Source organism: Nocardioides sp. CFH 31398, assembly GCF_022436705.1.
Taxonomy (GTDB): domain Bacteria; phylum Actinomycetota; class Actinomycetes; order Propionibacteriales; family Nocardioidaceae; genus Nocardioides.
Map to the genome: position 1 here is coordinate 227,106 of NZ_JAKUHT010000003.1, position 212,717 is coordinate 439,822.

Annotated in this window: 206 protein-coding genes and 3 tRNA genes (1 of these 209 only partly in view); 92 read left to right on the plus strand and 117 right to left on the minus strand. The window is 74.1% G+C overall.

What is annotated here, in order from left to right; translation table 11 throughout:
- Together MJ876_RS03425 and MJ876_RS03430 are read right to left on the minus strand one after the other, a co-directional pair.
- On the minus strand, positions 1-981 hold the 5' portion of the coding sequence (locus MJ876_RS03425) for a hypothetical protein (RefSeq protein WP_240234666.1). 72 nt of this gene lie to the left of the window's left edge; the window shows 981 of its 1,053 coding nt (coding positions 1-981); the start codon lies at positions 979-981; its stop codon lies off the left edge, out of view.
- A 10-nt stretch (positions 982-991) separates the two neighbouring features.
- On the minus strand, positions 992-1,792 hold the full coding sequence (locus MJ876_RS03430) for a carbon-nitrogen hydrolase family protein (RefSeq protein ID WP_240234667.1): 801 nt from the start codon (positions 1,790-1,792) through the stop codon (positions 992-994).
- A gap of 25 nt (positions 1,793-1,817) precedes the next feature.
- Here MJ876_RS03430 and MJ876_RS03435 point away from each other — a divergent pair, with 25 nt between their 5' ends.
- The 6 genes from MJ876_RS03435 to MJ876_RS03460 all read left to right on the plus strand — a co-directional run bounded on the left by MJ876_RS03435 (position 1,818) and on the right by MJ876_RS03460 (position 7,878).
- Entirely contained in the window at positions 1,818-2,888 is a 1,071-nt protein-coding gene (locus tag MJ876_RS03435) for a GNAT family N-acetyltransferase (RefSeq protein ID WP_240234668.1), read from the plus strand.
- Between the two features lie 9 nt (positions 2,889-2,897).
- The gene (locus MJ876_RS03440; RefSeq protein WP_240234669.1) at positions 2,898-3,884 is read left to right on the plus strand and encodes an NAD(P)H-quinone oxidoreductase; all 987 of its coding nucleotides are present in this window, start codon (positions 2,898-2,900) and stop codon (positions 3,882-3,884) included.
- Between the two features lie 19 nt (positions 3,885-3,903).
- Entirely contained in the window at positions 3,904-4,551 is a 648-nt protein-coding gene (locus MJ876_RS03445) for a bacterial proteasome activator family protein (protein ID WP_275694309.1), read from the plus strand.
- A gap of 68 nt (positions 4,552-4,619) precedes the next feature.
- Positions 4,620-5,537, plus strand: coding sequence for a squalene/phytoene synthase family protein (locus MJ876_RS03450; protein WP_240234670.1), 918 nt, complete (start codon positions 4,620-4,622; stop codon positions 5,535-5,537).
- Positions 5,534-7,153, plus strand: a complete 1,620-nt coding sequence (gene crtI, locus MJ876_RS03455; protein ID WP_240234671.1) for a phytoene desaturase family protein — start codon at positions 5,534-5,536, stop codon at positions 7,151-7,153. Before MJ876_RS03450 ends, crtI begins: the two co-directional genes overlap by 4 nt.
- Positions 7,154-7,158: 5 nt before the next feature.
- Positions 7,159-7,878 (plus strand): CDP-alcohol phosphatidyltransferase family protein, encoded by a 720-nt coding sequence (locus tag MJ876_RS03460; RefSeq protein ID WP_240234672.1) that lies wholly within the window; start codon positions 7,159-7,161, stop codon positions 7,876-7,878.
- 537 nt (positions 7,879-8,415) lie between these two features.
- Here MJ876_RS03460 and MJ876_RS03465 read toward each other — a convergent pair.
- The 5 genes from MJ876_RS03465 to MJ876_RS03485 are packed head-to-tail and all read right to left on the minus strand — an operon-like array spanning position 8,416 to position 13,564.
- Positions 8,416-10,005, minus strand: a complete 1,590-nt coding sequence (locus tag MJ876_RS03465; RefSeq protein ID WP_240234673.1) for a phytoene desaturase family protein — start codon at positions 10,003-10,005, stop codon at positions 8,416-8,418.
- Positions 9,995-11,125, minus strand: coding sequence for a glycosyltransferase (locus tag MJ876_RS03470; protein ID WP_240234674.1), 1,131 nt, complete (start codon positions 11,123-11,125; stop codon positions 9,995-9,997). Before MJ876_RS03470 ends, MJ876_RS03465 begins: the two co-directional genes overlap by 11 nt.
- Positions 11,122-11,967: a carotenoid biosynthesis protein gene (locus MJ876_RS03475; RefSeq protein ID WP_240234675.1), complete on the minus strand. Its 846-nt coding sequence runs from the start codon at positions 11,965-11,967 to the stop codon at positions 11,122-11,124. Before MJ876_RS03475 ends, MJ876_RS03470 begins: the two co-directional genes overlap by 4 nt.
- Positions 11,964-12,683: a hypothetical protein gene (locus MJ876_RS03480; RefSeq protein ID WP_240234676.1), complete on the minus strand. Its 720-nt coding sequence runs from the start codon at positions 12,681-12,683 to the stop codon at positions 11,964-11,966. The genes MJ876_RS03475 and MJ876_RS03480 overlap by 4 nt, the downstream gene beginning before the upstream one ends.
- Positions 12,680-13,564, minus strand: coding sequence for a YhjD/YihY/BrkB family envelope integrity protein (locus MJ876_RS03485; RefSeq protein ID WP_240234677.1), 885 nt, complete (start codon positions 13,562-13,564; stop codon positions 12,680-12,682). The genes MJ876_RS03480 and MJ876_RS03485 overlap by 4 nt, the downstream gene beginning before the upstream one ends.
- A 24-nt stretch (positions 13,565-13,588) precedes the next feature.
- On the opposite strand from MJ876_RS03485, the gene MJ876_RS03490 reads away from it, so the two are divergent.
- Together MJ876_RS03490 and MJ876_RS03495 are read left to right on the plus strand one after the other, a co-directional pair.
- Entirely contained in the window at positions 13,589-13,957 is a 369-nt protein-coding gene (locus MJ876_RS03490) for a lycopene cyclase domain-containing protein (protein ID WP_240234678.1), read from the plus strand.
- Positions 13,954-14,313: a lycopene cyclase domain-containing protein gene (locus MJ876_RS03495; protein WP_240234679.1), complete on the plus strand. Its 360-nt coding sequence runs from the start codon at positions 13,954-13,956 to the stop codon at positions 14,311-14,313. The genes MJ876_RS03490 and MJ876_RS03495 overlap by 4 nt, the downstream gene beginning before the upstream one ends.
- Here MJ876_RS03495 and MJ876_RS03500 read toward each other — a convergent pair.
- The 3 genes from MJ876_RS03500 to MJ876_RS03510 all read right to left on the minus strand — a co-directional run bounded on the left by MJ876_RS03500 (position 14,282) and on the right by MJ876_RS03510 (position 17,139).
- Entirely contained in the window at positions 14,282-15,304 is a 1,023-nt protein-coding gene (locus MJ876_RS03500; RefSeq protein WP_240234680.1) for a polyprenyl synthetase family protein, read from the minus strand. The genes MJ876_RS03495 and MJ876_RS03500 overlap by 32 nt on opposite strands.
- Before the next feature lie 274 nt (positions 15,305-15,578).
- Positions 15,579-16,238, minus strand: a complete 660-nt coding sequence (locus MJ876_RS03505) for a hypothetical protein (protein WP_240234681.1) — start codon at positions 16,236-16,238, stop codon at positions 15,579-15,581.
- A 79-nt stretch (positions 16,239-16,317) separates the two neighbouring features.
- Positions 16,318-17,139: an HAD family hydrolase gene (locus MJ876_RS03510; RefSeq protein WP_240234682.1), complete on the minus strand. Its 822-nt coding sequence runs from the start codon at positions 17,137-17,139 to the stop codon at positions 16,318-16,320.
- A 24-nt stretch (positions 17,140-17,163) separates the two neighbouring features.
- Between MJ876_RS03510 and MJ876_RS03515 the strand changes: the two genes are divergently transcribed.
- Entirely contained in the window at positions 17,164-17,808 is a 645-nt protein-coding gene (locus MJ876_RS03515) for a hypothetical protein (protein ID WP_240234683.1), read from the plus strand.
- Between the two features lie 13 nt (positions 17,809-17,821).
- Here the strand turns inward: MJ876_RS03515 and MJ876_RS03520 are convergent, their stop codons facing one another.
- Together MJ876_RS03520 and serS are read right to left on the minus strand one after the other, a co-directional pair.
- On the minus strand, positions 17,822-18,676 hold the full coding sequence (locus tag MJ876_RS03520) for an HAD family hydrolase (RefSeq protein WP_240234684.1): 855 nt from the start codon (positions 18,674-18,676) through the stop codon (positions 17,822-17,824).
- A complete protein-coding gene (gene serS / locus MJ876_RS03525) occupies positions 18,673-19,935 on the minus strand; it encodes a serine--tRNA ligase (protein WP_240234685.1) in 1,263 nt (420 codons plus the stop codon). Before serS ends, MJ876_RS03520 begins: the two co-directional genes overlap by 4 nt.
- Positions 19,936-20,121: 186 nt before the next feature.
- On the opposite strand from serS, the gene MJ876_RS03530 reads away from it, so the two are divergent.
- On the plus strand, positions 20,122-21,657 hold the full coding sequence (locus MJ876_RS03530) for a diacylglycerol kinase family protein (protein WP_240234686.1): 1,536 nt from the start codon (positions 20,122-20,124) through the stop codon (positions 21,655-21,657).
- 189 nt (positions 21,658-21,846) lie between these two features.
- Here MJ876_RS03530 and MJ876_RS03535 read toward each other — a convergent pair whose 3' ends face one another.
- On the minus strand, positions 21,847-22,275 hold the full coding sequence (locus MJ876_RS03535) for a DUF4446 family protein (RefSeq protein ID WP_240234687.1): 429 nt from the start codon (positions 22,273-22,275) through the stop codon (positions 21,847-21,849).
- 80 nt (positions 22,276-22,355) lie between these two features.
- On the opposite strand from MJ876_RS03535, the gene MJ876_RS03540 reads away from it, so the two are divergent.
- The 4 genes from MJ876_RS03540 to MJ876_RS03555 all read left to right on the plus strand — a co-directional run bounded on the left by MJ876_RS03540 (position 22,356) and on the right by MJ876_RS03555 (position 25,735).
- A complete protein-coding gene (locus tag MJ876_RS03540) occupies positions 22,356-23,606 on the plus strand; it encodes an arginine deiminase (protein WP_240234688.1) in 1,251 nt (416 codons plus the stop codon).
- A gap of 73 nt (positions 23,607-23,679) precedes the next feature.
- Complete coding sequence (locus tag MJ876_RS03545) at positions 23,680-24,051, plus strand: Crp/Fnr family transcriptional regulator (RefSeq protein WP_240234689.1); 372 nt, start codon at positions 23,680-23,682, stop codon at positions 24,049-24,051.
- A gap of 2 nt (positions 24,052-24,053) precedes the next feature.
- Positions 24,054-25,115, plus strand: coding sequence for an adenylate/guanylate cyclase domain-containing protein (locus tag MJ876_RS03550; protein WP_240234690.1), 1,062 nt, complete (start codon positions 24,054-24,056; stop codon positions 25,113-25,115).
- Between the two features lie 38 nt (positions 25,116-25,153).
- Positions 25,154-25,735: a TerD family protein gene (locus tag MJ876_RS03555; protein ID WP_240234691.1), complete on the plus strand. Its 582-nt coding sequence runs from the start codon at positions 25,154-25,156 to the stop codon at positions 25,733-25,735.
- Between the two features lie 122 nt (positions 25,736-25,857).
- Here MJ876_RS03555 and MJ876_RS03560 read toward each other — a convergent pair whose 3' ends face one another.
- Complete coding sequence (locus tag MJ876_RS03560; RefSeq protein WP_240234692.1) at positions 25,858-26,214, minus strand: hypothetical protein; 357 nt, start codon at positions 26,212-26,214, stop codon at positions 25,858-25,860.
- 183 nt (positions 26,215-26,397) lie between these two features.
- Here MJ876_RS03560 and MJ876_RS03565 point away from each other — a divergent pair, with 183 nt between their 5' ends.
- Positions 26,398-27,396: a YafY family protein gene (locus MJ876_RS03565; RefSeq protein ID WP_240234693.1), complete on the plus strand. Its 999-nt coding sequence runs from the start codon at positions 26,398-26,400 to the stop codon at positions 27,394-27,396.
- Here the strand turns inward: MJ876_RS03565 and MJ876_RS03570 are convergent.
- Entirely contained in the window at positions 27,383-28,351 is a 969-nt protein-coding gene (locus MJ876_RS03570) for a DUF5926 family protein (RefSeq protein ID WP_240234694.1), read from the minus strand. The genes MJ876_RS03565 and MJ876_RS03570 overlap by 14 nt on opposite strands.
- 10 nt (positions 28,352-28,361) lie before the next feature.
- Positions 28,362-29,153, minus strand: coding sequence for a glycerophosphodiester phosphodiesterase family protein (locus MJ876_RS03575; protein ID WP_240234695.1), 792 nt, complete (start codon positions 29,151-29,153; stop codon positions 28,362-28,364).
- Between the two features lie 45 nt (positions 29,154-29,198).
- On the opposite strand from MJ876_RS03575, the gene MJ876_RS03580 reads away from it, so the two are divergent.
- Complete coding sequence (locus tag MJ876_RS03580; protein WP_240234696.1) at positions 29,199-29,705, plus strand: DUF4385 domain-containing protein; 507 nt, start codon at positions 29,199-29,201, stop codon at positions 29,703-29,705.
- A gap of 40 nt (positions 29,706-29,745) precedes the next feature.
- The gene (locus tag MJ876_RS03585; RefSeq protein ID WP_240234697.1) at positions 29,746-30,630 is read left to right on the plus strand and encodes an Fpg/Nei family DNA glycosylase; all 885 of its coding nucleotides are present in this window, start codon (positions 29,746-29,748) and stop codon (positions 30,628-30,630) included.
- A gap of 31 nt (positions 30,631-30,661) precedes the next feature.
- Here MJ876_RS03585 and MJ876_RS03590 read toward each other — a convergent pair whose 3' ends face one another.
- A complete protein-coding gene (locus tag MJ876_RS03590) occupies positions 30,662-32,101 on the minus strand; it encodes a SulP family inorganic anion transporter (RefSeq protein WP_275694392.1) in 1,440 nt (479 codons plus the stop codon).
- A gap of 127 nt (positions 32,102-32,228) precedes the next feature.
- On the opposite strand from MJ876_RS03590, the gene MJ876_RS03595 reads away from it, so the two are divergent.
- Positions 32,229-32,600 carry a MerR family transcriptional regulator gene (locus MJ876_RS03595; protein WP_240234866.1) on the plus strand — a complete coding sequence of 124 codons (372 nt, stop codon included), beginning with the start codon at positions 32,229-32,231 and terminating at the stop codon, positions 32,598-32,600.
- A 109-nt stretch (positions 32,601-32,709) separates the two neighbouring features.
- Here the strand turns inward: MJ876_RS03595 and MJ876_RS03600 are convergent, their stop codons facing one another.
- Positions 32,710-33,348 (minus strand): DUF305 domain-containing protein, encoded by a 639-nt coding sequence (locus MJ876_RS03600; protein WP_240234699.1) that lies wholly within the window; start codon positions 33,346-33,348, stop codon positions 32,710-32,712.
- Between the two features lie 56 nt (positions 33,349-33,404).
- Complete coding sequence (locus MJ876_RS03605) at positions 33,405-33,818, minus strand: hypothetical protein (protein ID WP_240234700.1); 414 nt, start codon at positions 33,816-33,818, stop codon at positions 33,405-33,407.
- Positions 33,819-33,863: 45 nt separating this feature from the next.
- Between MJ876_RS03605 and MJ876_RS03610 the strand changes: the two genes are divergently transcribed.
- Both MJ876_RS03610 and MJ876_RS03615 read left to right on the plus strand, forming a co-directional pair.
- Complete coding sequence (locus MJ876_RS03610; protein ID WP_240234701.1) at positions 33,864-34,202, plus strand: rhodanese-like domain-containing protein; 339 nt, start codon at positions 33,864-33,866, stop codon at positions 34,200-34,202.
- Positions 34,199-35,092 carry a TrmH family RNA methyltransferase gene (locus tag MJ876_RS03615; protein WP_240234702.1) on the plus strand — a complete coding sequence of 298 codons (894 nt, stop codon included), beginning with the start codon at positions 34,199-34,201 and terminating at the stop codon, positions 35,090-35,092. The genes MJ876_RS03610 and MJ876_RS03615 overlap by 4 nt, the downstream gene beginning before the upstream one ends.
- Here the strand turns inward: MJ876_RS03615 and aat are convergent.
- On the minus strand, positions 35,026-35,736 hold the full coding sequence (gene aat, locus MJ876_RS03620; protein WP_308192554.1) for a leucyl/phenylalanyl-tRNA--protein transferase: 711 nt from the start codon (positions 35,734-35,736) through the stop codon (positions 35,026-35,028). The two genes, MJ876_RS03615 and aat, sit on opposite strands and share 67 nt — an antisense overlap.
- Before the next feature lie 49 nt (positions 35,737-35,785).
- Here aat and MJ876_RS03625 point away from each other — a divergent pair, with 49 nt between their 5' ends.
- Positions 35,786-36,466 carry an EcsC family protein gene (locus tag MJ876_RS03625; RefSeq protein WP_240234703.1) on the plus strand — a complete coding sequence of 227 codons (681 nt, stop codon included), beginning with the start codon at positions 35,786-35,788 and terminating at the stop codon, positions 36,464-36,466.
- Here MJ876_RS03625 and MJ876_RS03630 read toward each other — a convergent pair.
- From MJ876_RS03630 to MJ876_RS03665, 8 genes are read right to left on the minus strand one after another with little or no spacing between them, the layout of a single operon-like run.
- On the minus strand, positions 36,427-37,620 hold the full coding sequence (locus MJ876_RS03630; protein ID WP_240234704.1) for a hypothetical protein: 1,194 nt from the start codon (positions 37,618-37,620) through the stop codon (positions 36,427-36,429). The two genes, MJ876_RS03625 and MJ876_RS03630, sit on opposite strands and share 40 nt — an antisense overlap.
- The gene (locus MJ876_RS03635; RefSeq protein WP_240234705.1) at positions 37,617-38,831 is read right to left on the minus strand and encodes a hypothetical protein; all 1,215 of its coding nucleotides are present in this window, start codon (positions 38,829-38,831) and stop codon (positions 37,617-37,619) included. The genes MJ876_RS03630 and MJ876_RS03635 overlap by 4 nt, the downstream gene beginning before the upstream one ends.
- A gap of 4 nt (positions 38,832-38,835) precedes the next feature.
- Positions 38,836-39,918 carry a hypothetical protein gene (locus MJ876_RS03640; RefSeq protein ID WP_240234706.1) on the minus strand — a complete coding sequence of 361 codons (1,083 nt, stop codon included), beginning with the start codon at positions 39,916-39,918 and terminating at the stop codon, positions 38,836-38,838.
- A 5-nt stretch (positions 39,919-39,923) separates the two neighbouring features.
- Positions 39,924-40,847: a hydroxymethylglutaryl-CoA lyase gene (locus tag MJ876_RS03645; RefSeq protein ID WP_240234707.1), complete on the minus strand. Its 924-nt coding sequence runs from the start codon at positions 40,845-40,847 to the stop codon at positions 39,924-39,926.
- Positions 40,844-42,739, minus strand: a complete 1,896-nt coding sequence (locus tag MJ876_RS03650) for a biotin carboxylase N-terminal domain-containing protein (RefSeq protein WP_240234708.1) — start codon at positions 42,737-42,739, stop codon at positions 40,844-40,846. The genes MJ876_RS03645 and MJ876_RS03650 overlap by 4 nt, the downstream gene beginning before the upstream one ends.
- Positions 42,740-42,759: 20 nt before the next feature.
- Positions 42,760-44,316, minus strand: coding sequence for a carboxyl transferase domain-containing protein (locus tag MJ876_RS03655; protein ID WP_240234709.1), 1,557 nt, complete (start codon positions 44,314-44,316; stop codon positions 42,760-42,762).
- Positions 44,317-44,335: 19 nt separating this feature from the next.
- The gene (locus MJ876_RS03660; RefSeq protein WP_240234710.1) at positions 44,336-45,301 is read right to left on the minus strand and encodes a DUF389 domain-containing protein; all 966 of its coding nucleotides are present in this window, start codon (positions 45,299-45,301) and stop codon (positions 44,336-44,338) included.
- A 25-nt stretch (positions 45,302-45,326) separates the two neighbouring features.
- Positions 45,327-46,211 (minus strand): aldo/keto reductase, encoded by an 885-nt coding sequence (locus tag MJ876_RS03665; RefSeq protein ID WP_240234711.1) that lies wholly within the window; start codon positions 46,209-46,211, stop codon positions 45,327-45,329.
- A gap of 73 nt (positions 46,212-46,284) precedes the next feature.
- Here MJ876_RS03665 and MJ876_RS03670 point away from each other — a divergent pair, with 73 nt between their 5' ends.
- Entirely contained in the window at positions 46,285-46,857 is a 573-nt protein-coding gene (locus MJ876_RS03670; protein ID WP_240234712.1) for a TetR/AcrR family transcriptional regulator, read from the plus strand.
- 34 nt (positions 46,858-46,891) lie between these two features.
- Here the strand turns inward: MJ876_RS03670 and MJ876_RS03675 are convergent, their stop codons facing one another.
- From MJ876_RS03675 to MJ876_RS03690, 4 genes are all read right to left on the minus strand, one after another.
- Positions 46,892-47,407, minus strand: coding sequence for an SRPBCC family protein (locus MJ876_RS03675; RefSeq protein WP_240234713.1), 516 nt, complete (start codon positions 47,405-47,407; stop codon positions 46,892-46,894).
- A 32-nt stretch (positions 47,408-47,439) separates the two neighbouring features.
- Positions 47,440-48,120, minus strand: coding sequence for an SWIM zinc finger family protein (locus MJ876_RS22100; RefSeq protein ID WP_240234714.1), 681 nt, complete (start codon positions 48,118-48,120; stop codon positions 47,440-47,442).
- Between the two features lie 13 nt (positions 48,121-48,133).
- Positions 48,134-50,890, minus strand: a complete 2,757-nt coding sequence (locus MJ876_RS03685; protein WP_240234715.1) for a DEAD/DEAH box helicase — start codon at positions 50,888-50,890, stop codon at positions 48,134-48,136.
- Between the two features lie 92 nt (positions 50,891-50,982).
- Complete coding sequence (locus tag MJ876_RS03690; protein WP_240234716.1) at positions 50,983-53,148, minus strand: ATP-dependent DNA helicase RecQ; 2,166 nt, start codon at positions 53,146-53,148, stop codon at positions 50,983-50,985.
- A 127-nt stretch (positions 53,149-53,275) separates the two neighbouring features.
- Here MJ876_RS03690 and MJ876_RS03695 point away from each other — a divergent pair, with 127 nt between their 5' ends.
- The 5 genes from MJ876_RS03695 to MJ876_RS03715 all read left to right on the plus strand — a co-directional run bounded on the left by MJ876_RS03695 (position 53,276) and on the right by MJ876_RS03715 (position 58,852).
- A complete protein-coding gene (locus MJ876_RS03695; protein WP_240234717.1) occupies positions 53,276-53,878 on the plus strand; it encodes a hypothetical protein in 603 nt (200 codons plus the stop codon).
- Positions 53,879-53,897: 19 nt separating this feature from the next.
- Positions 53,898-54,506, plus strand: a complete 609-nt coding sequence (locus MJ876_RS03700; protein ID WP_240234718.1) for a hypothetical protein — start codon at positions 53,898-53,900, stop codon at positions 54,504-54,506.
- Between the two features lie 205 nt (positions 54,507-54,711).
- Positions 54,712-56,220, plus strand: coding sequence for a S28 family serine protease (locus tag MJ876_RS03705; RefSeq protein ID WP_240234719.1), 1,509 nt, complete (start codon positions 54,712-54,714; stop codon positions 56,218-56,220).
- Between the two features lie 82 nt (positions 56,221-56,302).
- Positions 56,303-57,631 (plus strand): hemolysin family protein, encoded by a 1,329-nt coding sequence (locus MJ876_RS03710; RefSeq protein WP_240234720.1) that lies wholly within the window; start codon positions 56,303-56,305, stop codon positions 57,629-57,631.
- Between the two features lie 93 nt (positions 57,632-57,724).
- Positions 57,725-58,852 carry an SDR family oxidoreductase gene (locus MJ876_RS03715; protein ID WP_240234721.1) on the plus strand — a complete coding sequence of 376 codons (1,128 nt, stop codon included), beginning with the start codon at positions 57,725-57,727 and terminating at the stop codon, positions 58,850-58,852.
- Positions 58,853-58,905: 53 nt separating this feature from the next.
- On the opposite strand, the gene MJ876_RS03720 is transcribed toward MJ876_RS03715, so the two are convergent.
- On the minus strand, positions 58,906-60,882 hold the full coding sequence (locus MJ876_RS03720; RefSeq protein WP_308192555.1) for a M13-type metalloendopeptidase: 1,977 nt from the start codon (positions 60,880-60,882) through the stop codon (positions 58,906-58,908).
- Positions 60,883-61,019: 137 nt separating this feature from the next.
- Between MJ876_RS03720 and MJ876_RS03725 the strand changes: the two genes are divergently transcribed.
- The 5 genes from MJ876_RS03725 to MJ876_RS03745 all read left to right on the plus strand — a co-directional run bounded on the left by MJ876_RS03725 (position 61,020) and on the right by MJ876_RS03745 (position 66,948).
- Positions 61,020-61,289, plus strand: coding sequence for a hypothetical protein (locus tag MJ876_RS03725; RefSeq protein WP_240234722.1), 270 nt, complete (start codon positions 61,020-61,022; stop codon positions 61,287-61,289).
- Between the two features lie 39 nt (positions 61,290-61,328).
- On the plus strand, positions 61,329-62,051 hold the full coding sequence (locus MJ876_RS03730; protein WP_240234723.1) for an HpcH/HpaI aldolase/citrate lyase family protein: 723 nt from the start codon (positions 61,329-61,331) through the stop codon (positions 62,049-62,051).
- A gap of 85 nt (positions 62,052-62,136) precedes the next feature.
- Positions 62,137-64,971, plus strand: a complete 2,835-nt coding sequence (locus MJ876_RS03735; RefSeq protein ID WP_240234724.1) for a BTAD domain-containing putative transcriptional regulator — start codon at positions 62,137-62,139, stop codon at positions 64,969-64,971.
- A gap of 170 nt (positions 64,972-65,141) precedes the next feature.
- On the plus strand, positions 65,142-65,597 hold the full coding sequence (locus tag MJ876_RS03740) for a hypothetical protein (protein ID WP_240234725.1): 456 nt from the start codon (positions 65,142-65,144) through the stop codon (positions 65,595-65,597).
- Between the two features lie 7 nt (positions 65,598-65,604).
- Complete coding sequence (locus tag MJ876_RS03745) at positions 65,605-66,948, plus strand: hypothetical protein (protein ID WP_240234726.1); 1,344 nt, start codon at positions 65,605-65,607, stop codon at positions 66,946-66,948.
- Positions 66,949-66,970: 22 nt separating this feature from the next.
- Here MJ876_RS03745 and MJ876_RS03750 read toward each other — a convergent pair whose 3' ends face one another.
- Positions 66,971-67,936 (minus strand): NADPH:quinone oxidoreductase family protein, encoded by a 966-nt coding sequence (locus tag MJ876_RS03750; RefSeq protein ID WP_240234727.1) that lies wholly within the window; start codon positions 67,934-67,936, stop codon positions 66,971-66,973.
- A 33-nt stretch (positions 67,937-67,969) separates the two neighbouring features.
- Between MJ876_RS03750 and MJ876_RS03755 the strand changes: the two genes are divergently transcribed.
- A complete protein-coding gene (locus MJ876_RS03755) occupies positions 67,970-68,809 on the plus strand; it encodes an alpha/beta hydrolase fold domain-containing protein (RefSeq protein WP_240234728.1) in 840 nt (279 codons plus the stop codon).
- Positions 68,806-69,501: a hypothetical protein gene (locus MJ876_RS03760; RefSeq protein ID WP_240234729.1), complete on the plus strand. Its 696-nt coding sequence runs from the start codon at positions 68,806-68,808 to the stop codon at positions 69,499-69,501. The genes MJ876_RS03755 and MJ876_RS03760 overlap by 4 nt, the downstream gene beginning before the upstream one ends.
- Before the next feature lie 148 nt (positions 69,502-69,649).
- Here the strand turns inward: MJ876_RS03760 and MJ876_RS03765 are convergent, their stop codons facing one another.
- From MJ876_RS03765 to MJ876_RS03785, 5 genes are all read right to left on the minus strand, one after another.
- A complete protein-coding gene (locus MJ876_RS03765) occupies positions 69,650-71,026 on the minus strand; it encodes an SLC13 family permease (protein ID WP_240234730.1) in 1,377 nt (458 codons plus the stop codon).
- Between the two features lie 73 nt (positions 71,027-71,099).
- Complete coding sequence (locus tag MJ876_RS03770; protein WP_240234731.1) at positions 71,100-72,368, minus strand: M15 family metallopeptidase; 1,269 nt, start codon at positions 72,366-72,368, stop codon at positions 71,100-71,102.
- A gap of 44 nt (positions 72,369-72,412) precedes the next feature.
- Positions 72,413-73,861: an MFS transporter gene (locus MJ876_RS03775; RefSeq protein WP_240234732.1), complete on the minus strand. Its 1,449-nt coding sequence runs from the start codon at positions 73,859-73,861 to the stop codon at positions 72,413-72,415.
- A gap of 16 nt (positions 73,862-73,877) precedes the next feature.
- Positions 73,878-74,720, minus strand: coding sequence for an ABC transporter permease (locus MJ876_RS03780; RefSeq protein ID WP_240234733.1), 843 nt, complete (start codon positions 74,718-74,720; stop codon positions 73,878-73,880).
- Complete coding sequence (locus MJ876_RS03785; protein ID WP_240234869.1) at positions 74,720-75,748, minus strand: ATP-binding cassette domain-containing protein; 1,029 nt, start codon at positions 75,746-75,748, stop codon at positions 74,720-74,722. The genes MJ876_RS03780 and MJ876_RS03785 overlap by 1 nt, the downstream gene beginning before the upstream one ends.
- 101 nt (positions 75,749-75,849) lie before the next feature.
- Between MJ876_RS03785 and MJ876_RS03790 the strand changes: the two genes are divergently transcribed.
- Positions 75,850-76,425 carry a hypothetical protein gene (locus tag MJ876_RS03790; protein ID WP_240234734.1) on the plus strand — a complete coding sequence of 192 codons (576 nt, stop codon included), beginning with the start codon at positions 75,850-75,852 and terminating at the stop codon, positions 76,423-76,425.
- A gap of 7 nt (positions 76,426-76,432) precedes the next feature.
- Here MJ876_RS03790 and MJ876_RS03795 read toward each other — a convergent pair whose 3' ends face one another.
- Positions 76,433-76,726, minus strand: coding sequence for a YrhK family protein (locus MJ876_RS03795; RefSeq protein ID WP_240234735.1), 294 nt, complete (start codon positions 76,724-76,726; stop codon positions 76,433-76,435).
- Between MJ876_RS03795 and ppgK the strand changes: the two genes are divergently transcribed.
- Complete coding sequence (gene ppgK / locus MJ876_RS03800; RefSeq protein WP_240234736.1) at positions 76,725-77,480, plus strand: polyphosphate--glucose phosphotransferase; 756 nt, start codon at positions 76,725-76,727, stop codon at positions 77,478-77,480. The two genes, MJ876_RS03795 and ppgK, sit on opposite strands and share 2 nt — an antisense overlap.
- A 40-nt stretch (positions 77,481-77,520) precedes the next feature.
- Here ppgK and MJ876_RS03805 read toward each other — a convergent pair whose 3' ends face one another.
- The 4 genes from MJ876_RS03805 to MJ876_RS03820 form a co-directional block, all read right to left on the minus strand.
- Entirely contained in the window at positions 77,521-78,894 is a 1,374-nt protein-coding gene (locus tag MJ876_RS03805; RefSeq protein ID WP_240234737.1) for an NAD-dependent malic enzyme, read from the minus strand.
- A 62-nt stretch (positions 78,895-78,956) separates the two neighbouring features.
- The gene (locus tag MJ876_RS03810) at positions 78,957-79,805 is read right to left on the minus strand and encodes an ABC transporter ATP-binding protein (protein ID WP_240234738.1); all 849 of its coding nucleotides are present in this window, start codon (positions 79,803-79,805) and stop codon (positions 78,957-78,959) included.
- Positions 79,802-80,635 (minus strand): ABC transporter permease, encoded by an 834-nt coding sequence (locus tag MJ876_RS03815; RefSeq protein ID WP_240234739.1) that lies wholly within the window; start codon positions 80,633-80,635, stop codon positions 79,802-79,804. The genes MJ876_RS03810 and MJ876_RS03815 overlap by 4 nt, the downstream gene beginning before the upstream one ends.
- Positions 80,632-81,648, minus strand: a complete 1,017-nt coding sequence (locus MJ876_RS03820) for an ABC transporter substrate-binding protein (RefSeq protein WP_240234740.1) — start codon at positions 81,646-81,648, stop codon at positions 80,632-80,634. Before MJ876_RS03820 ends, MJ876_RS03815 begins: the two co-directional genes overlap by 4 nt.
- 103 nt (positions 81,649-81,751) lie before the next feature.
- Between MJ876_RS03820 and MJ876_RS03825 the strand changes: the two genes are divergently transcribed.
- The 4 genes from MJ876_RS03825 (at position 81,752) to MJ876_RS03840 (ending at position 83,979) form a co-directional block, all read left to right on the plus strand.
- Positions 81,752-82,102, plus strand: coding sequence for a GNAT family N-acetyltransferase (locus tag MJ876_RS03825; RefSeq protein WP_374202456.1), 351 nt, complete (start codon positions 81,752-81,754; stop codon positions 82,100-82,102).
- Between the two features lie 68 nt (positions 82,103-82,170).
- The gene (locus MJ876_RS03830) at positions 82,171-83,217 is read left to right on the plus strand and encodes an NAD(P)-dependent alcohol dehydrogenase (protein ID WP_240234742.1); all 1,047 of its coding nucleotides are present in this window, start codon (positions 82,171-82,173) and stop codon (positions 83,215-83,217) included.
- 137 nt (positions 83,218-83,354) lie between these two features.
- Entirely contained in the window at positions 83,355-83,660 is a 306-nt protein-coding gene (locus MJ876_RS03835) for a metalloregulator ArsR/SmtB family transcription factor (protein WP_240234743.1), read from the plus strand.
- The gene (locus MJ876_RS03840; protein ID WP_240234744.1) at positions 83,653-83,979 is read left to right on the plus strand and encodes a hypothetical protein; all 327 of its coding nucleotides are present in this window, start codon (positions 83,653-83,655) and stop codon (positions 83,977-83,979) included. The genes MJ876_RS03835 and MJ876_RS03840 overlap by 8 nt, the downstream gene beginning before the upstream one ends.
- 4 nt (positions 83,980-83,983) lie before the next feature.
- Here the strand turns inward: MJ876_RS03840 and MJ876_RS03845 are convergent, their stop codons facing one another.
- Positions 83,984-84,451 carry a hypothetical protein gene (locus MJ876_RS03845; protein ID WP_240234745.1) on the minus strand — a complete coding sequence of 156 codons (468 nt, stop codon included), beginning with the start codon at positions 84,449-84,451 and terminating at the stop codon, positions 83,984-83,986.
- Positions 84,448-85,065 (minus strand): nitroreductase family protein, encoded by a 618-nt coding sequence (locus MJ876_RS03850; protein WP_240234746.1) that lies wholly within the window; start codon positions 85,063-85,065, stop codon positions 84,448-84,450. The genes MJ876_RS03845 and MJ876_RS03850 overlap by 4 nt, the downstream gene beginning before the upstream one ends.
- Positions 85,066-85,139: 74 nt before the next feature.
- Here MJ876_RS03850 and MJ876_RS03855 point away from each other — a divergent pair, with 74 nt between their 5' ends.
- Both MJ876_RS03855 and MJ876_RS03860 read left to right on the plus strand, forming a co-directional pair.
- Positions 85,140-85,745, plus strand: coding sequence for a TetR family transcriptional regulator (locus tag MJ876_RS03855; protein WP_240234747.1), 606 nt, complete (start codon positions 85,140-85,142; stop codon positions 85,743-85,745).
- Positions 85,746-85,792: 47 nt separating this feature from the next.
- Positions 85,793-88,180, plus strand: a complete 2,388-nt coding sequence (locus MJ876_RS03860; RefSeq protein WP_240234748.1) for an MMPL family transporter — start codon at positions 85,793-85,795, stop codon at positions 88,178-88,180.
- Positions 88,181-88,305: 125 nt separating this feature from the next.
- On the opposite strand, the gene MJ876_RS03865 is transcribed toward MJ876_RS03860, so the two are convergent.
- Together MJ876_RS03865 and MJ876_RS03870 are read right to left on the minus strand one after the other, a co-directional pair.
- Positions 88,306-89,235, minus strand: a complete 930-nt coding sequence (locus tag MJ876_RS03865) for an NADP-dependent oxidoreductase (RefSeq protein ID WP_240234749.1) — start codon at positions 89,233-89,235, stop codon at positions 88,306-88,308.
- A 58-nt stretch (positions 89,236-89,293) separates the two neighbouring features.
- The gene (locus MJ876_RS03870; protein WP_240234750.1) at positions 89,294-89,764 is read right to left on the minus strand and encodes a hypothetical protein; all 471 of its coding nucleotides are present in this window, start codon (positions 89,762-89,764) and stop codon (positions 89,294-89,296) included.
- A 62-nt stretch (positions 89,765-89,826) separates the two neighbouring features.
- Between MJ876_RS03870 and MJ876_RS03875 the strand changes: the two genes are divergently transcribed.
- A complete protein-coding gene (locus MJ876_RS03875; RefSeq protein WP_240234751.1) occupies positions 89,827-91,113 on the plus strand; it encodes an AI-2E family transporter in 1,287 nt (428 codons plus the stop codon).
- Complete coding sequence (locus MJ876_RS03880; protein ID WP_240234752.1) at positions 91,110-92,021, plus strand: P1 family peptidase; 912 nt, start codon at positions 91,110-91,112, stop codon at positions 92,019-92,021. Before MJ876_RS03875 ends, MJ876_RS03880 begins: the two co-directional genes overlap by 4 nt.
- 7 nt (positions 92,022-92,028) lie before the next feature.
- On the opposite strand, the gene MJ876_RS03885 is transcribed toward MJ876_RS03880, so the two are convergent.
- A complete protein-coding gene (locus tag MJ876_RS03885) occupies positions 92,029-92,208 on the minus strand; it encodes a hypothetical protein (protein ID WP_240234753.1) in 180 nt (59 codons plus the stop codon).
- 53 nt (positions 92,209-92,261) lie between these two features.
- Here MJ876_RS03885 and MJ876_RS03890 point away from each other — a divergent pair, with 53 nt between their 5' ends.
- A complete protein-coding gene (locus tag MJ876_RS03890) occupies positions 92,262-92,897 on the plus strand; it encodes a hypothetical protein (RefSeq protein ID WP_240234754.1) in 636 nt (211 codons plus the stop codon).
- Between the two features lie 80 nt (positions 92,898-92,977).
- Here the strand turns inward: MJ876_RS03890 and MJ876_RS03895 are convergent, their stop codons facing one another.
- Genes MJ876_RS03895 through MJ876_RS03905 form a run of 3 tightly spaced genes read right to left on the minus strand, consistent with a single transcriptional unit; the run spans position 92,978 to position 96,662 of the window.
- Entirely contained in the window at positions 92,978-93,961 is a 984-nt protein-coding gene (locus MJ876_RS03895) for a calcium/sodium antiporter (RefSeq protein ID WP_240234755.1), read from the minus strand.
- A 26-nt stretch (positions 93,962-93,987) separates the two neighbouring features.
- A complete protein-coding gene (locus MJ876_RS03900; protein ID WP_240234756.1) occupies positions 93,988-95,202 on the minus strand; it encodes an MFS transporter in 1,215 nt (404 codons plus the stop codon).
- Complete coding sequence (locus MJ876_RS03905) at positions 95,199-96,662, minus strand: NAD(P)/FAD-dependent oxidoreductase (protein ID WP_374202454.1); 1,464 nt, start codon at positions 96,660-96,662, stop codon at positions 95,199-95,201. The genes MJ876_RS03900 and MJ876_RS03905 overlap by 4 nt, the downstream gene beginning before the upstream one ends.
- Before the next feature lie 131 nt (positions 96,663-96,793).
- Here MJ876_RS03905 and MJ876_RS03910 point away from each other — a divergent pair, with 131 nt between their 5' ends.
- Together MJ876_RS03910 and MJ876_RS03915 are read left to right on the plus strand one after the other, a co-directional pair.
- Complete coding sequence (locus tag MJ876_RS03910) at positions 96,794-98,941, plus strand: DEAD/DEAH box helicase (protein ID WP_240234758.1); 2,148 nt, start codon at positions 96,794-96,796, stop codon at positions 98,939-98,941.
- A gap of 64 nt (positions 98,942-99,005) precedes the next feature.
- Positions 99,006-99,686, plus strand: a complete 681-nt coding sequence (locus tag MJ876_RS03915) for a hypothetical protein (protein ID WP_240234759.1) — start codon at positions 99,006-99,008, stop codon at positions 99,684-99,686.
- Positions 99,687-99,710: 24 nt separating this feature from the next.
- Here MJ876_RS03915 and MJ876_RS03920 read toward each other — a convergent pair whose 3' ends face one another.
- The 4 genes from MJ876_RS03920 to MJ876_RS03935 all read right to left on the minus strand — a co-directional run bounded on the left by MJ876_RS03920 (position 99,711) and on the right by MJ876_RS03935 (position 101,658).
- The gene (locus tag MJ876_RS03920; protein WP_240234760.1) at positions 99,711-99,992 is read right to left on the minus strand and encodes a hypothetical protein; all 282 of its coding nucleotides are present in this window, start codon (positions 99,990-99,992) and stop codon (positions 99,711-99,713) included.
- On the minus strand, positions 99,989-100,741 hold the full coding sequence (aqpZ, locus tag MJ876_RS03925; protein WP_240234761.1) for an aquaporin Z: 753 nt from the start codon (positions 100,739-100,741) through the stop codon (positions 99,989-99,991). The genes MJ876_RS03920 and aqpZ overlap by 4 nt, the downstream gene beginning before the upstream one ends.
- Before the next feature lie 127 nt (positions 100,742-100,868).
- Positions 100,869-101,264, minus strand: a complete 396-nt coding sequence (locus MJ876_RS03930) for a hypothetical protein (protein WP_240234762.1) — start codon at positions 101,262-101,264, stop codon at positions 100,869-100,871.
- A gap of 307 nt (positions 101,265-101,571) precedes the next feature.
- A tRNA-Leu gene (locus MJ876_RS03935) sits at positions 101,572-101,658 on the minus strand.
- Between the two features lie 184 nt (positions 101,659-101,842).
- On the opposite strand from MJ876_RS03935, the gene MJ876_RS03940 reads away from it, so the two are divergent.
- Genes MJ876_RS03940 through pknB form a run of 7 tightly spaced genes read left to right on the plus strand, consistent with a single transcriptional unit; the run spans position 101,843 to position 111,119 of the window.
- On the plus strand, positions 101,843-102,616 hold the full coding sequence (locus MJ876_RS03940; protein ID WP_240234763.1) for a DUF3662 and FHA domain-containing protein: 774 nt from the start codon (positions 101,843-101,845) through the stop codon (positions 102,614-102,616).
- A complete protein-coding gene (locus MJ876_RS03945) occupies positions 102,609-103,097 on the plus strand; it encodes an FHA domain-containing protein (protein ID WP_240234764.1) in 489 nt (162 codons plus the stop codon). Before MJ876_RS03940 ends, MJ876_RS03945 begins: the two co-directional genes overlap by 8 nt.
- Before the next feature lie 19 nt (positions 103,098-103,116).
- Positions 103,117-104,700, plus strand: a complete 1,584-nt coding sequence (locus MJ876_RS03950) for a PP2C family serine/threonine-protein phosphatase (protein WP_240234765.1) — start codon at positions 103,117-103,119, stop codon at positions 104,698-104,700.
- On the plus strand, positions 104,697-106,106 hold the full coding sequence (locus MJ876_RS03955) for an FtsW/RodA/SpoVE family cell cycle protein (RefSeq protein ID WP_240234766.1): 1,410 nt from the start codon (positions 104,697-104,699) through the stop codon (positions 106,104-106,106). Before MJ876_RS03950 ends, MJ876_RS03955 begins: the two co-directional genes overlap by 4 nt.
- On the plus strand, positions 106,103-107,560 hold the full coding sequence (locus tag MJ876_RS03960) for a penicillin-binding protein 2 (protein ID WP_240234767.1): 1,458 nt from the start codon (positions 106,103-106,105) through the stop codon (positions 107,558-107,560). The genes MJ876_RS03955 and MJ876_RS03960 overlap by 4 nt, the downstream gene beginning before the upstream one ends.
- A complete protein-coding gene (locus tag MJ876_RS03965; protein WP_240234768.1) occupies positions 107,557-109,320 on the plus strand; it encodes a serine/threonine-protein kinase in 1,764 nt (587 codons plus the stop codon). Before MJ876_RS03960 ends, MJ876_RS03965 begins: the two co-directional genes overlap by 4 nt.
- Positions 109,317-111,119, plus strand: coding sequence for a Stk1 family PASTA domain-containing Ser/Thr kinase (pknB, locus tag MJ876_RS03970; RefSeq protein ID WP_240234769.1), 1,803 nt, complete (start codon positions 109,317-109,319; stop codon positions 111,117-111,119). Before MJ876_RS03965 ends, pknB begins: the two co-directional genes overlap by 4 nt.
- A gap of 41 nt (positions 111,120-111,160) precedes the next feature.
- On the opposite strand, the gene MJ876_RS03975 is transcribed toward pknB, so the two are convergent.
- Positions 111,161-111,916, minus strand: a complete 756-nt coding sequence (locus tag MJ876_RS03975) for a DUF881 domain-containing protein (RefSeq protein WP_240234770.1) — start codon at positions 111,914-111,916, stop codon at positions 111,161-111,163.
- 109 nt (positions 111,917-112,025) lie between these two features.
- Between MJ876_RS03975 and MJ876_RS03980 the strand changes: the two genes are divergently transcribed.
- Positions 112,026-112,664: a cell division protein CrgA gene (locus MJ876_RS03980; RefSeq protein WP_240234771.1), complete on the plus strand. Its 639-nt coding sequence runs from the start codon at positions 112,026-112,028 to the stop codon at positions 112,662-112,664.
- Between the two features lie 230 nt (positions 112,665-112,894).
- Here the strand turns inward: MJ876_RS03980 and MJ876_RS03985 are convergent, their stop codons facing one another.
- Together MJ876_RS03985 and MJ876_RS03990 are read right to left on the minus strand one after the other, a co-directional pair.
- Complete coding sequence (locus MJ876_RS03985) at positions 112,895-113,728, minus strand: rhomboid family intramembrane serine protease (RefSeq protein ID WP_240234772.1); 834 nt, start codon at positions 113,726-113,728, stop codon at positions 112,895-112,897.
- A 131-nt stretch (positions 113,729-113,859) separates the two neighbouring features.
- Positions 113,860-114,381: a peptidylprolyl isomerase gene (locus MJ876_RS03990; RefSeq protein ID WP_240234773.1), complete on the minus strand. Its 522-nt coding sequence runs from the start codon at positions 114,379-114,381 to the stop codon at positions 113,860-113,862.
- A gap of 147 nt (positions 114,382-114,528) precedes the next feature.
- On the opposite strand from MJ876_RS03990, the gene MJ876_RS03995 reads away from it, so the two are divergent.
- Positions 114,529-115,401 (plus strand): hypothetical protein, encoded by an 873-nt coding sequence (locus MJ876_RS03995; protein ID WP_240234774.1) that lies wholly within the window; start codon positions 114,529-114,531, stop codon positions 115,399-115,401.
- Positions 115,402-115,495: 94 nt separating this feature from the next.
- Here MJ876_RS03995 and MJ876_RS04000 read toward each other — a convergent pair whose 3' ends face one another.
- The 18 genes from MJ876_RS04000 to dnaA form a co-directional block, all read right to left on the minus strand.
- Positions 115,496-116,515 (minus strand): 1-acyl-sn-glycerol-3-phosphate acyltransferase, encoded by a 1,020-nt coding sequence (locus tag MJ876_RS04000; protein ID WP_240234775.1) that lies wholly within the window; start codon positions 116,513-116,515, stop codon positions 115,496-115,498.
- The gene (locus MJ876_RS04005) at positions 116,512-117,360 is read right to left on the minus strand and encodes a patatin-like phospholipase family protein (protein ID WP_240234776.1); all 849 of its coding nucleotides are present in this window, start codon (positions 117,358-117,360) and stop codon (positions 116,512-116,514) included. The genes MJ876_RS04000 and MJ876_RS04005 overlap by 4 nt, the downstream gene beginning before the upstream one ends.
- Before the next feature lie 4 nt (positions 117,361-117,364).
- Complete coding sequence (locus MJ876_RS04010; RefSeq protein ID WP_240234777.1) at positions 117,365-117,772, minus strand: DUF3817 domain-containing protein; 408 nt, start codon at positions 117,770-117,772, stop codon at positions 117,365-117,367.
- Positions 117,769-118,590 carry an SURF1 family protein gene (locus MJ876_RS04015; RefSeq protein WP_240234778.1) on the minus strand — a complete coding sequence of 274 codons (822 nt, stop codon included), beginning with the start codon at positions 118,588-118,590 and terminating at the stop codon, positions 117,769-117,771. Before MJ876_RS04015 ends, MJ876_RS04010 begins: the two co-directional genes overlap by 4 nt.
- A gap of 37 nt (positions 118,591-118,627) precedes the next feature.
- The gene (locus MJ876_RS04020; RefSeq protein ID WP_240234779.1) at positions 118,628-119,074 is read right to left on the minus strand and encodes a hypothetical protein; all 447 of its coding nucleotides are present in this window, start codon (positions 119,072-119,074) and stop codon (positions 118,628-118,630) included.
- Positions 119,075-119,188: 114 nt separating this feature from the next.
- Positions 119,189-119,875, minus strand: coding sequence for an AmiS/UreI family transporter (locus tag MJ876_RS04025; protein WP_240234780.1), 687 nt, complete (start codon positions 119,873-119,875; stop codon positions 119,189-119,191).
- 26 nt (positions 119,876-119,901) lie between these two features.
- Complete coding sequence (locus MJ876_RS04030) at positions 119,902-121,122, minus strand: hypothetical protein (protein WP_240234781.1); 1,221 nt, start codon at positions 121,120-121,122, stop codon at positions 119,902-119,904.
- A gap of 128 nt (positions 121,123-121,250) precedes the next feature.
- Positions 121,251-121,323: transfer RNA gene (locus MJ876_RS04035), tRNA-Ala, on the minus strand.
- 44 nt (positions 121,324-121,367) lie between these two features.
- Complete coding sequence (locus MJ876_RS04040) at positions 121,368-121,499, minus strand: DLW-39 family protein (RefSeq protein ID WP_240234782.1); 132 nt, start codon at positions 121,497-121,499, stop codon at positions 121,368-121,370.
- A gap of 38 nt (positions 121,500-121,537) precedes the next feature.
- Positions 121,538-121,611, minus strand: a tRNA-Ile gene (locus MJ876_RS04045).
- A gap of 131 nt (positions 121,612-121,742) precedes the next feature.
- Positions 121,743-122,477: a DUF3566 domain-containing protein gene (locus MJ876_RS04050; protein ID WP_240234783.1), complete on the minus strand. Its 735-nt coding sequence runs from the start codon at positions 122,475-122,477 to the stop codon at positions 121,743-121,745.
- Positions 122,477-125,251, minus strand: coding sequence for a DNA gyrase subunit A (gyrA, locus tag MJ876_RS04055; RefSeq protein WP_240234784.1), 2,775 nt, complete (start codon positions 125,249-125,251; stop codon positions 122,477-122,479). Before gyrA ends, MJ876_RS04050 begins: the two co-directional genes overlap by 1 nt.
- Before the next feature lie 77 nt (positions 125,252-125,328).
- On the minus strand, positions 125,329-127,491 hold the full coding sequence (gene gyrB, locus MJ876_RS04060) for a DNA topoisomerase (ATP-hydrolyzing) subunit B (protein WP_374202455.1): 2,163 nt from the start codon (positions 127,489-127,491) through the stop codon (positions 125,329-125,331).
- Between the two features lie 305 nt (positions 127,492-127,796).
- Positions 127,797-128,399: a DUF721 domain-containing protein gene (locus MJ876_RS04065; RefSeq protein ID WP_240234785.1), complete on the minus strand. Its 603-nt coding sequence runs from the start codon at positions 128,397-128,399 to the stop codon at positions 127,797-127,799.
- Positions 128,392-129,585, minus strand: coding sequence for a DNA replication/repair protein RecF (recF, locus tag MJ876_RS04070; RefSeq protein WP_240234786.1), 1,194 nt, complete (start codon positions 129,583-129,585; stop codon positions 128,392-128,394). Before recF ends, MJ876_RS04065 begins: the two co-directional genes overlap by 8 nt.
- 12 nt (positions 129,586-129,597) lie before the next feature.
- Positions 129,598-130,515, minus strand: coding sequence for a phosphogluconate dehydrogenase (NAD(+)-dependent, decarboxylating) (gene gnd, locus MJ876_RS04075; RefSeq protein WP_240234787.1), 918 nt, complete (start codon positions 130,513-130,515; stop codon positions 129,598-129,600).
- Between the two features lie 42 nt (positions 130,516-130,557).
- Positions 130,558-131,724: a DNA polymerase III subunit beta gene (gene dnaN / locus MJ876_RS04080; RefSeq protein WP_240234788.1), complete on the minus strand. Its 1,167-nt coding sequence runs from the start codon at positions 131,722-131,724 to the stop codon at positions 130,558-130,560.
- A gap of 372 nt (positions 131,725-132,096) precedes the next feature.
- The gene (dnaA, locus tag MJ876_RS04085) at positions 132,097-133,728 is read right to left on the minus strand and encodes a chromosomal replication initiator protein DnaA (RefSeq protein WP_308192556.1); all 1,632 of its coding nucleotides are present in this window, start codon (positions 133,726-133,728) and stop codon (positions 132,097-132,099) included.
- 471 nt (positions 133,729-134,199) lie between these two features.
- Here dnaA and rpmH point away from each other — a divergent pair, with 471 nt between their 5' ends.
- The 8 genes from rpmH (at position 134,200) to MJ876_RS04125 (ending at position 139,404) form a co-directional block, all read left to right on the plus strand.
- Positions 134,200-134,337: a 50S ribosomal protein L34 gene (rpmH, locus tag MJ876_RS04090; RefSeq protein WP_240234789.1), complete on the plus strand. Its 138-nt coding sequence runs from the start codon at positions 134,200-134,202 to the stop codon at positions 134,335-134,337.
- Positions 134,338-134,709, plus strand: coding sequence for a ribonuclease P protein component (gene rnpA / locus MJ876_RS04095; RefSeq protein WP_240234790.1), 372 nt, complete (start codon positions 134,338-134,340; stop codon positions 134,707-134,709). It abuts the gene before it with no gap.
- Positions 134,706-134,960, plus strand: a complete 255-nt coding sequence (gene yidD / locus MJ876_RS04100; protein WP_240234791.1) for a membrane protein insertion efficiency factor YidD — start codon at positions 134,706-134,708, stop codon at positions 134,958-134,960. Before rnpA ends, yidD begins: the two co-directional genes overlap by 4 nt.
- A 37-nt stretch (positions 134,961-134,997) precedes the next feature.
- Positions 134,998-136,017 carry a membrane protein insertase YidC gene (gene yidC / locus MJ876_RS04105; protein ID WP_240234872.1) on the plus strand — a complete coding sequence of 340 codons (1,020 nt, stop codon included), beginning with the start codon at positions 134,998-135,000 and terminating at the stop codon, positions 136,015-136,017.
- 77 nt (positions 136,018-136,094) lie between these two features.
- Entirely contained in the window at positions 136,095-136,661 is a 567-nt protein-coding gene (locus tag MJ876_RS04110) for a R3H domain-containing nucleic acid-binding protein (protein ID WP_240234792.1), read from the plus strand.
- A gap of 10 nt (positions 136,662-136,671) precedes the next feature.
- Positions 136,672-137,340 carry a 16S rRNA (guanine(527)-N(7))-methyltransferase RsmG gene (gene rsmG, locus MJ876_RS04115; RefSeq protein ID WP_240234793.1) on the plus strand — a complete coding sequence of 223 codons (669 nt, stop codon included), beginning with the start codon at positions 136,672-136,674 and terminating at the stop codon, positions 137,338-137,340.
- A 55-nt stretch (positions 137,341-137,395) separates the two neighbouring features.
- Complete coding sequence (locus tag MJ876_RS04120) at positions 137,396-138,373, plus strand: ParA family protein (protein WP_308192558.1); 978 nt, start codon at positions 137,396-137,398, stop codon at positions 138,371-138,373.
- Complete coding sequence (locus MJ876_RS04125) at positions 138,370-139,404, plus strand: ParB/RepB/Spo0J family partition protein (RefSeq protein WP_240234794.1); 1,035 nt, start codon at positions 138,370-138,372, stop codon at positions 139,402-139,404. The genes MJ876_RS04120 and MJ876_RS04125 overlap by 4 nt, the downstream gene beginning before the upstream one ends.
- A 95-nt stretch (positions 139,405-139,499) precedes the next feature.
- Here MJ876_RS04125 and MJ876_RS04130 read toward each other — a convergent pair whose 3' ends face one another.
- The 3 genes from MJ876_RS04130 to MJ876_RS04140 are packed head-to-tail and all read right to left on the minus strand — an operon-like array spanning position 139,500 to position 142,575.
- Positions 139,500-140,267, minus strand: a complete 768-nt coding sequence (locus tag MJ876_RS04130; RefSeq protein ID WP_240234795.1) for a 1-acyl-sn-glycerol-3-phosphate acyltransferase — start codon at positions 140,265-140,267, stop codon at positions 139,500-139,502.
- Positions 140,260-141,246: a D-alanine--D-alanine ligase gene (locus MJ876_RS04135; protein WP_240234796.1), complete on the minus strand. Its 987-nt coding sequence runs from the start codon at positions 141,244-141,246 to the stop codon at positions 140,260-140,262. Before MJ876_RS04135 ends, MJ876_RS04130 begins: the two co-directional genes overlap by 8 nt.
- A 9-nt stretch (positions 141,247-141,255) precedes the next feature.
- Entirely contained in the window at positions 141,256-142,575 is a 1,320-nt protein-coding gene (locus MJ876_RS04140; protein WP_240234797.1) for a PLP-dependent aminotransferase family protein, read from the minus strand.
- A gap of 101 nt (positions 142,576-142,676) precedes the next feature.
- Here MJ876_RS04140 and MJ876_RS04145 point away from each other — a divergent pair, with 101 nt between their 5' ends.
- Positions 142,677-143,333, plus strand: a complete 657-nt coding sequence (locus tag MJ876_RS04145) for a GNAT family N-acetyltransferase (RefSeq protein ID WP_240234798.1) — start codon at positions 142,677-142,679, stop codon at positions 143,331-143,333.
- Positions 143,334-143,397: 64 nt separating this feature from the next.
- On the opposite strand, the gene trxA is transcribed toward MJ876_RS04145, so the two are convergent.
- The 7 genes from trxA to MJ876_RS04180 all read right to left on the minus strand — a co-directional run bounded on the left by trxA (position 143,398) and on the right by MJ876_RS04180 (position 152,540).
- Positions 143,398-143,724, minus strand: coding sequence for a thioredoxin (trxA, locus tag MJ876_RS04150; RefSeq protein WP_240234799.1), 327 nt, complete (start codon positions 143,722-143,724; stop codon positions 143,398-143,400).
- A 74-nt stretch (positions 143,725-143,798) separates the two neighbouring features.
- The gene (gene trxB / locus MJ876_RS04155; protein ID WP_240234800.1) at positions 143,799-144,818 is read right to left on the minus strand and encodes a thioredoxin-disulfide reductase; all 1,020 of its coding nucleotides are present in this window, start codon (positions 144,816-144,818) and stop codon (positions 143,799-143,801) included.
- Between the two features lie 88 nt (positions 144,819-144,906).
- On the minus strand, positions 144,907-145,611 hold the full coding sequence (locus MJ876_RS04160) for a hypothetical protein (RefSeq protein ID WP_240234801.1): 705 nt from the start codon (positions 145,609-145,611) through the stop codon (positions 144,907-144,909).
- Positions 145,608-146,273: an RNA polymerase sigma factor SigM gene (gene sigM / locus MJ876_RS04165; protein WP_240234802.1), complete on the minus strand. Its 666-nt coding sequence runs from the start codon at positions 146,271-146,273 to the stop codon at positions 145,608-145,610. The genes MJ876_RS04160 and sigM overlap by 4 nt, the downstream gene beginning before the upstream one ends.
- A complete protein-coding gene (locus MJ876_RS04170) occupies positions 146,270-148,423 on the minus strand; it encodes a protein kinase family protein (RefSeq protein ID WP_240234803.1) in 2,154 nt (717 codons plus the stop codon). Before MJ876_RS04170 ends, sigM begins: the two co-directional genes overlap by 4 nt.
- A 65-nt stretch (positions 148,424-148,488) precedes the next feature.
- Entirely contained in the window at positions 148,489-150,246 is a 1,758-nt protein-coding gene (gene murJ, locus MJ876_RS04175; protein ID WP_240234804.1) for a murein biosynthesis integral membrane protein MurJ, read from the minus strand.
- A complete protein-coding gene (locus MJ876_RS04180) occupies positions 150,243-152,540 on the minus strand; it encodes a DUF6049 family protein (protein ID WP_240234805.1) in 2,298 nt (765 codons plus the stop codon). The genes murJ and MJ876_RS04180 overlap by 4 nt, the downstream gene beginning before the upstream one ends.
- A 122-nt stretch (positions 152,541-152,662) precedes the next feature.
- On the opposite strand from MJ876_RS04180, the gene MJ876_RS04185 reads away from it, so the two are divergent.
- The gene (locus MJ876_RS04185) at positions 152,663-154,084 is read left to right on the plus strand and encodes a CCA tRNA nucleotidyltransferase (protein ID WP_240234874.1); all 1,422 of its coding nucleotides are present in this window, start codon (positions 152,663-152,665) and stop codon (positions 154,082-154,084) included.
- 105 nt (positions 154,085-154,189) lie between these two features.
- Here the strand turns inward: MJ876_RS04185 and MJ876_RS04190 are convergent, their stop codons facing one another.
- On the minus strand, positions 154,190-155,245 hold the full coding sequence (locus tag MJ876_RS04190; protein WP_240234806.1) for a hypothetical protein: 1,056 nt from the start codon (positions 155,243-155,245) through the stop codon (positions 154,190-154,192).
- Positions 155,246-155,541: 296 nt separating this feature from the next.
- Between MJ876_RS04190 and MJ876_RS04195 the strand changes: the two genes are divergently transcribed.
- The 3 genes from MJ876_RS04195 to MJ876_RS04205 all read left to right on the plus strand — a co-directional run bounded on the left by MJ876_RS04195 (position 155,542) and on the right by MJ876_RS04205 (position 157,952).
- The gene (locus tag MJ876_RS04195; protein WP_240234807.1) at positions 155,542-156,036 is read left to right on the plus strand and encodes an SRPBCC family protein; all 495 of its coding nucleotides are present in this window, start codon (positions 155,542-155,544) and stop codon (positions 156,034-156,036) included.
- 52 nt (positions 156,037-156,088) lie between these two features.
- Complete coding sequence (locus tag MJ876_RS04200; protein WP_240234808.1) at positions 156,089-156,757, plus strand: AIM24 family protein; 669 nt, start codon at positions 156,089-156,091, stop codon at positions 156,755-156,757.
- A gap of 127 nt (positions 156,758-156,884) precedes the next feature.
- Positions 156,885-157,952 (plus strand): MerR family transcriptional regulator, encoded by a 1,068-nt coding sequence (locus tag MJ876_RS04205; protein WP_240234809.1) that lies wholly within the window; start codon positions 156,885-156,887, stop codon positions 157,950-157,952.
- A 15-nt stretch (positions 157,953-157,967) separates the two neighbouring features.
- Here MJ876_RS04205 and MJ876_RS04210 read toward each other — a convergent pair whose 3' ends face one another.
- Positions 157,968-159,056: an inositol-3-phosphate synthase gene (locus tag MJ876_RS04210; protein ID WP_240234810.1), complete on the minus strand. Its 1,089-nt coding sequence runs from the start codon at positions 159,054-159,056 to the stop codon at positions 157,968-157,970.
- Positions 159,057-159,072: 16 nt separating this feature from the next.
- Positions 159,073-159,714 carry a PadR family transcriptional regulator gene (locus MJ876_RS04215; protein ID WP_240234811.1) on the minus strand — a complete coding sequence of 214 codons (642 nt, stop codon included), beginning with the start codon at positions 159,712-159,714 and terminating at the stop codon, positions 159,073-159,075.
- A gap of 175 nt (positions 159,715-159,889) precedes the next feature.
- Between MJ876_RS04215 and MJ876_RS04220 the strand changes: the two genes are divergently transcribed.
- On the plus strand, positions 159,890-162,247 hold the full coding sequence (locus tag MJ876_RS04220; protein WP_240234812.1) for a transglycosylase domain-containing protein: 2,358 nt from the start codon (positions 159,890-159,892) through the stop codon (positions 162,245-162,247).
- A 120-nt stretch (positions 162,248-162,367) separates the two neighbouring features.
- A complete protein-coding gene (locus MJ876_RS04225) occupies positions 162,368-163,669 on the plus strand; it encodes a glycosyltransferase family 87 protein (RefSeq protein ID WP_240234813.1) in 1,302 nt (433 codons plus the stop codon).
- On the opposite strand, the gene MJ876_RS04230 is transcribed toward MJ876_RS04225, so the two are convergent.
- Together MJ876_RS04230 and MJ876_RS04235 are read right to left on the minus strand one after the other, a co-directional pair.
- Positions 163,662-164,744 carry an alanine racemase gene (locus tag MJ876_RS04230; RefSeq protein WP_240234814.1) on the minus strand — a complete coding sequence of 361 codons (1,083 nt, stop codon included), beginning with the start codon at positions 164,742-164,744 and terminating at the stop codon, positions 163,662-163,664. The genes MJ876_RS04225 and MJ876_RS04230 overlap by 8 nt on opposite strands.
- Before the next feature lie 16 nt (positions 164,745-164,760).
- Positions 164,761-165,933: a peptidoglycan bridge formation glycyltransferase FemA/FemB family protein gene (locus tag MJ876_RS04235; protein WP_240234815.1), complete on the minus strand. Its 1,173-nt coding sequence runs from the start codon at positions 165,931-165,933 to the stop codon at positions 164,761-164,763.
- A gap of 57 nt (positions 165,934-165,990) precedes the next feature.
- Here MJ876_RS04235 and MJ876_RS04240 point away from each other — a divergent pair, with 57 nt between their 5' ends.
- Positions 165,991-166,671, plus strand: coding sequence for a hypothetical protein (locus MJ876_RS04240; protein WP_240234816.1), 681 nt, complete (start codon positions 165,991-165,993; stop codon positions 166,669-166,671).
- Between the two features lie 346 nt (positions 166,672-167,017).
- Positions 167,018-167,920, plus strand: a complete 903-nt coding sequence (locus MJ876_RS04245) for a LysR family transcriptional regulator (protein ID WP_240234817.1) — start codon at positions 167,018-167,020, stop codon at positions 167,918-167,920.
- A 3-nt stretch (positions 167,921-167,923) separates the two neighbouring features.
- Here the strand turns inward: MJ876_RS04245 and MJ876_RS04250 are convergent, their stop codons facing one another.
- Together MJ876_RS04250 and MJ876_RS04255 are read right to left on the minus strand one after the other, a co-directional pair.
- A complete protein-coding gene (locus MJ876_RS04250) occupies positions 167,924-168,724 on the minus strand; it encodes a deoxyribonuclease IV (protein ID WP_240234818.1) in 801 nt (266 codons plus the stop codon).
- A gap of 10 nt (positions 168,725-168,734) precedes the next feature.
- The gene (locus tag MJ876_RS04255; protein WP_240234819.1) at positions 168,735-170,072 is read right to left on the minus strand and encodes a threonine dehydratase; all 1,338 of its coding nucleotides are present in this window, start codon (positions 170,070-170,072) and stop codon (positions 168,735-168,737) included.
- A gap of 131 nt (positions 170,073-170,203) precedes the next feature.
- Here MJ876_RS04255 and MJ876_RS04260 point away from each other — a divergent pair, with 131 nt between their 5' ends.
- The 3 genes from MJ876_RS04260 to MJ876_RS04270 are packed head-to-tail and all read left to right on the plus strand — an operon-like array spanning position 170,204 to position 173,564.
- Positions 170,204-171,556 carry a hypothetical protein gene (locus MJ876_RS04260; RefSeq protein WP_240234820.1) on the plus strand — a complete coding sequence of 451 codons (1,353 nt, stop codon included), beginning with the start codon at positions 170,204-170,206 and terminating at the stop codon, positions 171,554-171,556.
- Positions 171,553-171,699, plus strand: coding sequence for a hypothetical protein (locus MJ876_RS04265; protein WP_240234821.1), 147 nt, complete (start codon positions 171,553-171,555; stop codon positions 171,697-171,699). The genes MJ876_RS04260 and MJ876_RS04265 overlap by 4 nt, the downstream gene beginning before the upstream one ends.
- The gene (locus MJ876_RS04270; protein WP_240234822.1) at positions 171,696-173,564 is read left to right on the plus strand and encodes a hypothetical protein; all 1,869 of its coding nucleotides are present in this window, start codon (positions 171,696-171,698) and stop codon (positions 173,562-173,564) included. The genes MJ876_RS04265 and MJ876_RS04270 overlap by 4 nt, the downstream gene beginning before the upstream one ends.
- A 50-nt stretch (positions 173,565-173,614) precedes the next feature.
- Here MJ876_RS04270 and MJ876_RS04275 read toward each other — a convergent pair whose 3' ends face one another.
- Complete coding sequence (locus MJ876_RS04275; protein ID WP_240234823.1) at positions 173,615-174,637, minus strand: serine/threonine-protein kinase; 1,023 nt, start codon at positions 174,635-174,637, stop codon at positions 173,615-173,617.
- Between the two features lie 241 nt (positions 174,638-174,878).
- Between MJ876_RS04275 and rpsF the strand changes: the two genes are divergently transcribed.
- The 4 genes from rpsF (at position 174,879) to rplI (ending at position 176,736) form a co-directional block, all read left to right on the plus strand.
- The gene (gene rpsF / locus MJ876_RS04280) at positions 174,879-175,190 is read left to right on the plus strand and encodes a 30S ribosomal protein S6 (protein ID WP_240234824.1); all 312 of its coding nucleotides are present in this window, start codon (positions 174,879-174,881) and stop codon (positions 175,188-175,190) included.
- Between the two features lie 111 nt (positions 175,191-175,301).
- The gene (locus MJ876_RS04285; RefSeq protein ID WP_240234825.1) at positions 175,302-175,901 is read left to right on the plus strand and encodes a single-stranded DNA-binding protein; all 600 of its coding nucleotides are present in this window, start codon (positions 175,302-175,304) and stop codon (positions 175,899-175,901) included.
- Between the two features lie 117 nt (positions 175,902-176,018).
- Positions 176,019-176,255 carry a 30S ribosomal protein S18 gene (gene rpsR / locus MJ876_RS04290; RefSeq protein ID WP_240234826.1) on the plus strand — a complete coding sequence of 79 codons (237 nt, stop codon included), beginning with the start codon at positions 176,019-176,021 and terminating at the stop codon, positions 176,253-176,255.
- A gap of 34 nt (positions 176,256-176,289) precedes the next feature.
- Entirely contained in the window at positions 176,290-176,736 is a 447-nt protein-coding gene (gene rplI / locus MJ876_RS04295; protein ID WP_240234827.1) for a 50S ribosomal protein L9, read from the plus strand.
- 100 nt (positions 176,737-176,836) lie between these two features.
- Here rplI and MJ876_RS04300 read toward each other — a convergent pair whose 3' ends face one another.
- A complete protein-coding gene (locus MJ876_RS04300; RefSeq protein WP_240234828.1) occupies positions 176,837-177,364 on the minus strand; it encodes a hypothetical protein in 528 nt (175 codons plus the stop codon).
- Positions 177,365-177,373: 9 nt separating this feature from the next.
- Entirely contained in the window at positions 177,374-178,765 is a 1,392-nt protein-coding gene (locus tag MJ876_RS04305; RefSeq protein WP_240234829.1) for an MATE family efflux transporter, read from the minus strand.
- A 620-nt stretch (positions 178,766-179,385) separates the two neighbouring features.
- Between MJ876_RS04305 and dnaB the strand changes: the two genes are divergently transcribed.
- Entirely contained in the window at positions 179,386-182,124 is a 2,739-nt protein-coding gene (gene dnaB / locus MJ876_RS04310) for a replicative DNA helicase (RefSeq protein WP_275694433.1), read from the plus strand.
- Positions 182,125-182,644: 520 nt separating this feature from the next.
- Here dnaB and MJ876_RS04315 read toward each other — a convergent pair.
- A complete protein-coding gene (locus tag MJ876_RS04315) occupies positions 182,645-182,830 on the minus strand; it encodes a hypothetical protein (protein ID WP_240234830.1) in 186 nt (61 codons plus the stop codon).
- Positions 182,831-183,884: 1,054 nt separating this feature from the next.
- Between MJ876_RS04315 and MJ876_RS04320 the strand changes: the two genes are divergently transcribed.
- Entirely contained in the window at positions 183,885-184,319 is a 435-nt protein-coding gene (locus MJ876_RS04320) for a hypothetical protein (RefSeq protein WP_240234831.1), read from the plus strand.
- Positions 184,320-185,321: 1,002 nt separating this feature from the next.
- Here the strand turns inward: MJ876_RS04320 and MJ876_RS22105 are convergent.
- Positions 185,322-185,870, minus strand: coding sequence for a TetR family transcriptional regulator (locus MJ876_RS22105; protein ID WP_240234832.1), 549 nt, complete (start codon positions 185,868-185,870; stop codon positions 185,322-185,324).
- Positions 185,871-186,016: 146 nt separating this feature from the next.
- Between MJ876_RS22105 and MJ876_RS04330 the strand changes: the two genes are divergently transcribed.
- Positions 186,017-186,844 carry a mycofactocin-coupled SDR family oxidoreductase gene (locus tag MJ876_RS04330; RefSeq protein ID WP_240234833.1) on the plus strand — a complete coding sequence of 276 codons (828 nt, stop codon included), beginning with the start codon at positions 186,017-186,019 and terminating at the stop codon, positions 186,842-186,844.
- Positions 186,845-186,866: 22 nt separating this feature from the next.
- Here the strand turns inward: MJ876_RS04330 and MJ876_RS04335 are convergent, their stop codons facing one another.
- Positions 186,867-187,256 (minus strand): hypothetical protein, encoded by a 390-nt coding sequence (locus MJ876_RS04335; protein WP_240234834.1) that lies wholly within the window; start codon positions 187,254-187,256, stop codon positions 186,867-186,869.
- A 233-nt stretch (positions 187,257-187,489) separates the two neighbouring features.
- Here MJ876_RS04335 and MJ876_RS04340 point away from each other — a divergent pair, with 233 nt between their 5' ends.
- The gene (locus tag MJ876_RS04340; RefSeq protein ID WP_240234835.1) at positions 187,490-187,693 is read left to right on the plus strand and encodes a zinc-ribbon domain-containing protein; all 204 of its coding nucleotides are present in this window, start codon (positions 187,490-187,492) and stop codon (positions 187,691-187,693) included.
- A gap of 27 nt (positions 187,694-187,720) precedes the next feature.
- Here MJ876_RS04340 and chrA read toward each other — a convergent pair whose 3' ends face one another.
- From chrA to MJ876_RS04355, 3 genes are read right to left on the minus strand one after another with little or no spacing between them, the layout of a single operon-like run.
- Entirely contained in the window at positions 187,721-189,094 is a 1,374-nt protein-coding gene (gene chrA, locus MJ876_RS04345) for a chromate efflux transporter (protein ID WP_240234836.1), read from the minus strand.
- Positions 189,091-189,525, minus strand: a complete 435-nt coding sequence (locus MJ876_RS04350; RefSeq protein ID WP_240234837.1) for a chromate resistance protein ChrB domain-containing protein — start codon at positions 189,523-189,525, stop codon at positions 189,091-189,093. Before MJ876_RS04350 ends, chrA begins: the two co-directional genes overlap by 4 nt.
- A complete protein-coding gene (locus tag MJ876_RS04355) occupies positions 189,522-190,028 on the minus strand; it encodes a Chromate resistance protein ChrB (protein WP_240234838.1) in 507 nt (168 codons plus the stop codon). The genes MJ876_RS04350 and MJ876_RS04355 overlap by 4 nt, the downstream gene beginning before the upstream one ends.
- 124 nt (positions 190,029-190,152) lie before the next feature.
- On the opposite strand from MJ876_RS04355, the gene MJ876_RS04360 reads away from it, so the two are divergent.
- The gene (locus MJ876_RS04360; RefSeq protein WP_240234839.1) at positions 190,153-191,256 is read left to right on the plus strand and encodes an aromatic acid exporter family protein; all 1,104 of its coding nucleotides are present in this window, start codon (positions 190,153-190,155) and stop codon (positions 191,254-191,256) included.
- 16 nt (positions 191,257-191,272) lie between these two features.
- Here the strand turns inward: MJ876_RS04360 and MJ876_RS04365 are convergent, their stop codons facing one another.
- Positions 191,273-192,247 carry a YihY/virulence factor BrkB family protein gene (locus MJ876_RS04365; RefSeq protein ID WP_240234840.1) on the minus strand — a complete coding sequence of 325 codons (975 nt, stop codon included), beginning with the start codon at positions 192,245-192,247 and terminating at the stop codon, positions 191,273-191,275.
- A 105-nt stretch (positions 192,248-192,352) separates the two neighbouring features.
- On the opposite strand from MJ876_RS04365, the gene MJ876_RS04370 reads away from it, so the two are divergent.
- Positions 192,353-193,390, plus strand: coding sequence for a restriction endonuclease (locus MJ876_RS04370; protein WP_240234841.1), 1,038 nt, complete (start codon positions 192,353-192,355; stop codon positions 193,388-193,390).
- Here MJ876_RS04370 and MJ876_RS04375 read toward each other — a convergent pair.
- Positions 193,384-193,944: an AAA family ATPase gene (locus MJ876_RS04375; protein WP_240234842.1), complete on the minus strand. Its 561-nt coding sequence runs from the start codon at positions 193,942-193,944 to the stop codon at positions 193,384-193,386. The two genes, MJ876_RS04370 and MJ876_RS04375, sit on opposite strands and share 7 nt — an antisense overlap.
- A 20-nt stretch (positions 193,945-193,964) precedes the next feature.
- On the minus strand, positions 193,965-194,909 hold the full coding sequence (locus MJ876_RS04380) for an NADP-dependent oxidoreductase (protein WP_240234843.1): 945 nt from the start codon (positions 194,907-194,909) through the stop codon (positions 193,965-193,967).
- An 89-nt stretch (positions 194,910-194,998) separates the two neighbouring features.
- Between MJ876_RS04380 and MJ876_RS04385 the strand changes: the two genes are divergently transcribed.
- Positions 194,999-195,514, plus strand: a complete 516-nt coding sequence (locus MJ876_RS04385) for a MarR family winged helix-turn-helix transcriptional regulator (protein WP_240234844.1) — start codon at positions 194,999-195,001, stop codon at positions 195,512-195,514.
- Positions 195,515-195,535: 21 nt separating this feature from the next.
- Positions 195,536-196,225, plus strand: coding sequence for a class I SAM-dependent methyltransferase (locus MJ876_RS04390; RefSeq protein ID WP_240234845.1), 690 nt, complete (start codon positions 195,536-195,538; stop codon positions 196,223-196,225).
- Between the two features lie 15 nt (positions 196,226-196,240).
- On the opposite strand, the gene MJ876_RS04395 is transcribed toward MJ876_RS04390, so the two are convergent.
- Positions 196,241-197,623, minus strand: a complete 1,383-nt coding sequence (locus tag MJ876_RS04395) for an FAD-binding oxidoreductase (RefSeq protein ID WP_240234846.1) — start codon at positions 197,621-197,623, stop codon at positions 196,241-196,243.
- Between the two features lie 781 nt (positions 197,624-198,404).
- Between MJ876_RS04395 and MJ876_RS04400 the strand changes: the two genes are divergently transcribed.
- Positions 198,405-199,784 (plus strand): HNH endonuclease signature motif containing protein, encoded by a 1,380-nt coding sequence (locus MJ876_RS04400; protein WP_240234847.1) that lies wholly within the window; start codon positions 198,405-198,407, stop codon positions 199,782-199,784.
- A 3-nt stretch (positions 199,785-199,787) separates the two neighbouring features.
- Here the strand turns inward: MJ876_RS04400 and MJ876_RS04405 are convergent, their stop codons facing one another.
- Genes MJ876_RS04405 through MJ876_RS04440 form a run of 8 tightly spaced genes read right to left on the minus strand, consistent with a single transcriptional unit; the run spans position 199,788 to position 207,535 of the window.
- Complete coding sequence (locus MJ876_RS04405) at positions 199,788-200,537, minus strand: class I SAM-dependent methyltransferase (RefSeq protein ID WP_240234848.1); 750 nt, start codon at positions 200,535-200,537, stop codon at positions 199,788-199,790.
- Between the two features lie 44 nt (positions 200,538-200,581).
- Positions 200,582-201,409 carry a DUF1295 domain-containing protein gene (locus MJ876_RS04410; protein WP_240234849.1) on the minus strand — a complete coding sequence of 276 codons (828 nt, stop codon included), beginning with the start codon at positions 201,407-201,409 and terminating at the stop codon, positions 200,582-200,584.
- 30 nt (positions 201,410-201,439) lie between these two features.
- A complete protein-coding gene (locus MJ876_RS22110; RefSeq protein WP_240234850.1) occupies positions 201,440-202,555 on the minus strand; it encodes a hypothetical protein in 1,116 nt (371 codons plus the stop codon).
- The gene (locus MJ876_RS04420) at positions 202,545-203,903 is read right to left on the minus strand and encodes a hypothetical protein (RefSeq protein ID WP_240234851.1); all 1,359 of its coding nucleotides are present in this window, start codon (positions 203,901-203,903) and stop codon (positions 202,545-202,547) included. Before MJ876_RS04420 ends, MJ876_RS22110 begins: the two co-directional genes overlap by 11 nt.
- Positions 203,900-204,700, minus strand: a complete 801-nt coding sequence (locus MJ876_RS04425; protein WP_240234852.1) for a TauD/TfdA family dioxygenase — start codon at positions 204,698-204,700, stop codon at positions 203,900-203,902. Before MJ876_RS04425 ends, MJ876_RS04420 begins: the two co-directional genes overlap by 4 nt.
- On the minus strand, positions 204,700-205,587 hold the full coding sequence (locus tag MJ876_RS04430; protein ID WP_240234853.1) for a class I SAM-dependent methyltransferase: 888 nt from the start codon (positions 205,585-205,587) through the stop codon (positions 204,700-204,702). The genes MJ876_RS04425 and MJ876_RS04430 overlap by 1 nt, the downstream gene beginning before the upstream one ends.
- Positions 205,584-206,828: a sedoheptulose 7-phosphate cyclase gene (locus MJ876_RS04435; protein ID WP_240234854.1), complete on the minus strand. Its 1,245-nt coding sequence runs from the start codon at positions 206,826-206,828 to the stop codon at positions 205,584-205,586. The genes MJ876_RS04430 and MJ876_RS04435 overlap by 4 nt, the downstream gene beginning before the upstream one ends.
- A gap of 41 nt (positions 206,829-206,869) precedes the next feature.
- Entirely contained in the window at positions 206,870-207,535 is a 666-nt protein-coding gene (locus MJ876_RS04440; protein WP_240234855.1) for an HAD family phosphatase, read from the minus strand.
- Positions 207,536-207,732: 197 nt separating this feature from the next.
- Between MJ876_RS04440 and MJ876_RS04445 the strand changes: the two genes are divergently transcribed.
- The 3 genes from MJ876_RS04445 to MJ876_RS04455 all read left to right on the plus strand — a co-directional run bounded on the left by MJ876_RS04445 (position 207,733) and on the right by MJ876_RS04455 (position 210,954).
- Positions 207,733-208,833, plus strand: coding sequence for an NAD-dependent epimerase/dehydratase family protein (locus MJ876_RS04445; protein WP_240234856.1), 1,101 nt, complete (start codon positions 207,733-207,735; stop codon positions 208,831-208,833).
- Positions 208,834-208,840: 7 nt separating this feature from the next.
- Positions 208,841-209,470: a hypothetical protein gene (locus MJ876_RS04450; protein ID WP_240234857.1), complete on the plus strand. Its 630-nt coding sequence runs from the start codon at positions 208,841-208,843 to the stop codon at positions 209,468-209,470.
- A 308-nt stretch (positions 209,471-209,778) separates the two neighbouring features.
- Positions 209,779-210,954: an NAD(P)/FAD-dependent oxidoreductase gene (locus MJ876_RS04455; protein ID WP_240234858.1), complete on the plus strand. Its 1,176-nt coding sequence runs from the start codon at positions 209,779-209,781 to the stop codon at positions 210,952-210,954.
- Here the strand turns inward: MJ876_RS04455 and MJ876_RS04460 are convergent.
- Both MJ876_RS04460 and MJ876_RS04465 read right to left on the minus strand, forming a co-directional pair.
- Positions 210,942-211,736, minus strand: a complete 795-nt coding sequence (locus tag MJ876_RS04460) for an alpha/beta fold hydrolase (RefSeq protein WP_240234859.1) — start codon at positions 211,734-211,736, stop codon at positions 210,942-210,944. The two genes, MJ876_RS04455 and MJ876_RS04460, sit on opposite strands and share 13 nt — an antisense overlap.
- A gap of 1 nt (position 211,737) precedes the next feature.
- A complete protein-coding gene (locus MJ876_RS04465) occupies positions 211,738-212,535 on the minus strand; it encodes an SDR family NAD(P)-dependent oxidoreductase (protein WP_240234860.1) in 798 nt (265 codons plus the stop codon).
- Between the last annotated feature and the right edge of the window lie 182 nt (positions 212,536-212,717).

The window sequence follows — 212,717 nt, forward strand, 5'->3', positions numbered from 1 at the left end:
GCCGCGGGGGCCGGTGAGGGCCAGGTCGAGGCGGATGACGGCGTACCCGAGCGCGAGCCCGATGACGAGGCCGTACGCCGTCGACAGGGCCACCTCGAGCACCGAGGCGGCGGGGTTGACGAGGCCGTGCGCGACCGGCAGCAGCGCGGCGACGCCGAAGGCGCAGACCCACCAGCCCTGACGGCGGCGGGCGCGCATGTGGCAGCCCCACACGAGGGCGGGGACGCCGATGAACGCCTGGGTCGGCCGCGGGACCGCCCCCAGGTCGGCCCGGACGGCGCTGACCCGCGACAGCACCGACTCGACCGCGCCCGGCGGGCCGTAGGAGCGGAGCAGCTCGGCGTAGCCCAGGGCGACGGCCAGCAGGACGGCGCCGCCCAGCACGACGACCAGGCCGCGTCGTCCGAGCCCGTGGAGGCCGGCGCCGAGGCGCCACACCACCGCGAACGAGCCCGCGAGCGCCAGGGCGAGGGTGACGTACTCGAAGCGGCCGAGACGGACGACGGGCTCGAACCCGATGCTGGCGAAGGCCCCGACGGCGCCGATGACCGTCGCGACGAGGACCTCGCGGACGGCGACCCGGAACCGCCGGGCCGGGACGGTCACCATCACCCCCAGCACGGCGCCGACGGTGCAGGTCAGGACGGCGGCACCGGTGCGCAGCTCGTCGAGGTCCGTGACGACCGCCGTCGTGGCGAGGACGGCGGCGAGGCTGCCGAAGAGCACCGGTCGGCCACCGGTCCTTGCGGCGAGCGCCCAGCTGTAGGCGCTGGCGATGACCACCGACCCGACGTCCGCGATCACGCGCGGGCCGAGGTCGGCCGCCCGGAGGCCGAGCAGGACCACCCCGAGCCCGACGAGGACGAACCACGCGACGACCGGCACCCGACCCGCCCGGAGGGCCTCGAGCCGTTCGCGCCACCGGGTCCCCCGCCCGGAGGTCGGCGGCGCCGCGCGGCGCCGTCCGGTGGTCTGAGACATCCGGGGAACGCTACAACCGTCGGTTGGCCAGCGACGGGTTGGTCTCGCGCGCCTCGGCGAGCACCGAGCGCTCGAGGACGACGTCCACGCGGCCCGCGTCGTCGCCGGCCTCGCCGAGCACGCGTCCCATCGGGTCGAGGGCGAGGGAGTGGCCGGTGTAGCGGGGCGCGGGCTGGGCCGCGGCCACCACGAAGACCGTGTTCTCGATCGCCCGCGCGGTGAGCAGGGTGCGCCAGTGGTGGAGCTTGCCGGGCCCGGCGAGCCACGCCGCGGGCAGGACGAGGACCTCCGAGCCGGCGTCCACCAGCATCCGGGCGTGCTCGGGGAAGCGCAGGTCGTAGCAGGTCATGAGGCCGAGGGTGAAGCCGCCGACCTCGACCGTGACCGGCGTGGTCCCGCCGGGGCTGAGGCGGTCGGACTCGCGGTAGCCGAACGAGTCGTACAGGTGGATCTTCCGGTACGACGCCCGCTCGCCGTCGGGGCCCGCGACCGCGAGCGTGTTCCACGGGCGGCCGGGGTCGTCGGAGGTCTCGAACATCCCCGCGACGACCGTCGCGCGGCGCTCCGCGGCGAGCTGCGCGACGGCGCCCGCGAAGGGCCCGTCGCCGGCGTCGGCGCCCCAGACGGTCTCGGCGGCCCCGGAGACGTCGGACCCCGCCTTGCCGAAGTCGCGGGCGAACGCCTCGGGCCACACCATCAGGTCGGTGCCGTCCGGCACCTCGGCCGCGGTCTTCGCGAGGAGCTCCCGGTTCTCCGCGGGGTCGAGGGTGGAGGCCGCCTGGACCAGGCTGACGCGCAGCGAGGAGCTCATCACCCCAGGGTGCCAGGATCGCCGGATGAGTTCACGCGTCGCGATCGTCCTGACCGGCGGGGGCGCGCGTCGGCTCGCGGGGACCCCGAAGTCGACCCTGCGCCGCGGCGGGGCCAGCTACCTGGCCCTGGCCCTGGCGGCGGTCGCCGACGCCGACGCGGTCGTCGTCGTGGGCGACGCCGACCCGCACCACCCCGCGCCCCGCTACGTCCGGGAGGACCCCCCGGGCGGCGGGCCGGGCGCCGGGATCCTCGCGGGGCTCGACGCCGGGGACCCCCGTGGCGAGGCATCCGAGGTCGTCGTCCTCGCCGTCGACATGCCGGGGGTGACCCCCGGGACCGTCGAGCGCCTGCGCCGTGCCGCGGCCGGGCGGGACGGCGCCGTCCTGCTCGGGGCGGACGAGCGTCGCCAGCTCGCGCTGGTCCTCGACGCGCACCGGCTGCGGGCCGTCCGGCCGGCGGGACCCGCAGACGGCCTGCCGGTCCACCGCCTGCTCGCGGGGCTCGACCTCGTCGAGGTGGAGCCGGAGGGCGCCGAGGGCCTCGACGTCGACACCCCGGCCGACCTCGCCGCCAGCCACGGCGTCTCGGTCGAGCCGGTCGACGCCGAGGACTGGGAGCGCTGGGCCCGCCTGCGCCTCGTCGCGCTCGAGGACGCCCCCGACGCCTTCGGGTCCCGGCACGTCGACTGGGCCGACGCCGACGAGGGCCGCTGGCGGAGCCGGTTCGACACCCCCCGGGCCGTCTTCCGCGTCGCCGTCCTCGACGGCGTGGACGTCGGCATGGTCGCGCTCCAGCCCGCGCTCGGGGGGTGGTCGCTGGTCTCGATGTGGGTCGCCCCGGGGGCCCGCGGGCGCGGGGTGGTCGACGCCCTCGTCGCGGAGGTCGCGACGTACGCCGCCGGGCAGGGCGCCGAGGCGCTGCTGCTGCAGGTGCGGGAGGCCAACGCCCGCGCGCGGGCGGCGTACGAGCGGCTCGGCTTCGTCGTGACCGGGGAGGTCGAGGACCCGTCGGCCCCGCCGGCGCTGCGCGAGCTGGAGATGCGCCGCGACCTGCGGCCGCCCGCTGCGCGGACGGATGTCGGCGTGGACTCCTAGGCTGCACGCATGCGCGCTGTGGTGGTCGAAGAGCCGGGTGGTCCCGAGGTCCTGCGGGTGGCGGACGACGTCGCCGAGCCGGAGGCGGGCCCGGGCGAGGTCCTGCTCGAGGTCCGCGCGACGGCGGTGAACCGCGCCGACACCCTGCAGCGCCGGGGCATGTACCCGCCGCCCCCGGGCGCCTCGGACATCATCGGCCTCGAGTGCAGCGGGACCGTCGCGGCCCTCGGCGAGGGCGTGGAGCACCTCGCGGTCGGCGACGAGGTCTGCGCGCTGCTCGCCGGCGGGGGGTACGCCGAGCGCGTCGCCGTCCCCGCGGGCCAGGTCATGCCCGTCCCCGACGGCGTCGACCTCGTCACGGCCGCCGGCATCGCCGAGGTGGCGTGCACGGTCTGGTCGAACGTCTTCATGCGCGCCGGCCTCACCGCGGGCGACGTGCTGCTGGTCCACGGCGGCTCCGGGGGCATCGGCAGCTGCGCGATCCAGCTCGCCGCGGCGTACGACGCGCGCGTGGCGACCACCGCCGGCGCGGCGAGCGCCGACTACTGCCGCGACCTCGGCGCCGGCCTCGTCGTCGACTACCGCACCGGCGACTTCGTGGCCGAGGTGAAGGAGTGGACCGACGGCCACGGCGCCGACGTCGTCCTCGACAACATGGGCGGGGCCTACCTGCCGCGCAACGTCGACGTCCTCGCCACCGAAGGTCGCGTCGTCGTCATCGGCATGCAGGGCGGCGCGAAGGGCGAGCTCGACCTCTCGACGCTCCTGCCGAAGCGCGCCTCGGTGCACGCCACCTCCCTGCGCGGTCGTCCCCCGGCCGAGAAGGCCGAGATCTGCGCGCAGGTCGTCGAGCACGTGTGGCCGCTGATCAGCGACGGCCGGGTGCGGATCCACGTGGAGGACGTCCTCGGCCTGGACGACGTCGCACGGGCCCACGAGCGGATGGAGACCGGCGGCCACCGGGGCAAGATCGTCCTCGACGTCTCCGGTTCCTGACGGGTCCTAGTCTGGACGCATGAGCGAGCAGCAGTCCGGACAGGGCCAGCCCGACGGCGGCCAGGCGGGTGGCGACCAGGTCGTCATCATCGGCCCGGACGGCCAGCCGGTCGGCACGGTGCCCGCGGGCGCCCTGGCGGCGATGGCGGGCAACGGCGGCGACGCGGACGGGGACGGGGACGGCGACGACGACGGCGAGCGCAACCTCGCCGACCTCGTCGAGCAGCCCGCGAAGGTGCTGCGGATCGGCGGGATGATCCGCCAGCTGCTCGAGGAGGTGAAGGCCGCTCCGCTCGACGAGGCGAGCCGCGCCCGCCTCAAGGAGATCCACCAGTCCTCCATCACCGAGCTCGAGGCCGGCCTCGCCCCCGAGCTCATCGAGGAGCTGCGCCGGTTGTCCCTGCCCTTCGCCGAGGGCACCCCCAGCGAGGGCGAGCTCCGGATCGCGCAGGCCCAGCTCGTCGGCTGGCTGGAGGGGTTGTTCCACGGCATCCAGACCGCCATCTACGCCCAGCAGATGGCGGCGCGGGCCCAGCTCGAGCAGATGCGCCGGGCGCTCCCGCCCGGTGCGGTCCCCGGCGGACCGCAGGGCGGCCCGCAGCAGGGCCACCCCGGCCAGCAGCCCGGCTCCGGCCAGGGTCCCGGCTCGGGCGGCATGTACCTCTGAACGTCCCGAGCACCGTGACCACCCGCCCGGCACGTCGTGCCCGACGTGCGCCGTGGGTACGTCCGGGGGTGAGCACGACGCTGCCCCGACCCCGACCGGACGACCGGCCCGACCAGGTCGCGCAGGCCCTCGCGACGTACGACGCGGTGGCCGAAGCCAGCGCCGCTCTCGTCATCGAGTCCTTCTCGAGCTCGTTCGGGCTGGCCTCCCGCCTCCTCGGACCGTCGGTGCGCGGCGAGGTCCGCACGATCTACGCCCTCGTCCGGGTGGCCGACGAGGTCGTCGACGTCCCCGTGCCCCCGGAGGGCCGGGCCCGGCAGCGGGCCTCCCTGGACGCGTTGGAGGCGGAGGTCGCCGACGCGATGCGGTACGGCTCTAGCGCGAACCTCGTCGTCCACGCGTTCGCGCGGACCGCCCGCCGGTGCGGCATCACCGCCGAGCTCGTCACCCCGTTCTTCGCCTCGATGCGCACCGACCTCGACGTCCGGGTGCACGACGAGGCCAGCCTCGCGACGTACGTCCACGGCTCCGCCGAGGTCGTCGGCCTGATGTGCCTGCGGGCCTTCCTGGCCGCCGAGCCCGCCCGCGAGCGTCGGTACGACGCCCTGGCGCCCGGCGCCTCCCGGCTCGGCGCCGCCTTCCAGAAGGTCAACTTCGTGCGCGACCTCGCCGAGGACACCGGCGAGCTCGGCCGGTCGTACCTCCCCGGTCTCGAGCCGGACGGCGACCCCGCCACGCAGGACCCGGCGCGCGACCGCTGGCTCGACGAGGTCGACGCCGACCTCGCGGCCGCGGCCGAGGTGGTCCCCGCCCTGCCCTCCAACAGCCGCGTGGCCGTCTGCGCCGCGCACGACCTGTTCGGCGCGCTGTCCACCCGGCTGCGCGAGGTCCCGGTGACCACGCTGCGCCGGCGGCGCGTGAGCGTTCCGACGTCCACGAAGGCCCGGATCGTCGCCCGCGCCGTCGCCCGAGGAGGCCGACCGTGAGCACCACCCCACCCCCCTCCCCCACCCGGCGGGTCGCCGTCGTCGGTGGCGGCGTCGCGGGGCTCGCCACCGCGGCGCTGCTGGCCCGCGACGGCCACGACGTCACCCTGCTGGAGAAGAACGCCGACCTCGGCGGCCGCGCCGGGTCGTGGGAGGCCGACGGGTTCCGGTTCGACACCGGCCCGTCGTGGTGGCTGATGCCGGAGGTCTTCGACCACTTCTTCCGGCTGCTGGGCACCACCACCGCCGAGCAGCTCGACCTGGTCCGGCTCGACCCCGGCTACCGCGTCTTCGCCGAGGGCCACGAGCCGTTCGACGTCGCCGCCGACGAGCAGGGGAACCTCGACCTGTTCGAGTCGATCGAGCCGGGCGCCGGTGCGAAGCTGGCCGACTACCTGCGCTCCGGGCGTGAGGTCTACCGCCTCGCGGTCGACCGGTTCCTCTACACGAGCTTCGACTCCGCAGCGGCGTACGCCGGCCGCGCGGTGCTGCGCCGCGCCCCGCGCCTGGCCACGCTGCTGACCCGGTCGCTGGAGTCGTTCGTCGCGTCGCGGTTCGACGACCGGCGGCTGCGGCAGGTGCTCGGCTACCCCGCGGTGTTCCTCGGCTCCTCCCCGGACCGGGCGCCCGCGATGTACCACCTCATGAGCGCGCTGGACCTCGCCGACGGCGTCCGCTACCCCGACGGCGGGTTCACCCGCCTGGTCGAGGCCATGACCCGGCTCGCCGTCGAGGCCGGCGTCGACGTCCGCACGGGCGCGGAGGCCCTCGAGATCACGACCGAGCCCCGCCGTCCGCGCCGCGGCGAGTCACGGCGCGCCGCGGCGACCGGGGTGCGCTGGCGTTCCACCGGCGACGGGTCCGTGCACGTGACCGAGGCCGACCTCGTGGTCGGCGCCGCCGACCTGCACCACGTCGAGACCCGGCTGCTGCCGGAGTCGTTGCAGACCTACCCGCAGACGTGGTGGGACCGCGCGACCTCGGGACCCGGCGCCGTCCTGGTCTACCTCGGCGTGCGCGGCGCGCTGCCCGAGCTCGCCCACCACTCGCTGTTCTTCACCGCCGACTGGACGTCGAACTTCGACGCGATCTTCGAGCAGCCGACGCGGACGCCGGACCCGGCGTCGCTCTACGTCTGCAAGCCGTCGGCGACCGACGCCTCGGTGGCCCCGGCGGGTCACGAGAACGTCTTCGTGCTCGTCCCGGTCCAGCCGGACCCGGGCACCCTCGGCCACGGCGGACTGGACGGCGAGGGCGACGCGGCGGTCGAGGCCGTCGCCGACCGCGCCATCGCGGCGATCGCCGAGGCGACCGGGGTCGGTGACCTCGCGGAGCGGGTCGTCGTCCGCCGGACGCTCGCGCCGGGCGACTTCGTCGACGACCTGAACGCCTGGTGCGGCGGCGCGCTGGGGCCCGCCCACACGTTGCGGCAGAGCGCGTTCTTCCGGGCCGGCAACCGGTCGCGGAAGGTCGAGGGGCTGCTCTACGCCGGGTCGAGCACCGTGCCGGGCATCGGCCTGCCGATGTGCCTGATCAGCGCCGAGCTCGTGCTGAAGCGGGTCCGGGGTGACCGCTCCGTGGGCCCGACCCCCGAGCCCGAGCCCGCCCGGGCCTGAGACCGGTGGCGGCCGCGCAGGGCGACGACTGCTCGCCCGACGACCGCGCCGCGGCGTACGACGCCTGGTCGCGGCGGCACGGCGGCGTCGACCCGTCGGGGTCGTTCTGGGTCTCGGGGTGGGTCCGGTTGTCGCACGGCGTCGCGCGACCACTGGCGGAGCGGGGGGTCTCCCCCGACGTCGTCTCCGCCGCCGGGGTGCTGCTCACCGCCCTCGTCCCCCTGGTCTGCCTGCTCGGCGACGGCTGGGTGCTGCTCGGGGTGCCACTCGTCGTCCTGGCGGGCCTGGCGGACGGCGTGGACGGCGCCCTGGCCGCCCGTCTCGGCCGCACCGCGGCGTGGGGCAAGCTCGTCGACGCGCTCGCCGACCGCCTCGGCGACCTCCTGCTCGTGCTCGCCCTGCTCGCGCTCGGCGCGCCCGCCTGGCTGTGCGCGGCGTACGCCGTCGGGCTGCTGCTCCACGAGCTGCTCCGCGCCGTCGCCCAGGCCGCCGGGATGACCGGCCCCGGAGCCGTCACCGTGAGCGAGCGCCCGACCCGCGTGATCGTCACGGGGGTCGCCGTCCTCCTCGTCGGCCTCGAGTGGGTCTCCCGCGCCGTCGGCGTCGCCCTCCTGCCCGACCTCGGTCCCGCCCAGCTCGCCGGCGTCGCCGCGGTCGCCGGCGTCGTCCTCACCGCCGTCGGTCTGGTTCAGCTGCTCCCCGCGCTGCGACGCGCGCTGTCCTGATCGCCGAGTCGGCCCGAACGCGCGCCCCAGCAACGCCGAGTCGGCCCGAACACACGCCCCAGCAACGCCGAGTCGGCCCGAACACACGCCCCAGCAACGCCCAGTCGGCCCGAACACACGCCCCAGCAACGCCCAGTCGGCCCGAACACACGCCCCAGCAACGCCCAGTCGGCCCGAACACACGCCCCAGCAACGCCCAGTCGGCCCGAACGCTGGCGTCGTATCAAGCTCGGGCCCGACTCGGCGCCCTCAACGCGACCGTTCGGGCCGACTCGGCGCCCTCAACGCGACCGTTCGGGCCGACTCGGCGCCCCCAGCGCGACCGTTCGGGCCGACTCGGCGCCCCCAGCGCAACCGTTCGGGCCGACTCGGCGCCCTCAGCGCAACCGTTCGGGCCGACTCGGCGCCCTCAACGCGACCGTTCGGGCCGACTCGGCGCCCTCAACGCAGCCGTTCGGGCCGACTCGGCGCCCCCAGCGCGACCGTTCGGGCCGACTCGGCGCCCTCAGCGCAACCGTTCGGGCCGACTCGGCGCCCTCAACGCGAGCGTTCGGGCCGACTCGGCGCCCTCAACGCGACCGTTCGGGCCGACTCGGCGCCCTCAGCGCGACCGTTCGGGCCGACTCGGCGGCTGGGGGTGCCCACGAGGTCGGCGACGATCCTCGCGGAGAGCATGACGAGGGGCAGGCCGCCGCCGGGGTGGGAGGAGCCGCCGACGAGGTAGAGACCGGGGACGGGTGACCGGTTGGCGGGTCGGAGGAAGGCCGCGCGGGCGCCGTTGGACGACGTCCCGTAGATCGAGCCGCCGGGGGTGAGGGTGGCGCGCTCGAGGTCGGCGGGGGTGAGCACGGTGCGGTGCCGGACCCGGTGGCGGACGTCGAGCCCCCGGGAGGCGAGGACGGCCAGCACGTCGTCGGCGTACGACGCCGCCAGGCCGGGGGCGTCCCAGTCGAGCCCGGACGTCGAGCCCGGCGCCGGGTCGTGGCGCGGCGCGTTGACCAGCACGAACCAGGCCCCGGTGCCGGGTCCGGGGACGATCGCGGGGTCGTCGGGCGCGGCGACGTAGACCGTGGGCCGCGCCACGGGCCGCGGTGGCCCGTTCCGGCCGAAGACGCCGTCGAACTCCTCGTCGTAGTCCTCGGCGAAGAACACCTGGTGGTGCGGCACGGGCGGTGGGTCGTCGAGCGCCAGCAGCAGCACGAACCCGGCGAGCGAGGGCGTCGCCCGGGCCAGGCGGGCCGAGGCCCGGCGGCCGGCGGGGCCGGCGACGAGCCGGGAGTAGACCTGGGTGGCGTCGGCGTTGGCGACGACCACGTCGGCGCCGCGCACGGTCCCGTCGGCCAGCCGGACGCCGCTCGCCCGGCCGCCCCCGACGAGGACGTCGGTCACCTCGACCCCCGTCTCGACGCTGCCACCGAGCGCCTCGACCCGCTCGGCGAGCACGGTCGCGATCCGTCCCAGCCCGCCGGGGACGTACCAGGACCCCCAGGTCTGCTCGGCGTACGGCACCGTCGCGAGCGCCGCCGGGGCGCGCCGCGGGTCCGAGCCGGTGTACGTCGCGTACCGGTCGAGCAGGGCGACGAGCCGGGGGTCGGTGAGGTAGCGCCGCCCGAGCGCGCGCAGGCTGCGCCAGGGCGCGACGGTCGCGATGTCGGGCACCCGCCGCGACAGCCGCGCCATGTCACCGACGGTGATGGGCGAGAAGAGGAACGGGCCGTGGGTGACGTCCCAGATCCGCTCGGCGCGCTCCAGGAACGCCGTCCACTGGGCGCCGCGGCCCGGGCCGAGCGCGGCGTCGAGGGCGTCGGGGACGGCGGCGAGGTCGCCGGGCAGGTCGAGCAAGGTCCCGTCGGCGAAGCGGTAGCGGCAGGCGACGTCGAGCCGCTCGAGACCCAGCGCGTCGACCTCACCACCGGTCGCGGCGAGGAGCTCGGTGAGCACGTGCGGCATCGTCACCAGCGACGGGCCGGTGTCGAAGACGAAGCCGTCGCGCTCCAGCGTGCCGAGCTTGCCGCCCACGGCGTCGGCCTGCTCGAGCACCGTCACGCGGTGACCGGCAGCCTGCAGCCGCGCCGCCGCGGCGAGGCCGCCGACGCCCGCGCCGACGACCACCACGTCACGAGGCATGGACCGGTCGCCCCTTCCACGTCAGCGTGCCGCGCCGGCGCGCCACCAGCGACTCGGTGACGAGCGCGCCGAAGGCCAGCACCGACACCGGGTGCGCCAGCGAGTCGGCGACCCGCCCCCGGGTCCGTCGCGCCACCAGGGCCCGCGACAGCGTGCTCGCGGCCCAGCCGAGGGCGCCGACGCGGGAGCCGTTCAGCGCGGCCACGGCGGGGACGACGTGCGCCAGCCCCAGCAGCGCGGTCACCCCGACCGCTCCCGCGGGCGAGCCGAAGGCGGCCCAGAGCGACTTGGTGTACCCCTCGCGCAGCGCCCTCGCACCGTCGTACATGCGGCAGGCGGCGACGCCGCTGCCCTCGGCTACCACCCCGCGACCGCCGGCCCCCTTGAGCGCGCGGAGCAGCGCGACGTCCTCGACGACCTCGCCGGCCACGGCGGCGTGCCCGCCCGCGCCGGCGTACGCCGCGGCGTCGACGACCAGCAGCTGGCCGTTCGCGGCGACGAGGGAGGGCCGCGGGGAGGTCTCGGCGAGCCCCAGCGGGAGGGTGCTCATCCACGACCACTGCAGCAGCGGCTGCACCAGCCGCTCCAGCGGCCCGTCGGCCACCTGCCGGGGGTAGGGGCAGACCAGGTCGAGACCGGAGTCCCGCAGCAGCGCGACGGACGACGTCAGGGCCCACGGCGCGAGCCGCACGTCGGCGTCGAGGAACACCAGCACGTCGGCTCCCCCGGCCAGCGCGGCGCGGCCCAGCTGCTCGCAGGCCCACGGCTTGCCGAGCCAGCCGGCGGGCCGCGCGCGCCCGGTGAGCACCTGCACCCGCTCGTCGGCGGCGTACTCGCTGAGCAGCGCGGGCGTCGCGTCGGTGGAGCCGTCGTCGAGCACGAGCACCCGGACGTCACCGGGTCGGGGCCAGGCGTCGGCCGCCGCGAGGACGGCGGTGAGGCAGCCGGCGACGTGGGCGGCCTCGTCGCGCAGCGGCAGCAGGACGGCGAGCCGCTCCGGCGTCGGCACGGCCAACGGGTCCGGGGCGCGCAGGCGCCGCAGGTTGGCCAGCGTCAGCCCGAGCGAGGCCACGGCGAGGCCCGCGCCCAGTCGCACCAGGCCCCGGGCGGCACGCCTCACCCGACGTGCTCCGGCGCCGGGGTCGGCACCGGGCGGGCGCGCAGCCAGGTCAGCGCGAGCGGCACCGCCACGGCGCCCATCACGACGGCGCCCACCAGCGCGACCGGCGGTCGCCCGAAGAAGACGGCGTGCGCGAGCACGGAGGAGAAGTAGGTCCACAGGTAGACGGCGAACGGCACGGCGTCGCGGACGCCGTCCGGGCCGTCGCCGGGGTCGACGAGCCGGTCGAGGACGCCGACCATGAGGAACGACACGAGCAGCCAGCCCGCGAAGTTCGTCAGCGGGATGCCCTCGACGCCGGGCAGGCCCGGGGTCGGGTCGGCCCACGTCCAGTGGCCGAGGTCGACCATCTGGGGGTCGAGGAAGACGTCCCAGGCGGTGAGCGTCCAGGCGCCCAGCAGCGCGACCGCGAGCCGGGAGCCGGCCGCCGAGATGGCGGGCACGGTCCTGGACACCAGCCAGCGGGCGACGAGCAGCGCCGGCCACGCCATCATCGTCCAGGCCATCGGCACCAGGGCGGGCACGCCGAGGACCTCCCAGCCGAGCGTGCCGGAGTAGGCGTACTCGCCGAACGGGAAGCCCGTCCGCACGCCGACCGCCTCCGCGAGGAGACCCCCGCCCCCGGCGACGACGACGAGGACCGCCGCCGTCCGCGCACCGCGGGTCGCGAGGGCGTGGACGACGGCCGCCGCGGACAGCAGCACCACGCTGGCGGCGGTCAGGGCCAGGGTGCCGCCGTCGGTGAAGGGGAAGGCCATCTGCACACCCACGGCGCCGGCCGCCAGCACGGCGGCGAGGCGCACCCCGGCCCGGCCGGTCGTCTCGTCGGTCCGGGTGCTCACGGGGTCCCTCCTCGGTAGGTGCCGCTCAGGTCGGTGACGGCGAAGCGGGCGAACATCTCCTCGGCGTACCACCGAGCGGGATCGGTGCGGCGCACCACCTCACGGTGCGCGGCGCTGCGGTAGGCGAACCCGACGAGGGCGTCGGACGATTCCCACACCGAGAAGGTTCCCTGCAGGCCGACCGGCGACTCCCCGATCCCCACCGAGGCCCGCAGGCCCTCGGCGGTGCGCAGGTCGTCCGCGACGGGCGGGACGGCCCGGTGGAAGGACGGCGAGCGCAGCGTGCGCAGCCGGGCCCGGGTGATCGCGGCGACGGGCCCGCGCCACCGGCCGCCGTCCGCCTCGGTCGTCGGCGGGGGGTTCCCGGCGAACGGCTGCACGCCGGACCACAGCCCGCGGCTGGTCAACGGGGTCAGGGACACGACGAGCTCCTCGGTGGCGGCCGCCTGCCAGGAGCGGACGACGCGCGAGGCGGCGAAGTCGGCGCGGGTGGCCTCGTCGGCCCACACCGTGAGCAGGGCCCAGTGGTGCGGGTCGGCGTCGCGGGGCGAGAACGTGTCGCCCGACCCGGTGCCGAGCAGCTTGGCGAAGCGGAGCCCGGGGGTGCCGCGCAGCGACCGCCGTCCCCGGGCCATGCGACCCAGGGCCGGCAGGACCGCGTCGGTGCCCCACAGCCGCAGCTCGGCGTACGACCCGCCGCCCTCCCACCGGCTCATGCCGCGGGCCCCACGTCGGGGAGCGGGGTGCCCCGGACCGCCCGCTCCTCCAGCGCGGTCGTGCTCGCCCAGCCGACGAGGAGGACGAGGTGCAGCATGCACAGCCACAGGCCCACCGCGACGACGCCACCCACGACGCCGAGGCCGCCGAAGGGGATGCCGACGTCGACGGGGATGGCCAGGAACAGCTGGAAGCCGTAGAGGAAGCCCACGAGGAACGCGCTCGTCGAGAGCCCCCCGAGCAGGGCGACCCACCAGCGGGGCTCGCCCGGGAAGACGTGCTTGAGGCACCAGGTCAGCGGCACCGCCATCAGCAGCCAGACCACGTGGAACCCCACGACCACCCTCACCGTCAGCGCGACCGCGCCGCCGCCCCCGCCCTCGGGCGTGAGGGGCACCAGCCACTCGCCGACGGCGAAGAAGAGGAAGGCGATCGGCGGCAGGGCGGCGAGGAGCACCATCACCTGGGCACGCGCCCGCCAGCCCGTGAACCGCTCGGTGCGGGGCCGCAGCGCCAGCCCGGCGCGGCGGAGCCCCTCGCCGTAGAAGGACGCGGGGAACAGCACGACGAGGGCACCCACCACGCCGAGGTCCGTGCCGGCGCGCACCAGCTCCTCGTACGGCACCCGCGCGCCCATGTCGGGCGGCACGAGGAGCCGCAGGGCGAGGAGCCGCTGCTCGGCGTCGTCGACGCCCCACCACCAGGTCGTCGTCCACACCAGCAGCAGCAGCCAGGGCACCAGCGCTATCCCGGAGAAGAACGTCATCCCGGCGGCGGCGGGACCCAGCTCGGGGCCGACGAGGATGCGGCGGGCGCCGACCGCGAGACCTCGGACCTCGGTCGCGTAGGCGGACATCACGGACAGCCGTGGGGCCCTCATCGGCCACCGCGCAAGGATGGGGCCGTGGAGCGCCTGACGTACATCGCGATGATCGTGTTCGTCCTCGTGGCGACGCTCCCGCTGGAGGTGCTGCTGCGCACCCGGGTGTACGCCCGGCTCAGGCGGCTCGCGCTCGTGGTCGTGTGCGTGGGGGTGCCGTTCGTGCTCTGGGACCTCGCCGCCACCGCGGCCGGGCACTGGCGCTTCGACCACGACCAGACCCTCGGCCTCGACCTGCCCGGGGGTCTGCCCCTGGAGGAGTGGCTGTTCTTCCTCGTCGTCCCGCTCGCGTCGGTCATGACCCTCGAGGCGGTGCGGTCGATGCGGCCGTGGCCGGTCGGCGACGAGCAGGCCGCCGGACGGGCCGCCGGGGGAAGCCGGGAGGCGTCGTGACCCACACGGAAGCCTCCCTCCTCGGCATCGCCGTCACCATCGTGCTGGACCTCTGGGTGCTTCGTACCCGACTGCTGACCCGACGGGTGTTCTGGGTCTCCTACGCCATCGTGCTGTTCTTCCAGCTGATCACCAACGAGTGGCTCACCTCGCGGGGCGTGTTCCTCTACGACCCGGACGCGATCCTCGGCTGGCGCATCGGGCACGCGCCGATCGAGGACTTCCTCTTCGGGTTCAGTCTGGTCGCCCAGTCCATGATCTGGTGGGTCTGGTGGGGGCGGCGTGGCGTGCAGGCCGAGGTGCCCCCGGGTCCCCGTCCGGAGCTCAGGCGTCTCGCCACGCGCAGAGACCGATGAGCGCGGCCAGGCGCTCGGCGTGCTCCTCCGCGACGTCGAGGGTCGAGGTCAGGGTCAGCGCGCGGGTGGCGAGGGTCGTGATCCGGTCCTCGACCTCGCTGGCCGCGCCGGTCGCCACGAGCACCTCCTGGACGGCGGCCAGGCCGTCGGGGGTCAGGTCGGGGTCGCCCACCGCGGCGTCCAGGACCTCGCGCTGGGCGGGGGTGGCGCGGTCGGTCGCGACCGCGACGAGCACCGTCCGCTTGCCCTCGCGCACGTCGTCGAGCACCGGCTTGCCCGTCACCGTCGGGTCCCCGAGCACCCCGAGGACGTCGTCGCGCAGCTGGAACGCCTCGCCCGCGGCGAGCCCGATGTCGCTGAACGCCGCCAGCAGCGGCGCCGGCGCCCCGGCCAGGCGGGCGCCGAGCAGCAGCGGCTGCTGCACCGTGTACGCCGCGGACTTGTAGCGCAGCACCCGCCGCGCGTACGACGGCGACACCGCGGCGCGCGTGTGGCCCAGGACGTCGAGGTACTGGCCCGCGAGGGTCTCGTCGCGCATCCGCGACCAGGCGGTGCGGACCTCGCCGGCCCGGACCGCGTCGGCGGACGCGACCCCGGCGGCGAGCAGGTCGTCGGACCAGGTGAGGCACAGGTCCCCCGCCAGCACGGCCATCGACGTCCCGAAGTGCTCGGGGTCGCCGAGCCCGTCGGCCTCGAGGTGGCCGTCGCCGAAGCGCCGGTGGACGGTCGGCTCCCCGCGGCGGGTGACGCTGCGGTCCATCAGGTCGTCGTGCACGAGGGCCGCGAGGTGGAACATCTCGAGCGCGGCCCCGACCTCGACGTCCCCCGGCACCGGCCCGCCGGCGACCGAGCGCGCGCCGAGGAGGGCGAACGTGGCCCGCAGCCGCTTGCCGCCGCGGCCCGCGGCGACCAGGGCGTCGACCATGGGCGACAGCTCGGGCGACACCTCGAGCAGCGTGCGGCCGCGGCGCTCGAGGTCCCGGCGCAGCAACCGGTCGACCGCTCGGGCGTCGACCGTGGCGTCGGCGTGCGCGGACGACGGCGCGGACGACGGCGCACCGACGACCGCCGGGTGCTCCGGCGGTGGGTCGGTCAGCGGACCCGCGGTCGCGTGGGTGGTCGTGGCAGCACCCTCCGTGCGGCTCAGCAGCCGGTGGTCCCCGACCGACCCGGTGTGTCACCGGGTCAACAACGAGTACCCGACTCCGCCGCGGACATGCCCCTCCCGGCGCGACCAGCCCCCGCGGCGGGAGGCCGGCGGGGCGTCACCGCTCGGCGCCGAACCGCCGCAGGACGAGCAGACCCACCAGCCCGACGGCGGCGAGCAGGCCGCCGGGCAGCGCGGTCCGTGCCGCGTCGGGCGCCGGGGCGTCGTCGACGACGGTGAGGTCGGCGGCCACCGGCTCGTCGGCGTCCACGCCGTCCCGCTCGCGCTCCTGCTCCGCGGTGCCCCGCACGGGGCGGCCCTCGCCGAGGGTCCGCTCGACGGCGGCCACCTCACGCGCGGACGCCGGGGCGGTGCCGTTGCAGGACGTCGCCCGCAGCGTCCGGGCGTCGTCGGTGAGGAAGAACAGGTACTCCTCGCCGCGGGGCACGCGCCCCAGCCCGCAGGCGGACGTCGCGGCGGCGGTCGTGACCTCGATGGTGGGGTCGGGCAGCGCGCCGGCGTACACCCGGTCGACGTCGACGACCAGCGTGACGGTGCCGAACTGGCTCGGGCCCTGCTGACCACGCCGGGTCTGCCGGCCCTGCGGGTCGCGCTGGCCGGTGACCACACCGCTCACCACCAGGTCCGCCGCCCCGGCCTGCTGTGCCACCCCCTGCTGGACGCAGCGGCAGGCCTGGGCGGGCGCCGCGCCGAGGACGACGACCGAGCAGGCCGCCACCAGGGTCGTCAGGAGCGCCGCCAGGGCACGGGTCACCACGTCGTCGCGCCTCCTCCGCTCGCCGGTCCGCCCACCCATTCTGACGGGTCGCGGGTGGCGGCGGTTCCGCGTCGCCCGCTCAGGCCCCCAGGCCGAAGATCCCGGCCAGCACCTCGGCGACGCCGTCCTCGTCGTGGGGACCGGCCAGACCGCCGGCGACCGCGCGCGCGGTCGGGTGCGCGTCCGCCATGGCGTAGGAGCGTCCCGCCCACGCCAGCAGCGGCACGTCGTTGGGCATGTCGCCGAACGCCACGACCTCGTCGGCGGCCACACCGAGGTCGGCGCACAGCAGCGCGAGGGTGGTGGCCTTGGTGACGCCGTCCGCGCTGATCTCGACCAGCGCGCCCACCGAGGACCAGGTCACCGTCGCGAGGCCCGCACAGGCGCCCTCGACGGCCCGCCAGAACGTCTCGGGGTCCGCGTCGGGGTGGCGGACCAGCACCTTCACCACGTCCGGGCCGTCGAGCAGCTCGGGCAGGGCGCCGACGGCGGTGGGCCGGAAGCGCTCCGGGTCCTTCACGAAGTCCGGCTCGTGGGCCATCCCGTCCAGCCGCTCGACGGCGAACCGGGCGTGGGGCTCGACGGCGCGGACCGCGTCCGCGATGGCCAGGACCGTCGCCGCCGCCACCGGACGGGTGTCGCGGACGACGTGGCGCGCGACGTCGTACACGACGGCGCCGTTGCTGCAGATCGCGAGGCCGACGTCGCCCACCTCCTCCCACAGCGTCTCCATCCACCGCACGGGGCGGCCGGTGACGAAGACGGTGGGCACGCCGAGGTCCTCGAGAGCCTTCAGCACCTCGCGGGTGCGGGGCGTGACGCGCCCCTGGGCGTCGAGCAGGGTCCCGTCCAGGTCGGTCGCCACCAGCCGCGGCAGCGGCGGGGGCGGGGGCGCGGACACCCGCACACCGTAGAGTGCGTGCCCGTGATGGCCCTGCCAGCCCGTGGCTTCGTGTGGCTCTCGGCGCCGAAGTGTGCCTCGACGGCCGTCGAGGAGGCGCTCGACATCCACTCGGCCGTCGTGCTGCGCCACGAGTTCAAGCACCTCAACTACACCGGCTTCACCAAGCGGATCGAGCCGATGCTGCTCGCCTTCGGCCACCAGCGGTCGTCGTACGAGGTCGTCTGCCTCTTCCGCGAGCCCGTCAGCTGGCTGGAGAGCTGGTGGCGCTACCGCGCCCGCCCCGAGATCCTCGAGACCGCGAAGGCGCACAACTACACGGGCGACATGAGCTTCGACGAGTTCGTGACCCGCTACGTCGACCGCCACCCGAGCCTCAAGGGCATCGGGCGGCCGGCGCGCTTCTGCTCCTACGAGGGCCAGGTCGTCGGCGTCGACCGGCTCCTGCGCTACGAGTCCACCGACGTGTGGCAGCGCTACCTGACCTCCCACGTCGGCGTCGACCTCGGCTTCCGGCGGGCCAACGTGTCCGAGCGCCGCCCGGAGCCGCTGGACCCGGGCCTGCGCCGGCGGGCCGAGGAGTTCTTCGCGCCGGAGTACGACCTCTACGCGCGCCTCGGGGCGACCGGTGACTGGGTGCCCCCGCGCGACCACGCGCTGGCGCTGTAGACCCTGGGGCGGGCTAGAACCAGCGGGTGATCTCCTGTGCGGCGCCGTCGTCGTCGACGGTGCCGGTGGTGGCGTCGGCGGCCTCGCGGACCACCTCGACGGCCTGTCCCATCGCCACGCCGCGACCGGCCCACCCGAGCATCTCGATGTCGTTGCGCCCGTCGCCGATGGCGAGGACGTCGGACGACGACACGCCCAGCGCCTCGCAGACGTGAGACAGCCCGGAGGCCTTGTTCACCCCGACGGGCATGAGGTCGAGCCAGGCGGTCCAGCCGACGACGTACTGCGTGCCGGCGAGGCCCAGGTCCTGCGCGAGCTGCACGAAGTCGTCGACGGAGGCCTGCGGGTCGCGGATGATCACCCGGGTCACCGGCTCGCCGACCAGCTCGGCCACGTCGACGATGGTGTGCTCGCCGGTCAGCTCGCCGGGCGGGAACGGCCGGTTCATCCGGTAGCCCACGCCGCGCTCCTCGACCGCGACGATGGCCTCGGGGTGCCGCTCCAGCGCTGCCGCGACGGACTCGCGGGCGTCGAAGGTCTCCTCGTGCACGACCTCGACCGGCGGGTAGCGGAACACGACCGCCCCGTTGGCGGCGACGACCCACAGCGGCTCCGCGCCGGAGACGTGCAGCTCGAGCAGGTCGGCGACCCGTGTCATGTCGTACGGCGAGCGGCCGCTGGCCAGGACCACCTCGACGCCGGCGTCGACCACCCGGCGGACGGCGTTGCGCACGGCCGGGGCGATCTCCTCGACGCTCGCGCCGGGGCCCTCGTCGGAGTCGTCCCAGCGCAGCAGCGTGCCGTCGATGTCGAGCGCGACGAGCTTCGGCTGCCAGCCGCCGCCGGACGGCGTGGGGTCGGTCGTCATCGGGGCTCGAGCACCTCGCGGCCGCCGAGGTAGGGCTGCAGGGCCTTCGGGACCCGCACCGACCCGTCGGCCTGCTGGTGGGTCTCCAGCAGCGCGATGATCGGGCGGTTCGTCGAGCACAGCGTGCCGTTGAGCGTCGCCACCGGGCCGATGCCCTCGGCGTACCGCGCCCGGGTGTCGAGGCGTCGCGTCTGGAAGTCGGTGCAGTTCGACGTCGACGTCAGCTCCCGGAACCGCTCCTGGCTCGGCAGCCAGGCCTCGCAGTCGTACTTGCGGGTCGCCGACAGGCCGAGGTCGCCCGCGGCCACGTCGATGACGCGGTAGTGCAGCTCGAGCTTGTCCATGAACGTCTTCTCGTGCTCGAGCAGGCGGGCGTGCTCGGCCTCCGCCTGGTCGAGGGTGGTGAAGACGAACATCTCGACCTTGTCGAACCAGTGGGTCCGGAAGATCCCGCGGGTGTCCTTGCCGTGCGAGCCGGCCTCCTTGCGGAAGCACGGGCTGAACGCGGCGTACCGCAGCGGCAGGCGCTCGCCGTCCAGGATCTCGTCAGAGTGGTACGCCGCGAGCGGCACCTCGCTGGTGCCGACGAGGTAGAGGTCCTGGCCCTCGATCCGGTACACGTCGTCGGCGGCCTGGCCGAGGAAGCCGGTGCCCTCCATCGCGCGGGGCTTGACCAGCGACGGCGGGATCATCGGGGTGAAGCCGGTCTCGCGGGCCTGGTCCATGGCCATCGAGACCAGCGCCAGCTCGAGCTCGGCGCCCACGCCGGTCAGGTAGTAGAAGCGGCTGCCCGAGACCTTCGCGCCGCGCTCGACGTCGATGGCGCCGAGCATCGCGCCGAGCTCGACGTGGTCGCGCGGGGTGAAGTCGAACTCCGGCTTGTCGCCCCGGGTCTCGAGCAGCGCGAACTGCTCCTCCCCGCCGGCGGGGATGTCGGGGTGGGCCAGGTTCGGGATCGCGAGGACGGCGTCGCGCCACGCCTGCTCGGCCGCGCCCTGGGCGGCCTCGAGCCCCTTCACCTCGGCGGCGAGGGCGCGGGTGCGGGCCAGCAGCTCGGCCTTCTCGTCGCCCTGGGCCTTCGCGACCTGCTTGCCGAGCGACTTCTGCTCCGCACGGCGGGCCTCGTAGTCGGCGATCGCGCGGCGACGTGCCTCGTCGGCCGCGAGGGCGTCGTCCACCGGGGAGGACGAGAGGCCGCGCCTGGTCTGCGCCGTGCGCACCCGGTCCGGTTCCTCGCGAAGCACCCGTGGATCGATCATGCGGCAAGGCTAGACGTGGGCGTCGACGCGCCTCACGTCGATATCGGGCGGGACCCCGCCGAGCGGCATACTGGCGCCTCGTCGCCGGTCCTGGCCGGTGAGGTCGTGGGGGTGGTCGGAAGAGGGAGACGTCGAACGGTGCTGTCCATCTCACGTGGGTCCCGTGGCGCGAGGTTCGCGTGGGGCGTGGCCCTGCTGGCACTGCTCGGGCTCCTGTCGTACCTCGTCGTCTCGGACTTCCCGTCCCTCGGCGTCCTCGACGACCGCGGGCGTCCCGTGGAGGCGTGGGCCACCGACATCGGCTGGCTGCGCTCGGCGCTCGCCGTCGTCGAGGACCTGTTCGGGACCGTCGCGATGACGATGTACACGGTGCTGCTCGCCGTGGCGCTGATCGCGACCGGCCAGCGGCGCAGCGGCGTCCTCGTCGCCCTCGTCATGGGCGTGACGGCGGGCGCGACGACGCTGGTCAAGACCGCGGTCGGGCGCGACCGGCCGGTCTGGCAGGACACGGGCGACCTGCTGACGAACTTCGCGTTCCCGTCGGGTCACGCGTCGTCCATCACCGCGCTGGCGGGCCTGGTGCTGCTCGTCGTCCTGCTGCACGTGCGCTCCGTGGCCCTGCGCCGGCTCGTGGCCGTGACGGCGCCCCTGGCGATCGTGCTGGTGTGCCTCGACCGGGTGCTGCTCGGGCGCCACTACCCCTCCGACGTCGTCGGGGGCTTCCTGCTCGGCGGCGGCGTCCTGCTCGTGCTGTGGGCCGTCGTCAACCCACCGCCGACCTCCCGCGCCGTGGACGCGGCGCCGCTGCCGGAGGTGTTCGCCTCCGAGCGCCGGCTGGCCGTCGTCCTCAACCCGGTCAAGGTCGACGACGTGGCGCGCTTCTCCTCGACGCTCACCACGATGGCGGAGGCGGCCGGGTGGTCGGAGCCGACCTTCTACGAGACGACCGTGGAGGACCCGGGCACCGGCATGGCCGAGGCCGCCGCGGTGGCCGGCGCCGACCTGGTGATCGTCTGCGGCGGCGACGGCACGGTCCGCGAGGTGTGCGCCGAGCTCGCGGGCACCGGCATCCCGGTCGGGATCGTCCCCGCCGGCACCGGCAACCTGCTCGCCCGCAACCTCGGGATCCCGCTCGTGCTGCGCTCGGCGCTGGACGTGGCGCTCTCCGGCCAGGACCGCGCCATCGACCTCGGCACCGTCTCCGGGGACGGCATGGAGGACACCCACTTCATGGTCATGGCCGGCATGGGCTTCGACGCCGCGATCATGGAGGGCGTCAACGACGACTTCAAGCGCCGCGTCGGCTGGCTCGCGTACGTCGTGTCGGGCTTCAAGTCGATCATGTACCCCGCCGTCCGCGTCGAGGTCAGCGTCGACGGCGGCGAGTGGACCAAGCACCGCGCCCGCACGATCGTCGTCGGCAACGTCGGCTACCTGCAGGCGGGCATGCCGCTGCTGCCGGACGCCGCGATCGACGACGGCGTCCTGGACCTCGTCCTGCTGCACCCCCGCCGGCTGTTCTCCTGGATCCCGCTGGCGTGGCGCGTCATCGCCCGCCGTCCGCACACCGACGAGCTCGTCAACCGCATGGTCGGGCGGACCATCTCCATCCGCACCTCCACCGAGGCCCCCCGCCAGCTCGACGGCGACACCATCGGCCCCGGCCACGAGCTGCACCTGCGCTGCGAGCCCGGCCGCGTCCTGGTCCGGGTCCCCCGCTGAGGGGTCGGCGTGGGCGCGCGTGGGCGCGTCGGGCGCGCGAGTGAGCGGGGTCGAATCCCCACGAGAGCACGGTGACTTGTCACTCCACACGGCGAATTCGTCGTGTGAGGTGTCGATCAAGAACGTGCTCGTGATGATCCGACACCACGTCCCACGACCGCCGAACCACGGCGGCGGCGACCAGCGCGCTCAGGCGTCGGGCCGCGCGTGACCGACGGCCTCCTCCTCCTCGGGCGAGAGGGGCTGCTCGCAACGCCAGGAGGCGATGTTCTTGGCGTAGGTGCGGGACTCGGCGCGGCCGTGGATGCTCGTGAGGACGACGCCGTGGCCGTTGTCGTCGAGCAGGGCGACCGACCAGGACAGGTGGCCGCCCATATCGCCGAAGGCGTCGTAGCGGACGACGGCGAGGTGGCGCAGGGCGTCCTTCGACTCGCTGCGCAGGGCGGCGACCTCCTGCCGCAGCCCCCGGACGTCGGCGGGCAGGGGCTCGACGCCGGGCTCGGCGTCGGTGCGCTCGGCCTCGAGCCGGCGGACGGTGCCGGTCAGCGACGCGACGGCGGCGATCAGGCCCGCGAGGACGACGGCGACCACGACCGAGACGACGAGGGAGACCTCCACGCCGCGACCCTAGGGCCCCGCGGCCCCGCCGACGGCTCACCACGCCCGGGCCCCGGCGCCCGGACCCCTAGGCTGGCCCGATGAGCGAGCAGGACCAGGTGGCCCGGAGGGGCGCCGACAGCGAGGTCGGTCGACTGCGCACGGTGATGCTGCACCGTCCGGGGCCGGAGCTGAAGCGGCTGACCCCCCGCAACAACGACAAGCTGCTCTTCGACGGGCTGCCGTGGGTCTCGCGCGCCCAGGACGAGCACGACGCCTTCGCCCAGGCCCTGCGCGACCGCGACGTCGAGGTGCTCTACCTGACCGAGCTGCTGACCGAGACCCTCGAGTCGCGCGACGCCCGCAACCACGCGATCACCACCGCGCTGGCGGGCCTGCACCTCGGCGACACGCTGCGGTCCTACCTCGCCGAGGCGCTGCGCGACGAGTCGCCGTCCGAGCTGATGACGTCCCTGACCGCGGGCATCCGCAACGACGAGGTCCGAGGCGGCCACGGGCTGGTGACCAGCCTGCTCGCGCCCGACGACTTCCTCATCGACCCGTTGCCGAACCTGCTGTTCACGCGCGACTCCAGCGTGTGGGTGCGCGACCGCGTCGCCATCACGAGCCTGGCCATGCCCGCCCGCCGGCGCGAGACCCAGCTGACGGAGCTCATCTACACCGCCCACCCGCGCTTCGCCGGCACCCGCACCGTCCACGGCTGGCACCACGAGCACGTGGAGGGCGGCGACGTCCTGCTGCTCTCGCCCGGCGTCGTCGCCGTCGGCGTGGGTGAGCGGACGACGCCCGCGGGCGTCGAGCGCCTCGCCCGCCAGGTGTTCCACGCGGACCTGGCGCACACCGTCCTGGCGGTGCCGATCGCGCAGGAGCGGGCGACGATGCACCTCGACACCATCTGCACGATGGTCGACGTCGACAAGATGGTGGTCTACGCCAACGTCGCCGACAGCCTGGTCGCGCACACCGTCACCGCCGAGGGCGCGGGCGGCGCGACGGAGGCCGGGGCGGCCGACGTCCGCCTGCGCGTCGAGCAGCCCGAGCCGTTCCTCGTCGCCGCCGCGAAGGCCATGGGCATCGACACCCTCGAGCAGATCGATACCGGCCTCGACCCCGTCACCGCCGAGCGCGAGCAGTGGGACGACGGCAACAACACGCTGGCGGTCGCGCCGCGGGTCGCCATGGCCTACGAGCGCAACGACGAGACCAACGCCCGCCTAGAGGACGCCGGGATCGAGGTCGTCCGCATCGCCGGGTCCGAGCTGGGCTCCGGCCGCGGTGGCCCGCGCTGCATGAGCTGCCCGATCGAGCGCGAGCCCCTGCCGACGTCCTGACCCACGACCCGCCGGGCGTCACGCTGCTCACAGAATCGAGTGGACAGGCGTTCGGGCTGGGTACGATCAGCCCATGACCGGCTCGATCTTCGACAAGCTCTCCTCGGGTGACGCCAAGACCGTCAAGGGCGCGGGCACGCGCGTGACCGTCCCCGAGGGCTGGTCGCCGATCAACCAGGGCACCGGCTCCGACAAGGCGTACATCCTCCTCGAGGGTGAGGCGTCGGTCCGCAAGGGCGGCGAGGAGATCGCCCGCGTCGGGCCCGGGGCGGTCCTCGGCGAGATGTCCATCGTGAACCACACGCTGCGCACCGCCTCGGTCGTCAGCCTCACCGACCTCGTGCTGCTGCACTACACGCGCGAGAAGTTCGAGAAGCTGCTGAACGACGTCCCCGGCTTCCGCGCCGCCCTCGACGACCTGGCCCGCGAGCGCATCGGCGGCTGAGCGTGTCGGCCCCTGGGCCCACCGGGTCCGCCGGCGGCGTCGGCCCGCAGGACGTCGAGGCGCTGCTGCTCGGCGGCCCGCCGAGCCTGACCCGCGAGCAGGTCGCGGAGCAGGCCGGCGTCCCCCTGGAGCTCGCGACGGAGCTCTGGCGCCGACTCGGCTTCGCGCAGGTGGACGACGACGCCGTCGCCTTCACCGACCGTGACGTCGAGGCGCTGCGCCTGGCCCGCGAGCTGGTGGAGCTCGGCGTGCTCGGGGAGGACTCCCAGACCGCGCTGGTCCGGACCTGGGGGCGCAGCTTCGCCCGGCTCGCGGAGTGGCAGACGGCGCTCCTCGCCCACGTCGCGTCGACCGACGGGGCGGACGGCGACGACCCTGCCGCCCGCCTGGCCCGACTGACCGACGAGGTCCTCCCCCGCGTCGAGACGCTCCAGAACTACATCTGGCGCCGCCACCTCGCCAGCGCCTCCAGCGAGCTGCGCGAGGTGGCCACCGACACCGGTGACGACACCGCTCCGCTGTCCGTCGTCTTCGTCGACATCGTCGGCTACACCGCGACCAGCAAGCGCCTGGACTCCGCCGGGCTCGTCCGGTGGGTCGAGGCGTTCGAGGACGAGGTGGCCACCGCCGTCGCCGACCACGCGGACGCCGGCGCCCGGGTCATCAAGGGCATCGGCGACGAGGTGCTGCTCGTGGCCGACGACCCCGCCGCCGCGGGCGCGATCGCGCTGGGTCTCGTGGAGCGGGGCGAGGACGCCGACGACGACTTCCCCCGCGTCCGCGCCGGCCTGGCCCACGGACCCGTCGTCCAGCGCCTCGGCGACGTGTTCGGCCAGACGGTGAACCTGGCGGCGCGCGTCACCTCGGCCGCGCGCCCGGGCACCGTCCTGGTCGACCAGGGCGCGCACGACGTCCTCTGCGGCGACCACGGCGACTCCCCCGCCGCCCGCGAGGGCCGCTTCGCGCTGCGTCGGGTACGCCGCGCCTCCGTGAAGGACTACTCCGGCCTGCGGGTCTGGGCCCTGCGGCACGGCAGGGGCGACGCGGCCGACGGATCGCGCTGATCCCGGCGATCCCGGGCGGTCCCGGCGATACTGTGCGCGTGGGAGACACCTCGAGCACGACCCTGACCCGCGGCCACAACCTGGTGCTGTCCGACCTCGTCGGCGTGGACGACGGCGTGCGGGTCGCGGTGGGCTGGGAGCCCGTCACCGCGGGGAGCGGTCTCGACGTCCAGGCGGCCGCGCTGCTGGTGGGCGCCGAGGGCACGGTGCTCTCCGACGCGCACCTCGTCTTCTACAACCAGCGCACGAGCCCCGACGGCACGGTGGTGCTCGTCGACGAGCCGATCGACGAGGCTCCGGGCGCCGACCGTCAGGTGCTGACCCTCGACCTGGCCCACCTCGAGGACGGCGTGGAGCGGGTCCTGGTCGTGGTCTCGGTCTACGAGGCCGAGGAGCGCGAGCAGACGCTCGCCGACGCGACCGGCGTGTTCGCCCGGGTGCTCTCGGCCGAGGGCACGGAGGTGGTGCGCTACGACCTGGACGTGGAGACGTCGATCCAGACCGCGGTGTCGCTCCTCGAGGTCTACCGTGCCGGCGACGACTGGAAGGTCATGGCCGTGGGCCAGAGCTGGGCCTCGGGGCTGCGGGGCGTGGCCACCGACTTCGGCGTCCACGTCTAGACGGACGTCAGGGACGTGGATGCCCGGCCGCTGCTGACGGGGGAGGCAACAGCGGCCGGGCTTGTTGAAAGTTAGTCGATAAGAGGCCCGGAGACCACACCGGGTGCCCGGAAAACGCAGGATCACGGTGTGGGGTCGATCACCCGGTCGGGGCCGTGCCCTCGGGCAGCGCGACCGGTCCGGGGCGGGTGGTGGCAGACCGCCTCGAGGTTGATGCCCAGCGGGTCGCGGACGAAGCCGCCGTAGTAGTCGGCGTGGTACTCCGGGTGGACGGCGGGCGGCAGGATCTCGTCGGCCCCGGCGGCGAGCGCCGCGGCGTGGAACACCTCGGCCTCCTCGCGCGTGTCCGCCGTCAGTGCGAGGTGGACGTCGTCCCCGACCCGGCCGCCGGCCACGAACCACAGCCAGGGCTTGACCCCCGCCGTGCCGAAGCCGTGCATGGCCGGGGCGTCCCCGGCGGGGACCTCGAGGATCGTCACGATGCCGATCGAGGCAAGGACGGGCGTGTAGAAGGCGACGGCCGCCCCGAGGTGGGCACGGTCAGGTTGAGGTGGTCGATCCGGGAGCCGGAGCGGTCGAGGGACGTCCCTGTGGTGGTCATGGACCCAGGGTCCGGGAGGAAGAGGTCGCCCGGTGACCGCTTCTCGGCGCACGATGGCGGCGTGGCCGTCACCTCCACCCGCCTGCTCACGCTGCTGTCCCTGTTGTCAGCGCGCACCCGCTGGCCCGGCGCGGAGCTCGCGGCGCGGCTCGAGGTCGGCCCGCGCACGCTGCGCCGGGACGTCCAGGCGCTCCGCGACCTGGGGTACGAGGTGGTCGCCCTCAAGGGGCCGGACGGTGGCTACCGCCTGGGCGCCGGGGGCTCGCTGCCGCCCCTCCTGCTCGACGAGGACCAGGCGGTGGCGGTCGCCCTCGCGCTGCGGACCTCACCGACCGCGCTGTCGGGGACGGAGGACGTCGCCGCGCGGGCGCTGACCGGGCTCCTGCGCGTGATGCCGGCCCACCTGCGCGCGGCCGTCGAGGACCTGGACATCACCCCCGTCGCCAACCCGTGGGCCTTCCTCGCCCCGCCCGGCGACAGCGTCGTCCTCCGCCGCGTCGGCGCCGCCGTCCGCCGTCGTCGGGCGCTGCGGGTCGAGGTCCTCGCGGCGGACGGGCGGCGTCCGGCGCCCACCGACGACGACTTCGTCGCGCCGAGGGAGGTGTGGCCCCACCACCTCGTGACCTGGGCGGGCCGCTGGTACCTCGTCGCCCACGACCCCGCCGACCGCACGTGGCCCGTGCTGCGGCTCGATCGCCTGCACGTGCTGGCCGGCGAGGGACCCGTCTTCGAGCGCTTGGGCCTGCCGGGCCGCGACGCGGCCGCCCACGTGTCGGGGGCGGTGTCCCGGGGTGACGAGCCGGTGGGGTGGCCGTGCGTGGGCGAGGTCCTCCTCGACCTGCCGGCCCGCACCGTCGCGCCGTGGCTGCCCGGCGGCGCCTCGGTCGAGCCGGCCGGGCGGCGCCGCAGCCGGGTGCGGCTGGGGGCGTGGTCGTGGGCCGGGGTCGCCGGGCTCCTGGCGACCTTCGACGCCGACCTCGAGGTGGTCGGTCCCCCGGAGCTCGGCGAGGCCGTCGTCCGGCTCGGCCGGCGCGCCGAGCGGGCCGTCAGCGGATCGTGACCTGTCGGTTCGCGAGGCCGTTGCGGGCGGCACGCTCCGCGCTCGAGAGCGACCCGGTGGCCGCCAGCGCGTCGGTCAGCGCGGCGTCGAACCGCTCGGCCGGGCCCTGGACGGCGTCGGCGCCGGTGCCGACCTCGAGGTCCCACACCGGACAGAGGACGCCGTGGCTGCGGAACATGCCGACCAGCCGCGAGTCGTCGGTGAGGCGGCTCGCGTCGGCGGCGTGCAGGCGGGCCAGGGCGTCGAGCAGCCGGTCCTCGGGCTCGGGGCGCACCCAGCGCAGGTGCTCCTTGGTCGAGACGTCGCACCAGTACGCCGCTCCGAGCCCGTCGAGGCGCACCGTCGGGACGGCGGCCGAGTCGGCCTGGCTCAGGGCCTCGCCCATCGCCGCGCGGGTCTCCTCGTCGAGGTCGTCGGCCCAGAAGCCGAACCCGTCGTGGACGGTGACGTCGAGCGGCTCGTCGACCACGAGGTCCTGCAGGCGGGGCCCGGCGCCGGGGCCGGTGGTGACCACGACGGCCTCGCCCGCCGGGGCGGCGAGCGCCCGCTCGAGGACGGCGGCGAGGTCGCGCGACGGGTCACCGTACGCGTGCTGGACCTGCAGGCCGAGCCAGACGGTGCCGTCCTCGCGGACGAGCGCGGGCGTGGCTCCAGGCAGCAGGGTGCACAGGCGGACGGCGCGGCCCTCGGGGTTCTCGACGTCGTCCCTCAGCGTCAGCGGGGCGGTCGCGGCGGGGACGAGCTCCTTCAGCGCGACGAGGTCGCACTCCATCGTCAGGCCGGCGAAGGGGCGGGCGACGTACGCTGTCGCGCCGCCGTCGGCGCCGCCGTGGCAGTTCTTGTAGCGCTTGCCGGAGCCGCAGGGGCAGGGCTGGCGGGGTCCGACCTGGCCCTCGCCGCTCGCGGCGGCAGCGCTGCCGGGGGTCTCGGGACGGGTGCGGGACTTCTTCGCCATGGGCGCCAAGTTAGCCGTCGACCAGGGACCTCACGAACGCCGGCCGGTCTGTGATGTAGGCCGTGACCCCGAGGGAGCGGCACAGCTCGACGTCCGCCGCCGTGTTGACCGTCCACACGTGGATCTCGCGGCCGGCCTCGACGAGGCGGCGGCCGAGGCCCGGGTGGTCGCGGAGGTGCTCGACGCCGGGGCCGATGATCCAGTCGTCGCCGACGACCTGCCGCAGGAGCGGCCAGTAGTGGGCGTGGTCGATCAGCATCACCACCGGCACCCGCGGCGCGAGGCGGCGGACGCGCTGCATCGCGACGTACGAGAAGCTCATGACGCGCGCCGGGGAGCCCTCGCGGTCCCAGCCGAAGTCCCGCAGCAGCTCGACCACGCGGCGCTCGACCAGCCCGGCGTACCGCGTGGGGTGCTTGGTCTCGATGGCGAGCTCCACGCGACGCCCGGACGGCGCGCGGTGGTCGGCGACGCACTCCATGAGCCGGCGCAGGGTGAGGACCCTGTCGTTGTGCTCGTCGCGCTCCGGCGCCTCGTCGTCGAGGTCGGCCCATGGCCGGTTCAGGGCCGTCACGTCGACGTCGTCCAGCTGCTCGAGGGTCATCGTGGAGATCAGCTGCGGCCCGGAGGTGTCCCGGCCCGCCGAGCGGTCGTGGACGCAGACGAGGTGCCCGTCGGCGGTGAGCCGCACGTCGCACTCCAGGGCGTCGGCGCCGTCGTCCAGCGCCTTGAGGTACCCGCCGAGGGTGTGCTCCGCGACCGAGTCCCCGGTCCCCCGGTGGGAGACGACCTGCGGTCTCATGCTCAGCGATCCTGCCCCATGGCGCGACCGGGGTACCACTGCGACGTGCGCGAGTTCGACTACTCCCTCGACTACGACTCCCTGGACCTGCGCGAGCACCCCGAGCTGTACTCGGTCGGCCGCGGCGAGCAGGGGGTGCTGCGGGTGCAGCCCTACAAGTCCGAGCTGCTGCCCCTGTGGCGCTTCGCGACCGCCGACGCCGCCCGCGAGTCGTCCGAGGCGATCACCGAGCGCTTCCACGCCTACCTCGCCGACGACGACTTCGTCGGCGCCGACATGGCGCGCAAGTTCCTCCAGATGGGCTACACGCGCTCACGCCGCTACGCGAACCACCGGGGCGGGAAGAAGTACGACGGTCCGGTGCCCGACGACAAGAAGGGCGTCAGCGGGGCCCACGGCCGGTCGGCGAAGCCGCGCCTGGACGCCGAGGAGCAGGACCCGGAGAAGGTGGCGGCCGCGCGGATCTTCAAGGCCGCGTGGCGCGCGGCGGCCGACGACCCGACGTACCAGCGGATGAAGAAGCGGCACCGCGACACCCACGAGAACGTCTGAGCCCCTCCGTCCGCCTCGCCCCGGCTCCTAGGATGACGACGTGCCCGAGCTGCCCGAGGTGGAGGCGCTGGCCCTCGACCTGCGGGGCCGGCTCGCCGGACGTGCGATCACGAAGCTGCACATCGCGGCGTTCAGCGCCCTGAAGACCTACGACCCGCCCGCCTCCGCGCTCGACGGGACGCTCGTCGAGGACGTCACCCGCCACGGCAAGTTCCTCGACATCCAGGCCTCCGGCCTCCACCTCGTGATGCACCTCGCCCGCGCCGGGTGGGTGCGCTGGCGCGACGAGGTGCCGACCCTGCCGCCGCGGCCGAGCAACAAGTCGCCGATGGCGGCGCGCGTCGTCCTGGACACCCCCGAGGGCCAGGAGGCGCCGTCCGGCCTCGACATCACCGAGGCGGGGACCCGCAAGTCGCTGGCGCTGTACGTCGTCCGCGACCCCGCGGAGGTCGAGGGCATCGCGCGCCTCGGCCCGGACCCGCTCGCCGACGAGTTCACCATCGACGTCCTGCGGCGCATCCTCACCGACGCCGGTCGCGCCCAGATCAAGGGCGTGCTGCGCTACCAGAGCACCATCGCCGGCATCGGCAACGCCTACTCCGACGAGCTGCTGCACGCCGCCCGGATGTCGCCCTTCAAGCCCGCCAGCTCCCTGAGCGAGACCGAGGTGGAGACGCTGTACGCCGCGATCCGCGACGTCCTCGGCGCCGCCGTCGCCCGCGCCAGCGGCAAGCCCGCCGCGGACCTGAAGGGCGAGAAGAAGGCGAACATGGCCGTCCACGGCCGCACCGGCGAGACCTGTCCGGTGTGCGGGGACACCGTGCGCGAGGTCAGCTTCGCGGACTCGAGCCTGCAGTACTGCCCCACCTGCCAGACCGGCGGCAAGCCCCTCGCCGACCGGCGCATGTCGCGGCTGCTGAAGTAGCCCGCCGCCCCGGCCCCGCAGCCCGGGGTGCTCAGTGCGCCCCGAGCCGCCCGGTGAGGCGGTCGTGGCGCTCGGCGCTGGGGCCGGAGAGGCCGACGATCCGGACGTCGTGGCCGCGGCGGGCGTACTTGGTGGTGATCGCGTCGAGCGAGGCGACGGTGGAGGCGTCCCAGACGTGGGCGTCGGCGAGGTCGATGCGAACCCGCTCGGGGTCGCCGACGTAGTCGAACTGGGTCACGAGGTCGGCGGAGGAGGCGAAGAACAGCTCGCCGGTGACGCGGTACACCGCGACCGGCTCGCCGTCCGGGTCGGTCACCAGGGACCGCTCGGTGCCGGCCACGTGGGCCACGCGGCGGGCGAAGAGGGTCATCGCCACGAGCACCCCGACACCCACGCCGATCGCGAGGTTGTGGGTGGTGACGGTGACGACGACCGTCGAGAGCATCACGAGCGTCTCCGAGCGGGGCATCCGGCGCAGCGTCGCCGGGCGGACCGAGTGCCAGTCGAAGGTGCCGACCGAGACCATGACCATCACGGCGACCAGCGCGGCCATCGGGATGGTCGCGACGACGTCGCCGAAGCCGACCACGAGCACGAGCAGGAAGACGCCGGCGAGGAAGGTCGAGACCCGGCTGCGGGCGCCCGAGACCCTCACGTTGATCATCGTCTGGCCGATCATCGCGCAGCCGCCCATGCCCCCGGTGAACCCGGTGACGAGGTTCGCGACGCCCTGGCCCCACGACTCGCGGGTCTTCGACGAGGGCGTGTCGGTGATGTCGTCGACCAGCTTCGCGGTCATCAGCGACTCCAGGAGGCCCACGACCGCCATGGCCAGGGCGTACGGCGCGATGATCCGCAGCGTCTCGAGCGTGAGCGGGACGTCCGGGACGACGAGCGAGGGCAGCGAGTCCGGCAGACGGCCCTCGTCGCCGACGTCCGGCACGGTCAGCGCGCCCAGCACCGTGAAGCCGGTGAGGGCCACGATCGCCACGAGCGGCGCCGGGACGACGGTCGTCACCCGCGGCAGGCCGACGATGATCGCGATGCCGACGGCGACCATCGGGTAGACGATCCACGGCACGTCGACGAGGTAGGGCACCTGCGCCATGAAGATCAGGATCGCGAGGGCGTTGACGAAGCCGACCATGACCGAGCGGGGCACGAACCGCATCAGCCGGCCGAACCCCGCGAGGCCGAGGGCGACCTGGATCGCCCCGCCGAGGATCACCGTGGCGATCAGGTAGTCGAGCCCGTGGTCGGTCACGACCGGCGCCACGACCAGCGCGATCGCTCCCGTCGCCGCCGAGATCATGGCCGGCCGGCCGCCCAGGAACGCGATCGACACCGCCATCGTGAACGACGCGAACAGCCCCACCCGGGGGTCGACGCCCGCGATGATCGAGAACGAGATGGCCTCGGGGATCAGCGCCAGCGCGACGACGAGACCGGCGAGCACCTCGGTGCGCAGCAGGCGCGGCGAGCGGAGGACGTCGCGGACCGTGGGGGACGTGGTGGTGGCGGCGGTGGGCACGAGGCGCAAACCTACCCTTACGTAAGGGTAGAGTCTGAATCGCCGGTCGCGGGAGGATGAGCCCGTGATGCACATCGGCGAGGTGGCGGCGCGGACGGAACTGTCCCTGCGCAGCCTGCGCCACTGGGAGGAGGTCGGCCTCCTCCGGCCCTCGGGACGGACCGACGGCGGGTTCCGCCTCTACACCGAGGACGACGTCGAGAAGATTCTCGTCATCCGCCGCATGAAGCCGCTCGGGTTCAGCCTCGACGCCATGAGGGCCGTCATGGACGACATCGAGGTGCTGCGCGGGCAGGACGCGGACGACGCCGTCCGCACCGCCGCCCGCGCCCGTCTGCGCGAGGTCGCCGTCGAGGCCGAGGACCGGCGCACGGCGCTCGCGCGCCAGCTCGACATGGCCGACGAGTTCCTCGAGCTGCTGGGCCGGCAGACGCGCTGAGGCTGAGCAGCGGTGGTCGAGGTGCGAACGCAGTGAGCCTCGAGACCCGGTGACAGGCCGGTGCGGACCTCTCCGGGTCTCGAGGCTCGGCCCCGGCGGGCCTCGCACCTCAACCGCCGATCTGCTCCAGCTCCTCGATCTCCGCGGTCTGCGCGTCGACGACGTCGCCGGCGAGCTCGACGGCGGGGCGGTACATGCCCTCGGCCTCCTCGGTCTCCGCCATCGCGATCGCGCCCTCGTGGTGGCCGATCATCGCCTCGACCCACAGCGACGCGAACTCGTCGTCGGGGGCCTCCTCGAGGGTCTCGAGCTGGTCGGCGGTGAGCATGCCCTCCATCGAGTGGCCCTCGTCGTCCATCTCCCGCATCGCGTCGGTGGCGGACCCGCCGCCGTGGCCGGCGTTGGAGTGGTCGCGGACCGTTTCGGGGACCTCCTCGTCCCAGTCGCCCAGCCAGTCGGCCATCGTCTCGATCTCGGGTGCCTGCTCGGCGCGGATCTGCTCGGCGATCCGGGTCAGCCCGGGGTCGAGGTCGCGGCCCACGGTCAGGTCGACGAGGGTCAGCGCCTGCGCGTGGTGCGGGATCATGTCCTGCGCGAACGTGACGTCGGCGTCGTTGTGGTCGGTGTCGGACAGCGTCTGCTCGGACGCCGTCGAGTCGTCCGCGCCGCAGCCGGCGAGCAGGCCGGCCAGCAGGGCGGTGGTCAGGGCGGTCGCGGGCAGGGCGGCGCCGGCGAGGGGGGTGCGCATCAGGGGTCTCCAGAGGGGTCGTCGGGTGCGTCGGGGGTCGGCGTCGGGCCGACCCCTCAGCACCGGACGACGGCCCAGGCGAGGGCGGGGGGTGGTCGTCCGTCGACGACGAGCACCGGCAGCACACGACCGCCGGGCGGGGGCCGCGGCAGGGTCAGCCCTCGCCGCAGACCACCGCGCAGCCGCGGCAGCAGCAGCAGGGCGCCGGCGACCACCAGGAGGAACAGGCAGGCCATCGCCATCCCGTCCGCCGGGACCCCGGTGTCCTGGTGACCGGTCGTGCCGTGGGTCGCGACCGCGGCGTGGTCGCCGTCCGTCCCGCCGACGTGGGCGCCCGCGTGGACGGCGTCCGTGCCGTGCCCGCCGTGGGCGGTCCCGTGCAGGCCGAGAGTGTGCATGCCGAGCAGGCCGCCCACGAGGACGGCCACGAGGAGTGCTCCCAGGAGTCGGAGCACGACGGCCCTGCTCACCCTCCCGATCCTACGAGCCGCCCGAGGCCGGGGCAGGATGGCCGCATGCACCCGCCCGTGCCGTCCGTGTCGATCGACGCCGTCCCCGACCCCGTGCCCACCGACCTCACGGTCCTCGACGTCCGCGAGGACGACGAGTGGGAGGCCGGTCACGTCGAGGGCGCCGTGCACCTGCCGCTCTCACAGCTGGGCCAGCGCACCGACGAGGTCCCCGACGGCCAGCTGCTGGTGGTGTGCAAGGTCGGCGGCCGCTCCGCCCGGGTGGTGGCGTGGCTGACCTCGCAGGGCCGCGACGCCGTGAACCTCGACGGCGGCATGCTCGACTGGCAGGCCGCCGGCCGCCCGATGGTCTCCGAGACCGGCTCGCCCGCGCAGGTGGTGTGAGCGCACCCGCGCCCGCCCGCGGCGGCGTCCGGGTCGTCGCCCGCGACGCGCGGTTCCAGCAGTGGCAGGCGCTGCTCGGCTCCCGGCGCAAGCGGCACCGGGCCGGCGCGATGCTCGTCGGCGGCGTCCGGCCCGTCTCGCTGGCGCTCGAGCACGGCTGGAAGGTGCGCGAGCTGCTGCTGACCGAGGAGCGGGCGCTCTCCCGCTGGGCGTACGCCGTCCTCGACGACCCGGCCGTCGCCGCCGCGCCGGTCCACGCGGTGACGCCCGACCTCATGGCCGAGCTCGGCGAGAAGGACGAGGACGTCCCCGAGCTGCTGGCCGTGGTCGGACTCCCGGACGACGACCTCGACCGGGTGCCCGTCACCGGTGACGACGGCGAGGCGCTGCTCGTCGTCGTCCTCGACCGCCCGACGAGCCCGGGCAACCTGGGCTCCGTCGTCCGCTCCGCCGATGCCCTCGGCGCGCACGCCGTCCTCGTCGTCGGGCACGCGGCCGACCCGTACGACCCCCGCGCCGTCCGGTCGAGCACCGGGTCGATGTTCGCCCTGCCCGTCGTCCGGGTCGGACCACCGGCGGACGTCCTGGCGTGGGTCGAGCGGCTCCGGGCCGGCGGGACGCCGGTGGCGCTCGTCGCCACCGACGAGGACGGCGACGCGCCGCTCGACGCCGTCGACCTCACCGGACCGACCCTGCTGCTGGCCGGCAACGAGACCCGCGGGCTGTCGACGGCGTGGCGGGAGGCCGCGGACGTGACCGCGAGCATCCCGATGCGGGGTGCGGCGAGCTCGCTCAACGTCGCGGCGGCGACCACCGTGGTGCTCTACGAGGCGTCGCGCCAGCGCGGTGGCAGCGGCGCCGCGAGCGCGTCGGCCAGCCGCGCGAGGTAGTCGCCGCGCGGCAGCTCCACCACGCCGAGGCTCGCCAGGTGGTCGGTGCGCCACTGGACGTCGAGCAGGCGACGCTCGTCGCCGTCGGCGCGCATCACCTCCACCAGACCCACCAGCGCGACCTTCGAGGCGTCCGTGGCGTGGTGGAACATCGACTCCCCCGCGAACAGGCCCCCGATGGCCACGCCGTACAGGCCGCCGACGAGCTCGTCGTCGCGCCACGTCTCGACGCTGTGCGCCCACCCGAGCTCGTGCAGCCAGGTGTAGGCGTCGGCGATCTCGGTCGAGATCCACGACCCGTCCCGCGACGGGTCGGCGCAGGCGCGGACGACGTCGGTGAAGGCGGTGTCGACGCGCACCTCGTAGTCGCGCGCCGAGCGCCGCAGCGACCGGGACACCACCATCCCGTCGAGGGGCAGGACGCCGCGCCGCTCGGGCGAGTACCAGGCCGGCGGCGTCCGACGCCGCGACCGGGTCGGCCCCGACGGCATCGGGAACAACCCCGACCGGTACGCCGCGAGCAGCGTCCCCGGCTCGAGGTCGGCGCCGACGGCGACCAGGTCGCCCTCGGTGTCGCCCTCCGCGACGGCCCGGGCCACCGCAGCCATGTCCCAGGAGGACGGGCTGGGTTCGACGGGCGGCACGTCCCCGACCCTAGGCGGCGGCGGGGACAGCCTCCGTAACATTGGGCCCATGGGCATCGGTCAGAACGTGGGGCGCTCGCTTGCGCCCAAGGTCACCAACCTCTCGCCGAAGATGACGGCGACCCTCGTGCGTGAGGCCCTGGCCCGCGCGATCGAGGGCGTCGGGCCGCTCCCCGGCGCGGCCGCTGCCGCCGAGAAGGCGCTCGCGAAGGTCGACGGCGACCAGGAGAAGGCCGTCAAGGCGCTCATCGAGACCCACGTCCGTCTCTCCGGCGCCCAGGGCTTCGTCACCAACCTCGGCGGCATCGCCGTGATGGCCGTCGCCGCGCCCGCGAACATCACCGGCCTGGCGCTGCTGCAGTGCCGCCTCATCGCCGGCATCGCCCACCTCCGCGGCTACGACCTCGCCGACCCGCGCGTGCGCAACGCCGTCCTCGTCACGCTGCTCGGCGAGGAGGACGTGAAGCGGATGCTCAAGAAGAAGGTCATCCCGGCGCCGCCGATGGCGATGGCGACCGCGCCCGCCGACGACCCGGCCCTCGCGACGGCGCTGTCGAACTCCGTGGCGCAGGAGCTCATCGGCCGCGTGATCGGCAAGCGCCTCGCCGGCACCGTCGGGCGCCGCGTCCCCGTCGTCGGCGGCGTGGTCGGCGCCGGCACCGACGGCTACTCGACCTGGAAGATCGGCCGCTACGCCGACAAGGAGCTCCTGCCCCGCCCGACGCGGTAGGCCTTGAGGGCCACCCGGCCCGCCAGGTTGGTCTCGAGCCGCCGCCGCAGGCGCGCGGACAGCGCGGCCTGCGCCTCCCAGCGCGCCTCGTCACGCTCGACGACCAGCCGGTCGCGCTCGCTCATCAGGCGCACGTGCTCCTCGAGCAGCGCGCGCAGGGCGACGGTCGCGGCGGAGGTGACCTGCTTCTCGCGCGGCGAGTCGGGGTCGACGTACGACGTGGCCGGCGGGCCGCAGCGCAGGTCGTCGAGGTCCCCCACGACGTCGTAGCCGCGGTCGCGGATCTCCGCGGTCCACGCCTCCGACAGCTCCACCGCCCAGGGGTGTACCTCGGGCGGCAGCGTCAGCCGCGCCGTCCGTGTGCGCTGCGACAGCGTCCGGTGCACGATCAGCTCCCGCACCAGCTCGCGGTACGCCGCGGGCTCGATGACGCGGTTGACCTTGCGGTTGAGGCGGCGCACCAGCGCGGTCTCGGGGACGCCGAGCGACGGGTTGGCGCGCTCGGAGTCGAGGTCCAGCTCGAGACCGTCGAGCCCCATGACCGACGAGAACCGCTCCCACAGCAGCGACCGGGGCGCGTCCGGCTGCGGCACCGTGACGACGTGCACCCGCTCCGGTGGCAGCGCGGAGCCCCACCGGTCGAGGATGTCGGGGACCTCCTGGACCGCCCAGAACCAGCTGGGGATGCGGCCGTTGCGGTGGGGGTCGCGGATCTTCCTCAGGAACTTCGCGTACGACAGGGTCGCGCGGTGCTTGACGTTCTCCTGCCACTCCGCGGGGACCTGCCGGGCGAGGTCGCGCACGGACAGCACGAGGTGGACCTCGGCGCCGTCGCCGTGGCCCAGCGACTCGAGGGCGCGGGCCACCTCGCTGGCCGACGCCGCGGCGAGTATCTCGTGGGACACGATGCTCGTGCCCTCCGCGGCCCGGACGCGGGCGGCGAGGTCGTCCCAGGCCCCCACGGCCTGGGTCTCGAGACCGCCCCACGGCATGCGCATCAGGTCGAGGGCGGCGAGGAACTGGCCGTCGAACCGGTCGGCCGGGTAGTGGATGCCGTGGCCGGCCAGCCGCTCGCGGTTGCGGAACAGCACGTCCTGCAGGTGCGACGTCCCCGTCTTCGGCGTCCCGACGTGCAGGAGGACCTTCGCGCTCACGAGGTCCTCCAGTCCGCCAGGGTGTCGAGTGCCAGGGCCAGGACGCCGTCGTCGTCGGGCTCCGCGACCCCGGGCACCGACGCGTCGGTCAGCGGGTGCTCGAGGAGGTCGGTCGGGCCGTGCACACGGTAGCCACCGGCGCGCAGGTCGCCGAGCAGGGTCTGCCCACGACGCGTCAGCCACCCGGCGTACGCCGCGGGGACGACGAGCGGCGGCCCCGCGGCGCCCGTCAGGCGGGGTCGCAGGGCGTCGGTGAGCAGCCGGCTGCGCTCCTCGCGGCCGACGAGGACGGCGAGCACGCCGGAGACCTGGCGCAGCAGCTCGACCGCCGCGGCGGGGAGCGGCGGGGCTGCGCGCACCGGCTCCGGGAGGTCGAGCAGGCCGGTGAGCAGGCCCGCGTCGAGCACCACCTCGACCCGCCCGGGGCCGCCGGAGCGGTCCGCCCAGACGGCGGCGGCGCCGGCGAGGTCCGCGCGGCGGGGGGTCTCGTCGCGGTCCACCCAGGTGGCGAGCCACTCCAGCCAGGAGGGGGCGACGCCGTCCAGCACCCGGGTGGTCCAGGCGTCGGTGACGAGGCGGCCCATGCCGGCCCCGACGACGTACGTCGTGGCGTCGCGGCCGCCGGGTCGGCGGCCCATCGCGTGCAGGCGATCGCGGACGGGGCCGACCCGCACCACCGGCCCGGCGAGGCGGTAGCCGTGGCGCCGCGGCAGCCGGTCGGCGATGGCACCGCCGAGGCGCTCGCGGACGGGCTGCCCGGACTCCTGGGGCACGGGGGCGCCGACGAGCCGATCGGCGATCAGCCCGGTGACGACGCGCAGCAGCTCCGCGGTGGGCAGGCGCGCGGGATCGGCCGGCCGCGCGCCGTACGGGCGGGCGGGCAGGCCGCTCAGAGGCAGGTCGAGGGCGCCTCGGCCGGGCGGCGAGACGGCGAGCACCTGCTCCGCCAGCCACGGCGCCGACTCGCCGCGCGTGGCGAGACGCTCGTTGAGGCGGCGCAGCACCTCGAGCTGCTGGGCGCCGGGCAGGCTCAGCTCGTCGGCCTCGGCGTCGAGGACGCGGCCGGGGACGTGGCCGCTCGCCAGGACGTCGGCCCAGGGCGTCGTCCCGCCGTCGACGAGGTGCGCGACCCAGGCGTGCGCCAGCACCGCGGGGTCCCCGGGGTGCCCGGGGTGCCCGGGTTGCTGCTCGGCGGGTCCGGACGTGCTCACGCGCTCACTTCCCCCGGAGTCGCTCGACGCCCGTGCGGACCCGGCTGGAGAGCTGCATCTCCGGCGGCGTGCGGGTGGCGGCCTCGTCGGTCATGGCCTGCAGCGCCGACAGCGCCGCCGCGAGCAGCGGCTTCGCCGTCACCTGGTCGGGGTTGCGCCACCGCACGTCCGGGTCCGGCGGGACGGGCCGGAGGTCCTCGACGTCCCCGATCACGTCGACACCGCTGCCCTTGAGCCAGTCGATCCACAGCTCGGCCTGCTCGTGGGACCAGTCGTAGCGGTCCGGGGGCAGCCGCACCGGCGGCGAGCGCCGGTGGACGAGGTGCTCCTGGGCGAGCATCTCCCGGATCAGCTGGTCGTACGCCGTGGAGCGCCGCGCGCCGCGCTCGACCCGGCGGTTGAGCTGCCGGATGAGCTGGGTCTCGGCGATGCCGAGCGAGCTGTTGACCTGCGTGCTGTCCTCCGGCGCCCACGACTCCTCGATGCCGAACGCCTGGCGGTAGCGCTGCCACAGGCGCTCGTCACGCTGGTGCGGCACCGTCACGACGTGCACGTTCTCGGGCGGCAGGTGCGCGCCCCAGCTCGCCAGGACCCGGGGCAGGTCCATGGCGTGGAAGAACCAGGGCTTGCCCTTCTCGACGCGGTCGAGGAAGCCGGAGAAGGTCCAGCGTCCGCCCTGCTTGATGCTCTCCTGCCACGCGGCGGGCAGCTGGCGGGCGGGGTCGCGGACGGCGTACACGATGTGGATCTCGGGGCCCTTGAGGTCCGCCATCGCCTTCGCGATCGCGGCCTTCGGGGCGGGGGCGAGGATCTCGTGGCTGATGATCGCCGTCCCCGAGGCGCGGCGGACTCGGCGGACCATCGCGTCCCACGAGCCCTCGGCGTGCCCGGGGTCGCCGCCCCAGTCCTGGCCGAGCAGGTCGAGCGCGGCGCGGAAGTGGAAGCGGGAGGCGTCGACGAGGCGGTTGCGCGACGGGAAGTGGACGCCGTGGCGCGCGAGGGTGGCGGCGTTGAGGGTGAGCCGGTCCTGCACGTAGGTGGTGCCGGTCTTCGGGGCACCGACGTGGAGGATGACGCGGCGGCTCACGCCGGTCAGTCTGCCAGCGCCCTCACGACCGCACTGGGGCTGGGGCGACCCAGGTGCCCGGCGACCCAGCGGCTCGTGGCGACCACGGCGTCGAGGTCGACGCCGGTCTCGATCCCGAGGCCCCGGCAGAACCACAGCAGGTCCTCGGTGGCGAGGTTGCCGGTCGCCGACCTCGCGTACGGGCAGCCCCCGAGACCGCCCGCGCTGGCGTCGTACGTCGTCACCCCGGCGTGCAGCCCGGCGAGGACGTTGGCCAGCGCCTGACCGTAGGTGTCGTGGAAGTGCAGCGCGAGCGCCTCCAGCGGCGTCCCGGCGGCGACGAACCGGCCCACCAGGTCACCGACCTGCCCGGCCGTGCCGACGCCGATCGTGTCGCCGAGGCTGAGCTGCGTGGCGCCCATGGCGAGCAGCCGCTGCCCCGTCTCGACGACGCGGTCGGGGTCCACCGCCCCCTCCCACGGGTCGCCGAAGCACATGGAGACGTAGGCGCGGACGTCCGCGCCCGCCGCGAGCGCGCGCTCGACGACGGGGGCGAACATGGCGAACTGGGAGTCCCACGACCGGTTCAGGTTGCGCTGCGCGAACGTCTGGGTGGCGGAGCCGAACACGGCCACGTGGCGGCAGCCCCGCTCCAGCGCCCGGTCGAGGCCGCGCTCGTTCGGCACGAGCACCGGGAGGTCACGGGCCGCGTCGCCCAGGTGCGCCGTCAGGGCGTCGAGCAGCTCGCCGGCGTCCGCGAGCTGCGGCACCCAGCGGGGGTGCACGAAGCTCGTGGCCTCCACGACCGGCAGGCCGGCGTCCAGCAGCCGCGTGACCAGCCCGGCCTTCACCTCGGTGGGGATCGGGGCGGACTCGTTCTGCAGGCCGTCGCGGGGGCCGACCTCGTAGATCGTGATGCGCTCGGGCAGGCCGGCGATCGGGGTGCTCACGCGCCCTCACCGTCGTCCACGACGAACAGCTCGTGACCCATGCCGACCTGGTCGCCCGCGGCGGCGCCGACGGCGGTGACGGTGCCGTCGTACGGCGCCGTGAGGGCGAGCTCCATCTTCATCGCCTCCATGACCCCGAGGACCTGGCCCGCGGCGACGGCGTCGCCCGCCGCGACGCGGACGTCGACGACCGTGCCGGGCATCGGGGCGGTCACGGAGCCGTCCGCGACGTCGGCGTGGTCCCCGGCGGCCGGGTCGGGCGGGGTGAGCACGAAGCGCTGACCGCGGACGGCGGCCTCGACCTCGTGGGGCTGCACGTTGACGACCGAGGTCAGGGGCTCGCCGTCCACGAGCGCCTCGAGCACGTGGTCGGCCGCGGAGACCTGCTCGAGGTGGACGCCGTCGACCGTGCCCGCCGTCCGGTCCACGGCGACGACCCGGTCGAGGTCCACGAGCGTGGGAGCCGCGGGGCCGCCGGGGCGGAAGCCGTCCGCGGCGAAGGGTCCGGGCGGCGAGGTCGCGGCGACGAGCATCGCGGACACCCAGGCCGCGGCGAGGCGGGCGGCGTCTGCGCTCGGCGGCTCGACCCCCTGCTCCGGCAGCGACTCCCGGTCGAGCCAGGCGGTGTCGATCGTCGCGTCACGGAAGGCGTCGGTGGCGACGAGGGCCCGCAGGAACCCGGCGTTCGTGGTCAGCCCGAGCACCCCGGTGCGGTCGAGCGCGCCGAGCAGCCGGGCGCGCGCCTCCTCGCGGTCCGCGCCGGCCGCGACGACCTTGCCCAGCATCGGGTCGTACGCCGTGGAGACGACCTGGCCGGACTCCAGCGCGTGGTCGACGCGGACGCCGTCGCCGGACGGCCAGCGCACGAGCGACGCGGTGCCGGCCTGGGGCAGGAAGCCCGCCCAGGAGTCCTCGGCGTACACGCGGGCCTCGATGGCGTGCCCGGCCAGCGTGACGTCGTCCTGGGTGAGGCCGAGCGGCTCGCCGAGGGCGACCCGGAGCTGCAGCGCGACGAGGTCGAGACCGGTCACCATCTCGGTCACGGGGTGCTCGACCTGGAGGCGGGTGTTCATCTCGAGGAAGAAGAACTCGCCGGTGTCGGCGTCGAGGAGGAACTCGACGGTGCCGGCGCCGACGTAGCCGACCTCGCGGGCCAGCCGGGCGCCCGCCTCGGTGATCTCGGCGCGCTGGGCGGGGGTCAGGGTGGGCGCGGGGGCCTCCTCGAGCACCTTCTGGTGGCGGCGCTGGGTGGAGCAGTCGCGCTCGAAGCAGTGGACGACGTGGCCGTGGGTGTCGCCCACGACCTGGACCTCGACGTGGCGGCCGCGCTCGACGTACCGCTCGACGAGCATCGTGTCGTCACCGAACCCGGCGGCCGCCTCGCGGCGTGCGGCGGCGAGCGCCTCGTCGTACTCCTCGGCGGCGCGGACGACCCGCATCCCCTTGCCGCCCCCGCCCGCGGCGGCCTTCACGAGCACCGGGAAGGTCATCTCCTCCGGCCGCGCGGCGTCGTACGACGGCACGACGGGGACGCCGGCGCGCTCGGCGACGGCGCGGGCGTGGTCCTTGCGGCCCATGGCGTCCATGACGTCGGCGCTGGGGCCGACGAGGGTGATCCCGGCGTCGTCGAGGGCGCGGGCGAAGGCGGCCCGCTCGGAGAGGAAGCCGTAGCCGGGGTGCACCAGGTCGGCGCCCGCCTCGGTGGCGGCGCGGACGACGTCGTCCACGTCGAGGTAGCTCGCCACCCGGACGGCGACGTCGGCGCCGCGCACGTGGGGCGCTCCGGCATCGAGGTCGGTGTGGATCGCGACGGTGCGCAGGCCCAGCGCGGAGGCGGTGCGGAAGACCCGCAGCGCGATCTCGCCGCGGTTGGCCACGAGGAGGGTGGTCATGGCTGTCCTGGTCACTGGCCTCACATCCGGAAGACGCCGAAGCCGGACGTCTCGGGCTCGGGGGTGGTGCGGGCGGCCAGGTGCAGGGCCATGCCGACCACGCGGCGGGTGTCGGTGGGGTCGATGACGCCGTCGTCCCAGAGACGGGCGGTGGAGTAGTACGGCGAGCCCTGGGTCTCGTACTGCGCGCGGATGGGGGCCTTGAAGGCCTCCTCGTCCTCGGCCGACCACTCCTCGCCGCGCGACTCCAGCCCGTCGCGGCGCACGGTCGCGAGGACCGAGGCGGCCTGCTCGCCGCCCATGACGGAGATGCGGGCGTTGGGCCAGACCCAGAGGAACCGGGGGTCGTAGGCGCGGCCGCACATGCCGTAGTTGCCGGCGCCGTAGGAGCCGCCGATGACGACGGTCAGCTTCGGCACGCTGCAGCTCGCGACGGCGGTGACCAGCTTGGCGCCGTGGCGGGCGATGCCGCCGTTCTCGTAGTCGCGGCCGACCATGAAGCCGGTGATGTTCTGCAGGAACAGCAGCGGGACCCGGCGCTGCTCGCAGAGCTCGACGAAGTGCGCGCCCTTGGTCGCGGACTCGCTGAAGAGGATCCCGTTGTTGGCGACGATCCCGACCTCGAAGCCGTGGATGCGCGCGAAGCCGCACACCAGCGTGTCGCCGTACAGGGCCTTGAACTCGTGGAACCGGCTGCCGTCGACGACCCGGCGGACCACCTCGCGGACGTCGTACGGCGTGCGCGCGTCGGCGGGGACGACGTCCAGGAGGGTCGCGGGGTCCTCGAGGGGCTCGCTCACGGGTGCGGGGCCGGGCTCCGGGACGGCGGGGAGCGTCTCGACGATCGAGCGGAGGATCCGCAGGGCGTGGGCGTCGTCGTTCGCGAGGTGGTCGACGACGCCGGAGGTGCGGGCGTGGACGTCGCCGCCGCCGAGGTCCTCGGCGGTCACGACCTCGCCGGTCGCGGCCTTCACCAGCGGCGGGCCGCCGAGGAAGATCGTCCCCTGGTTGCGGACGATGACCGACTCGTCCGACATCGCCGGCACGTAGGCGCCGCCCGCGGTGCAGGAGCCCATGACGGCGGCGAGCTGCGGGATCCCGCGGGCCGACATACGGGCCTGGTGGAAGAAGATCCGGCCGAAGTGGTCGCGGTCGGGGAACACCTCGTCCTGCATGGGCAGGTAGGCCCCGCCGGAGTCGACGAGGTAGAGGCACGGCAGGCGGTGCTCGGCGGCGATCGTCTGGGCGCGCAGGTGCTTCTTGACCGTCATCGGGTAGTAGGTGCCGCCCTTGACGGTGGCGTCGTTCGCGGCGACCAGGCACTCGCGGCCCGCGATGCGGCCGACGCCGGCGACGATGCCCGCCGAGGGCACCTCGTCGTCGTACATGCCGGTGGCGGCGAGGGGCGCGATCTCGAGGAAGGGGCTGCCGGGGTCGAGCAGCCGGTCCACCCGGTCGCGCGCCAGCAGCTTGCCGCGCCCGACGTGGCGCTCACGGGCCCGCTCGCTGCCGCCCTGTCGGACGACGGCCAGCCGGGCGTGCAGGTCGTCGGTCAGCTCCCGCAGCGTGCTCGTCACCCGCGCAGGTTAGCGATCGTTAACCGACGGCGTCCACCGGGCCGCTCCTGCGAGCCTCGCGGGGCCCGGGACGGCCCGGGCGCCAGATGGCGCTCTGCACCGCGAGGGTGAGCGTGCCCGCGAGGACGATGCCCGCCACGTTGATCGCCAGCTGCAGCACCGACGACCAGGCCTCGCCCCAGGCGCCGACCGCGAGGGTGAGGCCGAGGGTGCCGATGGCGGGCACGGTGGTCACCGAGATGAAGACGCCGACCAGCGTCGACGACTTCGACGCCGTCAGGGACAGCACGCCCGCGACCCCGGCGAGCACGGCGACGACGAACGACCAGACGTCGGGGGCGACGATGAACTCGGTGAGGTCGCCCGTGGTGGCGGCCCGGCGGTCCACCACCCCGGCGAGGTCGGCGACCTGCCACACCACGTAGGTGACCACCGCGGCGGCGGCCACGGCGCCGGCGAGGCTGCCGGTGGCGGGACCGATCAGGCCCCACGACCGGCGGGCCAGCGCGAAGCAGACGCACGCGAGCGGCGCGAACTCCGGCCCGACGACCATCGCCCCGACGATGAGGATGGGCTGGTCGAGGTACCGCCCGACGCTCGCGATCAGGGTGGCGAGCACCATGAAGGCCAGGAACGACCACGACCAGCGGGCGTCGATGGCCGCACGCTCCTCGACGGCGTCCCAGATGACGGCGTCCACGGGCTCGCCCGGCGCCAGCTCCTCGGCACGGTCCGCGGCGTACGACATCAGGGTCTCCGCCTCGTCGACCCGCAGGGAGCCCTGCTGCTCCACGCCCATGGCGCGGAGGTCGCCGAGGACGGCGTTCGCGTTCTCCCGGGCGAGGTCGAACGTCAGCAGGTCGCCGTCGCAGTCGAGGACCACGCCGCGCAGGGCGACGAGGTGGACGACGGTCGGGTCGTCGCGGACCCGGGCGAGGGCCTGCTCCGCGAGGTCGTGGGGGGCGGTGAGGCGGACGTGCAGCACGGCGCCATCCTCACCCCTGTCCGCCTCAACTGGCGTCGAGGCGCGCGATCTCCTCGGCGGTGAGCTCGATGTCCGCCGCGGCGGCGGAGTCGGCGATCGACTGCGGCCGCTTGGCCCCCGGGATCGGGATGACGCACCGCGACGCCGCGAGCTCCCAGGCCAGCGCCACCTGCTGCGGGCTGACGCCACGCTCGGAGGCGACCTCCGCGAAGGCCGGGTGCTTCTCGGCGAGCTCCTTCGCGTCGGCGAGGCCGCCGAGCGGGCTCCACGGCAGGAACGCCAGGCCGAGCTCCTCGCAGACATCGATCTCAGGCTTCGAGGAGCGGAACTTCGGGCTGTACTGGTTCTGCACGCTCACCAGCGACGAGCCGAGCACCTGGTGCGCGGCGCGGATCTGGTCCGGGTCGGCGTTCGACAGGCCGATCATCGCGACCTTGCCGGTGCGGGCGATCTCGTCGAGGGTGCCGATCACCTCGTCGTACGGCACCTTCGGGTCGGGGCGGTGGTGCTGCCACAGGTCGACCTGCTCGACGCCGAGGCGCTGCAGGCTGGCGTCGACGGCGGCGTGGAGGTGCTCGGGGCTGGAGTCGGTGTCCCAGCCGCCGTCGTCGGTGCGGGTGTGGCCGCCCTTGGTGGCCAGGACGACGCGGTCGCGGACGCCGAGCTCGTCGAGCAGCGAGGCGACCACGCGCTCGTTGTGGCCCATCGCGGCCGAGCCCTGCGAGTCCGCGTCGCCGTACGCGTCGGCGGTGTCGAGCAGGGTCACGCCGGCGTCGATCGCGGTGCGCAGGGTGTCGAGCAGCTGCTCGCGGGGCGCCTCGCCGGTCTGGGTGAAGGTCATGAGGCCGAGGCCGACGGCGCCGACCTCGATCCGTCCGACGGTGTCGTTGCCGAGGATGCGGGTGTGCATGCCCGTCAAGGTACCTGCGGCGGGCTCGTGGTCACGGCCCTCGCCCGGCGTTAACGCCCACTAACCTGGCCCGGTGACCTCGACGGCGACCGGCGCCCCCGCCCGCCGCGACCAGATCCTCGCGACGGCGGCGGAGCTGTTCGCCGCCCGCGGGTTCCACGGCGTCTCGGTCGCCGACCTCGGCGCGGCGTGCGGCATCTCGGGGCCGGCGCTCTACAAGCACTTCCCCTCGAAGGACGCCGTCCTCGCCGAGATGCTCGTCGCCATCAGCGAGGAGCTGCTGTCGGTCGGCCGGGAGCACGTCGGCGCCGCCGACGGCCCCGCCGACGCCGTCCGCCGCCTGGTCGGGTTCCACGTCGACTTCGCCCTCGGCCGGCCCGCGCTCATCGTCGTCCAGGACCGTGACTGGGCCTCCCTGCCCGACGACGCCCGCGAGCGCGTCCGGGGCCTGCAGCGCGCGTACGTGGACCTGTGGGCCGCGCAGCTCCGCGAGGTCGACCCCTCCCTGGACCGCGACGCCTCCCGCGCGGCCGCCCACGCCACCTTCGGCCTGCTCAACTCCACCCCCCACAGCGCCCGCGTCCCCGCCGACCGCATGCGCGACCTGCTGCGCGCGATGGCCCTGCGCTCGCTGGCCGTGGACTAGCCCCCACCCCGGACGTCGGCGCGGGCCGGCGGGCTCAGGCGGTCTCGGTCCCGCCCTCGAAGTCGGCCTTCAGGCGGGCGAGGGTGCGGGCGATGTTGCGGCGCTGGAAGTCGGGGAACGTGCGGCCACCGGTGACGACGCGGTCGAACCCGGCGGCGAGGCGGTCGGGCCAGCGGCGGCGGCCGTCGGTCCAGGTCTCGGTCACGAGGGTGCCGTCGACGACCTCCTCGAAGCGCCAGTCCCAGCGCGCGATGCGGCCACGCACCACGGGACGGCGCAGACCGATCTCGCCGACGACGAAGCTGAACCGGCGGCCCGGCTCGGCGTGCGTGACCACGCACCGGGTGCTCCACCGGGCACGACCGCGCTGGTTCGTCCCCACGAAGGAGGCGCCCTCGGGGAGGGGGCGACCCGGGTGGGGCACGGTGGCGCCGGTGTTCTCGGGGCTCCACCGCGGCATCTGCGAGGGGTCGGCGACGGCGCTGTAGAGCTCCAGGGCGTCGGCGGCGATCAGCACCGAGTCGCTCACCGTCATGGTCCGGCCGGCCATGCCCGCCACCCTAGGCCGGACCGGGCCCAGGATCAGAAGAGGTGGTCCGCCGCCGTGTCGCCACGGGCCACGAGCTCGAGGAGGCGCTGCGCGCGGAGCACCGCGTCGAGGCCGACGTCGAGGTCGCCCTCGTCGTCGCCCTCCACCGCGTCCGGGCCGGGCGGGGCCGAGACGGTGCGGGCGTGGAGACGCGCGAGGAGCTGCTCCCGGTCGAGACCACGGAGGTGGAACAGCACCAGCGGGTCGCGGTCGAGCAGGACGGAGAGCACGACCAGCACGGCGAGGGCGTGCGGGCACGGGTCGAGCCAGGCCTGGCAGGTGCAGGTCGCGTCGAGCTCCCCGGCGTACGGGACGAGCTCGACGCCGGCCTCCTCGGCGTCCTCGACGAGGCTGAGGGGCAGCTCCCCGGCCAGCAGCTCGGTCACGCGACCCGACCGGGCGGCGACGATCTCGACGAGCGTGGCCGCGGCGACGTCGTCCCAGACCTCGACGGTGCCCGAGACCGTGTGCGCGTCGTCGCCCTCCTCCACGGCGGCCACGAACGACCCGCCGTCGACGGTGACCGCCCCGACCCTCCCGCTCCGGGCCAGCGAGCGACCCCGGCGCAGGTCGGCCTCGCCGTACGCCGCCTCCTCGACGGCGCGCAGCCACGCCTTCGCCCACCAGCCCGTGGTCCGGCCACCCCGCGAGGACGCGGCGCGGGCGTGGGTCACCGCCGGCACGGTCTCAGCCGCCGTCCGGACGCCGCAGCGTCACGAGGTCGCGCAGCGCGTCGTCATCGAGCTCGGTCAGCGCGGTCTCCCCGCGGGCGAGCACGCTGTCGGCGATGCCGCGCTTGCGCTGCAGCAGCAACCCGATCCGCTCCTCGACGGTCCCCTCGCACATCAGGCGGTGCACCTGCACGGGCCGGGTGCGCCCGATGCGGTGGGCGCGGTCGGTGGCCTGGTCCTCGACGGCGGGGTTCCACCAGCGGTCGACGTGGACGACGTGGTCGGCGCGGGTCAGGTTCAGGCCCGTCCCGCCGGCCTTGAGCGACAGCAGGAACACGGGGACCCCGCCGCCCTGGAACGACGCGACCATCCGTTCCCGCTCCGCGACCGGGGTCTGGCCGTGCAGCAGGTGGTGCTCCACGCCGAGACGACCCAGGTGCACCGACACCAGGCGGGCCATCGCGACGTACTGCGTGAACACGAGCGCGGCACCGCCCTCGGCGACCACGGTGCCCAGCAGGTCGCCGAGCAGGTCCAGCTTCTCCGAGCGCCCCGACAACCGGGGGTCGGTCTGGGCGAGGAACTGCGCGGGGTGGTTGCAGATCTGCTTCAGCCCGGTCAGCAGCGTGAGGACGAGGCCGCGTCGGTGGTCGGGGTCCGAGCGGGCGATGCGCTCCATCGTGTCGCGGACGAAGCCCTCGTAGAGCACCGTCTGCTCCCGGGTGAGGCCGAGCACGTGGTCGGTGTCGAACTTGGCGGGCAGCTCGGGGGCGATCCCGGGGTCGGACTTGCGGCGGCGCAGCAGGAACGGCGTGATGAGGTCGGCGAAGTGGCGGGCCGTCTCGGGGTCGGCGCCGGACTCGATGGGCACGGCCCACCGCCGCCGGAAGGCGAGCCTGCTGCCCAGCAGCCCGGGGCAGGCCCAGTCGAGGACCGACCAGAGGTCCTCGAGGTTGTTCTCGACCGGCGTGCCGGTCAGGGCGACCCGGGCCGTGGAGGGCACCTTGCGCAGGGCGCGGGCCGTGGCGGACCGGGGGTTCTTGACGTGCTGGGCCTCGTCGGCGACGACCAGGTCCCACCGGACGGCGGTGAGGTCGTCGACCGTGGTCCGCAGGGTGCCGTACGTCGTGAGGACGAACCCGTCCCCGACGCCCTCGAGGGTGCGGCGGGCCCCGTGGAAGCGCCGGACCGGCACGCCGGGGGCGAACCGCCGGACCTCCGCCTCCCAGTTGCCGAGCAGCGAGGTCGGGCAGACCACGAGGGTCGCGCCCGGCGCGCCGGTGGCAGCCCGGCGGTGCAGGTGCAGAGCGATCGTCGTCAGGGTCTTGCCGAGGCCCATGTCGTCGGCGAGGCAGCCGCCGAGCCCGCGGGCGGTGAGGTCCGCGAGCCAGGTGAGACCGTGCCGCTGGTAGCCGCGCAGGCTCGCCTCGAGCCCGGGCGGGTCGGGCACGGGCTCCCGCGTGGCGGCGCCGACGAGGTCCGCGCGCAACCGCTCGAGGGTGGCGCCCACGACGACCTGCTCCTCGGTGTCCTCGACCTCCACGCGGCCCGACAGGCCGGCGGCGACGGCCTCGACGGCGGGAACGGTTCGCAGCAGCCGCTTCCGTGCGCGCCTCGCCGTGAGCGGGTCGACGACGACCCAATTGCCGCGCAGCCTCAGCAGCGGGCTGGTGGCGGAGGCGAGCTCGTCCATCTCGGCGTCGGTCAGCTGCTCGCCGTGCAGCGAGACGCGCCAGTTGAAGGCGAAGACCGCGCCCGTCGAGAGCAGGCCCTCCTGGATCTCCCCCTCCCGCACGACCTTCTCCCCCCGGCCGCCGGCGGCCGGGACGGCGTCGAGGACGGCGACCGTCGTGAGGTCGCGGCCGAGGCTGCGGGGCCAGAGCACGTCGACGCTGCGCTCCCGCAGCGCCTCCACGCCGTGCTCGAGCAGGTCGGCGATCTCGTCGGAGTCCAGCGTGATCTGGTCGGGGACGGCCAGGTCGAGCAGCCGGTCGAGCACCGGCCACGCCTGGGCCGCGGCGCGCAGCGCGATCCCGGCGTGGACGCGGGCCCGGTCGCCGAACCCGTGGGCCGCGCCGGGCCCGGTGTCGGTCCACAGCGCCGCGGCGTCCGCGAGGTGCAGGGGGTTGCGCTCGTCGTGGACCTGCGTCACGAGACGGACGGCGCCGCCGCGCAGCTCCTGCTCGTCGGCCTCGACGCGCAGCGACAAGGTGACCAGCTGCGGGCGCTCGTCGGTGACCGAGGACAACCGTGACGCCAGCCGGCGGCTCAGCCGGTCGCCGTACGACGGGTCGGCCGGGGCCGGGGACGCGCGGCGTCGTACGGGCGTCCGGGCGGGCGCGGGGTGCCGGCTCGGGGCGGCCCGCGGCATGGCGTCGACGACCGCGGCGACGACCTGGTCGACCACGGCTCGCGCCGCCCGGGCGTCGAGGTCGCCGTAGGCGCGGGCCGCCGCCAGCGCGTCGGCCCGCTCGTCCTCGTCGGCGGTCGCCGTCGGGACCCGCCAGCAGGGGGTGCCGTCCGCCGTGCTGCCCGGCTCGAACCGGGCCGCGGCGACGAGCCGCACGCCGAGGAGGGCGGCCCCGGCGAGGAGCGCGACGCTCGGGTCGACGTCGTCCCGTGCGTTGGCCCGGGTGAGCACCGGGAGCGCGGCCCGCATCGGCATCGGGACGGTACGGGCGCCGTCCGGGCCGCTGGTGAACGTGACCACGGTGTCCCGCGGCGGGTCGGCGACGGCCAGCTCCGCCGCGCCGGTGAGGGGCACGAAGCTCATCGGGGCCTCACCGCGCATCAGCCGATCGGACATTTCCTCCACAGGGTGTGGAGAACGTGTGAACACCGTTCTCGTCGCACGCCGGGCTCATGTCACCCCTGGAGCCCCAGCGTCAGCGGCAGGACGGCGTCGGCCCCGGCGGCGCGGAGGGCGCGCCCGGCGACGGCGAGCGTCCACCCGGTGACCTGCAGGTCGTCGACGAGGAGGACCGTCCCGCCCACCGCGTCACGGTCGGGCGCCAGCTGCAGGCCGTACCGGCGCTGCACCGCGGCCACCCGGCGCGCGGAGTTCGCGGCGCCGCGGCCGGGCTCCACGTCGGGATCGGTCACCGCCATCCGGGCGGTGATCGGGACGCCGAGGTGGCGGGAGACGCCGCTCGCGAGGTCCCGCACGAGCTGCGGCCGCGTGGTGGAGTCGACGTAGGCGACGGCGTCGACCGCCCGTGCCTCGGGCCAGTCGCCCAGCACCTCGAGCACGGCCCGGACCAGGCCGGGCGGCACCGCGGAGTCGACCGGCTCGCCGCGGGCGGCGAACAGCTCGCGCAGCGCCTGGCCGTGCCCGAGGTCGGTGAGGCGGGCGACCGCGCGGCCCTCGGCGGGGCCGTCGGCGATCTTGCCCTTGAGGTCGAGGCCCAGGTTGGCGAGGCCCGTGGGCCACAGCTTCCGCGGCGCGAGGGTGACCCCGGGCCGGGCGAGCGCCTCGTCCGCGGCGCTCAGGGCGGTGTCGCTGACCGAGGCGGTGAGGTCGAGGCCCCCGCAGTTGTCGCACCGGCCGCAGGCGGCGGAGCCGTCCTGCGGCAGCGGGTCGTCGAGCTGGCGGCGCAGGAAGAGCATCCGGCACTCGTCGGTGGAGAGGTAGTCGAGCATGGCCTGCTGCTCGCGCTCACGGGCCTCGCTGACGCGGCGGTACCGCTCCTCGTCGTACGACCAGGGCTCGCCCGTCGCCTCCCACCCGCCGCGGACCCGGCGCACCGCGCCGTCGACGTCCAGCACCTTGAGCATGGTCTCGAGGCGGGTGCGCGACAGGTCGACGTACGTCTCGAGCACCGCGGTGCTCGCGGTGCCCTGCTCGGCGAGGGCGGCCAGGGTGTCGCGGACCTGCTGCTCGCGCGGGAAGGCGAGGGAGGCGAAGTACGCCCAGATGTCGCGGTCCTCGGTCGCCGGGAGCAGGACGGCCGGCGCCTCGGGCGTGCCGCGGCCCGCACGGCCGACCTGCTGGTAGTAGCTGACCGGGGAGGACGGCGCCCCGAGGTTGACCACGAACCCGAGGGTCGCGTCGAAGCCCATCCCGAGGGCGCTCGTCGCCACCAGGGCCTTGACGCGCCCGGCGATGAGGTCGGCCTCGAGCGCCTGGCGCTCGGCCGTCTCGGTGCGCCCGGAGTACGCCGCGACGGTGTGGCCGGCCTTCCGCAGGTGCTCGGCGACCTCCTGGGTGGCCGCGACGGTCAGGCAGTAGACGATGCCCGAGCCGGGCAGGTCGCCCAGGTGCTCGGCGAGCCAGGCGAGACGCTGCTGGGCCGTGCTCAGCCGCACCACGCCGAGCCGCAACGACTCCCGGTCGAGCGAGCCGCGCAGCACCAGCACGCCCTGCCGCTCGAGCTCGGCGTCCTCGGCCCGGGACGTCGCCAGCTGCTCGGCCACGTCACGGGTCACCCGCTCATTGGCGGTCGCGGTCGTCGCGAGCACGGGGATGCCGGTCTGCAGGTCGCCCAGCAGGGTGCGGATGCGGCGGTAGTCGGGCCGGAAGTCGTGGCCCCAGTCGGAGATGCAGTGCGCCTCGTCGACGACGAGCAGGCCCGTGGTGGCCGCGAGGCGCGGCAGGACCTCGTCGCGGAACGACGGGTTGTTGAGCCGCTCCGGGCTGACGAGCAGGACGTCGACCTCACCGGCGGAGATGTCGGCGTGCACGGCCTCCCAGTCGTCGAGGTTGGTGGAGTTGATGGTCACCGCGCGGATCCCCGCCCGCTCGGCGGCCTCGATCTGGTTGCGCATCAGCGCCAGCAGCGGGCTGACGATGACCGTCGGGCCCGCGCCACGGACCCGCAGCAGCGCGGTGGCGAGGAAGTAGACGGCGGACTTGCCCCACCCGGTCCGCTGCACCACCAGCGCCCGCCGTCGGTCGACCGCGAGCGCCTCGATCGCCGTCCACTGGTCGTCGCGCAGCGCCACGTCGTCCCGCCCGACGAGGCGCCGGAGGAGGGCCTCCGCCTCCTCGCGGACGGCGGCGCGGTCGGTCGCGGTCGCGGGGTCGGTGGTCATGTCGCGTGTCTACCAGCGGGCCCGGACAACGGCGCGATCGTCGTCCCCAGGGGCCGTGAGCGGTTACCCTCCCCGGCACGTGCCGGGCGGGGGAGCCCGGGACGCGGGGACCGCAGGGGGTGGGGCCGTGACGGCACGGGACGACGCACTCCTGGACCCGGTGGCCGTGGCCCGGGTCGAGGACCGCGCCCGGGCCACCTGGACCGTCTGCGGCGTCGGCGTCGCCCTCCTCGTCTCGCTCGTGGGGTTCGCCTACGGCCTCGCGTGGCCGGCGGTGCTCGTGGCCGTCTGCCTGGCCGCCGTCGTCGCCGGCGCCTGGGCGTGGCTGCGCACGGCGCGCACCCTGCGGGCGGCGGGCGACCGGGTGCGGGAGGCCAGCCAGGGCAAGCAGTCGCGGGTCAGGCGCTGGTCCCGGGCCGTGCGGGACGGCCGGTTCGACGAGGTGGACCCGGACGAGGCCGCGGACATGGTGCGGTCAGCGGAGGCCGCGGCGGTCCGCGCGCGGTTGGCGCCGTACGGTCTCGGCGGGCTCTGGCTGGCGGTCGCGACGACCCAGCTGGTCAACCTCGCGCTGAACCCACCGCCGTTCGCGGACGGCCCCGTGGCCCAGGTGCTCGCCGTCGCGCTGGTGGTCGGGCTGTTCGGGACCGCCGGGGTGCTCCACCGTCGCGACCGCTTGCGCCTCGAGAACTTCCTGCGCGACCTCGACGAGCCCGGGCGACGGCCGTGACCGGCGTCAGCGGGGCCCGGTGATCGGCCCCGGTGACGCCGCCGGCGGTGTCCCACCGCCCCGGAGCGGCCGACCGGACGACGTCCGCCACGGGCTGCCGACGGAGGCCGGCCTGCGCCGGCTCGGCCGCCGCCTGATGATCCTCGTCGGCGTCGTCCTCGCCGCGGCCGCGGTGGTGTCGGTGGTGAGCGGTCCCCGTCCGACCGTGCTGGTCGTGGCGGGGTTCGCACTCGTGCTGGGCACCGGGTTCGCGCTGGGTGAGGTGGTGCCGGGCGACCTGGCCAAGCGCGAGGTGCTGACCGCGGGCAGCCGTGGCCGCCGTCGGCGGCTCCGCTGGGCGCTCCTGCGGGGACGCACGGGTGTTCTGGACGACGACGACCTGCGGACCTGCCACCACCTCGCCCCGGTGGTGCGCGCCCGCAGCCGGGTGCTGCTGCGCCTGAACGCCACGGCGCTGCTCGGGGTGAGCCTGATCCTGCTCGGCTACCTGACCGACGACCGGACGGCGGCCCCGGGGTGGCTCCTCCTGCTCGCGCTCGTGACGTTCGCGGTGGCCGTGTCCGAGCTGGCCGTCCGGGCCGTCGAGGCCCGCTCGGCCGGCCGGTTCCCCGCCCGTGGCCAGGCCTGAGCGGCCCCGTCGTCCGCCCCGTCCGACCCGTCCACCCCGTCTGCCGCGGGGCTGTGGTGCTCCGGACCCCCGCCCACGCCGTGTGGACAAGCCCTAACCCCGCGTTACATGTGCCGCCGCCCCCGCGCGCCCCCGCGCGACCCGCGACCCACGACGCCCGGGAGGCGTAGGTTGCGGAGCACCATTCACGTCTCGGGAGGTCGTCATGGGTGTCCGTCGTGTGCTCGCAGGGCTCGGGTCCGCAGCACTGGCCGTGGGGTTGGCGTCGGTGCCGGCCTCCGCGGCCGCACCAGCCAGCACCATCATCACCGGCGCCGGCACGGCCGCGGCGCCCGGCGCCGTGGCGGCCGAGCCGCGGGCCCGCGCGGCCACGCTGAAGCAGCGCATCGCGGCGCTGCCGGGCGTCGTCTCGGTCGAGAGGGCCGAGGTGCCGGCGCCGTACCGGTTCTTCCTCATCGGCTTCACCCAGCCCGTCGACCACACCCGGCCCGACGGCCCGACGTTCACCCAGCGACTGACGCTGCTGCACCGGGACACCTCGCGGCCGATGGTGATGTCGACGTCGGGCTACAACGTCTCCACCAGCCCGGGCCGCAGCGAGCCCACGCGGATCCTGGACGCCAACCAGCTGAGCATGGAGTACCGGTTCTTCGAGCCCTCGCGACCGGCGCGGCCGAACTGGCCGCGACAGCTCACCATCGAGCAGGCCGCCACCGACCAGCACGAGGTCATCGAGTCCTTCCAGCGGCTCTACCGGAAGCGGTGGATCACCACCGGCGGGTCCAAGGGCGGCATGACCGCGACGTACCACCGCCGCTTCTTCCCGGACGACGTCGACGGGTCCGTGCCGTACGTCGCGCCGAACGACGTCGTCGACCGTCAGGACGTCTACAACCGCTTCCTCGGCCGGGTCGGTGACTCGCAGGCCTGCCGCGACGCCATCACCGAGGCGCAGCGCCGCGTGCTGGGCGTCGGTCGCGACTACTTCCTCGGCCGGGCGCTGGCCACCGCGCAGGAGCAGGGGCTGACCTGGGACATCGTCGGCAACCCCGAGATGGGCTGGGAGGCCGGCGTCGTGGACGCCTACTTCGCGTTCTGGCAGTACCAGAGCCAGGACGACTGCGCCGACGTCCCGACCGCGGAGACCCCGGACCCCGAGGTCTACGACTGGTTCGACCGCATCGTCGGGATGACGGTCTACGCCGACCAGTCGATCGAGCGGTTCGTGCCGTACTACTACCAGGCCTCGTACCAGCTGGGCGCCCCTCACCCGTACGAGAACCGCATCCGCGACCTGCTCGAGTTCCCCGGCGCGGACGTCGCCCCGACCTTCGTGCCGGCCGAGCTGAAGCCGATCACCTTCGACGACTCCGCCATGCCGGACGTCGACCGCTGGGTGCGCACCGAGTCCGAGCGGATGCTCTACGTCTACGGCAGCAACGACCCGTGGAGCGCCGAGCCGTTCCGCTGCGGCAGCGACGGCAAGGCCCGCGAGTGCCTGCGGATGTACGTCGCCGGCGGCAACCACGGCGCCTCCATCGCGGGCCTCGCGCGGCCGGACCAGCAGGTCGCGACCACCCGGCTGATGCGCTGGGCGGGCCTCGGCCCCGACGACCCGGCCCGCCTCGCCGTCGAGCGGAACGGCGTCCCGGAGCGCGAGGGCGCGATCGACCGTCCCGAGCAGCGTCGGCTCGGGGCCGTCCGCCCCGGCTGAGGCCCGGCACACCGCACCGGCCGCCCCGGGGTGATCACACCCCGGGGCGACTGGTGTGCCCAGAGCCGGGACACTGGGGGGCGTGGACGTCGAGACCCTGTGGAACGCGCTGCTGGTGCTGCTGTTCGTGCTGGTCGGAGGTGTCTTCGCCGGGACCGAGATCGCGCTGATCTCGCTGCGCTCCAGCCAGGTCGACACCATGGCCGAGCAGGGCGGCCGCGCGGCCCGCGTCGCGAAGGTCGCGCGGGACCCCAACCGGTTCCTCTCCGCGGTGCAGATCGGCGTCACCGTCGCGGGGTTCTTCTCCGCCGCATTCGGCGCGTCGACGCTCGCCCCGGACTTCGTCTTCCTGTTCACCGGCCTGGGGCTGTCCGAGGGTGTCGCCGGCACGGTCTCGCTGGTGTTCTGCACGCTGGTGGTCTCGTACTTCTCGCTGGTGCTCGGCGAGCTGGTGCCGAAGCGGATCGCCCTGCAGAACTCCGAGGGCCTGTCCCTCGTCGTCACTCCGCCGCTCGACCGCTTCGCGAAGGTGATGCGCCCGGTCATCTGGCTGCTGTCGAAGTCGACCAACCTGGTCCTGCGGCTCCTCGGCCAGGACCCGAACGCCGTCGAGGACGACATCTCCGAGGAGGAGCTGCGCCGCCAGATCGCCCAGCTCGAGGACCTGCCCCAGCAGGAGCGGGAGATGCTCGACGACGTCTTCGAGGCCGGTGAGCGGATCGTCCGCGAGGTCATGACGCCCCGCCCGCGCGTGACGACGCTGACCGCCGACCTCACGGTCGCCGACGTCGTGACGACGATGAAGGAGAAGCCCTACTCCCGCTACCCGGTCACCGGGGACTCGGTGGACGACGTCCGCGGCTACCTGCACGCCCGCGACCTGCTGGGGGTCGACGGGGAGCAGCCGATCAGCGAGCTTCTGCGCGACCTGCCCGGCGTCCCCGACACCAACAAGGTCCTCCCGACCCTCTCCGAGCTGCGCGCCGTCGGCGCCCACCTGGCCGTGGTCGTCGACGAGCACGGCGGCTTCGCGGGCATCGTGACCCTCGAGGACCTCGTGGAGGAGCTGGTCGGGGAGATCCAGGACGAGTACGACTCCCCCGCGCCCGAGGTGGTCATCGAGGCCGGGGACGCCCGCCTGGTCGACGCCGGGCTCACCATCGAGGAGTTCGCCGAGCACACCGGCGTCGAGCTGGCGGACGGCGACTACGAGACCGTCGGCGGGTACGTCGCCCAGCGGCTGGGCCGCCTCGCCGCCCGCGGCGACGTCGTCCCCGCCGACGACCACGAGCTCGTCGTCACCGCCATGGACGGGCGCCGCGTCGCCCAGGTCGCCCTGCGCGAGGCCGGGGACGACGACGCCGTGTCGCAGACCGACGCGGCCTCGGGCGAGGCCGCCGCCACCCCGTGACCCGCCGGGCCCCGGGTGACCGGCCGGCGGGACGCCGGGACGCCGGGCCGCGGACGGACGGAACAGTGGGTCCGTCGGGCGCGTTGCGCCGGGATGACGAACACCCCCACGACCCGCCCGACCGACCTCGGTGACGACGAGGCCACCGCCCTCGTCGTCGGTGCCACCGGCATCGCCGGCCGCGCCCTCTCGCACCGGCTGGTCGACGAGGGCTGGCGGGTGCTGGGGCTGTCGCGCCGCAGCGCCTCCGACGTGAAGGGCGTCGAGCCCGTCCTGGCCGACCTGACGGACGCCGACGCGCTCGCGGAGGCCCTGCGCGGGCACCGCCCCACGCACGTGTTCCTCACCGCCTGGGCCAAGCAGGAGACCGAGGAGGAGAACATCGCCGTCAACGGGGCGATGGTCCGCGACGTCCTCGCCGCCGTCCGGGACGCCGCCTCGGTGCGCCACGTCGCGCTGGTCACCGGGCTCAAGCACTACCTCGGCCCGTTCGAGGCGTACGGCGAGGGCGAGATCCCGGACACGCCGTTCCACGAGGACGAGGAGCGGTTGCCCTACCCGAACTTCTACTACGCGCAGGAGGACGAGCTGTTCGCCGCCGCCGAGCGGGACGGCTTCACCTGGAGCGTCCACCGCGCGCACACGATGGTCGGGCACGCGGTCGGCAACGCGATGAACATCGCGCAGACGCTCGCGGCGTACGCCGCCATCTGCCGCGAGACCGGCCGCCCGTTCACCTTCCCCGGCTCCGCGACGCAGTGGGACGGCCTGACCGACGTGACCAGCGCCGACCTGCTCGCCGACCAGCTCGTCTGGGCCGCGACCACGCCCGCCGCCGCGGACACCGCGTTCAACACCGCGAACGGCGACGTCTTCCGGTGGCGCTGGCTGTGGCCCCGCCTCGCCGACGCGCTCGGCGTGACCCCGGAGGGCTTCGAGGACGAGCCGCGCCCCCTGGAGGAGCAGGTGGCGGGCGCCGCCGAGCCGTGGGGGGACACGTGGCGCGCCCTCGCCGAGCGTGAGGGCCTCGCCGAGCCCGACCTCGACCGCGTCGCGTCGTGGTGGCACACCGACGGCGACCTCGGCCGCGACATGGAGTGCCTCACCGACCAGACCCGCGGCCGCTCCGCCGGCTGGGTCGGCTACCGCTCGACGCTCGACTCGTTCCTGGACACCTTCGCCGAGCTGGAGCGGCTGCGGGTCGTCCCGGCCGCCCGCTGACCGGCGGGCGCCGGTCAGCGGCGCCGGGCAGCGGCGCCGGGCAGCGGCGCCGGTCACCAGATCCGGACGCGGTCCTCGGGGTCGAGCCACAGGCCGTCGCCGGGGACCGTGCCGAACGCCGTGTGGAACTCGTCGAGGTTCCGCACGATGTTGGCGCGGAACTCCGGCGGGCTGTGGGGGTCGATGGTCAGGTACTGCCGCTCCTGCTGCTCGCGGCGCTTCGTGCGCCACACGTAGGCCCAGTTCATGAACAGCCGCTGCGAGCCGGTCAGCCCGTCGCGCTCGGGCACGTCCTGGCCCTCGATCGAGATCCGGTACGCGTGGTGACCGATCGTCAGCCCGCCGAGGTCGCCGATGTTCTCGCCGACGGTCAGCGAGCCGTTGACCCGCTCGCCGGGCAGGTTCCGGGGGCTGAACCCGTCGTACTGGTCGATGAGCATCTTGCTGCGGACCTCGAAGGCGGCCTTGTCGTCCGGCGTCCACCAGTCGTCGAGGTTGCCCGCGCCGTCGTACTGCGCGCCCTGGTCGTCGAACCCGTGCCCGATCTCGTGACCGATGACGGCGCCGATCCCGCCGTAGTTCTCGGCCGGGTCGGCGTCGGGGTCGAAGAACGGCTTCTGCAGGATCCCGGCGGGGAAGCAGATCTCGTTGGTGCCGGGGTTGTAGTAGGCGTTGACCGTCTGCGGGAGCATGAACCACTCGTCGCGGTCGACCGGAGCGCCCAGCTTGGCGAGCTGGCGGTCGGTCTCGAACGCGGCCGCCGCGGCGGCGTTGCCGTAGAGGTCGCCGGCGTCGACGCGCAGCGCGGAGTAGTCGCGGAACTCGTCGGGGTAGCCGATCTTGGGGCGGAAGGTGCCGAGCTTGTCGTAGGCCCGCTGCTTGGTCTCCTCGGTCATCCAGTCGAGGGCCGCGATGGAGCGGCGGTAGGCCTCGAGGAGGTTGGCGACCAGGTCGTCCATCAGCTGCTTGGAGCGCGGCGGGAAGTGGCGGGCGACGTACTCGCGTCCCACGGCCTCGCCGATGGTGCCCTCGACGAACGACACCGCACGCTTCCACCGCTCGCGCAGCTGCGGGGTGCCGGACAGGGTCCGGCCGTAGAAGTCGAAGTTGGTCTCGACCATCTCGTCGGTGAGGTACGGCGCCCCGGAGCGGGCGACGCGCAGGAGCATCCAGGCCCGCCACGGCTCGACGTCGCCGTCGGGCCCCCCGAGGAGCTCGGACAGGTGGGCGAAGAACGACGGCTGGCGGACGATTACCTCGCGCAGGACGACGTCCGCACCGACGACGGTGCCGCCGAGGTTGGTGGCGTAGACGTCCCAGTCGAACGCCGGGCAGAGCCCGCGCAGCTCGTCGGCGGAGAGCAGGTTGTAGGTCTTCTGGACGTCGCGGGTCTCCGCGCGCTCCCAGTGGCCCTCGGCCAGGCGCGTCTCGAGCGCCAGGACCTCCTGCGCCCCCGCGGCGGGGTCGGCGTGACCGACCAGCGACAGCATCCGCTCGACGTACGCGCGGTAGGCCTCGCGGGTCTCCGCGAACTTCTCCTCGCGGTAGTACGACTCGTCCGGCAGGCCGAGACCGCCCTGCCCGAGGTGGAACAGGTAGCGGTCGGAGTCGCGGGCATCCGTGGTGACGTAGGAGCCGAACATCCCGTAGCCGCCGAGCCGCTCGAACTCCCCGAGGAACGCGGCGAGGTCCCGGACGTCGCGCAGGCCGGCGACCGCGTCGAGCAGCGGCTGCAGCGGCGTGGTGCCGAGGGCGGCGATGCGCTCGGTGTCCATGAAGGAGGAGTACAGGGCGTTGATCTTGGCGCCGTCGGCGTCCAGCGTCGCGGGGTCGCGCCCGGCGAGGTCGGTGATGATGTCGCGCACCCGCTGCTCGGCGGTGTCGGCCAGCTCGACGAACGGGCCCCAGCTGGAGCGGTCGTCGGGGATCGGGGTCTCACGCAGCCAGGTGCCGTTGACGTGGCCGAACAGGTCGTCCTGCGGCCGGACGTCGAGGTCCATGCCCGGGCGGGCGTCGTCGAGGATCGTCACGCGCACGAGCCTACGCAGGACGCGGCGCAGGGCGCGTCACGACGCCGGATCGTGACTCAGACGAGCGTGCGACGACCTCCCCGGTGACCCGCTCCCGCGCAGGCGGCGTGGCAGGGCTTCGCCCGGATCCACGCGGAGTGGTGCAGGCCTGCACCCGCCCGGTGGACGGCGGCTCCCGGATCGAGGTCCGCGTCCGCCTGGACAACCGTCGGGCCGCCCACACCCACCTCGGTGGCGCCTCCGCCCCCGACGGCCGGTCGCGGAGCTTCCGGGTGGCGGCCGGGCGGGTGTCCGGCGTGAGGTCGCTCGTCGTCAGCCGCTCCGCCCTCGTGACGATGGGCATCGGCGAGACCGACGGCCAGGGCCTCGGTGACAGCTGCCCGGCCCGCGACATCGCCCGCTGCTGAGCCGGGCGGGGCCGCCGCACAGGCGCTACCGTCACGCGGGTGACGACCTCCCCCCGGACCTCGTACGGCGCCTGGCTCGACCTCGACTCCGTCCTCGCGGCGGAGGCCCTCGCCGTCTCCGGCTTCGACTGGGTGGCGATCGACCTGCAGCACGGCGAGGCGTCGCGCTCGTCGGTCCTCGCCCTCCTCGCGGCCGTGCAGGGCCGCGGCGCCCAGGCGTGGGTCCGGGTGCACGCCGACGACCTCACGACGGCCGCCTGGTGCCTCGACATGGGCGCCGACGTGGTCGTCGTCCCGCAGGTCTCGTCGGCCGCCGAGGCGGCCGCGGCCGTCGCCGCCTCCCGCTACGCCCCCGACGGACACCGGTCCTGGGGTCCCGCCCGCGCCGCCCTGCGCCCCGCCGGCACGCCCGCCCAGCGCCTGGTGGTCATGATCGAGGACGTCGCGGCCGTCGAGGACGCCGACGCCATCTGCGCCACGCCCGGCCTGGGCGGCGTGCTCGTCGGCCCCGCCGACCTCACCGTCTCCCTCGGCGGCCGCGTGCCCGACGACCTCACCTCCGACCGCACGCTCGACGCCACCCGGCGCGTCGTCGAGGCCGCGTCCGCGCACGGCCTCGCGGTGGCGGCGTACGCCGGCGACGGGCGCCTCGTCCCCGCCTGGCGCGGCCTCGGCATCGACACCATCGCGCTGGCCTGCGACTCCGGCATGGTCGCCGCCGCCGGAGCGGCGCGGCTCGCGGCCGCGCGCGAGGTGGGCTGAGAGGTGGGCTGAGACCTCCCCGGGCGCTCCTCGGCGGCCCTATCCTGCAGACCTCGCCCGGGAGTGGTCGGACACAGGGGGCGGCGTGCAGATCCTGCTGCTGGGACGCGTCACGGTCGTCGACGGCGACCGCGTCACGACCCTGCGCAGCGCTCGACAGTCCGCCCTCCTGGCCGCCCTCGCCCTGCAGTCCGGGCACGGCGTCCCGGGATCAGGTCTGGCCAGGGCGGTCTTCGGCGAGGACCAGCCCGCGACCGCTCGCAACACCCTGCAGGTCCACGCGTCCGCTCTGCGCCGCGTCCTGGGCGCCGAGACGGTGCGGAGCCATGGGGACGGCTACCTGCTCGACGACCGGACGACGACGGTGGACGCGCTCGACTTCACCGCGCTGGTCGAGGACGGGTTGATCTCCCAGCACGCAGGGCGGCACGAGGAGGCCGCCCGACGCCTCCGGTCCGCCCTTGCCACCTGGCGCGGGGTGCCCTTCGAGGGCCTCGACTCCCCCGGGCTCGAGCCGCACCGACACCGACTCGAGGCCCTCCGACTCACCGCCCGGCTGGCACGCGTCGACGCGGAGCTCGCCCTCGGCCGGCACCTCTTCCTCGTGCCGGAGCTGACCGAGCTGCTCCAGGACCACCCGTACGACGAGACCGTCGCCGACCGCCTGCTCGTCGCGCTCTACCGCAGCGGCCGGCAGGTCGAGGCCCTCGCGACGTACCGGCAGGTGCGCGACCGCCTCGCCCACGAGCTCGGCGTCGAGCCCGGCCCCCGCCTCCGCCGCACCCACGAGGAGGTCCTGCGTCAGGGACCTCTGCTCGAGGCGCCGACGGCCAGTCGGATCGCGACCGTGCCGGCGCCGCCCGACCCGGGCGCCCCGGTCGGGGGGACGGTCGACCTGGTGGGTCGCGAGGCCCTGCTCGCGGAGCTGCAGGGCCGGCTGTGCCGCGCCAGCGTCACCACCCTGGTCGGGCCGTCGGGAGTGGGCAAGACCCGGATCGCCCTCGCCGCCGCCGCGCGGATGCAGCACCGCTTTCCCGACGGCACCGTTCTCGTCCCGGCCGGTGACCTCGGCTCGGTGGAGGACCTCGAGGTCCGCGTGCGCCAGGTCGTGGCGGCGCAGCGGCCCGGGGCCGTCCTCCCGGGTTCGGACCGGCCTGCCGTCGACCGGATCCGCGCGCTGGTCGTGCTCGACGACCTGAGGCCCGTGGACGGCGTCGAGCACTGGATCGGCGACCTGCCGAGGCGCGGCCGTGCGACCTGGTTGCTCACATCGTCACGACCGCTGGACGCCCCGGGCGAGCAGGTGGTCCAGGTTCCGTCGCTGCCGGCGTGGGACGCGGACGGGGCGCCCGGTCCGGCGGCGGTGCTGCTCGTGGACCGCGCGGCGACCGCGGGAGCCCCACGAGCGACGGACCGGGCGACGATGCGGCTCGCCGCCGAGTGCGCCGACCTCCTCGACGGCAACCCCCTGGCCCTGGAGCTGGCGGCACCGTCCGCCGTCCTCGGCCTGCGCGAGCTGCGCGACCACCTCGCACGCCGGGGCCGGGCCGACCTCATGGTCACCTTCGCCAGCAGCCTCGATCGTCTCCAGCCTGCAGAGCTGCTCCTGCTCGACGTCCTCACCTGCGCCGGCGGACCACTCGACGCGACCACGCTGCTCTCGACCGGGGTCCCGGACGCGGTCGGGACGCTCTCCCGCCTGGTGCGGGACGGGATGGTCGTGCGCGTTGCGGGCAGCCCGGGAGCGAACCTCTACTCCGTGCGTCCCCTGCTCGCCGACCACCGGGCCTCGACGCGGGACCCGGCGGCCACCCGGACCGCACAGCACCGGTTGCTGGACGCCCTGGTCACCGCCGTCGGACCCCGCGGCCCGTGGACGCCGATGCAGATGGCGGACGCCGAGCACGCTCGCCGGCTCGTGGCCATGGAGCCGGCCCTGGCCGCCGCGCCCGACCTGGCCCGTGAGCTCGGGCGGGGACCTGACGTGGCCGAGGTCGCCATGGTGTTGTCGGAGCTGCACTACAGCCGCTACGCCGCGGGTCCCCGTCCCGGTCGCTTCACCTGGCTGCTCCTCGACCGGGACCTGCCCCCGCCACGTCGTGTCGACCTGCTCCTCGCCGAGGGGGTCGATCTCGTCAATCACGACGAACCCGCACGGGGAAGGGCGCGGCTGGAGCAGGCCCTGGCCGAGGCCCGCACGCTCGACGACCCCGGGAGGGCGGCGATCGCACTCGGGAACCTGGTCGTGTCCCGGGTCATCACCGGGCGGGACTTCGGCACGAGGCCCGAGGACTGGAGCGAGGCGATCCGACTGGCCGAGCAGTCCGGCTCCGACGAGGTCCTCGCCGGCACACTCCTGCTGCTCTACCCCACGCCCGGCTCCCCGCCCGCGCTGCGCGGCAGCCTGGCCCGCGCCGTCGGGGTCGCGCGGGCCGCCCGCCACGAGGGTCTGCTGGCCCTGGCCTCGCACAACCTCGCCGCCTGGCTCCTGGAGAACGGCGACCTGGAGAACGCCCGCGTGCACGCGCTGGAGTCGGCGGCGGCCGCCGAACGGCTCCACAACCGCGCCATCCTCGTCACCCAACGCGCCGTGCTCGGAACCGTCGAGGTGCTGAGCGGGAGCGACGCCGGCCTGCGACAGGTCACCGAGGTGTTGCGGGTCGCCTGGGAGCACGACGAGCTGCGGACCAGCGCCGACGCCTTGCTCAGACTGGCTGCCGGATCCCTCGCTCGCGGCCGGGCGACCACGGCGGCGCGGTGCCTCGGCACCTACCGGGCGCTCCTCAGCCGCGCAGGCGCCGTCCCGAGCGAGACCGAGGACAACTTCCTGAGGCAATGGCTCGCGGGCGTTGTCCCCCGGTGGCCACGACGTTCGGTGGCCGACGCCGTCGCCGAGCTGATCGCGGCAACCGAGGCCTGACCCGCGCCCTTCAGCGACCCTTCAGCGGCAGGGAGCAGCCTTCGCCCCGGGCCGGCTCGGGCGGGCCTGCACCGCCGTCGGAGGACATTATGGGGGGTGCTCCTGGGCGGAGCCGGCGGCGCGTCCACCGCGCCTCCTCAGAGACCGTCCGTCCGACCCCAGGAGTCCTCGTGAAGAAGCTGTCGGCCATCCTCCTCGCCGTCGTCCTGTCCGGCGTGCTCGCCCTCGGCCACGCCAGCCCGGCGAGCGCGGGAGAGCCTCCCCCGGGTCAGGCGGACTGGCGGGCCGTGCGCCCGACCTGCGCGGTCGAGGACGGCTTCATGACGATCGGCACCGCGGCCTGGCTGAAGGAGATCGGCAAGCACCGGGTGCGCGGCTTCAAGGTGCAGTACCTGCTCTACTACGGCTTGCCAGGGATGCTGAACCCCTCGCAGCGGCGCAAGTCGTTCTCGTCGGCACGTTTCCCGAACGACGCGCAGTCCTTCTCCTGGACGGCGCCACGGCAGTCCTGGGGCCCGTTCGTCGCCCCGGACCAGACCGTCTACCTCGTCGTGAAGGCCACCTGGGACCGCGTCGACGCGAACGACTGGGACCAGAAGTTCACCGCGGCCGTCTGCACCGGGTGACGATCCGATGTCCCGCGTCCGCCTCGCGCTGGTCTCTCCCCTCCTGGCGGTCCTGACCGTCTCCCCGACCACGCCGGCGACCGGTGCCGCAGCGGCCGACCCGACCGACGGCCCGCTGCTGTACTCGGTGTTCGGCGGCGTCGAGCTGGCTCCGCTCGGCGGGTCGCCGGTGACGCGCGTGGTCACGGGTCTGACGCCGTGGGTGTCCGAGTTCTCGCCGGACGGCGGACGTGTCGCGTCCCTCGTCGTGAGGTGCCGGGTCGGCGAGTCGCCGTGCCCGGACGGCCAGGACTACACGACCGTCGTCGAGACCGCAGCCGACGGAGGCTCGCTCGAGGCCGCCGAGCTCCCCGGCCGGGGCACCGCACTGTCGTGGAACAGCGCCGCCACCGAGGTCGCCGTCCTGGTCGAGCGGAGCCTCGAGGACCGCTCGATCTGGCGGGTCCCGCTGGACGGCCGGCCCCCGGTCCGTCTGGTGCAGGACACCCCCACCTTCGAGATCGACTGGAGCTCGGACAGTGTCTCGTGGCGGCCGGGGGGCGACCAGGTCGCGTTCGTCGCGGCGAGCAGGACCGGTCCCGAGGACGGCTGGTTCTCCGTCGACCACCAGCAGCTCTGGACCGTGTCGGCCGACGGGGGCTCCCCCGTCCGCTACAGCGCGCGGGTGGACGACCGCTCGGACCCGCGCTACGCCGAGTTCAGCTCCCCCGAGTGGTCGCCGGACGGGACCACCCTGGTGGCCTACGTCTTCACCGATGACGTGGACCGCGGCTGCCGCGGAGCCGCCACGTGCTCGACGACGGTGTCCGTCGTCCGACGCGGGGAGAAGTACGGCACCCCCGCCACGACGATCCCGATCGCCTTCACCGACGGCGGCTACTCGCAGCGCTCCGCCGCTCGCCCGGTGTGGTCCGCTGACGGCTCCCGCATCCTGTTCGGCGTGAGTGACGAGGAGTTCGTGACCCAGCCCCGCGTCGTCACCGTCGCGACAGGTGCTCTGCAGAAGGGGGCTGCCCCGCACAGCTACCAGCAGTTCGACGACTGGCAGCCGTGCCCCACCGGGACCTGCGTCCAGTGGGGCGCCCCGCCCCAGTACTCCCTGGCGGTCGGCTACCGGAACCGGCCGAGGATCGCCGTCGACCTGACGGTGACACCTGCCGCGGTGAAGAAGGTCGCCGTCACCCTCCACCGCCAGGACTCGCGGGGAGCCTGGGTGCAGGTCAAGCGGGTCCTGGCCCGCACCACGGCGGGTGGCACCTGGTCCGGCACCCTCCCGAGGGTCAGGCCCGGGATCTGTCGCCTGCGCTTCGGTGGCGTCGGTGCGACGCAGACGAAGCTCTTCAGCTGCTGAGCGCCGACGACCCACCCCGGCGTCAGTCCCGCAGACGGACCACCGACTTGCCGAGCGTGCGGCGGGAGTCCATGTCGACCAGCGCGCGGGCGTAGTCCTCGGCGGCGTACGTCGCGCCGACCGGCGGGTCGACGACGCCGGACTCGAGCAGGGGGAGCAACGCCTGCCACTGCGTCGCGAGGTGGTCGGGGAACCGGGTCACGAAGGCCCCCCAGCCGACACCGCGGACGTCGGTGTTGTTGAGCAGCAGCCGGTTCACCTTGACCTCGGGGATGCCCTGCCCGGCGGCGAACCCGACGACGAGCAGCCGGCCCTGCGGGGCGAGGGAGCGCAGGGAGTCGGTGAAGACGTCCCCGCCGACGACGTCGAGGACGACGTCGACCCCGGCCCCGCCGGTGAGCTCGGCGACGGCGTCCTTGAACCCGTCGACCATCACGGCCTCGTCGGCGCCGGCGTCACGGGCGACCTGCGCCTTCTCCTCGGTCGAGACGACGGCGATGGTGCGGGCGCCCATGCCCTTCGCGACCTGGATGGTGGCGGTGCCGACGCCGCCCGCGGCGCCGTGGACGAGGACGGTCTCGCCCTCGCGCAGCCCCGCGCGCTCGTCCAGCGCGAACTGGGCGGTGAGGTAGTTGAGGGGGATCGCCGCCCCCGCGTCGTACGAGACGGAGTCGGGGAGGGCGAAGACCTGCGACGCGGGGATGGCGACCCGCTCCGCGGCGCAGCCGTGGACGAGGAAGCCGCACACCCGCTGGCCCGGCTCGGAGCCGGGCCCGGACACGACCGTGCCGGCGCAGTCGACGCCGAGGGTGAACGGCACCTCGGGGCGGACCTGGTACTGCCCGCGGGACAGCAGGAGGTCGGGGAAGGCGACCCCGACGCTGTGCACCTCGACCACGACCTCGCCGTCGGCGGGCTGCGGCTCCGCGACGTCGGTGACGGCGATGCCGTCCGGTCCGGTGGTGTCGACGACCTGGACGGCTCTCATGGCGGCAGCCTAGAGGGACATAGGGTCGTCGGCGTGGCGGTGGGCGACTGGCTGAAGGCGTTCGTCATCCACCACTCCGCGCCGTTCACGGTCCGGTACGGCTCCGACCTGCAGTTCGCCGGGATCGACCTCCCGGCGCCCCGTCGGCGGCGGCTCGCCACCCGTCACGGGAAGGTCGGCGTCCTCGAGCACGGCGAGCCCGGGGCCCCGGCGTACGTGCACGTCCACGGCGGCGCGTGGCTGATGCGCTACCCGATGATGGACGACTGGTGGTGCCGCTACGTCGCCGCGACCGCCGGCGTGCGGGTCGTGAACGTCGACTTCGACGCCGGGCCGTACGTGCGCTACCCGGTCGCGCAGGAGCAGTGCCACGACGTGGCCGCCGCGGTGGCCGCGGAGGCGCCGGTCGCGATCGGCGGGTTCTCCTCCGGTGGCGGGACGGCGGCCGCGGTCGCGCTGATGGCCCGCGACACCGGCTCGTTCACGCCGCGGCTGCAGGTCCTGGGCGTCCCCGCGCTCGACATGCACTCCGACCCCGCCGCCCAGGGGGACGCCGGGATGATCTCGCTGCGGCTGCGCAGGCTCGTGCGCCGCGTCTACTTCCCGGACGTCGCCTCGCGGCGCGAGCCCTACGCCAGCCCCCTGCTGGCCGAGGACCTCACCGGGCTCCCGCCGGCCGTCGTCCTCACGGCCGAGCGGGACTCCCTGCGCCCGGACGGCGACGCCTACGCCCGGCGGCTCGCCGAGGCGGGCGTCCGGGTGTGGCACGACGTGACCCCGGGCGTCGACCACTACTTCCTCACCGAGGACCCGGCCCGCGCCCGCTCGACCATGGCGAAGACGTCCGACGAGATCCGCCGGGCGCTGTCGTGAGGCTGCTGGTCACCCTCGACCTGTTCAGCGCGGCCACGGACTCCGCCCGCGGGGCCGCGGCGACCTTCGCCGCGATCGCGGCCGAGCGGTCGTGGCCGGCGGGTGGCCCGGAGCTGTACGCCGCGTGGGACGCCCGCAACAAGGCCGCCCAGCGCACGGCGCGCCCGCCCACGACGTTCGCGGAGGTCTCCGAGGCCGCCCTCGCCGCGGCGTACGACGACCTCGGGCTGCCCGTCGGGCACGCCGCGCAGGACCGCGCCCGCGTGCACGCGGCGGTCGGTGCCTGGCCGCTGTGGCCGGACCTGGCCGCCGGCGTCACCGCCCTGCGGGCCACCCCCGCCGTCGACGCCGTCGGGATCCTGTCGAACGTCGACGACGACCTCGCCCGTGCCGCCCGTGCGGCGGCCCTGGTGGACGACGCCTGGCTGCTGACCTCGCAGCGCCTCGCGGCGTACAAGCCGGACCCGGCGATCTACCGCGCCGCCCGTGAGGCCGCCGCGACCGCCGGGCTGCGGCTCGTGCACGTGGCGGCGTCGGCCCGCGACGTCCGCGGCGCTCTCGAGGCCGACATCGCCGCCGTCCGCCTCGCCCGACCCGGCCACGCCGTCGACCCCGACGGCCCTCCCCCGCCCCACGAGGTCGCCGACGCCCGCGACCTGCCCTCCGCCGTCCTCGCGGCCGCGCAGGACTAGATGGCTGGCGCAGGCATCCTTCAGCTGGGCGGGCGGGGTTTCACCAGCCGGCTGGTGAACCCGCGACTGGGCTGACAAAACTTCGTGGGCCAGGACGGCACATCACCAGCCGGCTGGTGAAACCTGAGGCAGGCGGTGCCCCTGCGACTCAGGCCGTCGGCACCACGAACGCGGCCCAGGCGAGCAGCGGGGCGAGGACGACGATGGACATGCCCCACTGCATGAGGCGCTTGAAGACCATGTCGCGCTGGTCGGGCTCGGCGTTGGCGACGACGAGGGCGCCGTTGGTGGAGAACGGGGAGCAGTCGACCACCGAGCTGGAGATGGCGAGGGCGGTGATGAGGCCGACGGCGCTGACCTCGCCGACGAGCAGGAAGGGCACGGCCAGCGGGATCAGGGCGCCGATGATGCCGGTGGTGGAGGCGAACGCGGAGACCACGGAGCCGATGAGGCAGATCAGCAGCGCGGCGACCAGGGGCGCCCCGATCGAGGCCACGCGCTCGCCGAGGGAGTCGACGACGCCCTGGTCCTGCAGCAGCGTCACGTAGGTGACGATGCCGCCGATCAGCAGCACGGTGCTCCAGCTGATCTTCTCCACGGCGCCCTTGGCGGTCGCGGGGAACGCGAGGGTGAGCAGGACGGCGATCGCGAGCGCGGTGAACCCGACGTCCAGGTCGAAGCCGAGGGCGCCGACGATGAGCAGCCCCAGGCCGGCCAGCGTGAGGGAGCGCTGGGTGTCGAGGCGCAGGTTCGCGGGGTCGTCGCGGACGTCGGCGACCTCGGTGCGGTCGCGCCTCACGTCCGCCGGCGAGTACGGCGTGCCGCTGCGCGGACCGTCGTGGGTCGCGGCGCGGGAGGCGGCCTCGGCCTCGGCGCCCATGGCGGCCGTCGTCGTCTCCTCCCGCCCGCGGGCGACCAGGCCGCGGCCGCCGAACGCGAGGAACGTGACGAGGGCGATGAGGAACGCCGAGAAGAAGGTGGCGAGGAACAGCAGGAGCTGGTTGCCGGGCAGGTCGTTGTCGGCGACCACGCCGTTGGTGATCGAGCCGAAGATGCCGATGGGCGAGAAGCTGCCGGCGGTCGCGCCCTGCACGACCATCATCCCCATCATCACCGGGTGGATAGACCAGCGCAGCGCGAAGCCCATCGCGACCGGCGCCACGATCGCGACGGCGGCGGGGCTCACGGCGCCGATGGACGTGACGACCGCGCAGACGCCGAACATCGCCCACGGCACCAGCCACACCACCCCGCCGACCGCGCGGACGGCGCCGTGCACGATCCAGTCGACGGTGCCGTTGTTCTTCGCCAGCGCGAACAGGTAGGTGACCCCCACCAGGATCACGAACAGCTCGGCGGGGAAGCCCGCCAGCGTCTCCGCCGCGGCGTCCTCGACGGGGAAGTCGAAGACCGTCAGGCCCACGACGAACGACGCGACGAGCGCCAGCGCGCCCATGTTGACGCTGCGGACCGTGGCGACCAGGAAGACGACCACGAGGACGAGGAGGGAGACGAGCTCGGTCATGGACGGGGTCCCGCGGGGGTGATCGGCATCACCCCTGTCTATCGGTCCTGTCCACCCGGCCGCGCGCCGGTCGTCAGCGGGCCTCGACCAGCCTGTCCATCTCGAAGTGCATCGGGTCGGTGAACGACCAGTCACCGCCCCAGGCGAAGCCCCACTTCTTCATGATCGCCACGACGTCGCGGTCGATGTCGCCGACGGTGCCGCGCTGGTTGCCGGGCACGTTGAGGTCGACGGCGATGCCGAAGGAGTGCAGCGACAGCGAGCTCGACCCGGCGATGAAGCGCGGGTAGTAGCAGCCGGCGTACTCGTCGGGGTTGATCTCGGCCGCCAGCCCGCGCGTCACGACCTCGGTGAACGCCGCCCGCAGCTGCGGCAGCATCACCTTGTGGCAGGTCACGTCGCCGAGGATCGGGACCTCCTCGGTGCGGATGTTCTCCTCCACCCAGGCCGGGTCGGGCGCGATCCGTCCGCCGCCGATGACTTCGTACGTGAACGTGCCGACCGCCTCGGCGACCGAGCCTCCGGTCAGGAAGGCGGTCTGGGTGGCGGTGATGTCGAGGTCCGGGCCGAGGATCTGGACCGGCACGTCGTCGCCGACGATCTCCTTGAGGTCGTCGCGGACGTCCTGCGGGGCGACCGAGCCGGTGTTGACCAGCAGCGCGTTGCCCGGCCGCATGCCGAGCGGCTCGATCCAGTTCTCGTTGAGGACGGCGTCGATCTGGCGGACCTGCGGCGCGTAGGCGCCGATGTGGACCTGCGGGGCGTCGCGGTCGTTGCCGAGCCGCACGAACCCGTTCCCGTCCTCGACCCGCCGGCCGAGGCCGGGCAGGATGCCGAGCTCGCCGCCGGCGACGCGGTCCCACACCTCCTGGAACTGCGCGGTCTGGATCGGGTTGAAGTTGCGGTACGACGAGGGGTCGACCGCGGCGACGTCGATGACGGTGTCCTCCACCGCGACGGGCGCGAGGGCGAACTGCTCGACGGCCTCGACGCCTTCGGTCCCGGCGATCGCCTCGACGACGTCGTCGGCGAGGGTGTCCGGGGCGTAGACGAGGATGTCGTCACCGAACAGGCGACCCTGGAGGGGCCCGGGGTCCTCGACGGCCATCGCGGGGTCGATCGTCGGGCCCTGCTCCCCGCCGTCGGAGTCGGCGACCTCGGACTCGACCGGCTGGGGGATCTCCTCGGTGTCGGCGTCCTGCGGGGCCTCGCCCTCGGCTCCCTGGGAGGCGCCGTCGGAGGCGCGGTCCGAGGCGGAGGTGTCCCCGCACCCGGCGAGCAGGGTCGCGCAGGCGAGGACTGCGGTGCCGGCGACGGCGGCGCGCGTCCGGATCGACCTCATTCGGTGCCTCCCCCTGTGGTGCGGGGTCCAGGGTAGGTGGGCGTTCAACGCCTGTCCGGCGTGAGGTCGCCCACCCGCGTGCGGACCAGCAGGGCCGACAGCAGCGCGCCGGCCGCCATGAGGCCCGCGCAGATCCACACGGCGACGACGTAGCCCGCCGCGAACGCGTCGGGGTCGGCGTAGTCGGTGCCGGAGAGACCGACCAGCGCGGGCAGGGCGGCGACGGCGACGAGGCCGCCGGTGCGGGAGACCGCGTTGTTCACACCGCTCGCGACGCCGGCGTACCGGTCGGGCGCCGCGGCGAGGACCGTCGCGGTCAGTGGGGCGACGAGGAGCGCGAGGCCGAGCCCGAAGACCGTGATCCCGGGCAGCACGTCGGTGGCGAACCCCGCGAACCCGACCGTGTCCGCGTCGGCGCGCAGCAGCAGCAGGGTGCCGACGGCGAGGACCAGCGGCCCGACCGTGAGCGGGACCCGCGGCCCGATCCGCTGCGCCAGCGCGCCGCCGCGGGAGGCCAGCAGGAGCATGCAGATCGTGATCGGCAGCGTGGACAGGCCCGCGGCGAGCGCGCCCCAGCCCGCGACCGTCTGCAGCTGCAGGACGAGGAAGAAGAGCACGGCCCCCAGCGCGGCGTACACGAGCAGGGTGAGGGCGTTGACCGCGCTGAAGGTGCGGTCGGTGAACAGCACGAGCGGCACCAGGGGATGGCGGCTGCGGCGCTCGACGAGGACGAACGCCGCCGCGGCCACGGCCCCGAGCACCGCGGCGGGCACGGCGTACGGCGACCCGGGCTCGACCAGCGCCCACGTGACGGAGCCGAGCGCGGCCACCGCCAGGACGGTCCCGGCCACGTCGAAGCCGTGCGCGGCCTGGGGGTCGCGGGACTCCGGCACCGAGCGTACCGCGATCGCCACCACGAGGACCGCGGGCAGCAGGTTGACCAGGAAGATCCAGCGCCACGAGGCCTGCTCGACCAGGACCCCGCCGAGGAACGGCCCGGCTGCTGCGGCGATGGAGCCCAGACCGGTCCAGGTGCCGATGGCGCGGGCGCGGTCCTCGCGGGCGAAAGCGCCCTGGATCATCGCGAGGCTGCCCGGCGTGAGCAGCGCGGCGCCGACGCCCTGCAGCACCCGGGAGCCGATCAGCACCTCCACGCTCGGGGCGAGCCCGCAGGCCAGGGAGGCGACCGCGAAGGTGACGGTGCCGACGAGGAAGACACGCCGGCGCCCGAACCGGTCGCCCAGCGAGCCGCCGAGCAGGATCAGCCCGGCGAGCGTCAGCAGGTAACCGTTGGTCACCCACTGCAGGGCGGCGAGGTCCGCGTCGAGGTCCTCGCCGATCGTGCGGAGCGCGACGTTGACGACCGTCTGGTCGAGCAGCGCCATGCCCGAGCCCAGCGTGGCGGCGGCGAGGACGGCACGGCCGGCGGGCGTCCCCAGCCGGACCGGCTCGCCCTCGCAGACGGGCTCGCCGGTCACGGGCTGGGAGGTCACCCGGCCCAGTGTGGGCCTACGCGTTCTCCTTGCGGAAGACGGCCGTCCCCCACCACAGCGCCAGCGCGAAGAGAACGACGGACCAGCCGACGCCCCAACCCATCGTGGCGAGGTCGAAGTCGCCGAAGAACGCCCCGCGGACGGCGTCGACGACGTGACGGATGGGCATGAAGTCGGCCAGGCGGTCGAGCCACGCGGCGCCGAACGTCATCGGCAGGAGGATCCCGGACAGCAGCAGCACCGGCATCATCACGAGGTTGATGACGGGCGCCATGACGTCCTCGGACTTGGTGGTCAGCGCGAGCGCGTTGGACGCCGCCGCGCAGGCCCCGCCCAGCAGCAGGGTGAGCAGGACGCCGACGACCACCCCGCCGACCGAGGCGTCCATGCCGAGCGCCGTGCCGAGGGCGACGAGGATCACCGCCTGCACGAACAGCTGGAGCAGGTCGCGCCCGAGGCGGCCGACGAGGAGCGCCGTCCGGCTGGCCGGGGTGACCCGCTCGGCCTCGATGACGCCCTCGCGCCACTCCCCGATCAGGGAGAAGCCCGCGAAGAAGGCGCCGAAGATCCCGAGCTGGACGAGCATCCCCGGGACGAACCACGTGTACTGGTTGATCCCCGGCCCGAGCTGCGCGATCACCGGTTCGAGCAGCGGGCCGAACAGCAGCAGGTAGAGCACCGGCTGCAGCATCCCGATGATCACCCACGCGGGGTTGCGCAGGTTCATCCGCATCTGGCGGCGGAAGACGATGAACGACTCCCGCCAGAACCGGCCGACCGCTCCGCGCTGCGGCAGCTCCTCGGCCGCCGCGGGCGTGCGCGCGGGCCGTGAGGACGGACGGGGTGCGGTCGTGGTCATCACGCCACCTCCTGGTCGTTCGGGTCGCCGGGTTGCTCGGGATGCCCCGGTTGCTCCGGTTGCTCCGGTTGCTCCGCGTCGCGCAGGCTGCGCCCGGTCAGGGTCAGGAAGACGTCGTCCAGGGTGGGCCGGGCGACCTCGATGGAGTCGAGGGAGACGCCCTCGGACCCGAGGTCGCGCAGCAGGCCAGGGACGGCGCGCCCGGCGCGCGGCACGCGCGCGGAGACCCGGCGCCCGTCGACCTCGGCGCGGCCGGCGAGCACGCGCAGGCGCTCGTGGGCGGTCGCGACCTGGTCGTCGGCGGCGACCTCGAGGACGACGAGGTCGCCCGCGACCTGGGCCTTGAGGTTGTCGGCGGTGTCGGAGGCGACGATCTCGCCGCGGTCGATGATGACGATGCGGTCCGCGAGCGCGTCGGCCTCGTCGAGGTAGTGCGTGGTGAGGAAGACGGTGGCGCCCTTGCGGTCGCGCAGCGCCGAGATGTGGCCCCACAGGTTCGCCCGGGCCTGCGGGTCGAGACCGGTCGTCGGCTCGTCGAGGAACACCAGGGACGGTTCGTGGACGAGCCCCATGACGATGTCGAGGCGGCGCTTCTGCCCGCCCGACATGCTCTTCGGCCGGCGCCGCCACAGGCCCTCGAGCTGCAGGTCGTCGAAGAGCCCCTGCCCGCGGCGGACGGCGTCGGCGTGCGACATCCCGTACAGCATCCCGTGGTCGATGACCTCGTCGCCGGCGAAGGCCCCCGAGTACGTCGACCCGGCCTGCGAGACGTAGCCGATGCTGCGGCGCACCTGCACCGCCTGGGTGGCCACGTCGTAGCCGGCCACGGTCGCCGTGCCCGCCGTGGGTCGCAGGAGCGTGGTCAGCATCCGCAGGGTCGTGGTCTTGCCCGCGCCGTTGGGGCCGAGGAAGCCGACGACCTCGCCCTCCGCGACGTCGAGGTCGACGCCGCGCACGGCGTGGACGTCGGTCCGCGCGCGGCCCCGCCCCGTCCGGAAGGTCTGGACGAGCCCGCGTGCGGTGATCATGGAGGGTCGGTCGGTGCTCACCTCACGAGTGAACCGCGTGGTACCGACAACCGTCCACGGCGTTTCGCTGTGAGCGGCTACCCGCCAGTAACGTCGTGGACATGTCACCGGTGCGCGGGCTCGTCGCCACGTCCGTCCTCGTCGCGCTCGCGCTGCCGCTGGGCGCCGCGGCCCCGGCCCCGGCCGCCTCGGCCGCCCCGGGCGCCGCGGACGTGCCCCGGGTGCAGACCGTGGGGGACCCGCGCGGCGACGTCCGCGCGACCGGCGCCGTGCCCCGGTCGGTCCGCCGCAGCGTCGACGTCTCGTCCCTGCAGGTGCGGCGCGACGACAACGAGCTGCGCCTGCGGCTGGCGCTGCGTGACGTGCGCTCGTTCGCGGCGTGGGAGCAGGGCGCGACGTTCGTGTTCTCCCGCGAGCGCCGGGCCCAGCGGTTCACGGTCTCCGGCGCCGACGTGCTGCGCGGCGACCTGCTCAGCGACCGGCTCTGCGAGGGCGGCTCGGTGAGGCGGCGGGGGGCCGTGGACGCGCTCGTCGTCCGGATCCCCTTCTCCTGCATCCGCACCACGCCGGGAGAGACGCTGAGGCTCCGCGCCACCGCGACCGCCACGCCGGCGACACCCGTCGACGGCGTCCGCGCCGCCGACCGGGTCCGTGCGGTCCGCACCGACCCGCGCTAGGCGTCCGCTAGAAGTCCGCCGCCGACTCGTGCGCCCCGACGCGGCGCAGGTGCACCCGGCGTGAGAGCCGGATGACGGGACGGACCGCCAGCTCGGCGCTGCCCACGATGAACAGCCACGTCCCGGCCTCGGTCGTCGCGGAGTCGAGGAACAGGAACGAGCCGACGAGGAACCACACGGCCACGAGCAGGTCGTTGGCAATGGAGAGGGTCTCGTAGCGGCGGCGCAGGAGCAGCTCGCGATGTCCGAGGTGCAGGGTGAGCGTGCCGTCGGGGTGCACGTGGGCCTCGTGTGGTGGCATGAGGGCCATGGAACACCCCTTCGGGATCGACTTCGGCGGCACCGGCATCAAGGGCGCCCCCGTCGACCTCGCGGTCGGCGACTTCGCCGAGGAGCGCGTGCGTCACCCCACGCCCCAGCCCTCGACGCCGGAGGCCGTCGCGGACGTCTTCGTCCAGCTCCTGGCCTCGTTTCCCGAGTCGTACTCGCCCGTGGGGGTCACCGTCCCCGGCGTCGTGCGCAGGGGGGTCGTCGGGTCCGCGGCCAACATCGACGACGCCTGGATCGGCACCGACGCCGACGCGATGCTGTCCGACCGGCTCCGGCGCTCGGTGCACGTGGTCAACGACGCCGACGCGGCGGGCCTCGCCGAGGCGGCGTACGGCGCGGCGCGGGGCGTGACCGGCCTGGTGATCGTGACGACGCTCGGCACCGGGATCGGCTCGGCCATGGTCCACGACGGGGTGCTCGTGCCGAACGCCGAGCTGGGCCACCTCGAGATCGACGGGCACGACGCCGAGTCGCGCGCCGCGAACTCCGCCCGCAAGCGCGAGGAGCTCTCGTGGGAGGAGTGGGGCGCCCGGCTCACCCGCTACTACCGCACCGTGGAGATGCTCTTCTCCCCCGAGGTGTTCGTGATCGGCGGCGGCGTCAGCAAGGACGCCGAGCACTGGCTGCCGCACGTCCACGTGCGCACGCCCATCGTCACCGCGACCCTGCTGAACCGCGCCGGGGTCGTCGGCGCCGCTCTGCTCGCCGCTCGCGAGCAGGACTGAGGCCGAGACCGAGACCCGAGACCGGCCCGGGGCGGCCCGCTCACTCCCCCGCGATGGCGCGGGCCACGGCCTTGGGGACGGCGGTGTCGAACACCGACGGGATGATGAAGGACGCGTTGAGCTCCTCGTCGGTCACCACGTGGGCGATGCCCTCCGCGGCGGCCAGCATCATGTCGATCGTCACGTCCGAGGCGCGGGCGTCGAGCAGGCCGCGGAACACGCCGGGGAACGCCAGGACGTTGTTGATCTGGTTCGGGTAGTCCGAGCGGCCCGAGGCCACGACGGCGGCGCGGCGGCCGGCCTCGCCGGGGTCCACCTCGGGGTCGGGGTTCGCCAGCGCGAAGACGACGGCCTTGTCGGCCATGTCGTCGATCCACTCCGGCTCGAGGATGCGCGGGGCGCTCACGCCGATGAAGACGTCGGCGTCGACGAGCACGTCGTGCAGCGACCCCGTCACCCGCCGCGGGTTCGTCTGCTCCGCGAGCGTGCGGTGGGAGTCCGACAGGTTCTCGTCACCGGCGCAGATGGCGCCCTCGCGGTCGACCACCACGACGTCCTCGGCACCCGCCGCGAGCAGCAGGGTCACGATCGCGGTGCCGGCGGCACCGCCGCCGGAGACGACGACGCGCACGGTCGACAGCTCCTTGTCGACGACCCGCAGCGCGTTGGTCAGCGCGGCGAGGACGACGATGGCCGTCCCGTGCTGGTCGTCGTGGAAGACCGGGATGTCGAGGCTCTCGCGCAGCCGGCGCTCGATCTCGAAGCAGCGCGGCGCGGCGATGTCCTCGAGGTTGATGCCGCCGAAGCCGGGGGCGATCATCTCGACGGCCTTGACGATCTCGTCGGTGTCCTGGCTGGCCAGGCAGATCGGCCACGCGTCGATGTTCGCGAACCGCTTGAACAGGGCCGCCTTGCCCTCCATCACCGGCATGGCCGCGCCCGGGCCGATGTTGCCCAGACCGAGCACCGCCGAGCCGTCGGTGACGACCGCGACCGAGTTGCCCTTCACCGTCAGCCGCCGCACGTCCTCGGGGTTCTTCGCCAGCGCCATCGACACCCGACCGACCCCGGGGGTGTAGGCCATCGACAGGTCGTCGCGGGTCCGCAGGGGGACCTTCGAGGACACCTCGATCTTGCCGCCGATGTGCAGCAGGAAGGTCCGGTCGGACACCTTGTGCACGGTCACGCCCGGCAGGGCCTTGACCAGCTCGACGAGCTCCTCGGAGTGCTCCGCGTTGCCCGCCGAGCACGTGACGTCGACGACGAGACGGTCGTGGCGCGACTCGGTGACGTCGATCGCCGTCACGATCCCGCCGGCCTGGGCGATGCACGTCGCGACCTCGCCGACCACCGCGTGGTCGGGGTCCGCGTGCAGACGCATGGTGATCGAGTACGACGACGTGGTGGCGGCCATGAGCGAAGAATCGCGGGGCCGACGGGTTACCGGCAAGTCACCTCGGGCGCCGGTGACGACGCTCACGCCCGGTCCGCCGCGTCGGCCCCTCCCCCCGGCCCGTCGGTCCCCGCGTGGACCAGCGCGGCGATGCGCCGCTCCACGGCGTTGAAGTCGGGAGCGTTGACGTCACGCTCGCCGGCGAGGTCGACGGCGACCACCTCGCGGACGTGGCCCGGGACGCCGACCGACGCGCCGCCCGCCATGACCACGACGCGGTCGGCGAGGTACACCGCCTCCTCGATGGAGTGGGTGACGAGCAGGATCGTCGTCCCCGCCTCGCGGTGGATGCGCCGCAGCTCGTGCTGCATCGAGGTGCGGGTCAGGGCGTCCAGCGCCCCGAACGGCTCGTCCATGAGCAGGACGGCGGGCTCGTTGGCGAGCACGCGCGCCAGCGCCACGCGCTGCTGCATCCCGCCGGACAGCTCGCCGGGGAAGCGGTCGGCGAACCGGGTGAGCCCGACCGTCTCGATGACCGCCTCGGTCCGACGGCGGACGACGCCGCGCGGCAGCCGCTGCCGACGTGGCCCCCACCGGACGTTCTCGGCGACGGTCAGCCACGGGAACAGGCCGTAGTCCTGGAAGACGACGCCGCGGTCGGGGCCGGGGCCGCGCACCGGCCGGCCGCCGACGACCAGCGAGCCGGCCGTCGGTCGCTCGAAGCCCGCGAGCATGCGCAGCACGGTCGACTTGCCGCACCCGCTGGCGCCGACGACGGCGGCGACCTCGCCCGGTGCGATCTCGAGCGTGACGTCGGCGACGGCGTCCACGGGGCCCCGGACGGTGTCGTAGCGCTTGCCGACGCCCTCGAGCACCACGCGGCCCGACTCGTCCACGACCCGCGCCGGGTCCACGACGCCCGCGGCGCTCACGCGGCCCTCATCAGCGGACGTCGTCCGAACAGCCCGCGCAGCCCCAGCACGAGGAGCCGGTCGGAGCAGAAGCCGGCGACGCCGATGACGATCATGCCGACGACGATCCGGTCGGTGCGGACCTGCTCGCGGGCCAGCGTGATCATGCTGCCCAGCCCGGTGTCGATGCCGTTGGACTCCCCCAGCACGAGGATGACCCACGCCAGCCCCAGGCCGATCCGCAGGCCGCTGACGATCCCGGGCGTCGCGGCCGGGACGACCACCCGCAGCAGGATGCCCGCCGGCCGGGTGCCGAGCATCCGGGCGGCCTCCACGAGCCGCGGCGACACCTCGCGGGTCGCGCCGAGCGTGTTGAGCAGGATCGGGAAGAACGCCGACAGGGTGATGAGGAAGACGGTGGCCTGCGACCCGAAGCCGATGATGAGGAGCACCAGCGGCACCCACGCGGTCGCCGGGATCGGGCGGAACAGGTTCACCGCGGGGTCGAGCGCGGCGTTGACGAGCGCGAAGCGCCCCATCAGGACCCCGAGCGGGATCGCCAGCACCGCCGCGAGGGCGAACCCGGCGAGGACCCGGAGCGTGCTGGCGCCGAGGTGCTCCCACAGCGTCCGGCTGAACGCGTCGTCGTTGACCCCGCCGAAGGCGAAGTCCCACAGCAGCACCGCGACGTCCAGCGGCTCGGGCAGGAACGCCATCTTGATGTCGAACACCAGCACCCACTCGCCGCGCACGCCGAGGTGCCACATCGCCACCAGCAGCGCGAGCACGGCCAGGCCGAGCGCCAGGCGGCCGAGCCGGGGCGCCCAGAGTGCCGCCGTCGGGCGCCTCACCGTGTCCCGGCCGGGGCGTCGGTGCTCGCGAAGGAGGTGTCGACGACCTCGTCGACGGCCGGGGCCTCGTCGATCATCCCGAGCCGCTCCATCTGGGCGGCCAGCTCGCCGATCTCGTCGACGTACGCCGGGGCGAGGTCGGAGCGCAGCCAGGAGTTGTCCAGGGCGGTGGCGAAGACCTGCTCGTCGCCGCCGTACTCCTCGACCATGGCGGGCAGCCACTCGTCCTGGTTCTCGGCCATGTACGCCGTCGCGGCCGCGTGGGTGTCGACGACCTCCTGCACCGCCTCGGGCTCGGCGTCGATGAAGTCGCCGCTGGCGAGCAGGCCGATGTTCACCCGTCCGATCTCCGTGTCGTACGGCGACGCGATCTCCTGCCCGCCCGCGCCGAGGGCGAGCGAGACACCGATCTCGGGCGCCAGGAACGCGTCGATCTGGCCGGTGTCGAAGGCGGTGAAGAACTCGGGGGCGGCCAGGGACACCAGCTCGAGCTCCTCGATGTCGACCCCGGCGTCCTCGAGCATCAGCTGCAGCGCGACGTACTGCGAGCTCGACTCGAGGTAGCCGACCCGCTTGCCGGCGAGGTCGGCGACGGTCTCGATGGACGGGTCCCCGACCAGGCCGCTGCCACCGTCCGCGGCGCCGGCGACGACCTGGACGTCACGGCCCTGCGCCGCGCCGGCGACGGTGGTCGTGATGCTGCCGACCGCCATGTCGACCGTCCCCGACAGCAGCGCGTCGTTCAGGGCGGGTGCGGTGTCGAGGGTGACGACCTCGTAGTCGAGGTCGCCGGTCGCGTGGTCGGCGTAGAGGAACGGCGCGTAGAAGTGCGGCTGGCCCCGCAGGGTGCCGACCGTGACGGTGGTCGTGGCCCCCGCCTCGTCGTCGCCGCCGCCGGTCGACGTGCACGACGCCAGCAGCAGGGGCAGGACGGCGGCCGCGGCGGCCGCGGCGAGGGTGCGCCGGGGGGCCGGGCGGCGGTGGTCGTGACGGGAGGGGGCGGGTGCGCTCACGCGGGGGCTCCTGGGGTGGTGCGGGTGGGGCTTCGGGTGGAGGAGCGGCCACTGTCACCGACGCGGATTTCACCGTCGTGACATCGCTGTTGCGACCACACACCTGTGGGCGGGCCGGCCGTCACGGGGGCGATACCGTCGACGCATGCCCGTCGTCGTGCAGGACGTCCCCGACCGCTCCCGCTACGTCGTCCTCGCGGACGGCCGGCAGGCGGGTCTGCTCACCTACGACCGCGGCGAGACCCAGATCGACCTCCTGCACACCGAGGTGGACGACGCCTACGCCGGCCGCGGCCTCGCCAAGGCGCTGGTGACCCACGCGCTCGACGCGGCGCGCCGCGACGGGCTCGCCGTGGTCCCGTCCTGCCCCTACGTCGCCGAGTTCCTGCGCCGCGACCCGTCGTACGCCGACCTCGTGCCGGCCGCCCGGCGCGCGGAGCTCGGCCTGGACTGAACCGTCCCGGCCCGAACGATTCGGGTCCGGCGCGGAATACGCCGAGGTCGTGCGACGTTCAACCATCCATGTCCACCACGGTCTCCGCCCTGTCCGTCCCCCAGGCCTCCGCCTCGTTCGAGCGCACCACCGTCGACCGACGCGACCTGCGACCGAACGACGTCCGCATCGACATCCGCTTCGCCGGCATCTGCCACTCCGACATCCACCAGGTCCGCGGTGAGTGGGGCGGCGAGACGTTCCCCATGGTCCCGGGCCACGAGATCATCGGCACCGTGGCCGAGGTCGGCTCCGAGGTCACCGAGCACGCCGTCGGCGACACCGTCGGCGTGGGCTGCTTCGTCGACTCCTGCCTCGAGTGCGAGGCGTGCAAGGACGGCGAGGAGCAGTACTGCACGAAGGGTGTCGTGCAGACCTACAACGACGAGGGGTACGACGGCGAGAAGACCTTCGGGGGCTACAGCACCCAGGTCGTCGTCCGCGACCACTTCGTCGTCCGCGTGCCCGAGGGCATGGACCTCGCCGCGGCCACGCCGCTGCTGTGCGCCGGCATCACCACGTTCCACCCGCTGAAGGAGCACGGCGCCGGCCCCGGCAAGCGCGTGGGCGTCATCGGCATGGGCGGCCTCGGCCACGTCGCGGTGAAGATCGCCGCGGCGATGGGCGCCGACGTCGCGGTGCTGTCGCGCACCGACGCCAAGGCCGACGACGGCAAGGCGTTCGGCGCCTCGGAGTACTTCGCGACCGAGGACGAGTCGGTCTTCACCGAGCAGGCCGGCAGCTTCGACATCCTGCTCAACACCGTCGGCTCCGGCATCGACCTCGACGCCTTCATGGGCCTGCTGGGCCGCGGCGGCGTCATGGCGAACCTCGGCGCCCCGAGCGACAACCTGGAGGTCAGCGCCTTCTCGCTGCTCCCGAACCGCCGCTCCATCGCCGGCTCCATGGTCGGCGGCCTGCCCGAGACGCAGGAGATGATGGACTTCTGCGCCGAGCACGGCATCACCGCGACCGTCGAGGTCATCTCCGCCGACCAGGTCGACGAGTACTACGACAAGGTCGTCTCCGGTGACGTGCGCTACCGCGCCGTCATCGACACCGCGTCCCTGTCCTGATCCAGGGGGCGTCAGCAGACGTCCGACGGCCCGGTCCCCGCACGGGGGCCGGGCCGTCGTGCTGCCCGGGCCCGGCCGCGGCCCGATGGCTGCATGGGCCACTTGACATGCAGACATGCGCATATCAGGATTCCCGCATGGAACCGGGCCTCTCGGCGTACGACGGGGTCAGCGAGCTCTTCTCGGCGCTCGCCAACCCCGTGCGCGCGGCGGTGGTGCACCGGCTCTCCGAGCGGCCGCGGACGGTCACCGAGCTCACCGAGGAGCTCGGGGTGTCGCAACCGCTGATGTCGCAGCACCTCCGGGTGCTGCGCACGGCGCACGTCGTGACCCCCACCCGCACCGGCCGGACCACCACCTACGCGCTGTCGGACGACCACGTGGCCCACGTGTTCCTCGACGCGTTCACCCACACCAAGGAGCACGAGGACCCCGATGAGTGACACCGCCCCCCACACCGAGGCCGAGAAGCACGCCCACACCCACGGCCCGGGTTGCGGCCACCTGGCCGTCGTCCACGACGACCACGTCGACTACGAGCACGACGGCCACCTGCACCACGAGCACGACGGCCACTACGACGAGTGCACGAAGTGCCAGTGCGGCGACTGCAACGACTCCTGCGCGACCTGCAGCTGCGCGAGCTGCTCCTGCCCGACCTGCAACCACGCCACCTGCGAGTGCAGCAACTGCGGCGGCGAGCCCTGCTCGTCCTGCATCTGCGCGGACTGCTCCTGCGGCACCTGCCGCCACGCGGCCTGAGCCGCTAGACGGGCCTCGACGGGCCGTCGGCGTCGTCCCCCTCGTCGGGGCCGACGTCGGCGGCCCGTCGCCGTGAGCGCCGGACGGTGACCAGCACCCAGCCGGCGATCAGCACGTTGCCCAGCGCGGTCATCCACAGCCCGGTCGACGAGCCGACCTCCCCGGGCACCCGGAAGGCGTTGGGCTCCCCCGGCACGGCCGTCACCTCGAGGGTCCCGTCCCGCTCCGCCGCCTCGTACGTCGCGGCGTCGACCCGGCGCGGCCAGCCCGACTCCGGCTGCTCGACGGCGTACTCGCCGTCGAAGCCGAGGAACACGACGTAGGCGTCGCCCTGCGACTGCGCGGAGACGACCTCCGCGACCACGTCACGGCCCTCGCTCGCCACCTGGCGGTCGGCGAGCACCGACGACACGATCGGCAGGTTGACCAGCGCGAGCAGCGCGACCAGCAGGACGAGCTTCGCCGGGGTCACGCGCTCGGCCAGGGTCGGTCCCAGGCGCCGTCGCGCAGCGCCTCGCCGGTGGGACGCCGCTCGCGCGGCCGGTCCTCGCGCTCGACGAGGTCGCCCTCCGTGGGCTCGAGGTGGCGGCCGACGGCGATGCCCGACAGCACGCGGAAGTGACCGGGGACCCCGAGCACCCCGCCCGCCGCGTCGAGGTCCATCCCGGAGAACTGGTGGGCGTGCAGACCCATCGCGCGGGCCTGCAGCGTGACGTGGGCGGCGGCCTGGCCGGTGTCGTAGCAGGCGTAGTCGGCAGGCACCTCGCGCGCCGCCTTCGAGCCGGGCTCCGCGTCCGGGTCGGGGCCGGTGCGCACGGCGGTCACGAGCACCGCCGACGCCCGGCGGACCCAGGCGTTGCCCCGGCTCAGGGTCTCGCACCAGGCGGCGTGGTTGCCCACCCCGCGGCGCAGCACCACGAGGACCCACGGCTGGCTGTTGCCGCGGCTCGGGGCCCACCGGGCCGCCTGCACGAGGACGTCGAGGTCGCCGTCCGCGACCTCGTGGGCGGGGTCGAAGCTGCTCGGGCTCCACCGGGAGCGCAGCGGTTCGGACAGGACCTCGGCGTCGGGTGTGGGCGCGTGCACCGCTCCAGTATCCGGGGCCGCGGATGCGGTCGAGGATGTGCACTCGTTTGTGCGGGAGTGCAAGAATGCACTCCGTGGTCAAGAGTGCAATGTGCGTCACCGACCGTCGTGAGGCCCGCCGCCTCGCGACGAACCGGCGCATCACCGTCGAGGCCCAGCGTCTCGTCGAGGAGCACGGGTTCGACGGCTTCACCATGGACGACCTCGCCGCCGCCGCCGACGTCTCGCGCCGCACCCTGTTCAACCACGTCGGCTCCAAGCTCGACGCCGTGCTCGGCGAGTTCCCGGTCGTCCCCGAGGCCCTCGTCGAGCAGTTCCGCGCCGGCGGCCCCCACGGCGACCTGTTCAGCGACCTGGGCGCCCTCGCGGAGGAGGTCGTCGCCGACCACGACGCCACCCGCGAGGAGATCGCGCTGGGCCGCCGGATGCTCGCCGACCCCCGGCTGCTCGCCGCCAGCAACGAGCGGTTCGCGGCGTACGCCGAGCCGTTCCTCGACCACATCGCCGCCCGCGAGGGTGCCGCATACGACGAGACCCGGGCCCGCGTCGCGGTGAGCGTCCTGGTCTCGCTCGCCGAGATGGCGCTCGACGACTACGTCGCCGACACCGAGGGCCGACCCCTCGTCGACCACCTCACCCGCCTGCTGACGGCCGCCCGGTCGTTGGTGTCCCGCACCTGACCCCTCACCCGCACCCCCGCGTCCGCCTCCCCGAGACAAGGACCCCCATGGCCTCCCTGCTCCAGCGCCTCGGCGCGACCGCCCACCGCCGCTGGCCCGCGTTCATCGCGCTCTGGCTCGTCGCCCTGATCGGCGTCGGCGCGTTCGCCGGCTTCCTGTCCAAGCCGCTGGTCGACTCCTTCACCATCCCGGGCATCGAGTCCGAGGAGGCCGCCGACCTCCAGTCCGAGCTGTTCGGCGGCGGCGCGGACGCCATCGACCAGGCGACCGTCAACGTCGTCGTCCAGGCACCCGAGGGCTCCACGCTCGCCGACCGTGACGTCAACGACGACGTCACCGCCCTGGTCGCCGACCTCCAGGGCATCCCCCAGCTGTCGGACGCCGACCGCGACCCGCAGACCTCCGCCATCGTCGACCCGGTGCTCGCCGCCCAGGGCGTCGAGCAGCAGCTGCGCGAGGGCTACGAGCAGAACCCGGCCACCGCGCAGCTGCCCGCGGAGCAGCTCGACGCACTGGTCGAGAAGGACGTCGCCTCCGTCTCGCCGCTGTCCACCGACGGTCGCACCGGCATCATCAGCTTCGTCCTCGACGTCCCCACCGTGACCGAGGTCGACCCCGCCACCCGCGACGCGATCACCGACGTCATGGACGACGCCCGCGACGCGGGCCTGGTCGTCGAGGCCAACGGCCAGGGCATGCAGGCCCTGACGGACTTCGGCGTCACCTCCGAGGTCGTCGGCATCGGCGTCGCCCTGCTCGTCCTCGTCCTGACCTTCGGCTCGCTCGTCGCCGCGGGCCTGCCGATCCTCACCGCGCTCGTCGGGGTCGGGCTCGGGCTGCTCGGCGTCCTCGGCGCGACGTACTTCACCGAGCTCGGCACGGTGACGCCGATCCTGGCCTCGATGATCGGCCTGGCGGTCGGCATCGACTACGCGCTGTTCATCCTCGCCCGCTACCGCACCGAGCTCGAGGCCAACGGCGGTGACGCGAGCCGCGCCATCGGCCGGGCGGTCGGGACGGCGGGCTCCGCGGTGGTCTTCGCCGGCCTCACCGTCGTCATCGCCCTCGCGGCGCTGACGGTCGTCGGCATCCCGTTCCTGTCCGCGATGGGCCTCGCCGCCGCCGCGACGGTGACGATCGCCGTCCTCGTGGCGCTGACCCTGCTCCCCGCCATCGTCGGGATGTTCGGCTCGAAGGCCTTCGGCGGCCGGGTCCGGACCTACACCCCGAAGCGCGACGCCGACGGGGCGGTCGTCAACAACGGCGTCCGCTGGGCGCGGCTGGTCGGCAAGGCGCCCCTGGTGGCGATCGTGCTCGTGGTCGTCGGCCTCGGCGCCCTGGCCCTGCCGGGCCGTGACCTGCAGCTCGCGTTCCCGTCCGACTCGACCGCCGCCACCGACACCACCCAGCGCAAGGCCTCCGACCTGATCGAGGAGGCCTTCGGCCCCGGCCGCGAGTCGCCGCTGCTCGTCGTCGTCGACGCCCGCGAGGTCGGCGACCCCCAGGCGGCGCAGGCGGCGTACGGCACCGTCGTCGAGTGGGCCGGCGGTCAGGAGGACGTCGCCAACGCCCAGGTCGCCCAGGTCAACGACGACGGCACCGGCGCGCTGGTGCTCCTGACGCCGCAGTCCGGCCCCACGGCGCTGAGCACCGTCGACCTGCTCGCCGACCTCCGCGCGGAGCAGGGCGACGTCGAGTCCGAGACCGGGACCACGCTCGGCGTCACCGGCCTGACCGCCATCCAGGTGGACACCTCCGAGCAGCTCGACGAGGCGCTGCCCGTCTACCTCGCGATCGTCGTCGGGCTCGCGTTCCTGCTGCTCATGGTCGTCTTCCGGTCGATCCTGGTGCCGCTCACCGCGACGCTCGGGTTCCTGCTGTCGGTGCTCGCCACGCTGGGCGCCACGGTCGCCGTGTTCTCCGACGGCGTCGGCGGGCTCGTCGACGGCGCCCCGATCATCAGCTTCCTGCCGGTGCTCGTGATCGGCATCGTGTTCGGCCTCGCGATGGACTACCAGGTGTTCCTGGTGACCCGCATCCGCGAGGCCCACGTGCACGGCGCCGACGCGCGGGAGGCGATCCTCGACGGCTTCCGGAACTCGGCGCGGGTCGTGGCCGCCGCCGCGGTCATCATGATCTCGGTCTTCGCGGCGTTCATCCTGCAGGAGGACCCGATCATCAAGTCGATGGGCTTCGCGCTCGCCGCCGCGGTCGCGTTCGACGCGTTCGTGGTCCGGATGACGCTCATCCCCGCGCTGATGTTCCTCATGAAGGAGAAGGCGTGGTGGCTGCCGCGCTGGCTCGACCGCGTCCTGCCGAACGTGGACGTCGAGGGCGACAGCCTGGCGGACGGCCCGGGCGCCGTCACCGACGCGGGCCACAAGCACCGCGCCGGCCACGCCGACCGCCACCCGGAGCCGGCCCACCGCGCCTGAGCCTCACGCTGGTCGAGGTGTGAGGAGCGCCAGCGACGAGCCTCGAGACCCGGTGAGACGAGCGTCGGGCTGTCACCGGGTTTCGAGGCTCACTCCGTTCGCACCTCAACCACCGAGGGTCGGAGCTACGGGACGATGACCAGCTTCCCGCGCACGTGGCCCTCGCGGCTCGCGGCGAAGGCCTCGGAGACCTGGTCGAGCCCGAAGGTGCCGGCGACCTCGACGGTCAGCCTCCCGGCGGCGGCGAGCTCGCCCAGGCGGGCGGTCTCGCGGCCGTCGGGGCGGACCCAGACCCGCGAGCCGCCGTGCGCGGGGGCGTCGGGGTCGACGATGGACGCGTGGCGCCCGCCGCGCCGCAGGACGGCGAGCGTGGTCTCCAGCTGGCCGCCCACGAAGTCGGCGACGGCGTCCACCCCGTCGGGCGCGAGCGCGCGGACGGCGTCCACCAGGCCGTCGCCGTACGCGACCGGCTCGGCGCCCAGACCGCGCAGGTGGTCGTGGTTGCGCTCGGAGGCGGAGCCGATCACGCGGGCCCCGCGGGCGGTGGCGATCTGCACGGCCATGAGCCCGACACCGCCCGCCGCGGCGTGGACGAGGACGGTGTCGCCGGCGGCGACGGCCAGCCGGTCGAGCGTGCGGAGCGCGGTGCCGCCCGCGAGCGGCAGCCCCCCGGCCTGCTCCCACGAGAGCGCCGCGGGCTTGCGGGCCACGGCCGACACCGGCACGGCGACCCGCTCGGCGAACGTGCCGTGCTGGATGACGTCCTTGCGCGCGTAGGCCATGACCTCGTCACCCATCGCGAAGTCGGGGGTGTCGAGGCCGACGGCGACGACCACCCCGGCGACGTCCCACCCGGGGATGACCGGGAAGGCCGCCGGGATCATGCCGTCGAGGCCCCCCGTGGCGACCTTCCAGTCCACGGGGTTCACGCCGGCGGCCCGCACCTCGACCAGCACGGACGCCGGTGCCAGGCGGGGCTCGTCGACCTCGCGGACCTCGATCGCGCCGGGCTGCTCGGGGGTGTCGGTGAAGGCGTCGTACACGGCTGCGCGCATGCGTGGTCCTCTCGTCGGGGTGCGTCGGGAGTGTGTCGGGGGTGCGTCTGAGGCTGCGTCAGGGCTTGGGGAGCCCGAGGTGGTCGTACAGGTTGTCGGCGAACCGGTCCCCCATGCGGACGACGACCTGCGTCATCACCGCGGTCACGGCGGGCGCGGAGATCCGCGGGAGCGGCAGGTCGACGCACAGCTGGAGGTCGATGACGAGGTGGGTGCCGCCCTCGACCTCCGCCAGGTCGTAGCGACCCTCGGCGCCGGCCTTCTCGGTGTCGTCCGGCGGCTCGTGGGTGAAGGTGATGCTCTCCATCTCGGTGAAGTGCATCCGCTCGGTGAACTTCGGTGCGATCGACGTCGACAGGACCGGGATCTTCACCAGCCGCCAGGTCCACAGGTCGCCGTCCGGCGTGACCGACTTCAGCAGCGGGGTCAGCCTGGCCAGCAGGTCGGGGTCGGTGAGGACCTTCCAGATCTCCTCGCGCCCGGTCGGGACGACGGCCTCGGAGCGGTTGTGTGCCGTGAAGGTGGCCATCCGTCCATGGTGCCAGCGCCGCCACGGCCGCTCGCAGCCCGTGCAGGCCCTAGTGTCGAGACATGACGCCCGACGCCGCTCCGCCCGGTCCGGACCGCGCCGCCGTCCTCGACCGGGGGGCAGGGCTCGCGCAGCGCTGGGGCATCAGGCTCATCGTCCTCGCCGCGGTCCTCTACGTGCTCGGCTGGGCCATCGGGATGACCTGGGTGATCTGGTTCCCGGTTCTCCTCGCCATCCTGCTGTCGACCGTGCTGGCCCCGCCGGTGACCTGGCTGCGCCACCACAAGGTGCCGGACACCCTCGCCGCCGTCCTCGTCATGGTCGTCGGCATCGGGCTGATCGCCCTGCTCTTCATGTTCATGGTCCCGCAGATCATCGACGAGGCCCCGGGCATCGCGGACAGCGCGACCGGGGGTCTGTCGACCATCCAGGAGTGGCTGACCGAGGGCCCGCTCGGGCTGTCCGAGGAGCAGATCAACGGCTATCTGGCGGCGATCGCCGACCAGATCCAGTCGTCCGCCGACGTCATCTCCACCGGCGTCTTCGCGGGCATCAGCTCCGCGACGAACGCGGTCGTCAACCTGGCCATCATCCTCGTGCTGACCTTCCTGTTCATCAAGGACGGCCACCGCTTCCTGCCGTGGGTCGACCGGGTCGCCGGCCGCCGCGCCGGCCGTCACCTCACCGAGGTGCTCGGCCGGGTGTGGCGGACCATCGGGGGCTTCATCCGCACGCAGGCGGTCGTCTCGCTCATCGACGCCGTCATCATCGGCGTGGGCCTCGTGGTCGTGGGCGTGCCGCTCGCGATCCCGCTGGCGCTGCTGACCTTCTTCGGAGGCTTCATCCCGATCGTCGGTGCGATCGTGGCCGGCGCCCTCGCCGTACTCGTCACCGTCGTGACCAACGGCCCGGGCGACGCGCTCATCGTCCTGCTCATCATCCTCGCCGTGCAGCAGCTCGAGGGGAACGTGCTCTCCCCCTGGCTGCAGGGCAAGATCATGAACCTGCACGCCGCGATCGTCCTGCTCAGCGTCACCGCCGGCAGCACCCTGTTCGGCATCACCGGCGCCTTCCTCGCCGTCCCCGTCGTCGCGGCCGTCGCCGAGGTGCTGCGCTACCTGGACGACGAGACCACCGCCGTCACCGCCCCCGGCGCCGAACCCGGCCGCGCGCCCGACGCCGGGGACGTGGAGGCCCGCAAGCGCCGCGAGGAGGCCACCGTCGGCGTGTCCGACGCGGCGGTCGGCGACGACGTCGCCGACCCGGCGATCCCCGACACCCCGGCACGGCCCGACCGCGACGCCCCCTCCGGCAAGCCGGCGGCCCGGAAGCCCACGGACGGCGCGTGAGCGCTCCGGCCGTCGGCGTGGAGGGGACCGGCGTCGAGGGCGTCCGGGTCGGCCACTGGACCGACCCCGACGCCGCCACCGGCTGCACCGTGGTGCTGCTGCCCCCGACGGCGGTCGCCTCCTGCGAGGTCCGCGGCGGCGCGCCCGCCTCGCGGGAGACCGACGTCCTCGACCCGTCGCGCACCGTCGCGCACGTCGACGCCGTCCTGCTCACCGGCGGCTCGGCGTACGGTCTCGCAGCCGCCGACGGCGTGGTGCGGTGGTGCGAGGAGCAGGGCCTCGGCTACCCGACGCCCGCCGGACCCGTGCCGATCGTGCCCGCGCTCGGCCTGTTCGACCTCGGCGTCGGCGACCCCACCGTCCGCCCCGGACCGGAGCAGGGGTACGCCGCGTGCGCGGCCGCCACCGACGACGCCCCCGTGTCCGGGCGCCTCGGCGCCGGCACCGGTGCGATGCGTTCCCAGATGCGCGGACCCGGCCGGCTCCCCGGCGGGCTCGGGCACCACCGCCTCTCCCGCGAGGTCGGCGGGCGCACCGTCACCGTGGCCGCCCTGGTCGCCGTCAACGCCTTCGGGGACGTCGACCACGGCCACCCCGACACCACCGAGGGCGCGCTCGACGCCCTCGTCCTCGCCGCGGAGGCCATGGCCCAGGCGGCCCGCGGCCAGACCACCATCGGCGTCGTCCTCACCGACGCCCCCCTCGACAAGGCCGCGTGCCGCGTCGTCGCCCAGGGCGCCCACGACGGCCTGGCCCGCGCGCTCACCCCGCCCCACACCCGCGTCGACGGTGACGCGTTCGTCGCGGTCTCCACGACGGGTCCCACGACCGGGGTGCCGGTCGACGTCGTCCGGCTCATGGCGCTGGAGTGCGTCGCCCGGGCCGTGCGCTCGGTCGACGCGTCCTAGCGACCCGCTACTCGTCCTGCGGGGCGGTCTGCTCCCGGGCCTGCTGCTCGGCGAGCTTGGCGTGGAGCCGCTCGCGGACCTCGTCCGGCGTCAGCTGCGTGCGCCGCCGCTGGTCGCGGGTCACGACCGCACCCGTCGCGGCCACCCCGGCCAGCCCCGCCAGACCGACCCACTTCCACGCCTTCACGCGCGCCAACCTAGCCCTCCCTGCCGGGGCACGGCACTGGTTGACTGGCTCCCGTGACCGCCCCGGCGACGAAGCGCCTGCACCGCCCGGAGGGCCTCGACCTCGCCGAGGCCGTCGAGCTGACCCGCACCGGGGACCTGTGGCTCTTCCGCGGCAGCAGCGGCGCCGACCACGCGATCCGCGTCCTCACCAACGCGCCGGTCAACCACGTCGGGATGGCCGTCGTCCTCGACGACATGCCGCCGATGATGTGGCACGCCGAGCTCGGCAGGGGCCTCGTCGACCTCTGGACCGGCGACCACCACCGCGGCGTGCAGCTGCACGACCTCGGCGACGCCGTCCGCCGCTGGCACGACGAGTACGGCCAGCGCGCCTGGCTGCGCCAGCTCGTCCCCGAGGCGGGCCCCGACATGGAGGCGGCCGTCCTGTCGACGATCGCCCGCCTCGACGGGACGCCGTTCCCGCAGACGGCCTCCCTGCTGGGCCGCTGGGTCCGTGGCCGGGTCCGCCGGCCGGCGAAGGTCGAGGAGACGTACTGCGCCGAGGTCGTCGCCGCGACGTACACCGCGATGGGCCTGCTCGACGGCGCCCGCCCGACGAACTACTACGACCCCGGCCGCTTCTGGTCCGGCGACGAGCTCGAGCTCGTGGGCGCCGAGCTCGGCCGGGAGATCGACGTCCGGGTCTGACCCGCCGGTCGACCCGGACGGCCAGGACCGGGCGAAGCCCCCTGGCTGGCACTCACGACCCGCAGCGAGCCGTCTCGGGTTCAGGCGATCTCGCGCAGCAGGTAGCCCAGGTAGACGAGGTACGTCGCCACGAACACGCCGCCCTCCGCCCGACTGAGGCGCCTCCCGGTCACGAACGCCGGGACGGCGAGCACGGTGACCGCCACCAGCAGCGCGAGGTCGACGGCGAGGATCTCGCCGGGCACCGTGATCCGACCGGGCGCGAGGACAACGGTGGGTCCCAGGACCAGGGCGATGTTGATGATGCTCGACCCGACGAGGTTGCCGATGGCCAGGTCGCGCTCGCCGCGCAGGGTCCCGACCACCGTCGTCACCAGCTCCGGCGCCGAGGTCCCGATGGCCACCACGGTCAGCCCGACCAGGACGTCGCCGGCCCCGAGCGACGTCGCGACGTCGACGGCCCCGCCCACCAGCAGCTCCGAGCCGACGACCACCACGACGAGCCCGCCCACCAGGACCAGCACCTGCCGTCCGACGCCCGGACCGTCCGTGGCCGCCTCCACGGGCGGACCGGGGTCGTCCCCACCCCCGCCACCGCCGCGCAGCACCGGCACCAGGACCACGGCCAGGTAGCCGACGCCGTACGCCACGAGGACGACGCCGTCGGTCGTCGAGAGCTCGGCGTCGAGGCACAGCACCAGGAGCAGGACGGCGGCGCCGATCATCGCGGGCAGGTCGACGCGCAGCGTCCGGCCGTCGACGTCCACCGGCACGAGCAGCGCGGCCAGCCCGAGCACGAGCAGCAGGTTGACCAGGTTGGTGCCCACGATGTTGCCCACGGCGAGTCCGGCGTTGTCCTGCAGCGCCGCGTTCACCCCGACGGCGAGCTCGGGCAGGCTCGTGCCGATCGACACCACGGTGACGCCGACGACGAACGGCGGGACGCCCCACCGCGCCGCGAGCGACGACCCCCGGGCCACCACGACGTCCGCCCCGACCACGAGCAGCGCGAGCCCGGCGACCAGCACGACGGCGGCGATCAGCGGCGACATCACGGGGAGCACGGGCGGAGTCGACCACACCCGCCGTGTCAGCGGGCGCGCGACCTGCGCTCGCGGAGGCTTACGACGGCGGCGGCGAGGAGCGCCGCGGCGACGAGCGCGCCCACCCCGCTCGCGACCCCCGGCCAGGCGGCGGACTCCCACGCGAGACCCAGCAGCGCGCCGAACACGCTCGACCCGCCGTAGTAGGCCATGACGTAGAGGGCGCTGGCCCGGTCCGGGCGGCGCCCGCCGACGACCTGGGTCCAGCCGCTGGCGGTGGCGTGGGCGGCGAAGAACCCGCCGGTCAGGACGAGGACGCCGACCACGACGAGGGCCAGCACGTCGGGCAGCGTGAGCGCCACGCCCGCCCCCATCACCACGATCCCGGCCAGCAGCACCGGTGCGCGCCCGTGGCGGTCGGCCAGGCGACCGGCCCACGTCGAGGTCACGGTCCCGACGAGGTAGGCGAGGAAGACGAGGCCGCCCAGGGCGGCCGGCAGGTCGAACGGCGCCGACTGCAACCGGTAGGTCAGGTAGTTGTAGACCGCGACGAAGCCGCCCATGACGAGGAACGGGACCGCCACCAGCGCCAGCACCGACGGGTTCGCCAGCAGTCCGAGGGTGCCCGCCGCGGGGGCGGCGTCCGGCGGGGCGGGCGCCCGCGGCACGGTCGCGGGCAGCAGCCACCAGAACAGCGCCGTCGTCACCGCCGCCAGCAGCGCGACGGCCACGGTCGCCCACCGCCACCCGGCCAGGTCGACGACGCCCGAGCCGACCAGCCGGCCGGTGACGCCGCCGATGGAGTTGCCGGCGACGTACATGCCCATCGCCGCACCGAGCCCCGCCGGGTGCACCTGCGTGCCCACGTGGCTCATCGCGACGGCGACGATCGCGGCCAGGGCGACGCCGGTGGCACCGCGCACCCCGACGAGCACGCCGTACGCCGGCGCGAGCGCACCCAGGGCGGTCAGCAGCGTCGCCACGACGAGCGCGGCACGCATCGCCCGCACCGGCCCGACCCGGACGGCGACCGCCGTCGCCGGCACCACCGCGAGGGCCACCGCGCCGGTGGCGGCCGACACGCTCAGCCCGGCGCTCTCCGCGCCGACGCCGAAGTCCTCCGACAGCGCGGGCAGCAGCGGCTGGGTCGAGTACAGGATCCCGAAGGCGGCGAGGCCGGCGCAGACCATGGCGGCGTTCAGCCGCCGGAAGCCCGGTGTGCCCGGGCGGTGGCGGGGGTCGGCCGCGTCCCCGGCCGTCACCGGGCGGCCGGCTCCACGGGGTCGCCCAGCTCGGCGAGCACGGCCCGCGCGGCGCGCTCCCCGCTGACGAGCGCGCCCTGGATGGACGCCGTGTCGCGGTGGTCGCCAGCGAGGTGCAGGCCGGGCCGGCCGGGCACCGCGGTGGGCCGCCGCGTCGAGAGGGGGGCCGGCTGCGCGGGCAGCGCCAGGTCGACCTCGTGGGTCACCAGCAGCTGCCAGGAGTCCTCCGCGCCGCGCCGGGCGCCGAGGAGGCGCGCCGCGTGCCGGCGTACGTCGAGCTCCGTGGGACGGCGTCCGCCGCGACGGTCGAGCAGCGCCGACGCCTGCACCAGGTGGCGGCCGGGCGGGGCGTACGACGGCGCGGCGTGGCTGACGACCGCGGTGTTCACGACGGGCCCGGACGCCGGGTCGCCGGCGTCCACGTGCAGCAGGCCGCTGGCGGTGGGGGCCTCGTCGACCGCCCACCAGCAGGTGGTGACCCCGCGCGTCCGGGGGGCCGGGACCCCGGTGAGCGTCTCGGTGACCCGGGGGTCGGTCGCCACGACGACCGCCCGCGCCCGCAGCGCGCCGTCGGCGGTGCGGACCAGCGGGCTGGCCCCGCCGCGGTGCTCGAGCGCCGCGACCCGGCATCCGAGCCGCACCCGCTCGCCGAGCGGAGCCGCGAGCTGGGCCGGCAACGCCGCCATCCCGCCGGCCGGCAGCGACGGCCGCCCGGTGAGGAAGGAGCGGAGCAGCAGCAGGACGAACTGCGACGAGGTGGCCCCGGAGTCGTCGAGCACCACCCCGGACAGGAACCGCTCGAGCACCCGGCGCAGCTCGCCGGCCGCCCCGACGGCGTCGAGGGCGTCGGTCAGCGGCAGGTCGAGGGCGGGGTCGAGGCGGGAGGCGAGCGGTGGGCCGCCGGGGCGCAGCGCCTCGCGGGCGGTGTGCCGCAGCAGCGGTGCGGCCCAGCGGGTCAGCGCCACGGCGTCGCGCGGCGCCCGGCCCGCCCCCAGGGCGCCCCAGAGGGTGGCGGGCAGCGTCCCCGGCTCCCGCAGCGGGTCGCCCAGGGTCCTCGTCCGCCCGGTGGGCACGTCGGTGGCCACGACCCCGGCACCGAAGGGCTGCAGGCGCAGCGCGTCGACGTCGACCCAGCGGCGTACGGCGGGGTAGGCGGGGTTCAGCAGCTGGAAGCCGCGGTCGGCGAGGAAGCCGTCGACCCGGTCGGTCGCCACCCGGCCCCCCACGACGTCGGCGGCCTCGAGGACGACGACGTCCCGGCCGCGCTCGGCCAGGGCGCTCGCGCAGCGCAGCCCGGCCAGCCCGGCCCCCACGACGACGACCTCGGCATCGGTGCTCCCCCGCTCCACGGCCCCATCGTCCCCCATGCCCCCGACGAGGACGGGTGGTACCGTCTGTGTGACCGACGGCTCGCCGTCGGCCGGCCGCCCGCCAGGGCGTGCCGACAGGGGGAAGCACATCGCGGGCCCACGTGCCCGACCGTCCCCGACGGGATCAGGCGTCGTCACGGCGCCGCGAGCAGACCCGCGCACGACGGACCCGACCGAGGCAGCGCCTCGGGGGGCCGGGGTGTACGCGGAGGAGGAGCCAGGTGGCTCGGACACAGGAGAACCGTGCGGGTGGCGGTGCGCGCTCCAACGGACGGGGCGGCAACGCCCAGAAGCAGCGCCGCAACGGCAAGCCCCGCGACGAGGAGGGGATCCTCCCCGTCCTCGCCCGCGCCGTGCGCGAGGTCGAGTCGCGGGCGCAGCGGCGCCACCTGAACGCCGACCAGCGCACGACCTTCCAGGTCGTCGCCATGCTGGCCCGCGAGGAGCGCACCCGCGTCAAGGCCGACACCGAGCTGAGCGAGGCCCGCCGCGCCGAGCAGCTGAAGCGGCTCGACGGCATCGCCACGATCCTCGCCAAGACGGCGACCACGGACAGCACCCTGTTCACCCTGCTCGGCGACGACGTCGAGATCACCGCCGACGCCCGCGCGCTGCGCCGCGAGATGCTCGAGGCCGCCGGCATGGCCGTCGCCGACGAGCGCCCCGCCGGCGACCCGACCGGCGACGCCGACGCCGCCGTCGACCGCCAGGTCGTGCCCCGCTCCGTCGTCCGGCGCCAGCTGGCCAACCCCTTCCAGCCGCCCGAGTACGTCGACGTCACCGACCTGCCCACCCCCGCCCGCCGGCTGGCGTCCTGGGAGCTGCTGGGCCCGCTGTTCGAGTCCTTCGAGCGCGCCGCCGACGGCAAGGCCTCCTCGATGGAGCTGCCGGAGCCCGTGTCGCGCCGGACGCCGTCCGGGCTGGAGCTCATGGAGCACCAGGCCGAGCTGGTCGCCGCCGCGGAGAAGGGCCACCGCACCTTCCTGCTCGCCGACGAGCCGGGCCTCGGCAAGACCGCCCAGGCGCTGCTCGCCGCGCAGGCCGCCCGCGCCTTCCCGCTGCTGGTCGTGGTGCCGAACGTCGTGAAGTCCAGCTGGGTCCGCGAGGCCCGGCACTGGACGCCGGGCCGCACCGTCACCGCGATCCACGGCGACGGCCACGACCTCGACGCCTTCGCCGACGTGGTCGTCGTCAACTACGACGTCCTGGACCGCCACGTCGGGTGGCTCGGCGAGTTCGGGTTCCGCGGGATGGTCGTCGACGAGGCGCACTTCATCAAGAACCGCTCCTCCCAGCGGTCCCGCAACGTCCTGCGCCTCTCCCAGCGCATCCGCGAGCGCCGCGCCCGGCCGCTGCTGATGGCGCTGACGGGCACCCCGCTGATCAACGACATCGAGGACTTCCGCGCGATCTGGCAGTTCCTCGGCTGGATCGACGAGAAGGCGCCGACGCCGTGCCTGATGGGCAAGCTGGAGGACACCGGCCTCACGCCGATCGACCACCAGTTCTCCGGCGCGGCCCGCCGCTGCGTCATCGACATGGGCATCGTGCGCCGTCGCAAGGTGGACGTGGCCAGCGACATCCCGGCCCGCCGGGTCGCGGACCTGCCGGTCGAGCTGGACGACGAGGTGGGCCGCTCCATCAAGGCCGCCGAGCGCGAGCTCGCCACCCGCATGGTCGGCCGGTACGACGCCGCCATGGCCGCCCGCGGCACGCCGTCCGCGGACCTGGACCTCGACCTGGTCCACGCCATCGCCGTCAGCGAGCGCAAGGACTCCGAGAGCTCGAAGACCGGCGAGAACGTGTTCGGCATGATGCGCCGCATCGGCCGGGCGAAGGCCGGCCTGGCCGCGGACTACACCGCCCAGCTCGCCCACAGCGTCGGCAAGGTCGTCTTCTTCGCGAAGCACATCGACGTCATGGACGCCGCCGAGGACGCGCTGTCGTCCCGCGGCATCCGCTACACCTCGATCCGCGGCGACCAGACCGCCGCCCAACGCCAGGCCGCCATCGACGGGTTCACCACCGACCCCGACGTGCAGGTCGTCGTCTGCTCCCTCATGGCCGCCGGTGTCGGGCTCAACCTCCAGGTCGCCTCGGACGTCGTCCTCGCCGAGCTGTCCTGGACCGACGCCGAGCAGACCCAGGCGATCGACCGCGTCCACCGCATCGGCCAGGACCGCCCGGTCACGGCCTGGCGGATCATCGCGGCGCAGACGATCGACGCACGGATCGCCGAGCTCATCGACTCCAAGGCCGGCCTGGCGTCCCGTGCGCTCGACGGCACGGACGACGAGACCGGATCGTCGGCCGACGTCCAGGTGCAGGCGCTCGAGGCGATGCTCGTCGAGGCCCTCCGGGCGCGCTGACTCCCCGGCCACCGGGTCCCCTCGTGGGACGATGACCCCTCGACGTCGAGCTCGGGGGGTCACGATGGTCAGGACGGCGGGAGCGGCGACGCTCCTCGTGCTCGCTGCGGCGCTGGCCGCCTGCGGCGGCGACGGGGCCGACGGGGAGGACGGGTCGTCCTCGACGTCGAGCCAGGAGACCGAGGACAGCCCCCCGGCGGAGCAGTCCGAGGAGCAGTCCGAGGAGCAGTCCGAGGACGAGGTCACCGCGGACACGCCACCGACCCCGCCCGGCACGGTGCTCGAGCCCGACGAGACCGCGGTGGTCGAGATCCCGTACATCGGGGGCGGGCGCGGTCTCTACACGGTGGACCTGGTCTCGGTCACCGAGCAGCCCCTGTCGAAGCTGCCGCCCGACATCCCCGCCGAGCCGGGCTCGACGCTCTGGTACGTCGACCAGGACTGGACCATGGTCGACCGGGGCAACGGCTCGGTCACCGGCATGAACCTGTCGAGCCACACCTCGGTGTCGGTGGGTCGGGACCAGCAGGTCCCCATGCTGCTGCTGGCCGACACCCCCGGCTGCTCGGTCGCCCAGTTCATCACCGAGGACGGCCGCTCGGGCCGGACCCGGGAGAGCTGCAGCGCCTACCTGCTGGCGAAGGGCGAGCAGATCGAGCAGGTGTGGTTCTTCGAGTTCGAGTCGGACTACGACTTCTCCACCGGGGGCAGCCCGGTGCGGTGGCGGGTCGACGGCACGGCCTGACCCGCCAACGCTCCCGGACCGCCCTCAGGCGGAGGCCAGCCGCGGGCCCGGCGAACCGGGGCGCGCCGCGAGGAGGCACCCGCCGGCGGGGCGGTTGAGGTGCGGGACGAGGTCGTCGGTCACGGAGTCGACCATGGCGAGCACGACGCCCGGTCGGAGCCGCTCCCGCGCCAGCTCGGCCCGCAGGAGGCGGAGGTCCAGGCGCAGGTCCGCGCTGGCCCGGGCGCTCAGGCCCGCGGCCGCGGCGGCGATCTGCGCGACGTGGACGAACAGCTCCGCCTCCTGCGCGAGGCCGTCGTGGCTCACGCGGTGGTCTCCGCGGAGCCGCCCTCGACCTCGACGCCGGCGCGGCGGACGCCGGTCACGGCGGCGTAGGTGAGGCCGGCGAGCAGCGCACCGACGACGGGGGCGACGACGAACAGCCACACCTGGCCGAGCGCCTCGGGGTTGAAGAACGCGACCGCGAGCGAGCGGGCCGGGTTCACCGAGGTGTTGGTGACCGGGATCGAGACGAGGTGGATGGCGGTGAGGGCGAGGCCGATGGCGAGCGGGCCGAAGCCGGCGGGGGCGCGCTTGTCGGTGACGCCGAGGATCACGTAGAGGAACCCGACGGTCAGCACGGTCTCGACGACGGCCGCGGCGAGCAGGCCGTACCCGCCGGGCGAGGCGGCGCCGTAGCCGTTGGTGGCGAAGCCGTCCGCGGTGGTGAACCCGGGCGCGCCCGACGCGACCACGTAGAGGATGCCGGCCGCGGCGGTGCCGCCCACGACCTGCGCCACGACGTACCCGGGGACGTCGCGCCACTCGAAGCGGCGGGCGATCGCGAGACCGACGGTGACCGCCGGGTTGAAGTGGCCACCGGAGACGTGGCCGATGGCATAGGCCATCGTCACCACGGCCAGGCCGAAAGCGAGCGCGACGCCGGCGAAGCCCACGTCGTCCCCGGCGAGCACGGCGGTGCCGCACCCGACGAGCACCAGCCAGCCGGTGCCGAGCGCCTCGGCGGCGAGGCGGTGGGACGTGCGGGGCGTGGTGGTCGCAGCGGCGCGACTCATGGGGGTGTCCTCCCGTGGTCCGGTGCCCCGGCCTCTCCGGGGCGTTCCGGAGCTCAGTCGTGCACGAGACACCGATCGGCACGCGATCCGCCGGGTGATCCCCGTCTCACCCCGGGCGGGCGGGGAGTCAGGTCAGGCAGGACGGATCGAGGCCGGGCACCGGGTCCCCGACGGGTTCCGGCCCGGCGCCCGGCTCGGGACGCGCCTCGGCGAGGCTGCGCGCGACGCCCAGGGGCAGCTCGGGGGACATGACCTCGATCACGGAGTCGACGACGGCGGTGACGACCGCCGGGCGGACGCGGCCGCGGTCGCACTCGGTGCGCAGCACCGCGAGGTCGTCCTGGACCTCGTCGCGCCGACGCGCGGACAGGCTGGACAGCGTGAGGGCCACCTGCGCGAGGTGGGCGAACATCAGCACCTGCGTCCGCAGGTCGCCGCCGCCGGTCGCGGCCGGCTCCGGGGCACCGTTGTTGTTCGCGGTGTCGGCACCGGGGCACGGCTGGCGCCGCCGTCGGGGTCGCACGGGGCGACGCTGCTCGAGGCGGTCCGGCTGGTCGGGTCGTGGCCTGGTGATGGGTCCTCCCTGGTCGGGTTCCGTTCGTTGTCGGAACTACTCACGGATTGGTCGTGCCGGGTCGCCGGTTCCTCACAGGTTCCACCCGGTGACCTCCGTCATGCCCCCCGGCCGGCACCCGTGTCGACGACTCCTGCCGGGCACGCGACCGACAGCCACTGCCACAGCCACCAGCGCCGGTGGGCGCGGCGGGACGAGGGGAGCCCTGACTGGGACGCACGACGGCCCCGGTCCACTGGACCGGGGCCGTCGTGTCTGGTGCGCGAGGGGGGAGTTGAACCCCCACGCCCTTTCGGGCACACGGACCTGAACCGTGCGCGTCTGCCTATTCCGCCACTCGCGCCAGAAGCCCGGCGAGCGTATCCCAGCGGTTCCGACATGCCCAAACCGGGCCGAGTAGGGCCACGTGGACGACCCCGACCCGGATACGATCGCACCCGACCCGGCTCGACCCGGGCGCCAGCGTGCTGCCCGACGGGCGTCTGAGGCGGCACCATGACGCACGACCAGGACGAGGAGGAGGTGCCGTGGGACGGCTGCAGAACTTCGAGAACAAGCTGGAGCAGGCCATCTCGGGGGTCTTCGCCCGCGCCTTCCGCAGCGCCGTCCAGCCGGTCGAGATCTCCGCGGCCCTGCAGCGCGAGGTCGACAACAACGCGCAGATCCTGAGCCGCGACCGCCGCCTCGTGCCCAACGACTTCCACGTCGAGCTGTCGCCGTCCGACCTGGAGCGGCTGGCGCCGTACGACTCCGCGATGGCCCGCGAGCTCACCGACACGCTGCGCCAGCACGCCGAGCAGCAGAGCTACGTCTTCCCCGGCCCGGTCTCCATCGCGTTCGAGGCGGCGGAGGACCTCACCACCGGCCGCTTCCGCATCCGCAGCCGCGCCCAGGCGAAGGTCACCGGCCGCGACGACGTCCCCGCCGACGGGTACGACGAGCGCGGCGGCCACCCCGGTCAGGGCGGCTACGGCCAGAGCCGCACCGCGCGGGCGGTGCTCGAGGTCAACGGCACCCGGCACGCGCTGCGGGCCCCGGGCCTGGTCGTGGGCCGCGGCACCGACGCCGACGTCCGCATCAACGACCCCGGCATCAGCCGGCGCCACATCGAGTTCCGCGTGGGCGAGGGCCGCGCCGACCAGGGCAGCCCCCTGCACCTGTCGGTCCGCGACCTCGGTTCCACCAACGGCATGACCGTCGACGGCGTGCGCGTCGCCCAGTCACCCCTGGGCCACGGGTCGACGGTGAAGATCGGCAACACGACGATGACCGTCACGGTCGAGGACGGCCCCCGTGTCTGAGCTGACCCTGTTCCTGATCCGCTTCGCCTACCTGGCGATCCTCTGGATCTTCGTGCTCTCGGCGATCTCCGTCATCCGGTCCGACATGTTCGGCGCCCGGGTGCCCGACACCGGTCGCGGCCGGCTCGGTCGCAAGGAGAAGGCGGGCCGGACGCCGAAGGCGGCGAAGGGTCCGTCGCGGCGGCGCGGCGCGCCCACCCACCTGCTCGTCGTGGAGGGCAGCAACGCCGGCGAGCGCGCCGAGCTCGCCGACGCCCCGCTGCTGATCGGCCGCGGCAACGACGCGGCCATCCGCCTGGACGACGACTACGCCTCGACCCGGCACGCCCGGGTCGCGGCGTACGAGGACGAGTGGTTCGTCGAGGACCTCGGGTCCACGAACGGGACCTACATCGGCAGCGCCCGCATCACCCAGCCCACCACCATCACCCTCGGCGTGCAGGTGCGCATCGGGAAGACGATCCTCGAGCTGAGGAAGTGACGGCAGGAGTGACGTCCCGATGACCTCCGTCCCCCCCGGCGCCCCCGACCCGACCCCCGGCGGTCCGGGCGAGCAGCTGTCGCCCGAGCAGGCGGCGATCCAGCCGCGTACCGAGCCGCTGGAGGTCCCGCCCTCCCCCGACGACGACACGATGCAGTCGGGCGACGGGATGATCACGCCGGGCACGCTGCGCCTGTCCTTCTCGGCCGTGTCCGACGTGGGGCGGGTCCGCAAGGACAACCAGGACTCCGGGTACGCCGGCGCATGGCTGCTCGCCGTCTGCGACGGCGTCGGCGGCGGCGCGCGCGGCGACATCGCCTCCTCCACCGCGATCTCCCAGCTCCGTCGCCTCGACGAGGCGCCCGGCGAGGACCTGCTCGGCCTGGTGGCGGGCGGCCTGCACCGGGCGCACGACCGGATCGCGGAGCTGGTCGACGAGGACCCCGCGCTCAACGGCACCAGCACCACGGCGACGGTCGCCCTCTTCGACGGCACCCGCGTCGGCGTCGCGCACGTCGGCGACAGCCGCGCCTACCTGATGCGCTCGCGCACCCTGACCCAGCTCACGCGCGACCACACGTTCGTCCAGAGCCTCATCGACGAGGGCCGCATCACCGAGGAGGAGGCGCGGACCCACCCGCACCGCAACCTGATCCTCAAGGCGCTGGACGGGATGCGGGACCCGGAGCCCGACCTGTTCGTCGTCGACCTCGCGGTCGGCGACCGGCTCTTCCTGTGCAGCGACGGCGCCTGCGGCGTCCTGGACGACGCGACGATGCTCGGCATCCTCGCCGACGGCACGCCGGACTCGGCGGCGCTGGAGATGGTGCAGGCGGCGCTGGCCGCCGGCAGCACCGACAACGTGACCTGCGTGGTCGCCGACGTGGTGCCCGTCGACCTCCCGCCCGAGCCGGGCTCCGCCGCCGTGGACGAGAGCGGCGCGCTGGCGCCGCTGCTCGTCGGCGCGGCGTCCGAGCTGCCCCGCCGCGGGGGCGGCAGCGGCACCCGCTCCATCGCCCTGTTCCGCGGCCACCGCGGGAGCGGCGAGGCCACGTCGGAGGAGCGCGAGCTGCCCGCGGAGGCGCCGCACGCCATCTCCTCGGACCCCATCGACCCCGAGCGCGCCCGCTACGCGCCGCGTCCGCCGCGGCGGTTCCTGTGGCTGCGCCGGCTGCTGGTCGCGGCCGTCGTGGTCGGCGTCCTGTGGGCCGCGGGCGCGGCGCTGTGGTCGTGGACCCAGTCGCAGTACTACGTCGGCGAGGCCGGCGGCGTCGTGACCATCTACCGCGGCCTGAACGCGGAGGTCCCCGGCATCGACCTGTCCAGCCCCCTCGAGGAGAGCGACATCCCCCTCGAGGAGCTGCCCTCCACCGACGCCCAGGCCGTCCGCAACGGCATCGAGGCCGACGACCTGGAGGACGCCCGGGCGACCGTGGACGACCTCGCCGGGCTGCGCTCCGAGGGCTCGGGCGGCCTGAAGCCCGAGAACGACCCGAGCGAGCAGCCCAGCCAGGACCCCAGCCAGGACCCGAGCCAGCAGCCCAGCCAGCAGCCGAGCCAGGGCTCGACGGGCCAGCCCGACCAGCAGGGGAGCACCCGGTGAGCCAGGCCGACAGCGGTCCCCAGGTCGTGCACCGCCGCCGGCGGGGCGCGGAGCTGTTCCTCCTCGTCGTCGCCCTGCTCGTCGGTCTCGGCGCGTACGCCGCCGTGGGTCTCGGCATGGAGGGGACCATCCCGGCGGACATGCTCACCTACGGCGGCTGGCTGACCGTGATGGTCGCCGCCTGCCACGTCGTCGTCCGCTTCGTCGCCCCGTGGGCCGACCCGGTGCTGCTGCCCGTGGTGGCGGCGCTGAACGGCCTGGGCCTCGCGGTGATCCACCGCCTCGACCTCACCTACGGCGAGCTGGGGCAGAAGGACGACTACGCCCAGCAGCAGCTGATCTGGATGACGCTGGGCGTCGTGCTGTTCCTGGCCACGCTGCTGGTGCTGCGCGACCACCGCACCCTGCAGCGGTTCACCTACACCTCGGGCCTGCTCGCGATCCTCCTCCTGCTGCTGCCGCTGATGCCGGTCATCGGCACCGAGATCAACGGCGCCCGGATCTGGATCAACGTCGCCGGCTTCAGCTTCCAGCCCGGCGAGATCGCGAAGGTCCTGCTCGTGGTGGCCTTCGCCGGCTACCTCGTCCTGCACCGTGACGCCCTCGCGCTCGCCGGCAAGCGGCTGCTGTTCGTCGACCTTCCCCGCGGGCGCGACCTCGGCCCGATCCTCGGGATGTGGCTGATCAGCCTCGGCATCCTCGTCTTCCAGCGGGACCTGGGCTCGTCCCTGCTGTTCTTCGGGCTCTTCCTGGTGATGCTGTACGTCGCCACCGAGCGGCCCGGCTGGCTGGTCGTCGGCGGCACCCTGTTCGCCGCGGGGGCGTTCGCGGGCTACCAGGCCTTCGGTCACGTCCGGCAGCGCTTCGACCTGTGGCTGGACCCGTTCGAGTACTACGGCGAGGGCACGAACGACCTGGGGCGCCAGTCGGTCGAGACCCAGTTCGGGATGGGCTGGGGCGGCCTCATCGGGCGCGGCTTCGGCAACGGCCGCCCCGAGCTGATCCCCTACGCCAACTCCGACTTCATCTTCGCCGCCATCGGCGAGGAGCTCGGCCTGACCGCCGTCATGGCGCTCCTGGTCTGCTACGGCCTGATCGTGGAGCGCGGCCTGCGCACCGCCGTCACCTGCCGCGACGGCTTCGGCAAGCTCGTCGCCACCGGCCTGGCGATCACGTTCGCCCTGCAGGTCTTCGTGGTCGTGGGCGGCGTCACGGGCCTGATCCCGCTGACCGGCCTCACCACCCCGTTCCTCTCGTACGGCGGGTCGTCGCTGGTCGCCAACTGGGTGATCGCGGCGCTGCTGCTGCGGATCTCCGACCAGGCCCGGCGTCCCCTGCCGTCGATGCTGGGCACCGAGCCCGACCCCGCGCCCGACGCCGAGGAGACCCAGGTGGTGAAGCTGTGAACCGCCCGATCCGCACCCTCGCCGTCTTCTGCCTGTTGCTGTTCGGGGCGCTGATGGTGAACGCGACCGTGATCCAGTACGTCGACGCCGGCGAGCTGAACGCCAACCCGTCCAACCGCCGCGTCGTGGACGCCACGTTCTCCCGCGAGCGCGGCGACATCCTCGTCGGCCGCGAGCCCATCGCGCGCTCGGTGCCGAGCGACGACGAGTTCGAGTACCAGCGCGAGTACCTCGCGCCGTTCCGCTACGCCCACGTCAGCGGCTACTTCTCCTACTTCAGCCAGACCGGCATCGAGCGCACCCAGAACTCCGTGCTCTCCGGCGACGACTCCCGCCTCTTCGTCACCCGGCTGGTCGACATGGTGTCGAACTCCGAGCCCGTCGGCGGCTCCGTCGAGCTGACCCTCGACGACGGCGCGCAGACCGCGGCGTACGAGGGGCTCGAGGCGCTCGGGCCCTCCACGCAGGGCTCCGTGGTGGCCATCGAGCCGTCCACCGGCAAGGTCCTCGCGATGGTCTCGTCGCCGTCGTTCGACACGAACCGCTTCGCCGACCACGACTTCGGCCGGCTCAACGACACCTTCGAGGAGCTGGACGCCCGCGAGGACGAGCCGCTGCTGAACCGGGCCATCCAGACGACGCTGCCCCCGGGGTCGACGTTCAAGATCGTCACGGCCGCCGCGGCGCTGGAGCAGGGCATCGCGACGGCCGCGGACGACCCGGTGCCGGGTGGTCCGTCGTACCAGCTGCCGCTGACCGACATCTCCGTCGAGAACGGCGGCCGCGACTGCGGCTCCGGCGACATCCCCTTCACCCAGGCGATGGAGCAGTCGTGCAACACGACGTTCCTCGCGCTCGCCGACCAGATCGGCGTCGAGGACATGCAGGAGCAGGCCGAGAAGTTCGGCTTCAACTCCGAGTACCTCGAGGACCTGCCCCTGCAGGCGGAGTCCCGCTACCCGGGCACCCTCGACGAGCCGCAGACGGCGCTGTCGGGCATCGGGCAGTCGGACGTCGCCGCCACCCCCCTCCAGATGGCCATGGTGGCGGCGGGCATCGCCAACGACGGCGTCGTGATGAAGCCGTACCTCGTCGACGAGGTGCGTTCCCCCGACCTCGACGTGCTCGACCGGACCGACCCGAGCGAGCTGTCCGAGGCCACGAGTCCCGAGACCGCCGAGGTGATCACCCAGATGATGGTCAACACCGTGAGCGTCGGCACCGCGACGCCCGCCGCGATCCCCGGCATCGACGTCGCCGGGAAGACCGGCACCGCCGAGAGCGCCCCGGGGCGCCCGCCGTACGCGTGGTTCGTGTCCTTCGCTCCCGCCGAGGACCCGCAGGTCGCGGTGGCGGTCCTCGTCGAGGCCCCCGGCGGCCAGCAGGAGATCGCCGGAGGCACCCTCGGGGGCCCGATCTCCCGGGCCGTGACCGAGGCGGTGATCGACCAGTGAGCGGCTTCGGCGACGGCTCCGGCGGCGAGACCACGGGCCAGCAGGTCCCCCGCCCGCCGGACGGCTACGCCGACGACGCGCACCGCTACCGCCTCGACTCCCGCATCGCCACCGGCGGCATGGGCGAGGTGTGGCTGGCGACCGACGAGACGCTCGGCCGTCGCGTCGCGGTCAAGCTGCTGAAGAACGAGCTCGCGGACGACGCGGGCTTCCGCACCCGCTTCGAGACCGAGGCCCGCAACGCCGCCCGGCTGCAGCACCCGGGTGTCGCCGGCGTCTTCGACTACGGCGAGGGCGCGCCGCGCGACGGCTCGACCAACCCGCGGCCCTACCTCGTCATGGAGTACGTCGACGGCCAGCCGCTGTCGGCGCTGCTGCGGCCCGACGCCCCGATGCCCGCCCCGGTGGCGGTGGAGCTGCTCGCGCAGACCTCCGAGGCGATCGGCGCGGCCCACGCGGCGGGGATCGTCCACCGCGACGTGAAGCCGGCGAACCTCCTCGTCACGGCCGACCGCAAGATCAAGATCACCGACTTCGGCATCGCCCGCGCCGCGGAGGGTGTGGCGCTGACCCAGACCGGCCAGGTCATGGGCACCCCGCAGTACCTCGCGCCCGAGCAGGCCGAGGGCAAGCAGGCGACCCCCGCCTCCGACGTGTACTCGTTGTCCTGCGTGGCCTTCGAGTGCCTGACCGGGCGCCGACCCTTCACCGGCGAGTCGTCGGTGGCGGTGGCGCTGGCGCACCTGCGCGAGCCGGTGCCGGAGCTGCCGGACTTCGTGCCCGACGACCTGGCGGCCGTCGTCCGCCGGGGCCTGTCGAAGAAGCCCGAGGAGCGCTACGCCGACGGCTACGAGTTCGCCCGCGCCCTGCGCGACCCCGCGGCCTACCGCGGTCCCGCCGGTGGCCCCGTCGGCGCCGGTGGCGGCGCGGGAGCGGCCGGCGGCGTCGGGGCCGGTGGCGTCGCCGCGGCGGGGGCCGCGGGGGCCGCGGTCGGTGGACTCGCCGGAGCGGCCGCCTTCGGTGGCGGCGACGACCGGACGACGGGCCTGCCGGCCGACGGTGGCACCGGTGCGGGTCCGGCGTACGACGCCGAGCGGACCTCGGTAATGCCCGCGACCGGCAGCCAGCCGGCGTCGGGCGGCGCCACCCGGGCCACGTCCGTCGGTGCCGGCGACGGGCCCTCGCAGCGGCCCGTGCCGCCCCCGGACTCGGCGTTCCGCACCACGACGACCGAGGAGCGCCCGCGGCGCAAGAAGGGCGTGCCCGGCTGGGTCCCCTTCGCCGTCTTCGTCGCCGCGGCGCTGCTGGCCGTCGGCGTGGTCGCGCTCGTCTTCAGCGGCGGTGACGACGACACCGAGCCGGACCGGCCCCGTGACCGCAACACCCAGCAGACGCCGAGCGACACCCCGACCACCGAGGACACCACCGAGGCCCCGACCCCGACCGAGGAGCCGACCCCGACCGAGGAGCCGACCCCCACGGAGGAGCCCACCACCGAGGAGCCGACGACCCCCACGGAGGAGCCGACCACCGAGGAGCCCACCGAGGAGCCCACCGAGCTCGAGCCGACGGACGTCGAGCCGCCGGAGGACGGGCCCGGGGCGCAGGGGCCGGGCGGCCCCGGTGCCCCCGGCGGTCCCGGTGGTCCGGACGGCGAGCCCGGCCCGGGCAGCGTGCTGCAGGACGGCTCCGGCCGCGGGTCGTCCCCGTCCTCCCCGTCCTCCCCGTCGGCCACGGAGAGCCCGGGTGACGGCCCGTGACCACGACCCCGGGGTCAGGCGGACCGGTCGTCGGCGGGCGCTACGAGCTCGGCGAGCTCCTGGGCCGTGGCGGCATGGCGGAGGTCCGCAAGGGCACCGATGCCCGGCTCGGCCGGGTGGTCGCGGTCAAGCGCCTGCGCACCGACCTCGCCAGCGACGCGACCTTCCAGGCGCGCTTCCGTCGTGAGGCCCAGTCGTCCGCCTCGCTGAACCACCCCGCGATCGTGTCGGTCTACGACACCGGCGAGGAGCTGTCGACCGACGGCAGCGACGTCGCCCAGCCCTACATCGTCATGGAGTACGTCGCGGGGCGGACCCTGCGCGAGGTCCTGGCCGAGGGCCGCAAGATCCTGCCCGAGCGCGCCCTCGAGATCACCTCGGGCGTGCTGTCGGCCCTCGACTACAGCCACCGCGCGGGGATCATCCACCGCGACATCAAGCCCGGCAACGTCATGCTGAACCCCGCCGGCGACGTCAAGGTCATGGACTTCGGCATCGCCCGGGCGGTCTCCGACGCCTCGTCGACGATGACGCAGACCGCCGCGGTGGTCGGCACCGCCCAGTACCTCTCCCCCGAGCAGGCCCGCGGCGAGACCGTCGACTCCCGCTCGGACGTCTACTCCACCGGCTGCCTGCTGTACGAGCTGCTGACCGGCAGGCCCCCGTTCGTCGGCGACAGCCCCGTCGCCGTGGCCTACCAGCACGTCCGCGAGCCGGCGACCCCGCCGTCGCAGTTCGAGGACGACCTCGACCCCGAGGTCGACGCCATCGTCATGAAGGCCCTCGCGAAGCGGGTCGAGGACCGCTACCAGAGCGCCGCGGCCATGCGCTCCGACATCGAGCGCTACCTGGCGGGCCGCCCCGTGCAGGCCCCCGCGGTCGTCGCGGCCGCGCCGGCGCCGATCGCCGACGTGCCGACCTCGAGCATGACCACGACCTCGGGCCCGCTGGAGGAGAAGGAGGAGGGCTCGGGCGCCCGCACCGCGTGGTTCGTGCTGCTCGCCCTGCTCCTGATCGCCCTCGTCGGGGTCGGCGCCTACTTCGCGCCCCGCCTGTTCGAGCGCGAGCCGGACCCCGTCAGCGTCCCCGACGTCACCGGCCTGACCGAGACCCAGGCCCGCCAGGAGCTCGGCAACGCCGGCCTCGGCGTCGCCGAGCCCGACTACCAGCCCGACCCCGACGTGCCCGCGGACCGGGTGATCAGCCAGGACCCCGCCGGTGAGGACGCCGTCGAGCCCGGCACGGAGATCACCCTCGTGGTCTCGGAGGGCCCGCCGGAGGTCCAGGTGCAGAACGTCGTCGGGCAGACCCGTCAGACGGCGCGGCAGACGCTGCGCGGCCAGGGCCTGCGCGTCACGTTCGAGACCGTCGACTCCGACGAGGACCAGGGCGAGGTGGTGGGCACCGACCCCGAGGCGGGCGCCACCGTCGCCGAGGGCACCCAGGTCACCGTCAGCGTGTCCGACGGCCCGAACTCGATCCCGAACGTCGTCGGCCAGCAGCAGGAGACCGCCCAGCAGGCGGTCGAGGCCGAGGGCTTCGTCGTGACCATCGCGGTCGACGCCGAGAGCACCGAGCCCGCCGGCACCGTCGTCCGCATGTCGCCGGAGGGTGACACCCCCGCCCCCCAGGGCACCGAGGTCGTCCTGTTCGTCTCCGAGTACGTGGAGCCCCCGCCGCCGTCGATCGGTCCTCCCGACGGCGACGACGACGGCGGCAACGGCGGAGGCAACGGCAACGGCAACGGCAACGGCAACGGCAACGGCAACGGCAACGGCAACGGCAACGGCAACGACTGATGCCCCCCCCCGGGGGGACGCCTCGTCGGCGAGCGGGCGGACTAGTCCATCGGCTCGGCGTACGAGGTGGTGACGACCCCCTCGTACGGAGGGGCGGTCAGCTCGGCGTCGAGCTGGACGTCGTACCCGACGGCGACGTCGGGCCGTGCGGCATCGATCCGGAAGTCGGTGACGGCGCCGTCGGCGTCCAGTGACGCCGCCATGTCGTACGCCGGGCCCACCGCCTCGATCGTGTAGGGCTCGGGGAAGACGAGGCCCTGGAGCTGCACCACGGAACCCGCGCACTTGATGCCCGTGGTCGACACGATGCGGCGGCCCTCGAGCGTGATCGCCTCCGCGCCGCCCCGCCACAGCGCGTTGACGACGGCCTGGATGTCCTGCTGGTGGACGACGAGCCGGTTCTTGTCCATCTCGGAGGTCTCGGCGACCTCGTCCGGGGCGTCGGCGAGCGTCACGGTGAGGCCCTCGCCGGTCACGGGCTCCAGCCCGGCCGCGCCGCGGACCCGTGCGGATCGGTCGCGGTAGCGCCGGGCCGTGGAGTCCGACCCGGCCCGGCCGAGGTCGGCGACCTCGTCGGTGAGCTCACGGGCGCGGTCCTGGAGGGCGTCGACCTCGCGGTTCTCCGCGCGGACGACGGAGGCGAGGTCGGCGTACCGGCCCGGGCGGAGGTCGGTGCCGCCGCTGTTCGCGGCGCTGGTGACGACGAGCCCGCCGCAGACCGCGAGGGCCAGCGGGGTCGCCCAGCGCCAGCCGCGGGAGCGGCCGGTCCGCGGGCCCTCGGCGGGTGGCTCGGTCACGGCGACTACGCTAGCCCGACGGGTGTGACGTGCGTCCAGGGCGCCGAGCGGTGCCGAGCGCGGCCCCACGTCCCCGACGCCCCGGCAGCACACGAGGAGTGACCCAGGCATGTCCGACGAGAAGTCCGACAAGACGACCGACGCCGAGTCGACCCCCGACGACGCGAGCACGTCGACCGCGGCCGACAAGGCCACCCCGGTGAGGCGCTCGACCCCGACGAGCAAGGGCGCCTCGGGGAACCCCGCGGAGGCCGGCCGGACGGCGACCGCCGAGAAGAAGGTGCGGCGCCCCCGGCGGGACAAGGACCCGCTGAAGGGCGACGACCCGTTCGGCGCGCGGGCCTGGCGCTCCCCCCGCTTCCTGCTGGGCACCGTGCTCGCCCTCGTCGGCATCGCGTGGCTCGTCTACTACTACGTGCAGGTCCGGCCCGACGGCACGGGCGCGGAGCCCGGTGGCCCCGCCTTCATGGGCGACCTCGCCCGCTACAACTACCTCATCGGCTTCGGGCTGCTCATGCTCGGGCTGGTCGTGCTGGCCCACAAGTCGACGCCCCTCGGGCGCGGTCGCGGCGTCGTGGTCGGGATGCTGGGCTGCTTCCTCGTCGGGCTGGTCTGGATCTGCACCTTCTACGTCATCACCGACGACCTGTCGGCCGTCCCGGTCTTCAACGACCTCGGCCAGTTCAACCTCGTGGTCGGCATCGCGTTCATGGCGGTGGGGTTCACCTACGCCACGAAGTGGGAGTGACCCGCTCCTCCCCGGCCTCGACCCGGCCCCCAACCCCGGCCCCAGAGCCCTCGACCCCGCCCGGCGCACGCCGGGCGGGGTCGTCTGCTTCTCCACACCGGTGGACATCCCTGTGGAGGACTACAGCGGTGTGATTCTCCACAGCGGTGGAGAACCGTGTGGAGAACGACAGCCGTGTAACTCGTCCACACCGGTGGACAACACTGTGGACAACCGGGCGCCGCCTGGGCTCAGCGCAGCAGCAGCACGCGGACCACGGTGGCCGCCACCAGCAGGGCCGTGACCAGCACGAGGCCAACCGCCTGGTAGGTCGTGCGACGCCGCCGCGGGGCGTGCACCAGGACGGCGGCGACGAGAGCGCCGCCCACGAGCCCGCCGAGGTGGCCCTGCCACGAGATGAAGCTGCTGCCGACGACGGTGATCAGCACGTTCACGCCGAGCAGCGTGAGGATCGGTCGCACGTCGCCACCGACCTTCAGGCCGACGACGAGCAGCGCCCCGAAGAGGCCGAAGACCGCCGTCGAGGCACCGACGGTCGCCCCGGTCGGGTCCGACAGCCACAGGACGGCCACCGAGCCCGCGAGGCCCGACAGCAGGTAGAGGGCCAGGAAGCGCAAGCGACCGAGCGCGAGCTCGAGCTGGGGCCCGAGGACCCACAGGGCGAGCATGTTGAAGGCGATGTGCCACCACTCGAGGTGGGTGAACATGCTGGTGACGAGCTGCCAGGGGGCGCCGTCGGCGACCCCGGCGATCCAGTCGCCGTCCCCGTTGAGCCGCGAGCAGGCGGCGGAGGACGTGATGGACGGGTAGTAGTCCGAGGGGGTGCTGGCCGAGCGGCAGTAGCCGTCGGGCATGAGGGCGAGCAGCTCGTAGAGCCGTCCACCGCGGCCGCCGGTGACCAGCAGGGCCAGCCACACCGCGACGTTGATGCCGATGAGCGTGGCGGTGGTGGCCGTCGGGTTGCCCGGACGGGTCCCGCCGTACGGCGTGCGACCGCTGCGGGTCGCCTTCGCACCCTCCTTGACGCAGTCAGGGCACTGGAAGCCGACCGACGCGTCGCGCATGCAGTCCGGGCAGATCGGCCGGTCGCAGCGCTGGCAGCGGATCCAGGTCTCGCGGTCCGGGTGCCGGTAGCAGGCCGGACCGGAGGGCGCCCCCGAACCCGAGGGCGCCCCCGCGGAAGCGGGCGGCTCGGTCAGGAGATCTCGACCGACTCGATCACGACCGGGTCCTTGGGACGGTCCATCGCCCCGGTCGGCGTGGTGGCGATGGCGTCGACGACCTCGCGGGAGGCCTGGTCGGCGACCTCGCCGAAGATCGTGTGGCGGTTGTTCAGGTGCGGGGTCGGCCCGACGGTGATGAAGAACTGCGAGCCGTTGGTGCCCGGGCCGGCGTTCGCCATCGCGAGCAGGTACGGGCGGTCGAACTGCAGCTCCGGGTGGAACTCGTCCTTGAACTGGTAGCCGGGGCCGCCGGTGCCGGTGCCCAGCGGGCAGCCGCCCTGGATCATGAAGCCGTTGATGACCCGGTGGAAGCCGAGCCCGTCGTAGAACTTGCCGGTGGTGGTCTGGCCGGACTGCGGGTCCTTGTACTCCTTGGTCCCCGACGCCAGGCCGGTGAAGTTCTCCACCGTGGCCGGCGCGTGGTTGCCGAAGAGGGTCACCACGATGTCGCCCTTGTTCGTCTTCAGCGTCGCGGTGGCGGTGCCGTCAGTCATGTCGTCCTCTCGCTGGGGGGCCGCGTGACCCGTGCGGGACGCGGCGTGTACGCCGAGATCCTCCCACGCAGGACACAATGCGAGCACCGGCGATGCAGTGGGGTACGGCATGATCTAACGAGCCACCGACGTCACCAGGGAGGGCCCATGGGTCTGCGCACGAAGAAGTCTCCGCTCGAGCAGGCGAAGGAGCAGGCGAGCGACCTCGCCGACACCGTCCGCCCCAAGCTCGCCGAGGCGGCCGAGAAGGCCGCCGACAAGGCCGCCGAGCTGAGCGCCGAGGCCCGCAAGGCCGCCGCCCCCGTCCTCGAGGAGGCGCGCCACAAGGCCGCCGACCTCACCGAGACCGCCCGCGACCGCGCCTCGTCCGCCGCGGACGACGCCCGCGCCACGGCGCAGGCCCGTGTCGAGGACGCCCGTGACGCCGCGCGCAGCAAGGCCGAGCCGTACGTCGCGGACGCGCGCAAGCGCGCGAAGAAGGCGCGGAAGGCCGCCAAGAAGAACGTCGGCCCCTACGCCGACCTCGCCAAGGCGAAGACCAAGCCGCACGTCGACCACGCCCGCGAGCTCGCGGCGCCGCACGTCGCCGAGGCGAAGGCCTCCGCCGCCGAGCGTGCCGCCGCCGGTGCCGCCGTCCTCGCCGCGAAGGCCGACGAGCGCAGCGACCTGGCCGGCAAGACCGCGAAGAAGCTCCGCAAGGAGGCGGACAAGGCGCAGAAGGGCGGCGGCAGCAAGCTCAAGAAGCTGCTCGTCCTCGCCCTGCTCGCCGGCGTCGGCGCGGTCGTCTTCAGCAAGCTCCGCTCCTCGGGCGAGGACAACTGGCAGTCGTCGTACACCCCGACGCCGCCCCCGCCGGCGCCCCGCCCGGTGCCGACCCAGCCCGCCGCGGGCTCGCAGGACGACACCGCCGGCGCCGACCCCGCCGAGGCCGCCTCGGACTCGGTCGACGCCCCGCACCCGGTGACCGACCCGGACCACCCGGCCACCGAGGTCGACGTCCAGGACCCGGACAACCGCTGAGGTCCGCTCCCCCGGGAGCACCACCGCTCCACCGCACACCGGCCCGTCGCGAGGATCGCGGCGGGCCGGTGTCGTCCGCGGGCCCCGTCGCGGGTCAGCGCAACGTCTCCGGCTGGTGGGTGTCGATCCAGTCGTCGATGCGGTCCCACCAGTCGTAGAGCCACTCGACGCGCTCGTCCTGCGTCGTCGGCACCTCGTCGCTGGGCACGTGCCACCACCGCATCACCAGGCGCTTGTCCATCGGCAGGCCCCGCCAGACGTCGGCGACGCCCAGCATGTGGTCGAGCCCGGTGTGGGCCACCCAGACGACGTCGGCCAGCGGGGCGGCGTCCAGCGCGGCCATCAGCCCGCCCGGTCGTGGGGCCAGGACGTGCTCCATGTCGGCGGCCCGCTGGGCCATCCCGTGAAGGCCCAGCGCGTGCAGCCGCTCGATCGCGCGCTCCCGGCGGCCCGCGGTGAAGTTCCCGCCCTCGGGGAAGATCACGAACGCGTCGTTCTCGTCGAGGCCCTCGACCAGCCCCGAGATCTGCGACTCCAGGTCGGCGCCGGGCGCGGGGTTCGGGGTGATGAAGCGGGCGTGGAGCCGGTGCAGGACCACGTCGATCGTCGGGTCCCACGCCAGCGTGTTCTTCAGGACGACGCGGGGCTCGCGGGCGTACCAGTGCATGAGCGCGTACATGAGGAGGAACGAGTCGCCCGGTCCGGCGTGGCGGCAGCACACGACGAGGGGCCGCCCGGGGTGCGCGTCGGGCGCCGGGCCCTCCGTGGCGAGCTCGAGGTGCAGGACGCGGCGCGCCGCGCGGTAGAACACCCACAGCAGGCCCTCGACGAGGTCGTAGTGCACGCCCTCCCAGTACGGCGTCCGGATCCGCGCCCCGAAACCGGAGGCCAGCCACCAGGCGAACATCACCAGCAGCATGAGCGAGCAGCAGGTCAGGTAGGTCAGGGCCAGCCAGAACAGCCGCCAGGCCCGCCAGTGGCCCGGGACGAAGGGCGAGAGCACGGCGGCGACGAGCAGCCACACGGGCAGCGTCGCCCACAGCAGCGCCGTCAGCGCCAGGACGACGGGCGCCAGCACCAGCCGCCGCAGCGCGACGACCAGGCGCGACCTCACGGCCGCACCCCGGCGTCGTCGAGGTAGGCGGCGGCTGCCGCGCGGGTGGCGGTGATGCGGTCCTCGACGTCGGAGAAGTCGCGGTGGGACAGCAGCCGGTCGTCGCGCTCCGACGTGCCCGCCGCGGGCAGCACGTGCACCTCCACGGCGCGCTCGGAGGCCCGGGCCTCCTCCAGCTCCCGGTGGAAGCGGTGCCTCCGGGCGATCTCGAACGACACGCGGGCGACCTCCCACGGACGCCGGGGCACGCTCAGCGGCCGGTCGATACGCCCGACCTGGAGCACGAAGACCCGGGTGGCGCCCTGCGCCACGGCCCGCCCCAGGGGGATCGAGTTGGTGATGCCGCCGTCCAGGTAGTGCTCGCCGTCGACCCGCGCGGGGGGCAGCAGCCCCGGGACGGCGGCGCTGGCGATCACCGCGTCGACGACCGGGCCCGTGGTGAACCAGTGCTCGGCCGCCCGCTCGATGCTGGAGGCGCAGACCTCGAGCCGGACGGGCAGGTCCTCGAGCCGGACGTCGCCCAGCTCCTCGCGCAGGCGGCGCGTCAGCGGGTCCGCGGAGTAGAGGTGGGTCCCGGTGGCCACCGCCCGCCGGACGGTCGCCAGCGGCCCGTCGCCGTACACGTCGCGGGTGGTGGCGGCCTCGCGCCACAGACCGGTCAGTCGCGCCACCACGGCCGGGTCCGGGTCCTGAGCGAGGAGCGCGCCGTTGAGGGCGCCCACGCTGGTGCCCAGGACGAGGTCGGGGACGACGCCGGCGTCCAGCAGGGCGCCCAGCATGCCCACCTCGACCGCGCCGAGGACGCCGCCCCCGCCCAGCACGAACGCCGTGGTCGGGGCGCTCACGGGCTCAGGCCGCCGGCGGACGCGCCGGGGTGGCGAGCTCGTCGGCGTGCTCGGCGCGGACCCGCCTCGTGGCCCGGTGCTCCGCCCAGAACGAGAGCACCGGGACGGTGCCCATCACGAGGGTGACGAGGGTGAAGGGCAGGTCCCAGCCCGCACGTCGGGCCAGGAGGAAGGCGCAGACGAGGAAGATCATGTAGAGCCAGCCGTGGGCGACCCCGAGGATCTCGCTGACGTGGGCGCCGAACTCCTGGACGGGGCTGCCGGGGGTGACCCAGTCGGGCGTGACCGGGATGAACCCCCACATGCTGCTGCCGTCGAAGTTCGACAGGGGCGTGCTCACGAAGAACAGGACGACGAGCAGGACCCCGACGACGGAGGCCATGACCCGGTAGCGCAGCAGTGCCCCTCTCACGAGGACGAACCTACCGGCGTGGGCCCCGCGCCCTGACCCGCGTCCTCGTCGTCGCCCTCCCCCGCCTCCGCGGCGGCCCGCCCGGCGAGGACGGCGTCGCGGGTGGAGCGCCACCACACGACGGCCGCGAAGGCGCCGAACACCCACCACTCGACGGCGTAGAGCAGGTTCTGGAGCCCGGTGAAGGGGCCGACCTCGGCGTTGGCGGGCACCCGGACCGCCTCGAGGCCCGGCGTCGGCTCCGCGGCGACGCCGTACCCGCCGTAGAGGTCGGCCTCGGTGAGCTGGACGGCGTCCGCGATGCGCAGCTGGGGCAGCTCGGCGTCGCTCGGGTCGGGGTCGGCGACCCCCGGCTCCGCCTGAGAGGGCTGCATCCGGACCACGAGGTCCACCGGGCCGCTCGGCGCCTCGGGCAGCCCGTCGGCGGACGGCGCCCAGCCGCGGACGACCAGCAGCTCCGCGTCCGCGGCGTCGACGGCGACCGGGGTGACGGCCCAGACGCCGTCACCGGGCTCGTCCGGGGCGGTGCTGCGGCCGGTGACGACGAGGCTGCCCTCCGGCACCCAGGTGCCCGTGACCTCGAGCGGGCGGCCGAGGGCGTCGGCGGGGAAGCCGTCGTCCGGGCCGACGACGTCCGCGATGGGGCGCGGCGCCTCCTGGGTCAGGTCGACGGCCTGCGCCTCCCGCTCGGCCGACCAGGCGCCCAGCTGCCAGAACCCCAGCGCGACGGCGATCGAGACCAGCACGAGGGCCACGACGTGGGCCAGCAGCAGGCGCGGCGCGAGGTAGTCGCGCGGCGAGGCGGGGCTGCTGGACACGCCCTCGAGTCTACGAAGCGCCCCTGGCCCCCTCGTCTCAGCGCTGCGAGCGTGACCCCGCGCGGGCCTGCACGAGCAGGGCTCCGGAGCAGAACAGGTAGATGGCGCCCGAGGCGAGCGGGCGGGTGTCGCCCCCGACGTCGCCGAACCAGCCGACGACGAACCACGCGCCCAGCGCGGCGAACGCCCCGACGACCAGGCCGTAGCCGAGCCGCACGGTGCCCGGCTGCGACGCCAGCACCACCGCGACCACGCCGGCCACGGTCAGGATCCACCCGAAGGTCTGCGGGCCGACGAGCTGCAGGGGCAGCAGGGTCTGCGTCGTGCTGGTCGGCACCTCGCCCAGGACGTACCCGAACACTCCGACCGCGACCAGCAGCAGCCCGGCCCCGACGAGGACGAGCACCCGCTCCGCGCCCGGCGCCAGACCGCCGCCGGCGCGGCGGTCGACCCGCCCGATCTCGTCGCTGCCGCGGTCCCGCATCTCACCCTCCCCGGCGTCCGAGCTCCGCCACGAGGGTAGGGGACCGGCGGTCGCCGGGGACGGGCTTTCGTGGTCTTCACAGGAAGCCGGGCCGCAGCCCGGACGACGACCGCCCTACACCCGGGCCAGCACGGGCTCCGCCGCGGGCGGCTCCGCCCCGGCCTGCTCCGCCCCGGCCGACTCCGTCGCGGCCGGCTCCGTCGTGGCCGTGCCGTCCGCGCGTCCGGTCGCCGTCCGGACGGCCAGCGGGGTGAGCCCGACGGCGGTGACGACGATCGAGGCCGCGATCGCCCACGCCGGGACGGCGTAGCCCAGCAGGTAGACGAACGCCGGGACGGTGCAGGTGGTGATCGCCATGACGAGCGTCGTCCAGCCGGCCAGCGCGGTCCAGCGGGTCCGGCCCAGTCCGATCACCACGAAGAACATGCCCCACAGCACCGACCACTGCGCCCACAGCAACGCCGAGGCGGCGTCGTCGAAGCGCACGAGGTTGGTCACGGCGAAGCCGACCGCCATGAGCGACACCCACGCGGAGTACCACCCGAGGCCGTTGCCCGTGTAGCCGGCGAGGTTGTTGACGCCGACCCACAGGTAGGTGAAGCCGAACATGAAGACCCCCGACGCGGCCAGGACCTGGTCCGGGTCGGTGGCGGTGGCGATCAGGTAGAACGGGATCGCGGTCTGCAGCGCCCCGACGAACAGGTTAAAGACCCCGGCCGTCTTGGCGTCGACCCGGCCGAGGAACAGCAGGCCGTTGACGAACAGCGCCGCTCCCACGAAGAGCAGTCCCACGGATGACATGTGCGTCCCTCCCTCTCGTCCGCGGCTCAGAAGTAGGCGTTGCCGGGGAAGGACGCGCCGTTGACCAGGTGGTCGCCGATCGCGGAGGACTTCAGGAACGTCGGGTTGTGCGTCGACGCCGTCCTCGCGTTGCGCCAGTGGCGGTCGAGGTTGTGCACCCGCTGCGTCGCGGAGGCCCCGCCGACGTCGAAGAGCTTGGCCGCGGCGGCGTAGGAGAACCGGTCGACGGCCACCTTCGCCTGCGCGGCGGCCAGCTGGGCGGCCTCGGCGACAGCGGGGTCGGGCAGGCCGTCGGTCACCGAGTCGTACGCCGCCTGGATGGCGTCGGCGGCGGCGAGGACGATGGCCTCGGCCGCGAAGGCGTCGGCGGAGATCTCCCCCACCACCTGCAGCACCTGGCGGTCGTCCGCGGGCGAGCCGGTGCTGGCGTGGCTGAAGTTGCGGCCGCGACGGTGGACGAGCGCGACGGCGTCGTTGCGGACGCTGCGCAGGATCCCCGCCGTGACGGCCTGCAGGTAGAGCTGGAGGAACGCCCCCATGTAGCCGGTGGGCTGGTGGTCGGGGTGGCCGAGGTCGAAGACCTCGTGCTCGTGCACCACCACGCCGTCGAGCCGGGTGGTGCCGGTGGCGGTGAGCCGCTGGCCGAAGCCGTCCCAGTCGTCCTCGACGGTGACGCCCTCGCGGTCGATCGGGACGACCGCGCCGGCGATGCGCCGCTCGCCCGAGGCGGCCCAGATCTGGGTGTAGTCGCTGTAGAGCGTGCCCGTGGAGTAGAACTTCTCGCCGTCCAGGCGGTAGCCGCCGTCCGGGTGCGGGGTGAGGGTGGTGTCGAAGTGCAGGCCCACGGCGTGCTTGGACTGCTCGCTGAACCCGTTGCCGACGAGCTTGTCGTCGGTGATGAGGGCGATCCCCCGGGCGCGGGAGCCGGGGTCGGTCGCCACGAGCTGCTGCTCGACGAACCAGAAGTGCGTGCGCAGGATGTGCGCCACGTTGGAGTCGGCCTCGGCGAGCGCGATGAGGGTCTGGAAGAACTCGCGCAGGCTCGCTCCTCCCCCGCCCTCGGCGGTGGGCACGCGCAGGCGGCCCAGCCCGGCCTCCTTCACGAGAGCGATCTGCTCGAACGGCGCGACGAGGTCGCGGTCGCGCAGGTCGGCGCCGACCGAGACGCGGTCCAGCAGCGCCGTCAGCTCGGGTGAGCCCGGGCGCACCGGGGCTGCGGTGGTGGGGCGGTCGTCGATCTGGGTCATCGGGTCTCCTCGGGGGGGCTCTGGGCCTTATCTCGAGTGACCTTATGAACATTGCCGGGTTAGACCCCACCCCGATCCGGCGGGTCTGCCTCCCGGGCCATCGGCACGGCCGACGGCCGCTGCGACGGTGGAGCCTAGGGGACTCGAACCCCTAACCCCCTGCTTGCAAAGCAGGTGCGCTACCAATTGCGCCAAGGCCCCTGGGACGGCCGCCGAGCTGGGCGGCCGGGTGGAGCGAGGGTACGTCAGCGGCGGGCGGGCGCGACCGGGTCGGTCGCCTCGGCCCACAGCGCCTGCTCGGCGCGGCCGTCGTCGTACTTCTTCTTCGCGAACGCGACCCCGATGCCGGCGAGGACGAGGACCATGGCTTTCTTCACTCGGACTCCCGGGGGATGTGTGCAGACGCGACGGAGGGTGGGCCTAACAGGACTTGAACCTGTGACCTCTTCCTTATCAGGGAAGCGCTCTAACCGTCTGAGCTATAGGCCCGCCGTGACCGGGCGCGACGCGCCGTCGATCACGAGCGGCGACACTACCGCACCGCCTGAGAGCGCCCCAAAACGGGCCGTCCCGCCCACCGGACGGGTGGGCGGGACGGTCCTCGTGACGGGCCGGGCGGACTACTTCTCGTCCTCCGCGAGGGTGACCTCGACGCCGCCGAGGAGGGCCGCGGCGAGGTTGTACATGAACGCGCCGAGGGTCGCCACGGCGGTGATGAGGAAGACGTTCAGGATCGTCACCAGCGTCGTGAACGCGAGGATCCGCGAGGTCCCGACGTAGTTCTCCACGTCGAAGCCGGACGACGACTCGCCGTCCAGGACGCTCGCCACCGTCGCGTTGATCGACTCCCACACCCCCGCGGCACCGAGCACCGACCAGACGATGAGGACGGCGACCAGGGTGACGACGCCGAACGCGATCGACAGCAGGAACGACGTCTTGGTCACCGACCACGGGTCGACCCGCGTGAGGCGCAGCCGTGCCCGCCGGGGCGGGCGGGCCTGCGAGGTCCGGCGCGGCTGGACCGCGCGGTTCTCGCCGGTCACCAGCGCGGCACCCGCACCGCGGGACTCGCCCTTCTGCGGGGGACGCGCCGCGTTGCTCACCGCGGCGGCGACCCGCTGCGTGAAGGGCCGCACCGCGGTGTCCTCCCGGCCCTCGTCACGCGATGCCGGCTGACCCTGCGGCGCCTGGGGCGACGGCGGGGCCTGGCGCGGCTGCTCCGGACGGCGGGCCTGCTGCTGCTGGACGGGCGCGGTCGGCGGGGCCTGCTGGGCGGGCGGACGCGGCGGGCGCTGGGCGGTCTGCTGTCCCGGACCCGGGGGTGCGCTCCGGTCCTCAGGGGCTGCGGCCATCAGTCCTCATCCTCCACGTCACTGCCGTCCCCGGCGTCGTCTCCGGCGGTCGAGTCACCGATTGTTGCATCCGGGGTCGACTCGTCCCCATTCCCGAGCGAGTCCCCGGGGGCCTCGTCGGGGAGGCCGGCGGGGTCCCCGCCCGTGTCCTCGCCCGTGTTCTCGTCGGGGTTCTCGCCGGGGACCTCCTCCTCCATGCGGGCCTCGACCGAGCGGGCCACGACGGCGACGGTGTCGGTGCCGCGGGGGCTCACGAACCGGACGCCCATGGTGGTCCGGCCGGTCGGCCGGAGGTTCTCGTCGATGGGGGTCCGGACGACCTGGCCGGCGGCGGTGATCGACAGCACCTCGTCGCCCTCCTCCACGATGAACGCGCCCACCAGGGAGCCGCGGTCGGCGTCGGACAGCTGCATGGTGCGGATGCCGAGCCCGCCGCGCGACTGGAGGCGGTAGTCGCTGATGCGGCTGCGCTTGGCGAAGCCCCCGTCGGTGATGGTGAAGACGTACTGCGGCTTCACGGTCGCGGGGTCCACCTCGGCCACCGGCTCGTCGGGGACTTCCGGGGTCTCCGAGGCCGGGGTGTCCTCGTCGAGGCCGGCGGCGACCTCCGCGGCCACCTGGGCCGCGCGGATCACCGACATCGACAACAGCGTGTCGTCCTCGCGGAACTTCATGCCCGTGACGCCGGACGTCGCCCGGCCCATCGGGCGCAGCTGCGTGTCGTCCGCGCGGAACCGGATCGCCTGGCCCTTGCGGGAGACGAGCAGGATGTCGTCGGCGGCGTCCACCAGCTCGGCGCCGATCAGCTCGTCGTCGTCCTCGCGGAAGTTGATCGCGATGACGCCGGCCTGGCGCGGCGAGTTGTAGTCCGCGAGACGGGTCTTCTTCACCAGGCCGCTGCGCGTCGCGAGCACCAGGTACGGCGCCTGGTCGTAGTCGCGGATCGCGAGCACCTGCGCGATCTGCTCGTCCGGCTGGAAGCTCAGCAGCCCCGCGACGTGACCGCCCTTCGCGTCGCGCGACGCCTCCGGGAGGTTGTAGGCCTTGGTCCGGTAGACGCGGCCCTGGGTGGTGAAGAACAGCAGCCAGTGGTGGTTGGACGTCGCGATGAGGTGCTCGACGACGTCGTCGCCGCGCAGCGACGCGCCCCGCACCCCCTTGCCGCCGCGGCGCTGTGTCCGGTACGCCGCCGCCAGGGTCCGCTTGGCGTAGCCGCCCCGGGTGATCGACACGACGAGGGCCTCGTCGGGGATCAGGTCCTCCATGGACAGGTCCCCGGCGGCCGCGATGATCTGGGTGCGGCGCTCGTCGCCGTACCGCTCGACGATCTCGGCGAGCTCCTCGGCCACGATCCGCCGCTGCCGCGACACGTTCGCGAGGATGTCCTGCAGGTCGGCGATCCGCTCCTCGATCTCGGCGAGCTCGTCGACGATCTTCTGCCGCTCCAGCGCCGCGAGGCGACGCAGCTGCATGTCGAGGATCGCGTTGGCCTGGAGCTCGTCGATCTCGAGCAGCTCGATCAGGCCCCGGCGGGCGTCCTCCACCTCGGGCGAGCGGCGGATGAGCGCGATGACCTCGTCCAGGGCGTCGAGCGCCTTCACCAGGCCGCGCAGGATGTGGGCCCGGTTCTCGGCTTCGCGCAGCAGGTACTCGGTGCGCCTGCGGATGACCTCGATCTGGTGCTCGACCCAGTTCGAGATGAACTGGTCGATGGACAGGGTCCGCGGGACGCCGTCCACCAGGGCGAGCATGTTGGCGCTGAAGTTGGTCTGCAGCTCCGTGTGCTTCAGCAGGTTGTTGAGGACGACGCGGGCCACGGCGTCGCGCTTGAGGACCACGACGAGGCGCTGGCCGGTGCGGTCGGAGGTGTCGTCGCGGACGTCGGCGATGCCCTGGACCTTGCCGGAGTCGGCGAGCTCGGCGATCTTCAGCGCCAGGTTGTCCGGGTTGACCATGTAGGGCAGCTCGGTGATGACCAGGGTGGTGCGGCCGCGGGCGTCCTCGTCGACCTCGATCACCGCGCGCTGGGTGATGGAGCCGCGTCCGGTGCGGTAGGCCTGCTCGATGCCGGAGTTGCCGACGATCAGCGCGCCGTTGGGGAAGTCGGGGCCCTTGATGCGCTCGATCAGCGCGTCCTGGAGCTCCTCGCGGGTGGCGTCGGGGTGCTCCAGCGCCCAGGTGGCGCCGGCCGCGACCTCGCGCAGGTTGTGCGGCGGGATCGACGTCGCCATGCCGACCGCGATGCCGGCGGAGCCGTTGACCAGCAGGTTCGGGATCCGGCTGGGCAGGACGACGGGCTCCTGCGAGCGACCGTCGTAGTTCGGCTGGAAGTCGACGGTCTCCTTGTCGATGTCGCGGACCATCTCCATGGCCAGCGGCGCCATCCGGCACTCGGTGTACCGCATCGCCGCCGCGGCGTCGTTGCCCGGCGAGCCGAAGTTGCCCTGGCCGTTGACCAGCGGGGCCCGCATGACCCACGGCTGCGCGAGGCGCACGAGGGTGTCGTAGATCGCGGTGTCGCCGTGCGGGTGGTACTGGCCCATGACGTCGCCGACGACGCGGGAGCACTTGGAGAAGCCGCGGTCCGGGCGGTAGCCGCCGTCCCACATCGCGTAGAGGACGCGGCGGTGCACCGGCTTGAGGCCGTCACGGACGTCGGGCAGCGCGCGGCCGACGATGACCGCCATCGCGTAGTCGATGTAGGCGCGCTGCATCGAGGTCTGCAGCTCGACGGGCTCGATGCGCCCGCCGGGCGGCGTCTGGGACTCGGTCATTCAGTGTCTCCTGGAGATGAGCGGCGCGAGGGGCGTGGCCCGGCGAGGCGGGCGAGCGACGGTGGGCGCGTCGGTCGTCAGATGTCGAGGAAGCGGACGTCCTTGGCGTTGCGCTGGATGAAGCCGCGACGCTGCTCGACGTCCTCGCCCATGAGGATGGAGAAGATCTCGTCGGCGTGGGCGGCGTCGTCGAGGGTGACCTGCAGCATCAGCCGCTGGTCGGGGTCCATGGTGGTCTCCCACAGCTCCTTGGCGTTCATCTCGCCGAGGCCCTTGTAGCGCTGGACCGGGTTCTCCTTGGGCAGCTTCTTGCCCGCCTCGTGGCCGGCGCGCAGCAGCGCGTCGCGCTCGGCGTCGGAGTAGACGAACTCGTGCTCGGCCGGCTTGTTCCACCGCAGCCGGTAGAGCGGGGGCTGCGCCATGTAGACGTGGCCGTGCTCGATGAGCGGACGCATGAAGCGGAACAGCAGCGTCAGCAGCAGCGTGTTGATGTGGTGGCCGTCGACGTCGGCGTCGGCCATCAGCACGACCTTGTGGTAGCGCAGCTTGTCGGCGTCGAACTCCTCCTGGATGCCCGTGCCGAGCGCGGAGATGATCGACTGCACCTCGGCGTTGCCCAGGACCTTGTCGATGCGGGCCTTCTCGACGTTCAGGATCTTGCCGCGGATCGGGAGGATCGCCTGGATGCGCGGGTCGCGGCCCTGGCGGGCGGAGCCGCCGGCCGAGTCGCCCTCGACGATGAAGACCTCGCACTCCTCCGGCTTCGTCGACTGGCAGTCCGACAGCTTGCCGGGCAGGCCGCCGCCACCGAGCAGTCCCTTGCGGGAGCGCGCCAGGTCACGGGCCTTGCGTGCGGCGACGCGGGCGTGCGCCGCGGCCTGCGCCTTGCGGACGATGTCGCGGCCCTCGTTCGGGTTCTGCTCGAGCCAGGCGCCGAGCTGGTCGTACATCACCTTCTGCACGAACGAGCGCGCCTCGGTGTTGCCCAGCTTGGTCTTGGTCTGTCCCTCGAACTGCGGCTCGCCGAGCTTGACCGAGATGATCGCGGTGAGGCCCTCACGGATGTCGTCGCCGGAGACGCGGTCCTCGCGCTTCTTGATGAGGTTCCAGGTCTCGCCCCACGTGTTCACCAGCGAGGTCAGCGCGGAGCGGAACCCCTCCTCGTGGGTGCCGCCCTCGTGCGTGTTGATCGTGTTCGCGAACGTGTGCACCGACTCGGTGAAGCTGGTGTTCCACTGCATCGCGACCTCGAGGCTCATGTGGTTCTCGACGTCCGCGGACGTCTCGGCCTCGAAGGAGATGACGGTGGGGTTCGCCTTGTCCTTGCGCTTGTTCAGGTGCTCGACGTAGTCGACGAGGCCCCGGTCGTAGCGGAAGACGAACTCGACACCGCCGTCGGCGGCGCGCTGGGGGTCGTCGACCCCGCCGCCGGCCGCCGCGGTCTCGGCGTCCACGGGCTCGCCCTCGATCGCGTCGACGACCTCGGCCGCCGCCGGCCGCTCGTCGCGGACGACGATCTCGAGGCCCTTGTTCAGGAAGGCCATCTCACGGATGCGCCGGGTGATCGTCTCGCGGTGGTGGACGACGGTCTCGAAGATCTCCTCCGACGGCCAGTAGGTGACCGTCGTGCCGGTGCCCTCCCCGTCCTCGAGGGCGCGGACCTGCTCGAGGTCACCGTCCGGCACGCCGAGGCTGAAGGACTGGCGCCACAGGTGTCCGCGGTTCCTGACCTCGACGACGAGGTGCGACGACAGGGCGTTGACGACCGAGACGCCGACGCCGTGCAGGCCGCCGGACACCTTGTAGCCCCCACCGCCGAACTTGCCGCCGGCGTGCAGCATCGTCAGCGCCATCGTCACCGCCGGCATCTCCGCACCCGGGGCGGTGTCGGTGGGGATCCCCCGGCCGTTGTCCTCCACCCGGACGGCGCCGTCCTCGGTGAGGGTCACGACGATGCGGTCGCAGTGGCCCGCGAGGGCCTCGTCGACCGCGTTGTCGACGATCTCCCAGATGAGGTGGTGCAGGCCGCGCTCGCCGGTCGAGCCGATGTACATGCCCGGGCGCTTGCGGACGGCCTCGAGGCCCTCGAGGACCTGGATCGCGGAGGCGTCGTAGTCCGCCGTGACCCGGTTGTCCGACGCCGACGCCGACGACGCCGACGACACCGTGGGTGCCTGCTCCCCCGCGGCGTCCTGCGGCTCGTCGGGGGTGTCGTTCGTTGCGTCGTTGACCTCGGGCACCTGGGCCGACCTCTTCTCGCTGGGCCGGACCTCGCCTCCGGCACGACAAGAGCCGCGGCACGGCTGGGTGCCCCGGCACGACCGGGGCGCCTCGGCGCCAGCGACTCCGATGCGATCCTAGCGCGTCTGAGGCCCTCAGACACGCGACACCACCTGTGGACGCCGGGTGGCGCGGAGCTGCGATACCTCTCAGCGGCCCGGAAACGGTCCGCAGGCCGACGCGGAGCGCCTCCACCTGCCCCCGGTACGACCCACGGGCCTCCCGGGCCGTCTGACGGGCTCCTCCGCCGGGAGGCCGGCGTCGCTCAGCCGTAGGTGTCGCGCGGGCCCCGCGCCCCCCGCACCGACCGACGGCCGCGGGTCCAGGACGGCAGGGCCGGACCCTTCACGTCGATGAGGGTGACGGAGCCGTGGCCGAGCTCCTCGTTCAGGCGCCGGACGATCGTCGGGGCCAGCAGCCGCAGCTGCGTCGCCCAGGCGGTCGAGTCCGTGCCCACCACGAGCTTGCCGTCGGCGAACGACTCCGGGCGGCTGTGCGCCCCCACCTCGGGCCCGACGATCTCCGACCAGCGGGCGAACGCGCCGTGGGCGCGCAGGTCGGGGGCCCAGCCGTGCTCGGCGACCAGGCGCGCGAGGGTGGACTCCACCGTCTGCGGGTCGCGGTCGTCGGGGTGCGCACCGGTCCCGCGGCGCTCGTCGCCCGCGGCCCGTCGCCCGCGACCGGGCCCGCGCCGCCCGGAGGGACCCGACGTGCGGCGCGACTGACCCGTCGTCGGCCTGCCCCGGGTGGTGCGCATCAGCGACCTCGCGAGGTCGAGGCCGTCGGCCTCGTGGTCAGGCCCCTCGTCCCGGCCCGGCTGCGCGGCGACGTCCTCGGGCTCCACGACGCCGTCCTCGTCGTCACCCACCGTCCGGCTCCTCCCCCACGACCGAGGCCGTGCTGACCGTGCCCCCGGCCACGTCGTGGCGCCGCCCGCGCAGCCCCGGCGGCACGTCCTCGGGCACCGCGGCGGTGACGAGGACCTGCTCGGCGCCGGAGACCAGCTCGGCGAGCTGCGTCCGGCGCTCGGCGTCGAGCTCCGCGAACACGTCGTCCAGGATCAGGATCGGGTCGTCGCCGTCGTCGCGCAACAGGTCGTACGACGCCAGCCGCAGCGCGAGCGCCGTCGACCAGGACTCCCCGTGGGAGGCGTACCCCCGCACCGGCAGCCGGAGCGCCTCCGGCCCCGGCCCCGTGCCGAGCGTGAGGAGCAGCTCGTCGCGGTGCGGGCCGACGAGGCTGACGGCCCGGTCGAGCTCCTCGCGGCGGCGTCGGCCGACCTCGGCGAGCAGGGCCGAACCCAGCGCCGACGCGTCGCGGGCCTCGCCCAGCTCGAGCGACGGCTGGTAGGCGATCTGCGCGTCCTCGCGGGTCGCGCCGCGCGCGACCGCGGCGTACGCCGCCCCCACGTGGGGCCGCAGGTCGTCGACCAGGCGCATCCGGGCCGCCAGCAGCTCGCCGCCGGTGCGCGCGAGGTGGTCGTCCCACACCTCGAGCGTCGCGAGCGCCGCGTCGCCCGACGCGGTGCCTGGCCGGTGCCCACCCGCGCGCAGGTTCTTCAGCAGGGCGTTGCGCTGCTTGAGCACCCGCTCGTAGTCGGCCCGGACCCCGGCGTACCGGGGCGCCCGCAGCACGAGCAGGTCGTCGAGGAAGCGCCGCCGCTCCGAGGGGTCACCCTTGACCAGGGCGAGGTCCTCCGGCGAGAACATGACCGTCCGCACCAGCCCCACCAGGTCCCGCGGGCGGGGCAGCGGCGAGCGGTTGACCCGCGCCCTGTTGGCGCGGCCCGGGTGCAGCTCGACCTCGAGGGTGGCCTCGCGGCCGTCACGGACGACGACCGCCCGCACCAGCGCGCGCTCGGCGCCGGCCCGGACCAGCGCCTGGTCGCTCGACACCCGGTGGGACGCCAGCCGCGACAGGTAGTCGATCGCCTCGACCAGGTTGGTCTTGCCCTGGCCGTTGCGTCCCACGAAGGCCGTGGGGCCGGGCCCGAGCTCGACGTCGACCTCGGCGTAGGAGCGGAAGTCGAGCAGGACGAGGCGGACGACGTGCACGCGGGCGCCGGGCTACGGGGCGTCGGGCTCGGGCCCCGTGTCGCCGCCGGGCGCGACGGAGCCCCTGACCGCGTGGCCGCCGAACTGGTTGCGCATGGCGGCGATGGCCTTCATGGCCGGGGAGTCGTCCTGGCGCGAGACGAAGCGGGCGTAGAGCGCGGCGGTGATGGCCGGGGTGGGGACGGCGTTCTCGATGCCGGCCTCCACGGTCCAGCGACCCTCGCCGGAGTCGTCCGCGTAGCCGGCGATGGAGCCGAGGCCCGGGTCCTCGTCGAGCGCGGCGACCATGAGGTCCAGCAGCCAGGACCGGACGACGGTGCCTCCGCGCCACGACCGGAAGACCTCGGTCACGTCGTCGACGACGTCGACCTTCTCGAGCAGCTCGAAGCCCTCGGCGTACGCCTGCATCATCGCGTACTCGATGCCGTTGTGGACCATCTTGGAGAAGTGGCCGGCGCCGACCTTGCCCGCGTGGACGCTGCCGAACTCGCCCTCGGGCCGCAGCGCGTCGAGGGCGGGCTGGACCTGGGCGATCGCGTCCGGCTCGCCGCCGTACATGAGGGCGTAGCCGTTCTCCTTGCCCCAGACGCCGCCCGAGACGCCGCAGTCGACGAAGCGGATCCCCTTCTCGGCGAGGTCCGCGGCGTGCGCCTGGTCGTCGGTCCACCGGGAGTTGCCGCCGTCGACCACGAGGTCCCCGGACGACAACAGGTCGCCCAGGGCGGTCACGGTGTCGTGGGTCGGGCCGCCGGCGGGCACCATCACCCAGACGGTCCGCGGCGCCTCGAGCCGCTCGACGAGCTCGCCGAGCGAGCCGACGTCGGACAGCTGCGGGTCGCGGTCGTAGCCGACGACGTCGTGGCCGGCGGCACGCAGCCGCTCGACCATGTTGCCGCCCATCTTGCCGAGGCCGATCATGCCGATCTGCACGCGCGCTCCCAGGGGTCTCGGGTGTTGCTCGGGGGTCGGCCGCTACGACAGGAGTCGCCGCGGCATCAGCAGGTAGCGGAAGTCCGACGGGGCGGCGGAGGCCGCGGTGCCGTTCGCGTCCGCGCCGTCGCGGGGGACGCCGCTCATGACGACCGGCTTCGACGCCTGCGTGAAGGCCAGCTCCACGACGGGCTCGTCGATGGCGGTGAGGCCGTCGAGCAGGAACTGCGGGTTGAAGCCGGTGGTCAGCGGCTCACCGTCGACGTCCGCCTGGATGGACTCCGAGGCCTGGGCCTCGTCGCCCGACCCGGCGTCCAGCGTGAGGACGCCGTCACCGAAGGCCAGCTGGACGGCGGTGTTGCGCTCGGCGACGAGGGCGACACGCTTCACCGACTCGACGAGCTCGGCCTTGTCGACGCGGGCCGTCGTCAGGTGCTCGGAGGGGAAGAGGCTGCGGACCTTCGGGAACTCGCCGTCCAGGAGGCGGGTGGTGGTGCGCCGCACGCCGCCGGGACCGGTGCCCTCGAACCCGATGATCCCCTCGCCCGTGCCGCCGGTGGCCAGCGCGATGGTGACCTCGGAGCCGACGGTGAGCGACTTGGCGGTGTCACCGAGGACCTTGGCCGGGACCAGCGCGGCGGCCGACTCGTCGGGGCTGTGGGGGTCCCAGCCCAGCTCGCGCTGCGCCAGGCGGAAGCGGTCGGTGGCCAGGAGCGCGATGGAGGTGCCCTCGATCTCCACCCGGACGCCGGTCAGCACGGGCAGCATGTCGTCGCGTCCGGCCGCGGTGACCGCCTGGGCCACCGCGTGGGCGAACACGTCGCTGGCCACGGTGCCGGTGGCGGACGGCATCGACGGCAGGGACGGGTAGTCCTCCACCGGCATGGTCTGGAGGCTGAAGCGGGCCGAGCCGCAGGTCAGCTGCACGCGGGCACCGTCGAGCACCATCTCGACGGGCTTGGCGGGCAGGCTGCGGCAGATGTCGGCGAGGAGGCGACCGGAGACCAGGGCGGTGCCGGCGTCGCTGACGTCGGCGTCGAGGCTCGCGCGGGCCGAGGTCTCGTAGTCGAAGGTCGACAGGAGCAGGCCGTCGTCGCCGGCCTCGATCAGCAGACCCGCGAGCACGGGCACGCTGGGCCGGACCGGCAGGCTGCGGGCCGCCCACGCCACGGCGTCGGCGAGCACGTCGCGCTCGACACGGAACTTCACGGGTCCTCCTCGGGTGCACCCACGGACCGTCTCGTGCGGTCTCGGGGCTTGTGATCCTGCCATGGTCGGCGGGTTGTCCACAGGGCGCGGTCGCCGTGGGGGTTCCGCTCTCGCAGGACGGTGTACGGGGTCTTCGTCGTCATAGCGTCGGTGGAAACTGTGGACAACGGCCGTCCTTGCCGCCGTGCCGGGCCGGCGGGGCGTCGGAGCCTGTGGGCGGGGCTGTGGACGGCGGCCGGGTCGAACTACACGAACGTGTGGAGCGGGCGGGTGCGGCCCCGGTCGTGGGGCGTGACCCACACGCCGCCCCCCGTGTCGTCCGGCGTGGCGCACAGGGCCCTGTGGACGACGACGTGCGCGGACGGGGGCGGCTCAGCCGTTGCGGGCCTGGAGCTTGATGCGGTTGGTGAGCTCGGTGACCTGGTTGTAGACCGAGCGGCGCTCGGCGAGCAGCCGGCCGATCTTGCGCTCGGCGTACATCACCGTGGTGTGGTCGCGCTTGCCGAACTCCTGGCCGATCTGCGGCAGCGACATCGGGGTGAGCTCGCGGCACAGGTACATGGCGATCTGCCGGCCCTGGACCAGGTGGCGCCCGCGGCTGGGGCCGCACAGGTCCTCGATGGAGACGCCGAAGTAGCCGGAGGTCTGGGCGATGATCGTCGCGGCCGTGATCTCGGGCTCGCCGCCCTCGGGGATCAGGTCCTTCAGCACGATCTCGGCCAGCGTCAGGTCGACGGGCTGCCGGTTCAGGTTCGCGAACGCCGTGACGCGGATCAGGGCACCCTCGAGCTCGCGGATGTTGGTCTGGATCTTGCTGGCGATGAACTCGAGGACGTCGGCCGGCACCGTCAAGCCCTCGATGGCGGCCTTCTTGCGGAGGATGGCGATCCGGGTCTCGAGGTCGGGTGGCTGGACGTCGGTGATCAGCCCCCACTCGAACCGGTTGCGCAGCCGGTCCTCCAGCGCCTCGAGCCGCTTCGGCGGGCGGTCGGAGGTCAGCACGATCTGCTTGTTGTTGTTGTGGAGCGTGTTGAAGGTGTGGAAGAACTCCTCCTGGGTCTGGGTCTTCCCCTCCAGGAACTGGATGTCGTCGATCAGCAGGACGTCGGTCTCGCGGTAGCGGCGCTGGAAGCGGTCCGCGCGGTTCTCCCGGATCGCGTTGATGAACTCGTTGGTGAACTCCTCGCTCGACACGTACCGCACCCGCGTGCGCGGGTAGAGGTTGCGGACGTAGTGGCCGATGGCGTGGAGCAGGTGGGTCTTGCCGAGGCCCGAGTCGCCGTAGACGAGCAGCGGGTTGTACGCCCGGCCCGGGGCCTCGGCGACGGCGATGGCGGCCGCGTGCGGGAAACGGTTCGAGGAGCCGATGACGAAGCTCTCGAAGGTGTACTTGGGGTTGAGGCGCGTCTCGTGGGCGGCGTTGCGGGCGCGCAGGTCGCCGGGGCCGTCCGCGGGGTCGGACCGCTCGCCGGCGTCGGTCGCGGCCGCGCCGGCTCCCCCGTGGGAGGTCGTGCGGGACTGGCGGGTCTCCGCGAGGGAGACGACCACCGCGTCGTCCGCGTCGTCGTCCTCCCCGGGCCCGTCGAGGTCGAGGTCGAGGTGCAGGGGCCCGCCGTCACGGGGCCGCTCGGGTGCGGGTCCGGACAGGTCGGCGTGGCGGGAGACCTGTCGAGATGTCGACATGTCGTCGAAGCCGTTCGTCGACAGCGGGTTGCCGCTGACGACCTCGATCGGCGGGTCGGCGTCGTCCTCGCGCTCCAGGTCGGGGTCGACCGTGACGGCGATCCGGATGCCTCGGCCCAGCGCGTCGGACAGGCGCTCCTCGAGGTTGGTGCGCAGCCGGCTCTCGAGGCGGTCGCGGGTGAAGTCGTTCGGCACGGCGACGACCGCGGTGTTCTTGTGCAGCGACACGGGCGCGCTGTGGTGGAGCCACGCCCGCTGGTTCGGCTCGAGGTCGGCGAGGACCGAGCCCCACACGGTGTCCAGATCGGCCTCGTGGTCCACGGCTCTCCTCGTCGCCTCGCGCTGGGCACGACGCCCCCGACCGGGACTCCGCGCTGATCTTCCTGACCGGGACTGCACACCTTTTTCCACAGGTTGTGCAACTCGGGCGAGAAGCCCTCTCACATCCGAGACAGCCTGGCGTGACGCGGGTTCTGATGACGTCGACGGTCGGGCGGGGGAACCTCGAAGACGGCGAACCTAACAAGGAGGTCGGAGGACGAGCAAGGCGTCATCCACAGGCTGCGCGAGTCGGTCCCCGACGGGCGGCGAGGCCGGGCCCGCCGAGGTTTGACCCTGCTTTCGCGGGCCGCGTACCGTGGTGGACCACGCCCCGTGCCAGGGGTGCCTGCTGTGCTGCTCGACCCGGCCCCGGCCGGGACCGCGGTGCGGCCCGGCGCCTCGGTGCACCCAGCACCCTGCCACCACGGCCGGCGCCCTTCCCCGCATGACGCACCGACAACGGAGAGACTCGTGAGCAAGCGCACGTACCAGCCGAACAACCGCCGCCGCCACCGCGTGCACGGCTTCCGTCTGCGCATGCGGACCCGCGCCGGGCGCGCGATCCTGTCCTCGCGTCGCCGCAAGGGCCGCAAGAGCCTGTCGGTCTGAGTGCTCCCCGCAGCGAACCGCCTGACGAGCTCCGCGGGGTTCGACGCCGCAGTGCGGGGCGGCCGTCGCTGCGGCAGCAGGACCGTCGTGCTGCACCTCGGGCCCGGTGACCCGTCGGGCGCGTCGAGCGTGCGCGTGGGGATGGTCGTGAGCCGCGCGGTCGGTGGCGCGGTGGTCCGCAACCGGGTCCGGCGTCGCCTGCGGCACCTCGTGCGCGAGCACGTCGACGGCCTGGGGTCGTCGGCCCCGGGTTCGCGCCTCGTGGTGCGGGCGCTGCCCGCCTCGGCGAGTGCGTCGTACGGCGAGCTCGGTCGTGACCTCGCCCGCTGCCTGGACCGGCTCGTGGTCCCCACCCAGCCGGCCCGCTCGTGAAGCACGTCCTCATCGCGCTCCTCCGCCTCTACCGGGCGGTGATCAGCCCGTTGTACGGCCAGGTCTGCCGCTACCACCCCTCGTGCTCGGCCTACGCCCTCGGCTCCGTCACCGAGCACGGGAGCGTCCGGGGGACGTGGCTGGCGGCTCGCAGGCTGCTGCGCTGCCACCCGTGGGCCGCCGGTGGCTACGACCCCGTCCCCGAGTCCCGCGCGGTGCGCGCGGGCGCCCCCCGCACCCCAGGAGCCTGACGTGATCGAGTTCTTCAGTGCCATCGGCGGCTTCATCATGACGCCGCTGTACTACGTCGTCTCGTTCATCATGGTCGGCTTCCACACCGTGCTGTCGACGTTCATGGACCCCGACGGCGGCGCGGCCTGGCTGCTGTCGATCGTCGGACTGACCATCGTCATCCGCGCGGCGCTGATCCCGCTCTTCGTGAAGCAGATCCGCTCCAGCCGCAACATGCAGTTGATCCAGCCGCAGATCCGCGAGCTGCAGAAGAAGTACGGGCACGACCGGGAGCGCTTCGCCCAGGAGTCGATGAAGCTGTACAAGGAGACGGGGACGAACCCCTTCGCCTCGTGCCTGCCGCTGCTGGTGCAGATGCCGATCTTCTTCGCGCTGTTCCGGATGATCGACCGGGCCTCGCGGGGTGAGCCCCGCGGTGTCCTCGACCAGGCGCAGGCGGTCCAGTTCGGCAACGCGGACCTCTTCGGCGCGATCCCGATCGCCGGCACGCTGATCGACCCCGACCCCGGCGGCACCTCCGTGCGGGTGCTGGCGGTCACGCTGGTGCTGGCGATGACGGCCACGACGTTCCTGACCCAGCGGCAGCTGATGAGCAAGAACATGCCGCCCGAGGCGCTCAACGGCCCCTACGCCCGCCAGCAGAAGATGCTCCTCTACGTCCTCCCGCCGGTGTTCGCGATCGGCGGCGTGGCCTTCCCGATCGGCGTCCTCGTCTACTGGACGACGACCAACCTGTGGACGATGGGTCAGCAGTTCTACATCATCCGCCGGAACCCGGCCCCCGGCACGCCGGCCTTCGCGGCCAAGCAGGAGCGTGAGCGCGAGAAGAAGCTCCGCAAGGGCGAGGCGGTCGAGCCGGCAGTGGAGACGGCCGGCACGACGAGCACGGCCACGGTGACCGAGGCGCCCACGGCGTCGGGGACGCCCGCCGGACGGCAGCAGCCGAAGCGGCAGACCCGAAGCGAACGGACGCGAACGAGCGCGAACGGAAGCAAAGCGGGTGGTGGGTCCACTCCCCCGCGCAAGCACCCCCAGAAGTCGAAGAAGCGACGCTGACGCCCCGCGTCGCCGCGGCCCCGGCCGCGACCCGGAACCCGGCCGCCCGCCCGGCGGCCCGTACCTCGAGGAGCCCCATGGCCACGGACCCCGCCCAGACCGAGAGCGTCGCCGCCGAGGAGACCGCTGAGGTCGTCCCTGCCGCGGACGACGCCACCCCCGGCGGCGGCGACCGCCCCTCGCGCACCGAGAGGCTGGAGGCCGAGGGGGACACCGCGGCCGACTACCTCGAGGAGCTCCTCGACATCGTCGACCTCGACGGCGACCTCGTGATCGGCGTCGAGGGCGACCGCGCGGTCGTCTCCATCGTCGGCGAGGGTCTCGAGCACCTGGCCGGGCCCGACGGAGAGGTGCTCGAGGCGCTGCAGGAGCTGACCCGGATGGCGGTGCACCGGGAGAGCGGTGAGCGCTCCCGCCTGATGCTCGACGTCGCCGACTTCCGCGCCGAGCGTCGCTCGGCCCTGGTCGCGCTCGCCGAGAAGGAGATCGAGGGCGTCCGGAGCTCCGGGGAGGCCGCCTCGCTCGAGCCGATGTCGGCCTTCGAGCGCAAGGTCGTCCACGACGCCGTGGCCGCGGCCGGCCTGACCTCGGAGTCCGAGGGCGCGGAGCCTCGCCGCTACGTGGTCATCCTCCCTCCGCGGTGACCTCGACCCGATGACCGAGGTGGGCGCTCCCCCACCGGGCGCGGAGCGCGTCTTCGGCGACCGGACCGCCCTCGCCGCGGCGTACGCCGAGCTGCTGGCCACGGCCGGGGTGGAACGCGGCCTCATCGGTCCGCGGGAGACGGCCCGGCTCTGGGACCGTCACCTCCTGAACTCCGCGGTCCTCGCCGAGGCCGTGCCCGAGGGCAGCCACGTCGTGGACGTAGGCTCCGGGGCCGGGCTCCCGGGGATCCCCCTCGCGATCGCCCGCCCGGACCTCCGGGTGACGCTCCTGGAGCCCCTGGAGCGTCGGACCGTCTTCCTGACCGAGGTCTGTGCCGACCTCGGGCTGGACACGGTCTCCGTCGTGCGGGGCCGGGCCGAGGACCATGCGCACGAGATGGCGGACGTCGTGACCTCCCGCGCCGTGGCACCACTCCCCCGGTTGCTGACGTGGAGCCTCCCGCTCGCCCGGGTGGGCGGTCAGGTGCTGGCGCTCAAGGGCTCGCGGGCCTCGGAGGAGGTGCGCGCCGTCCCCCGCGCCGCGTGGGGTCGCAGCGGCGCCGCTGAGCCGGAGGTCCTGGAGGTCGGGGCCGGGGTGGTGGACCCGCCCACGACACTGGTCCGGGTCGTGCGGCTGCGTGCAGCCCGAGTACGTTTGTCTGGCCGCTCGTCGGCCTGAGCCGGCGCCCCCGCGCCGCGCCGTCCTGTTGCTTCGACCTCGGAGGAGACTCCGCGTGGTTTCACGTGAAACAGCCCCGCGCAGCGCGCCCGCCGTCCCGACGGCGGCCGACCTGGCCGCGGGCGTGCCCAGCCTGCACGACGAGACCACTCCCCTGGCGCGAGCCGCGGAGCACAGCGTGCTCGCCCGCCAGGACGCCGCCGCTCGACCCGCGGCAGACCGTCCGGACGCGACGCGGGTGATCGTCGTGGCGAACCAGAAGGGCGGCGTCGGCAAGACGACCACCTCGGTGAACATCGCGGCGGCGCTCGCACAGCTCGGTCAGCGCGTGCTCCTGATCGACCTCGACCCGCAGGGCAACGCCTCCACGGCTCTCAACGTCGGTCACGCCCGTGGGACCGCCGGGACGTACGACGTCCTGGTCGACGGCGCGAGCGTGTCGTCGGTCGAGCAGCAGTGCCCCGATCTGGCGTTGCTGCGGGTCGTCCCGGCGACAATCGACCTGGCGGGTGCCGAGATCGAGCTGGTCAGCATCGAGGGTCGGGAGCGACGGCTGCGCGAGGCCATCCTGGACCACCCCCGGGTCGGTACCGCCGCGTCGGTCGGCGAGGAGCGCTACGACTACGTCCTGGTGGACTGCCCGCCGTCGCTCGGCCTGCTCACGCTCAACGCGCTGGTGGCCGGCGCGGAGATGCTGATCCCCATCCAGGCGGAGTACTACGCGCTGGAGGGCCTGGGGCAGTTGCTCGAGACCGTCCGGATGGTGCACGAGCACCTCAACCCGGAGCTCGTCGTGTCCACGATCCTCATCACGATGTACGACGCCCGGACGCGCCTGGCCGCGGGCGTGGCCCAGGAGGTCCGCGAGCACTTCGGGCCCCAGGTCCTGCGCACGGCGATCCCGCGTTCCGTTCGCGTCTCGGAGGCGCCGTCGTACGGACAGTCGGTGATGACGTACGACCCCGGCTCCCCGGGCGCGCTGTCGTACTTGGGTGCGGCGAAGGAGATCGTGGAGCGGGGAGCGCCGGCATGACCGCGAAGCAGCCGCCCCGCCGGGGTCTGGGCCGTGGCCTGGGCTCCCTGATCCCCACCGCGCCGGCCGCGGAGCGTGAGCAGGTTTCACGTGAAACAGCGACGGGCCCGAGCCCGGTGTCCCCGACGGCACGGACAGCACCACCGGCACCGACGGGGTCGTCGTCACAGGCTGTTTCACGTGAAACCGACGCCGTCGAGACCACCTGGACCGACGACTCGGGTGCGTTCTTCGCCGAGCTGCCGATCGCCCAGGTCGTTCCCAACCCGCGGCAGCCGCGCACCGTCTTCGAGGAGGAGGCGATGGCCGAGCTCGTGCACTCGATCGGCGAGATCGGCCTCCTCCAGCCGGTCGTCGTCCGGCCGACGGGCGACGAGACGTACGAGCTGGTCATGGGGGAGCGGCGCTGGCGGGCGAGCCAGGCCGCCGGCCTGGAGCGGATCCCGGCCATCGTGCGGGAGACCGGCGACGACGACATGCTCCGCGACGCCCTCCTGGAGAACCTCCACCGCTCGCAGCTGAACCCCCTGGAGGAGGCCGCGGCCTACGGGCAGCTGCTCGAGGACTTCGGATGCACCCACGACGAGCTGGCGCAGCGCATCGGCCGGTCACGGCCGCAGATCAGCAACACGCTGCGCCTGCTCCGGCTGAGCCCCGCCGTGCAGCGGCGCGTGGCTGCGGGGGTGCTGTCTGCCGGCCACGCCCGGTCGCTGCTGGCCGTCGACGACCCCGCGCTGCAGGACCGGCTGGCGTCCCGCGTGGTCGCGGAGGGGATCAGCGTCCGTGCGCTGGAGGAGATCGTCGCGGTGGGCGAGCAGGGGAGCGGCACCCGTCGTCCCCGCCGGCGCGCCGAGCCCGACCCCGGCCTGGCCGACGTGGCCGAACGGCTGGGCGACCGTCTCGAGACCCGCGTCAAGGTCGACATGGGGCGCAGCCACGGGCGCGTCACGATCGACTTCGCCTCGGTGGAGGACCTGCGACGGATCGCGGACGTCATCGACCCCCGCAACCGGACCGACCGGCCCATCTGAGCCCACATGGCCGACATGTCGACAAAATCACTCATCGACTCATCGACTCGTCGACCTGACGACACGTCGACCTGTCGGCTCAGGTCGAGCGGTGCTCAGGACTTCCTGGCGCGCTTCTCGGCCCGCCGGCGGGCGCGTTCGCGCTTCTCCTCGGCGTCGAGGTGGGCGGCCTCCTCGGGCGTCGGCGCCCCACCGCCGTACGACGCCGGCAGCCACCACGCCCCGGGCGGGCAGCCGTCGGGGTAGTCCTCGATGGTGCGCGCGAGCAGCTCCTGCATGCGCGTCCGCAGGGCCGCGGTCTCGCCGACCGGGTCGCTGCCGTCGGGGTGCAGCGGCTCCCCGACGGTGAGCGAGATCGTCTTGCCCCGCGAGAAGTCGCGAGGATGGCCCTTGGTGAGCATCCGCTGCGTGCCCCACATGACGCAGGGCACGAGGGGCACCCCGGCCTCGGCGGCGAGCCGCACCGCGCCGGTCTTGAGCTCCTTGACCTCCATGGACCGCGAGATGGTGGCCTCGGGGAAGAGTCCCACGACCTCGCCCGCGGCGAGCATGTCGATCGCGGCCTGGTAGGACGCCAGCCCCTCCGCGCGGTCGACCTCGATGTGGTGCAGCGACCGCATCAGCGGTCCGCCCAGGGGGTGGTCGAAGATCTCCCGCTTGGCCATGAAGCGGACGAGCCGCTTCGAGGGCTGCGCCGCGAGCCCCCCGTAGATGAAGTCGACGTACCCGATGTGGTTGTAGGCGACGAGCGCACCGCCCTCGGCCGGGATGTTCTCGGCGCCGGTGATGACGAACCTCTGGCCGAGGATCCGGAAGGCCGTCTTGGCGGCGACGACGATCGGGGGGTAGGTCAGGTCACGCACGGGCGGGGCCCCTCCGGACGGCGACGTCGACGAGCTCCGCGCAGAGGGCGCCGAGCTCGAGGCCGTCGGCCTGGACGGCGAGCGGGACGGTCGACGTCTCGGTGAACCCCGGCGCCACGTTGGCCTCGAGGAACCAGACGGTGCCCTCGTCGTCGACGATGAGGTCCGAGCGGGACACGTCGCGCAACCCGAGGGTCTCGTGGACGAGGAGCGCGACCCGGGCGCACTCGGCGGCCTGGTCCTGCGGCAGCGTCGCGGGCACCTGGAACTCCGTCGACCCCGCGGTGTAGCGGGCCGTGTAGTCGTAGACACCGCCGTCGGGGTGGATCGAGACCGGCGACAGGGCCCGTGGACCGTCTCCGGTGTCCACCACGCCCACCGCGACCTCCGTGCCGACCACGAACCGCTCCGCGAGGGCGAGCGCGCCGTACGCGAACGCGTCGACCATCGCGTGGGGCAGGTCGGCGGGGGAGCGGACGACGCTGCAGCCGAGCGCGGAACCGCTCCGCGCGGGCTTCACCATGAGCGGCAGGCCCAGACGGTCCGTGAGCGCCGACATGACGGCCGCCGCCCCGAGCTCCCGGAACGTCTCGTGGGGCAGGCAGACCGACGGCGGGGTGTGGACGCCCGCGGCCTCGACGAGGGCCTTGGCGGTCGGCTTGTCGAACGCCGAGCGGCAGGCCGTGGGCCGCGCACCGACGTAGGGGAGGTCGAGGAGCTCGAGCACCTCCCGGATCGCGCCGTCCTCGCCGGTCTCGCCGTGCAGCATGGGGACGACGCAGGACGGCGGGTCCTCCGCCAGCCGGGGGAGCAGGGTGGAGTCCGCGTCGAGCTGCTCGACGTCGAGGCCGGCGCCGCGCATGGCGTCGGCGACGCGCCGCCCGGAGCGCAGCGACACGTCGCGCTCGTGGGAGAGCCCGCCCGCGACGACGACGACGCGCCCGGTGCTCGCACCGGTGCTGGGGTCCGTCTGGGTCATGACCGCCTCTCAGGCCTGGTCGCTGCCGGGACCGTCGTACCGGCTGCGGGTGAGTGCCTCGTGGGTGCCGGTGGCGCCGAAGGTCGCCCGCAGCTCCATCTCCTCCTCGAGCACGCCCGCGAGGCGACGCACGCCCTCGCGGATCCGCTCGGGGGTGGGGTAGCAGAACGAGAGCCGCATCGCGGAGCTGCCGAAGCCGTCGGCGAAGAAGGCGGTGCCGGGCACGTAGGCCACGCGGGCGGTCACGGCCCGCGGCAGCATCGCCTTGGTGTCGACGCCCGGCGGGACCGTCAGCCACACGTAGAAGCCGCCGGAGGGCACCGTCCAGGAGCACCCGGGCGGCATCAGGTCCTCGAGGGCGTCGACCATGGCGTCGCGGCGCTCGCGGTACATCTCGCGGAACTGCTTCACCTGGCCCTGCCAGTCGTGCTCGCGCAGGTAGGACGACACCGCCATCTGCGAGAACGACGGGGGGCACAGCGTCGCGGACTCCTGGGCCAGGACCAGCTTCTCCCGCACCGCGTGCGGCGCGAGCGCCCAGCCGACCCGGAAGCCCGGGGCGAACGTCTTGGAGAACGAGCCCAGGTAGATGACGCCCTCGGCCTCGTCGGCGCGCAGCGCGCGCATCGGCGCCTGGTCGAAGCCGAGCAGGCCGTACGGGTTGTCCTCCAGGATCAGGACGTCCGCCTCGCGGCAGATCTCGAGGATCTCGGGGCGGCGCTCCGCGGACAGGGTCACGCCGGCGGGGTTGTGGAAGTTCGGGATCGTGTACAGGAACTTGATGCGGCGCCCCGCCTCGCACAGCGAGGCGATCGCCGCCCGCAGCGCGTCGGGCCGCAACCCGTGCTCGTCCATCTCGGCGTGGACGACCTCGCACTCGAACGCCTTGAACACCCCCAGCGCCCCGACGTACGACGGCGCCTCGCAGATCACGACGTCGCCCGGGTCGCAGAAGATCCGGGTGACGAGGTCGACGGCCTGCTGGGAGCCGACCGTCACGACCACGTCGTCCGGGTGGGCGGAGATGCCCTCCAGGGCCATGACCTCGCAGATCTGCTCGCGCAGCTCCGGGGTGCCCTGCCCGGAGCCGTACTGCAGGGCGGTGGGCCCGGCGTCGCTGATGAGGTCGGCGATGGCGCCGCCGACGACGTCGAGCGGCAGCCCGGAGATGTTGGGCATGCCCCCGGCGAGGGACACGACCTCGGGCCGGGACGCGACGGAGAAGAGCGCACGGATCTCCGAGGCGGTCATCCCGGCGGTGCGCGCGGCGTAGCGGTCGACGTAGGAGTCGAGGCGCGTGCGTCCGGTGGGTGCGGGGGTGTGGTCCATGGCCTCCCTAGCATGGACGATGAGGCCCCGCCCCGCACGCCCGGGTCGGGGGCCGGAACACCGGTCGGCCCGCGCCGGCCGTCCGGAGGGAGGCAGCTGTGGTGTCGCGCAGGACAGTGGCCCTGGGGCCCGCCCACGTGGAGGCGCTGGAGACGCTCGCCGCCTGCACCGGCTGGCTCCGCGCCCCCGGTGGTGCCGGCGACGGCAAGGCCGACTGGGTGCGGGCCACCACGGCGGACTGGGGGACCTGCGGCCTGGTCGCCCTGGCCGCCGAGGAGCCGGTCGGGTACGTTGTCTACGCGCCGCCCGCGCACCTGCCGGGCCTCGCCCGGCTGCCGACCGCCCCGCCCTCGCCCGACGCGCTCGTGCTGGCGGAGGTGTGGGTCGACCCGGCCCACCGCGGCGGGGGCCTGGGCCGCCACCTCGTGCGGGCCGGCGTGCGCGACCTCGTCGACCGCTACGGCGCCCGGGCGCCCGCCCTCGAGACGTTCGCCCGCGCGGGGGACACGAGGGACCGGCGGGACACGGGTGGGACCGACGGGCCGGACGCCGACGACCCGTGCCTGCGGTCCATCGGCTTCTGTGAAGCGCTGGGCTTCATCGAGCGACGGGCGCACCCCGTGGTGACGCGGATGCGGCTCGAGCCCCGCGCCGCCCTCGACTGGCGCGGCGGCGTGGAGCACGCCCTCGAGCGGCTGCGGGCCGGCGTCCGGCCGGCCCCGGGCGCGGCGGCGGGCATGACACGGCCCCGGGCATGACACAGCCCCGGGGGGCGGACCCCCCGGGGCTGTCGTGACGCGCGATCGCGTCGTGGCCGGTGTCTCAGGCGATGAAGGAGTCGAGCTCCTTCAGCATCGCGGCCTTCGGCTTCGCACCGACGATGCTCTTCACGACCTCGCCGCCGGAGTAGACGTTGATGGTCGGGATGCCGGTGACGCGGTACGACGCGGGCGTGACGGGGTTCTCGTCGACGTTCATCTTCAGGAAGGTGATCTTGTCGCCGTGCGCGTCGGCGATCTCGTCGAGGATGGGGGCCACCTGACGGCACGGGCCGCACCACTCCGCCCAGAAGTCGACCAGCACGGGCTTGTCGGACTGCAGGACCTGGGTGTCGAACTCGGCGTCGGTGACGGCGGGGATGTTGGCCATCGGTGCTCCTCGGGTGTCTCGGGTGTGTCTCGGTGTGTACGAGCAGAACGCCGGGGGTACCGGCTTTCTTCCGCTCAGGCGCTGACGCCCACCTGGGCCTCGGTCGTCTGGGCGCCGTCCACGGCCGGCGCGCCGGCCTGCTCGCGGTCGGCGAGGTAGCGCTCGGCGTCCAGCGCCGCGGCGCAGCCGGTGCCGGCGGCGGTGATCGCCTGGCGGTAGCGGTGGTCGACGAGGTCCCCGGAGGCGAACACGCCCGACAGGTTCGTGGCGGTGGAGTCGGGCGCGACGAGCACGTAGCCCTCGTCGTCCAGGTCGACCTGGCCGACCAGCAGCTCCGAGCGGGGGTCGTGGCCGATGGCGATGAACAGGCCGGTGACCGCGAGCGGGCGCTCCGAGCCGTCCTTCGTCGAGCGGAGGGTCAGGCCCTCGAGGCGGTCGGTGCCGTCGATGGAGGCGACCTCGGTGTCCCACACGATCTCCAGCTTGGGATCGGCGAACGCCCGCTCCTGCATGATCTTGGAGGCGCGCAGCTCGTCGCGGCGGTGCAGCAGGTAGACCTTCTTCGCGAAGCGGGTGAGGAAGGTGGCCTCCTCGATGGCGGAGTCGCCGCCGCCCACGACCGCGATCTCCTGGTCGCGGAAGAAGAACCCGTCGCAGGTCGCGCACCACGAGACGCCGCGACCGGAGAACTCGGCCTCGTTCGGCAGGCCCAGCTTCTTGTACGCCGAGCCGGTGGCCAGCACGACGGAGTGGGCCCGGAACTCGCCGTCGGCGGTGCGGACCACCTTGACGTCGCCGGTCAGGTCGACCTCGACCACGTCGTCGGGGACCAGCTCGGCGCCGAACCGCTCGGCCTGGGCGCGCATCTCGTCCATCAGCGCGGGACCCATGATGCCGTCGCGGAACCCCGGGAAGTTCTCGACCTCGGTGGTGTTCATCAGCGCGCCGCCGGCGGTGACCGAGCCCTCGAAGACGAGGGGCTCGAGGTTCGCGCGGGCGGCGTACACGGCTGCGGTGTAGCCGGCCGGGCCGGAACCGACGACGATCACGTGGCGGACGTCGGGGGCGGTCGCGGCCTGCTCGGGCTTGCTCATCGTGGTGCTGCTCCTCGGATCGTGTGCACGCCGCGCGGGGTGGTGCTCGGCGCTACGGGGTCAACCGATGCTAGGCCAGCGATGTTCCTCAGTCCGCGGGGACGACGAGCGTGGCCAGCGGCGTCTCCCCGACCTCCTCGCCGGGACCGCAGGGGTGCAGCGCGACGGTGCGGCGTCCGCCCGTGGCCCCGGAGACGAGCAGCTCGGCCCGGCTGCCGTCGGCGAGGACCCGGACGACCTCCTGGCCCTCGGCGGCGGGCGCGCACCGGGCGCGGGCGGCGGACAGGACGCCGGCGGTCCGCAGGGCCCGGGTGACGTCGGCGGCGAGCGTGGGCCCGGTGCGGACCCGGGGGAGGGGGGCCCGCGCGCCCATGACGCTCGGTCCGCGCTCCTCCTGCCCCTCGGCGTCCGGCGCGCCGGGACCGCTGGACCCGCCGTCGGAGCCGGCCGACCCGTCGGCGCTCCCGGCGCCGTCGGCGACCTCGGCGCCGTCGGGTCCGCCGACCGGCAGCCCGTCCGTCCCGATCCCCACGGCGCCGACGCCGACCCCGGCGACGACGACCACCGCGGCGGCCAGCAGGCCGGTGCGGCGCCGCCGCCGGCGGCGCGCGTCCAGGTCGACGACACGGTCCACGTCGGGGGTCCCCGAGCCCCCCGGCGGGGACTCCGCCGCGAGCGCGGCGTCGATCCGGGCGACCACGTCGGCGGGGACGGGCTCGTCGTGGCGCGCGGCGGCGAGCAGACGACGCACCTCGTCCTCGGCGCGCTGCCCGACCTCGGGCTCGTCGGTCACGACGGCGTCCTCCCCTGCTGGTGGTCCTGTCCTTCGACGTCCGCGGCGGCGTCCCGGTTCCCGGCCCCGTCGGCCACCCCGAGGAGCACCGCGAGCCGGGCGCGGCCGCGGGAGCAGCGTGACTTCACGGTGCCGGGGGCGCAGTCGAGGACCTGCGCGGCCTCGGCGACCGAGTACCCCTCCATGTCGACCAGCACCAGGCTGGCCCGCTGCTCGGGGGGCAGGGTGGCGAGGGCCGCGAGGACGACGTCCCGCTGCTCCGACGCGAGGGCCGCGCCCTCGGGGTCGACGGGGGCCGGACGACCGCCCGGGCCGTCGAGGGGCACGAGCCGGTCGGCGCCCTCACCGGTGGGCAGGGGGTCCGCGGCGCGGACCCGGCGCGCCCGCAGCCGGTCGAGGCAGGCGTTCACCACGACGCGGTGCAGCCAGGTGGTGACGGCGGCGTCGCCGCGGTAGGACCCGGCCCGCCGGTAGGCCGCGACCAGGCCGTCCTGCAGCCCGTCCGCCGCCTCTTCGGGCTCGCCGGTCGTCCGGAGCGCGACCGCCCAGAGCCGGTCGCGGTGCCGGGCGACGAGGACGCCGAACGCGTCAGGGTCGCCGGCGACGTGGGCGGCGAGCAGCGCCCGGTCGTCGGGCCCGTCGTGACCGCCGGGGTCGGTCATCCCAGGACCGTGATCTCGGCGATCTCGGCGCGGAAGCCGTCGTCCACCTGCGGCAGGGAGTCGACCCACACCACGACGTAGCGGCCGGTGTCGGGCTCGTCGAGCGTCAGGTCGACGGTGCCGTCGCCGGAACCCTCCGCCAGCCGGGGCAGGTCGGCCACGCCGGTCGGCTCGGTGTCCGCGACGTACACCGCCAGCCCGGTCTCGCCCCGGACGTCCACGCTGACGCCGGAGACGTCGCGGAACTCGCCGAGGTCGACCAGCAGGCCCACGCCCGTCTTGAGGCCGGCCGGGCCGAACTGGTCGAAGTACGTCGAGGTGCTCCACACCGTCTCGGGGTCGCCGTCGACCGCGAGGGGGGCCTCCTCGGGGCTCTCCTCCGGCGGGTCGCCCTGCGGGTCGAAGTCTCGGACGCCCTCGATCCGCAGCGGCTCCGCGGACGGCGCCGCCCGGCGCGGTGAAGGCTCGGAGCTGGGCTCGTCACCGCCGAAGGGGCTGCCGTCCCCGCCGACGTTGAAGGCGTAGACCCCGCCCACGCCGACGAGCACCGCGAGGATCAGGGCGACGCCGAGGACCAGCCAGCGGCGGCCGGGGACCTCGTCGTCCTCGTCGGGGACCTCGTCGTCGAGCGGCGGGGGGGCCGCGGCGCCGGGGGAGCCGGTGTCCCAGGGCCAGAAGCCGCCGTCCCCGCCGTGGCGGGACGCCTCCTCGCGGCGTCCGCGGTGGGTCCGCGAGTCGTCCGGCGGCCCGGGGGCGAACAGCGGGCGCTCGGGCGGGTCCTCGAAGGGCGGCGGGGGAGCCGGGGTCTCGGTGTGGTGGCGCAGCCACTCGACCTCGTCGGCCTCGTCGTCGAAGATCGGCATCCCGGCCTCGGTCGGCGGGCCCGGCTCGGCCGAGACGTCGCGCTCCCGCGTGCCGGACCCCAGGGGCTCCGACGGTCCGACGGGCTCCCTGGGTCCGACGGGCTCCGCCGGACCGAGGGGCCGGCCGTGCTCGGTGGGCGCGTCCGTCTCCCCGCGGCGCGCGGCGACGACCGTGTCGGCGCTGTCGACCGGGAGACCCGCGGCGGGGGCGGCCGGTGAGGCGACACCGCGGACGGCCGTCTCCGCGGCGGGCACCGGCTCCGTCGCGGGGACGGCGAGCGGGGCGGTGGCCGGGGTGTCGACCCGCAGCGCGGGCTGCTCGGGATCGTTCTCGCGAGCGGCCTCCCGGGCGCGGGCGGCCCAGGCGGGCGCGCCGCGGCCGTCGGGCTGGGCGTCGAGGGCGCTGCGGTGCCGGGCCGCCTCCGCGGCCGCCATGCCGCTGTCGTCGCCGACGATCTCGCTCAGCACCGCCGAGAGCCGCGTGGCGTCGTACCCGCCGTCGACGTGGGTGCCGGGCGGGTTGAGGATCTCGTCGCACACGGTGTCGAGCGCCCGGGTGATGCCGGCGCGCACCTGGCGCGGGCGGAGCACGGTGTCGCCGTCGCGCGGGGCCTCGGGCACGTGGGACGGCGGCGGGCCCGGCCAGCGGCCGGTCAGCGCGGCGTACAGCAGGCCGGCGAGGGCGCGGACGTCGCCCTCGGGGCTCGCCTCCTCCCCGCGCAGGGCGCCGTCGACGGCGAAGCCGATGAGTCGCACGGCCCCGCTGCGGTCGACGAGCAGGTTCTCGGGCACGAGGTGGCCGTGGGGGACGCCGGCGGCGTGGCCGACGACGAGCGCGTCGGCGGCCTCCCGGACCAGCCAGGCCGCGCGGCGCGGCGTCAGGGGGCCCTCGGCGCCGAGGACGATGTCCAGGGACCGGCCGTGGCCCCACTCGTTGACGACGTAGCAGAGGCCGTCGCGCCGCTCGGCGTCGAGGACGCGCAGCAGGTGGCGGTCGGCGACCGTGGCCGAGCGCCGGGCCGCGTCGAGGAGTGCGCCGGCGCGGGGGTCGTCGTCCGCGACGACGTGCATGGCGACGTGGCGGGCGAGGACACGGTCGTGGGCGCGCCAGAAGCGGCCGCCGCCGCTCTCGGTGAGCAGGTCGACGAGCAGGTAGCGGTCGGCGAGGACGTCACCGGGCCGGACCCCCTGGTGCACCTCGATGCCCTCCTGCTCGTCGCTCGGCCCCGCCGTGGACCCGGCGGAGCGCTCCTCGGCCGGCGACCCGGTTCCCCGGCCTGCTGACATCGTAAGGGTGCGGATGGTGGCTCCGGGGCCGTCCGCGGCGGCCCGGCGCCCGGGCCGGCGTCCCCTCAGCGGCGGCGTCGCAGCCGTCGGGTCAGCAGGCCCGCGACGTCGGCGAGCTCGGAGACCCGCAGCAGGCGGCCGAGCACCAGCAGCAGGCCCAGGTCGAGCACCGTCAGCCCGGCGGCCCGCACCGCGGCCAGCAGCTGCCCCGGGTCGCCGGAGGCCTCCCGCAGCAGGAGCGCCACCCCGAGCGTCACCCCGGTCGAGACCACGACGGCGACGCCGAGCCGGGCCAGGAACCCGAGCAGCCGGCGCGTCTCCAGGCCGCCCAGGGTGCGGCGCAGCACGGTGTACGACACCACCGACCCGACGGCGTACGACGCGCCGTAGGCCACCACGAGGGCCGGCGAGGTGTACTCCGGCGACACGAGCGCGACCCCGGTGACGGCGACGGCGATGTTGGTCGCCGCCACGGTGCACTGGACGAAGAAGACGGTCCGGGTCCGCTCGAGGGCGTAGAACCCGCGCAGGACGAGGTAGTGGACGGTGAACAGCACCACGGCGGGGCCGAACAGCGCGAGGGTCGGCACGAACAGCTCGTAGCTCTCGCTGACGGCCCCGAACGCGGCGGCGCGGGCGGCGTCCGGGGCGAGCACGGGCAGGAGCAGCCCGATCGGGACCATCAGCGACAGCGCACGGCGGATCACGCCCGCGAGCGTCGAGGCCACGGTGCGCAGGTCGCCGTCCGCGGCGGACGCCGACAGCGTCGGGAGGACGGCCGTCGCCAGCGAGACCGTGATGACGGAGTGGGGGACCATCGCGACGAGGAACATCGTGGAGTAGACGACGTACCCGGTGCCGGAACCCTCCGCCCCCGCGCCGGTCTCGACCGAGGCCGCGGAGCCGCTGGACGCCAGCCGGACGACCATCGTCGCGGTGAGCTGGTTGACGACGACGAAGAGCACGGTCCAGCTGCCGAGGCGCAGGGTGTGGCCGAGCCCGGAGTCGCGGAAGTCGAACCGGGGGCGGAACCGGAACCCCGCCGCGCGCAGGTAGGGCAGCAGGATCAGCAGCTGCGCCACGATCCCGAACGTCGACCCGACGCCCAGCAGCACCTCCTGGTCGGAGGTGTAGGCGCCGTTGACGGCGTCCCCGCTCGCCGGGCCGTGGAGGACCAGGTAGGCGAGCAGCACGCCGATCGCGATGGCGTTGTTGGCGATGGGCGCCCACATCATCGGGCCGAAGCGGCCGCGGGAGTTCAGGATCTGCCCGACCAGCACGAACATCCCGTAGAAGAACACCTGGGGCAGGCAGTAGCGGGCGAAGTCGATGACCGACGCCCGCTGGGCCGCCAGCTCGGGCGAGGACCACGACGGGTCGAGGTAGACGGCCATCACCCAGGGCGCGCCGAGGACGAGCAGGACCGTGACCACGCCGAGGAACAGCGCGGCCAGGGTCACGATGCGGTTCGTGTACGCCTCGCCGCCGTCGTCGTGGGACTTCATCGCCCGCACCAGCTGCGGCACGAGGACGGCGTTGAACACCCCGCCCGCGAGCAGGATGTAGACCATGTTCGGGATCGTGTTGCCGATCGCGAACTGCTCGGCGAGCAGCTGGTTGCCCAGGGCGGCGGCGAGCAGGAGCGCCCGGATCAGCCCCGACAACCGGGAGAAGACGGTGCCCGCGGCCATGATCGCGCTGGACGCGAGCAGCGACCGGCCGGACGAGCGGGGCTCGGTGGCCGGGGTGGGGACCTCGGTCTCCTCGGCGGGCTCCGGGGCCGGCTCCGGGACGGGACGGCCGGCGCGGTGCTTGCCGCTCACGCGGTCCTCGTGCCGCGCGAGGCGCGGACCCGGCGGACGAGGCGCAGGACGATCGCGCCGAGCAGCAGGGCGGCGCCGGCGCCCATGATCAACCAGATGACGTTGCCGATCTGCACCGACCGCAGGGGCAGCTGGTCGGAGGCGCCGAGGGCGCGGCCACGGCTGTCGACGACCTCGACGTCGACGTCGGTGACGCCGAGCCGGGTGGTGGCGGCGGTCAGCCGGACCGACGTCCCGGCCTCGGCGGGCACCTCGACGGCGTCGGGGCCGGTGATCTCGAGGTCGCCGTCGGTCACGGCGCGCAGGCGGACCTCGACGGGTTCGGGGAGCCCGTTGGTGATCTGCAGCGAGAAGTCGCCGGTGTCGCCGGACAGGGTCACCGACGGCGGCGTCTCGACGTCGACCTCGCCCAGGAGGTCGCGGACCTCCGTGGCGGCGGCGGCGGTCACGTCCTCGGCCGCCTGGGGGTCGTCGCGGTTGTCGTAGGACAGCGACAGCAGGGCCTCGTCGAGGGCGTGCCGTGCGACGGTCTCGTTGAGGGGGAGCACGTCCTGCAGGACCGTGGCGGAGTCCACGAGGCCGCGGGCCTCGGCGAAGGCGGACGGCGGCAGCTCCGTCGCCGCCAGCTCCTCGGGGTAGTCCAGCTGGTCGGCCGTGACCGCCAGCGGGGGCTGCGCGGTCGACGACTCGGTGGCGTCGGAGAGGTCGGTGAGCCTCATCCAGTCGACGGCCTCGATCTCGGCGAAGAAGTCGGTGCCCGCCGCGGGCGACCAGTCGTCCGGCAGGGTGACGACGCTCTGGGGGTCGCCGTCGCCCTCGACGAGCTGGTCGCCGCCGCCGGACGGCTCCGAGGACGCGACGAGCCGCAGGGCCGCCTCGCTGAGCAGGCGCTGGCGCAGGGCGAGCGGCGACAGCGGGTCGTCCGGGCCGGGCCCGCCCTCGGCGGCCCCGCTGTCCGTGACCACGACCGGGCGCCCGTCGACCCGCGCGCGGGAGGTTCCGTCCCCGTCGCCGCCGAGGTCGCCGAGGGCCGCGTCGCTGAGCAGGATCGTGTCCGAGCGGGGCGCCTTCGCGATCGTCGGTGCGTCGAGGTAGCCGGTCGGCGAGGTGATGGCGCGCTGGGCGCCGCGCAGGCCGTACTCGGAGGCGACCGCGCGGGCCCGCACCCGGGCCCGCTGCAGCATCCGGGACCGCCCGCGCAGGGCGGCGTCGGCGTCCACGTCGCCGTACGGCAGGGTCAGGACGGACCCGGCGCCGAGCACCGAGCGGAGCTGCTCGAGCCACTCGCCGCCGAACTGGTCGACCGCGGCCTGCGTCGGGTCGGGCTCGTCGTCCGGGGTGGACCCGCCGCCCGGGGTGCTGCCCTCCCCGTCCGGGGAGGGGTCCTCCTCCTCACCGCCCTGGCCCTCGCCGTCCTGGCCGTCCTGGCCGTTCCCGTCCCCGCCGTCGGCCTCGCCGTCGCCGTCGCCGTCGACCCCGGGGGTCGGCGCGATGGTGCGGCCCCGGTTGCCCGCGATGACCTCCGCGACCGTGTCGGGGACGGCGGTGTCGAGCAGCCAGGTGAGCGGGGCGTCGTCCGCCTCGGCCCCGAAGTCGAGGATGCGGTCGAGGCGTCCGCCGGGGGAGAGGTCGGTGGCCCAGGCGTCGAGGTCGGTGACGCGGCCGTCGGCGTCGAGGTTGACCTCGTGGCGCAGCGGCAGCACGAGGGCGGTGTCGACCTCCGCGTCGCGGCCGCTCTCCTCGACGAGCGGGAGGAAGGTGCGGGCGCGGCCGTCGGCGGTCCCGTCGCGTCCCGCCTCGGACGCGCCCAGCGCCTGGACGCCGAGCCAGTACACGCCCTCGGCGCTGACGCCCGCGTCGGCGAGCACGCGGCGCGGGAGGGTGATGGTGAACGACCGGCTGGCGCCGGGGGTCAGGGTGCCGACGTCGGGGAACGTGCCGGGCTCCGTGATCCGCTCGCCCACCACGAGGTCGTCGGGGCTGTCCGCGGCCTCGGCCAGCGCCGCCGCGTCGGTGATCGGGGACGGCGAGGGCACGCCGTACAGCTGGACGTCCTCCCACGTCTCGATGCTGTCGTTGCTCACCGTGCCCGTGATCTCGATCGGACCGCTCTCGGGCACGACCGCGGGGCTGACGCCGGTGATGGTGACGTCCAGCGGGTCGTCGGAGGGGGCCGCCGCCGGGGCGGTCGTGGGCGGCGCGACGGCGCCGGCCGGCGGGGTGCCGAGTGCGGGTGCCATGACGGCCGCTGCTCCGAGGAGCGCGGCGACGACGCGGTGGCGGGCACGGGACACGGCTCGCAGCCTAGGGCGAGGGCGGGCACCGCCCGGGTGCCCCCGCCGGGCCACCACTAGGATCATCCGTCGTGCCCGAGCCGTCCGCCACCCCCGCCGGGACCCCGCCCGCCGGCATCGACATGCGCGCGGCGCAGGAGTCGGTGACCGCCGAGCTGGACCGTCTCGCGTCCGTGCTGGAGCCCCTGGGCCGGGCGTTCACCGACGCCGGGGAGACCCTCGCGCTCGTCGGCGGGCCGGTGCGCGACGCGATGCTGGGCCGCCGCCACACCGACCTGGACTTCACGACGTCCGCGCGCCCCGACGCCACGGAGCGGATCCTCAAGGCCTGGGGTGACGCGACCTGGGACATGGGCCGCGCCTTCGGCACCATCGGCGCCCGGAAGGGTGACTGGCAGGTCGAGGTCACGACGTACCGCTCCGACGCCTACGACGCCGACTCGCGCAAGCCGTCGGTCGACTTCGGCGACACCCTCGCCGGCGACCTCGGCCGTCGCGACTTCACCGTCAACGCGATGGCCGTGACCCTGCCGGACCGCACCTTCGAGGACCCGTACGGCGGGGTCGTCGACCTCGCCCACCGGCGCCTGCGGACGCCGTCCTCGCCGGAGCAGTCGTTCTCCGACGACCCGCTGCGCATGCTGCGCGCGGCGCGGTTCGCGGCGCAGCTCGGCTTCACCGTCGACGACGACGTGGCGGCGGCGATGACGGCGATGGCCGACCGGCTGGACATCGTCTCGGCCGAGCGGGTGCGCGAGGAGCTCGTGAAGCTCGTCTGCGCGCCGTACCCGCGGCTGGGCCTGACGCTGCTGGTCGACACCGGCCTGGCGGACCGGGTGCTGCCCGAGCTGCCCGCCCTGCGGCTGGAGCGCGACGAGCACCACGCCCACAAGGACGTCTACGAGCACACCCTCACCGTGCTCGAGCAGACGATGGAGCTGGAGCACCGCCTCGGCGACGGTCCCGACTTCGTCGCCCGGTTCGCTGCGCTGATGCACGACGTCGGCAAGCCCCGGACGCGGCGCTTCCAGCCCGACGGCGCCGTCACCTTCCACCACCACGACGTGGTCGGCGCGAAGCTGACCCGCAAGCGGATGAAGGCGCTGCGCTTCTCCACCGAGACGACCGAGGCGGTCTCGTCCCTCGTCGAGCTGCACCTCCGGTTCCACGGCTACGGCACCGGCGAGTGGACCGACTCGGCGGTGCGCCGCTACGTCCGCGACGCCGGTGACCTGCTCGAGCACCTCCACGTCCTCACCCGCGCCGACTGCACCACCCGCAACCGGCGCAAGGCGGCGCGCCTCGCCGCGACGTACGACGACCTCGAGGCACGCATCGACCGCCTCGCCGAGCAGGAGGAGCTCGACGCCCTCCGCCCCGCCCTCGACGGCAACCAGATCATGGAGACCCTCGGCATCGGGCCGGGCCGCGACGTCGGCGCGGCGTACCGGTGGCTCCTCGAGCTCCGCATCGAGGAGGGTCCCCTCGACGAGGCCACCGCCCGCGAGCGCCTGCTCGCCTGGTGGACCGCCCGCTCGTCCTGAGCGCTCGGGCCCCGGCGCCGCCCCCGGACATGTAACGCGGAGTTACGGCTTGATCACCAGGCACGGGCGGGGCCGGTCGGCACCACAGCCCCGCGCCGGATGCGCTCAGCGGGGCGGCCGGCGCCGTGGGCTCTGGCGGCGGATGCGGTCGCCCTGCTCGGCGAGGTGGGCGGGCAGGGTCGGGCCGAAGCGCTGACGGGTCAGGGCCTCCTCGCGCTCGAGCCGCGCGGCCAGCGCCTCCCGGGCCCGCCCGAACAGGTCGTCGAACAGGAAGCGCGACATCCCGAGCCCCTCGCCGCAGATGTCGGCCTGACGTCGCCGCTCGTCGCGCAGCACCTCCCGGGTGGCCTTCCGCGCGACGCCGCCGTCCGCCGGGTCGAGGTACTTGACCAGCCCGTCGACCTCGAACACGTGGCACCCGACCCGCAGGTCGGTCCAGTACGTGCGGCCGCCGACCCGGATCGGCCAGGCGACGTCGATGTCGGTGTAGCCCATCTCGACCAGCAGCAGGCGGGCCAGGGACTCGGCGGGGCTCTCGGCCCGGGGGTCGCTCAGGGCGACCGCCCGCCGGACGGTCCTCACCCCCCGCCACGACTGCATCACCTCGAGCTCGTTCTCCAGGGTCGACAACGACACCCCGCGTGCCCGGACGTCGTCGAGCGCCGCGACGCCCGCGGCCAGGCCGTGCTCCCGCGCGAGGTCGAGCCCGGTGCGCGCCGGCGTCATGACCGGCAGACCGCGGACGACGGTGATCTCGCCGAGCCCGCACCGGGTGAGGTGGTGGGAGACCCCGGCCTCGGTGCGGCCCCCGCGAACGCCCTCCCGCGTCAGGTGGGACAGCTCGCGACGTGGCCTCAGCAGGGGGATCCCCCAGGCCCGCGCGGAGGAGTCGTGGCTCATGGCGTGCTCGACCTCCGCGGTCAGGTGCGCGGCCAGGTCACGCAGGCCCCACTGCTCCAGGGCGGACGCCGCCTCCCAGGTCTCGCGCTCGGCGTACACCGCCCGCCGGACGACCACCCACGGCCCGTGGGTGCGGGTCAGCTGGCGGAGCTCGACCGTCGAGTACCCGGCGACCTCGCACTGGCGACGCGTGACCAACCCGCGCTGGACCGAGGCGACCACCCGCAGGGCCGGTCGCATCAGGTGGGCGGTGGAGGTCATGGCGGCACTGTGGTCCGCGGGACGGGCCCGCGGCGCCGACGAGACGGGAGCCTGTGCAGGACGACGACCGCCCGCCGCCTGTGGACGCCCCACGGCCCGTCGTACGCCGCCGGGCCCGCTGTACGCCGCCGGTCCCGCCGCACCCGCTGCCACCGGCGTCCGGCCATCCGGCCCACTGGCGCGGGGTTCTGGTGCTCCGGACCCCCGCCAGGGGCGTGTGATCAAGCCGTAACTCCGCGTTACATGGGCCACAGGCGGCTGCGCGCGGCGGTTACCCACCGGTAACGTAGGCCGGTATGAGCGCGACGAGCAACGAGGCCCAGACCCCCGGCGACACCGAGCTGGAGGTGTCGACCGAGATCGCGGCCAGCCCGGCGCAGGTGTGGAAGCTGGTCTCCGACCTGCCGCGCATCGCGGAGTGGAGCCCGCAGGTGGTGCGCACGCTGGCGCGTCGTCCGCTGCGGGTCGGCAGCCGCATGGTCAACCTCAACCACCGCGGGCCGCTCGTGTGGCCGACCACCGCGAAGGTCGTCGAGCTCGACCCGCACCGTCGGGTGGCGTTCCGCGTGACCGAGAACTGGACCGTCTGGTCCTTCACGCTCGAGCCGGTCACGGTGGACGCCGCCGAGGGGACCCGGGTCGTGCACCGCCGCGAGACCCCGAAGGGCATCAGCCCGTTGTCGAACGTCCTCGTCGACAAGGTCCTCGGCGGGCGTCCGCACTTCACCGAGGAGCTGCGTGAGGGCATGGGTCAGACCCTGCAGCGGCTGAAGGCGGCCGCGGAGGCCTGAGTCCTGGGCGGTTCCCCCCGCGCGCCCGCCCGAGAGGGCATCATGCAGCCCCATGAGAAGCGATCTGTTCGCACAGCAGAACCTCGAGGTGCAGAGCCAGGAGCGGTGGGCCCTGCAGAACCCGCAGATGCTCCGCGTCGGTCTGGGCCCGGACGTCCTCGCCACCAAGGGCACGATGGTGGCCTACCAGGGCCAGGTGCAGTTCCACCACGAGAAGTCCGGCAGCCTGGGCAAGCTCGCCAAGAAGGTCCTGACCAGCGAGAACGTCAGTCTCATGCGCGTGTCCGGGCAGGGCGAGGTGTTCTTCGCCGACGAGGCCGGCTACGTGCACCTGCTGCACCTCGAGGGTGAGGGCGTCAGCATCAACAGCCGCAACATCCTCGCCTTCGACGAGTCGCTGAGCTGGGACATCAACCGCACCAAGGGCGCGGGCATCGCGACCGGCGGGCTGTTCAACACCACGATCGGCGGCACCGGCACGGTGGCGATCAACGTGGTCGGCAACCCGGTGGTGCTGGACTGCTCGCAGCAGCCGACGTTCGTCGACCCCCAGGCCGCGGTGTGCTGGTCGGCCAACCTGACCCCGGGCATCCACAACTCGATGAACGTGGGTTCCGTGCTGCGCGGCGGCTCCGGCGAGGCGATCCAGTACTCGTTCCACGGCCCGGGGTTCGTCGTCGTCCAGGCGTTCGAGTGGAAGCCCCCGCCGCCCAGCTCGTGAAGAGGGGGCCCCGGGCGCGGCCTGGGCGCCCTGGCCGACCTCGTCCCCGGCTCTTGAGCCTGCCCCTGGGGCAGGGTCCAGCGTGGTCCTCACCGGCGGACCCACCACCGGGACGAGGAGGACGGACGTGCTGCTCAGCATCGGCGACGTCGCCCGCGCGAGCGGGCTCAGCCCCAAGGCGCTGCGGCTGTACGACGACACGGGGCTGCTGGTGCCCGCGGAGGTGGACCCGGCCTCGGGCTACCGCCGTTACCACCCCTCCCAGCTGGGCCGCGCCCGCCTGGTGGCGCGCCTGCGCCTGGCCGGGATGCCGCTCGCGCGGATCCGGGTCGTCGCGGACGCCGACCTCGCGGGGGCCGCGGCCGAGCTGACGTCGTACGCCCGCCAGGTCGACGCGGACGCCCGCTCCGCGCGGGCACTGCTGGCCGACCTCCTCGCGGAGCTCACGGAGCACACCGCTCCGGACGAGGAGGACCACCCGATGAGCACGACCACCACCCCCGCCGCCCGCGCCGCGACCGCCGGGGGGCAGGGCGGACGCGCGACCCAGCAGGACGCCGTCCACCTCGGGACGCACCTGTACGCCGTCGCCGACGGCCTCGGCAGCGCCCAGGGGCTGTCGGCGGACCTGCTGGCCGGGCTGGCCGACGACCTCGGGCGGCACGAGGCTCCCGGCGTCGACGGTCTCGACGCCGCGGTCACCCGGGCCGCCGCCGCGGTCGCCGTGACCTACGCCGACCACCCCGACGCGGGCTGCACGCTCACCGCCCTGCTGCTGCGCGGGGACCGTGCGCTGGTGGCCCACCTCGGCGACAGCCGCCTGTACCGGGTCCGTGACGGGCGCGTCGAGCGGCTCACCCGCGACCACACCGTCACCCAGACCCTCGTCGACGAGGGCCGGCTCACCGCCGAGGAGGCCGCCACGGACGAGCGGAGGGTCCACCTGAACCGCGCCGTCGCCGTGGCCGCCAGGGGCGACTCGCCCGACCTCGGCTCGTACGACGTCCGCGGCGGCGACCGCTTCGTGCTCACCACCGACGGCGTCCACGGCCGCCTGGCGCCCGAGGTGCTGGCCTCCCACATGACGACCGCCGCCGACCCGGAGCGGGTGGCGGCGGCGGTCGCTGCTGCGGTGGAGGAGATCGGCGCCGACGACAACCACGTGGTGGTCGTGGTCGACGTCGCGGCGCCGTAGCGCTCGTTCCTCGCGCTACTGCTCCTCGCCCCTGATGAACGCCTCGATGCCCGCGCGGCCCTCGTCGTCGGGGCGCTGGACCGGCGGCGACTTCATCAGGTAGGTCGACGCCGGGTGCACCGGGCCGCCGAGGCCGCGGTCCTTGGCGATCTTCGCGGCGCGCAGGGCGTCGATGATGATGCCGGCGGAGTTCGGGGAGTCCCAGACCTCGAGCTTGTACTCGAGGTTCAGGGGGGCGTCGCCGAACGCGCGGCCCTCGAGGCGGACGTAGGCCCACTTGCGGTCGTCGAGCCACTGGACGTAGTCCGAGGGGCCGATGTGCACGTTCTTGTCGTGCACCTTGCCGGCCAGCGAGCCGGTCACGTTGGAGGTGACGGCCTGGGTCTTCGAGACCTTCTTCGACTCGAGGCGGTCGCGCTCGAGCATGTTCTTGAAGTCCATGTTGCCGCCGACGTTGAGCTGGTAGGTGCGGTCCAGCGCGACGCCGCGGTCCTCGAACAGCTTGGCCATGACGCGGTGCGTGATGGTCGCGCCGACCTGCGACTTGATGTCGTCGCCGACGATCGGGACGCCCGCGGCCTCGAACTTCGCGGCCCACTCGGGGTCGGAGGCGATGAAGACCGGCAGCGCGTTGACGAAGGCGACGCCCGCGTCGATGGCGCACTGCGCGTAGAACTTGGCGGCGTCCTCGGAGCCGACCGGGAGGTAGCAGACGAGGACGTCGGCCTGCGTCTCGCGGAGCACCGCGGTGACGTCGACCGGCTCGGCGGCGGACTCCTCGATGGTCTCGCGGTAGTACTTGCCGAGGCCGTCCATCGTCGGGCCGCGCTGCACCTCGACGCCGAGCGTCGGGACGTCGGCGATCTTGATGGTGTTGTTCTCAGAGGCGTTGATGGCCTCGGAGAGGTCCTTGCCGACCTTCTTGTCGTCGACGTCGAACGCGGCGACGAACTCGACGTCGCCGACGTGGTACTCGCCGAACCGGACGTGCATCAGCCCGGGAACGGTCCCGGACTCGTCGGCGTCCGCGTAGTAGTGGACTCCCTGGACCAGGGAGGTCGCACAGTTGCCCACCCCCACGATGGCCACTCGTACCGCACCCATAGCTGTCTCTCTTCCCTCAGGCCCCGGCGGGGCTCGTCGTGTCGGCGTCACCGTTGGCGCCGGTCGTCGTGCGTGACCCGGTCGCCCGGGTGGTCTCGTCTCGGTCCTGCTCGAGGGGTGTGCCGTTGCGCTCGGCCGCGATGAGGTCGGAGAGCCAGCGCACCTCGCGCTCGACGGACTCCTGCTCGTGGCGCTGCAGCTCCGCGGCGTACCGGTCGACCTTCCTCTGCGTGCGCTCCAGCTGCGACTGGACCCGCTCGAGGCGCTCCTGCAGCCGCGTACGACGGCCCTCGAGCACGCGCAGGCGGCTCTCGAGGTCGGTGCGCGAGAAGAAGGAGAAGCGGACGCCGAAGCTCTCGTCCTCCCAGGCCGTCGGGCCCACCTCGGCCATGGCCCGCTCGAACTGCTCGCGGCCGGCGTCGGTGAGGCGGTAGACGATGCGCTGGCGTCGCGTCGCCGGGGGCGGCGTCACGACCTCCTCCTCGATGAGGTCCGCGCGCAGCATGCGCTTCAGCGTGGGGTACAGGGAGCCGTACGACAGGACGCGGCCCCACCCCAGCATCAGGTTGAGCCGCTTGCGCAGCTCGTAGCCGTGCATGGGCGACTCGCCGAGCAGCCCGAGGACCGCCAGCTCCGTCGTCTCCGCACGTCGTGACATCGCGACCTATCGTAGCGATATATCCCACGTCACATGACGCGTCTCCGGTACGGCTGTGCTCCGACGAGGACGCACGCCACCGGCCCCGCCCTGGTTACCCTGGTTGACCGGCCCGCCCCCGGGGGGGCGCGGTCCGTTGTGCCGTCATGGAGTCGAGGAAGCCGGAGACCACCGAGTGAGCGGGAAGCGCAAGGCCCCCGCCGCGGGCAGCAAGGCCCGCGGGAGGACCGCGACGAAGAAACGCGGTCTGCTCGCCCGCCTGGCCATCTGGACGGCGGGTCTCACCGCCCTCGCGGTGGTGGCCGGCGCGGTCGCGTTCGTCGTGCTTTACACCACGACCGACGTGCCTGACCCGAACGCCGACTTCCAGACGGAGACGAGCTTCGTCTACTACCGCAACGGCGAGAGCGAGCTCGGCGAGTTCGCCACCCAGAACCGTGACTCGATCGACCTGGCCGACATGCCGGACGACCTCAAGGACGCCGTCGTCGCGGCGGAGAACCGCACCTTCTGGACCGACAACGGCATCGACCCCCGCGGGATCCTGCGGGCCGCGTTCTCCAACGCCCAGGGCAACGCGACGCAGGGCGCGTCGACGATCACCCAGCAGTACGTGAAGATCCTCTACCTGTCCCAGGAGCAGACCCTCAGCCGCAAGGCCAAGGAGGCGCTGCTGTCGCTGAAGATCCAGCGCCAGCAGAGCAAGGAGGAGATCCTCGAGGGCTACCTCAACACCATCTACTTCGGTCGCGGCGCGTACGGCGTCGAGGCCGCGTCGCAGGCGTGGTTCGGGATCCCCGCGAAGGACCTCAACCTGCGCCAGTCCGCCTTCCTCGCGAGCGTGCTCAACAACCCCGGCAACCTCGACCCGACCACGGGTCGCGCGAACAGGGCGGACCTGCGCGAGCGCTACCGCTACACCCTCGACGGCATGGTCGAGATGGGCACCGCGTCGGAGGCCGAGGCCACCGAGGCGTCCCGCTCGCTGCCGGACGTGCCCGAGCAGGAGGCCGAGAGCCAGTACGGCGGGCAGCGCGGCCACATGCTCGAGCTGGTGCGTGGCGAGCTGAACGACCTCGGGTTCGGCGACTCCGAGATCGACGGCGGCGGCCTGCGGATCACCACCACCTTCGACCAGCAGGTCATGGACGCCGCCGCCGAGGGCGTGGCGGCACAGCGCCCCGAGGGGTTCAGCGACGAGGACCTCCACGTCGCGGTCGCGAGCGTCGAGCCGGGCACCGGAGCGCTGCGCGGCATGTACGGCGGCCAGGACTACCTCGACTCGCAGATCAACTGGGCGCGCTCCGGCGGCCAGGCCGGGTCGACGATGAAGGCGTTCGCGGTCGCCGAGGGCATCGACCAGGGCTTCTCGCTCACCGACGTCTTCGAGGGGAACTCGCCCTACGAGCTCCCCGACGGCAGCGGTGAGGTCGAGAACCAGGGCGACACCGACTACGGCGAGGCCATCACCCTGGAGAACGCGACCGAGAACTCGGTCAACACCGCCTTCATCGACCTGACCCTGGGCATGAACGACGGCCCGCAGTCGATCATCGACCGCGCCAACGCGATGGGCCTGCCCCCGGCGCAGGCGGCGTCCCGCCCCCGCGACCGCTACGGCATCCCCGTTGAGAGCCCCGGCCTCGAGCCGGTCACGGGCGTCGCGCTGGGCAACGCGACCGTCAGCCCGATCAACATGGCCAACGGCTACGCCACGATCGCGGCCGAGGGGCAGACCGCCGAGGTCCACGTGGTCGAGCGGGTCGAGGACGCCGACGGCAACGAGCTCTACCAGCGGGAGAACACCACCACGGAGGGGCTGCCCGGCGACGTCGCCGCGGACACCAGCTACGCGCTCCAGCAGGTCGTGGCCTCGGGCTCCGGCACCGCGGCCCTGTCGCTCGGCCGGCCGGCGGCGGGCAAGACCGGCACCGCGACGAACGGCGACGGCGAGGTCTCGTCGTCCTGGTTCGTCGGCTACACCCCGCAGCTGTCGACGGCCGTGATGTACGTGCGCGGCCAGGGCAACGAGCAGCTCGAGGGGTGGCTGCCGGAGTACTTCGGCGGCTCCTACCCCGCCCGCACCTGGACCGACGTCATGGGCCGCGCCCTCGAGGGCACCGACGTCCTCGAGTTCCCCGACCCCGTCTTCCTCGACGGCGACGCCCCGGACTCCTCCGCCGAGGTCCCGACCGAGGAGCCGACCACGGAGGCCCCGGCGCCCGAGCCCCAGCCGCAACCGCAGCCGCAGCCGGAGCCGCGCCCCCAGCCGTCCGACCCGCCGAGCATCGCCCCGCCCTCGCCGGAGGAGCCGGAGCCGAGCGACCCGCCGGACAACTCCGACCCGCCCGCGCCGACCGAGCCCCCGGACGTCGAGCCCGAGCCGCCAGGCGGTGGCGGCGGTGGCGGCGGTGGCGGCGGCGGCGGCGGTGGCGGCGGTGGCGGCGGCACCGGCGGTGGCGGTGGCGGCGGCGGCGGTGGCGGGACCGGCATCTCCCCCGGCGGCCCCGGTCGCCAGCCCGGTGACGGGTAGCCGGCGCTGAGGCCGGACCGCGTCCACCCCACCCACGACGACCGCGTCGTCGCCGGACTCTCGGAGTCCGTCGGCGGGCCGCTCGGTCCCCGCGCCGGGGCGGGCGGCTGGTGGACGCCGATGCGCGTCGTCCTGCTCCTCGTCGCCGTGTGCTTCGCGCTCGGCATGGTGCAGAAGGCGCCGTGCTTCGCGGACTCCTGGAACGACGGCCAGGCCCGCTACACCGCGATGTGCTACTCCGACCTGCCGTACCTCTACACGGGTCGCGGGTTCGCCGAGCAGGCGTGGCCCTACGACGGCGACGAGGCCGTCCGGGAGCGGTACGAGGTCATGGAGTACCCCGTGGCCACCTCCTACCTGGTGTACGGCGTGTCCGTGCTGACCCACCTGGTGGCGGGGCCCGACGACCCCGCCGCCCGGGCCGACCGGCCGGTGGACGACCTCGCGCCGCCCGCCGTCCTCGACCGCGAGGTGCGGGCGTTCGTCGTCGTCAACGCCCTGGTGCTGGCCCTGCTCACCCTCGGCGCGGCGGCGTTCCTGGTCGGGGTGAACCCCCGCCGGCCGTGGGACGCCGCGGCGTTCGCGGTCTCGCCGGCGCTGGCGCTGACGGGACTGGTCAACTGGGACCTGCTCGCCGTCGTGCTCGTCGCGGGCGCGCTGTGGGCGTTCGCCCGCGACCGGCCGGTCCTGACCGGGATCCTCGTCGGCGCCGGGGTCGCGGCGAAGCTGTACCCGCTGTTCCTCCTCGGCGCGGTCCTCGTGATCTGCGTGAGGCGGCGGGCGTGGTCCGACCTCGCCGGCTGCTTCCTCGCTGCCCTGCTGACCTGGGTGGTGCTGAACCTCCCGGCGGCCCTGTCGTCGCGGGAGGCGTGGGGGGTCTTCTGGTCGTTCAACGCCGACCGCGGACCCGACCTCGGGTCGCTGTGGCTGGTCTGGGACCAGGCCACCGGCGCGACGACCTCACCCGAGACGGTGAACCGGGTGTCGCTGGTGCTGTTCGCGCTGTGGTGCGTCGGGGTGCTGCTCGTCGGTCTCCGCGCGCCGTCCGAGCCGCGGATGGCGCAGCTGGCGTTCCTCGTCGTCGCCGGCTTCCTGCTGGTCAACAAGGTCTACTCGCCGCAGTACGTCCTGTGGCTGCTGCCGCTCGCCGTCCTCGCGCGGCCACGCTGGCGCGACCTGCTGGTGTGGCAGGCGGGGGAGGTCCTCTACTTCGCCTGCGTGTGGTGGTACCTCGCGGGGATCCTCGAGGCCGGCAGCGGCGACGAGAGCCCGTTCTACTGGGTCGCGATCCTCGTGCGCGTCGGCTGCCAGCTGTGGCTGGTCGCGGTCGTCACGCGGGACGTCCTGCGCCCGGAGCACGACCCGGTGGACCGGCCCGACCGCGGTCCGCTCGTGCCCCGACCGGCGGCGCGAGTCACGTGATGGTCACGTCGTCGAAGGTCGTCGTCGTGTAGCGCACGCGGACGGAGACCTGCTCGCCGACGGCGGGCACCCGGGAGCCCGCGGGGAGGAACAGCATCGAGGCCTGCATGTGCGGCGGCTCGGCGAACAACCGCTGCTTGCCGTCGATGGAGAACGGCGAGCGGGTGAGGCCCGTGGCGTCGAGACCGCCGCGGGCGATGGTCGCCGCCCGCGACTTCAGGGTCAGCTCGCCGGGCGGGGCCTCGAGGCCGATGCCGTGGGCGGTGCCGCCCGAGACGACGAGCAGGGTGCCGGAGCGCGGCACCGAGCGTCCGCGGTAGCCGAACAGGTCGCCCCGCTCGACCGGGTGTGCGTCGAGCACGGTGGCCTGCACACCCAGCGCGGCCCGGTCGCCGAGCCACAGCGCGGTGCCGGTGCGGGGGCGGATGCGGAAGTCGGCGTACGCCGCGCGCAGCTGCGTCAGCTCCTCGGGGGTGAGGTGGCTGACCCACACCGTGCGCCGCGCGGGGTCGTTGTCGGTGCCGCCGAAGCCGGCGGCGACGACGTCCGTCATCAGGCGGTGGAACTGCGAGACGTGCGAGCCCTGCGCGAGCGGGAGGTGGAAGGCGGCACCCTCGAGGCGCGCGCGAGGGTGGTCGCGCAGCACGGCGGCGGCCTCGCGCAGCCCGGCGGCGTCCAGGCCGTGGCGCAGCATGCTCGTCATCCGCTCCAGCACGAACCGAGCCTGCGGGTCGTGGCCGAGCAGCGCGTGGAGGTCCTCCACCCGGGAGACGGTGTGCACCAGGCGGGGGTCGGGCGTGCGGTCGGCGACCGCGGCGAGCGAGTGGCCGAACGGGCGCCACGGCGTGAGCACGAGCATGGAGCCGCCGAAGCGCTTCTCGACCTCGCCGATCTCGGCGTACGTGCCGACCGCGACGGTGTCGGCGCCCAGCCAGTCGGCCTTGCGGGCGAGCCGGCCCACGCCGAAGCCGTAGCCGTTGCCCTTGATGACCGGCACCAGGCCGGGGTTCGCCGCGGCGTGCGCGCGCAGGTGGGTGCGCCAGCGCTCGCCGTCCACCACGAGGGACAGGCTCATCGGTTCCACCTCCCGCTCATCGGCGCCGACCCATGTAGGTCTCGAACGCCTTGTAGAGCACGCGGTTCACGGGCAGGTCCCACTCGCCGGCGTACTCGACCGCCTCACCGCCGGTTCCCGCCTTGAACTGGATCAGCCCCACGTGGGTGTCGTCGGCGTCGAGGGTCTCCGTGATGCCGCGCAGGTCGTACACGTCGGCGCCCGCGTCGATCGCGTCGCGGACCATCGCCCACTGGACGGCGTTGGATCCGCGGACGTCGCGCTTCTCGGTGGAGGAGGCGCCGTAGGAGTACCAGGCGTGGGCGCCGACGCGGATGGCGATCGTCGAGGCCACCAGGTCGCCGTCGTGGCGGGCGGTCCACAGGGCGATGCGGTCGGGGTCCTCCGCGGAGAGGGCGTCGACCATGCGGGTGAAGTACGACGCGGGACGCGGCGTGAACCCGTCGCGCTCGGCGGTGTGCACGTAGAGCGCGTGGAACTCGGCGAGCTGGGGGGCGACGTCGGCGGCGGTGGCGCGGGTGACGACGACACCGGCCTTGTCGGCCTTCTTGATGTTGCGGCGCCAGAGCTGGTTCATGCCCTTCAGCACCTCGTCCTCGGTGCGCGGCGTGCCGTCGGGGTGACGCAGCGGGACCTGGAAGACGAAGCGCGGCTGGCCGGCGGCGAAGCCCTCCTCGAGCCCCTGCGGGCGCCAGCCGAGCTCGTGCAGCTGCGACACGACCCGGGCGCCCGTGCTCTCGCGGGCGGTGGGGGCGAGCTCGCCGAGGCGGTGGACGTCGGGGTCGGCGACACCGGCCTTCACGGCGGCGGCGTCCCAGCGGCGGACGACGACGGGCGGGCCGATCCGGATGCCGAACGCCCCCTGGCGCTTGAGGTGGGCGACCATCGGGTCGAGCCAGGCCCCCAGCGACAGGCCCGGGGACTCCTCGGCGTCGTCGGTCCAGTCGAGGACGGGGCCCTCGGGCAGATAGGCGAGCGACCGCTTGAGCCGCGGCAGGTCGCGATAGAGGACGAGGCCGGCGCCGACGGGCGCGCCGTCGCGCTCCCACAGGAGCGACTCGTGGCGCCACTCGTTCTTCACCGCCGCCCAGGCGGGGGTCTGCAGGAAGCTCGCCGAGCGTCGCGAGCCGAGGTGGGCGAGGTGCTCGGCGGGCGTCGCCGTCCGCACGGTCAGGTCGCTGCTGCTCACCGGCGCCACGGTAGCGGCCCGGGATTGCCGCCCGGCGCGGCTGGGCAGGATGCGGGCGTGGGCAGGACGCGACGACACGGGCCGCCGTGGACGATGCACGCCCTGCTGCTGGGCATGGCCGCCCTCCTCGGCGGTGTCGGGTGGGCCCTGCCCGGACGCTTCCTCGGGCCGGCGTCGCTGCTCGCGGGTCTCGCCTCGCTGCTCGCCTGGGTCGCCTGGGCCCACGGCCGGGCCCGGCTCCGGCACGGCGCACGGGACGTCCCGCGCGACGTCGGGCACGTCCGGGCGTCCCGGCTCACCTCCGGGCTGCTCCTGGCCGCCCTGGTCACCGCCTGCGCGGCGGACGTCCTCGGCGTGCTCGCCGTGCTCCTCGAGCCCGAGGTGGTGGCGCAGACCTCGTCGGCGCGGGGCGGCGCGCTGCTGCCGATCGTCCTGGGGGCGGTGATGGTGCTCGTCCTGCTGGTCCGCGCCGTGTCGGGGCGCCTGCGACCCTTCGAGCTCCGCCTCGAGGAGACCGGTCTGCGCTACCGCGGGTGGCGTCAGGACCGGTTCGTGGCGTGGGACCGGATCCGTGAGGTGGCCGCCGACCGGCAGCGGTACGACCTGGTGGTGCAGCCGAAGGGCACGAAGGAGGAGGCGGTGCGGGTCCCGCTGGTCGTGTTCGACGCCAGCCCGGAGTCGCTGGTCGCGGCCATCGAGGGGCGACGCTCGGCGGACCGGCTGAGGCGCCCGGGCTGAGCGGCACCCCGGTGCCGGCGCCGGTCGAGCAGACGGCCCAGCCCCAGCAGGGTCGCGACGCCGATCAGCATCCAGGCGAGGTTCACCGCGGTGCCGGGCCACGACCGCGACGACGCGGCGCTCAGCGCGAGCAGCCCGGCGCCGGCGGCGTTCAAGCCCTGGAAGGTCCGTGAGCCCGGGGTGATGCGGAGGGTGGACACCAGCCAGTAGGCGACGACGGTGCCGGCGGCGCCCACCCACCCGGCGGCCGCGGCGGCGGTGCTCACGTGCTCCATGCCTCGAGCCTGCGGGTCCGACGGGTACATCTCAAGCGAGTCTTCGCGACCTCTGGGTTTAGCATTTCTGGATGCATCTCGACCCCCGGCGCCTCGCCCTCCTGCTCGCCGTGCACCGGGCAGGGGGCGTGCTGGCCGCCGCGCAGGCGCTGCACCTCACGCCGTCCGCGGTGTCGCAGCAGATGGCGCGGCTCGAGGCGGAGGTCGGGCGCCCGCTGCTCGACCGCCGGCCGGCCGGGGCGAGGCTCACCGACGCCGGGCGGGTGCTCGCGGACGCCGCCGCCCGCATCGAGATCGAGCTCACCGAGACCCGCCGCTCGCTGGCGGCGCTGAGCGACGACGTCCACGGCACGGTGACGGTCGGGGCGCTGGCCTCGGTGGTCCGGTCCGTCCTCGTCCCCCTCGTGCCCCGGCTCGCGGAGGAGCACCCCGACCTGGAGCTCCGGGTCGTCCAGGCGGAGGGCACCGAGGCGGACCGCCAGCTGCGGCGGGGCGAGATCGACCTCCTCGTCCTGGAGGCGGACAGCCCGTCGGGTCGCAGCCGGCCCCAGGGCACCCGCGACGTGGCGGTGCTCGACGAGCCGTGGCTGGTGACGCTGCCGGCGTCGCTGCCCACGCCGTCGACGCTGGCGGAGGTCGCGCACCTCCCCTGGCTGGGGGTCGACCCCACCGCGGCGGCGTACGCCGCGACCGAGCGCGTGCTGGAGACCTTCGAGGAGCGACCGCCGGTGGGCCACCGCTACAGCAGCTACGACTCGGCGACGTCCATGGTGGCCGGTGGTCTCGGCGTCGCGCTCCTGCCGGCCCTGGCCGTGCGCTCGCTGCCCGCGGACCTGGTCCAGGTCGTGGCGGTGCCGGGCACCGGGAGCCGGCACCTCGTCGCGCGCCACCGGTCGTCGCGGGCGGGCAGCAGCCGGGAGGTCGGCACCGTCCTCGACGCGCTGGTGCGGGCGTGCCGCGAGGCGACCGCCTAGCCCTCAGGCCCCGCGGTCGCGGAGCCAGGCGAAGTCGGCCCGGTGCTCGTCGGCCCCGCCGGGGGTCTCGCAGATGACGGGGGCGCCGGCGTCCCTGACCACCTGGGCGAGCAGGTCGGGGTCGATCCGGCCGGACCCGAAGTTGGTGTGGCGGTCGGCGCCGGAGTCGAAGTCGTCGCGGCTGTCGTTGGCGTGGACCAGGTCGATGCGGCCGGTGATCGCGAGGACGTCGTCGACCACCGTCTCCAGCGCGTTGCCGCCGGCGTGGGCGTGGCACGTGTCGAGGCAGAAGCCCACCATGTCGGCCTGCTCGGTCGACGAGATGGCCTCCCAGACGCCCGCGATCGCGGACAGGTAGCGGGTCATCGCGTTGTCGCCGCCGGCGGTGTTCTCGATCAGCAGCGGCAGGGTCAGGTCGGTGGCCTCCACCGCCTTGCGCCAGTTGTCGTAGCCCACGGCCGGGTCGTCGTCCTTCGCGAGGTGCCCGCCGTGCACGACGAGCCCCTTCGCGCCGATCGCGGTCGCGGCGTCGACGTGCTTCTGCAGGGTCTTGCGCGAGGGGATCCGCAGGCGGTTGTTCCGCGTCGCGACGTTGATGATGTACGGCGCGTGGACGTACAGGTCGACGCCCGCCGCCTCGGCGTCCGCCCTGAGCTGCTCGGCACCGCCGGCGCGCTCGACGGCCGGCGAGGCCTTGAAGTCCTGCGGGTCGGCGAGGAAGAACTGCACGGCCGTCGTGCCCCGGGCCTGCGCCTCGGCCACCGGGTCGGCGCTGGACACGTGGGCCCCGATCACGAGCGTCATGGCGCCGAGTCTAGGAACGTGCGCCGACGTCGAGGCCGGCACCGGGCCCGAGGCCCGCGGCGGCGGCGAGGACCTCCAGGTCGCAGTTCCCGCCGGTGTGGACGACGGCGACGCGGGTGTGCGCCGGGTCGCGCCGGTCGTCGGCGAGCAGGCCCGCCAGCGCCAGCGACCCGGCCGGCTCGGCCAGGTTGTGGGTGGCGCGGTACATGAGGGTCATCGCGGCCTGCGCCTGCTCCTCGGAGACCCGCACGATCCGCGCGGCCCCGGCGTTGACGAGGCGGACGGCCTCCGGGTCGGGCACGCGGCAGGCGACGCCGTCGACCAGGGTGTCGGCGGCGGCCGAGGCGACCGGCTCGCCGGCCTCGAACGACAGCGCGTACGCCGGGGCGCGCTCGGCGACCACACCGACGACCTCGCAGTCCAGTCCCAGCAGGTCGCGGACGGCGAGGTTCGCGCAGATGCCGGAGCCCAGCCCGACCGGCACGTAGACCACGTCGAGCCCGGGGACGGCGGCGTGCAGCTCGGCGGCGTAGGTCGCGACGCCGGTGACCAGGTCGGGCGCGAAGGACGGGACGAACAGCAGGCCGTCGCGCTCGGCGAGCTCCGCGGCGTGCTCGCGGGCGGCCTGGAAGTCGTGGCCGGCGACGACCAACCGGGCGCCGTAGCCGGCCATCGCCTCGTTCTTGTCCGGGCTGTTGCCCTCGGGGACGACGACGGTCACGGGCAGGCCGCCCGCGGCACCGGCGTACGCGACGGACTGGCCGTGGTTGCCCCGGGTCGCGGTGATCAGCCCCGCGGGTCGGTGGCCCGACGCGAGCAGCCGGTCGACGAAGAGGAGCCCGCCGCGGACCTTGAACGCCCCGGTGGGGCAGTGGTTCTCGTGCTTGACCCACGTCTCGACCCCGGTCGCCGCCTCCAGCAGCGGCCACCGGCGGGCGGGCGTCGGCGCGACGTGGCGCCGCACGACGCGGGCGGCCTCGCGCAGCTGGTCGTCGGTCAGGGCGAACGGGTCGGACGTGACGGGCTCGGGCCCGGCGGGGGCCGGGGCGGTCGCGACGCGGATCTGCTCCAGCGCGAGGGGGACGTCGTCCGCGGAGGCCCGGCCCTCGCGCAGGTGCCTGCACAGGTCGCGCAGCATCTGCAGGCGCAGCGTCGCGACCGGGTTGCCGATCCGGCTCCGCCGTCCGGCCCGCACGTCCGCGAACATCGGCGCGGAGACGCCGATGACGCCGGCGACGCCGCGGTCGTCGAGCCCGAGCAGGGCCCTCATCTCCGCGGCGAGGGCGTCGACGGGGGCGCCGTACAGGGACGTCTGGGTCGCCCGGTGCTCCTCGGGGCTCGTGCTCACCCCGGCGACGCTAGCGCTCGTCCGCATCGCCGGTCTCCGTGTGACGGATGTGGTTTCATGCGAGCCCGCACGGGGGATGACCCCGTCCGACCGCTCCCGCCCGACACCCGACCGCCCCCGACGGAGGCCCCGTGCGACCCGCGACCCGACCCGTCCGTGCCGCAGTCCTCGCTCTCGGTGCCGCCCTCCTGGCCGGACCGCTGACCGTGGGCCCCGCCCTGGCGAGCGAGGAGCCGAGCGAGGCGCCCAGCGACGGGAGCGGGGACAGCAGCGTCCTCGAGCGCCCGTACGGCGACGAGATCGAGCCGGGCACGTCGTACTCCGACACGACCGAGGTCGGGCCGGGGACGTACACGCTGAACGTCCCCGCCACGGGCGAGGACCACTACTTCGAGATCCCCCGGACGGACCCCGACGACGTCATCTGGTTCGGGACGACGCTGCAGACCCAGGAGCCGCTGAGCCTGTACTCCTCGTTCACGGTCGAGAGCTCGGCCGAGGGCGACACCACGGTGCCGTGCAACAACTCCTACACCGGGACCGGCCAGTACACCTTCCTCACCACCCTGTTCAGCGCCAACCGGACCGGCGAGTGCCGCAACGCCGAGAGCATCGTGCTGCGGATCGCGAACGACAACGAGGTCGAGCCGGACGAGGTCGTCCCCACCGACTCGTGGTACCAGCTGGTGGTCTGGACCGAGCCGCCGGTGGACGACACCAGCACGCTCCCCGACCCCAACGAGAACAGCCCCTGGGTGCCGATGGGCGAGCCGGACGGCGAGCCCCAGCCCCTCGAGGGCGCCCGGACCTTCGCCGAGGCCGAGGAGCTGCCCGACGGCTACTACTCGACCACGATCCGCCGGGGCACCCCGCAGGTCTTCGCCGTCCCGCTGACCTTCGGCCAGCACGCGCAGGTCCTCGTCGAGAACGACGGGGTGCACGACGGGTTCGACTTCATCGACCCCCTGTGGGTCTCCCCGATGGGCGGGCTGCTGCGGACGGTGGAGCCCTCCGGAGGCCCTCAGGCCGGTCTCGACCCCAGTGAGCGGGGCTCGCAGGCGGGGTGGGCCACCCCGATCGTCACCTACGCCAACCGCCGGCGGGCCGGGGGCGTGGGTGCCAGCGAGTCCGGCACCGCCTTCGGGTCGGTGCAGGCCGCTCCCGCCGCCTTCGCCGGCACCTACTACCTGGTGCTCGAGCTCGAGGCCGCTGACGGCCTGCCCGAGGAGCTCCCGCTGCTGCTGGACGTCCGCACCGTCACCGACTACGAGGGCTCCCCGCCCGACTACGCCGCGGAGCCCGCCGTCCAGCAGTCGCTGGACGGGTCGGGCTACGAGGCCACGCAGTCCGAGCGGCGGGAGGCGCAGGAGGCGGAGGCGGAACCGGCGCCGTGGCTGCTGGTCGGCGGCCTCTTCGCCGGCGCCGCCCTGCTGGCCGCCGTCGGCGGCGTCGCCGTCGGCCGCGTCGTGCGGAGCCGGTCGTGAGCGCCGGCGTGGTGCCGGGCGTGCTCGCTGCCGTGGTCGGCTCGTGGGGCGTGATCGTCGCGCTGATCGGGCTCGCCGCCGTCCTGACCGTCATCGGCCTGGTCTCGATGGCCAGGTCCCGTCGGACCGGAGGTCCCCGATGAGCAGCGCCCGCACCCGCCTCCGGCTCACGGCCGCCGGTCTGCTCCTGGCGCTGCCGGCGCTGGGCGGCCCGGCCGTCGCCGCACCGGTGGACGCCTCGGAGCAGCAGGCGGGGGAGCAGTCGGAGGAGCCCTCGGAGGACGCGTCGGAGGACGCGTCGGAGCCCCCGCAGGAGCTGCCCGGCCTGGAGCCCGTCGACGGCGGGGAGGACGGCGAGTCGGCGGCGGACATCACGGCCGGCCGGTACCTCGACACGCTGCCCGAGGGCCCGCGCAACCCGGAGTCGTCGGACGAGGTCGTCTTCAACGTCTACGACTTCGAGCGTCAGATCCCGGGGTCGATCATCCGCTGGGGCATCACCCTGCAGGGCGAGGGCGTCACCGCGAGCTCCTACGTCCGGGCGCTCATGGTGCGGCCGACGGGTGACGACACCCAGCAGTGCGGGGCACCGCTCACCGCGCGCAGCCTGGCCCCGCGGAGCATGCCGGTCGCCTCCTTCGGCGGGACGTCGTACCCGGGCTTCCCGCAGTGCGCCGACGCCGACTTCCTGCGGCTCGCGATCTTCGCCCCCGGCAAGAAGGCCCCGCCGCCGGGGACGCCGTACGAGCTGAGCATCTGGGAGGTGCCCCCGCCGTCCAACCTGGCCGACATGACGCTCCCGTCGGGGACCGTCGGCGACCAGCGCATCGAGCCGGTGCCGGCCGAGGACGTCACGGTCGCCCTCGAGCCCGGGCCGACCAAGCAGGAGGCGACGCCGCTGCCGGAGGAGGACGGCGCCGTCCACGTGGACCTGCCCCTCGGGGAGGTGTCCTGGTTCGCCGCCGACGTGCCGGTGAACGGCATCCTGGGGGCCGACGTGGCCCTCACCGACGCCGACCGGGTCAACCAGGGCGCCACGCTCGAGACGTCGATCGTCGCCCCCGAGGGCGGGTTCGTCGGCGAGACGATCTCGGTGGTCGGGTCCTTCGACCCGACCTTCGCCCGCAACACCGTGGTCGGGCTCGGCGACGCGCACGTGCAGGCGCAGACCTACACCGTCGGCCCGGCGGCGTACGACGACCTGGAGCCGATCAACTACGGAGGGGGCGGTGTCGTCGCCTCCCAGCCGCTGATCGGGGAGGGCGGCCTCTACTACGTCGCCGTCTACGTCCAGGACCTCACCGGCGGTGAGGGACCCGAGACCCTCCCCGCGACGCTGACGTTCTCGCGACCTCGGACGGAGTCCGGTGGTGACCTGTTCGGCGTCGTCCCCGAGTACGACCAGGACTACCCCGAGCCGCTCGCCGGTCCGGTGAGCGACGTCGAGCCGACGGAGTACGACGGCGCCGCGGCGGCCCAGGAGCTCCAGCAGCAGGCCGCCGAGCAGGAGGAGAGCACCGACGAGCCCGTCGAGGACGAGAGCGTCCCGGGGTGGGTCTACGTGCTCGGGGTGCTGGTCGTGCTCGCGATCGCGGCGGGCGCGTTCCTGCTGGCCCGCCGCGGGCGGTCGTCGTCCGGACGACGCTCCGCCGGGCCGCCGCAGGGACCGCCGCCCGGGCCCTGGAGCCAGCAGGGCCCGCCGCAGGGCCCGCCGCCGGGTCAGTGGGGTCCGCAGCAGGGTCCGCCGCCGGGTCCGCCGCCGGGCCAGTGGGGCCAGCAGGGCCCGCCGCAGGGTCCGCCCCCCGGTCAGTGGGGTCCGCCGCAGGGCCCGCCGCAGGGCCCGCCGCAGGGTCGGCCGGGCCCGTCGGGTCCGCCCACGCCGCCCACCCAGATCCGTCCCGGCCCGCACCCGGGCCAGTCGGGGGAGTGGCGAGGGCGCCCCGGGCAGCCGCAGCGCCCGCCCCAGGAGCAGCCGTGGTCACCACCCGAGGACGGCGCCGGGCGGTGACGTCCGGGCCCGGCCCGAGGTGAGACCCCGGGCCCGGGCCGACGTGGGGCTCAGCCCAACGTCAGGAAGAGCGCGACGCCGGCCAGCACGATGGCCAGCACGAAGCACACGATGGCCACGGTGAGCGCGGACGACGAGCCGCCGGCGGCGACCGCGGTCGAGCCGGGTGCGCCCGCCGCGCCGGCCACGGGCGTGACGCCGGGCCGGGGGCCGGTGCCGGGCCCGGCCTGCGCCGCCCATGCGGGGACCTGGGCGTCGCCGAGCTGGTCGAAGACCTCGGGGGGCTCGGGGGACTGCTGCCATGGCGCACCGGGCGGGACGCCGACCCGGCGCAGGTAGTCGAGCGCCGCCGCCGCGGACGGGGGCCGGTTGGCCGGGTCGGGGTCGACCATCGCCCGCAGCAGCGGGGCGAGGACACCGTCCGGCACGCCGTCCTGCTGGCGCGGCTCGAGGCCGGTGAGCATGTAGGTGCCGACCACGCCCGCGGCGTACAGGTCCTGCGCGGGGTCCGGCGGGGCGCCCTGGGCCTGCTCGGGCGACATGTAGCCGTCGGTGCCGATGGCGCCGGGGAAGCGGGTCAGGCGCACGTCCTCGACGAGCGCGGCGATGCCGAAGTCCGAGAGCCGGACGTGGGGCCGGCCGGTGCCGGTCGCCTCCAGGAGCAGGTTGGCGGGCTTGACGTCGCGGTGGACGACGCCCGCGGAGTGCACCGCGACCAGCGCCTGGAGCAGCTGGTCCATGACCACGACGGCGTACGGCTCTGGCAGCGGGCCGTGGTCGCCCACGAGGGTCTGCACGGAGCCGCCGCGCACGAGGTCCATCGTGAAGACGACGAGGTTGTCCTCGGCGGCCCAGCCGCTCGGCGCGACCACGTGCGGGTGGCGGATGCGCACCGACTGCTCGCGCACGAACCGCAGGAGCATGCCGCCGTCGTGCTGGCCGAGGACCTTCGCGGCGAGGAACGTCTCGGTGCGCAGGTCCCAGGCGCGCCAGACCGAGCCCATGCCGCCGGCGCCGATCTGGTCGATCAGCACGTAGCGGCCGGCGAGGGGGTGGTTGGCGGGCAGACTCATGGCAGCCGTCACCCTACCCAGGCCGGGTGCCCGCTGAACCTCGTGACGCCGTCGGGGCGCGGGGCGCGATTTCACCCCCCGGACGGCGCCGGGCTACGGTGTCCTGTCGTCGTCGTGACGGGTCCCGCCGAGCGGACCCCGAGCCCGACGGCCCGTCGCGGGCCCGGCCCGCCGGCGGACGCAACGCCCTCCTGCCACGGAGACACCGTGGCCGCCGAGTCCACAGGAGGTGGGGATCCGCGTGCGTGCCTACGAAGTCATGATCATCCTCGACCCGTCCCTCGACGAGCGCACCATCGCTCCGTCGCTGGACCGCTACCTGACGCTCGTCCGCAACGACGGCGGCACCGTGGAGCAGGTCGACGTCTGGGGACGTCGTCGCCTCGCCTACGAGATCGACAAGCACAGCGAGGGCATCTACGCCGTGCTGACGCTGACCACGACCCCGGCCACCGTCGCCGAGCTCGACCGTCAGCTGACGCTCAACGAGTCGATCCTGCGCACCAAGGTCGTCCGTCCCGTCGTCACCACTCCCGCCCCGGCGGCGTCCTGACCCACGCCGTACGGCGCCGTGGAGCCGGCCTTGTGGACAACGGGGTTCCGGCTGTCGGTGCCAGGCGTGAGCATGGGACACCCACCCGAGGGACCTGAGAGGACCTGACACATGGCAGGCGAGACCGTCATCACCGTCGTCGGCAACCTGGTCGACGACCCCGAGCTGCGTTTCACCCCGTCCGGCGCCGCGGTCGCGAACTTCCGCATCGCCTCGACGCCGCGCACCTTCGACCGCCAGAGCAACGAGTGGAAGGACGGCGAGGCGCTGTTCCTGTCCTGCTCGATCTGGCGGCAGGCGGCGGAGAACGTCGCCGAGTCCCTCGTGAAGGGCATGCGCGTCGTCGTCCAGGGCCGGCTCAAGCAGCGCTCGTACGACACCCAGCAGGGTGAGCGCCGCACCGTGTTCGAGCTCGAGGTCGACGAGGTCGGCCCCTCGCTGCGCTACGCGACCGCCAAGGTCACCCGCACCCAGCGCTCCGGCGGTGGCGGCGGCTACGGCGGCGGTCAGCAGGGCGGCGGTCAGGGCGGCGGCCAGCAGCAGGGCGGCTGGGGCGGTCAGGGCGGCGGTCAGCAGGGCGGTCAGTCCTCCGCGCCGGTCGACGACCCCTGGGCCACGCCGGCCCCGCAGGGCGGCGGCTCCCGTCCGGCCTCCAACGACCCGTGGGGAGCCCCCGGGGTCGGTGGCGGCAACGACGACCCGCCGTTCTGAGCCCGGGCCCGGCGACCCGGGCCACCCGCACCACTCAATCCATCCAGTCCATTCCGACCCCGTCACGGCACCACGTGCCGTGCGACGAGGGCCGGGCTCGCACGAAGGAGCACCACAATGGCGAAGGCAATCGTCCGGAAGCCCAAGAAGAAGGTCTGCCAGTTCTGCAAGGAGAAGGCGGACGGTGTCGACTACAAGGACACCACCCTGCTGCGGAAGTTCATCTCCGACCGCGGCAAGATCCGTGCCCGCCGGGTGACCGGCAACTGCGTCCAGCACCAGCGCGACGTGGCCATCGCGGTGAAGAACGCCCGCGAGGTCGCTCTGCTGCCCTACACCGCCACCGGTCGCTGAGCCCGGACGCACGAGCACAAGGAGCGCTAGGACAATGAAGCTCATCCTGACCCAGGAGGTCTCCGGCCTCGGGAGCCCCGGCGACGTCGTCGAGGTGAAGGACGGCTACGGCCGCAACTACCTGATCCCCCGCGACCTGGGCGTCCGCTGGACCCGCGGTGGCGAGAAGACGGTCGAGACCATCAAGGCCGCCCGCGCGAGCCGCGCGGTCCGCGACCAGGACCACGCCGAGGAGGTCCGCACCAAGCTCGAGGCCGAGACCGTCCCGGTCAAGGTCCGCGCCGCCGACGGCGGTCGCCTCTTCGGCGCCGTGTCCGTCACCGAGATCGCCGACGCGGTCAAGGCCGCCACCGGCGAGTCGGTCGACAAGCGGACCATCGCCATCGAGCAGCCGATCCGCACGTTGGGCGCCCACACCGTGGGTGTCCGCCTGCACGACGACGTCGTGGCGACGCTCGACCTGAACGTCATCCCCTCCTGATTCGGAGGAACGACGGAGCAGGAACGGGGATGAGATCGAGCGAGCGACACGCCTGAGGAACGAAGGCGTGTGAGCGGGTCGAGATCTCGCTGAGACGGGATCAGACCCGGCTCAGGACCCAGTCCCGCTTCGCGTAGGCGAACAGCAGGACGATCACCAGCACGATCGCGAAGCCGGCGGCGATGTAGGTCGCCCCGGCCAGCGCGGCAGTGTCACCCTGGCCCCCGCCGAACACCACGGCGGGGGCCAGTGCCGTCACCACCACCGCGCCCAGCGCCGTCGTCAGCCAGTTCCGGGCGCGGACGTCGCCCGCGACGCGGGCCTCGCCCCGCAGCGTCCACAGCAGCACGGCGGTGAACGCCGCCTGCGGCAGGTTGACCCCCCACGTCAGGGCGGGGTCCCCGCCGACCAGGGGCTCGCGCACCGAGGGGAACCAGAGTGCCGTCGCCACGACCAGCGCGATCCCGCCCAGGGTGAGCAGCAAGCCGCGGCCCCCGCCCAGCCGGGTGACGCCGAGCAGGACGAGGACCCAGCCCAGTGGGTCGGCCAGCACGTCGTAGCCGCCACCGACGGGCGCCGACAGGGCCACGACCAGCAGCCCCATCGCGATGCTCTGCAGCGGCAGCACGCCGCGAGCCTAGAGCCCCCGGCCCGGTGTCCCCGCCCCGGTGACCAGCCACGCCGTGCCCCGGGCCCGGTGCAGCAGCACGACGGCGCGCCCGCCCATGAAGACCGTCACGAACACGACCCAGGTGGCGACCACGCCGCCGCCGACGCCGGCGACGAGCAGGGCGACCGGGGCGTGCGCCAGGAGGACGACGAGGCCGCCCCACGCCAGGTAGCGGCCGTCGCCGGCGCCGATCAGCACGCCGTCCAGGACGAACACGACCCCGGCGAGCGGCTGGGCGAGGGCGGCGACGAGGAGCACCGGGACGAGCAGGTCGCGCACCGCCGGGTCAGGCGTGAAGAGGGGGCCGAGGAGCGGGGCGGCGAGGGCGAGCAGCAGCCCGGTGACAACGCCGGACCACACGCCCCAGGTGACCATCCGCCGGGTGACGTCGCGGGTGCCGGCCACGTCGCCGGCGCCCAGGTAGCGACCCGTGATGGCCTGTGCGGCGATCGCGACGGCGTCCAGGACGAAGGCCGTGAAGGTCCACAGCGTCATCGCCAGCTGGTGGGTGGCGAGCTCGACGTCACCCCCGGAGGAGCCGGCGGTCGCGGCGACGGCGCCGAGCGTGACGGCGTACGTGGTGACGAGCAGCGACGCCCGCAGGGTCAGGGTGCGCACGAGCAAGGGGACGCCGTCGCGTGCGGCGCGCAGCACGGCGCCGCCGCGGGGTCGCAGCGAGGCCCGCGCCCGGCGGGCGGCCCGGACGACGACGAGCAGCAGGACCAGCGCGGACAGTGCCTGGGCGACCACGGAGCCGAGGGCGGCGCCCGCGATCCCGAGTGCGGGGACGGGTCCGAGGCCGTAGACCAGCACGACGTTGAGCACGACGTTGAGCAGGTTGCCGACGATCGCGACGACCAGCGGCGTCCGGGTGTCCTGCAGCCCGCGCAGGACGCCGGTCCCGGCGAGCACGACGAGCAGCGGGGTGACACCGAGCAGGGCGGGCCGCAGGTAGTCCTCGGCGTACCCGGTCACGGCGGGCGACGCACCGAAGGCGGCGAGGACGGGGTCGGCGACGGCGAGGCCGACCACGGTGAGCACCACGCCCAGCGCGACGGCCAGCCACAGGCCGTCCACCCCGGCGGACAGGGCACCGGCCCGGTCCCCGGCTCCGAGGCGGCGCGCGACGGTCGCAGTCGTGCCGTAGGCGAGGAAGACGCACAGACCCACCACGGTCTGCAGGACGACGGCCGCGACGCCGAGCCCGGCCAGCTGGGCGGTCCCCAGGTTGCCGACCACCGCGGCGTCGGCGAGCAGGTAGAGCGGCTCGGCCACCAGGGCGAGGAAGGCGGGGAACGCGAGCCGCACGATCTCCCTGTCGTGCCGGCGCGAGCCGGTGCGACGCTCGGCGCGGCTCACGCGGCCCCACTCTAGGAGGGTCGTGCCGCCGCCCCGGGAGGGCGGTGGAGAGCCTGTGGGTAAGTGGCGCAAGCGTCCTCTACTAGCCCCGACGGGCCGGGGTCAAGGGCATGACCCGCAACCCGACGAGGAGTGACCGGACCGTGAACGAGGTCGTCGCGAAGAAGTTTTCCTCCACACCTGTGTGGTCGCGTCGTCGCAGGTCAGAGGCTCTTGGATCGTGCAAACCGCGTCGTTCTCCACAGGTCTGTCCCCACCCTGTTCACACCGGCATGGCGCGTCGTCCACCGGTGTCGACGGTTGTCCCCAGGGGGCTGTGGACAAGGTGGTGTCGCCCGACCGCCGTGCGGCCCTAGTGTCGGCGACCTGAGGTACCTTCCGCGCTCCGCGGCCGGCCCCCGGAGGGTGGTCAAACGGAATGTCGGTGCCCACGTCCAGAGTTCACGTCGAACGGCAGTTCGATGCGACGTCGACAGAGCTGAGGGGTGCGGACAGTGAGCGTCACCGACCAGGACCAGGTCTTCGGCCCCCCGGAGGACGCGTGGGGCGACGGCCCGGCGCCGTACGCACCCGGTGAGGCGCCGTCCGGCGGCGGGGCCGACCGGACGCCGCCGCAGGACATGGCGGCCGAGCAGAGCGTGCTCGGGTCGATGATGATCAGCAAGGACGCCATCGCCGACGTCGTCGAGGCGATCAAGGGCACGGACTACTACCGCCCGAGCCACGAGATCATCCACGACGCGATCATCGACCTCTACGGCCGCGGCGACCCGGTCGACCCGATCACCGTCGCCGACACCCTCGGTCGCCGCGGCGAGCTGCAGCGCGTGGGCGGCGCGCCGTACCTGCACACCCTCACCTCGACCGTCCCGATCGCGCTCAACGCCGGCTACTACGCCGAGATCGTGCGGGAGAAGGCGATCCTGCGGCGCCTGGTCGAGGCCGGCACCAAGATCGTCCAGATCGGCTACGCCGGCGAGGGCCAGGTCGACGCCGTCGTCGACGAGGCGCAGGCGGAGGTCTACAAGGTCACCGAGCGGCGCGCGAGCGAGGACTACGTCCCGCTGTCGGCGATCATGGAGGGCGTCCTCGACGAGATCGAGGCGATCGGCAACCGCGAGACCGGCCTGTACGGCGTCCCCACGGGCTTCGCCGACCTCGACGGGCTCACGAACGGTCTGCACGCCGGCCAGATGATCATCGTCGCCGCGCGCCCCGCGATGGGGAAGGCGTTGGCCCTCGACACCCCGCTGGCCACCCCCGAGGGCTGGACGACGATGGGCGAGGTGCAGGTCGGCGACCGGCTCCTCGACGGCGCCGGCGACCCGACGACGGTGGTCGCGGCGACCGAGGTGATGGAGCGCCGCCCCTGCTACGAGGTGGTCTTCTCCGACGGCTCGCGCATCGTGGCCGACGCCGAGCACCTCTGGCGGACCACGATCGCGGGCTCGGGCCGGTCCCGGGTGCGCACCACCGACCGGATCCGGCGCTCGCTGGACAGCACGCACGTGGTGCTGATGCCGGACTCCTCCGAGCTGAAGATCGAGAACGTCTACCGCGTCCGGTCGGTCCCGGTGCGCTGCGTGCAGGTCGACAACGCGGAGCACCTCTACCTGGCCGGGCGCTCGATGATCCCGACGCACAACTCCACGCTGGCGCTGGACCTGTGCCGCGCGGCGTCGATCTCGAACAACATGACGAGCGTCTTCTTCTCCCTGGAGATGAACCGCTCCGAGATCACGATGCGCCTGTTGTCGGCGGAGGCGATGGTGCCGCTGAACTCGATCCGCACCGGTCAGCTCACCGACGCCGACTGGCAGAAGCTGGCCCGCAAGATGGGCGAGGTGTCCTCGGCGCCCTTCTTCATCGACGACAGCCCGAACATGACGATGATGGAGATCCGGGCGAAGGCGCGGCGCCTGAAGCAGCGCCACGACCTCAAGCTCATCGTCATCGACTACATGCAGCTGATGAGCTCGGGCCGCAAGGTCGAGTCCCGCCAGCTCGAGGTCTCGGAGTTCTCCCGCCAGATCAAGCTGCTGGCCAAGGAGCTCGAGGTCCCGATCATCGCGCTGAGCCAGCTGAACCGTGGCGCCGAGCAGCGCAGCGACAAGCGCCCGATGATGAGCGACCTGCGTGAGTCCGGCTGCCTGACCGCCGACACCCGCCTCATGCGGGCCGACACCAACGCCGAGGTCAGCCTCGGCGAGCTCCTCGACAGCGGCGCGACCGACGTCCCCGTGTGGGCGCTGGACGACCGCCTCGCCCTGGTGCCGCGGACGTTGACCCACGCCTTCCCGTCCGGCACGAAGCCGGTCTACGCGATGACGACCGCGTCGGGCCGCACGATCCGGGCGACCGCGAACCACCGCTTCCTCACCGTCGACGGCTGGCAGCCTCTCGGCTGCCTCCGGCTCGGGACGCCGATCGCCGCCCCGCGCCACGTGCCGTCGCCGCTGATGGTCGCGCCCCGCTCCGACGACGAGGTCGCGGGCGTGGCGCGTCTGCTGGGCGAGGAGTCGCTGAAGCGCCGCTCGTTCCTGCCCGACGGCCTGCGCCGGGTGCGCAACAGCCGCAAGTTCGTCCCCGACTGGGTGTTCGGCCTGCCGTCGGCGCAGCTCGCGGCCTTCCTGCGCCACCTCTTCGCGACTCCGGGCACCGCCGCTTTCGCGGACGGGTTGCGCCCGCTGACGTCGTACGGCGCGGTGAGCCGCCGTCTGGTCGACGACGTCGCCCGGCTGCTGCTGCGCTTCAACGTCTCGGCGTCCGTCACCCGTGTCGAGCGACCCGGCCTCCGCGACGCCTGGTGCCTCTCGGTGGACGACGCCGACGACCAGCTCCGCTTCCTCGAGAAGATCGGCGTCAGCGGCTCCCGGGAGACCGAGGCCGCCTTCCTCACCGCGATGCTCCGCGCGAACCGTCCGGAGCAGCAGGACGCCGACGCCCCCCTCGCGGGCCGGCTCGCCGGCGCGGCCGCCGGCGACGCACAGGGCGGCACCGCGACCCTCCCGCGGGTGGTGGAGGTGCTGGACGACGAGGACCTCGAGGTCGTCGCGACCAACGACGTCCGCTGGGACCCGGTCGTCTCGATCGAGTCCCTCGGCGACCAGCCGGTCTACGACGCCACCGTCATGGGCCTGCACAACTTCGTCGCCGACGGCCTCGCCGCCCACAACAGCTTGGAGCAGGACGCCGACATGGTCATCCTGCTCCATCGCGAGGACGCCTACGAGAAGGAGTCCGCCCGCCCGGGCGAGGCCGACGTCATCGTGGCGAAGCACCGCAACGGACCCACCCGCGACATCGTCGTGGCCTTCCAGGGCCACTACTCGCGCTTCGTGGACATGGCGCACGGCTGAGCGAGTGCCGCCGGTGCCGGCGCCAGTCCAATCTGGCAGTAACGAAAAGTAAACTGTCAGTTACACAACGAATTTGTCAGTGCGACCGAGTTCCAGCCCGATCCAGTGCTGCGTGGCTCGACTTGCGGCAGTGCACGATCGGTCACCCGCGACCCGCAGACGGTCCGCCGTTGGGAGCAGGGGCCGCTTTCGGCCGAGCCGTGCGGTGCTGGTGCGCCTGGCTGCCTTGTACGGCACCGACATGCAGACCCTGGCGGGTGCGTGACGCCATCGCGGTGTGTCCACCACGTTCACGCTGCCGCCGTCCAGGAAGCGCCGCTGGCACGTCACAGGTCAACGCGTCAACAGTGCGTAGAAGAAGCCCACAACGTTGATTAGGACGATGACGGCAACGACCGTGAGGATCACGCGCTTTTTTGGTCGGAGACGGCGGATTCACCATACGGGGCCTCTTCATGCGTCGGATGGTACGAGCGGATCGCCCGGCGCACGCGCAGTGTTGCTTGGCTTACGGCCCGCGCTAGGAGTCCGAGCCAGCCTGACCTTCCCAATAGGCCGCAAAAGCTTCCGGGTCATCAGCAGCGCCCAGGGCAGCCATAAAATACCCAAGCTGATCCGGACCACCCGCGAAGTCGGCCAACGGTAAAGCGCTGTAGCCGTACTCGATAGCGAAGGCCATCACGGCGCCCGGGCTCACCTCATCCATTGACACAGCCTAGGCGGAAATCGTCGAGCGGCGCATGCGCAACATTGCCCGCCTCGCGCGCACGTGAGAGGAGTCGCCCGGGGAACTCCGATCCGCCCTGCGTGGACCCCTCACTGCCCATAGAATGGCGGGATCATGGAACCGGGAACAGTGTGCAGCCTTACGGTCACCTTCATCGAGGACCGCGAGGGTCGCGCCCATGTCCGACTGCCGAACGGCTCGAAGACTTCCCTAGCTTACGGCGCCTTGACTGAGTCGCCGTCGGGTGCGAGGGGAAACTTCGTGCGCACTGAGCAAGGTTACGAGATCTACTGCAGGGACGACGACTGGTCGTTGGTGGCTCAAGACTTCAAAAGTGCCGCACGAGCACTCGAGGAACACACCCAATCTCACCGGGCTTGAGAGCGAATCCGCGGGTGGCGGCGTGTGCGCAGTTTTGCCCGGCTTTGCACGCACGTGCGTGAGACCGGGCCAATTGGGCCTAGTCGCCGGTGCGAGACCGACTACGTCCCGCGGCCAGGACTGCGACGACGAGAAGTACGACGCCAGCACCGACCACGCCCCAGAGCCCAAGGTTGCCCGGGTTCGTGACGGCGACCGCAATTGCCGCGGCGACGATCACGACAACGCCGACGCCAATACGCGCCACGTCCACCCGACTATCCCTGCCCATGACTGTGCCCCCATCTCGCTGTGATCCCGCAGGGTAGCGGCGCATGCCCAAGGCCGGTGCCCTGGTGTCACGGGCCGGAGTGCAGCCGCCGGCTAGAGCGTTTCAGTCGTTGGCCGACCGCCGGTGCCGGAGCTCACGTGTAGTGGTGAAGGCGACTGCGGCCGAGAGAAGAACGGCCGGGATGCAGAGGAAAGCCGCCATTGTGCGGGCAGCGGGCGTGGGCCCAGAGAACCTCCACGTTCCGTGACGTACGCCCGATGCGCACCGGCTGCGACCGGCTGGTATTGGTATGGCAACGCGAAGACGGGCCGAGCCGGGGTACTTTCCGGCGCTATGGAACCAGCTAACCAGGGCGCGCTGACCGGCGGTGGATTGGCCCTGGTGACAGCTCTGATCACGCTCTTGGGCAGTCACCGGTTCAGCCTGCGGCGCGAGACGAGGGACAGACTGCGTCTGGAGGCGGCGTCGTTCGTCTCGGGCTGCGAGCAGCTGTTCGCAGCGTCGACGCGTCAGCAGAAAGCCCTATTTTTCCACGCCAAGGCTGAGCGGGAAGACCCCGAGAAGGCCCCCGGCGTTCTGGCAATCCTGAATCGCGCCGATGATGAGGCTGCTAGGGCAAACAAGCAGGCGAGAGCCTCGCGGTTCCTCCTTCAGCTAGTGCAACCGCGTCTAGCAGACGCGTCGGATGAGCTCTACGACGCGGCCATGTTTGGCACTCCGGCTGGTTCTCCTGAGGGTGCGACGACGGCGCATGCCGACAGGTTCGAGGGAGCTCGCGCAGAGTTGGTGCGGCAGCTGAAGGAACTCCTGAGGTAGTCCAGACCAGCGCTGCTGCCCTGGCGGGCCTCTCCTGACGGCACGCTAGTGGCGTAGCGGGGCCATCGGCGGCGTCACGGTAGGTTAGACCCGCTGGGGGCAGGACGAGCCTCTGCCGCCCTACGTGGTCAGCGTTTTGGGCGATGACCCGCCGTCGCATTCGTCCACCTCACGTCAGATGGCGGGGGCAGGTCGCGCCTGGAGTATGCGAGGTCGGGATTGGCCAGACGGCGAGACGAGTAGCGCAAAAAGTGCGCACTCGTACCGCCAACCTTCGACTTGGCCGGCATTAGGGTCATGCTGCTGCCACCACTGACGGCCACTCAGGGGCCGTGGGGGCAGATCCCGAACGGCTTCAGAGCGAACCTTCTCGAACTTGTCGCGCAGGGAAAGTGTCTTGCCTTTGGGGGTGCCACGGGGACCGGATCGGGCTCAGTTCCGGTGAGCCTAGGACCATTTCGGCCCCAGTCGATTACTTAACCCAGCGACTCATCGACCTCGGCGTTGGTTCCCTCGTACGGAACTCGCTCGTACAGCAGGTTTAGTGCATCGATGAAGACGGGGTTAGCGGCCGGGGCGTCGCTGCGGTAGGTGAGCGCTCCGCCGTGAAGTCTCAGCCCGCAGGGGGGTCGAGCCCCAGGTGCCTCCGAAGACCTCCTGATTGATTGCGCGCTCGCAGTCCTGGACCTAAGCAGTGATAGAACCGACCCAATCGCTACCTCAGCGCGCAAGGAGCCGAACGCGCGCTTGCGGGCGCCGGAGCTCTCGCGCGCACTTCTACGAAGACGTGGCCATCGACATCCCCACAGCCAGCCGCACCAGTCCCGACCCGATGACAGGGCCTTAGAGGACGGTCCTGGCATGCTGCTCCTCGTCTCAAACTCGAGGGGTGTCACGGGTAGACGATGCCGACCACTGACAAGATGGCTTCAGCCCTTGATGACAGGATCGCCCGTCTGCGCAGGTCCGCACTGACAAGTTCTTCCGGCACCGTCGGCCGGATCACGAGGTCTCGGCGAAACCCCCGGCGAGCGAGGCCAGCGCCCGGTCGACGGCGTCCTCGGGTGTGGTGCCGGGGTGGTCCGCCCACCACGTCAGGGCGGCCAGGGTGACCGACTGGACGGCGGTGGCGAGCGCGGTGGCCCGCAGGTCGTCGGACTCGTCGAGGTGGCTCGCGACGAAGTCGTGGATCGTCGTCCGCCAGGCGACGAACGCGGGGGAGAAGGTCGACTGGAGCTCGGGGGAGCGTGCGACGACCCGGAGCCGGCGACGGTCGAGCGGGTCGGCGTCCGCACGGATCGACGAGCACACCGCCAGGCGGATGCGCTCGACCAGCGGCAGGTCGTCGGGGGTGGCCTCGAGCCGCTCCGCGAGGTCGTCGAAGGCGCCCACCAGCGTTCCCCAGACCACGTCGCTCTTGGCCGGGAAGTAGCGGTGCACGGTGCGGAGGTCCACGCCCGCGGCCTCCGCGATGTCACGGACGGAGACCTCGGAGTAGCCGTGCTCGTCGAACAGGCCGAGCGCGACCTCGGTGAGACCCCGGGCGGTCACCTTCGGTGGGCGGCCGCGCCGCGGTGCCGGGGGTTCCGTCGCCGTCACGTCCGGTCCTCCCTCGCCTCTTCCGCTCCCGGGCCGGCCACATTAATGTCAGGGTCTGGCAATAAGAGGTGCACCACCACCCTCGAGAGGTTCCCACCATGCCCACTCCCGTCCCCGGCCGTCTTGCCGGCAAGGTCGCCCTGATCACCGGTGTCGCCCGCGGGCAGGGCCGGGCCCACGCCGTCAGGCTCGCCCAGGAGGGCGCGGACGTCGTCGGCCTCGACCTGGCCGGTCCGCTGCCCGGGGTGCCGTACGACTCGCCGACGCCCGACGACCTCGACGAGACCGCCCGTCTCGTGGAGCAGGAGGGTCGCCGGGCGATCCTGCGGCAGGGCGACGTCCGCGACCTCGCCGCGCTGAAGGACCTGGCGGCGACCGCGGTCGCCGAGCTCGGCGGGCTCGACGTCGTGGTGGCCAACGCCGGCATCTGCGTCCCGGTGACCTGGGACGAGACGACGCCGGAGACCTTCTCGACCACGATCGACGTCAACGTCACCGGCGTGTGGAACACGGTGGTGGCGACCGCACCGCACCTCATCGAGCGCGGGGGCGGATCGGTGGTCGTGATCAGCAGCTACGCGGGCAAGAAGATGCAGCCGTTCATGATCCCGTACACGACGAGCAAGCACGCCCTGGTCGGCATGACGCGCGCCTTCGCCGCCGAGCTCGGCAAGCACCACGTCCGCGTCAACAGCATCCACCCGGGTGCGGTGAACTCGCCCATGGGCTCGGGCGACATGGTCTCGGCGATCATGCGGACCAACGAGACGAACCCGCCGCTGGCCGGCATGGGGACGCCCTTCCTGCCCCGGTACGCCGCGGAGAGCGACGAGATCTCCGCCGCGGTGGCCTTCCTCGCCTCGGACGACGCCGCCTTCATCACCGCCGAGCACCTCAGCGTCGACGGGGGCGCCCAGTACTTCTGACCGCGGTTCGACGGAGGACGGGTCAGCCGGCCCGCTCGAGGGTCCCGCGCGGCGTGCGGTCCCAGGCGTTGTCGGGACGGGCGACGTCGTCGTCGTCCTCGTTCGACAGCCCGAAGGTCTCGACGTGCGCGCGGCGCGAGGTCAGGAACTCGGTGGAGAACCGGAGCGTCAGGCGGCCGTCGACCCCGGGTCGTCGGACGAGCTCGATGCGCTCGGGCCGGACCCTCGAGTCTTCCTCGGCCAGCAGCACCCGCGGGCGCGCCCGGTCGCTCGACGCCAGGACCTCGTAGCCGACCCCGCCGCTGCGGAGCTGCACGTTGAACCCCTGGTCGAGTCGGGCATCGGGGTCCCGGGGAAACAGGCGGGCGAACTGCACCGAGACCGTGAAGAGGCCACCCTCACGGCGGGGCATCCGGTACCGGACCTGGGTCAGGTCCGCGCGCCGGCGGGCCGCAGGGCCCTGGCCCTCGGCGTCGCCGCGCGGGTCGCCGATCCGGGCGTCCGAGGGGAGCCGCGAACGCGGTGAGTGGGCGCACGGTGCCTACCGATCAGGAGGAGGACGGCTCGGGCCCGAGAGGGCGTGACCGTACCCCGGCGCACCCCCGTGCGGACACCGTCGCGCCGTGTCGTCACTAGGCTCGCCGCATGTTCTTCCTCTTCGGCTTCGGCACCAAGCGTCAGCACGTCGGAGCCGGGTCGGCGCGGACCTGCCCGCGCTGTCACAACCACACGCAGTGGGGCCGGGTGAAGGAGTTCAAGCAGTTCACGCTCTTCTTCATCCCGGTGGCGCGCTGGAACCGCAAGGAGCTCGAGGTCTGCGGCATCTGCGGGGCGGCCGTCCAGCTCTGATGACGCCGGGGCGGGGCCGGACAGGCCTCAGGCCAGGCCCGACAGCCCCACCACGACCCCGAGCAGCGCGCAGACGCCCAGCGTGCGCAGCACCGACCACCCGCGCCAGAACAGCAGCAGCCCGGCGACGACCGCGATCGCGAGCGGCGCCCACTGCAGGGAGGTCAGGACGGGGTACTCGACGTCCACCGGTCCGGCCGTGAGCCGGCCCGTGTCGGCGAAGAGCGTGTGGACGGTGAAGAACACCGCGAGGCTCGCGATGACGCCGACGACGGCGGCGGTGATCCCGGTGAGCGCGGTCGACAGGGTGCGGTTGCCACGCAGCCGCTCGACGTACGGCGCGCCCAGCAGGATGAACAGGAAGCTCGGCACGAACGTCACCCACGTCGTGATCAGCGCCGCGATGACGGCGGCGACCCAGGGGTCGAGCTCGCCGGGGTTGCGGTAGGCGCCCAGGAACGCGACGAACTGCACGACCATGATCAGCGGTCCCGGGGTGGTCTCGGCGAGGGCCAGGCCGCGGACCATCTCGCCGGGGGCGAGCCAGCCGTACACCTCGACCGCCTGCTGCGCGACGTAGGCGAGGACGGCGTACGCGCCGCCGAAGGTCACGATCGCGGCGCCCGAGAAGAACAGGCCCTGGTCGACGAGCACGCTCGAGCGGCCGAGCAGCAGGGCCGCGGCGGCGACCGGGGCCACCCACAGCACGAGGCCGACGACGAGCGTCAGCGTCGTACGACGCCCCGACGGTCGTTCCGTGTGGAGGGCGTCGTCGCTGATGAGCGGCGCGGGTCCGGTGTCGGCGGCGGACGCCTTCGGGGCACGGGTCAGGTCCGGGATGGCCCGGCCCAGGAGCCAACCGGCGAGCGCGGCGACGGCGACGACCAGCGGGAAGGGCGCGGCGAGGAAGGTCAGGGCCACGAACGACACCGCGGCCAGGACGACGAGCGCCGGGTGGCCCAGGCCCTTCCTGCTGACCTTGATCACGGCCTGCACGACGATCGCGATCACCGCGGGCGCGAGCCCGAGGAAGACGGAGGCGACGAGGTCGGTCTCGCCGTACGCGACGTAGACGCCCGACAGCACGAGCAGCGCGACGACGCCGGGGAGCACGAACAGCACCCCGGCGACCAGCGCGCCCCTCACGCCGTTGAGCAGCCACCCGACGTACGTCGCGAGCTGCTGGGCCTCGGGGCCGGGCAGGAGCGTGCAGTACGACAGGGCGAAGAGGAACCGCTGCTGGCCGATCCAGCGCTTCTCGTCGACCAGCGTGCGCTGCATGACGGCGATCTGGCCGGCGGGGCCGCCGAAGGTCTGCAGCGAGATCGCGAACCACGCGCGGGTGGCCTCGCGCAGCGGGATGACGTCCTGGGTCCGGGGACGGTCGGGTGCCTGGCTCATGCGGGGGCGCTCCTGTCGAGGACGTAGCCGCGTCGGAAGTAGTGGGCGAGGCCGTCGAACACCGGCCCGGACAGCGCGAGGACGGTGTGGTCGTCCTGCGTCATCGACAACCCGCGCAGGACGACGTCCAGGCCGGGCACCTCGGGGGCGTCGTACCGGTCGTCCTCGAGGTCGGCCTCGTGGACGATGGCGGCGATGCGCCACAGGACGGGGTCGTCGAGGTCGTGGCGGCGCAGGATCGTCTCGAAGGTGCAGTCGTCGCCGTGGTGGCCGTAGTCGACGCCGCGCATGTCGAACGGGGTCGCGTCGTCGGGGACGTCGGCCGGGTCGTCGACGAAGAGGAAACATGCCTCTTTGTCGACATGTCGCTTGATCAACCAGGCGGACGCCGCACGGTCGATGTGGATGCCGGCTCGCGTGGCCCACCTCATCGGGCGGCCTCCGCGCGCTCGTGGTCCGTCCGCGGCGACGGGGCGATCGCCCGGACGGCGGCCGCCGCGGCGTCCCGCTCGGGCGGGGGGAAGTAGTCGCGGCGCTGGATCGCCCGCAGGGTCCGGCGCAGCCGCCGCACCACGCGGAGGTCCTCGACGACGGGGCCGAGCTCGGCGACCTCCGCCGTCAGCCGGCGGTACTCCTCGGCGCGCGCGTCGGCCATGCCGCGCACGAGGCGCTGCTCGTCGGCGCGGGTGAGCGTCTGCGCCCGGAGCAGCAGCGCGCTGCCGTCGGCCTCGAGGACACGGTCGGCCACCCACTCGAGGTGCTCGCGGGTCCGCGGGTCCTCGGGCAGGGCCACCGCGCCGTCCCCCAGCTGGGCCACCCCCAGCGCGCGGAGCCGGCGCCAGACGGCGATGCGCGGGGTCGAGGGCTCACGGGGCACGCGGTAGAGCAGGCAGACCCAGGGCCAGGACTCCGCGGCGACACCCGATGTAACCACGGTTTCAAGGTAGACAATGGCCGGGCTGCGGTCAACGGCGGGGTCGCGCTAGCGTCGTAGGACCACCACGCTGCAGCCCCCGGCGCGGACCGACGCCACCGACCCGGCCGACCCGGGAGGCTCCGTGACCCGCCCCGACCGCTCGCCGTGGGCTGCGCTGCTGCGCGCGGCCCGGCGTCCGGGCACCCAGACCGACGCGCTGCAGGTCGTCAAGGCCGTCGTGGCCGGGACCCTGGCCTGGGTGCTCACCGCCGAGGTCCTCGGCCTCGCGTCGCCGTACCTCGCGCCGTGGACCGCGCTGCTCGCCGTCCACGCGACCGTCTACCGCTCGGTGCACCGAGGGGCGCAGTCGGTGGCGGCCACGTTCCTCGGGGTGGTGCTGGCCTTCGGGGCGTCGTCCCTGCTCGGGGACGGCGTGCTGACGCTCGCGCTGGCGCTGCTGGTGGGCCTCGTGGTGGCCCGTCTGCCGGGCCTGCGCACCGAGGGCGTCGCCGTCGCGACGACCGCGCTGTTCGTCCTGACCGGTGGCATGGCGGACGACGTCGTCCTGCTGGGCGAGCGGTTGGCGGCGACCGGCGTCGGGGTCGTGGTGGCGCTGGTGGTCAACGTGGTGCTGGTGCCGCCGGTGAGCGACCGCAGCGCCGTCCTCGCCCTCGACCGCGTCAACGCCCACCTGGGGCGGCTGCTGGCCGGGATGGCCGAGGACCTGTGCGGCCCCGAGCTCGGCTCCGAGCTCTCCGAGGGCTGGATGGCGCGCACCCGCGAGATCGACGACGAGCTGGCGGACGCGCGAGGCTGGGTGCGGCAGACCGTGGAGAGCCACTGGTGGAACCCGCGACGGCGGCTCGACCCCGGTCGGCTCAGCGACCCGGACTCGATGGACGAGGTGCTGCGCCCGCTCGAGGTGGGCGTGGCGAGCGTCCGCGGGATGGCCCGGGCGATCCACGAGTCCACCGCGTCGTCGCAGGAGTGGGACGCCGACTTCCGCGACGCCTGGATCGACCTGCTCGGTCGGACCGGACGCCGCGTCGCCGACCCGAGCGCCGAGGTGGGCGAGCTCGCCGCCGACCTGCGCTCCCTCACCCGCGCCATCGGTCGCGACGGTCTCGAGGGCCTGCTGTGGCCGCTCTACGGACGCCTGATCTCCGACCTGGGCGACATCGTCGAGATCGTGGACGACGTCGCCTCGTCGTCGGCGGTGCGCCGCGGGCGGACGTCGTCCGGCTGACCGCGCCGCCGGCGGGTCACACCCGCTTCGACACCGACTGGTGGTGGGGGCGGCCCGGGTCGTCGAGGGCGGGGTCGGGGTCGTGGGCGCGGATCGCCTCCAGCTGCGCGCACACCGCGATGCCGTAGAAGAGCCCCATCGCGGACAGCTGGCTCCACACCAGCAGGGCGATGATCCCGGCCAGCGGCCCGTACGTCGTGTCGAAGGACCCGCTGAGCCGGACGTAGAGGGCCAGGGCGGCCGCCGCGGTCGCCCCCAGGACGACGGCGACCCCCGACCCGAGCGCCAGCCACGACAGGGCCGGCTGCCGCCGCCGCGGGGCGTGGTTGAAGAGGGTGGCGATGGTGACGACGAGCAGCACGAGCCCGAGCGGCCAGCGGGCGACCTCGAACGCCACCCGGGCCCCGTCGGACCAGCCGTACTCCTCCGTCATCGCGTCGGCGAACGCCCCGCCGGCGACCAGGAGCGCGAGGCCCAGGCCGACCGGGGCGGCGAGGACGGCGGTGAACACCGCGGCGCGCCCGTACTTCCACAGCGCCGGGCGGTCCCGGCGGATCCCGTAGATCCGGTTGCTGCCCCGCTCGACCTGCGCCATCGCCGTCATCATGGTGAGCGCGGCCAGGCCCAGGCCCAGCACGAGCGCCACCTCCCCGGACTCCTCCGAGCCCTCCGCCGCCCGCGCCAGCGCGTCGTCGCTGCCGCCGCCCGGCGCCACGGCGTTCACGGTCGTGCCGATGACCCGCGACCAGGCGTCGTCGTCGACGTCCGCGGCGATGCCCGCCACCGCCAGCAGGAACGGGACGACGGCCAGCGCGGTCTGCAGCGCCAGCGCACGGGAGTTGGTGAAGCCGTCGCCGTACCGGAACCGCCGGAACGACTGGACGGCGATCGCCTTGAGCCCGTGCCGGCGGACGAGGTGCCAGGCGTCCTCGGCGTCGAGCTCCTCGCCGTCCATCTCGACCGTGACGGGCACGAGCCGAGCGGTGGTCATGAGGTGAGGTTAGGCCTACGACTGCGAGCTGCTCATGCGCATGGCTCCGACCCGACCCTGCGACGCCATCAGCCACAGAAACACAGATGAGGCAGGGTGGGAAGCATGACCAAGATGTGGGGAATCCACAACGACACCCTGGGAGCCGAACTCGTTGAGGGCGGATTCGTGTCGATCGGCTGGGAAGAAATACCAGACCTAAGAACGATCGGCGCCGATCGTGAACGCATCAAGCGGCTGGTTCGGACCACCTACCCGCAGATCAAGCCGGGCGCCGTGCCCGTGAGGGCCGGAGTTCTTCACCGGTTTGCCTTCGAGATGTCCGAGGGCGATCTGATCGTTGCCCCGTACAAGCCGGACAGCACGCTGAACTTCGGTGTGGTGAGCGGACCCTACGTTTTCGACGAGGTCGCCGGGCGCCACCCGCATCGGCGTCCTGTGCGATGGATGAGGGTCGGTGTCGCCAGGGGGCTTTTCCCCCAATCTGCGCTCTACGAGATTGGTTCAGCCGTCACTCTGTTTCGGGTGCGCAAGCATGAAGACATCTTCCGAGCCTTCTTGAACACATCCTCGGAGGAGTCTTTCGAGCGGACGACGGTGGTCACGCCTCCAGACGTCTCCGATACAGACCTCGAGGAAGAGGCAAAGAGCGAGATCAGCGCCGATCGCATCGACGAACACACTCGAGACTTCATCGTGAAGGTGCTGCTGACCGAGTTGTCGCATGAACAATTCGAGCACTTCACTGCCGGGCTCCTGCGTGCCATGGGCTACCAGGCGAGAGTGACGCCCTACTCCGCTGATGGAGGCGTCGACGTCATCGCGCACAAGGACGCACTGGGCCTGGAACCCCCACTGATCAAGGTCCAGTGCAAACACACGACAGCGACCCAAAGTCGGCCGGATGTCCAGCGCCTGATCGGCACACTGGCGTCGAATGAGGTCGGTCTCTTTGTGACCCTCGGTTCGTTCTCGAAGGATGCCGTCGACCTCGAGAGGGAGAGGCAGAACCTCCGGCTTTTCGGAGGGTCGGATCTCACGCGACTCACGCTGGAGCACTACGCGCGCTTGCCCGCCCGGTGGAGGGATCAGATTCCACTCCGTCCGATGCTTGTCGTTGACCGACCACCGGAGGCTCAGTAGGGCAGGCTCGCCAACAGGGCGGCGTACGTGCCGTCGACGTCGCCCTCCCGGCTGCGGACCACCACGGCGCCGGGCCGCTCGGCGGCGAGCCGGGTGAGCACCGCGTGACGGTCACGGAGCACGTCGTCCCCGCCCTGGGCGGCGACGATCCCGCGGACCTGCTCGTGCCAGGGGTCGGCGGACTCGTCGGCGCCCCGGCCGCGACGGTGGAAGCGCGCGACGGTGGCGTCGGCGGTGTCGAGCAGCACCCGCTCGACGAAGGCGGCGCCGACGTCGGTGGCGGCGGCCTCGAAGCGGGCGAGCTCGGCGGGGACCGCGAGCAGCTGGGGGAGGACGACGTCCCCGCTGTCGCGCAGGTACGCCGAGATCATGGCCAGCGCGGCGGGGCGGACCAGGCCGCCGGCGGTGAGGAAGTCGTCCTGCCACCCGCCGATCAGGGTCCGCAGCACGTCGATGTCACAGCACAACGTGCCGGGGTGGTCGGCGGCGTAGCGCCGCGCCAGGGTCGACTTCCCGATGCCGGGCGGGCCGTTGAGCAGCAGCAGCCGGGCCATGGCGCCGAGGCTAGCCAGCCTCAGTCCTGCGCGACCACGACGAGGACCTTGCCGCTCAGGGTGCCGGCCTCGGCGCGGGCGTGGACGTCGGGCAGGTCCTCCAGGGCGACCCGCTCGGTGACGAAGAGGCGGAGCTCGTCGCGGTCGACGCGCGCGGTCAGCTCCGCGAGCTGGGCCGCGTCGCTCTCGACGTACATGTCGACCCCTCGGACGCCACGGGGCTCGTCACTGGGAGCAGGCATCCAGACGGTCGTGCCCACCACCACCCCGTCGTCGGCGACGAGAGCGACCAGCGACGCGTAGGTGGCCGGGTCGACCGGTGCCAGGTTGAGCAGGACGTCGACGGGGTTGCCCACCGCCGTGAGGAGGTCGGTGGTCGTGTGGTCGACGACCTCGTCGGCTCCGAGCGCGCGGACCCGGTCGCGGCCCGTCGGGCCCGCCGTGGCGACCACGTGGGCGCCGGCCGCACGGGCCAGCTGCACGGCGTACGCGCCGACGGCCCCGCCCGCGCCGTTGACCAGCACGCGTTGCCCGCGTCGCAGGTCCGCGTGGACGAAGAGCGCCTGGTACGCCGTGAGGCCGACGGTCGGCAGGACCGCGGCCTCAGCCAGGGGGACGGAGGTCGGAGCGGGCGCGAGCGACGCCGCCTCGACGAGGACGTGGTCGGCCGCGGCACCGTCGGTGGCGAAGGGCAGGAACGCGACGACCGCGTCACCGACGGCGGGGCCCTCGACCCCGGGGCCGAGAGCGTCGACGACGCCGGCCACGTCGACGCCGGGCGTGTGGGGCAGCGCCATGGGCATCGGCCCCTGCATCCGCCCGGCACGGATGTTGTTCTCGACCCCGTTGAACGACGTGCCGGCGACGCGGACCCGCACCTGACCCCGGCTCGGGTTCGGCACGTCGACGTCCTCGTGGCGCAGGACCTCGGGCCCGCCGTACTGGTGGAAGCGGATGGCTCTCATGGTGTCTCCTCCGTTGATGCTTCGAATTCGAAACAACTATGGGAACGGTAGCGGTGCTTCGAATTCAAAGCAAGCCGTAGGATCACGCCATGGCGGACCACTCCGAGGAACCTCTCGATCCCGAGCAGCTCGCGGCGTACTTCGCCGTGATGGAGGTGGCCGGCCTGCTGCGTCACGGTGTGGAGGAGCAGCTGCGCGACGAGGGCGACCTCAGCTTCGTGCAGTTTCAGCTGCTGGCCGTCCTCGGTCTGGACTCGCCCGCCGGCAGCCGGAGCATGACCGAGCTCGCGGACCGCATCGTGTTCAGCCGGAGCGGACTCACCTACCAGGCCGGGCTGCTCGAGAAGGCCGGCCTCGTCTCGCGGGCACCGGCGGCCCACGACGAGCGCGGGGTGACCGTGAGCATCACCGCGGAGGGGCGGGAGCGGCTCGAGCGGGTGCTGCCCGGTCACGTGGACGTGGTGCGGAGCCTGTTCCTCAGTGCGCTGCCCGCGCAGGGCTCCGCCGCGCTCACCGAGCTGCTGGCGCCCGTGCGCGACCACATGCGCTCCCAGCCACCTCGTTCGCGGACCCCGCGTCGGCGCCGGGGGTCGTCACGACCCTGACGGAGAGGGTTGGATGGAGCGATGCCGCACGACGGAGCCATCGACTGGGTGGAGTGGCACCGCGGGTACGACGACCCGCGGGGTCACCTCGCGCAGCGGCTCGCGGTCGTGCGCCAGCTGGTCGGCAAGGCGGTCGACCTCGCGACGGCGCGGCCGCCGTACGTGACGAGCCTCTGCGCCGGGGACGGCCGCGACGTGCTGCCCGTGGCGGCGGTGAGCGCGCGGCTCCCGCGGGTGAGCCTGGTCGAGCAGGACCCCCGGCTGGCCGAGGAAGCACGGCGCCAGGCCACCCGCCTCGGGCTGGCGGAGTCCGCGCGGGTCGTCGAGGGCGACGCCGGTGACCTGGCGACGTACACGGGGGTCGCGCGTGCGGACGTCGTCCTCCTCTGCGGTGTCCTCGGGCACCTGAGCGACGACGACGTCGACCGGCTCGCCGTCTCCCTGCCGCAGCTCGCGGCCGCGGGTGCCCGCGTGGTCTGGACGCGCGGGCCGTGGACGACGTCCGACGCGGGGCCGCTGGTCGAGTCCGACGACGAGGAGCACCCCGCCGAGGGGATCCGCCGCTCGTTCGCCGCGCACGGGCTCGTCGAGGAGGACCTGGTCACCCCCGAGGGGACCGACTTCTGCGTCGGCGTCCACCGCCTGACCCGGGAACCGGTCCCGCGACCGCCGGTGGGGACGCTCTTCCGGTTCGGGTCGGCGAGCGGCTGACCCGGCCGGCGCAGGTCAGAGGACCTTGCCGGGGTTGAGGATCCCGCGCGGGTCGAGCGCGGCCTTGACCGCCCGTTGCATCGCGACCACCTCGGGGCTCAGCTCGGCGTGCAACCCGTCGCGCTTCAGCAGGCCCACGCCGTGCTCGCCGGTGACGGTCCCGCCGAGGTCCAGGGCGTCGGCGATGATCTCCTCGAACGCCGCCTGGGCGCGCACGCGGGCGGCGTCGTCACCGGGTGGCGTGATGATCAGCGGGTGCAGGTTGCCGTCGCCGGCGTGGGCGATGTTGGCGATGAGGACGTCGTGGGTGGCCGCCGACTTCTCGATCCGCGCGAGCATCTCCGGGACGGCGGCCTTGGGCACGCAGACGTCCTCGGTCAGCAGCGGGCCGAGCCGTTCCAGGGCGGGGTAGGCCATGCGGCGGGCCATGAACAGGGCCTCCGCCTCGTCCTCGTCGGTCGAGGCGGCCGCGAACGTCGCACCGCCCTGCTCGAAGCAGCGGACCATCGCCTCCGCCTCGGCGTCACCGGCCGCGCCCGGCGCGTCGGTGCGGCCCAGCAGGACGACGTCCGCGTCGGCCGACAGGCCCATGTTCTTCCAGTCGTCGACGGCCTTCAGGCAGTGACGGTCGACGAGCTCCAGCGCCGACGGCAGGACGCCGCTCGCGCCGACCGCCTCGACGGCGCGGCCGGCGTCGACGACGGAGTCGAAGTAGCCGACGACGGTCCGCTCCGGTGCCCGGGCGGCGCGCAGCCGGACGGTGACCTCCGTGATGACGCCGAGGGTGCCCTCGGAGCCGACCATGAGCCCGACGAGGTCGTAACCGACCACGCCCTTCGCCGTCCGGCGACCCACGCGGACCAGCTCGCCGAGCCCGTTGACCAGCTCGAGCTCCAGCACGTAGTCGCGGGTGACGCCGTACTTCACGCAGCACAGGCCGCCCGCGTTCGTCCCGACGTTGCCGCCGATGGTCGACCAGGGGGCGCTGGCGGGGTCCGGCGGGTACCAGAGCCCCTGCTCCGCGCAGGCCTCACGCAGGTGGTCGTTGACGACACCGGGCTGGACGACGGCGAGCCGCTCGAGCGCGTTGATCTCCCGGATCTCCGTCATCCGCTCGGTCGACAGGACGACGCAGCCGTCGACGGCGTTCGCGGCCCCCGACAGCCCCGTGCCCGCGCCGCGGGTCACCACGGGGACGCCGTGGGCGAGGCACGCCCGGACGGTGGCCTGCACGTCCTCGGTCGTCCGCGCGCGCACCAGCGCGACCGGCCGGCCGTGCGGCGCCCACTCGGCCTCGTCATGCGCGTACGCCGCGAGCACGTCGTCGTCCGTCGCCAGCACCTGCGCCGGGAGGGCGTCGGTGAGCGTCGCGAGAACGGGGTGGGTCGTGAGGGTCATGGGTCGATCCTCACCCCGCGGTCAACCGTGCCCCTGTGCGCACTCTCGTCGGTCGAGCTGGCCGAGACCCCTGACCGGGTTTCGGGGCTCAACCACCGCGGCGGTCGAGGTGTGAGACCGCCCGCGGCCGAGCCTCGAGACCCGTTGCGCGCAGAGACGGTCCGCACCACCGGCGGTCGGTCCGCACCACCGGTGGTCGAGCTTGTCGAGACCCTCACCGGGTTTCGAGGCTCCTCGCCAGGGCTCGTCACACCTCAACCACCGCGGTGGTCGGTCTGCGCCACCGCCGGTCGAGCTCGTCGAGACCCTCACCGGGTTCGAGGCTCAACCACCGCGGCGGTCGAGGTGTGAGGCCGCCTGCGGCCGAGCCTCGAGACCCGGTGCGCGCAGACGGCCCGCACCACCGGCGGTCGAGCTTGTCGAGACCCCTCACCGGGTTTCGAGGCTCCTCGCCAGGGCTCGTCACACCTCAACCACCGCGGTGGTCGGTCTGCGCCACCGCCGGTCGAGCTCGTCGAGACCCTCACCGGGTTTCGAGGCTCCTCGCCAGGGCTCGTCGCACCTCAACCAGCGCGGTGGTCGAGGTGTGAGGCCGCCCGCGGCCGAGCCTCGAGACCCCGGTGCGCGCAGTAACGGCCCGCACCACCGGCGGTCGAGCTTGTCGAGACCCCTCACCGGGTTTCGAGGCTCCTCGCCAGGGCTCGTCACACCTCAACCACCCGCGGTGACTGCGTGTGGACGACGGCCCGCCACTGTCGGTGGTCGAGCGTATGTTCGAACCATGGTCAGGGACGACGATCAGCAGGCGGGTCGGTGGGGCGTCGGCGCGCACCCGCTGCTGACCGCTGCCTCGTCGCTGACCACCGGCCTGGCCGCGGCCCACGGGGCGATCGACGCCGGCTCGGACCCGTCCTGGCTCGCGGCCGAGGACCAGGGCCAGCTGCTGAGGACGCTGGGGCGGGCGCAGGCCAGCCTGGACGCACTGCTGATGCGGGTCCTGACCGCCTGCTCCGGACCCGACTCGATCGCCGAAGGCACCGCCGCACGATCCGCCGCGGACTGGCTCGCCGGCGAGCAGCACACCCGCGCCAACCGGCTCCACGCCGCCACCACGCTGGGGAAGGCGTTGGACCGCTGGCCCCGCCTCGCCGCAGCGCTCGCTGCGGGCGAGATCACCACCGAGCACGCCCGCGCCGCCGTCGAGGCCCTCGACCGGCTACCGCGGACCGGCGACGACGCCCTCGACCCGGACCTCCTCGTCCAGGCGGAGACCGTGATGCTCGGCCACTGCGGTGAGTTCACCCCGCCCCAGATCCGCACCCTCGGCGCGCGGCTGCTCGAGGCCGTCGCGCCTGAGGTCGCCGAGCGCCTGGAGGCCCAACGCCTGGCCGACGAGGAACGACAGGCTCGCCGCGAGACCTCCTTCTCGATGTCCCGCACCGGGCGCGGCACCCGACGGTTCCGCGGGGAGATCCCCGAGCTGCACGCCTCCATCCTCGACAACGCCCTACGCGCGATCACCAACCCGCGGCGCACCCACCTCGACGGAGGCATCCCCTTCGAGGATGACGGTCCCCTGGACGGTGACACCGTCACCGACGGTCAGCGGCTGACCGACTCCCAACGCCTCGGCCAAGCGTTCTGCACCCTCATCGAGAACCTCCCCACCGACCGGCTCCCCACCCACGGCGGATCCCCGGTCACCGTCGTGGTCACCATCACCGAGGAGACCCTCCGCCAAGAAGCCACCGAGCACGGCTACACCGGCTACACCGGCTACACCGGTTACGGCACCACGACCGGCGGCGCCCCCGTCTCCGTGGGCGAGGCCATCCGGCTGGGCTGCCAGCACGGCGTGCGCGGCTGGGTCGTCTCCGGCGACGGCGAGACCCTCCACCTCGGCCGCACCCGCCGCCTGCACACCGGCCCCCAACGCCTCGCCCTCGAGCTGCAACACCCCACCTGCCAAGCCCGCGGCTGCGACGTCCCCGCCCCCTGGTGCGAGACCCACCACCGCCACGCCTGGGCCGAAGGCGGCCACACCACCGTCGACGACGGCGCCCTGCTCTGCCCCCACCACCACCACCACCGCACCCACGACCCGAAGTACGAGACCCGCTGGCACCCCGACGACACCGTCACCTTCCACCGCAGGTGCTGAGCCTCAGCCGGGCTTGCGCCAGACCGACACGTGGGAGCCGCTGTCACCCGTGAACGGGGTGCCGGCCCAGTCGGCGTGCCTCGACTCGGGCACGAGTCCGGCGAGGCGTGCCATGAGGTCGGTCTCGGCGGGCCAGACGTAGCGGAAGTGATGGACGCCGTACCGGTACGACCCGTCGTCGGCCCGGGTGAAGTGGTGCGAGGTCCCCTCCTGGGTGGCCTGGTCGTAGACGTCGAAACCGGTGTGGGCCTCGCTCACGTCGAACGGGACGGCGGCCTGCCCGGGTGGGAAGCGGCGCAGGTGGGGGACGAACTGCTCGATGACGAACCGCCCACCCGGGGCGAGGTGGCGGGCGGCGTTGGCGAAGCAGGCGACCTGCTCGTCCTGCGTCCGGAGGTTCCCGAGCGTGTTGAAGACGAGGTAGACGAGCGTGAAGGAGCCGGGCGCCGCGACCGAGGACGGGGCGGTCGCCGTCGCCATGTCGCCGACGGTCACGGGCAGCCCCGGGCGCTTGCGGTGGAGCACCTCGACCATCGGTGCCGACAGCTCGATGCCGGCGACCGCGAGCCCGCGGTCGGCGAGCGGGACCGCGACGCGGCCCGTGCCGACCGCCAGCTCGAGCACCGGGCCGCCGTCGGCGAGGTGTTCCAGGACGTGGAGGGTCGGGTCGAGGACGGCGGGGTCGAACATCTCCGCCTCGTCGGCGTCGTACGCCTCGGCGGTCTCACGGGTCCACAGGTCGCTGCTCGTCATCACCACCGACGCTAGGCAGGACGACGGCGCGGCGCGACCGGGTTTCAGGCCCCGGTGACGGCCCGCTTCGGCCAGGGGACGAAGAAGGCGACCCGCTTCTGGTACTCCCGGAACGCCGGCCGCTCCTGCATGCGCCGCTCGGTGCGCTTGGCGCCGGTCGCGTAGACGAGGAAGTACGACATCGCGACGGGGGCCGGGAACGTCCAGGCCGTCGGGGCGGAGGCGGCGCCGGCGAGGTAGACGCCGTCCCAGACGACGGAGTCGCCGAAGTAGTTCGGGTGGCGCGACCAGCCCCACAGCCCGGTGTCGAGGATGTCCGGGACGTCGGCGTCCCCGCGGTCCTTCGCTGCCTTCTTCTCGGCCATGAAGGCGTCCTTCTGCCGGTCGGCGACGGCCTCGACGACGGTCCCCGCGACCATCGCGGCCATCCCGAGCGGGAAGAGCAGGCGACGCCGTCCGGACGGCAGCTCGCTCGCGGCGGCCATCTGGATCGGCAGGGAGACCAGCAGCTGCGCCGCGCCCTGCGTGAGGAACACCTTGGCGAGGACCTGCGCGGTCGAGGCGTCGCCGAGGAACTCGGTGTACCGCTCGTCCTCGGTGTCCTTGCTGCGGAGCCGGCCCAGCATCAGGGTCCCGAGGCGCGCGCCCCAGACGGACGTCGCCGCCGCGAGCGCCCACCGGCGTCGCGCGTCGCCCTCGCCGGCGACGGCGCTGGTCACGGCCACCGCGGCGAGACCGGGGCCCCAGATGCCGTCGACGTAGTCGCGTCGCTGCTTCGGGATCGCGACGGCGGCGGTCGCACCCTGGATGGCGGCGACGACGAGCGCGGAGCGCCCCATCACCCGGCGGAGGTTCCGCGTGTCGATGTTCATGCCGACGATCGTGACAGGGCGGCGGAAGCGTCAGGCCCCGCGGGCGAGAGCCGCGGCCACCTGGTCGGCGAGCAGTGCCTCGAGCGGCACACCGGCCGAGGCCGCCATCATGACGACGACGCTGCTGGGGGCGAAGGAGCAGTAGAGGCTCGCCTCCAGGAAGTACGGCGTCCCGTGCGGGTCGATCCGGACGTCGACGAGGCTGTGGTCCCGGCACCCCAGCGCCACGTGGGCCCGCCGCGCGAGCTCGTGGACGGCGGGGACGGCCGGGTCGTCGAGCGGCACGATCCAGGCGTGGTCGGCGTCCTTCGCCATCAGCCTCAGGTCCCCACCGCCCTCGGTGCCGTCGTCGTCGCTGCGGGTGATCTTGTCGGCGGCGTCGCGGACCGGCTTGGTGTCGGGGTCGACGGCGTACTCCTCGAGGGGCAGGCACACGAGCTCCACCCCGTCGTCGGTGCGGCGCTCGACGATGCCGCACCGGACCTCGCGGCCGAGCTCGACGTACGTCTCGACGAGCACCTGCTGCGTGGGTCCCGCGTGCTCGAACGCGGTGGCGAGGGCGGCGTCGTACTCGCCCGGCTCCCGCACCAGGGTCACGCCGTGGGAGTTGTCGGCGTCCACCGGCTTGACGACGACGGGCGGCGCGAGCGTCGGGACGTCGCCGGGGCGCAGCACCTCGCCGTCGGGGACGGCGACCCCGGCCGCCGCCACGATCGCCCGCGCACGCTGCTTGTGCGCACCGATCGCCATGACGTCACCGGTGTTGCCGACCGTCGGGACGCGGAGGACGTCGGTGAGCAGCGAGCGGTAGGCCGTCATGCCGGACCGGCAGAACATCTGCGGCAGCGCGACGTCCACCTCGAGCGAGGCGAGGACGGCGAGGCCCTTCGCCCGTGACACCACCGGCGCCGCGGCGACGGCCTCCCGCGACAGGTCGGCCGGGAAGCGCCACCCGCCGCCGGGCTCGACCCAGGCGACCACGTGCTCGTACGGGCCGTCGGCCGCGGCGGCCAGCGCGCCGGCGGCGTACAGGCGCGAGAGGTCGGCGAGGAACGCCGTTTCCGCCGAACCGGCGAGGTGCAGCACCCGGGTGCGCGCCGATTCGGCAGGAACGGCGGCGCCCCGTCCCGCCGGCTCAGTCGCCACCGATCTCGACCAGCTTCCCGATGTTGAAGTCGATGCGGATCCAGTCGCGTCCGGTCACGAGCGCGCGCAGGAGCAGCGAGGGGACCTGCAGGTGGTGCACGAGCAGGAAGGGCAGCGGGTCGTGGACGTCGAGGATCGCGTCGCGTCCGTGGCGCACCGTCGCCCACCGCTCGGGCAGCGACGTCGGGTCGCTCAGCAGGCGCCACAGCTCGTGGTAGGCCCAGTACGTCGGGGTGTAGTCCGGCAGCGGCACGACCCGGTCGCCGCCCGGCGTGCTGCCGATCGGCTCGTCGGTGAGGTACGCCGCCGCGAGGCCGGGGTGGCGGTGGAACATCGTGATCGCCGAGTGCGTCCGCGGGTTGCACTCGATCGCGGCGATGGTGCCGTCGGCGCGCTCGAGGAAGTCGAACGACACCTGGCCGGTGAGCTTGCGCTCCTCGACGAGGCGGGTCACCCACGCCTCGATCTCCGGGTGGTCGACCATCGTGTAGTTGACCTGGAACGCCGACGACGCGCAGCACGCCCACACCCGCAGCCGCCCGTCGCGGGCGGTGCCGTGGGTGCAGTACTCGACGCCGTCCACGAGCTCCTGGAGCAGCCACGGGTTGTCGGCCGAGATCGGCTTGGACGCCGCGAACGCCGCGGTCTCCTCGGGGGTGGCCAGCGGCAGCGGGGTGAGGTCGAGACGGTTCACCGGGTCGTAGGCGATCGACTTCAGCACCCAACGGACGCCGGGGTGGGCGGCGAAGTCGAAGTCCGCCACCTCGGCCGGGTCGGTGACCCGGTGGGTCAGCGGCACCGGCAGGTCCAGCGCGGTGGCGAGCGCCGCGAACGACGCCTTGTCGTCGAGCTCCTCGAGGTCGTCCGGGTCGAGGTGCACGACCTCGACCCCGAGCGCCTCCAGCCGGGGCTTCGCCAGGGCGTCGTGACGGCTGGACGCCGGGCTGCACACCGGCACGTAGACGTCGACGCCCTCGCGCGCCACCACCTCGACCAGCGCGTCGGCGTACGCCGGGTCGCCGGACGGCGGGACGACGTGGAACGCGTCGACGGCGCGGGAGAACCGGTGCCCGGAGAACCGGTAGCGGCCGGCCTCGACGAGGACGACGCGGTGGCCCGCGGCGTGGAACGACCGCGCCAGCTGCAGCGCCTTCGTCATCTTGCCGCCGGACAGCATCACCGTCCGCCGCCCGCCCGCGGGCTCCGGCGGGGCGGGGGCGCCGAGCGCCGCCCCGACGACGGCGGCGCCGGCGGTCACCGCCGCGTTCGCCGGCAGCGCCGCGCCCAGCAGGGCGAGCGCTCCCAGCGTCCTCAGGCGCGGCGGCAGGCCGGGGCGGAACGGGGTCACTCCGACAGTGTCCCCGTCAGCGGTGCGGCGTACCCGGTGGCCATGCCGCGGTGCATCACGCGGTCGCCGACGACGCCGGAGTGGTCGGCGGCGTGCAGGACGGTGCCGTTGTCCCACATCACCACGTCGCCGCTCGCCCAGGTGTGGCGCAGGCAGTTCTCCGGCGCGGTCGAGTGGGCGGTCAGCGCGGCAACCGTCTCGGCGGTCTCGTCGGCGTCCATGCCCTCGATCTCGGCGCAGCGCGCGGGCGTCGTCAGGTAGAGCGTGTCGCGCCCGGAGACGGGGTGGGGCCGCACGAGGGGGTGCCACGCCTCCTTCTCCTGGCTCTCGCCCGGGTCGACGCCGGTGACGACGTGGCGCATCCGGCGTCCCTCGATCCGGGCGCGGAGGTCGGCGGGCAGGGTGTCGAGGGCGCGGTACTGGTTCGTGAAGACCGTCTGCCCGCCCTGCTCCGGGATCGTCACCGCCCGCAGCGAGGTGTACGCCGGCGGCGACGAGACGTAGCTGGTGTCGACGTGGAACGTCGACCGCGGCGGCGTCGTCCGGCCCACGTTGGAGATGACGTTGAGGTCGTCGAAGCCCGGCACCGGCGTCTCCCCGACGGTGAAGACGGGGTCGCCGAAGCAGCGCAGGTACGCCGCGAACGCAGTGTCGTCGATGTCCTGGCCGGGCAGGTGGACGACGCCGTGGTCGGCGAGCAGCCCGACGATCGCCTCGACGGTCGCCTCGTCGGGCGGGGTGTCGAGCGACAGCCCCGTCACGCGGGCCCCGAGGGGCTCCAGCACCTGGACGTCCATCAGTCCTCCTCGGTCGGGCGTGCGGGGGCCGTGGGCCCGGTGGCCCACTGCACGAGCGTGACGCCGTCGCGCAGGGGCAGCAGCACCTGCTCGACGCGGTCGTCGTCGGCGAGCAGCCGGTTCACGTCGGCGATGGCGCGGCCGTTGTCGCTGAGCACGCCGGCGCCGTACGGCTCGCCCTGCAGCAGCGTGTTGTCGAGCGCGAGCAGCCCGTCGGGCGCCAGCAGCGGCGTGTCGAGGACGGCGCGCACGTAGTCGGCGTACCCCGTCTTGTCCGCGTCGACGAACACCAGGTCGAAGACCGCGCCCTCCGCGGCGAGCGCGGCGAGGGTGTCGGACGCCGGCCCGACGCGGACGTCGATCCGCGACCCGGCCCCCTCGGGCCCGGTCGCGTCGAAGCACTCCTGCGCGAACGTCGCGACGCCGGGGTCGAGCTCGCAGGCGACCACGGAGCCCGGGCCCGAGCCGTCGGGCAGCGCCTCGGCCATGGCGAGCGCGGAGTAGCCGGTGAACATCCCGACCTCGAGCACCCGTCGCGCACCGGTGGCCCGCACCAGGGTGCGGAGGAACCGGCCCTCGACGTGCCCGGATAGCATCTCGGCCTCGAGGGGCGAGTCCTCGCTCCAGTGCGCCTCGCGGGTGCGGGCCGCCAGCGCCGACAGCGCGGACGACTCCGGCGACGTGGACGCCGCGACGTACGGCTCGAGCCCGGCCGCGAGCTCGTGGGCGCGGGTCAGGTCGACCAGCAGCGAGGCGGTGTCCTCCCCGGCCTCGGCCCGCGCCACGAGGTCGCCGAGGCGCTCGGCGAGGATCCCGGCCGGGGTGACCGGCCGGAGGCCCGACTCGGGTCCGGTGTCGGGGCCGAGGGTGCCGGGGAGAGCCGTCACGCCGACAGGCCCTCGTCGACGAACGCCTGCACCCCGGCGCCGCCGCGCGGCAGCTCGGCGACGAGGGTGCGGTGCTTGTCGAGCGCGCTGACGAGCTCGTCCGCGGAGACGTCGTCGAGGAAGACGCACTCGCCGACCGGCGCCGGGACCGCTGCGCGCAGGCGGCCGTCGCGGGTCTGCAGGATGGCGGCGGTCGAGCGCTCGAGCAGCTCGGGGGTGAGGTGCTCGGAGTCGAGCGACAGCCCGATGCGGCTCATCAGCGACAGCACGCGGTCACGCTCCTCGGCGGTGACGTGCCCGCGTTGCTCGGCGAGCGTCGTCGACAGCGCCATGTCGATGCAGATGGCGTGGCCGTGGAAGAACGGCACGTCCGGCGCCAGCTCGAGGGTGGGGCTCCAGGTGTGGCCGAAGGCGATGACCCGGTCGAGGTCGAGCTCGTGGAGGTTGGGCACCTCCAGCTCGAGCATGCGCTGGATGGCGCGGTAGGTGATCTCGTGCGCCACCTCCCGCAGCTCGGAGCTCGCGGCGTGCCAGCGCCCGTCGACCTCGCCGTCGACGTGGCCGAAGTGCGTGGCCAGCAGCGCCTCGCCGTGGGCGTCCATGAGGTCGAAGGTCCGCTTGTCGCCGACGGTGCTGATCTTGATGATCTCGGCCATGCCGTTGCGCACCTGGTCCACCGGCAGGGTGGCGAGGAAGCCGAAGTCGAGCAGCACCGTCGAGGACGCGTGGTAGGCGCCGAGACGGTTCTTGTACTTGCGGTGGTTGACCCCGACCTTGATCGACACGCTCGCGTCGATCAGGCCGATGAGCGTCGTCGGGATCCGCACGTACGGCGTCGAGCGGCGGAAGGCCGCGCACGCGAAGCCGGCGACGTCCGTGCCGAGCCCGCCACCGACGACCAGCGGCTGCTCCTTGCGGACCAGCCCGAAGTCGGCGAACGCGTCGACGATCCCCTCGACCGTGGTCCACGCCTTCGTGGTCTCGTCGACGACGAGGCGGTAGGTCACCAGCTCGATGTCGTGCGCGGCGAAGTAGGCGCGGGCGCGCTCGCCGTACAGGTCGTCGACGACGTCGTCGATCACCATGAGGCAGCGACCCCACGGCCGGTAGATGTCGGCGAGGTGGGTGTCTGCGGGGTCGAAGACGCCGTCCACGTACGTCAGCGTGTAGTCGATCTTCTCGTAGGCCTCGACGTGGAAGGTCGTGGCGTCGGAGGTCAGGCGGGACTCGACGATGGACATGCGGGTGCTCCTGGGTCTGTCGGGCGGGGGCGGGGGCGCGCTCAGGCCTCGAGCAGGCCGGTCACGTCGGCCGGGTCGAGACGGTCGACGGTGCGGTCGGCCGCGGAGAAGTCGTGGGCGACGGTGTTGGCGTTCGGGAAGGCGATGCAGGCGACCCCGGCGGCCTTGGCCGCCTGGACGCCACCGACGTTGTCCTCGATGGCCACGCACGCGCCGGCCTCCTCGCCGAGCTCGGCGAGGGCCTTGGCGTAGACGGCCGGGTCGGGCTTGGTGGTCTCGACCGAGGTGGTGTCGAGGACGAGGTCGAAGTCGTCGCGCGTCAGCGCCGGGGACAGCGCGGTCAGCAGCGCCTCGACGTTCTCCGGCGACGTCGTGGTGACCAGGGCGACGCGCATGCCGAGCGACTTCGCGGCCTGCACGGTCTCGACGACGCCGGGGCGGGCCTCGGCGCCGTCCTTGGCCAGCGAGGAGCGGAACGCCTCGGACTTCGCCGCGTGGATCGCGTCGGCGTCGACCTGCTCGCCGCGCTGCTCGGCGTACGCGCGGACGCGGTCGGCTCCGCCGTTGCCGGTGAGCATCTCGCGGTAGTCCTCGCGGTCCCAGGACCAGTCGAGGCCGGCGTCGGCGAACGCCTTGTTGAACGCCCAGCGCTGGAGCTCCGAGGTGTCGGCGACGGAGGAGATGGAGCCGAACAGGATCGAGGTCATGGGTTCCCCTTCGGGGGTCGTGGGCCCGGGTGGTTCCCGGACTGGTCGGTGCAGCGGAGAGGGCGGTGCCGGGCGGGTACCCCCGAGCCCCCCTCCTAGTCACCCCGCGCCCGGTCGGGGGCCCAGGGTTCACCTCTCGTTCAGCGGGTACGGCGGGTTGGACGGGGCCCGACCGGGCCGCGACCGGGAGGAGCGACATGCGGGTGGCCGTGACCGGCGCGACCGGGAACCTGGGGACGGCGGTGCTGCGCCGTCTCCTCGACCCGGGGACCGGCCGCGCCCCGGCGGGGGAGTCGACGACCGTGACCGGCGTCGTGCGCCGCCCGCCCGACCCGACGACGGCGCCCGAGCCGCTCGGACGCGTCGACTGGGTCGCCGTCGACCTGGCCTCGGACGACGCCGAGCGCGTCCTCGCGGAGGCCTTCGAGGGCCACGACGCGGTCGTGCACCTCGCCTGGGGCTTCCAGCCCGGCCGGGACGACGCACGCCTGCGGGCCACGGCCGTCGACGGCACCCTCAACGTCGCGCGCGCCGCCGTCCGGGCCGGCGTGCCGCACCTCGTGCACATGTCGTCCGTCGGCGCCTACGCGCCGCGGGTCTCGCTCGACCCGGTGGACGAGTCGTACCCGACCACCGGCGTGCCCGGCTCGGCCTACTCGCGGGACAAGTCGGACGTCGAGCGCATCCTCGACGGACTCGAGGCCGAGCACCCCGGGCTCGCGGTCGCGCGCCTGCGACCGGGGCTGGTCGGGCAGGCCGAGGCGGGCAGCGCGCTGCTGCGCTACGCGCTCCCGGCGCTGGTGCCGAGGGTTGCCGTCCGGGCGGTCCCGGTGCTGCCGATGGACCGCGGCACCGTCGTCCCGGTCGTGCACGCCCACGACGTCGCGGACGCCGTCCGGCGGGTGCTGGAGCAGCGGGCCACCGGCCCCTTCAACCTCGCCGCCGAGCCGCCCGTGACCGCGGAGGACATCGCGACCGCGCTGGGAGCACGGCTGGTGCACGTCCCCGCGGCCGTCGTGCGGCGCGCGGCGGCGCTGGCCTGGCACGCCCGGGTGAGCCGCCTCGACCCGGGCTGGCTGGACCTGGCGCACACGGTGCCGCTGGTGGACACCACCCGGGCCCGCACCGAGCTGGGCTGGGGCCCGGGCATCTCCGCGACCGACGCCCTCGCCGACGCAGTGGCGGGCATGGCGGAGGGGCCCGACGGCGGGACGCCGGTCCTGCGGCCCCGCACCGTCGCCGGGGAGGCGCGCCGCCTGCTGACGGGCCTGTCGACGAGCCGGCGGCCGACGCCGTGAGGCCCTGATGGCCCTGGTCGACCAGCAAGCCGGCCTCGTCGTCACGGCCGCGCCCGGGACGGCGAGCACCGCGCTGCGCGAGGCGTTCCTCACCCGCCCGGGCGTGACCGAGGTGCCGGCGCCCGGAGCGGTGCGGACCGCCGGCGTCGACGCCAAGCACGGGACCGTCACCGAGCTCGTCGCCGCCGGGCTGCTGCCCGGCGACCACGGCCTGCGGGTGGTGACCACGACGCGCAACCCCTTCGACTTCTACGTCGCCGAGCACGAGCGGACGCGGACGCGGTGGGTCGAGGAGCTGCGCGACCCCGACTCGTGGGTGCACGTCACCCCGGGGATGGTCGACCGCATCGTCGACGCCGTGACCCACGACTTCGACGCCTGGCTCACGCTCGTGATCCCCGACCCCGCGGTGCCGCGGCGGATCAACCCCGGTCACGTGGACGAGGCGGACGTCGTCCTGCGGATGGAGCACCTCGAGACCGACCTGCGCGACGGTCTCGGCCTCGACCTGGCCGTGCCGCCCACCAACGTCACCGACCGCGACCGCGCCTGGTGGACGTCGTACTCGCCCGAGAGCCGGCGCCTCGTCGAGCGGGCCCACGCCGCCGACCTGGAGCGCTTCGGCTACCGCTTCTGACGCCCCCGGGCGGGACTCCCCGAGGTGGTCGAGCAGTGACTGAGCGCCAGCGAAGGAACGCCGAGGTGGTCGAGCAGTGACTGAGCGCCAGCGAAGGAGCGCGTCGAGACCGCCGGTCGCGGCGCGGCGGTCTCGACGCGGTCACTCGCCAGGGCTCGCTCCCTGCTCGACCACCTCGACGCCGCGGTCACTCGCCAGGGCTCGCTCCCTGCTCGACCACCTCGACGCCGCGGTCACTCGCCAGGGCTCGCTCCCTGCTCGACCACCTCGCCGACACCTGAGACCGGCGGGGTGGGGTACGGGCGGGCATGCATCGAGACTTCGACTACGTGATCGTCGGCGGCGGGATGGTCGCCGACTCCGCGGCCCGCGGCATCCGCGAGCGCGACGAGACCGGTTCCATCGCGATCCTGGGCGAGGAGCCCACCGCGCCGTTCCCCCGCCCCGCGCTGTCGAAGAAGCTCTGGACCGACCCGGACTTCACGGTGGAGAACACGGCGCTCGGGACCGGTGAGGACACCGGCGCGACCGTCGTCCTCGACACCCGGGTCACCGCGGTCGACACCGACGCCAAGCAGGTGACGGCCGGGGACGACACGATCGGATACGGTCGGCTGCTGCTCGCCACCGGTGGGCGGCCCACCCGGATCGACGGGCTGGAGCCGGGCGACAAGGTCGTCTACTTCCGGACGCTGAGCGACTACCTGCACCTGCGTGAGCTGGCCGACGACAAGCCCCACGTCGCCGTGGTCGGCGGCGGCTACATCGGCACCGAGATCGCCGCGGCGCTCATCTCCGAGGGGTGCCGGGTCGAGCTCGTCCACCCCGACTCCGTGCTGAACGAGACCAAGTTCCCCGCCGACCTCGCCTCCGACTTCGAGGGGCTGTTCACCTCCGCGGGCGTCGAGCTGCGGCCCGGGACGTCCGTCGTCGGCGGGTCCGCCGGGCTGGACGGCGTCACCCTGGCGCTCGACGACGGCTCGACGCTGAACGTGGACGTCGCCGTGGTGGGCCTCGGGATCGAGCCCGCCACGGAGCTCGCCGAGGCCGCCGGGCTCGAGGTGGGCGACGACGGCGGGATCGTCGTCGACGAGCGCCTCGCCACCAGTGCGCCGGACGTGTTCGCGGCCGGCGACGTGGCGTCGTACCCGGACCGTGTCCTGGGCCGCAGCCGCATCGAGCACGTCGACAACGCGACGACGATGGGGCAGACGGTCGGCCGGGTCATGGCCGGCTCCGACGAGACCTACGACCACACGCCGTACTTCTACTCCGCGGTGCTCGGCACCCGCTACGAGGCGGTCGGCACGCTCGACAGCTCGCTGGAGACCGAGGTCTCCGACGGCCCGGAGGACGGCGCCCGCACCATCCGCTACCGGGACGGCGACACCGTGGCCGGCGTGCTGCTGTGGAACGTGTCCGGGGACGACGAGAACGCGCGCGACGCCGCACGCGAGGCGATCCGGACCTCTCAGCCCGCCTGAGCGGTCGCCAGGAGCCGGGCGACCTCGGCGGGTCGCTCCAGCGCGGTGAGGTGGCCGGTCGCCGGCAGCACGTCCAGGCGGGCGTCGCGGCCGGCGGCCCGCCGCACGTCGCGCATCCGCTCGCCCCAGGACGGCGGGGTCGCCTCGTCCTCCGCGCCGAAGACGAGCTGCACCGGCCCGTCGTACGACGCCAGGACGGCGGTCCGGTCCTCGCGGGCGGCGATCGCCCGCGCCATCCAGGCCACGCCGTCGGGGTCGGTGGCGGCGATCAGCGCGGCCAGCTCGGCCTCGAGCTCCGGCTGCTCGCGGCGGGCGGTCGGGCCGAGGCCCTCCTGCGCGCTGTCGGCCACCGGTCCGGTGCTGCGCCGCGCCTCGACCTCGTCGGCGACCGCGCGCCGCTCCTCGGGCACGTCGGGCGCGACGCGCTCGGGGGTGGTGCTGCCCAGCACGAGCCCCGCCAGCCGGTGGGGGTGCCGGGCGGCGAGCTCGAGCGCGGCGTACCCGCCGGTCGAGACGCCGAACGGCACGCACCGCTCGACGCCGCGGGCGTCGAGGACCTCCACGACCGCGTCGGCCACGTACGCCATCGAGGGGTCGGCGTCCGGGACCGCCGAGGCGCCGAGCCCCGGCAGGTCGAGCGTGACGACCCGCGCCCACGGCTCCAGCAGCGGGACCAGCCGCCGCCACGTGCGCGACGACAGCGGGAACGCGTGGAGCAGCAGCAGGACCGGGGCGCCGTCCGGCCCGCCCACGCCCCCGCCGGTGTCCCGGTGCGCGAGCACCTCAGAGGGTGGCGACGGAGCCGGCGTCCACCCGGTACTCCGAGCCGTTCACGAAGCTCGCCCGGTCGGAGCAGAGGAAGGTGATGACGGAGGCGACCTCCTCGGGCTCGCCGCGGCGGCCGAGCTCCATGAAGGGGCGCTCCTCGGACAGGAACGACTCGACGGCCTCGTCGAAGGAGACACCGAGCTCGTCGGCGCGCTTCTCCATCATCGCGTCGGTCATCGGGGTGTGGATGAACGCGGGCGACACGCAGTTCACGAGCAGCCCCTCGGAGGCGTACGAGCGGGACAGACCCTTCGCGAACGACAGCACCCCGGCCTTGGCGGCGCAGTAGGGCAGCTCGTCGTCGTACGGCTGGGTGGCGTCCTCGGAGGTCAGGTAGACGATGCGACCCCAGCCACCGCGCAGGTCGTCGATGAACGCCCGGGTGAGCCGGACGGGCCCGAGCAGGTCGATCGCGAGGGTGTCGACCCAGCCGTCGTCGTCGATCTCGTGGAACAGGCCCTGGGCGCCGGTGACCCCGGAGCACTGCACCAGGATGTCGATCGCGCCGACGGCGTCGTGGACGGCGTCACGCAGCGCCTCGATCTGCTCCAGCGAGCGGACGTCGGCGGCGTGGTGGTGGAGGCGCCCCTCGGGGGCGTCGAGCTGCGCCGCCGCCTCCGCGAGGGCGTCGGCGTCGATGTCGGAGATGACCACCGTCGCGCCCTCCTCCAGCAGCATCCGGGCGGTCTGCCAGCCGATGCCGGAGTCACCGCCGGTGACGAGTGCGGTCTTGCCTGCGATGCCGAGGTCCACGTCGTGGCCTTCCTGCTGGGGCGGGGGCTGTCACTGCGGGGAGTACCCAGCGGTGTCGTGAGCAGTGTCGTGAACAGTGTCGTGAGCAGCCGGCCCGGACGGCCGACGGGGCGGCGCCCCCCGGGGGGCGCCGCCCCCCGGGGGGGGGGGGGGGCGGGTGGGCCCCCGGAGAGGAACAGCCC

Excerpts from the sequence above, each read along its gene's own strand:
- MJ876_RS03430 (WP_240234667.1), bottom strand. The coding sequence starts at position 1,792 with ATGAGCTCCTCGCTGCGCGTCAGCCTGGTCCAGGCGGCCTCCACCCTC.
- MJ876_RS03435 (WP_240234668.1), top strand. The coding sequence starts at position 1,818 with ATGAGTTCACGCGTCGCGATCGTCCTGACCGGCGGGGGCGCGCGTCGG.
- MJ876_RS03440 (WP_240234669.1), top strand. The coding sequence starts at position 2,898 with ATGCGCGCTGTGGTGGTCGAAGAGCCGGGTGGTCCCGAGGTCCTGCGG.
- MJ876_RS03445 (WP_275694309.1), top strand. The coding sequence starts at position 3,904 with ATGAGCGAGCAGCAGTCCGGACAGGGCCAGCCCGACGGCGGCCAGGCG.
- MJ876_RS03465 (WP_240234673.1), bottom strand. The coding sequence starts at position 10,005 with ATGCCTCGTGACGTGGTGGTCGTCGGCGCGGGCGTCGGCGGCCTCGCC.
- MJ876_RS03480 (WP_240234676.1), bottom strand. The coding sequence starts at position 12,683 with ATGAGCCGGTGGGAGGGCGGCGGGTCGTACGCCGAGCTGCGGCTGTGG.
- MJ876_RS03485 (WP_240234677.1), bottom strand. The coding sequence starts at position 13,564 with ATGAGGGCCCCACGGCTGTCCGTGATGTCCGCCTACGCGACCGAGGTC.
- MJ876_RS03520 (WP_240234684.1), bottom strand. The coding sequence starts at position 18,676 with ATGACGACCGACCCCACGCCGTCCGGCGGCGGCTGGCAGCCGAAGCTC.
- serS (WP_240234685.1), bottom strand. The coding sequence starts at position 19,935 with ATGATCGATCCACGGGTGCTTCGCGAGGAACCGGACCGGGTGCGCACG.
- MJ876_RS03540 (WP_240234688.1), top strand. The coding sequence starts at position 22,356 with ATGAGCGAGCAGGACCAGGTGGCCCGGAGGGGCGCCGACAGCGAGGTC.
- MJ876_RS03545 (WP_240234689.1), top strand. The coding sequence starts at position 23,680 with ATGACCGGCTCGATCTTCGACAAGCTCTCCTCGGGTGACGCCAAGACC.
- MJ876_RS03570 (WP_240234694.1), bottom strand. The coding sequence starts at position 28,351 with ATGGCGAAGAAGTCCCGCACCCGTCCCGAGACCCCCGGCAGCGCTGCC.
- MJ876_RS03575 (WP_240234695.1), bottom strand. The coding sequence starts at position 29,153 with ATGAGACCGCAGGTCGTCTCCCACCGGGGGACCGGGGACTCGGTCGCG.
- MJ876_RS03595 (WP_240234866.1), top strand. The coding sequence starts at position 32,229 with ATGCACATCGGCGAGGTGGCGGCGCGGACGGAACTGTCCCTGCGCAGC.
- MJ876_RS03600 (WP_240234699.1), bottom strand. The coding sequence starts at position 33,348 with ATGCGCACCCCCCTCGCCGGCGCCGCCCTGCCCGCGACCGCCCTGACC.
- MJ876_RS03610 (WP_240234701.1), top strand. The coding sequence starts at position 33,864 with ATGCACCCGCCCGTGCCGTCCGTGTCGATCGACGCCGTCCCCGACCCC.
- MJ876_RS03625 (WP_240234703.1), top strand. The coding sequence starts at position 35,786 with ATGGGCATCGGTCAGAACGTGGGGCGCTCGCTTGCGCCCAAGGTCACC.
- MJ876_RS03650 (WP_240234708.1), bottom strand. The coding sequence starts at position 42,739 with ATGACCACCCTCCTCGTGGCCAACCGCGGCGAGATCGCGCTGCGGGTC.
- MJ876_RS03665 (WP_240234711.1), bottom strand. The coding sequence starts at position 46,211 with ATGCACACCCGCATCCTCGGCAACGACACCGTCGGACGGATCGAGGTC.
- MJ876_RS03675 (WP_240234713.1), bottom strand. The coding sequence starts at position 47,407 with ATGGCCGGCCGGACCATGACGGTGAGCGACTCGGTGCTGATCGCCGCC.
- MJ876_RS03685 (WP_240234715.1), bottom strand. The coding sequence starts at position 50,890 with ATGAGCTTCGTGCCCCTCACCGGCGCGGCGGAGCTGGCCGTCGCCGAC.
- MJ876_RS03690 (WP_240234716.1), bottom strand. The coding sequence starts at position 53,148 with ATGACCACCGACCCCGCGACCGCGACCGACCGCGCCGCCGTCCGCGAG.
- MJ876_RS03705 (WP_240234719.1), top strand. The coding sequence starts at position 54,712 with ATGGGTGTCCGTCGTGTGCTCGCAGGGCTCGGGTCCGCAGCACTGGCC.
- MJ876_RS03715 (WP_240234721.1), top strand. The coding sequence starts at position 57,725 with ATGACGAACACCCCCACGACCCGCCCGACCGACCTCGGTGACGACGAG.
- MJ876_RS03745 (WP_240234726.1), top strand. The coding sequence starts at position 65,605 with ATGTCCCGCGTCCGCCTCGCGCTGGTCTCTCCCCTCCTGGCGGTCCTG.
- MJ876_RS03750 (WP_240234727.1), bottom strand. The coding sequence starts at position 67,936 with ATGAGAGCCGTCCAGGTCGTCGACACCACCGGACCGGACGGCATCGCC.
- MJ876_RS03765 (WP_240234730.1), bottom strand. The coding sequence starts at position 71,026 with ATGACCGAGCTCGTCTCCCTCCTCGTCCTCGTGGTCGTCTTCCTGGTC.
- MJ876_RS03770 (WP_240234731.1), bottom strand. The coding sequence starts at position 72,368 with ATGAGGTCGATCCGGACGCGCGCCGCCGTCGCCGGCACCGCAGTCCTC.
- MJ876_RS03780 (WP_240234733.1), bottom strand. The coding sequence starts at position 74,720 with ATGACCACGACCGCACCCCGTCCGTCCTCACGGCCCGCGCGCACGCCC.
- MJ876_RS03785 (WP_240234869.1), bottom strand. The coding sequence starts at position 75,748 with ATGATCACCGCACGCGGGCTCGTCCAGACCTTCCGGACGGGGCGGGGC.
- MJ876_RS03790 (WP_240234734.1), top strand. The coding sequence starts at position 75,850 with ATGTCACCGGTGCGCGGGCTCGTCGCCACGTCCGTCCTCGTCGCGCTC.
- ppgK (WP_240234736.1), top strand. The coding sequence starts at position 76,725 with ATGAGGGCCATGGAACACCCCTTCGGGATCGACTTCGGCGGCACCGGC.
- MJ876_RS03795 (WP_240234735.1), bottom strand. The coding sequence starts at position 76,726 with ATGCCACCACACGAGGCCCACGTGCACCCCGACGGCACGCTCACCCTG.
- MJ876_RS03805 (WP_240234737.1), bottom strand. The coding sequence starts at position 78,894 with ATGGCCGCCACCACGTCGTCGTACTCGATCACCATGCGTCTGCACGCG.
- MJ876_RS03830 (WP_240234742.1), top strand. The coding sequence starts at position 82,171 with ATGTCCACCACGGTCTCCGCCCTGTCCGTCCCCCAGGCCTCCGCCTCG.
- MJ876_RS03835 (WP_240234743.1), top strand. The coding sequence starts at position 83,355 with ATGGAACCGGGCCTCTCGGCGTACGACGGGGTCAGCGAGCTCTTCTCG.
- MJ876_RS03840 (WP_240234744.1), top strand. The coding sequence starts at position 83,653 with ATGAGTGACACCGCCCCCCACACCGAGGCCGAGAAGCACGCCCACACC.
- MJ876_RS03860 (WP_240234748.1), top strand. The coding sequence starts at position 85,793 with ATGGCCTCCCTGCTCCAGCGCCTCGGCGCGACCGCCCACCGCCGCTGG.
- MJ876_RS03865 (WP_240234749.1), bottom strand. The coding sequence starts at position 89,235 with ATGCGCGCAGCCGTGTACGACGCCTTCACCGACACCCCCGAGCAGCCC.
- MJ876_RS03870 (WP_240234750.1), bottom strand. The coding sequence starts at position 89,764 with ATGGCCACCTTCACGGCACACAACCGCTCCGAGGCCGTCGTCCCGACC.
- MJ876_RS03875 (WP_240234751.1), top strand. The coding sequence starts at position 89,827 with ATGACGCCCGACGCCGCTCCGCCCGGTCCGGACCGCGCCGCCGTCCTC.
- MJ876_RS03905 (WP_374202454.1), bottom strand. The coding sequence starts at position 96,662 with ATGTGCTTCCCCCTGTCGGCACGCCCTGGCGGGCGGCCGGCCGACGGC.
- MJ876_RS03915 (WP_240234759.1), top strand. The coding sequence starts at position 99,006 with ATGGTCAGGACGGCGGGAGCGGCGACGCTCCTCGTGCTCGCTGCGGCG.
- aqpZ (WP_240234761.1), bottom strand. The coding sequence starts at position 100,741 with ATGAGTCGCGCCGCTGCGACCACCACGCCCCGCACGTCCCACCGCCTC.
- MJ876_RS03950 (WP_240234765.1), top strand. The coding sequence starts at position 103,117 with ATGACCTCCGTCCCCCCCGGCGCCCCCGACCCGACCCCCGGCGGTCCG.
- MJ876_RS03980 (WP_240234771.1), top strand. The coding sequence starts at position 112,026 with ATGTCCGACGAGAAGTCCGACAAGACGACCGACGCCGAGTCGACCCCC.
- MJ876_RS03985 (WP_240234772.1), bottom strand. The coding sequence starts at position 113,728 with ATGCGCGACGCGTCGGTCGGCTTCCAGTGCCCTGACTGCGTCAAGGAG.
- MJ876_RS03990 (WP_240234773.1), bottom strand. The coding sequence starts at position 114,381 with ATGACTGACGGCACCGCCACCGCGACGCTGAAGACGAACAAGGGCGAC.
- MJ876_RS03995 (WP_240234774.1), top strand. The coding sequence starts at position 114,529 with ATGGGTCTGCGCACGAAGAAGTCTCCGCTCGAGCAGGCGAAGGAGCAG.
- MJ876_RS04020 (WP_240234779.1), bottom strand. The coding sequence starts at position 119,074 with ATGCGGGACCGCGGCAGCGACGAGATCGGGCGGGTCGACCGCCGCGCC.
- MJ876_RS04025 (WP_240234780.1), bottom strand. The coding sequence starts at position 119,875 with ATGTCATCCGTGGGACTGCTCTTCGTGGGAGCGGCGCTGTTCGTCAAC.
- MJ876_RS04030 (WP_240234781.1), bottom strand. The coding sequence starts at position 121,122 with ATGACCCAGATCGACGACCGCCCCACCACCGCAGCCCCGGTGCGCCCG.
- MJ876_RS04050 (WP_240234783.1), bottom strand. The coding sequence starts at position 122,477 with ATGGCCGCAGCCCCTGAGGACCGGAGCGCACCCCCGGGTCCGGGACAG.
- gyrA (WP_240234784.1), bottom strand. The coding sequence starts at position 125,251 with ATGACCGAGTCCCAGACGCCGCCCGGCGGGCGCATCGAGCCCGTCGAG.
- yidC (WP_240234872.1), top strand. The coding sequence starts at position 134,998 with ATGACGCCGCTGTACTACGTCGTCTCGTTCATCATGGTCGGCTTCCAC.
- MJ876_RS04110 (WP_240234792.1), top strand. The coding sequence starts at position 136,095 with ATGGCCACGGACCCCGCCCAGACCGAGAGCGTCGCCGCCGAGGAGACC.
- rsmG (WP_240234793.1), top strand. The coding sequence starts at position 136,672 with ATGACCGAGGTGGGCGCTCCCCCACCGGGCGCGGAGCGCGTCTTCGGC.
- MJ876_RS04125 (WP_240234794.1), top strand. The coding sequence starts at position 138,370 with ATGACCGCGAAGCAGCCGCCCCGCCGGGGTCTGGGCCGTGGCCTGGGC.
- MJ876_RS04135 (WP_240234796.1), bottom strand. The coding sequence starts at position 141,246 with ATGACCCAGACGGACCCCAGCACCGGTGCGAGCACCGGGCGCGTCGTC.
- MJ876_RS04140 (WP_240234797.1), bottom strand. The coding sequence starts at position 142,575 with ATGGACCACACCCCCGCACCCACCGGACGCACGCGCCTCGACTCCTAC.
- trxA (WP_240234799.1), bottom strand. The coding sequence starts at position 143,724 with ATGGCCAACATCCCCGCCGTCACCGACGCCGAGTTCGACACCCAGGTC.
- trxB (WP_240234800.1), bottom strand. The coding sequence starts at position 144,818 with ATGAGCAAGCCCGAGCAGGCCGCGACCGCCCCCGACGTCCGCCACGTG.
- sigM (WP_240234802.1), bottom strand. The coding sequence starts at position 146,273 with ATGACCGACCCCGGCGGTCACGACGGGCCCGACGACCGGGCGCTGCTC.
- MJ876_RS04170 (WP_240234803.1), bottom strand. The coding sequence starts at position 148,423 with ATGTCAGCAGGCCGGGGAACCGGGTCGCCGGCCGAGGAGCGCTCCGCC.
- MJ876_RS04185 (WP_240234874.1), top strand. The coding sequence starts at position 152,663 with ATGCGCGCGGCGCAGGAGTCGGTGACCGCCGAGCTGGACCGTCTCGCG.
- MJ876_RS04190 (WP_240234806.1), bottom strand. The coding sequence starts at position 155,245 with ATGACCTCCACCGCCCACCTGATGCGACCGGCCCTGCGGGTGGTCGCC.
- MJ876_RS04195 (WP_240234807.1), top strand. The coding sequence starts at position 155,542 with ATGAGCGCGACGAGCAACGAGGCCCAGACCCCCGGCGACACCGAGCTG.
- MJ876_RS04200 (WP_240234808.1), top strand. The coding sequence starts at position 156,089 with ATGAGAAGCGATCTGTTCGCACAGCAGAACCTCGAGGTGCAGAGCCAG.
- MJ876_RS04210 (WP_240234810.1), bottom strand. The coding sequence starts at position 159,056 with ATGGGTGCGGTACGAGTGGCCATCGTGGGGGTGGGCAACTGTGCGACC.
- MJ876_RS04215 (WP_240234811.1), bottom strand. The coding sequence starts at position 159,714 with ATGTCACGACGTGCGGAGACGACGGAGCTGGCGGTCCTCGGGCTGCTC.
- MJ876_RS04225 (WP_240234813.1), top strand. The coding sequence starts at position 162,368 with ATGCGCGTCGTCCTGCTCCTCGTCGCCGTGTGCTTCGCGCTCGGCATG.
- MJ876_RS04230 (WP_240234814.1), bottom strand. The coding sequence starts at position 164,744 with ATGAGCCTGTCCCTCGTGGTGGACGGCGAGCGCTGGCGCACCCACCTG.
- MJ876_RS04245 (WP_240234817.1), top strand. The coding sequence starts at position 167,018 with ATGCATCTCGACCCCCGGCGCCTCGCCCTCCTGCTCGCCGTGCACCGG.
- MJ876_RS04250 (WP_240234818.1), bottom strand. The coding sequence starts at position 168,724 with ATGACGCTCGTGATCGGGGCCCACGTGTCCAGCGCCGACCCGGTGGCC.
- MJ876_RS04270 (WP_240234822.1), top strand. The coding sequence starts at position 171,696 with ATGAGCAGCGCCCGCACCCGCCTCCGGCTCACGGCCGCCGGTCTGCTC.
- MJ876_RS04275 (WP_240234823.1), bottom strand. The coding sequence starts at position 174,637 with ATGAGTCTGCCCGCCAACCACCCCCTCGCCGGCCGCTACGTGCTGATC.
- MJ876_RS04285 (WP_240234825.1), top strand. The coding sequence starts at position 175,302 with ATGGCAGGCGAGACCGTCATCACCGTCGTCGGCAACCTGGTCGACGAC.
- rpsR (WP_240234826.1), top strand. The coding sequence starts at position 176,019 with ATGGCGAAGGCAATCGTCCGGAAGCCCAAGAAGAAGGTCTGCCAGTTC.
- rplI (WP_240234827.1), top strand. The coding sequence starts at position 176,290 with ATGAAGCTCATCCTGACCCAGGAGGTCTCCGGCCTCGGGAGCCCCGGC.
- dnaB (WP_275694433.1), top strand. The coding sequence starts at position 179,386 with ATGGCGGCCGAGCAGAGCGTGCTCGGGTCGATGATGATCAGCAAGGAC.
- MJ876_RS04315 (WP_240234830.1), bottom strand. The coding sequence starts at position 182,830 with ATGGATGAGGTGAGCCCGGGCGCCGTGATGGCCTTCGCTATCGAGTAC.
- MJ876_RS04330 (WP_240234833.1), top strand. The coding sequence starts at position 186,017 with ATGCCCACTCCCGTCCCCGGCCGTCTTGCCGGCAAGGTCGCCCTGATC.
- MJ876_RS04335 (WP_240234834.1), bottom strand. The coding sequence starts at position 187,256 with ATGCCCCGCCGTGAGGGTGGCCTCTTCACGGTCTCGGTGCAGTTCGCC.
- MJ876_RS04340 (WP_240234835.1), top strand. The coding sequence starts at position 187,490 with ATGTTCTTCCTCTTCGGCTTCGGCACCAAGCGTCAGCACGTCGGAGCC.
- chrA (WP_240234836.1), bottom strand. The coding sequence starts at position 189,094 with ATGAGCCAGGCACCCGACCGTCCCCGGACCCAGGACGTCATCCCGCTG.
- MJ876_RS04350 (WP_240234837.1), bottom strand. The coding sequence starts at position 189,525 with ATGAGGTGGGCCACGCGAGCCGGCATCCACATCGACCGTGCGGCGTCC.
- MJ876_RS04365 (WP_240234840.1), bottom strand. The coding sequence starts at position 192,247 with ATGACCACCGCTCGGCTCGTGCCCGTCACGGTCGAGATGGACGGCGAG.
- MJ876_RS04370 (WP_240234841.1), top strand. The coding sequence starts at position 192,353 with ATGACCAAGATGTGGGGAATCCACAACGACACCCTGGGAGCCGAACTC.
- MJ876_RS04375 (WP_240234842.1), bottom strand. The coding sequence starts at position 193,944 with ATGGCCCGGCTGCTGCTGCTCAACGGCCCGCCCGGCATCGGGAAGTCG.
- MJ876_RS04380 (WP_240234843.1), bottom strand. The coding sequence starts at position 194,909 with ATGAGAGCCATCCGCTTCCACCAGTACGGCGGGCCCGAGGTCCTGCGC.
- MJ876_RS04385 (WP_240234844.1), top strand. The coding sequence starts at position 194,999 with ATGGCGGACCACTCCGAGGAACCTCTCGATCCCGAGCAGCTCGCGGCG.
- MJ876_RS04390 (WP_240234845.1), top strand. The coding sequence starts at position 195,536 with ATGCCGCACGACGGAGCCATCGACTGGGTGGAGTGGCACCGCGGGTAC.
- MJ876_RS04395 (WP_240234846.1), bottom strand. The coding sequence starts at position 197,623 with ATGACCCTCACGACCCACCCCGTTCTCGCGACGCTCACCGACGCCCTC.
- MJ876_RS04400 (WP_240234847.1), top strand. The coding sequence starts at position 198,405 with ATGGTCAGGGACGACGATCAGCAGGCGGGTCGGTGGGGCGTCGGCGCG.
- MJ876_RS04405 (WP_240234848.1), bottom strand. The coding sequence starts at position 200,537 with ATGACGAGCAGCGACCTGTGGACCCGTGAGACCGCCGAGGCGTACGAC.
- MJ876_RS04410 (WP_240234849.1), bottom strand. The coding sequence starts at position 201,409 with ATGAACATCGACACGCGGAACCTCCGCCGGGTGATGGGGCGCTCCGCG.
- MJ876_RS04425 (WP_240234852.1), bottom strand. The coding sequence starts at position 204,700 with ATGGACGTCCAGGTGCTGGAGCCCCTCGGGGCCCGCGTGACGGGGCTG.
- MJ876_RS04435 (WP_240234854.1), bottom strand. The coding sequence starts at position 206,828 with ATGTCCATCGTCGAGTCCCGCCTGACCTCCGACGCCACGACCTTCCAC.
- MJ876_RS04440 (WP_240234855.1), bottom strand. The coding sequence starts at position 207,535 with ATGACCTCGATCCTGTTCGGCTCCATCTCCTCCGTCGCCGACACCTCG.
- MJ876_RS04445 (WP_240234856.1), top strand. The coding sequence starts at position 207,733 with ATGCGGGTGGCCGTGACCGGCGCGACCGGGAACCTGGGGACGGCGGTG.
- MJ876_RS04450 (WP_240234857.1), top strand. The coding sequence starts at position 208,841 with ATGGCCCTGGTCGACCAGCAAGCCGGCCTCGTCGTCACGGCCGCGCCC.
- MJ876_RS04455 (WP_240234858.1), top strand. The coding sequence starts at position 209,779 with ATGCATCGAGACTTCGACTACGTGATCGTCGGCGGCGGGATGGTCGCC.